The sequence below is a fragment of the Pseudarthrobacter sp. R1 genome, from assembly GCF_024494415.1.
Classification (GTDB): Bacteria; Actinomycetota; Actinomycetes; order Actinomycetales; family Micrococcaceae; genus Arthrobacter.
Genome location: NZ_JAMKFI010000007.1, coordinates 422,634 through 598,097 on the forward strand (window position 1 = coordinate 422,634; position 175,464 = coordinate 598,097).

Sequence of the window (175,464 nt, forward strand, 5' to 3'; positions counted from 1 at the left end):
TGGGCGGAGGAAACCGGGTGGACCCCGCCGTCGTACCCATCCTGAGGCCGGTCCAATGATCTGGCGGCTGTTCGCCCGTAACGGACGTGCCCTCCCAGTGTCGGTGCCCCACGGTAAATTAGATTCATGAGCCTTGCGCAGGAGATCAACCGTGTTGTAGCCCCCTTCGAGGTCATCAGCGAGTTCAAGCCTGCCGGGGACCAGCCAGCCGCAATTGCGGAGCTGACGGAGCGGATCAAGAACGGCGAGAAGGACGTAGTGCTGCTCGGCGCCACCGGTACCGGCAAAAGCGCTACCACGGCGTGGCTGATCGAACAGGTCCAGCGGCCCACCCTGGTGATGGTCCAGAACAAGACCCTCGCGGCGCAGTTAGCCAACGAATTCCGTGAGCTCCTGCCCAACAACGCGGTGGAGTACTTCGTTTCGTATTACGACTACTACCAGCCGGAAGCCTACGTACCGCAGACGGACACCTTCATCGAGAAGGACTCCTCCGTGAATGAGGAAGTGGAGCGGCTGCGGCACTCCGCAACCAACGCCCTGCTGACCCGGCGGGACGTCATCGTGGTGGCCACGGTCTCCTGCATCTACGGCCTGGGCACCCCGGAAGAATACATCGCCGGCATGGTCACCCTCCGCAGGGGCCAGGAGATGAACCGGGACGCGCTCCTGCGGAAATTCGTTTCCATGCAGTACACCCGCAATGACATGGACTTCCACCGCGGCACCTTCCGGGTGCGCGGCGATACGGTCGAGATCATCCCGATGTATGAGGAACTGGCCCTGCGGATCGAGTTCTTCGGCGACGAAGTGGAGAACATCTACACGCTGCATCCGGTGACGGGCGAAGTGATCCGCGAGGAAACCGAGATGTACGTTTTCCCCGCGTCGCACTACGTGGCCGGACCGGAACGGATGACCCGCGCCATCAAGGCCATCGAGGATGAGCTCGCCGAACGGCTGGCCGTGCTGGAGGGGCAGAACAAGCTGGTGGAAGCGCAGCGCCTCCGCATGCGCACCACCTACGACCTCGAGATGATGCAGCAGATGGGCTTCTGCAATGGCATCGAAAACTACTCGCGCCACATCGACGGCCGCGGCGGCGGCACCGCTCCGCACTGCCTTATCGACTACTTCCCGGACGACTTCCTGCTGGTGGTGGACGAATCTCACGTGACCATCCCACAAATCGGCGCCATGTACGAAGGGGATATGTCCCGCAAGCGGACCCTGGTGGACCACGGCTTCCGGTTGCCGTCCGCCATGGACAACCGGCCCCTGAAGTGGGACGAGTTCCTGGAACGCATCGGCCAGACCGTCTACCTTTCCGCCACACCCGGCAAATACGAGCTGGGCAAAGCGGACGGGACTGTCCAGCAGATCATCCGGCCCACCGGCCTGATCGACCCCGAAGTCATCGTCAAGCCCACCAAGGGGCAGATCGACGATCTCCTCGGCGAAATCAGGACCCGGGTGGAAAAGGATGAGCGTGTCCTTGTCACCACCCTCACCAAGCGCATGGCCGAGGACCTCACGGACTACCTTTTGGGCCACGGCATCAAAGTGGAGTACCTGCACTCCGACGTCGATACGCTGCGCCGGGTGGAGTTGCTGCGTGAACTGCGGATGGGCAGTTTCGACGTGCTGGTGGGCATCAACCTGCTCCGTGAAGGCCTGGACCTTCCGGAAGTCTCCCTGGTCAGCATCTTGGACGCGGACAAGGAAGGCTTCCTGCGGTCCTCCACGTCCCTGATCCAGACCATCGGCCGTGCTGCACGAAACGTGTCCGGCCAGGTGCACATGTATGCCGACCGGATCACGGACTCCATGGCGCACGCCATCGAGGAAACCAACCGGCGCCGTGCCATCCAGGTGGCCTACAACACCGAAAACGGCGTGGACCCGCAGCCGCTGCGGAAAAAGATCGCCGACATCACCGACCAACTTGCCCGGGAAGATGCCGACACCCAGGAGCTGCTCAAAAACAACCGCCTGGCCAAGGGCGGCAAACGGAAGGCCGCTGCAAAGGGTGCCGCCCAGGTGCGCTCCGACGGCCTCGCCGCCGCACCGGCAGAGGACCTGGTGGGCCTGATCGAACAGCTGACGGAACAGATGCACGGGGCCGCTGCCGAGCTGCAGTTCGAGGTGGCAGCGCGGATCAGGGACGAAGTCAGCGAGCTGAAAAAGGAACTGCGCCAGATGCGGGCCGCCGGGCACGCCTGACGCAAACGCCATCAATGACGTGACTGGGTACCGGCCTGGGGTACAGTTAATGCCACGTAGGGGAGTATCCCGAGCGCTACGATCGTCAACACGCAGGGCATGGTTGCCCCGCCGGGCGTAGCGGGCCGCCGCATCAGCACCAAGTGCACAGGCAGGCCGGAGAGACTTACACTGCATCTCTGTACCCTGCGAAAGGCTACCCTGTGCTCGAATTGCCCGTTTGGTTCGAGGTCGGCTCCCTTGTCGTCCTCGGCCTGATCCTCCTGATCGACCTTCTCCTCGTGGTGCGCCGCCCCCACGAACCTTCCATGAAGGAAGCCGGACTGTGGGTGGCGTTCTACGTCAGCCTGGCACTGTTGTTCGCCGGCGCCATGTTCGCCTTCACCGGCCCTGAATACGGCGGGCAGTTCGTCGCCGGCTGGGTGACGGAATACAGCCTCAGCATCGACAACCTGTTTGTCTTCATCATCATCATGGCCAGGTTCTCCGTACCCCGGAAGTACCAGCAGGAAGTGCTGATGGTGGGCATCATCATCGCCCTGATCCTGCGCGGCATCTTCATCCTGCTCGGCGCCATCGTGATCGAACAGTTCAGCTGGGTGTTCTACATCTTCGGCGCCTTCCTGCTCTGGACCGCCTGGAAGCAGGCCCAGGACGAAGGCGAAGACGAAGAAGACCGGGAGAACCCGCTGATCGCCAAGATCCGCAAGGTCATCCCCATGTCCGAGAAGTTCGACGGCGGCAAGCTGCGCACCACGGTGGACGGCAAGAGGGTCTTCACCCCGATGCTGATCGTGTTCATCACCATCGGCCTCACGGACCTGCTCTTCGCCGTTGATTCCATCCCCGCAATCTTCGGCCTGACCCAGAGCCCGTTCATCGTCTTCACGGCGAACCTGTTCGCCCTGATGGGCCTGCGCCAGCTGTACTTCCTGCTGGGTGGCCTGATGAACCGCCTGATCTACCTGAAGCACGCACTGTCCTTCATCCTGGCGTTCATCGGCGTCAAGCTGGTCCTGCACGCAATGCACGTCAACGAACTGCCGTTCATCAACGGCGGCCAGAACATCGAATGGGCTCCCGAGATCCCCACCTTTGTGTCCCTGGCGGTCATCGTTGGCACCATCATCATCGCAGTGGTTGCCAGCCTGCTCAGCTCCAAGGCGAAGGAAACCCACCTGGATCCGCGCCTCGAAGAAGACGTACGCAAGAGCCACAGCGACGTCGACTAGTCACTGCCGCCCCTGCTTCACCCCACGATCCCGGCCGCTGGCGAGCGGCCGGGATCGTGGCTTTAAATTTGACCCCTGTGGGAGCCCGGCGCCGAGGACTAAGCTCTGATCATGGCCGGCACTTTGATGACGGAAAGCGGAGTGCGCCAGGTGCAACGCCGCACCGTGGTGCTGCTGAGTGCAGCCCAGGTTTTTGGCGGGATCGGAACCGGGGCCACCGTTTCCATTGGTTCCATCCTGGCCGTCGAGCTCTCAGGATCAAGCGCGTGGGCGGGTGCCGTCGCTACGGTAATGACGTTGGGCGCCGCACTGGCTGCCTTGCCCCTTGCGTCCCTGGCTGACCGCCGCGGACGCCGGATCGGCCAGGTGGCCGGACTCTCGGCCGCACTGCTGGGCACCCTGCTGATGGTGCTGTCCATTGTTTGGGGCGTCTTCTTCCTGCTGGTGCTTGGTGCGGCCGGTATCGGAGTTGGTACTGCCGCAAGCCTGCAGGCGCGGTTTGCCGCCGTAGACCTCGCAGACGCCGAACACCGGGGACGGTCGCTGTCCACGGTGGTCTGGGCAGTGACAGTCGGCGCGGTGGCCGGGCCCAACCTGATCCAGCCCGGCACCGTGGTGGGCGAGGCGCTCGGCCTGCCGCCCGTCGCTGGTCCGTTCGTGATCTCCGGGGCCGGGCTCCTCGTGGCCACCGTGCTGCTCTTCACCGGCCTGAGGCCCGACCCCCTGCTGCTCGCACGCAGCCTCGCAGCCGCGGCGGCTCCCGCCCAAGCAGTCTCTCCAGTTCCGGGGAGTACCCAGGCCGAAACTTTGCGCGTCCCGGCCCCTTCAATCCGGCCAGGCGGGTCCCTGGCCCGGGGGATGCGGGCCATCCGCAGTTCCCGGATGGCACTGCTCGCCGTGTCCGCAGTCGTCGCGGCCCACGCCGTCATGGTGGGTGTTATGTCCATGACGCCGCTGCACCTGCAGCACCTCGTCGAAGGGCCGGCAGCGTCAGATGCCGGCCACACGGCGTCGGGCGATGTGCTGGTGATCATCGGATTCACCATCTCGCTGCATATCGCGGGTATGTTTGCGCTGTCACCGGTGATGGGCTGGCTGACCGACAAGGCAGGCAGGACCGAAACCATCATGATCGGCTTCGGCCTGCTGATCACCGCCGTCGCCGTTGCCGGCTTCGGCCAGGACTCCACCGTCGCAGTGGCCGTGGGGCTGGTGCTGCTGGGCCTGGGCTGGTCCGCGTCCACTATCTCCGGCTCCACGCTCCTGGCTGAGAGCGTCGGCCAGGACTCCCGTGTGGTGGTCCAAGGTGTTTCGGACATGCTCATGGGGATCGCCGGCGCACTTGGCGGCGCCATGTCCGGCCTGGTGCTGAGCCAGGCCGGCTACCTGGGGCTGAACATGGCAGGAGCCCTGGTGGGAGTGGCCGTATTGGCCGCGGCAGCGGTAACGGTTATGGCGCGCCGCCGGGGGACGCTGGTGCCCTAGCTAAGGCGCAAACGTCAGGTGCCGGCGCGCGCCATGCCCAGCAGGCGGGCAAAGATCCCCTCACCGTCATCGGCGATTCCGTCGTGATGGAAGTCCCTCGACTCCCACACCTGCAATCCGTGGACGGCCGACGCCGTCTCCAGGGACAGGTTCCGGTCCACGTAAATGTCATCCGAGTACACGGCCGCGGCTACGGGAACAGTGTTGGCGGCCAGTTGATTGACGTCGTAGAGGGGTTTCCAGTCCGGCTTCGCTGCCAGCAGCCCTGCCACTTCACGCAGGGGCCGCAGCGCGGGGTCCTGGTCGAAGTACCACGGGTACACCATTTCGCCGGTGAGCAGCAGCGGATCCGCGTCCGGCCCGAACTCCGGAAACTCACGCAGTACCCGCCAGGCAGACCAGTCAGTGGCCCCGCCCTGCCCGTAGATGGACTCATGCATCAGGGCATACAACGGGTTGGAGCGGCGGGACACGATCCCCTGCATCTGTTCCAGGAAAGGATCCGAAAGCCTGCTGCCCCCGGCCGACTCGATGAACGCATCCTCCAGCAGGTAGTGCAGGCTGTCCACCCTGGTGTTGCCGCCCAGGAACGCCCCCGCCATCTGGAAGCGCTCCACGCTGAGGTGGCTGCCGTCGGGCAGGAACTCCGGGGTGCTCCGCAGATGGCGCGCAACCCGTTCAACCGTGGCCCGGTCCTCGGGGTACCAGCCGAAGTATTCCGCGTTCCGCGCAGCCACGCGCTTGAAGGTGGCACGGTATACGTCGTCAGCGGAGCCGGTCAGCGGGGCAAGCCCACCGGTGATGAGCACCTCACGAAGGCCTTCGGAGGCAAACGAGAGGTAGGTGAGCGCGCAGAAGCCGCCATAGCTCTGCCCGTAGATGCTCCAGGGACCCGAGCCCAGTGCACCCCGGATCAGTTCGGCGTCGGCCACAATCGAATCAGCGCGGAAGTGCTCCAGGAAGGCGGCCTGCTGTTGCGCCGTGCCGCGCTGGGGCAGGGTGTTACGGTCAAGGGGAGTGGACAGCCCGGTGCCGCGCTGGTCCAGCATCAGGATCCGGAAGTCCTTTGCGGCGGCCTTGCTCCAGCCGCCCAGCGAACCGAACCTGTTGCCGCGGCCGCCCGGACCGCCCTGCAGGAACAGCAGCCACGGCAGCTCCGCGGCTTCCTCCTCGCTGTGTGAGGCCGAAACGTATTCGCGGGCGAATACCGTGATGGTTTCCGGATCGGGGGAGGAGGCGAAATGGTCCAATGGCACCGTAAAGAAGTGTTCAACCGTTCGCATGCCGCGGAATTCATGCCGGGCCCGAACCTCGTGCCGCACCTGCCTGCGCGTAGCGGCCACCTCGACGTCAGCCATTGGCGGTGGCCTGCACAGCGCTGCCGAACTGCTCAGCGCCGCCGAACTGCCCAGCGCTGCCGAACTGCCCAGCGCTGCCGAACTGCTCGAGGGCCTGGCCGGTGAGGCGGAAGGTGGACCAGCCGTCCATGGGACGGGCGCCCAGGCGGCGGTAGAAGTTGATGGACGGCTCGTTCCAGTCCAGCACGCTCCACTCCACCCTCGCGTAGCCGTTCTCGACGGCGATGCCGGCCAGGTGCTGCAGCAGCGCCTTCCCGTGCCCCTCGCCCCGCGCCTCCGGGCTGACGTAGAGGTCCTCCAGGTAGATCCCGTGGACACCTTCCCACGTTGAGTAGTTCAGGAACCACAGGGCAAAGCCGCGGACGTCGCCGTGATCGTTCTCAGCCATGGCCGCAAAGACCCGCGGGTTCTCGCCGAAGAGAACGTGCTGCAGCATCTCAGGGGTGTTGCGGACTGCGTCCGGTTCCTTCTCATAGTGCGCCAGTTCATGGATCATGCGGAGGATCGCGGGGACGTCGTGCGGGGTTGCAGGGCGGATTACACTCATTGTTCGAGCTTACCGCCGGACCGTGCCGCCGCTGTCAGCCCACCTCCCAAAGCGGGGCGGCGGGGACTGTCAGAGCCGGTTCACGTCCGTCACGCGCACCACGGCGGTTCCGGTTTCATCCGAGGCTTCCAGGTCCACCTCGGCGGAGATTCCCCAGTCGTGGTTCCGGGCTGGGTCGTCAAAGATCTGCCGGACCTTCCACACTCGGGGCTCCTCGGTGATGATGAGCAGTCCGGGGCCGCGGGCGTCCAGGCCCGTGCCGATGTCGTCGTGTTCGTCGAAGTAGTCGTCCAGGACGTCTTCCCAGCGGTCGGCGTCCCAGCCTGCACCGCCGTCCAGTTCCCCCAGGGCTGCGGCGTCCTCATCCGCGAACAGCTCCACCCGCCGGAACATCTCATTGCGGACCATCACCCGGAAGGCGCGGATGTTGGAGGTGAGCGACGGCGGCGGAGGCGGCGGTGCATCATGCGGGGTGGGGGCCGCGCCCGAGGTCAGTTCCTCCCACTCGTCCAGCAGGCTGGAGTCAACCTGGCGGACCAGTTCACCCAGCCACGCGTTGAGGTCTTCCAGGTCTTCCCGCAGCATGTCCTGCGGCACTGTCTGCCGCAGGGCCTTGAAGGTATCCGCCAGGTATCGCAGGACGATGCCTTCCGAGCGGGCCAGGCCGTAGAACTGCACGAACTCGCCGAAGTTCATGGCACGCTCGTACATGTCCCGCACCACGGATTTTGGCGCCAGCTCGAAATCGCCCACCCACGGAGCGGCCTTGCGGTACACCTCGAAGGCTTCGCTCAGGATCCCGGCCAGGGGCTGCGGGTACGTCACTTCCTCCAGCATCGCCATGCGCTGGTCGTACTCGATGCCGTCCGCCTTCATGGCCGCTATTGCTTCACCCCGGGCCTTTTTCTGCTGGGCGGACAGGATCTGGCGCGGCTTTTCCAGCGTCGCCTCGATCACGGACACCACATCCAGGGCGTACGACGGCGACTCCGGGTCAAGGAGCTCCAGCGCGGCCAGTGCGAAGGGGGACAGCGGCTGGTTCAGTGCGAAGTTGGGCTGCAGGTGGACGGTAAGGCGGACAGTACGGCCGTCGGGCCCCTGCTGTTCGGGCGGGATGCGCTCCACCACCTCGGCGGCCAGCAGCTCACGATAGATGCCCAGGGCCTTCTTCATGAGCTGCAGCTGCGAGGACCGGGACTCGTGGTTTTCGGTCAGGAGGCGGCGGGCTGCGGCAAAGGGGTCGCCGGGCCGTTCCATCAGGTTCATCAGCATGGCGTGCGTCACGGTGAAGCTGGAAGTGAGCGGTTCCGGCACCGATTCGACCAGCCGCTTGAATGTAGGTTCGCCCCAGGACACAAAGCCCTCCGGCGGCTTTTTCTTCACCACCTGGCGCAGCTTCTTCTGGTCGTCTCCGAACTTGGCGGTGGCCTTGGCCATCGCCTTGACGTTCTCCGTGACATGCTCGGGGGCCTGGACCACCACGGTCCCGGCGGTGTCGTAACCTGCCCGGCCGGCCCTGCCGGCAATCTGGTGGAACTCACGCGGGTTGAGCAATCTGGTGCGGACGCCGTCGTACTTGCTCAGGGCGGTCAGGAGCACGGTCCGGATGGGCACGTTGATGCCCACGCCCAGGGTGTCCGTGCCGCAGATAACTTTCAGGAGGCCTGCCTGCGCCAGCTGTTCCACCAGCCGGCGGTATTTCGGCAGCATGCCCGCGTGGTGCACACCGATGCCGTGGCGTACCAGGCGGTTGAGCGTCTTGCCGAAACCGGCGGCGAAACGGAAGTTGGCGATCAGCTCGGCGATCCTGTCCTTCTCCTCGCGCGTGCAGACGTTGATGCTCATCAGCGTCTGCGCGCGGTCGATCGCCTCGATCTGGCTGAAGTGCACCACATACACCGGCACCTGCTTCGTGGAGAGCAGTTCCTCGAGCGTCTCGTGGACAGGGGTCTCGTGGTAGTAGTAATGCAGCGGAATGGGCCGCTCCGCCGAGCTCACCGTGGTGGTGGGCCGTCCGGTCAGGTCGGTCAGTCCTTCTTCAAACCTGCTGACGTCCCCCAGGGTGGCGGACATCAGGAGGAATTGTGCCTGGGGGAGCTCCAGCAGCGGCACCTGCCATGCCCAGCCGCGCTGAGGGTCCGAGTAGAAGTGGAACTCGTCCATGATCACCGAGCCCAGCTCCGCTGCAGCCCCTTCGCGGAGCGCCGTGTTGGCCAGGATCTCGGCCGTACAACAGATGATGGGGGCGTCCTGGTTGACACCGGAATCGCCGGTGATCATGCCCACGTTCTCGGCACCGAAAATCTCGCAGAGGGCAAAAAACTTTTCCGAAACCAGCGCCTTGATCGGCGCCGTGTAATAGCTGCGCCGGCCCTGGGCCATGGCCTGGAAGTGGGCGGCAATGGCCACAAGGGACTTTCCGGAACCGGTGGGAGTGGCCAGGATGACGTTGGCCCCCGTAGCCAGCTCCATAATTGCTTCGTCCTGCGCGGGGTACAACTCCAGTCCCCGGCTTTCCGTCCACTCAACGAACCGGGTGTACAGGGCGTCAGGATCGGCGGCGGAAGCGGGCAGGTCCCGGGCGGGCAGAAGGGGCAGCTGGTCAACGAGTTTCATTGATTTCCAGCTTAGTGCCCTGACGAGGCCGGTAATCCGCCACCTGAAGGGTTAGGCTTCGGCGTACCTGCAGCACCAGAACGTGGAGACAGATGACATGAAATGGGATCCGGCAAAATACGTCCAGTTCGGCGATCACCGGGATCGGCCGTTCTTCGACCTGACGGGCAGGGTGGACGCCGAGTCGCCGGCGCAGGTAGTTGACCTGGGATGCGGGCCGGGAAACCTCACAGCCACCCTCGCCGAGCGCTGGCCTGAAGCCGACGTCGTCGGGCTGGATTCCTCGGCCGAGATGCTGGCCAAAGCCGAGTCCGTTGCCCAGGGAACGCCCTCGCTGCGGTTTGCGCTCATGGACATAACTGAGTGGATGCCATCCGCGGAAACCGGGGTAGTGGTAAGCAATGCGGCCCTGCAGTGGGTTCCCGGCCACCAGGACATGATGCGTTCCTGGCTGGCGGCGCTCCGTCCGGGCTCATGGTTTGCCATGCAGGTTCCAGGAAACTTCAACGCACCGTCCCACGCACTGATGAGGGAGCTCGCCGGGTCCTCCCGGTGGGCGCCCAAGCTCCGGGGGGTGCTGCGGGGCGGCGAGTCGGTGGGTGAACCCGCGGACTACCTTCGCATACTGCTTGACGCCGGCTTCGCGGCGGACGCCTGGGAGACCACTTACCAGCAGGTGCTGCCCGGCCCGGATCCGGTCCTGGAGTGGGTCCGGGGTACCGCCTTGCGGCCCGTCCTGGCGGTTCTGCCGGCGGAGGAGGGCGCCGACTTCGAGGCCGAATATGCCGCAGCCCTTCGGAAGGCGTACCCGGCTGGCCCGCACGGTACCGTCTTTCCCTTCCGAAGGATTTTCGCAGTTGGGCGCAGGAACGGTTGAGGACCGTCCATTCGCTGGATGTTCTCTACAAAGGCGTCATGGCGTGTGACACACCGCGTAAGTGATGTGGCTTACAATTGCGGGATGGGCCGTTGGGGGAGGCCGCTACCGCCTATGGCGGCTTCCCTGACCGCAGTGGAGGTATGGTGCTGATTGCATTAATGAGGCGGCTGTTGGCGGACCATAAGCCCGCCGTGACCGCCATCGTCCTCCTGCAGCTGGTACAGGCCGCGGCGAACCTCCTGTTGCCCACAGTCAACGCCGCGATCATTGACGACGGAATCGTTACTGGCCAGACCGATGTGATCTCCCGCCTGGGCGCGGTGATGGCCGTGATCGCGATTCTCCAGGCGGCGGCCGCCGTGGCAGCGGGATACCTCGGCGCGGTTGTTGCCATGAGGATGGGGCAACAGCTGCGGGGGGAAATCTTTGCCAGGATCCAGTCGCTGTCCTCCCAGGACGTTGCGGTTTTCGGGACCCAAAGCCTGACCACCCGTGCCACCAACGACACCCAGCAGGTCCAGGCGTTCGCTGTGCTCGTGTTCACCATGCTGGTGGCCGGGCCGGCCATGGGGGTGGGGGGCGTGGTCCTGGCCCTGCAGCAGGACGTGGCGCTGTCATCGGTGGTGATCGTCATTGTGCCGCTGCTCCTGCTGATTATGTACCTCATTGTCCGGAGGCTGATCCCGCTCTACCGGGAAGGGCAGGATCTGCTGGACCGCGCCGGCGGAATCCTTCGTGAACAGATCATCGGCGCCGGTGTGATCCGGTCCTTTGTCCGCCAGGACCGTGAGGTGCGCCGCTTCGCCCGGGTCAACAGCAGCCTCACTGCCAATAACCTTCAGTCCGCGCTGCTGGTGGCCGGCATGCTTCCGCTGGTCATGCTGGTGGTCAACATTTCCTCGGTGGCTGTGGTGTGGTTCGGAGGGCACCGGATCCAGGCCGGCCTGATGAACATCGGGGCCCTGACAGCGTTCATCGCCTATATCCTGCAGATCCTGGTGGCCATCATGATGTCGATGTACGTCCTGATGACGGCGCCGCGCGCAGCGGTCTGCGCGGAGCGGATCAGCGCTGTCCTGGACATGGAGCCGTCAGTACGGGAACCACTGGACCCAAAACCCCTTCACCCAAAGACCGGAGACAGTCCCGCGACTGGCCCTGCCGTCCACCCCGCGGGCACCGTGCCTCCCGGGACCCTGGCGTTCAGCGAAGTGGGCTTCTCCTATCCCGGTGCAGAGGTGCCCGTCCTTGCCGGCATCAGCTTCACGGCACGTCCGGGCACCACGACGGCGATCGTTGGCTCTACCGGCAGCGGGAAGTCCACCCTCCTCAACCTGATCCCGCGCTTCCTTGACTCCACAGCCGGAAGCATCAGCCTGGGGGGCGTAGACATCAAGGACGCTTCCCTGGAGAATCTGCGCGCCTCCATGGCAATAGTTCCCCAGCACTCGCACCTTTTCACCGGCACCATCGCCGACAACCTTCGCATCGCTGCCCCGGACGCAACGGACGAGGAACTCTGGGAGATCCTTGAAACTGCCCAGACCATGCGCTTTATGCGGGACTTGCCGCTGGGACTTGCCACGCCCCTTGGCCAGGGCGGCACCAACCTCTCGGGAGGCCAGCGGCAGCGGCTGTGCATTGCCCGCGCCCTGCTCCGCAAGACTTCCCTGTACCTGTTTGACGACAGTTTTTCGGCTCTCGACTATGACACGGACACCAGGCTGAGGCAGGCCCTGCAGACCAGGCTGGCCGCCGCCACGGTCATAGTGGTCGCCGAGCGTATTTCTGCCGTTGAAGACGCGGGCCTGATCCTGGTGCTCGACGGCGGCCGGGTCGTCGGGCAGGGAACACACCAGGAGTTGCTGGAAACATCCTCCACCTACCGGGAAATAGCCGAGTCCCAGTTGGCACTGGACGGACGCCCATGACGGAGGCAACCGCCGTCGAGCAGACTCCGGAAAGGTTCTGGCCCACGGCACGCCGGCTTCTAGCCTTGCTGCGGCCCTTTCGCCTGCGCATGCTGGGCGCGGTTGCCGCCACCTGCGCCTTCGCGGGGCTGAACGTCGCCGCGCCCAAGTATCTCGGTGACGCCACCGACGTCGTGGTTGAAGGCGTCCTCCGCGGCGCCCTGGACCAGGAAGGGCTCGGAGTCCTCCTCGGGGCCGTGGCGCTAATGTATGCCTGCGCTTCCCTTTTCAACTGGATCCAAGGCGCATTATCCGCCCACTCGGTGCAGGGCCTGATGTACGGACTGCGGGAGTCAGTGGAGGAAAAACTGCACCGGCTGCCGGTGCACTACTTCCGGGAACGCTCCAGGGGCGATGTCCTGAGCCGTGCGACCAACGACATCGACAACATCACCCAGGCGCTGAACCAGCTCCTGACACAACTGATCATGTCCTTCCTCATGCTGTGCGGTTCGCTGGCCATGATGCTGTGGATATCGCCGCTGCTGGCTGCAATTGCGATCGCGACGGTTCCCTTTTCCACCCTCATTACCGTGCTCGTGGCCAGGAAGTCCCAGGCCCAGTTCGCCCGGCAGTGGACCGAAACCGGCGAACTGAATGCACACGTGGAAGAGTTCGTCACCGGCCACGAGGTCATCAAGGCGTTTGGGCAGCAGTCACAGGCAGCGGAAGTCTTCGCCCGGAGCAACGAGCGGCTCGCACGCGCCGCCACCAGGGCACAGTATTCAGCCGGGGTTGTGCAGCCACTGATGGTCCTGATGTCCAACCTCAACTACATCGCCGTGGCAGTGGTCGGGGCCCTCCAGGTGATCGCCGGTGCCATGACCATCGGTGGCATCCAGGCCTTCATCCAGTTCAGCAGGCTTTTTACCCAGCCTGTTGGCCAGATCGGAGGCATGCTGAACCTCATGCAGTCCTGCGCGGCTTCCGCAGCCCGTGTTTTCGCCTTGCTGGATGCGGGGGAGGAGCCCGCCGATCCGCCGGCAGCGGGTGAAGTGGCCGCGACGCCCGGACGCATCGTTTTCGATGACGTGACGTTCGGTTATCAAAAGGCAGCGCCAGCGGTCCGAAACCTTACCTTTGCGGTGGAGCCTGGCCGGACGGTGGCGATTGTTGGGCACACCGGTGCGGGCAAGAGCACCGTCATCAACCTCCTGCTGCGGTTCTGCGAACCACGTTCAGGACGGATCACCATCGACGGGACGGACATCGCGGCCATCCCCCGGGACCTCCTGCGGGAACAGTTCGGTGTGGTGCTGCAGGACGCGTGGCTCTTCGCGGGCACCATCCGGGAGAACATCGCCTATGGAAACCCCGGTGCAACGGAAGCCGAGATCCTGGCGGCGGCGGAGGCCAGCTACGTGGACCGCTTCGTCAGGTCCCTGCCCCACGGGTACGACACCGTGCTGGAGAACGGCGGCGACGGGCTGAGCCAGGGCCAGCGGCAGCTGATCACCATCGCCAGGGCGCAGCTGGCCGGACGGTCGGTGTTGATCCTCGATGAAGCAACGAGTTCAGTGGATTCAAGGACAGAGCTGCTGATCCGCCAGGCAATGCAGCGGTTGCGCCGCGGCAGGACCAGCTTTGTTATTGCGCACCGTTTGTCCACCGTGCGTGACGCTGATCTAATCGTGGTCATGGACCACGGACGCATCGTCGAGCAGGGCAGCCACCAGGACCTCCTGGCCGCGAACAGTTACTACACCAGGCTTTACAATGCCCAGTTCGCGCGGCAGGCGGGACGGCCCGGCGTGCTCGAGGCCGGCATTTGAGCGCGGCGGCCGGCTTTCCGGGATCATGGAAGCCGAAAGCGGCCAGCTCGGTACCGCTGTTCGAGCAGCTGAGGCTCCAGGTCATTCATCTGGCAGACGGGGGGAAGCTGCCGCCGGGCACGCGCCTGCCCGCTGTGAGGGCCCTCGCGGAGAGTTTGGACGTCGCCCCGCATACGGTGGCCAGGGCATACAAGGAGCTCGAGGCGGCCGGCGTCGTGGCCACGCGTGGGAGGAACGGCACGGTGGTGTGCGCGCGTGATGAACGTCTCGGTGGACTTTCCGAGGCTGCCGCAGCCTATGCTGCCGCGGCCAAGGCCCAGGGTGCGTCGTTCGCCGAGGCGGTGCAGCTCCTGGCAGCAGCGTACGACGGCGGCTGAGGGCTGCCGCGTGGATGTTCGAAGAAGTTTTCGATTAGCATTAGTGGGTGCCTAAAGCCGTAGCTGAAGAATCTGCCATCCAATCCGTTGAAGTCGCCGTAGCCCAGTCCGCGCCGCCGAAGCGCCCGGACCTTTCCCGCCTCGTTGTCAAGGGTGCCCGGGAGCACAACCTGCGCAACGTGGATCTGGACCTGCCGCGTGACGCCATGATCGTCTTCACCGGTTTGTCCGGCTCGGGCAAGTCCTCCCTCGCCTTCGACACCATTTTTGCCGAGGGCCAGCGCCGCTACGTCGAATCGCTCTCCGCCTACGCCCGGCAGTTCCTCGGGCAGGTGGACAAGCCCGACGTCGACTTCATCGAGGGGCTGTCACCGGCCGTCTCGATCGACCAGAAGTCCACCAGCAAGAACCCCCGCTCTACGGTGGGAACCATCACCGAGATCTACGACTACATGCGTTTGCTCTGGGCGCGTGTCGGCCGGCCGCACTGCCCGGTATGTGGAGAGCCTGTGGCCAAGCAGACACCGCAGCAGATCGTTGACCAGCTCCTCGAGCTGGACGAGGGCACCCGCTTCCAGGTCCTCGCCCCGGTGGTACGCGGCCGGAAGGGGGAATTTGTCGACCTCTTCAAGGAACTGACCGCCAAGGGTTACTCCCGGGCCCGCGTGGACGGAAACCTGGTCCAGCTGAACGACCCGCCAAAGCTGGGCAAGCAGTTTAAGCACACCATCGAGGTTGTTGTGGACCGCCTGGTGGTCAAGGAAGGCATCAGCCAGCGGCTTACCGACTCCGTCGAAACCGCCCTTGGCCTCGCCGAGGGCCGGGTCCTCGCCGAATTCGTGGACCTGGAGGCGGACGATCCCCACCGGCTCCGGGCGTTCTCCGAGAACCTGGCGTGCCCGAACGAACACCCGCTGGCCATCGACGAAATCGAGCCCCGGTCGTTCTCCTTCAACAACCCTTTCGGCGCCTGCGCGGCCTGCAGCGGCATCGGTACCAAGCTGGAGGTGGACGAGGAACTCATCGTCCCCAACCCGGAACTCTCCCTGTCCGAAGGCGCCATCGCGCCCTGGTCCCTGGGGACTGCCACCACTGAATACTGGAACAGGCTCCTGGAAGGACTGGCCAAGGAACTCGGCTTCTCCATGGAAACCCCATGGGAGAAGCTGGGCAGCGACGTCCGCCAGACGGTGCTGCACGGCAAGGACCACAAGGTTGTTGTGCAGTACCGCAACCGGTTCGGGCGGGAACGGAAGTACAGCACCGGCTTTGAAGGTGCAATCCAGTACGTCCACCGCAAGCACGGCGAGACGGATTCAGACTGGGCACGCGACCGCTACGAAGAGTACATGCGGCAGATCCCCTGCCCCGCCTGCAACGGCGCCCGGCTCAACCCGGCTTCCCTGTCGGTGCTGATCAACGGCAAGTCCATTGCCGACGTCGCCGCCCTCCCCATGCGCGACTGCGCCGAATTCCTGAACAACCTCGTGCTCACCGGCCGTGAGGCCCAGATCGCGCACCAGGTGCTCAAGGAAATCCAGGCCCGGCTGACCTTCCTGCTCGACGTCGGTCTGGAATACCTGAACCTGGAAAGGCCGTCCGCCACGCTCTCCGGCGGTGAAGCCCAGCGCATCCGGCTTGCCACCCAGATCGGCTCCGGCCTGGTGGGTGTCCTGTATGTCCTCGACGAACCCTCCATCGGGCTGCACCAGCGCGACAACCGGCGCCTGATCGACACCCTCACCCGGCTGCGGGACATGGGCAACACGCTCATCGTCGTTGAGCATGACGAAGACACCATCCACGTGGCGGACTGGGTGGTGGACATCGGACCCGGTGCCGGCGAGCACGGCGGCCAGGTGGTCCACTCCGGCTCCTACAAGGAGCTGCTGGAAAACACCGCGTCACTGACCGGTGACTACCTGTCCGGGCGCAAGAAAATCGACGTTCCGAAGAAGCGCCGGAAGTACGACAAGAAGCGTGAACTGAAGGTGATCGGCGCACGGGAAAACAACCTGGTCAACGTAGACGCCGCGTTCCCGCTGGGCCTCTTCACCGCCGTTACCGGCGTGAGCGGTTCCGGCAAGTCGACGCTTGTGAACGAGATCCTGTACAAAGTGCTGGCCAACAAACTTAACGGCGCCAAGCAGGTAGCCGGGCGGCATAAGACCGTCCAGGGACTGGAACACCTGGACAAGGTGGTGCACGTTGACCAGAGCCCCATCGGCCGTACGCCGCGCTCCAACCCGGCCACGTACACCGGCGTCTTCGACAACATCCGCAAGCTTTTCGCGGAGACCACCGAAGCGAAGGTCCGCGGCTACCTTCCGGGCCGGTTCTCCTTCAACGTCAAGGGCGGGCGCTGCGAAGCATGCTCCGGCGACGGCACACTGAAGATCGAAATGAACTTCCTGCCGGACGTCTACGTTCCGTGCGAGGTGTGCCACGGCGCCCGGTACAACCGCGAGACCCTGGAAGTGCATTACAAGGGCAAGACCATCGCGGACGTGCTCAACATGCCCATCGAGGAGGGCGCGGAGTTCTTCGCCGCCTTCTCCCCGATTGCACGCCACCTGAACACCCTGGTGGACGTTGGCCTGGGCTACGTCCGTCTCGGCCAGCCGGCCACCACGCTGTCCGGCGGCGAGGCCCAGCGCGTCAAGCTGGCGGCAGAACTGCAGAAGCGTTCGAACGGCCGCAGCGTCTATGTCCTGGACGAGCCCACTACGGGCCTCCACTTCGAGGACATCCGCAAGCTGCTGATGGTCCTGCAGGGCCTGGTGGATAAAGGCAACACGGTGATCACCATCGAACACAACCTGGACGTCATCAAGAGTGCCGACTGGATTGTTGACCTCGGTCCGGACGGCGGCTCGGGAGGCGGCCAGATCGTCGCTGCCGGTACACCCGAACAGCTCGCCAAGTCCACCACCAGCCACACTGCCACTTTCCTCGCAGAAATCCTGCCCTAAGGAGCGAAGTATTCCGTGGCAGGTATGCGAGTTTCAGGCATGCGTGCTGTCGTGAGAAACTAACCCGGTGACTCAAACAACAGTGCCCCTGATCTTTGACCTGGACGGCACTCTTGTCGATCCGGCCGGTGGGATAACAGACGGAATTGCTTCGGCCCTTCGCGGGCTGGGGCTTCCGGTTCCCGGCCAGGACCTGCTCGAAGCGATGATCGGCCCCAAGCTGAGCGACTCGCTGCTCAACGTGGCCCAGGTACCGGCGGAGCTCCTGGACGACGTCATCCGCCGCTACCGGGAGTATTACGTGGCTACCGGAATCGCCCAAGGCCGGCTCTACCCGGGTGTGCGGGAGGTCCTCGAGTCCTTCGTTGCCGCAGGCCGGCCGGTCGCCGTGGCAACGCAGAAACCCCAGGGCCTGGCGCGCACGGTCCTCGAGCACCATGGAATCGACGGCCTGTTCCACGGCATCCACGGATCGGCAGATGACGAATCCGCTGTGGAAGGCGTTCCCCTGGGCAAGACGGAGATCATCGCCGCAGCCTTGAAGGACCTGGGCACGCAGCACGCGCTGATGGTCGGGGACCGGGCCCAGGATGTGGCGGGCGCCATCGCCAACGGCCTGGACTGCATTGGCGTTGCCTGGGGCTTCGCCCCTGACAGTGAGCTGGAAACGGCGGGTGCCGTGGACGTTGTGGAAACCGCTGCGGAGTTGGTGTCCACCATCGACCGGTTGCAGGCAATCCACACTGCCGCAATGAGCGAGGTGACCAACGATGGAAATGTTTGAAGCCGTCCGCTGGACCACCCGCACCCTGATCGCCGGCACCTGTCGGCCGTCCGTCGTCGGCATTGAAAACGTCCCCACCGACGGGCCGTTCATCGTCGCTCCCAACCACCTGTCCTTTTTTGACAGCGTCATCGTGCAGGCTCTGATGCCCCGCCCGGTGGCCTTTTTCGCGAAGGCCGAATACTTCACCACCGGCGGCGTCAAGGGCAAGGTCATGAAGTCCTTTTTCGAATCCGTGGGCTCCATCCCCGTGGAACGCGGCGAGCAGGCCGCCAGCGTCCAGGCGCTCAAGACCCTGCTGGATATCCTCGAATCGGGCAAGGGCATCGGGATCTATCCCGAAGGCACCCGTTCCCGGGACGGCATCCTCTACCGTGGGCGCACCGGCGTGGGCTGGCTGGCGTTGACCACCGGAGCCCCGGTCATCCCGGTGGGCCTGATCGGAACGGAAAACCTCCAGCGCGCCGGGGAGAAGGGCGTCCGGCCGCAGCACTTCACCATGAAAGTGGGGGAGCCCCTGTACTTCGACAAAACGGGGCCGGACCACTCGCTGCCGGCCCGCCGGGAAGTCACCGACCGCATCATGGACGCCATTGCCGAACTCAGCGGCCAGGAGCGGTCCACCAGCTACAACCAGAGCAAGATCGCCGAGTAGGAACCGCCGGCCCCGTGTTGAGGTCCAGCCAGGCACGGGAGGCTCGGTGTGGCAGAGGCAGCCGGTGCGCCTCAGTAGAATGGATAGGTGGCAAATCCAGCAAGTTACCGCCCCCAGACGGGGGAAATTCCCACCAACCCGGGGGTGTACCGGTTCCGTGACCCCAACGGGCGGGTCATCTATGTAGGCAAGGCGAAAAGCCTCCGATCCCGGTTGAATTCGTACTTTGCCAACCCTGCCGGGCTCCTGCCCAAGACCTACGCGATGGTCCACGCGGCCAGCAGTGTGGAATGGACTGTGGTGGGCAGCGAGCTGGAATCGCTGCAGCTGGAATACACCTGGATCAAGGAATTCAAGCCCCGGTTCAACGTCGTCTTCCGCGACGACAAGACCTACCCCTACCTCGCCGTGACCATGGGCGAAAAGTACCCGCGCGTGCAGGTCATGCGTGGCGACCGGAGGAAGGGCACCCGCTACTTCGGGCCCTACACCGCAGGAGCCATCCGGGAAACCATGGATACGCTGCTCCGCGTCTTCCCGGTGCGCAGCTGCAGCGCCGGTGTCTTCAAGCGCGCCGAGGCAAGCGGCCGGCCCTGCCTGCTGGGGTACATCGACAAGTGCGCGGCACCCTGCGTGGGCAGGATCTCGCCGGAAGACCACCGCGCCCTCGCCGAAGATTTCTGCGCCTTTATGGGCGGGGAGGCCAAACGCTTCATCGGGAAGCTCGAAAAGCAGATGGCAGAAGCGGTCGGTGAGCTTAATTACGAGCGGGCGGCCCGGCTGCGCGACGACATCGCGGCGCTGCGCAAGGTCTTTGAGCGGAACGCCGTGGTGTTGGCCGAAGACACCGACGCCGATATCTTCGCCCTGCACGAGGATGAACTGGAAGCCGCCGTGCAGGTGTTCCACGTCCGCGGCGGCCGGGTCCGCGGCCAGCGCGGCTGGGTGGTCGAGAAGGTGGAGGACTCCACCACCCCCGACCTCGTGGAACACCTCCTGCAGCAGGTCTACGGGGACGAGGGGCACGGCCACGGCCGGCTGCCCCGCGAAGTCCTCGTGCCGGTCGCACCCAGCAACGCCGCGGAACTGACGGAGTGGCTGGGCGGGATGCGCGGCGCCAAGGTTGACATCCGCGTGCCGCAGCGCGGCGACAAGGCCGCCCTGATGTCCACAGTGCGCGAGAACGCCGAGCACGCCCTAAAGCTGCACAAAACCCGCCGGGCAGGGGACATTACCGTGCGGTCGCAGGCGCTGCAGGAACTGCAGGAGGCACTGGACCTTCCGGTGCCCCTGCTGCGCATTGAATGCTTCGACGTCTCCCACGTCCAGGGCACCAACGTGGTGGCATCGATGGTGGTGGTGGAGGACGGCCTCCCGAAGAAGTCCGATTACCGGAAGTTCTCGATCACGGGCGCCGCGGCCACCGACGACACTGCCGCGATGCACGACGTCCTGACCCGGCGGTTCCGCCATTACCTCCAGGACAAGTCGGCGCAGGTGGACGAGGCCGTCCTCAACTCCAGCGCGGACGAAACGGACCAGCGTGAAGCCGGGCCTGGGGAGCCGGGGCAGCATGAGCCGGCCACGGACGCTGCCCTGCTGGACACCACCACGCCGGCGCCCCGCGCCAAGTTCGCCTACCCGCCCAACCTCGTGGTGGTGGACGGCGGAAAACCCCAGGTCAACGCCGCCGCCCGGGCGCTGGCAGATCTGGGCATCGACGACGTGTACGTCGTTGGCCTGGCCAAACGCCTGGAAGAGGTCTGGCTGCCGGACAGCGACTTCCCGGTGATCCTGCCCCGGACATCCCAGGGGCTGTACCTGCTGCAGCGGATCCGCGACGAGGCCCACCGGTTCGCCATCTCGTTCCACCGGCAGAAGCGCGGGAAGGCGATGACCGTCTCTGCCCTGGACGGCGTTCCCGGCCTCGGCGCCTCCAAGCGGAAGGCCCTGCTGGCGCACTTCGGATCCGTGAAGGGCGTCAAGGCGGCTTCAGTGGCGGAACTCTCCGAAGCGAAGGGGATCGGCCCCGCCCTCGCGAGCGCCATCGTCAACCATTTCTCCGCCGGCGCCCCGGAGGCAGCCACCGCACCGGCCATCAACATGACCACCGGTGAAGTCATCGAATCCGCCTAGACACTGCTGAAACTTAGCGGAGTTCAAAGAAACTTAGCTAGGGTTGAGGGCGGGGCGCTGGCCGATGCGGGCCGGCCCACAAACCAAGAGCAGAAACGGGGCGGACTTAATGGCAGACACAACGGCGGAATCCGGAGCAGGGCAGGACGGGATGCTCCCCGTCAAGCCGCTCGAAGCGGAACTGCTGGTGGTCACCGGGATGTCCGGAGCGGGACGCAGCACGGCGGCGGACGCGCTTGAGGACCACGGCTGGTACGTCGTGGAGAACCTTCCGCCGCAGATGCTGGGCACGCTCGCCGAGCTCGTGTCCCACGCGCCGCAGTCGATCCCGCGGCTGGCCGTGGTCATCGACGTCCGCAGCAAGGGCCTGTTCGCCGACATCCGTGCTGCCCTCGGCGCGCTGGCCGCCAGCGGCGTCGCTTTCCGCGTCCTTTTCCTCGACGCCAGCGACGACGTCCTGGTCCGGCGGTTCGAACAGGGACGCCGGCCCCATCCCCTGCAGGGCGGCGGCCGCATCCTCGACGGCATCGCAGCCGAACGCGACCTGCTGCAGGAACTGCGCGACAGCTCCGACGTCGTGCTGGACACTTCGGGCTACAACGTCCACGGCCTCGCCACGGCCATCACCGAACTCTTCAGCGAAACAGGACCCGTGGCCCTGCGGCTGAACGTCATGAGCTTCGGCTTCAAGTACGGCCTGCCCGTGGACTCAAACTACGTGGCAGACGTCCGCTTCATCCCCAACCCGCACTGGGTGCCGCAGCTGCGCCCGCACACCGGGCTGGACAAGGACGTCAGCGACTACGTGCTCGAAGCCGAGGGCGTCAAGAACTTCGTGGACCGCTACGTGCTGGCCCTGGAACCGGTCCTGGACGGCTACCGCCGCGAGAACAAGCACTACGCCACCATCGCCGTGGGCTGCACCGGTGGCAAACACCGCTCGGTGGCCGTCGCCGTCGAACTCTCCAAGAAGCTGGCCCAGTACCCGCGGGTCACGGTGACCACCACCCACCGGGACCTGGGCCGCGAGTAATGTCGCTTTTCACCGGGGCGCTGCCGCTGGTTCCGCCTGCCGGAACCGCGGCCTTCCAGCACGATAAGGGCCCGAATGTTGTTGCCCTGGGCGGCGGGCACGGCCTGTCCGCGTCGCTCTCGGCCTTGCGCCTGCTCACCTCGGAGCTCACTGCGATCGTCACGGTGGCGGACGACGGCGGTTCTTCCGGGCGCCTGCGGGACGAGTACGGCGTCCTCCCGCCGGGGGACCTGCGGATGGCGCTCTCTGCCCTGTGCGACGACACCGACTGGGGACGCACCTGGCGCGACGTGATGCAGCACCGCTTCCGTCCCGGGAAAGGGCCGGGCGGCTCGCTGGATGACCACGCCACCGGCAACCTGCTGATCGTCACCCTCTGGGAGCTGCTGGGCGACGCGGTCGCGGGACTGCGGTGGGCCGGGGCACTGCTGGGCGCCCGCGGCCAGGTCCTGCCCATGTCCACGCAGCCGTTGACCATCGAAGGCGACGTCCGGGTCACCGCTCCTGATGGCACCTCCCAGCTGCAGACCATCCGGGGACAGGCACGCTGCGCCGTGGCGGGCTCGTTGGAGCAGGTGCGCCTCCTGCCCGAGGCGGCGCCGGCCTGCCCTGAAGCACTGAGCGCCATCGAGCTCGCGGACTGGGTGATCCTGGGTCCGGGCTCCTGGTACACCTCCGTGCTGCCGCACCTGTTGCTCCCCGAAATGCGGCAGGCGCTGTGCCACACCCCGGCGAAGCGGTGCCTGACCATGAACCTGGCCACAGACACCAAGGAAACGTCCGGCATGACGGCGGCCGACCACCTGCACGTCCTGCGGCGCTACGCCCCGGAGTTCAACGTCGACGTTGTCCTGGCCGACCCCGCCTCCGTTCCTGACCGGCAGGAGTTCGAGAAGGCCGCCGCGATGATCGGCGCCGAGGTGGTCTTGGGTAAAGTAGGGGCGTCGGGCCGCCGACCCGTCCATGACCCCCTGCGTCTGGCCACGGCGTACAACGACATCTTTGGGAACAGTTAGGAAGGTGCCATGGCACTGACAGCATCAGTCAAGGAAGAACTGTCCCGTCTGGACATCAAGAAATCATCAGTCCGGAAGGCTGAAGTCTCCGCCATGCTCCGCTTTGCCGGCGGGCTCCACATCATCTCCGGCCGGATCGTCATCGAAGCTGAAGTGGACCTGGCCTCCACCGCCCGCCGCCTCCGGGCTGCCATCGCCGAGGTCTACGGGCACCAGAGCGAGATTATCGTGGTGTCCGCCGGGGGATTGCGCCGTGCCAGCCGCTACGTCGTCCGGGTAGTGCGCGACGGCGAGGCGCTGGCCCGCCAGACCGGCCTCCTTGACGGGCGCGGCCGCCCCGTCCGGGGGCTGCCCTCCGCCGTCGTCAACGGTTCTGCAGCAGATGCCGAAGCCGTATGGCGCGGTGCCTTCCTGGCGCACGGATCGCTCACCGAACCGGGACGGTCCTCCTCGCTGGAGGTCACCTGCCCCGGCCCGGAATCCGCGCTGGCACTTGTAGGCGCCGCCCGCCGCCTGGACATCCAGGCGAAGGCCCGCGAAGTCAGGGGAGTGGACCGGGTGGTCATCCGCGACGGCGACACCATCGCCGCCCTCCTCACCCGCATGGGCGCCCATGACGCGCTGATGGTGTGGGAGGAACGCCGGATGCGCAAGGAAGTACGGGCCACCGCCAACCGGCTTGCCAACTTCGACGACGCCAACCTGCGCCGCTCAGCCCAGGCTGCCGTGGCAGCGGGCGCCCGCGTGGACCGGGCCCTGGAGATTTTGGGCGACGACGTCCCGGAGCACCTGAAGTACGCCGGCGAGCTGCGGGTGGCGCACAAGCAGGCCAGCCTGGACGAGCTGGGCCGCCTTGCCGATCCCGTGATGACCAAGGACGCCATCGCCGGACGGATCCGGCGCCTGCTGGCCATGGCGGACAAACGTGCGCAGGACCTGGGCATCCCGGGGACGGATGCCAATGTGACGCCGGAAATGCTGGACGAGTAACAGCCCCCTAGAATCAAAAAGATTCCGGGTGCCAGACGCCCGGATGCACAATCCGAGAGTTACCAACCGGACTGAGTGTCCACGATATTGGAGGATTTTGTGACCGAGTACGTACTGCCCGAACTCAGCTACGACTACGCTGCCCTGGAGCCGCACATCTCAGCGCGCATCATGGAGCTGCACCACAGCAAGCACCACGCAACCTACGTGGCCGGCGCGAACAACGCCCTGGCCCAGCTGGCCGAGGCGCGCGAGAAGGGCGACTTCGCCAACATCAACCGCCTGTCCAAGGACCTGGCGTTCCACACCGGCGGCCACGTCAACCACTCCGTGTTCTGGAACAACCTCTCCCCGGACGGCGGCGACAAGCCCGAAGGTGAGCTCGCAGCGGCCATCGACGATGCCTTCGGCTCCTTCGACACCTTCCGCGCCCAGTTCTCCGCGGCGGCACTCGGCCTGCAGGGTTCGGGCTGGGGTTTCCTGGCTTACGAGCCCATCGGCGGAAACCTGGTCATCGAGCAGCTGTACGACCAGCAGGGCAACACCGCGCTGGGCACCACCCCGCTGCTGATGCTGGACATGTGGGAGCACGCCTTCTACCTGGATTACGTCAACGTCAAGGCCGATTACGTCAAGGCATTCTGGAACATCGTGAACTGGGCTGACGTCGCCAAGCGCTTCGAGGCTGCACGCACCAACGCCACGGGTCTCATCACGCTCCCGTAGTGACCCGCGCTTCACAGGCATGTAACAAAGTTCACATTTCGGGGGTAAAGCTCCCGGAATGTGGACCGTCCGCCCCCGCACTTGCGGGGGCGGACCCAGTTAAACGTAAGATAGGTCACGGAAGGCGGTTAGCCTTCAGCAATGAGGCTGGTCGCCCTCCGTCTGTAAATCATCTCTGCCCAATGGCGTGCGGGATCTGTTAGTTGGCTTGAACGCCCGCTCAACTAGTTGTGCTTCTGAAAGCACCAAGGAGACTGAAAAAGTGACGACCCGTATTGGTATCAACGGCTTTGGCCGTATTGGCCGCAACTACTTCCGCGCAGCATTGGCACAGGGCGCGGACCTGGAGATCGTTGCAGTCAACGACCTCACCAGCCCGGAGGCCCTGGCCCACCTGTTCAAGTACGACTCCGTCGGCGGCCGCCTGAAGGAAACCATCGAGGTCAAGGACGGCAACATCGTCGTCAACGGCAACGTCGTCAAGGTCCTGGCAGAGCGCGACCCCGCCAACCTCCCCTGGGGCGGGCTGGGCGTGGACATCGTCATCGAGTCCACCGGCTTCTTCACTAAGGCCGCCGATGCACAGAAGCACATCGACGCCGGCGCCAAGAAGGTCCTGATTTCCGCACCGGCTTCGGATGAGGACATCACCATCGTGATGGGCGTGAACCACAAGCTGTACGACAACGCCACGCACCACATCATCTCCAACGCATCCTGCACCACCAACTGCCTCGGCCCGCTGGCCAAGGTGGTCAACGACGAGTTCGGCATCGAGCGCGGCCTCATGACCACCGTCCACGCCTACACCGCCGACCAGAACCTGCAGGACGGCCCGCACAAGGACCTGCGCCGCGCCCGCGCCGCAGCCGTCAACATGGTGCCCACCTCCACCGGTGCAGCCAAGGCAATCGGCCTGGTCCTGCCGGAGCTCAAGGGCAAGCTGGACGGCTACGCCATCCGCGTCCCCGTCCCCACCGGTTCCGCCACCGACCTCACCGTCACCGTCTCCCGCGAGACCACCGTGGAGGAAGTCAACGCGGCCCTCAAGCGTGCCGCAGAGTCCGAGGACCTGCAGGGCTTCCTGACCTACACGGACGAGCCGATTGTCTCCTCGGACATCGTTGGCGATCCCGCATCCTCGATCTTTGACTCCGGCCTCACCAAGGTGATCGGCAACCAGGTCAAGGTTGTTTCCTGGTATGACAACGAATGGGGCTACTCAAACCGCCTCGTTGACCTCACGGAGCTTGTGGCAGCCAAGCTGGGCTAGGGTTAGACACATGACATCTCACACCCTCAACGAACTGATCGCTGAAGGTGTCCGCGGGCGGTACATTCTGGTTCGAAGTGACCTGAATGTGCCGCTCGACGGCTCTACAGTGACTGACGACGGCCGCATCAAAGCCTCACTGCCAGTGCTGGGAAAGCTCACGGACGCCGGTGCCCGCGTGCTGGTAACAGCCCACCTCGGACGCCCCAAGGGCGCTCCGGAGGACAAGTACTCCCTTCGCCCCGCCGTCGACCGCCTGGCCGAGCTGGCAGGCTTCAAGGTCTCCCTTGCCGGGGACACGGTGGGCAACTCCGCCAAGGAAGCTGCAGCCTCCCTGCAGGACGGCGAAGTGCTGGTTCTGGAGAACGTCCGTTTCGACGCCCGCGAAACCAGCAAGGACGACGCCGAGCGCGGCGCCTTCGCTGACGAGCTGGTGGCCCTGACGGGCGAGAACGGCGCATACGTCGATGACGCCTTCGGTGCCGTGCACCGCAAGCACGCCAGCGTCTACGACGTCGCCACCCGGCTTCCGTCCTACCTCGGCGACCTCGTGCACACTGAGGTGGAGGTGCTCCGCAAGCTGACGGCAAACACCCAGCGCCCCTACGTGGTGGTTCTTGGCGGCTCCAAGGTCTCGGACAAGCTCGCAGTCATCGACAACCTGCTCGGCAAGGCGGACACCATCCTGGTGGGCGGCGGGATGCTGTTCACGTTCCTCGCCGCATCCGGACACAAGGTGGCCTCCAGCCTGCTGGAGGAGGACCAGATTCCCGTAGTCCAGGACTACCTGAAGAGGGCAGCAGACGCCGGCACCGAATTCGTGGTGCCCACGGATGTTGTGGTGGCGGAGAAGTTCGCTGCCGACGCAGCCCACGAGACTGTGCCGGCCGACGCCATCGAAAACAGCCGCTTCGGTGCCGAGGGCATCGGCCTTGACATTGGTCCGGACTCGGCCGCTGTGTTTGCTGACCGGATCAAGGGTGCCAAGACTGTCTTCTGGAACGGTCCCATGGGCGTCTTCGAATTCGAAGCGTTCGCCGCCGGCACCCGCGCCATCGCACAGTCCCTGACCGAAACCGGGGCGTTCACCGTGGTGGGAGGCGGGGACTCAGCAGCCGCCGTCCGCACCCTCGGTTTCGCTGACGACCAGTTCGGCCACATTTCCACCGGTGGCGGCGCCAGCCTGGAATACCTCGAAGGCAAGGAACTCCCGGGACTCAGCGTCCTGGACCGGTAGCAGCACCTCCGGCAGCAGTACCTGGCTCTTCAATCCTCCGGCCGGCAGGTTGCCCCGCGGCAGCCTGCCGGCCGAACACTTATCAAGACTTTTTGGAGAATATGTGACAACGTCAACGAACGGCGCCTTCGACCGCAAGCCCTTCATAGCGGGCAACTGGAAAATGAACATGGACCACGTGCAGGGCATCACCCTCCTGCAAAAACTCGCGTGGACCCTCTCCGACGCCAAGCACGACTACAACCGGGTGGAAGTTGCCGTCTTCCCGCCGTTCACCGACCTCCGCGGCGTGCAGACGCTGGTCCAGGGCGATGACCTGGACGTTGCCTATGGCGGCCAGGACCTCTCGCAGTTCGACTCCGGCGCCTACACTGGCGACATCTCGGGCCAGTTCCTGAATAAGCTGGGCTGCAAGTACGTCCTGGTGGGCCACAGCGAACGCCGGACCATCCACAACGAGTCCGACGACGTCCTCAACGCCAAGGTGAAGGCCGCCTTCAAGCACGGCCTGGTTCCCGTGCTCTGCGTCGGCGAAGGGCTGGAAATCCGCCAGGCCGGCACTCACGTGGACCACACCCTGGCCCAGCTCCGCGCCGGTGTTGCAGGTCTTAGCCCGGAGCAGGCCAGCGAGCTTGTGGTGGCCTACGAGCCCGTCTGGGCCATTGGCACCGGCGAAGTAGCAGGGCCCGGTGACGCGCAGGAAATGTGCGCCGCAATCCGCGCCGAGCTCGAGTCCCTGTTCGGAGCCGACGTAGCGTCAAAGACCCGCCTGCTGTACGGCGGCTCCGTCAAGGCCAACAATGCCGCCGCGATCCTGAAGGAACGCGACGTGGACGGCCTGTTGGTGGGTGGCGCAAGCCTCGATCCGGCCGAGTTTGCTAATATTGTCAGGTTCGAGAGTCACTTGGTGACGGACTAGTCCGTCCCGCCGCGCGTACTCCCGCAAATCCAACTTTCTGAAAGGCCGTCGTGGACGTTCTTCATGTCATTCTGCAGATCCTCCTTGGCATCACCAGCCTCCTGCTGACGTTGCTCATCCTCCTCCACAAGGGACGGGGCGGCGGACTGTCCGACATGTTCGGTGGCGGCATGAGTTCCGGGCTCAGCTCCTCCGGCGTGGCCGAGCGCAACCTCAACCGGTTTACGGTCATCCTCGGTGTCACCTGGGGCGTTGTGATCATCGCCCTGGGGCTGATTATGCGGTTCACCGGCAGCGGCGACTCCTAAAAGCACTGCCAAGAGGATCGGCGCGGGCACTGCCGCGGCGCAGATCTGCAAACTAAACTGTGGCTGTCGGCTATCGACAGCCACAGTTTTGCTTTAACAATGGCGTCAAGGCAGGAGCCCCGATGATACATCCAACGTCAGGTTTCCGGGGCACCCGCGCGGGTGTCACCGCAGGATCAGGACCAAGCCTCCAGGCGGACGAGGACCACGGGAAAAGCCTCCCGCGCGTCCGGATCTCGTACTGGTGCGCCAAAGGACACGAAACCCTGCTGGTCTTCCTCAAACTTCCTGACAACCAGCTTCCTGCCGTGTGGGACTGCCGACGATGCGGGGCCATGGCAGCGAGGGATGGCATGGCCGCGGCTGAGGCGGACGGCATGGACGATGGCTACAAGAGCCACCTGCAATACGTTAAAGAACGGCGCTCCAGCCAGGACGCCGAAGACCTCCTGGCTGGAGCGCTGGAAAAACTACGCGCCCGCAGCGTCCTTCCGGACGAGCTGCTGGGGGACGCGTGACGCCGCGTTCTCATCGATGAGCCAGAGGGTCCGCGACGTTCCCCGCGGACCCGCGGCAGGCACCTGGACAGGGTTGGCGCCGGCGAGTGCCAGCCCCACCGCACCGGCCTTATCCTCGCCTGCAACAACCATCCACACTTCAGACGCCGTGTTGATGGCGGGCAGCGTCAGGGAAACGCGCAGCGGAGGAGGCTTGGGCGAATTCCGCACACCCACCACCGTCAGCTCCTTTTCCCGGATTCCGGCCTGCTCAGGGAACAGCGATGCCACATGCGCATCGGGTCCTACACCCAGCAGGACAACGTCCAGGCGGGGGAGTGCAGCCGGCTGTTCGGGCCGGTCATCAGACATGTCCGCGGCGTGCTCTGAAGCGGCAGCATCCCGCAGTTGGCGGGCGTAGTCCTCGGCAGCCTCTTCGGGAGTACCAAACTGGTCCGATGATCCCGGTTCATGGATCCGCTCCGGATCCACCGGAATGTGCGAGAGCAAGGCCTGGAACGCCTGCTTTGTGTTCCGGTCGGGATCGTCCGAGGAGACAAACCGCTCATCTCCCCACCAGAAGTTGACCTTGGACCAGTCAACGGCGGGCGCCGCCGGAGAGTCAGCAACAGCCTTGAGCGTGCCGATACCCACCGTGCCGCCGGTCAGGACCACGGTAGCTTCACCGTACTTGTCCTGGACATCAACAAGCTTGGTGATCAGGCGCGCCGCAATGGCCGCCATAAGCACGGACGAATCAGGATGAATGCTTACTCTTGGCTCAACGCTCACTGGGTCGGACGCTCCTTAGATTGGTACGTGGCAGTCCCATAGTAATCACTTCGCCGAACACTTCGTCCGGGTCCAGGCGGCGCAGTTCCTCGGCCAGGCAGTCGCGCAGGCTGCGGCGCGGAAGCGAGATCCGTTGGGCAGGCTGGCCCGGCTGGGTCAGCTCGGCCACCGACAGGCCCGGACGGAAGAGCTGCACGTCGCCGCCGGGGCGGGTGAGGCGGACGCGCCGGATGCCGGTTCCTGCCGGGTCCGCCACGATGGTCACCGGTGCTTCCAGGGCGAGGGTGAGCCAGGCCGCGAGGAGGATGGTGGACGGGGAGTCCGACGCACCCTCGACGGCCACGGCGGTCACCGGCGAGGAGTCCACCTGGTCCAGGACTGCGGCCAGCTGGATACGCCAGTTGGTCAGGCGGGTCCAGGCGAGGTCCGTGTCCCCGGCCCGGTACGTGGCGTGGATGTTCTCCAGCGCCGCCTGCGGGTCCGGCTCGTTGGCGGAGTCGGTGATCCTGCGGTGGGCGATGCGGCCGATGGAGGTTTCGCAGGCACTTTCCGGGGCGCCGTGCGGCCACCAGGCCACGATCGGTGCGTCCGGGAGCAGCAGCGCAGCCACGAGGGATTCGCTTTCGTGGGCGAGCTGGCCGTAGCCGCGCAGCACAATCACCTCGGACGCGCCCGCGTCACCGCCCACACGGATCTGGGCGTCCAGCTTGTCCGCGGCGTCGGCCCCGGCGTCAGCCAGGACGATGATCCGGCAGGGGTGCTCCCGGCTGGCCTCGTTCGCTGCCTCGATCGCTTCTTCCTCGAGCCCGGACTTGGTGACCACCACGAGGGTGAGCACGCGGCCCAGGGCGATCACGCCGCCCTGCTCGCGCAGGGCCATCAGCTTCTTGGAAACGTTCGAGGTGGTGGTGTCCGGCAGGTCTACAATCATGGCCTTCTCCAGGTTCGTCCGTCTCGGGCCAGCAGCTCATCAGCGCTGGCCGGGCCCCAGGAGCCCGGGGCGTAGGGCTCGGGCTGCTCGTCCAGGGTGGCCCAGTAGTCCTCGAACGGGTCAAGAATCTTCCAGGACAGCTCCACTTCCTCATGCCGCGGGAACAGCGGCGGCTCGCCCAGGAGGACGTCCAGGATCAGCCGCTCGTACGCCTCCGGGCTTGACTCGGTGAAGGAGTGGCCGTAGCCGAAGTCCATCGTCACGTCGCGGACTTCCATCTGCGTGCCAGGGACCTTGGACCCGAACCGGATGGTTACGCCCTCGTCGGGCTGGACCCGGATCACTACGGCGTTCTGGCCGAAGTCATCCTCACCGTGGTCACGGAACAGCAGGTTGGGTGCACGCTTGAACACCACCGCGATCTCGGTCACGCGCCGGCCCAGCCGCTTTCCGGCCCGAAGGTAGAACGGCACACCGGACCAGCGGCGGGTATGGATGTCCACCCGGATCGCGGCGAACGTCTCGGTGGTGGAATCGGCCGGGATGCCCTCTTCCTCCAGGTAGCCCTGGACCTGTTCGCCGCCCTGCCAGCCGCCGGTGAACTGACCACGCGCCGAGTGCGTGGACAGGTCCTCGGGGAGCTTGACGGCGGCGAGGACCTTTTCCTTCTCCGCCCGCAGGTCATCGGCGTTGAAGGAAATGGGTTCCTCCATCGCGGTCAGCGCCAGCAGCTGGAGCAGGTGGTTCTGGATCACGTCGCGGGCCGCGCCCACGCCGTCGTAATACCCAGCCCGGCCACCGGTACCGATGTCCTCGGCCATGGTGATCTGGACATGGTCCACATAGTTCGCGTTCCACAACGGCTCGAACAACTGGTTCGCGAATCGCAACGCCAGGATGTTCTGGACCGTCTCCTTGCCCAGGTAATGGTCGATCCGGAACACCGCGTCCGCCGGGAACACCGACTCCACAATGTCGTTCAGCTTCCGGGCAGACTCGAGATCATGCCCGAACGGCTTCTCGATCACCACGCGCCGCCACTTGTCACCCTCGGCCTGGGCCAGGCCGTGCTTGGACAGCTGGCGGCAGACCTGCTCGAACGCCTTCGGCGGGATCGAGAGGTAGAACGCGTGGTTCCCCCGGGTGCCGCGGACGTCGTCGAGTTCCTTGATGGTCTCGCCGAGCCGCTCGAACGCTCCGTCGTCGTCGAACTCACCCTGGACAAAACGGATGCCCTCGGACAGCTGGTTCCACACCGCCTCGTCAAAAGGCGTGCGTGCATAGGCCTGCACGGAGGCCTTCACCTCTGCGGCGAAGTCCTCCTTGTCCCACTCACGCCGGGCGAAACCGACCAGTGCGAAGCTGGGCGGCAGCAGCCCACGGTTGGCCAGGTCGTACACGGCCGGCATGAGCTTCTTGCGGGCAAGGTCACCGGTGACTCCGAAGAGCACCAGCGATGACGGACCGGCGATCCGGTTCAGGCGGCGGTCGCGCGGATCCCGCAGCGGATTCCGCGGCGGTTTTCCGGGGCGCGCCCCGGACGTCCTGCCGTATTCAGTTTCTGGCATGTTGCTTCTGTGCCTTAGCTTTCAGTAACGGAGGCTGACCTGGCGGACAGCGCAGCAATGATGTCCTGCAACTGTGCCACACCGGCAGCGCGGTCGGTCAGGTGCAGGCGAAGCACGGGACGGCCGTGCTCGCTCAGGACCTGGGCGTCACCGGCGGCCTGCGCGGCGATCAGTTCACCGAACGTGAAGGGTCGGTCCGGGATGGAAAGGTCTTCGGCCGAAGCAGCTGTGACCTGGAGGAACACACCGATGGCGGGGCCGCCCTTGTGGAACTGCCCGGTGGAGTGCAGGAACCGCGGCCCCCAGCCAAACGTGACCGGGCGGCCCGAGACGGCGGCAAGCTCGTCGCGGATGCCCTCAAGCTGCGCGAACGCCAGCCGGTCGAAGTAGGCCTGGACGCTCAAGTAGCTGTCCGGCTGGAGGGTTTCCAGCAATGCGCGGACTGCTTCCTCGGCCGTTGACGCACCGCCCAGCCAGTCGCCGCCGCGGACCTCGATGGCGCCGTCGACAAAAGCTGCGGGGGTAGGTTCCGGCTGGGCGTCCAGCAGGCCGCGTGCCGCCACCTTGGCTGCCTCAACGTCAGGCTGGTCGAACGGGTTGATTCCCAGCAGGCGCCCGGCGACAGACGTGGCGAACTCCCAGACCATCATCTGGGCGGCCAGCCCACCGGCGATGGCAACCTGGTTTTCACCGAGTTCGACGTCGGCATCCGGGGCTACCAGCCGGACCACCAGCACGTCCTCTGCCCCGGAGGTTACCTCGGGCGAGGAGGGTCCGGCCACGACCGGCAGGACGCCGGTGCCCAGCTTGCCCGTCGATTCTGCGATGAGCTGCTCGGCCCAGTCGGCGAAGCCGACAATGCCCGAGCCGTCCTCGGCAATAACGATCTTGTTGCGCAGCGGGGTGGTTCCGCCCAGCGCGGTTCCGAGTGCAAGGCCGATGTTCTCGGGTGCGTCGTCGTTCAGGACCTCGGCTGCCTCCTCGGCTTCATCCAGGAAGGCCTGGATGTCCACGCCGGCCAGGCCCGAGGGCACCAGGCCGAACGCGGTGAGCGCAGAGAAACGGCCGCCGACATTGGGGTCCGCGTTGAAGACGGCCCGGTAGCCGGCCTCACGGGAGGCCTTGTCCAGCGGGGAGCCCGGATCCGTCACGATGATGATGCGGCTGTTGGCGTCGATACCGGCGTCGTTGAACGCCTTCTCGAAGACCCTTCGCTGCGAATCCGTCTCTACGGTGGATCCGGACTTGGAAGAGACCACGATCGCGGTCTCCGCCAGCCGGTCCGCCAGGGCAGCACGGACCTGGTCCGGGTCCGTGCTGTCCAGCACAGTCAGCTCGACGCCGGCGGTGCCCGCAATGACTTCCGGAGCCAGCGAGGACCCGCCCATGCCGCACAGCACGATGCGGGTAACCCCTTCGGCGCGGAGGGCGTCGCGGAGTTCCAGGATCTCCGCCACCAGCGGCTGGGAGACGGTGGCCGCCTCAACCCAGCCGAGGCGGACGGCAGACTCTGCTTCGGCGTCGGGACCCCACAGGGTGTGGTCCTTCGCGAAGATCCGGGTGGCGATGCGGTCCTCCACGAGGGCGGGGAGGTGCTGTTCCAGTGCCTGCTGTGCGGCACCTGTGGCTTCGTAGCTGAGTGTGCTCATTGTCGGTTAGGAAGCCTTCCGTGCAGAGGCGAGGGCGCCTTCGACGTCGCCGAGGAGTTCCTTCCAGCTGGCCACGAACTTGTCCAGGCCTTCGGATTCCAGGATTGCGACGACGTCGTTGTAGGAGATGCCGAGCTTCTCGAGCGCGTCCAGGGTGTTGTTGGCTTCGGTGTAGGTACCGGTGACGGTGTCCCCGGTGATGACACCGTGGTCGAAGGTGGCATCCAGGGTCTTCTCCGGCATGGTGTTCACCACGCCGGGAGCGACGAGCTCGGTGACGTAGAGGGTGTCCGGGTAGGCCGGATCCTTCACGCCGGTGGAAGCCCACAGGGGACGCTGGGGGAGTGCGCCGGCTTCGGCCAGCAGGGCCCAGCGTTCGGTGGAGAAGAGCTCTTCGTAGACCTGGTAGGCCAGGCGGGCGTTGGCCAGGCCGGCCTTGCCCTTGAGGGCCTTTGCCTCGTCCGTGCCCAGGGCGTCGAGGCGCTTGTCGATCTCGGAGTCCACGCGGGAAACGAAGAACGAGGCCACAGAGTGGATCTTCGACAGGTCATGGCCGTTTTCCTTGGCCTGTTCGAGGCCGGACTGGAAGGCGTTGATGACGGCGCGGTAGCGCTCAAGGGAGAAGATCAGGGTCACGTTGACGCTGATGCCCTCGGCCAGGGTGGCGGTGATTGCTTCGAGGCCTTCGAGGGTGGCCGGGATCTTGATCAGGACGTTGTCCTTGTTGACCCTTTTGTACAGGTGCTTGGCTTCGGCAATAGTGCCTGCCGTGTCCCAGGCCAGGCGGGGGTCAACCTCGATGGACACGCGGCCATCCACGCCCTTGGTTGCTGCTGCCACGGGCGCGAACAGGTCGCAGGCATCGGCGACGTCGGTGGTGGTGATTTCGAAGATGGTGTCCTCGACGCTGGCGCCGGCTGCTGCCTGCTTTGCGATCGTGGCGTCGTAGTCGGTGCCTGCGGTGATCGCGGCGTGGAAGATGGACGGGTTGGTGGTCACACCGACCACGTTCTTCTCTTCGATGAGCTTGGCCAGCGTTCCGGTTTCCAGGCGTCCGCGGGAAAGGTCATCGAGCCAGATGGAAACTCCGGCGTCGGAGAGCTGCTGGGTGGGAGTAGTCATTGTTCTATATCTCCTTGAAAATCGGGTTTTTCAGGCCTGGAGGCCTGCGAGGGAGTCCTTGGCCGCCGCAGCAACTGCTTCTGCGGTGATGCCGAACTCCTGGAAGAGGCGCTTGTAGTCCGCGGAAGCGCCGTAGTGCTCAAGGCTGACGGAACGGCCGGCGTCGCCGACGAATTCCTTCCAGCCCAGGGCCAGTCCTGCTTCGACGGACACACGGGCCTTGACGGCTGCGGGGAGCACTGACTCGCGGTAGGCGGCGTCCTGCTTGTTGAACCACTCAACGCAGGGCATCGAGACAACACGGGCGGCGATGCCTTCTGCCTGCAGGACTTCGCGGGCCTGGACGGCAAGCTGGACCTCAGAGCCGGTGCCGATCAGGATGACGTCGGCGGGGACGGTGGCGCCGTCCTTGGCGGCTTCGGCCAGCACGTAGCCGCCCTTGGCGACGCCGGCAACGGAACCGAAGGTGTCGCCGTCGGCCTCGCCCTCGCCGCGCTCCCAGGTGGGGATGTTCTGGCGGGTCAGCACGATGCCGGCCGGGTTGGCGTGGTTCTCCAGCATCGTCTTCCATGCCACGGCAACTTCGTTGGCGTCACCAGGGCGGACAACGTCCAGGCCCACGATGGCGCGCAGCGAGGCGAGCTGCTCCACCGGCTGGTGGGTGGGTCCGTCCTCGCCAAGGCCGATGGAGTCGTGCGTCCAGACGTACAGGGACGGAACACCCATCAGAGCGCCGAGGCGGATGGCGGGGCGCTGGTAGTCGCTGAAGATCAGGAACGTGCCGGAGAACGCGCGGGTCCGGCCGTGCAGGCTGATGCCGTTCACGATCGACGCGGCGGCGTGCTCGCGGATACCGAAGTGCAGGACACGGCCGTACGGGTTGCCCTTCCACGCGTCGGTCTGCTTGGACGCCGGAACGAACGACGGCGAGCCCTCGATGGTGGTGTTGTTCGACTCTGCGAGGTCGGCAGACCCGCCCCACAGTTCGGGCAGGACCGGGCCCAGGGCGTTCAGGACCTTGCCCGAGGCGGCGCGGGTGGAGACGTCCTTGCCGGCCGGGAAGACCGGAAGGGCTGCGTCAACATCGTTGGGCAGTTCCTTGGCCTCGATGCGCTGCAGCAGGGCCGCGCCTTCCGGGTTGGCTGCCTGCCAGGCGTTGAAGGACTCTTCCCACTCCTTGCGGGCGGCAGCACCGCGGTCCACGACGGCGCGGGCGTGGGCCAGGACGTCCTGGTCCACCTCGAAGGACTTGGCCGGGTCGAAGCCCAGGACCTCCTTCAGCGCTGCGACTTCCTCTGCACCAAGGGCCGAACCGTGGATCTTGCCGGTGTTCTGCTTCTTGGGGGCCGGGTAGCCGATGATGGTGCGCAGCGACACGATGGACGGCTTGGACGTTTCAGCCTTGGCCGCGAGGAGCGCCGAGTAGAGCTCCTGGACGTCTTCCTTGTACTCGCCGGTCTTGGTCCAGTCCACGCGCTGGACGTGCCAGCCGTAGGCTTCGTAGCGCTTCAGGACATCCTCGGTGAACGCGATGTCGGTATCGTCCTCGATGGAGATGTGGTTCTCATCGTAGACAACAACGAGGTTGCCCAGTTCCTGGTGGCCGGCCAGCGAGGAAGCCTCGGCCGTCACGCCTTCCTGGAGGTCGCCGTCGGAAGCAATAACCCAGATGGTGTGGTCGAACGGGCTCGTGCCCGGGGCTGCGTCGGCGTCGAAGAGGCCGCGCATCCGGCGCTGGGAGTAGGCAAAGCCGACGGAGGATGCCAGGCCCTGGCCCAGCGGGCCGGTGGTGATCTCCACGCCGGCAGTGTGCTTGTACTCGGGGTGGCCCGGGGTCAGTGAACCCCACGTGCGCAGCGCCTCCAGGTCCTTCAGCTCCAAGCCGTAACCGGAAAGGAACAGCTGGATGTAAAGGGTGAGCGAGGTGTGGCCCGGGGACAGGACAAAGCGGTCACGGCCCAGCCAGTCAGGATTCCGCGGATCGTGCCGCATCAGCTTCTGGAAAAGGAGGTACGCCGCCGGCGCCAGGCTCATCGCCGTTCCCGGGTGGCCGTTGCCCACCTTCTCCACGGCATCCGCTGCAAGCACACGGATGGTATCCACCGCGCGCTCGTCCAGGCTGGTCCAAGACAGTTCTTGCTCTTCCAAATGTGGCACGAAAACCGGGCCCCTCTCTGTGCTGATGGCAGATGGCACACCGGATCCGTTTGGAGGCACGCTGTGGCGCCCGCTGCGGTGTGTACCAGCCGTTCACCATCGAAACGTTGATCTTTCACTCAGCCACTGGCCAGTCCGGGAATGCGTTTTCCACCGCTTCCTTGCTGCGTGCTGATCTGGTGACAGCTTAGCTCTATTCCACTCTGCGGGCGGCCGAAATCTCACGTTTTGGACGCAATTTCGGCTTATATGAATCCTTCTGAAGTGAGGTTGAGTTAATCTGCTCGAATCGATGCGCGAGCGATCACCAGCACCAAATGACGGGCCGTTGGAAGGGAGCCGGCACGGTATGATATTTGGAGGCCAGCGCCGGGTGGCGGACCTTTTTAGCTCCCGCGACTCCCGGCCATGGCGAGGATCGGTGATTACGGTTCCGCCGGCGCCTCGACGGGCGGGCCTCATGACACAGCTGGACAGCCAGACAGAACTGCCAACAGAACGGGTGACTGCCACCGTGAGCACAACAGATACGCCGCTGAACGCATCCCGGGCAACAAGCGCCGGGATTGCCCGTAAGGCCAAGGCGTATCTTGCCCTCACCAAGCCCCGCGTGATTGAGCTGCTCCTCGTGAGCACCCTTCCCACCATGATCTATGCGGAGCGCGGCTTCCCCTCGATCGGGCTCATCCTCGCCACGCTGGTGGGCGGCGCCTTCGCCGAGAGAGGTGTAAAAGAGTTCAACTGCTACATCGACCGCGACATCGACAAGCTGATGCACCGGACCGAAAACCGTCCGTTGGTCACCGGTGAGGTGACGCCCCGCGAAGCGCTGGTCTTCTCCTGGCTCCTGGGCGCGGCCGCCATCGCCATCCTCTGGTTCGGAGCCAATCCGCTGTCCGCCTGGCTGGGGCTGGGGGCCATCTTCTTCTATGTGGTGATCTACACGATCATCCTTAAGCGGCGTACCGCGCAGAATATCGTGTGGGGCGGCGCTGCAGGCTGCTTCCCGGTGCTGATTGCCTGGGCGGCTGTCACCAACTCGGTGGAATGGCCGGCCGTGATTCTCTTTATGGTGATCTTCCTCTGGACGCCTCCGCACTACTGGCCCCTGTCCATGCGCTACGGCGAGGACTACCGCAACGCCAAGGTCCCCATGCTCGGAGCCATCGCCGGCGCCAAAGTGGTCTCCGTTCAGGTGGTCCTGTACGCGTGGGCCATGGTGGCCTGCTCATTGCTGATGATTCCCGCCGGCGGAGCGGGCTGGGTCTACACGGCCACCGCCGTCCTGGCAGGCGCCTGGTTCCTCTACGAGTCCCATTCCCTGTACAACCGGGCCCAGCGCGAGGACATCTCCGACAAGCGGGCCATGAAGGTCTTCCACGGCTCCATCAGCTACCTCACCCTGCTTTTCATTGCCCTGGCGGTTGATCCGTTCATCGGGCCGGCGGTCATGGCTGGCTAAAGACGCCGTGCTGCCGCACATCAAGCCTCTCCCGCTTCCGCCGGGGGAGGCTTGTCCCGTTAAGGAGTCCGGTAAGTGTGGAAAGCAGCAGGGGGAACACTTGACATCTCATATGACAGATATGTCATATTGCTCACTTTAGTCTGTCACCGTTCGTGACGCCCTGGTTACTCTGGGAAGGATCCTGCCCGCGAACAAAGGAAAATCCATGGCACCGGCACCTGATCCCTCTACTGTCCCAGCCGCAATCCACAGTCCGCCGCCGTCCGGAAGGGGTGGCAGGAAACGCCGGCGTCCGGGCGTCTTCAGCCATCCCGGGGCCGACGTCCCGGCTTCACTGGTGGTGTTCCTCGTTGCACTGCCGCTCTCGCTGGGCATCGCCGCAGCGTCCGGCGCGCCCATCATGGCCGGACTCATTGCCGCCGCCGTGGGCGGCATCGTAGCGGGCAGCCTGGGCGGGTCACCCCTTCAGGTGAGCGGCCCCGCCGCGGGCCTCACCGTCGTCGTCGCCGGGCTCGTCCAGGAGTTCGGCTGGCAGGTCACGTGCGCAATTACCGCAGCTGCCGGCGTCGTGCAGCTGCTGCTTGGCATCAGCCGGGTGGGGCGGGCAGCGCTGGCCGTCTCTCCCGTGGTGGTCAAAGCGATGCTGGCCGGCATCGGCATCACCATCATCCTGCAGCAGGTCCGGGTCCTGCTCGGTGGCCAGCCGGCCGGCTCCGCCCTCGACAACCTGATGGCGCTGCCTGCAGCCATCACCAACGTTGAACTGCACGCCGCACTGCTTGGGCTGACCGTCGTGGCGATCCTCCTTGCCTGGAAGCACCTTCCGGCTGCGGTGCGGCGCATCCCCGGGCCACTGGCTGCCGTCGCCGCCGGCACCGCACTCGCTGTCGCCTTTGCCCCAGGAGTTGAGCGGATCTCCTTCACAGGGTCAATTGTCGACGCCGTCGCGTTGCCTCAGCTGCCGGAAGGCAACTGGCGTGCCGTCGCCTTCGCCGTCATTTCGATGGCACTTATTGCCAGCATTGAATCGCTGCTGTCCGCCGTCGCCGTGGACAAGATGCAGAGCGGCCCCCGCACCAACCTGAACCGGGAGCTGGTGGGCCAGGGCGCGGCCAACATTGTTTCCGGGTCGCTCGGCGGGCTGCCGGTAACGGGAGTTATCGTCCGCAGCGCCACCAACGTGGAGGCCGGCGCGGCAACCCGCCTGTCCGCCGTCCTGCACGGCGTGTGGGTCCTGGCTTTCTCCGCCCTGTTCGCCGGACTGATCCAGCTGATCCCGCTGTCCGTCCTGGCCGGCCTGCTGGTGATGATCGGCGCGCGCCTGATCAAGGTGGCGGACATCAGGACGAGCCTCCGCACGGGGGATCTCCTGATCTACGCGGTGACACTCCTCTGTGTTGTGTTCCTGAACCTCCTCGAGGGCGTCATGATCGGGCTGGCTCTGGCGGCGGCCAGCGTGCTGTGGCGTGTGCTGCGGGCAGCAGTGCAGTCCCATCGGCCCGCCTCGCCGTCGGACCCCTGGCGGGTCACCATCGGCGGGTCCTGCAGCTTCTTTGCCCTGCCGAAACTCAACCGCGTCCTGCATGCCGTTCCTGCCGGAGTGAATGTGGTGGTGGAGTTGAATGCGGACTACGTGGACCACGCCTTCCGCGAGGCCCTGCTCGCCTGGCAGCAGCAGCATGAGGCGGCCGGCGGGACAGTCTCCCTCGAGGAACACGGAAACACGCTGTTCCAGGACGCGGCAGATCAGGCGCCAAAACGCCAGGAAGCACGGGAGCTTCCGCTGCCCCCAAGGGCCTTCTGGCAAGACCCTGCAGGTTCGCAGCACCCGGGAAGTGAAGCCGGGGACCACGTGGGGGAAGGCCCGCGTCCGCTGCAACCGCTCCTGCTGGGCATCGACAAGTATCACCGCCGCTTCGCGGACCAGGTCCGTCCGCTGGTCCAGGATCTGGCGAACAGCCAGAACCCGGACACCCTGTTTGTGGCCTGTGTGGACTCGCGGGTGAACCCGAACCTGATTACCAGCAGCGGCCCGGGTGACCTGCTGACCCTGCGGAACATCGGCAACGTGGTGTGCCACGACGGCCAGGATGCCTCGATCGACTCAGCCCTGTCCTTCGCCGTGAAAGGCTTGGCCGTGGAGTCGATCGTCATCTGCGGGCACTCCAACTGCGGTGCCATGAAAGCCCTGATCGACGACGCCACTGCCAAGGGAAATCCTTCCCTTGGTGCCGGGTTCGACGCCTGGCTGAACCACGCACGGCCAAGCTACCGGAAGCTGTTGGCGGATCATCCGGTGGCAGTGGCTGCCGCTGCAGCCGGCTTCAGCCGGCAGGACCAGTTGGCGATGGTTAATGTGGCCGTGCAGCTGGGCAAGCTGGAAAACCACCCGGTGGTGGGCCCGGCACTTGCCCGTGGCAGCGTACAGGCCACGGGCCTGTTCTACGACATCGCCACGGCCCGGGTGTTGCTGGTTGAACCGGCCGGCATCCAGTTCCTCGACCCTGCCCAGGCGCCACGCAGGCCCGCCCCCGCAGGGACGCCTGCAGGCTGACCAGGAGGAAGCAGGCCTGCCGCCAGTGCCAAGCGCCACGGTTCGGAAGGAACCGGGGCGCTTGGCATTTCAGATTGGGAAGCGGGAGGAACTACGCCACGGGGCTGGACCGGGCGATGTCCCAGGCGTTGGTTGCAGCCACCATCAGCAAAGCGGCCCCCAGCATATGGGCGGCGACCAGCAGTGCGGGAATGCCGTTGTAGTACTGGGTGAAGCCGATGACGGCCTGAAGGAGCGTCACACCCAGCAGACCCAGGACGGCGGTGCGGAAGGACCCCTTGATCCGGCGCAGGAAAACCAGCGCGAGTGCCACCAGGGTTCCAGCGGTGATGAGGTAGGCGGGAACGGCGTGGATGTGGGAGAACAGGTCCCAGTCCAGCCCGTTCCGGGGAGCGTCGGCGTCGCCTGCGTGCGGACCTGCCCCCGTCACCACCACGCCCAGCATCACGGCAAGCGCGGAGAAAAGCGCGACGGCGGCCGTCACCGGCCGCATGACTCCCGGCAGTGCGGCATGGGAGACGGTTTGGAACCGTCCCGTCCGGCCAAAGGCACGGTTCACCAGCAGCGTGGCGAACACCACCAGCGCCATGGAGACCAGGAAGTGCAGGCCCACCACCCAGGGGTTGAGGTTGGTCAGCACGGTGATGCCGCCGATCACGGCCTGGGCCGGGATGCTGGCCAGCAGCCCCAGTGCCAGCAGGAAAAGGTCCCGGCGCTCCTTGCGCAGGTTCCACAGGTACACCAGCATCAAGGCTGCGACGGCGGCAAGGGCGAAGGTGAGGAGCCGGTTGCCGAACTCGATGAACCCGTGGATGCCCATTTCCGGCGTGTTCACCAGGGACGTGTCCGTGCAGCGCGGCCACGTGGGACAGCCCAGGCCGGATGCCGTCAGCCGCACGGCGCCGCCGGTGACCACCAGGAGGGTCTGGCCGATCAGGGAGGCAACCGCCAGGCGGCGGACCCGGACGTCCACGGTGCGGGGCAGCCGGGACGACAGGCGGTTAACAAACTGGGGGAGGCGTGCGGCCGTGCTCACGGATATCTCAATTCCACTTGAACCAACGGATGGCTGCTGCCCCGGCAATGACGGTCCATAGCAGCAGGATGAGGGTGGCGCCGCCATTCAGCACGCCGGTAAGGAAAGCCTCCCGCAGGGATTCACCCAGCGCGCCGGAGGGCAGGAACTCCACCATTGCCTGGGCACCGGCAGGCAGGCGTTCTGCCGGGAGGACAATTCCGCCCAGGGCGCCCAGCAGGATCCAGAGCAGGTTGGTGATGGCGAGCGTGGCTTCAGGCCGGACGGTCCCGGCCACCAGCAGGCCCAGTGCGGTAAAGGCGGCGGCGCCCAGGGCCAGGAGGAACAGGCCGGGAATCCAGGCGGCTGCCTGTGGCTGCCATCCCAATGACAGGGCCACCACAGTGACCACAACCACCTGCAGGCAGAGGACGGCCAGGACCGAAAGCGCCTTGCCGGCGATCAGCCCCCCGCGTCCCAGGGGAGTGGTGGAAAGGAAACGCAGCACCCCATAGCGCCTGTCGAAGCCGGTGGCGATGCCCTGGCCCGTGAATGCCGTGGACATGGCGCACAGGGCCAGGATCCCGGGTACGGCAACGTCAATGCGGCTGGCCCCCATCCCGTCCAGGAACGGCGTCACGGTCAGGCCAACAAGCGCCAGGAGCGGCAGCACCACTGCCAGGATCAGCTGCTCGCCGTTCCGGAGCATGGCCAGAGACTCGTACTTGCCCTGCAGCAGAACGCGGCGCAGCAGGGAAGCAGGATCCTGCCGGCCCGAAACGCCGCCCAGGGTGGTGCTTGGAGCATCGCCTGGAGTGGCACCGGCAGCGCCCGATGCTGATCCGTTCATCGGATGTCCTTTCCCGAAATATCCAGAAAGACGTCTTCAAGGCTACGCGCCTGCAGAGTCATGGAAGCCGGCATGATGTCATGTGTCTCCCACCACCGCGCCAGTGCTGCGAGGTGGCCGGGAGTCAGGCTGCCCGTGACGGAGTAGCTGCCCGCGCGGGTCTCGGAGACGGCAATGCCGGCCGGCAGAAGCCCGGCGAAATCCAGCCCTGGATGGGCTTCAAACTCGAGCGTGCGAATGTGCTCGGCCCCCGTTTCCACGGCAGGACCGCGCTGGAGCAGTTCCTGGACCGTGCCCTCGGCCACGTTGCGGCCGCCGTCGATAATGTAAACGTAGTCGGCCAGCCGCTGGGCGTCGTCCATCAGGTGCGTGGTGAGGATGATGCCCATCCCGGCATCCCGCAGCTCGGAAATAAGGTTGAACACCAGCTGGCGGGACTGCGGATCCAGGCCGGCGCTGGGCTCGTCGAGGAACAGGACCTCCGGCCGGCCGATCAGCGCAGCGGCAAGGGCCAGGCGCTGCTTCTGCCCGCCGGAGAGCCGCCGGACGGTGGTCCGGCTGAACGCGCCGATGCCCAAACGCTCAACCAGGTCATCCAAAGGCCAGGGCTGGGCGTAGAGTCCGGCAATGTGCCGCAGCAAGGGAACAGGCCTGGACGACGGCGGCAGCCCGCCGTCCTGAAGCATCACGCCTACGCGGGAGCGCAGCTCGGCCCCTGCCGTTGCGGGGTCCTGGCCCAACAGGGAGATGGTGCCGCCGCTTCTTTTTTGAAGGCCTTGGGCGCATTCCAGCGTGGTGGTTTTCCCCGCACCGTTGGCGCCCAGGAGGGCGGTGACCTGGCCGCGCTCAGCGACGAGGGAGACCCCGCTCACCACCCGGAGCATTTTTCCGTCCAGGCTTGCAAGCGGGCCTACATCCTTAACTAGCCCGCTGATGGACAGAACCGGGGATTGGGGGGATCGCACCCGAATATTCTACGGGATGTAGTATTTTCCGACGTCCTTCGACGGCGCGGGAGGGACCTCCACGAGTTTTTGTCCACGTATGAGGACTTCCGCCGCGGGCAGGCCTGCATACCTGGATAAAACTCCGAAGGCCGGGTTGCTCAGGTCAGCCTGCCCTTACTGGAGCGAGGGAGTAAATTACGACATGATTGTGTTGTGTATTCCATGAGCAATGCTACTGCTGTGCCCTTTGCCGGGCACGGGGCCTCACAGGCTCCCGCAGACCGCGGCCCCCTGGCCGCCGGTCCGGTGGCTGACGCGGACGAGCGCACCCGCGACCGGGTCCTCTCGGCCGTCCTGGAACACGGACCCGTCAGCGCCGCTGAACTCGGCGACCTGCTGGGATTCACTCCGGCGGCGGTGCGCCGGCACCTGGACCATTTATCCCGTGCAGGCGTTATTGAAGTCAAGCGCGTGGCGAAGTCCGGCGCCGGGGCAGGCCGTCCCGCACGGCGCTATGTCCTCAGCTCCCAGGGCCAGTCGAGTCTCGGCAACGACTACCTGGGCATCGCAGCCCTCGCGCTCCAGCAGCTCCAGAAAGTTGCCGGGCCGGACGCAGTGCGGGCATTCGCCGTCGAGCGCTTCGCCGACATGGAACGCCGGTACGCCCCGGAAATCGAAAAGGCGGGCCCGGACATCACCGACCGCGCCAAAGCCCTGGCGGATGCCCTGAGCCGCGACAACTTCGTGGCCTCGGCAGCCTCCATCGAGGCCAAGCCCCCGCTCCCGGCGGCGCTCTCCAGCGTGCAGCTGTGCCAGGGCCACTGCCCCATCCAACAGCTCGCCGCCCGGTTCCCCGTGTTTTGCGACGTGGAGACCGAAGTGTTCTCGAGGCTGGTGGGTGTGGACGTGCGCCGCCTCTCCACACTGGCCCGCGGCGGGCACGTGTGCACCACCCATATACCCACAGGCAGGCTGTCTGCCCAAGGACCTCCGAGGTCCCCGGCAGCCCCCGCCAGCCTGAATGAAGTAAACAACCATCAGCAAGAAAGGCCGTGATGACGGACCAACTATCAGAGAAAGCGGTAGCCGAAAACACTGTGATCTCGGAGATTCTGGAAAAGAATCCCGAGCTTCACGGCATCGGCAACTACGAGTACGGATGGGCTGACAAGAACGACGTCGGCGCCAACGCACGCCGTGGGCTCAACGAAGAAGTGGTCCGGGACATTTCGGCCAAGAAGAGCGAGCCGGAGTGGATGCTTGACCTGCGCCTGAAGGGCCTGAAGTACTTCGACCGCAAGCCCATGCCCACGTGGGGTGCAGACCTCTCCGGCATCGACTTCGACAACATTAAGTACTTCGTCCGCTCCACGGAGAAGCAGGCTGCCACCTGGGAAGAGCTGCCCGAGGACATCAAGAACACCTACGACAAGCTGGGCATCCCCGAGGCCGAAAAGCAGCGCCTGGTTTCCGGTGTCGCCGCCCAGTACGAGTCCGAGGTGGTTTACCACCAGTTGCGTGAGGACCTGGAGCGGCAGGGTGTCATCTTCCTGGACACCGACACCGCCCTGAAGGAACACCCGGAGATCTTCCAGGAGTACTTCGGCACAGTGATCCCGGTGGGCGACAACAAGTTCGCTTCGCTGAACACCTCTGTCTGGTCCGGCGGCTCCTTCGTGTACGTGCCCAAGGGCGTCCACGTGGACATCCCGCTGCAGGCATACTTCCGCATCAACACCGAGAACATGGGCCAGTTCGAGCGGACCCTGATCATCGCGGACGAGGACTCCTACGTCCACTACATCGAAGGCTGCACGGCGCCGATCTACACTTCGGACTCCCTGCACTCTGCCGTGGTGGAGATCATCGTGAAGAAGGGCGCCCGCGTCCGCTACACCACCATCCAGAACTGGTCCAACAACGTGTACAACCTGGTGACCAAGCGCGCCATCTGCGAAGAGGGCGCCACCATGGAATGGGTCGATGGCAACATCGGCTCCAAGGTCACCATGAAGTACCCGGCCGTTTACCTCGTGGGGGAGCACGCCAAGGGCGAAACCCTGTCCATCGCTTTCGCCGGCGAGGGCCAGCACCAGGACACCGGGTCCAAGATGGTGCACATTGCGCCGAACACCAAGAGCTCCATCATTTCCAAGTCGGTGGCCCGCGGCGGCGGCCGTGCAGCGTACCGCGGCCTGGTGCAGGTCCGCGAAGGTGCCAAGCACTCCGCCAACACCGTCCGCTGTGACGCTCTGCTGGTTGATACCATCAGCCGCTCGGACACCTACCCGTACATCGACATCCGCGAGGACGACGTTGTGATGGGCCACGAGGCAACTGTTTCCCGGGTCAGCGAAGAGCAGCTCTTCTACCTGATGTCCCGCGGCATGCGCGAAGACGAAGCCATGGCGATGATCGTCCGCGGCTTCATCGAGCCCATCGCCCGCGAGCTCCCCATGGAGTACGCACTTGAGCTGAACCGCCTGATTGAACTGCAGATGGAAGGGTCCGTCGGATAACGATGACTGAAATCACTACTGAAAAGGCACGCATCGGCGCGCCCTCAGCCCAGCCGTTCATCGACGGCTTCACCGAAGAAGGCGAGAGCCTCTCGCCGATCAATGCCGGCTCCAAGGCACCTCTTGCGGGTGCTTCGGCCAAGAGCCACTCCCACGGCGGCGGCGTCGGCATCCCGGACAGCTCACGCGCCGGCCGGCTGACCTCCTACAAGCTTGCCGACTTCAAGCCCCTCACCGGCATGGAGGAAGACTGGCGCTTCACCCCGCTGAAGCGCCTCCGCGGCCTGCACTCCGAGGTCCTTGCCGGCGCGGCACCCACCGTGGTGGTCACCGGTCCCGAGCAGGTCACCGTGGAAAGCGTCAACCGCGACGACCAGCGGATCGGTACCGCCGGTATCCCCGAGGACCGCGTGTCAGCCAATGCCTGGGAAAACTTCGCCGGAGCCACCGTCGTCACCATCCCGGCTGAGTTCGAAGCCCTGACGGAGATCTCCGTGGACATCGAAGGCACGTCCCTCGAGGCAGCCGCCCAGCACCTCGTGATCGTGGCCGAAAAGTTCTCCAAGGCAGTTGTGGTCCTGAACCACAGGGGATCCGCCGTTGTATCGGAAAACGTTGAGATCATCGTGGAAGACGGCGCCAGCCTGACGGTTGTCTCCCTCCAGGAATGGAACGACGACGCCGTCCACGCCTCCTCCCAGCAGGCAAAGATCGGCCGCGACGCCAAGCTCAAGCACGTCATGGTCAGCCTCGGCGGGGACCTGGTCCGCGTCACGCCGTCGGCACGCTTCACCGCCCCCGGCGGAGAAGCCGAGCTGTTCGGCCTGTACTTCGCCGACGCCGGCCAGCACCTGGAGCAGCGCCTGTTCGTTGACCACGCAGTGCCCAACTGCAAGTCCAACGTGCTCTACAAGGGCGCACTGCAGGGCCGCAATGCCCACGCCGTCTGGGTTGGTGACGTCCTGATCCGCAAGGAAGCAGAGGGCACCGACACCTACGAGGCCAACCGCAACCTGCTGCTGACCGACGGCGCCCGCGCCGATTCCGTGCCCAACCTCGAAATCGAGACCGGACTTATCGAGGGTGCCGGCCACGCCGGGGCCGCCGGCCGGATGGATGACGAGCACCTCTTTTACCTGATGGCCCGCGGCATCCCGGAATCGGTTGCCCGCCGCCTCGTGGTCCGCGGCTTCCTGAACGAGATCATCCAGCAGATCAAGGTCCCCTCCATCGAGGAGCGGCTGACCGAGGCTGTTGAGCATGAACTCGCACTGACGGACAACTAGAGGTAACGGGGCACGGGCTTAAAGATGACTGACCAGCCAAAGGGCGAGCTTGTCTGCAAGGTGGATGAAATCCAGCTGAAGCAGGCACTGCGGATCCTGATCGACGACTACCCTGTGGCGATCGTGAAGGACTCCATGGGGGAAATCCACGCAATCGGTGACACCTGCTCGCACGCGGACATTTCCCTGTCCGAGGGCGAAGTGGAGGGCTGCGCCATCGAATGCTGGGGCCACGGCTCCCAGTTCGACCTGCGCAGCGGGGAACCGCTGCAGCTGCCGGCCTATGATCCCGTTCCGGTGTTCGCCGTCGAGATCCGGGGTGATGAGGTCTATGTGGACTTCACCAACATCCTCAACGGCGCCGAAGCCCCCAACTTCAGCTAGCACCACAGAATTACGAACCAACTTCCAGACAGAGACCGCACCGCAGCCGCCAGGCACGGTGCAGAGGAGAACAAGACACATGTCTACTCTTGAGATTAAGGACCTGCACGTCAGCATTGAGACGGAGCAGGGCACCAAGGAAATCCTGAAGGGCGTCAGCCTGACCATCCGGACCGGCGAAACCCACGCCATCATGGGCCCCAACGGCTCCGGCAAGTCCACGCTGGCCTCCACCATCGCAGGCCACCCCCGCTACAACGTCACCAGTGGCTCCATCACCCTTGACGGCGAAGACGTCCTGGAGATGAGCGTTGACGAGCGCGCCCGCGCCGGTGTCTTCCTGGCCATGCAGTACCCGGTGGAGGTCCCCGGCGTCAGCATGACCAACTTCCTGCGCACGGCCAAGACCGCTATCGACGGTGAAGCCCCCAAGCTGCGCACCTGGACCAAGGACGTCAAGGCTGCCATGGAGCAGCTCCGCATCGACGCCGATTTCGCACAGCGCAACGTGAACGAAGGCTTCTCCGGCGGCGAGAAGAAGCGCGTGGAAATCCTGCAGCTGGAACTCTTCAAGCCCAAGTTCGCCATCCTGGACGAGACCGACTCCGGCCTGGACGTTGACGCGCTGAAGGTTGTGTCCGAGGGTGTTAACCGTGCCCACGCCGAAGGCAAGATGGGCACGCTGCTCATCACCCACTACACGCGGATCCTGCGCTACATCAAGCCTGACTTCGTGCACGTGTTCGTGGACGGCCAGGTTGTTGAGGAAGGCGGCCCCGAGCTGGCCGACCGCCTGGAAGAAGAAGGCTACGACCGCTACGCGAAGGGCGCCGGCGCCGCCGCTGCACCCGTCGCCGCACAGGCCTAGTAAGGACTTTCGCCATGACCGAAATCGACGCGTCCCGTACGAGCCTTGAGGACATCGAAGAGGCGCTGAAGGATGTCATCGACCCCGAGCTCGGCGTCAACATTGTGGACCTCGGCCTGCTCTACGGCCTGAAGTACTCCGATGACGACGGCGCGCTGCTGATCGACATGACACTGACCACCGCCGCCTGCCCGCTCACCGATGTCCTCGAGGAGCAGGTGGGCCAGGCCCTGGACGGCGTTGTTGACGACTGGCGCCTGAACTGGGTCTGGATGCCGCCATGGGGTCCGGAACGGATCACCGACGACGGCAAGGACCAGATGCGGGCCCTCGGCTTCAACATCTAGATAAGGTACGACGACGGCCGGTTACCTTCCCCGCGGAAGGTAACCGGCCGTCGTCGTTCCCACCGGCCCCTACCGGTGGGGGCCCACTCAAAGCGTGGGCGCGGAGAAGGTGTCGCACTGGTTGATGTCGCCGGTTTCGTAGCCCTTGTAGAACCACCGCTGGCGCTGCTCGCTGGATCCGTGCGTCCAGGCTTCGGGGGAGACCCGGCCGGTTGCTGCCTCCTGGATCCGGTCGTCGCCGACGGCCGAAGCGGCGGACAGTGCGTCGTTCAGGTCCTGCTGGGTGAGCGTCTCCAGGAACGGCTCGCCTGCCGGGCCGGGCTGGGTTGAGGCGTGTTTGGCCCACAGCCCCGCGTAGCAGTCGGCCTGAAGCTCAACGCGGACAGCGCCGGACTCGGGGCCCTGCGGGTCCTGCTGTGCCTGGTCCAGGTTCCCGAGCACGTTCTGGATGTGGTGCCCGAACTCGTGGGCCACCACATACTCCTGCGCCAGCGGACCGCCTGAGGAGCCGAACCGGTCCACGAGCTCCTGGAAGAAGCCGGGATCGAAGTAGGCGGTGGTGTCGGCCGGGCAGTAGAACGGGCCAACAGCGCTGGAAGCCGCGCCGCAACCCGTGTTGACCCCCTGCTCGAAGATCACTGTGGTCGGCCGCGGGTACTGCACGTTGTACTGCTGCAGATAGGCGGGCCAGAACGCGTTCAGGCTGTTCACGGTGCCGGTGATGCGGCAGTCCACGCGGGCATCAGCATCCGACCCCCTATCGCAGGCCGGGGCGGTGCCCTGGCTTTGCGGGGCCTGGCCTGCTCCTGCCAGTCCTTCGAGCAACTGCGGGTTGACGCCCAGGAGCGCGGCGATGAGCAGGATGAGCCCGCCACCGATGCCACCGCCGACCTTTGCTCCGCGGCCCATGCCGCGCCGGTCCTGGACCTGCGAAGGATCCAGCTGCACATTGTCGTTGAAACTCATAAAGTCACATTACCCGCGGACCCGAAGCTCAATCCGGTGCCGGCCGGTAAAGTTGATCCGATGCCTTTCCTCAACAGAATCCAGCGCTGGGCCGACGAACGGCCGCACGACACCGCCGTCGTGGTCGGGGGTCAACACCTCACGTGGGCGGAGCTCCGTGATTCCTCCGCTGCCCTGGTGGCCGAAACGATGGCCGTCACCGCGCTCTGTGAAGCCAACTCCGTCCGCTTCGCCGTTAAGTTCGCCGCTGCGCTGGCCGGGGGGCGGCAGTGCGCCGTCCTCGACCCCACCTGGCCTGCTCCGCTGCAGGAGGACGTGGTCCGCCGCATTGGGTCAGCGGCGCAGGCCGCCGCGGTGTCCCCGGACGATGTACTTGCGGACGGTGCGCCGGAATCCACGTTCCTCATCGGCCTGACGTCCGGCACCACCTCCATCCCGAAGGCCTTCACCCGGTCCCGCCGGTCCTGGCAGGAGTCCTTCGACGCGTCCATCCAATTTTTCGGGCTCCGCCCGGACGACGTCACCCTGGCGCCGGGGCCGCTGGCAGCCAGCCTTAACCTCTACGCCCTGGCCGAGTGTCTCTACGCAGGCTCAGAATTCCAGACCCTTGACACGTTCGACGTCGGTGATGTCCACGCAGCCATCTCGTACGACCGGGTCACCAGGCTGGTGCTGGTGCCCACGATGCTGAGGATGCTGAGCGAGCGCGGATTGACTGGATGCGTGGACGCCTCCGGGGTTCGCAGCATTATCTGTGCCGGCTCCAAACTCGATGCGCGGACCCTCGAAGCCGCAAGACGCTGGGCCCCGAACGCCACTATCTACGAGTACTACGGCGCTTCTGAACTGAGTTTTGTCTCCGGGGCCGGCCTGGCTGCCGGCGAAGAGCCATCCGTGGGCGGGACCGGCATCGGGCGCCCCTTTCCCGGCGTGGATGTCAGGATCCTCGATGACTCGGGCAACGCCCTTCCGGACGGGACCGCCGGCAACATCTGCGTGCGGAGCCCCATGGTCAGCAACGGCTACCTTTGGGGTGACGACGGCCAAGCGTTAAGGTCCTTCGACGGATGGTTCACTGTGGGGGACCAGGGCTACCTGCAGGCGGGGGAGCTCCACATCCTGGGGCGCCGCTCGGACATGATCCTCACTGCCGGCAAGAACGTGTACCCGCATGAGGTGGAACTGGCGCTGGCCGCGGTGCCCGGCGTAGCAGCCGCTGTGGCGGCCGGGATGCCGGATGACCTGCGGGGACAGCGGGTGGTTGCGGGGGTTGTCCCGTCCGCCGGCGCTGTTACTGCCACCCAGCTGCGGGCGGGCCTGGATAATATCCTGGCCCGCGACAAGTGGCCGCTGCAGTACTACGCGGTCACCGAACTCCCGATTACGGACCGGGGCAAGATCAGCCGGAACCTGCTGCTGGACTGGATCAGCTCGGGGGACCAGAGGATCCGGAACCTTGGCGCCTGAGCTCCTTCCGCCGGACCGCCAGCCCGTCATCATTGCGGCCCGCCGCACCCCGGTATGCCGCACCAACGGAGCGTTGCGGCAGATGCGTGCACACAAGCTGCTGGCGCCCGTGCTGCGCGAGCTCGTGGCGGGTCCGGGAATGGATCCGGGTGCCATCACGGATGTGGTGATCGGGAACGCGGTGGGCGGCGGCGGAAACGTGGCCCGGCTTGCATTGCTGGAGGCCGGCCTGCCGGTTACGGTCCCCGGCCTCACCGTTGACCGCCAGTGCGGCTCCGGCCTGGACGCGATCGTCCTCGCCGCCGGGCTGGTCGCAGCTGGCGGCAACCCCCTGTATCTGGCCGGGGGAGTGGAAAGCACCAGCACCGCGCCCCTGCGGGCGCACCGGAATGACGACGGCGGGCCGGAGTTTTACGCACGGGCACAGTTTGTGCCGGACAGCTTCGGAGACCCGGACATGGGCGTGGCCGCGGAGAGCGTGGCGCGCAAGTTTGGCGTCACCAGGGCCCGCCAGGATGTGTTTGCGCTGCGCAGCCACCGCTTGGCTCTTGCCGCCGCGGAAGCCGGACATTTCGACGGCGAGCTGGTCCCGCTGGAGACAGCTGCCGGTACTGTTGCTGCGGACGATGGGCCGCGGCGGGGCCTGGGCGCGGCGGTGATGGCGCGGTTCCCGCCCGCTTTTGTGGACGGGGGAACTGTCACCGCCGGAAACTCCTGCTTCGACGCTGACGCTGCATCCGCCGTCGTTATCACTTCCCTGCAGCGGGCCCGGGAAGCGGGCGCCACTGACGGTCTGCTGGTGCTCGGCACGGGGACGGCGGGCGTGGATCCCGAGCTGCTGGGCGTCGGCGCCGCCGCTGCTGCCCGCAGCGTGTTGGCGGCCGCCGGCGTGGCAGCGGATGAGCTGGACCTGGTGGAATTCAACGAGGCCTTCGCGTCCCAGACGCTTGCGTGCCTTGACGAGTTGGCGATTGACGCCGAGCGGGTGAATCTCGACGGCGGCGCGCTGGCGTTAGGGCACGCATACGGAGCGTCCGGCGCTGTCCTGGTGACCCGCCTGCTGGCCCAGGCGCAAAGAACCGGAACCCCCGGGAGCCTGGCGCTGGGATTGATCAGCATCGCCGGCGGAATGGGTACCGCTGCCTTGCTGCAATACGAACGCCTCCAGGGCGCTCTCGCGGGAGCCTAGTCTTCGGCGTCGCCCAGTCCACGGGCGGCGAGCGCCTCGCCCGTCTGCCGGGCGAAGGCCACGGCCGTGATGAATACCGGCAGGATCAGGGCGCGGGGATTCCGCTCCAGCCCGCGCGCCCGGGCGGAATCACGGACGTCGGCGAACGTGCCGGCGATGTAGGGGATGCTCCGCAGCATGATGCCGATGGTGAGGGCAAACCGCTCGGGGTCGGCGCCGAACCGCCGGAAGGGGGTGGCCGCTTTGACCACTCCGTCCAGCAGGCTCTGCACCGGTGTGGTGGCGGTCAGCAGCGACGCCGCCACCACACAAACGAGGATATTCAGTACGATCCGGGCAGCGGTAGGTGCACCGAGCTGCCACCACTGGAAAAGTCCGATGACCAGCAGAACGGCGGCGAGCGGCCGGACGGCAGTCCAGAGGCGTTTCAGGCCGGCGCCTGCCAGCAGGAAGAGGCCGGCAAGCCCGCCCAGTACTGCCAGCGACACCCGCCAGTCAACGATGATGAACGAGGCCAGCCCGCAACTGAAGACCAGGAGGAACTTCAGCGTCAGCGGTGACCGGTGAATGAGGGAGTTGCCCGGTACATAGTTGGCCAGGAGGAAGCCGTGGCCCCTCATTGTTTGACCGGTCCCCGGGCTTGAAAGCCGTCCATGCACAAGGCCCGGTATGCTGCCACGGCCTCCGCCGGGCCGCCGTCGAACGCGACTTCTCCCTGTTCGATGACCAGCACCCGGTCCATTTCCAGGGCGAGGTCGAGGTCATGGGTGGACATGATGATCTGCTGGTCGAGCCCGGACAGGGTCCGGCGGAGGAGTTCACGGTTGCGCAGGTCAAGGAGGGTGGACGGCTCGTCGAGGACCAGGACCGCGGGGTTTACCGCGAGTACGGCGGCGAGCGCCATGAGCTGGCGTTCGCCGCCGGAGAGCTCATAGATGCTCTGGTCCGCCAGGTGCTGGAGCCCCAAACCTTCAAGCGCGGCTTCAGCCTTGTTCCGCCGCTCGGCGCCGTTCTTGACAGCGCGGCGGAGTGACAATTCCACGTCCTCCCGGCCTGTGGGCATCACCAGCTGGGACAGGGGATCGGTGAAGACAAAACCGACGTTCCGCCGCACTTTACGGACGGCAAGGACGGTATCGTCGCCGTCGACGGAGACGGTGCCCGCCGTGGGCTGGACGAGGCCGTTGACCAGGCGCAGCAGCGTGGACTTCCCGGAGCCGTTGGCTCCGATAACGCCGATGCGCCGCTCCTCGAGCCGGAGGTTGACCTCGTTAAGGAGGACTTTGGGCTCCGGGGCGTGGTCCGTCTCGACGGCGACGGTTACCTGGTCAAAGGTCACTGTGGGCATGGGGCTGTCCTTAGGCGTTCGCAGGCTCGGTGATGCTCCGCCGGACGCGGCGCACCAGGATGTCCGGGAAGGCGCGATGGAGTGCGACGGCGATGACTGCTGCCAGGATGTTCTTGATGATGTCTCCGGGGTAGAAGACGACGTCGCTCAGGAAGGCCTGTTCGAGGGTTGCCTTGGTGTTCAGGGCGATGCCCGCGACGCCGAGTGAGTGCACGAACACAACACTGGTGACGGTTGCGGACAGGAACAGCAACAGGGCCCGGGCTTTGGTGGTCCGGCGGATGACCACCGTGGCCAGCCATCCCACGACGCCCGCGGCGATGGGGAAGGCGATGATGTAGCCGGCGGAGGGGCCGGCAAGGATGCCCAGCCCGCTGCGGCCCTGGCTGAAGATGGGCAGGCCCGCGAGGCCCAGCAGGACGTAGAGTCCGACGGCGGCGAAGCCCCTTCCCGGGCCCAGCACCAGGCCGGTGAGCATCACTGCAAGGGTCTGGAAGGTAATGGGCACGCCGAAGCCGTTGACGGCCAGTCCGGGCACCAGCGCTGCGCCGGCAACGAGGGCGGCGAAGACGGCGATCAGCCCAAGGTCGGTGGCGTTCCAGCGGCGGCGCCCGGTGTTCAAGGTGTTTTTGACGGCAGTGTCGGTGTTGCTCATGGCAGTCCTGTCGGGGTTGTACAAGCGGAATCTAATGTACTGCCGACGTTACTGCGGTGCGACTGCCTCTATTTTGTAGGGGGTCTACTAAACCCGGCACCCGGCGCTGATGGCTGGGCACAACGAGGCTTCGAAAAGGACCCGCAGCTAAGTGCTCGACGTCCCGACCGGCTCACGTCCTGCTCATCCTAGAGACTGTGCACAGCTAGACTCAATCTCATTTCTAGCTTGGGGGACCACATGAGCACACCTACAGAGCCGACCCGTTCATCTATCGGTCGACTGAACAAACTGGCCCTTGCGGCAATTGTTTGTGCGGTCATAGCAGCATCGGGGTTTTGGGTTTTTGGAGTTGCGGTTCTTGCTGTTTTTGCAGTGGGCGCCGGACACGTTGCCCTGAATCAAATCCAACTCAGAGGCGAGCGAGGCAAAGGCCTGGCGATCGCTGCCCTCGCAGTTGGGTACGGCATAGCCACACTGGCACTGGTTAGCACCCTAGGGTTCATACCGACCGCGGTCCAACAGTTTTCGCAGTAACCCGGAGGGCTACGGAGCCGCCACAAACGACATGATGCTTTGCCTCCCGGAAAAACGCTGGAGTATGTCGCGTGGATGGTTCCCGAATGGCCCAGCGGTGGGTAGTTCCATTACAGATTGATCAATAGCATGAGGTGTGGCCGTGCGAAATGAAGGTTCAAAGTTGATTTGGCCCCTAACGGTTGTCCTACTCAGTCTTTCTCTTTTCGCTACGTCCTGCGTCGGAACGGGGTCTGGGGGTCCGGGCGGTGAAGCCGCGCAGCCGTCCACTTATCAGCCGACACCAATGCAACCTCCTGCTAGTTCACTGGTCAGCCCCGAAGTTGGGCCGGCGGACGGAGCAACCTCTTATACGGCCAGCACGCTGAGCCGGGAGCTGGCAGGGGATGCACAGTTCGCCTCAGTCGAAGTGATCGAGGGGAACCGAATTATCGTCCATTGGCACGGCCCGGTGGGCACGAAGCTACGGGACCTACTGGCCCAGTTCCCAAGAGCAGACATTTCAGTGCAGCCAACCGCTTGTTCTCCAGGGAAACTCAACCAATTTGCCAGCGAGCTGTTGGCCTCGGACCCTGCCGTGAACATCACCTCGGTGTCGCCTGACGCGTCGCACCTGACCGTCACGCTGGATGAATTAGTCGGGGCCACTTCGGACGTCGCCAGCCTTGAGCGCAGGTATTCAGAGGCAGCTGGGTGTCCGGTGAAAGTGGAATTCGGGGATATCGCCGCACTCACCGGCTAGTCCGCGCGCAACACTGAAGGTCGTAAGGCGTGCCCGACCGCCATCCTCGACAAAAATCGCCTGCAATCCTCGAACAGCGTCTATAAAAAGCGTAAACCTCAGTCACAACCCCCTTGGAGTCCGAGTGATTATTCCTGTTACCGTCCACGTGCCCGATCACCGTGTGGAAGAGTTCTACATCCGCTTTGGAGATTTTGTGGCCGAGGTCCCTAATCCCGATGCGCCCACCCAGCTGCAGTCCGGGATTGTTCCCTCCTGGGTTGGCATGTTTTCGGTGTCTCATAACTAACAGTTGCTACGCGGATTCGACCAGTTTGTTTCGAGACATAGTTATGAGAATTGCCCATACCATGGCATGTCCAGAATTCCTGTCATTTTTCGAAGTCGTCTGCACGGACTATCCGGAGTCGCCTGCACAACTCCGAGCTGGCGAGTGTCCATTGATATATGTCGATTTCTCACTTACTACTCGTGCCCACATTCTTCTTTGACGGTAACGTCACGTGGAAGCCCTCCGGAAATAACCAGCGGTCTTCAACCCGCGCAAGGTCAGGGCTCATTGTCGATGAAGTCTCACTTTGTCAATCGATGAGATAAACCTATTGTCCCTTTCAGAAGCGTGCATTACTGTCATGCCCATTGGGGGTATTTCTTGCTGTGTCCGTACCGCCAAGGCTGGTACGGGGGTTCACAGCCGACTCTTTACCAGCCATCCACAGATTGCATCACAAGCACTGATGAAGGATGGTCTCATTGATAAAACGTAAGCTTCTAGGTCTTCTTGGCGCGTCGTTTTTGACGCTCGCAACGGTCAGCCCGGTGATGGCTGCACCAGCGCCTTCACCAGCCTCCGGCAATACGCGAGAGGCAGTCACTTCCGAGGCGATTGCTCCACTCATCAAGGAGGCAGCGACGGCAAATGGGTTCTCGGAACGCCTAGTCCTCTGGGATGTGCAGGAAGGCTCGATCCAGGTTGGAATAACTGAACCGACGGGCCGTGAACGCGCCGCCCTTCAGAAGGCCCTTCCCCTTCCGGTGCGTGTAACGAATGAAGAACCGATCGAAGACATGGTGAAGAGGACCAAAGTTGACGGGCCGGTTGCTATAGAGACTGTGCCCTCAAAGGGAAAGCCAGGAGCAGAGCAGTCCCCATCCCTGATGGCCGCTACGGCGAGTCCGCCCCTGATTGACAGCACGCCGTATTACGGCGGTGCCAGGATCGTTCGCACGTACTCCTCGGGCGGGTCCAACTACGTTACGCAGTGTACTGCCGGCGGCGTTTACACCAGTGGTGGAAGCCGTGTGATGGCAACTGCCGGTCACTGCGGCCCGAATGGCGCGCACTGGTATCAGGGCTACCGTGACCCGGCTGACGGGCGGGTTTACGTATCGGGCAGCATGGGCAACACCTATGCGTCGCACTACGGTGGTGGCGCCATCGACGCGGCGATGATTTCCGGCAGTTCCTACGCGCCCAGCATCTGGACATCATCAACCTCTTCGCTGCCCATCGCGGGACAGGCGGCCGTGGGTCACGGCACGTCTGTATGCACGGGAGGGTCTTTCACCGGCTTCGTATGCGGCGGTACAGTCGACCTCGTAGACATCTGCGTCAACTACACCGACGGGAACACTGTCTGCGGGCAAGATCGAGCCAATGCGGCCTACCGGCTGGTTCAGTCCGGCGACAGCGGCGGCCCCACGGTTGTCAACAATGGCGGGAGTTCAGCGAGCATGGCAGGCATCATCAGCGGCGGGACCGCCTCCGGGACGTCCGTTTACTTCACCCACATCAACAGGGTAGTAAACACCCTGGGGGTCGCTGTTGCCCGGTATTAACCACCCGGTGTCGCGAGGCATATGCTACGGTATTGCAGCCGTGGCAGTATGCCTCGCGGCTACCCTCAGCTCCTGCCGCCAGGATGTCCCCGGGGGCGGCGGGGCTCATGTACCCGACCTTCCGGACTTCTCGCAGGGTATGCCGATCGCTGATCCCCCGGTTGACAAGTCACAACCCGAGATTCCCTGGACCTTGGATAGAGCTGACCAGGCCACCCAGAGGGTGTATCTCGTGACTCAGAACGTCGGCTGCAGCTACCCGGCTTTTTCTTCGGTCCGCGAAGATGAGTACTCGATAACCATTACCGTCTACGGGACCCCCGCCTCAGAGCCTTGCACTCAGGAACTGGTTACTGTTCAGACCTATATCCAGATGCCCAGCCCGATCAGCGGTCGAGAAATCCGCGGCTCAAGCAGGCTGACCAGCTAGAGTTTCCGCCGCGCCATTCAGGCAGCGCTGGGAATTCTCGTACACAATAAAGCCCCTGTCTCTCTGCCTTTACGTGGAAGCGAGACAGCGGCTCCCTGTCGCTCGCGGCCGTCCCGTCTCCTTTCGACAGGCCGACACGAATTGTGTCAGGTTTGGCTGCTCAGGGCGGGTGTCGAGATAATCGTATATCCCACCAAGAAGGTCTTCGACAGCAAAGCAAAGCACGAGAACGGCGGTGTCCCAGTTCCTTGGAACCGGGACACCTCTGAGGGGCACTCTCCGCGGATGCTGATCCTGGTTGCTTTCCGAGGTCGTTTGCCCGTGAGTTACACCTTTAGGGGATCAAATGAGAATGTCAACCTGAATTCACCCCACATTAGCGGTAATCCCAGTCTCAACTGGGATTACCTGCCTGGGCTGGAATTACACGAGGAGTGGTTGAAATGCTGCCGTCAGGGCTTTTGGTCGGGGGCGGCAAGCCTTTCTTACGAGAATATCGTGGTCTCTGGCGCATTTTCACTGGCCGCCAAGACTCGGTATCAGAGGGCTGTTTGGGAGGAACGGCCAGAGGCGCATCCGGATAGTTTCTCCAGCCCTGGCACCGTCTGGGTCTCCTTGTTGACAAAACTGTAGAGCGCTTCACAGGTCACCGTCTTGGGAGAACACCGAACTAGAGTATGAAGCAGCGCAGCAATGGAGCTGGACCGCAACCACCACCGCTTGTTTCCCGGCTTTTTGCCCATTGCCTGCCGATCGTGGCCTCTTCGCGCCGGGCGTTCGGCGCTCCTTGGCTTGTCACAGGGAACGCAAGAAGACGGGGCTGCCGCCGACATTTGCTGCCGGGTTTGGAAAAACATCTTACTCCAATTGCTTGCCTAATCCGTCGGCAAGGGCTGATGATCATCGTGTGCTCACTGGGGGGCGCGAAGCGGCTCACTGGGGAGCACACATATTGGGGGCGCAGCATGGCTGCAGCACGGTCTCTTTTGTCAGGTCTCATTCTTTCCGCCGTGGTGCTGGCCGGGCTCGCTGTCCCGGCCGGCGCGGCACCGACACCCGCAGCGACCCGGCCGCCCAGCGCGACGGCATTCACCCTTGCCCCCGCGACTCTTGAGCCGGCATCTGCTGTTCCCGCGAATCTTGGCGTTGCGATGAGCCTGCCGCTGGTTGATAACGGGCTGGCACCTGCCACCGGCCCCAACGGCCATCTGGCCGGGGACCGGTCCGCGGCCGGCATGGTAAGCCGCAACCTGACCGACACCATCAAGCAGAGCTGGAACCCGACAACGGGGAACTTCCTGGTCACCGGCAAGTTGCTGCATTTGGAGGGCACGGACCGGGACCTTGACCTGTCCTGGCGGTACAACAGCGTCAACGATGACCGCCCCACCCTCTCGGAAGGGACCTCCGAGACGGCCGTGACCGTCGGGGCCGATAACTCCGTGACCTACACCGCGGCGGACGGGGGAACGTACAAGTTCGTGCCGAAGACCCCCTCGGGCTGGACGATGCCGCCGGGGCTGAACGCTACGATCACCGCTTTCAGCGCCACCGCGGTGACGCTGCGGTTTAACGACACCGGCCACACCAACTACTACGAGAAGGTCAACGGGGTGTTCCGGCTCGCGTTCGCCGGGGATCACTACAGCAACGCCGCGGACCGGATCGCCTACGCCTATGACACCTATGGGCGGCTGTTGACGATCACGATGGTCAACGGCCGCCAGGTCCTGTTCGAGTACAACGACAGTGACAACACCGCCCAGCCGGACAAGATCACCGACCAGAGCCTGAACCGGATCATCAGGATCGAGTACAGCGACGACGGCAGGATGCAGGACATCACCGACGCCGCCGGGACGGCCACCCGCCTGGAATACGCCAACGGAAAATTGGTGCTGGTCAGGGACGGTCTGGGTACGAGAAACGAGCTGTCCTACGATGCGAACGGCAAAGCCGCCAAGATCATCTATGCATCGGCCGCCGCCGGCGTCACCGGCCCCACGACCTGGAACCTCAGCAACGATAAAGCCCTGGGCGCCTGGCGCACCGCCCTCAAGCCTGCCGGCACGTCCGGGATCGCGATGCGCAGCTTCAGCACCGGGTTCAACACCACCGAAACTGCGTCCACCACGGTCTCCCTGCCCGCACCGGCAGGCCGGGCGGCCGGCGACGTTCTGGTCGCCTCGTTTACCGCGGACAGGAATCCCACGGTCGCCGTACCGGCGGGCTGGACCGCGATCGTCAACGCCCTGTCCATCAACAGCTCCGAGTCCGGCGGTTCACGCCTCTTCGCCTACTACCGGGTCGTCGGTTCCTCCGACCCGGCGAACTACACCTGGACTTTGAGCACGGCCAGGAAGTGGGGCGGCGGCATCACCGCCTACACCGGGGTGAACAACACCACCCCGCTGGACAGCGCCGTGGCCACCGCTGTGGACACCACCTATCAGGCCACCAGAATCACCGTCGGCAGTGTCACCACCGCCAGCACCGGGGCACTGCTGATCGGCGGTCTCGGGTTCGACAGCTCCGTCCCCGCCGCCTCCACCACGCATATCCTAAAAGCCGTCGACGCGACCACCTCTACGCTGACCGACACCGCCGGGCGGGTAACGGCGTACAAGTTCAACGCCGCGCGGCAGGTCACCTCCATGACGGACCCGCTCGGCAACGTCACCACGGATACGTTTGACGCCCACGACAACCGCCTGAGCCGTCTCGATGATCTGGGCAACCTGAGCACCGCGACGTACAACCCGAACAACACGCTGAAGAATATGACGTCCCCGGCCGGTGCGGCCGGCGGGACCGGCAAGCAGGTCTCCTACACCTACCCCGCCGCTACTGCCGGGGAGGCGTGGCTTGAGTTCCAGCCGACCTCTTCCACCGACAGCGAAGGCCAGGTCACCACCTCCACCTATGACACTGTGCTGGCCCGGCAGTACCAAAGCATCACCCCCGGCGGCGCGGCCGGCGGTGGCACCAAGGTCAACCGGTACGAGGGTGACGCCGCGGGCACCACCTGCGGGGCCCTGCGCGGCCAGCTCTGCAAGATCATCGATGGGAAAGGCAACACCACCTCCATCACCTACAACACCGCCCGATACCCGGCCACGATCACTCCGCCCGCGCCGTTGGGAACGACGACCCGGGCCTTTGACGCTGCCGGCCGGGTTGCAACCAGCACCGACGGTAAGGGCCAGACCGCCACCTACGTTTACGACGGCAACGACCGGCTCACCCAAACCCGTTTCGGCGCCAGCTGCGTCCCGGCCACCTGTGTCACCTACACGTACGATCCCAACGGCAACCTCAAGACCCGGGTGGATGGTTCCGGGACCACCACCTACGCCTTCGACGTCCAGAACCGGCCAACAGCCAAGACGATCGGCGGGGTGACCACGTCCCTGACCTACGATCCGGCCTCGAACGTCACCAGCTTCACTGATCCGACCGGTACCGTGGGGTACCGCTACGACAACGGGGACCGGCTGACCGCCCTGGCTGAACCCGGCGGTTCCTGCCCCGCGGCCCCGGCCTTCCCGAACAGCACTAAATGCACCGGCTTCAGCTACGACGACAACAACCGGCGGACCGGAACCATGTATCCGAACGGCGTGAAAAACACCACGGTCTACGACAAGGCCGGCAGGGTCACGTCCATCACTGCCACCAACACTGCCGCGGCCGTCCTGGCCAAACGCGCCTACACCTACACCACCAACGGCACCGCACCCGTCCGCGACGGCTCGCTGCGGAAGACCATGACCACCGAGACCGGGGCAGTAACGACCTACGGCTACGACGCCGTGAAGCGGCTGACCTCCGCAGTCACCGGCGGGGTCACCGAATCCTGGACCTACGACGCAAACGGCAACCGGCTCACTGAGGCCAAAACCGGGGCCGCCACCGTTCACGCCGCCTACAACGCCGCGGACCAGCTCTGCTGGTACGGCAGTACCTCCGGGAACTGCGCGGCGCCGCCTACCGGAGCCACCAAGTATTCATATGATGCGAACGGCAACTTCACCGATGGTGGCTCCGCCACGAACCTGACGTACAACGTGTTCGACCAATTCACGTCCGGTACGAACGGCTCCACTGTTACGAACTACACCTACACCGGAACAAGCAACACCGAGCGCCTCACCGCCGGCTCAACCTCGTTCCTCAACGGCTCCCTGGGCATTACCCAACTCACCAGGACCAGCGGGACGGCCTCGTTCATCCGGGATTCGGACGGTAACCTCATCAGCATGCGCGACGCTTCCGGGGCGAGCTTCTACTACACCACCGATGCCCTCGGCTCGACCATCCTGCTTACCGACAGTGCCCAAGCCAAAGCCGCCACCTACGCGTACGACTCGTGGGGAAATGACACCGGCACCACCGGAACCAAAGCAGCCACCAACCCCTGGACCTACGCCGGCGGCTACAACGACACCACCAGCAACCGCATCAAATTCGGCGCCCGCTACTACCACCCAGCCCGCGGCCGCTTCACCCAACCCGATCCATCAATGCAAGAAGCCAACCGCTACGCCTATGCACAATGCAACCCCATCAATAGGACCGATCCTTCGGGACTGTACAGCTGGGGTGAAGCTGCTGATGACTGTGCCAGGGGGGCTGTTACCAATGCAGCTATAAGTATCGGAATCGGAGCCGTCACGGGTGGCTGGGGCGTGGTGGGAGCTCTTGGGGCGGGTTGTCTTGGGAATGTAGCGGGCGGTTATCTCGCTGATTCCCTAACAGGCTCATCTCAAGCCGAAGATCAAGTAGGCGGGGGCATTAACTACCTTCAATGGCTTAGCGACGTGGGGCGCGTAGTATCGGCTTTCTAAAGCAACATGCCGCTTCAAGACGACTCATCAACTCAACTGATCTGAAAGGCGAAGACGTGAAGCCCTGGATCCATCCTCAGGAGAGACGTTCACGGATTTATTGGACGATTCAGATTGCGATCGTGGTGGTTGTAATGATCGGGATGCCCATCCTCCTGCTTCAGCAGCCAACAGCTGACCATATCGGGATTTCCATAGGCATTGTTGTCGTAGGCTTGGTGACCCTAGTTATCAGCCTTAGGCAGCTCAAGAGGCTTCCGCAGGAGTATCCGCAGGCGGAGGGACAGGATGTGAGCGCAGATTGAATGGCGCAAATTGCTCTCAGTAGCGCTGCCAACCCTCCCGGCGTCTGAAAATGCGTCACCAGCACTGGCCTTTCGGTAGAGATCATTGCGACTGCGAAGTACACAGGCAGAGCTACCACCGGTGTCCCACTTCCTTGGAAGTGGGACGCCTTCGCCGGACACTTGAAAAAGACGCGGCACGCCTCAGGATTTCGTCCCAGAACTATGCTCCCCATAACGTCCCGCCAGAACCGTACAAAGCAAAGCTCGGTACATTTGATGCATGGATATTGGGTACGCGCGCGTCTCGACCGCGAAACAAGATCTCGACAGGCAGATCGAGGCGCTGCGGTCCGAAGGCATTCCGGATAAATACATTTACGTGGACAAGCGATCCGGCTCCACCACCAACCGCCCGGGTCTTCAGGAAGCACTCGACCAGGCCCGGGAGGGCGATGTCGTCGTGGTGCACACGTTGGACCGATTGGGCAGGACCGTCCGGGACACCTTGAACCTCATCCACGACCTGGCCGCCCGGGGCGTTGGGGTGCGGAATCTGGCCGATCCGATTCGGATTGACTCCGCTAATCCGGATGACCCCATGTCGCAACTGGCAGTGGTGATGCTCGCGCTCTTCGGACAAATGGAACGGACATACGCCGTCGAACGCGCAGCCCATGCACGGGCAGTGGCAACGAGCAAGGGAAAACGAACCGGGCGGCCCAGTGTGATCGACCCAGCGAAACTGGCCTACGCCGCGCACCTTCGTGACCAAGAGGGGCTTTCCATCTCCGAAATTGTGAAGGCAACCGGCATCACCCGCACGAGCCTGTACCGTCACCTTCCACCCCGGCCACCGGAAAGCCTGACGGCCGAAGGTCTATAAGGGGTCTGTCCCGTATGGCTTTCGCGGCGAGATCGTAGAGTGCCTGCGCTGTTTTGGGGTTGCCGAGCGCGGCCGTGGTGATCCTGTTCAGTTTCGCCACGGCGTCCCGCAGGGCCGTTGTTCTGGGTGGAGTACCGTCATCGACAGGGCCTTCTGGTTCTGGAAGGAAGAGGTGCGCGGACGTGCCCCGGCCGGCCATTTGGCCTGACGTCAGGGCGTCGACGGCTTGGGCTGCCCCCATGAGGAGGTTTGCCTGGTGCTCCCAAGGCACATCTTCGAAGGGTTGCCACCTGGTGAGTCCTCCACGCAGGGGCAGGTTGCACTCGCCCCAAAGTCGCTTAAGGTCGGCAGACCGGTTACCCCACTCGGACAATGGTCCGCTCAGCTCGTCAATGATGGTCCGCAACAACCGGAACCAGGTTCCCGCATGTACGGTACGGCGCGGCAGCTCCACACAGCCGTGGGTGAGCGCCTGCCACGTGAGCCTTTCCATGGCACGGACAGGCGCGCTGATACTTCCGCACTGCGGATCCGAAGTCGTCAGAATGACGAAGTTTCCGCGGGCGCCGATACATGGTTCCAGAAGGAAGCCGTGTTCAGGGCAGCTGAGCAGCAGCGGTAGTTTCCAAACCAGAAGCAGTCCTTGCCGCGACGGGTCCTCGAGGCATCCGGGACATGCCCTGGTCAACGGATTGCTGGGGATCCATGCCCGCCAGTCCGCCACGGTCCTCGGCGGCCGACGTCCCGGGGCGAGCATGACGGAGAACTGGTTGACGTACGTATCGAACGCGGCCAGCTCGGCTTCGAGGGAGTCTGTCAACCAAGGGGTCCAGCCGATCAGGCTCATGCGGCTGAGTGTTTCCGGAGGGACTCCCGTCCGTTGAGTCAGTGTCCGCAGCAACGCCGGCGAAGGGCCGAGGTCAAGATCATCTTCATTGACATCGATGCCCTCCATTGCCCAATCGAGAAGACATCGGAGGCTCATGGAGTAGCAACCCGCCAGACGCGCCAACCAGGATGACAAAGCCTCACCTTCCAGCGGCCGGGGGTGCTGTGGCCACCGTGTCGGTGGCGTCATGCCAGCTCGCGTTCAAAGAGGCGGCGGCGTTCGCTCGGGCCGGCGTAGGCGGCCAGGCTCAGGCTACGGTGGTTGATTGCTTCCTCGCCGCTGTCCACGGCGGCGACCGCTGCTTCTGTCAGCAGCAGCGTAAGTTCACCTATGGTTCCTTCGCTGCGTGCGAGCAGGTAGCTTGCCATCTCGGCGGTGGCGATCGTTGAACATTTGCGGAGTGGAAAAGAGGAAGCAAAGCTGGCGAGCAGTGACAGGGTGTCGGCGTCTTCCTTCCAGCGGGGGAGGGCGATTGGCTCGAAGCGGTTCTCCAGCTGGTCATCGGAACGGATCGCCAAGTAAGCGTCCCGGGTTCCGACACCGATAAGGGGCATCCGGAGCTCGTTACCGAGGAACCGCAGGAGGTTAAGGAATTCCCGCCTGCTGCTGTCCCTTCCCGAAAGCACGTTATGCAGCTCGTCAATGACAAGCATCCGCACACCAACGCTCCGCAGGACGGACAATGCGAGCTGTTCCTGGTCGGCCAGCCGCTGCCTGGGCCGCGGTGGAGCGCCTGTCGCGTCGAGGAGGGCAGCGTAAAAGCGGCCGACTGATGGGTCTGAGGGCATTTGGATGATGAGAACTGGAATGTGCTCGCGATCGGGCTCGGATACGGGCGGATGCTGGCGTCGGAACTTCTCGATGATCATGGATTTTCCGTTGTTGGTCGGCCCGACCAACAGAAGATTGGGCATCCGCTGCTTCGTCGGCCAATCGTAGAAAGTCTCCAGCCTAGCCAAGGTGGCTTGGGCGCGGGGGTAGCCAATCCACCGGTCGGAGCGGATCCGTGTGATCCGCTCGGCATCCGACGACCGGGCTGCTGCCTGGGCACTGGCCTGAAGATGGCCAAGATCCTGCACCGGATGTTCTTCGTCCACGGCTACCATTCCTCGATCTCTTCAAACGGCATGATGTCCGGCCGGTTCGCGTCAGTATTGGCCGATGGTGATTCTGGCGGCTCTAGTGCCGTCGGGACCGCGGCTGCGGCAGCCAGGTGTCCGCGACGTTCGTTCTCCCTCCGAGTCTTCCGAGTGGTCTTCTGCGCGGATTGGGCGATCTCGCGCCTTAGGGAGATCGCGCGGAAAAGGTCCCCCTCGTCGACGTCGGCTCTTCCGTCGCGTCGAAGTCGCTCCAGAGCTCGACGATGCTCCCAGAGTGTGACCGCAGGATGGGACATGGTGCGGTAAGGCACCTCGACGTAGTGATGTCCTTCCGGGTCCAGAACCCAGACGCGACTGATATCGCGTGGGTCCCGGCGGATGATGAACTTTCCCAGCTTTTCGCGCCGGGCAATCCATGGCTTGAGTGCATTGGCGAAGTAATGAACGTGGTCGATCACGAATCCTGTCCGTGTCAGTGTCCTTCGGATGACGGGAAGAAAGTCCACCAGGAACGCAGTGGAGTTTGTTACCACCGATGGAGCAGTAGGAGCTGCAGCGATCCCTTTGGACCATCGGATCGCGGGCGTCTGGTGTAGACCGCTGTGGACGCTGCCGTGATATCCGGCGACTCCAAGGATCAGCCAGCGTTCCAGTTCCCGCAGGGTCAATGACGCCATCTTTTCGGCATTGTAGGAACCGCGTTGAGCCGTGTTGGAAAAGGTCGTTCCAGGCAGTTCATGGATCATGGTCATGGCCGTGCCGATGACTCGTTCCACGATTCCGCCGTAGTGCGGCCTTCCCAGCGGGCGGTAAGCGAGTTTGATGGCGTGCTGCTCACAGCCCCGCTTTAAGGCCTCGCTTTTGAACTCCGCGGCGTTGTCGACGTAGAGCTGCCGGGGCTTGCCGCTCATCGGCCAGTCAGCCTCGATCCGATGGCTTTCCAGCCACGGTCGCTTGTCGCAGCAAGCGTGCGTGAGGCAAAGTCCCACCGAAACCGCTGAAGGCGGCTCCAACGTCAGCACCATCCCGACCAGGCATCGGCTAAACACATCTATCGCCACTGTCAAATACGGCCGTCCCACGGGTTGCCGGTCGTGCTCGTCCACCACGATCAGGTCAATCACAGTGTGATCGATCTGCACCTGTTCCAACGGGGCATTAACGGCCGGAGGAGATCCGCCCGCTGCCTGCAGAGGACGGGCCGCATCTGTGCCTTCCCTCCGTCGGGTAACGCCGGCGGGATGCAGAGCTGCTATTCGGCGAGCGACTGTGCTCCGGGACGGTGCGGCCAGCCCTCTAACGAAACAAGCCTGGACGACGTCGCGGTGAAGGGCCGCCAGGGAAAGCTTCTGCCGCTTCAAGTAACGGGTGCGGATCAAGTCCTGGACCACGTCTTCGACAGGTTTGACCAGCCGCCCGCTGCCGCGTCCGCCATCCGACTGTCCTGGTAGGAGGTCCGTCACGTTGCCGGAACCGCGTCTGAACCGTTCAACAAGAACGTAAACCTGCCGGACGGAGACACCCAGCTGCGTTGCAGCATCGGCGGCAGCCCTGCCGCCAACCACATCCTGCCGGGCCAGAGGAGCAATCAAGGCAGCGTTGCGGACTGCGAGACCCCATTCCGCTTCAGACAAGGCCAAGAGACCATGCTCAATGATCGGCACGCCGTTGTCGGTCATGTCGTCACCGCTGGAGCAGTGCCCCGGGCACCCATACGAAAAAACTTAGCCCAGAGCGGTGCGCCGCGAATGGCTCGTTGTGCAGACGTGTTCGAACGGTCAGTGCCCACAGTCGGCTGCACAATCTCCGCGCCCTCAACGAAATCTGTGCAGGGGACTTCGAACAATGACAAATTCTGCAGAAAATCTGCAACGGTGCAGGTCAAACGCCTCTGCACTTGTTGAGACGTCTCGTTTCCCAAGGGTTACGAGACGGTTTGCTGGCTCCAGTCAGGGGACCTTCACTGAGTGATAAATCGGGCGGGTCATACGGGCTCCCCGACACGAGCCCTCACCGAGACGAGAATCCGAGGGGTTGCGCCCTTCCATCGACCGGCTAACGGGACACCTTCGAGACAGGACCCAGTCGTTATCTAGTCCCAGAGAAGCTGTGGGACGGCAGGGATGAACCATTTGGCCTTTTGGATGTGTCAGGCATTGTCAGCCCTTACTTAGGATGCGCGTCCCGAGGCACACCCCCTGCATGCTCCTGTCGAGTGTCTTGAAACGCTAGGGTTTTGAGGCGCAAAGGTTTTGAGACTCCCAGATTGGGAACCCTGAACGGTGCGATCAGGGTTGGCTAGGGTGCGATAGCAGCGAACAGCAGAAGCGCGACGCCTGCTCCGCCCACGAGGCATGCAGCAATTATGCTGCCTTTTCGTTGCGCCTGCAGTGTCTTGAATTTCGACTTCTCCGGCAAGCCCGACCATGCTGATTCGCCTGTTCGGGCCATGACGTTCCGGAGGAGATAAAGGCCCAGTCCACTGAGAAGTAGAAACAGCCCTGCGATTGCCAGTAACAGGCTGCTCGGCTCAATATTCTGGTTCATTTTTGAAAAATCAGGTGTAGAACGATCAGCGCGGCACCGGCGAGGATCAAGAGCCCGCTAAACATGGTTCCTATGCGTTCTAAGGCGCGGATCCGATCATCGTCCTGGACCGGCTCCCGGCGGAGCATTTCCAGTGAGATTTGATATTGCCGTGCGGCGATCCACTTCCGAAAGACTAACCACACGACCCCAACGACGATGAAAACACTCCCTAGTCCCATAGGTCTTTCCCATCATGCAAAACTCGCCTGGTTCTCCCGAGCGAGGAGAAGACTATGACTGGAGCCTACGGCACTGCAGATGCCTATAACAGTGCTGGCTTGTAACGAAGAGGAACCCTAGGGAACGAGACATTTCGGCAGGCTGGCTAAGGCCCACCCATCAGGCCGCAGCCGAAAACCTTCTCACTGGTTTGTACGACGATGAAGACTCTGGCTTCCGTAGAAGGTGGCTGCGCAAATATTTCGGCCCCTCCTGCTGTCCTACCTTGGGAGGTCAGCTCCTTCGTGTCGTGCTCGGCGGGCCTCGGATCGGGACCACAGTTATATTCACGTCCAGCGAATTGCACTTTGGAAGGAACTTCCTTTGGTGAAAGGACCCAGTCCGACGTCTGTTGATGGACGCTCCATAACCTCACGCCGGTAAGAACTCCTGCGAGCACTAACACGGAAACTATCAGTGACAATGCGATTCGCATCCCCCGACTCATGGAGCAAACACTCCACGAATAAGCCGACAACGTCAATGAAGGGGATAAGTCAGCATCGACCTACCCGCGAGGGAACCCTTACCGGTCTCCTACTCGGTCTGCCGGAGGGCACTGAGAGCGGATGCCCAAACCGCCCGCTCTGGTGCAAGAGGTACGGTCGTTGGATGAGAGCAGAACTCATCGATCCACGGGGTCAAACCTTGCAGGTCGACGATCCGAAGTACCGCGTCTACTTCTGGGCCGAAGACGGCTCGAAAGAGGAGTGGGAGCTTTCGGGCGCGGACCTCGATGAAGTGCTCGGATGGATTCCTGTGCATTCTCAAGGCCGCTCCCACAGCCTCTGGGCGGTAACACGACTCCCAGATGAGGTTTGCTTGATTCGTCTGCAAGGCATCGACCTCGACACTCGACCGGACGCCTGGCCGAGCTGGGCGCGGAGGGTTCACCTGTAGCCGTCGATCAGCGAACCTCTACTAGGACAGTTGTTCGAGGTAGACAATTTAGGAAAAGGGCTGACGAAGCACGGTGATGAAGGAGGACCCGATGAGATTCGACTTCCCGTTTCTGTTCTTGGCCTTCTCAATCGCCATGACCTACACATACACAGTTCTCCGCGAGGATGCTGACACATTGGACCGGCGGGCCCTGTCCGGGGCGATCGGAGCCGGCATGGCCGTCGTCGTCGTAGGGTTACTGATCTTCTGGATGCTGGGTATCTTGCGATAGGAGCGCATCGCCGCCCGCCAATGGACCCTTCCGGGCACTCACCACCCAACCAACGCCTATGGAAACTCGCGGGAGACCTATATGCTCCGATCAGCGTCCGCCATAAAGGAGCACACAGTGCAGCGCATTCGGTTGTGGCAATGCTTAGTTTCCTCGCTATTTCTCACTGTGCTACTAACTTCCTGCGGCGGTGACACAATGCCGGGCGGACCGGGAGCTGTGGAACCCGCGTCAGATTCTCTTAGCTCCGCTTCCTCAGAGCCCACCGCCCAGCCACAGGAAACATGCGCTGCATTCTTGCCAGCGGCACCATGCACGGAGTACACCAGCGTGTCCGGGACAGCCAATGACGAGGATTTACCGTGGGCGACATCGGGCAGTGTTAAAGCTTCCCTTATGTCCGTCGACGGACAACTGATGATCGGGGTAGATACCGAATGCGCACCCTTGAGTGGGCTGGCGACAATCACGGGGAACACGCTCACAGCCAAGGACATCGCGACAGGCGCATCCGGCTGTACTGATGCTAATGCTGGCGAGCAGCACTTGTGGGTAATGGATTTCCTGAAGCGACCTATCGAGATGACATTCAGCCAAGGCACACTTATTTGGAAGGGCGGGGCAAACTCACTGAGCTTCCAGCCGGACTGACCGACCGAGCTCGAAGCCTTTGAAAACAACTTCGTATGTGGAGCCTGGGCAGCCTTCTAGAGGTCTGGACCCAAACATTCGGCTTATTCTCCCGACTGATTGATCACCGTAGAGCTCATGGGGCCTGGGCGGTCACCGAAACTTGCCCAAGCGACAATTACGGCAACCACGATGACCGCCAGCAGAAGAGCAGCAATAAGGTGTTTCTGGATTTGGCTCGTATTCCGTCGCTCACAGCATCCCGCAAGGGTCCAGTCTCGAAGCCGTCCCGTTAGCCGGTCGATGGAAGGGCGCAACCCTCGGATTCTCGTCTCGGATGAGGGCTGGTATCAGGGAGCCCGTATGACCTGCCCGATTTATCACTCAGTGAAGGTCCCCCGACTGGAGCCAGCAAACCGTCTCGTAACCCTTAATGGCCGCGTTTGCGCGCCGCTTAAGTGTCACGAGCAACGCCTCACAAGCGGATCCTCTTCCGAGCGCCCCAAACATTCACGTGCCTTGAACGAGCCTGAAGCGAGACCCTGAGACGCTAATTGCGGCTAACCCTGCTGGGTCGTGCCGTTAGCGTCAGCGTTGTCCGGTCCGGTTCTGCAAGCTCCTGGGCCAAGGCTTCGCGGGCGGCCGCGAGGTCGTGTTTGAGGGCGTTGATGGTCCGTCGAAGATCGTTAATGGTGTTGGTGAGCCCCGCCTTTTCGGACATGAGCCGTTCGTTGGCGGAACGCAGTTCCGCGTGGACTGCTGGGTCGACGCGGTCAGCGTCGGGGAACTGCGCACCGAGCCATCGGCGCCGCTGGGTGCATAGTTCGTCGATGCATTTCTGTTGTTCCTTCACCCGTCCCCGCAGGCGTTGAATCTCAGCGACAAAGGTCAAGCGGTCCGCTGCTGCGCCCCGGGCGGAGGCGGCTGCTGTTAGGACCTGGTCGCGATTCCGCGCTTCCCTGACTTTGTGGGCTGCTTTCTTGACGGCGGTGTGCAGTTCGGGGTGGCTGTGGATGAACTCCCGGGATACGCCTGCTTCCCTGGCCACGGACGAGATGGTGATCGCCGCCCCTCGTCCGGCCAAGGCCAGCAGACCCTGGTCGACGGCTTGTTTCTTCTGCCCGGACATCGCCTGCCTGTGCTCCCGGAGCGCCTGCCCGCTACTGCCCGGCACCGGAGACGCCTTCCTGCAGGATTCCGCGCAGGTCGATCCTGCGCGGCAGGGACGCCCTGGCGCGGATGTCGGCCATGGCTGCCAGGGCTTCTTCAATCTTCTGGCGTTCGGCGGGTTGAAGGGACGCGATGTAGGAGTCTATGGCTCCGATGAGGGAGGAGCAGTCGTCGATCCGTTTGAGCAGGTAGTCCAGTACGTGCTGGCGGGTCTGAATGGCGCGGGCGCGTTCGTATTTGACCTTCAGATGGAGCCGTTTGGCTTCCATTGCGTCCCGTTCCAAGGGGTCAACGAGAAAGAAGGGGCATGCCTCGCAGGCGTAATCGACGCTGCAGAAGTGGCCGTTGGCGGCTACGTTCTGGGGTTCGGTGCATGTTCCCACGGTTAGGGCGATCTTGCCGAAGCCCTCACGTTCCCGGTTGAAGGGAACGACTGTGCCGTTGATGTCCAGCCGGCGTGCCGGCAGCGAGGCCATCGCCTTCTTCCGGCGCTTTGCGGTTACCTCGTAGTAAGCCATCGTGGTGCCGTGGGTCTTGTGCCCCATCAGTTCACGCAGGACATCAGGCGGTGTGGTTGAGATTCCGTTTTCGTCGACGGCGTCAGCGAGTCGTTGAGCGAAGGAGTGCCTGAACGAATACGGATCAATTTGGGTGAGGTCGAAGTAGACAAGGTTGCCTTCCGCTCCCTCGACCGGGGAGGTGAACGGTGCCTGCGCGGCGAGAAGCCTCAGGAAATCGCGTAGACGGTGGTTGAGGAAGGCATCGGCCCGGTGATGGTCCCGCGTGCCTTTGAACGTCGGGAACAGCCATTGGGAAACAACGCCGTGGTCGGCTTTGATCTGCTGCCACTCGCGGATCATGTCGTGGGTTTCCTGGTGGATGGGGAGCCTTGGCCCGGGCTGCCAAGGGGGCTTGGCCTGGGTCCAGTTCAGGTAAGGGGCCCCGCTGTGGTCATAGGAGATGCAGTCTTCCTTCAAGCGCACGGTCTCGCTGGTGCGGCGCCCGCACCGCTCCTGCAGGTAAATCATGACCCTGGCCTCCGCGGTGGTGTACGGGTTGCCGCGGTCAATGAGCTGGATGTGGTCCATGATCCAGTCGATGATGGGGGCCGGTGTGTAGCGGAAGGGCTCGTCCACGTTCGCCGCGGACCGGGACCGCTTCCCCGCCGCGGCGTGACGGGCCTCTTCAACGGCGAACTGGGCGGGGACGTCCTTCCAAAAACGGGATACCGAGGCGTCACGGCGGCCGAAGGCGATGACCTGGCTGATCATTCGAATGACCTTGGCCTGCGGGTGCTGTCTCGGCCATCTTTCCCGCACGGCCTTGATCACGGCATCCATGTCCGCAACTCCCAGCGCGGTCGGTGGCGTGCCGCGGAGGGTAAGGATTTCGTCTATCAGGCTCCAGGCGTGTTGTGCGGAGTAGAGCGTGGGGACGTTGTGGGGGCCGCCGTGTCTTGCCCAGGCGGCCACGGACTGGGCTAACCAGCTCTGGCTGATGCCCCGCAGGTCGATCTTCGCGTTATGCCCGAAGCTTTGCTGGGATTCCCGCAAAGCGAGGTCGGCGAAGTAGAGGACGCGGTCGTCGCGGGGGTCCAGCCCGGACCAGTCGCGGTGTGCCTGGTCGATCCGGCGCTGGAGGTCTTCTCTGAGGAACCGAAGCTGCTTGTGACCTTTTGACTGCCCCAGCGACGTCAAGCCGACGGCGCTGGTCACTCCGCGGCGGCGCAGGTCCAAATACACCATTCGCAACGGCAGCGGATCGAAGCGTGAGATTCCGGCGAGGTCCCGGGCCTGGACCGCGTACAAGAGCTCCGAGCGAACCGGCTCCGGAAGCAAGGCAAACGGGACTGCAACGCGGGTCGCATAGGTTGTCGGGATGCCATCAATGATGATCTCGGGCTCGTATTCCCTTGCGACCCAGTCCTCGACAAGCGACCTGGAAACCGCTGGTTGCCTGCTGGCCCAGCTCAGATAAAGCCGCGTGTGCTTCGAGCACAGTCCCTCGCTCGACGTGGCGTCGTGCCCGCATCCCGCTGAACAGCGTTTCTCCCTGTTCAGAAGGACCGGCTCGGTGACCGAGATCCATTCCGTCGGTGTCGATACCGTCAGCCCCGCAGTCTTTGCCCGCAGGAACGCATTGCGGTGGAAGTCGCAAAGCCCGAGCGCGAGATGGACCCGGCGGCACCCTTCAACGATGCATCCCGAAGCCGACGGGACCTTGGCCGGCTTGGGTTGGGCCAACCAATCCTCGAAGGCCAATGCCGCACTGGATTTCCGCCAGGAACTCCTGCACCCGGGACACAGCCCGGCCTCCGGCATCAGGACCGTGCAGCCGGTCTTGCTGCATACCGTGAGCCTTGTATCCCTCGTGTCGATGGTGGGAAGGAAAACGAGCGATTCGGCGTCGAACTCGGACGGTCTCCAGTTCTTGGCGATCTGACGGCCGAGGAAGGCTCCACGTAACCTCCGAGTCCTCATCGCGTGTCCCGGCAGGGAATGCTGTGACGGTCATTCTGTGGGGCTCAATTCGATGGCCCGTGGGACAAGTGCGGCCAGGGCAGCCTTGGCTGCCGGTTCAAGCCCGTGCGTATAGATCCGGGTTGATTCAATGTTTCGGTGTCCCAGCAGATACTGGACGACGTCTAGGTCCTGCCGGTCGCAGTCGATGCCGCGCACGAGTCGGGTGGCGAAGGTGTGACGGAGCATATGGGGGCGCGTGAGGGGGATGCCGATTTTGTTCCCCACGCGCTTCACGAGGTCGTAGGCATTGGAGTAAGTCATGGCCCGCCCGAGGTAGTCGTTTTCCCTGTCGTACAAGTTCACGAAGACATGCTTTGAATGATCGTCCCGCCCGAGAACGGCTGAGCGTTCCAGCACGTAATCGACGTAGCGCTCGACCAGCAGCGGGGTCACGTGGAGCGTGCGTTCCGCGCCCTTGGAGCGGGCCCCGTTCTCGGTGGTATGGCCCATGACGACATGGAAGTGAGGGTCCACGGTCCGGCACCCCAGCTCAGGGGATCCGCCGCCGAAGTGGATGTCGCCTGAGAAGAGGGAGAGCGCCTCTCCGACACGGATACCCGTGTAATAGAGAAGGTCGATCAGGAACCGGTCGCGGGCCGTCAGGTCCAGAGTTTCCAGCCTTCGCCGGGCACCAGGGTCGTCGATCCATTCCAATTCCTGGGCTGTTTGCCTCAGTGTCCGGTGTGGCTTCAGCGCATCCGTCAGGACGCGGCGGTGGGCTCCATGTTCACCTCCCGCTGCCGTCCCCGGCGGAAAGTACTTCAGCTTAGTCATCCGGGCTACGACATCAGTCCGGAGTAGGTCCATCGAATCGGCCCACCAATAGAACGAACGCAGAGGAATCATCCAAAGCTCAACCGTCCGGCTTGTTCGGCGGCGCCCAACACCGTCCGCGCTGCGGATGATTTCCGAGCCAACAACGTTTCGCCACATAGCAAGGTGGGAGACACTAACCGAGCGCCAGTCTGCGGTCTTCGCCGTCCAGGAGAGGTATTTCGCGACCCGGCTTCCATAGTTCCTCACGGTGTGAGGCGACCTGCCCGTATCCGTGAGAAACCGCAGCCAGGAGGATGCGACATGGAGCGCGTCTGTCTCATCGACGATCACATAGGTGTCATCGCCGTTCACAGACGCCATAGCGAGCGAATACGCCGCCGCAGAAGCCACAGTCACAATCTACTGACAGCAGCAAAGATAGATTGTCAGCCACGCCGTTACCGATCAGGCACTGACAGTGCCTGACTGGATCCGTAGCGGCTAGATAACCATCGGTACGGTGCCGGCCATGGCCATCATTAATTTACGGGCGTAGTCTCGCCCCATGCAGGGTCCAGAGCCCCTGGGTTTGACCCGGCCAAAAGCGTACAGATGGTCCTAGAGGAAGTTAGGGAATTATTATGCGGAGGTTGAGCGAAGCATCTTGGTATCAAGTCGCAGGCCTCTTGGTGATTGCTGGAATTATCCTTTTCGGAGGCAGTCCAGGGCCGTGGAGGTTTACGCTGAGTGGTCTGCTTGCCGCATTCGTGCTGACAATTGCAATCGTTAAATTGCGCGCCCGGAGCAGCATGCTTGAAGATCAAGAGGGCGCCTCACGTGATCGCTGAGCGGTGTCCATGATGGGACCCGTCGGCCTTCCTGAAGAGGCTCCTGCTGTGAAGTGAACCAACAACGCCGATCGAGATGCTCTCGTCTCTCAACAGCCACCTTGTTTTGTGAACAGGCTTCTACAGATAGTTCTGGCAATGCACGGGTATCGTGGCCGTATCTATGGCGAAGTGTCAGGTCAGGAGAGCTAGCATGAGCGTCTTTCCGAACGAAAAGCAGCAGAAGTGGATAGCCTTTGTCGCCTTCGGCTTGGCGTTCTTTTTCCTTGTTGGTTCGGCTTGGGCGTTCGTGGATATGGACTGGGTCCTAGGGGTGCTATTCCTCGTTCTGGCACTTGCGATGGTTGTGACGGAAATATTTCGATTGCGTGGGCGCGCTCGGTCGAACACAAGGGACAGCGAAACTCGCTAGTCTCGTCAGACCAGGCCTCCGTGACCGACCTATAAAGGTCCCCGAGAACCTTCCACTACGGGGCCCTGCCCAATCTCAGAAGACACGACTTCTGCGATTGGACAGGAGGCCCTCGAAAGTTTTCCTCATTTCTAATGGAACCGTTTAGGGGTTGCCGGACACTTATGGGTATGGGGAACCAGGGGAACGCAGATAAGGACAGCGATCTATGGTCGCGGGTCTTGGATGGTGATGGTTCCGCTTTCGCTGAACTCTTTGTTCTCCACCGCGACCGGGTCTTTGGTCACGGCCTGCGCCTCGTAAGAACTTCCCATGAGGCAGAAGACATCACGGCGATGGTGTTCCTTGAGGCTTGGCGCTGCAGAGCAAGTGTCAGGCTGGTCAACGATTCGATCATCGGCTGGCTGCTGGTCACCGCCACCAACGTGGCCAGGAACCGCATCAGATCCAATCTGCGGTATGAGCAACTTATCCGGAAGCTACCGCGTGTGGAGACGGCACCGGATCACGGCGACTCCGTGGCAGACGCCGTCGACCGAGACCGGCGCTCACAGCTCCTGCACCGCGCCTACCGTTCGCTCGGGCGGAAAGACCAGGAAATCATCGCCCTCTGCGTTCTCGAAGAGATGAGTACTACCGAAGTAAGCGAGCTGCTAGGCATCCCGCCTGGCACCGTGAAGTCGCGGCTCTCGCGCGCCAAACAGAAACTGTCGCAGCTGCTGAATCCACAAACCGGGCTATTGCCGGCCAATCCGCTCACCCCTGAAGAGGGCACACCATGAACGACACACCTAATCCACCGCGCTTCAACGCCGAACGCAGCAAGGCCATCGAACAGCTCCTCACTAACGTCGCCCAAGACGGAACCCCGGAAAACCGCCACTTCCAAAACACTAAAGGCAAACGAATTCTGCTTGCCGGCGTCGTGGTCGCCGTGGCAGTAAGCGGAGCGGCCGTAGCGCTGCAGATGCCAGTCACTGATAAGAGCTCAATCGCCTGCTTCGCACGCCCGGAACTGAACGGCAGTCAGTTCCCCGGGACGACAGTCGTTCTGGGCGAAGGTACCAGGATTGGTGAACAATCAACGCAACGCAACCCGATTCCCATCGAGGACGCGTTGGCTGCGTGCCGGGACATATGGGCTCAACACTCGCTCGACCCGGAGAGCCCCAACGGCATGGCACATCCAAGCCTCTATGACCGCAGCTTCTCTTATCCAGTACCGACCCCACTGGCCGTGTGCGTCCTCAAGGACGGCCGTGCCGCCGTAATCCCCGGCGACAAAGACGTTTGTGCTTCGCTCGGACTGGCTCTGAAGGCCGACGAGGCACCCCGGCCCTGATAGTCGATTCTTCCTAGCACCGAGCACGGATCCCCGAACCTTTCCGTCCCCGAAGAAGGTTCCCCATCTAGATGTCTCGAAGTCTCTGCGCCGCGACCAACGAGCGGGAGTGTGTCAGGTGCCGGGGGAAAAGATCGTGATTTCCCCGCTGGTTAACGCTTGATCCACGCACTCCGCAACCCGCAGTGCATCGATCTCCGATGATCCTGCGTCCAGGCGTATACCGAGGCGGGAAGCAGGCATGTCGGCGCTCATTACGGCACTTTCTACGCTTGGATCGTCCTCGCAGGAATCCATTGATTCAAAAACGGGAAAACTAACACCGATGCTCCAGCGGTCGTCGGCAGAGGCGGCGCGGGGGTAGTCTGCTGGCGAAGCCGGCACACAAGCGGCCAGCAGAACCACCAGTAGTGGAGTAAATGTCTGTTTCCGCATGAAACCCCCTGGAAGCTAACAGCCCTTACGCCTAACTCTAGGGGGGGGCGGCTCGCCCTGCGCTTGGTCCAGCCTGGCTTGTCTCATAACCTCTGTGCCTCGAAACCCTAGCGTTTCGAGACGAGCACCTTTACGACTCTGGGGCATGCCGTTGGCCACCGTGGGTGTGTGTCACGAGTTGCGGAGGAACCAGGAACGGCCCCTCCGGCTGTGCTCGATACAGTCTTCTGACAGCCTGAGAGGATGCTGAAGTGCCGACATCTTGGGCTGAACCCATGCCACCTCGGTAGAGACTGCCGAGAGCATCCGAAGTGCCCCACGGAGAACGCGCCGGTCCCTGACGCCGGCGAACTGTCCATCGGGCCAGTCTGCAGCGTGGTTTCCGATGCTTGTCCTGCTCCGTTTGTGCGACAGACCGTACTTCTGCAACTGCGGAGATGATTACGTGCCGGACGGCTTCGACGGTTGTCTCGTGCTGCTCATGGACGAATCCTACGGGCTCTGCCAACTCGCTTTGAGCCGCAGCCTTTCGCGCCGGCTCACGCACACCGGGCTCGGCTACTGAGGTGACGTCGTCAGCCAGCAAAAAACCCACTAGCTTCCAAAATGGACCTGGCGAAGGTCCATTGCCCAACCACGCACCCTAAAATCATGACTGGAGCAAGAATGTAATACGCTATTCGCGATCCTTTTCCCATGTGATGCGAATCTGGCTTGGCTCCTGAACGCCATAGCAGAAATAGCAGGATTAGCGATGGAAGCATTGCAGCAGGCACGGGAATTCCCGCACCGCTCCGATTGAACCTCCCCTCGTAAGGCATCCGCGTATCGATCGGAACGCTCAAGAAGACGAAGATTGCGATTCCCACACAAACCAAAAATGCAAAAGCACACAACTGCGTCTTGAGCCTCACCGCTCGCTTACCCAGGCGCAGGTCTCTCCCAGTCAGACCTCCGGGACCTTCTGGTGTTGAACCAGCATTCAAATGCTCATCTACCATGATGGGTTCCTCCCTGGCTCTCTCAGGCTTGCTCTCCTTTGAATCTACCGCTGTCTAGGATCGCGCCGAGATCCGCCCCATCCACCACAGTCTTGATGAGGAGTGAAGTCTTCGTTCGCCGTCGGCGCGACGCAGTCCTTGCACCAATCGGCCCCCTCTCGCGAGCAACACCTCTACAGCCATGGCGGCCCGGCTTTCTGAGCATACGGGGAGCCTGCGTCAGTGCTGAGGCTAGGCACCAAGTACCCAACCGCGGAGCCACTCACCACTCCTCGGCACTTCCCGCATCCAGTGGCAGGCTAAGCGCTGCACAAAGAATGAGGAGCAAATGCTGAAGTCGTTCAACAAACGAAGATCCCCTGAATCACGACGGCAAAGGCCAAGTCGCAACGACGGGTGAACCGTGTCTTGAAACCACTTTGTGTTAAAACCTTAGCGTTTCGAGTCACAGCGGTTGAGTAAATAAGTCAATCGAAGCTGCGGAGGTACCTGTCCACATCGGCCCAAATCTCAGCATCGGTCCTGGGCGGGTCGTAGGTGCTGCCGATCTCGTTCCACGGATACCAACGGTCCCAGGCTTCCTCGGTCTTCATATTCGACTTCTTGAAAGTACTTAGCGGCGTCTCGGAGGACTCTTCCCTTAGTTCGCTCGCCAGCTTCCCACGCGGATAATTGGTATAACCAGATCAATGACCATCGATTTTCAACCTTTTTATCTAGGTTCGGCCCGAACCAATACTCAGTCGCCACCGCCACCGCCGCCGCCAGCATCACCGTCAGCATCACCGTCAGCACCGCCGCCATCCCTATCAGTGCCGCCACGTTCGTCAGAAGACACACCCCCTACGACCACCACACCTGAGTCACCGTGGCCTCCGCCGGTCCGGGCGGACGCAGAGCCCCTGGAGGCCCGCCGGCGGCGCTGCGAGATGACGCCTGAAACGAATAACAACACGGCCAGCGCTGCCACCCCAACGAAGAAAGCCAGCATCTTCATTTCGCCTTCGTTCATATCAGAATCCGTTCTGAAAGTTCAGCGTGAGGAACAAACCCCACGTTCCAAGGTCTGCACATGGTCCCTTCATCGATGGATCCGCTTGAGTCACATGCCGGATAGGTCCTGCCGGCAATCTAGCAAAATTCAGCGAACAAGGGGCACTTTTCTGGATTGCAGACCTTCCGGAGGCAGATTCTCGGGAATGCTACGTGTATATGGACCTATCTGTTGACGGCGCAATTTTTGCGAGTACCTGGATTGGGTACCGCGTGACTATCGATGGCGAAACCAGCAAAGTACTAGGCCAGGTTTTCACTAAGTAACCCGTGAGCACGACGATTCAAAAGCCAACCGTAGAAGTCAGCCAGCTTGCAGCACTCCGGCGTCCGGTAAGGCATCCCGTTAAGGGTTCCAAGAAAAGACCTTGAGTTTTAGGGCCGATCAGAGTTGATCAGCTGTAGGACGCGATGATCCTGCGCGTTGATCCGTTCACCGTGATGCGTCCGCCATAGGGCAGGATCCACTGGGGACGGGTGTGGCCGAACGGCACCCCGGTGCAGATGACAGCCTTGGGGTTGTACCGGGTGACCTCCTCGATGATCGCGTCCCGCTGGGCGGCGCGCAGCCGGGTGCGTTCATCGGGTTCCGGCCGGTGTTCAAAGTTGCTGGTTGGCGCCCTGGCGACGAGAACCCCGTGAACCGCGTTGAGGATGCCTCGCTCCCCGAGGGAGCGGACCCACCGCTTCACCCAGTCGGCGGGCGGGGTCAGCTCACTGGTTTCCAACATCAGGATGGACCCGTGCAGTTCCCTAACCGGAGGCATGCGGTCCGCCAACGCAAGCTGGTCGATGACCTCCAGGCATCCGCCCCACGTGCGTCCCGATACCGTCCGCTCCGGCCCGGCCCATGTCCAGGGTTCGGTGGGCTCCCGTTCTCCGAATTCAACGAGGGCTTTGGGGTCGCGCCAGTCATGGCCGAAGTCTTCGGATTCACCGGGATCCGTGATAGTGAGCTCTCCGCCGTCCAGTAGGGCTGCCTTGAGGGAGGTGAGGTGGGCTTCGTCAATGCCGGGGCCGGGGCCAAGGTGTACCTGGGTGGAACCACCGTAGAAGCCGCTGATGCCGTGGGCCCAGAGCCAGTTGAGCAGGTTGGTGTTGTCGCTGTAACCAAGAAATATCTTGGGGTCGGCCCGGACGAGTTCGGCGTCCAGATAAGGGATGACCGTGATCTGGTCATCCCCGCCGATGGTGGCGAGGATGGCTCGGATGGATGGGTCAGCGAAGGCGGTGTTGAGATCGGCTGCGCGGTCTTCAGCGGTTGCACCGAGCTGACGGGTCGTCGGGAATTCCACGGGCATGAGGCCAGTCGTGCTGGCGAACCGGTTCATGGCCTGCTCGTGAACTGCAGGCGCGAAGCCGGGAGCAGCGAACGACGGTGACAGAATTGCCACTCGATCGCCCCGACAAAGTTTCGGTGCTGACCCAATGGATCCCCATTTTTCCATCCCGCCATTCAAACACAATGGAAAAGTCAGCAGGTCCGGCACTAAAACGAATTCACCCCCGGCCCTGCCAGGCTTGCCTTCACACAACTCGTCAGGAGGATCACGGACCGCTCTAGGTGTTTCTTTTACCCTTCCCCATCCAACTCGGTGTTTCGAAAAACCTCGCCGTAGTGCTGCATCACGATGACGGGTATCTATAACCGATTGCTGCAGCCAGCATCCCTGGCGTTTGGTCTTGCCCGGCAATTCCATGATCCCTAGATGAGCGGCAAACTCTTGAAGGCCCTTACCTCAACGGCGATCCTGCACCGGCTGGGCGCGGAGACGGCGTCCCTGGCTTCGGAGGTGCATGTGAACCTGCTGAGTCAGATTTTTGCCGGGATGACTGCGTTGACGCTGACCACCGTAGGCTTGTTGGAGATCTTCTTTTACGGCGATCGCCGCTTTCACCGGCTCCTTTTGATTAAACCAAGTGATGTTGCGGCCGTGCGCATGTGGGCCATGAACATTGGCGTCTACAACATCGCCTTCCCGCTTGGCATATCCACCGGACTGTGGCTGATGAACTTCTCCGACGAGGCCGGTAGTGGGTCAGCCATCGTGATCTTTTGCTGCGCGAGCCAGTTCCTCCTCGGCATCCACTTGTGGATCACGGAGAAACGCCTGCTCATCAGTGCCATGGGACAGGCCCTCGGCCCCGGTCTCGCATTGGTCTTCTATTTCTTTTTTCCGGTGAACCTGACCGAGGGAGCGGAATACTACCTCTGCGGTCCAGTGGCTGTTATGCAGTCTGTGCGCAGGGCACTTGATTACCAGTACATCTCTCGCATGCTCGCCGATGGCCTTGGGGCATGTGACCGCCACTTGGCGCGAGAGCTATGCAATGAACCAGGAAGGTTAGGTGGGGGTAGGCTCTACCAGTTGAGAGCCACAAGACATTAGGGGGAGCCAGTGGACGGTCACGCCAAGTGGGAATGCGGAACCTGTGGACAGCAACATGAGGGACTCACGATGGTTTTCGGGCCCCTGGCGCCAGATCCTTGGATGCACGCAACACAGGCGGAACGTGACGCAGGCGAGCTGAACGGTGACATGTGTGTCCTGGAAATAGAAGGGGAGTGGCATTACTTCCTCAGGGGACATATTGAAATCCCCATCCTCGATGCACTTGGTGAAGTTTTTAGCTGGTCTGTATGGGCCTCCGTTAGTGAGGACAGCATCCAACGGGTTGCAGAACACTGGGAAGACCCGGCACGTGCGTCCCTGCCCCCAGTGTTCGGGTGGGTGTGCAACGAACTTCCGTACGAACAGTCAACCGTCTCCACTCCAAGCCTTATGCATAGCAGGGACCCGGGAGTTGTTCCGTTCATTCAGCTCGACCCATCGGTGGACCACCCCTTAGCCAGAGAGCAGGGGATGGGCATAACGCTGCATCGGGTAGCGGAGATTAATCGTCTGGTCGGGGCGGAGGCCCCGTGAGACATTTAGAAGAGCTGGAGGCGCACTATAGGTCCGTTGTCGGCGCCGAACCCGAGTTCGGCACCATGACCTCGTTGGAGGGCAACACGGTCGGCATCTTTCACTGGCCCCGGGCATCATCAAGGATGGGAGTCAGCTTGTACGCCTCCGCCGGGATCAGCGTTCCCGGTCCCGGCGGCCGCGGTCATTCACACACCGTGGAAGTCTTCACTGGCATCAAGCAGGATTCTGAGCAAGTGCGGGAGGCGTTCGCCAATCTCATCACGAGCTTGGTTTGCAGCACCACGCCTCACCCGGCCCGTCACGGCGTCTTCGTCGCCGGAGATTGGGAGGTCATCGAAGGCCGGAAGTTCACGGGCTGGGTCCTTACCGAACGACCGGACGAACTCATTCCGGACCTCCAGCTGAAGGACGGACGCCACATCACCTTCCTTGACGCGCTGCCAGTCTTCGCTGAGGAGGCCGCGTTCCGGCACGGTAACCGCGCAGATGATCTGCTCGGAATGTGGGAGGAATGGGAAGTGAAGTCAGCGGACCTGGACCGGGAGTTGCATCCAAGCCTGAAGAAACCGCGAAAGACGTCCTGGCTGCGGTCTGCCCTGAAGTTGAAACGGCAATGACAGGGTGATTGGCCGCCACCCCCACCCATTCTCTGCAAGAAGGGTTTTCGCGCTGCCGGGGCCAAGGGTCAGATATCGAGTAGTCGACGTTTGGCGATCACAAATTCTTCTGCGGTGAGAGCACCCTGGGAATAAAGGTTTGCTATGAGGGCAAGATCAGCCGCTAGGGTTTCCTTCCCGGTTACCTTACATTGCGCTCTTGATGTGATGCTTTCCTACCCTGGCAGGCCCGGACAGTGGCTTCGCCTTGTTCTTGGCCGCGACGTACATAACGAGCACTATGGCGCCGAGAACTGCTATCGCGATTCCCAGGGGCATGGACAGATAGGAATTTGAAGCGGTTCCTATGACCGCGATTGCTACTCCGGTACCAGCTAATCCGACGCCGGTTACCCAACGTACTGTCTCACGGAGGGGGTGCTTCCCCTTGAACTCAAACAGATACCCGCCAGCCTCGCTCGGAACCGTGTGTTCGTTCATGTGTTGAAGAATAGCCCCGCAACTATTCATTGAAAATCCCAATTTCCGGGAGCTTTCATGACCGAATTTCCCAACAGGGTCTTCCACAGGAGGCTTCGGCCACAGCGAATCTGACGCCTGTCCAAAGTTCCCGAAACGGACCCGGGTCAGTCTTGTTTCAGTTGTTCGGCGAGCATCACCAGGATTCCGCTCGGACCGCGGAGGTACGTGAGTTTATAGACATCGCCGTAGGCTGCCACGCCACGCAGCGGATGACATCCGTGCTTTGCAGCTACTTCAAGTGCCTTGTCGATGTCGTCGACCGAGAAGGCCACACGATGCATGCCGATATCGTTGGGACGGGTTGGCTCCTGCTCGATCGCCTTGGGGTGGATGTATTCGAAAAGCTCAAGTCGACCGTAGCCGTCCGGGGTCTGGAGCATCGCAATGTTGGCGTGGTTGCCATCAAGTCCGACGGCGGTGTCAGTCCACTCCCCGCTGACCGTGTCACGGCCCACGACCGTAAGCCCGAGGTCGGTGAAAAAGGCGATTGCTGCTTCGAGGTCGCGAACAGCGATACCGACATTCTCAAGTTTGATGGCCATGTGTCGAAACCTACCAAGGCCCATCGATTACCTCCAGTGACGAGCGGGATCTGATTAAACAAGCCCCGCGAGCCAGCTTAGAGGCGAGCGAGGCCCGGGGCTTGCCAGTGCCACTGCCCGTCGCGGACTGCCCGCCACCGTATAATCTGAGCATGCTGATTACGCGCCGCAAACGAGGCTCCCACGCCCAGCTGTCCATCCTTGCGCAGTGCGGGAGCGGTCTGTGAGCGGCGGTCTCGTCGCCCTGCTGGACGACGTCGCAGCCCTGGCCCGCATAGCCGCCGCCTCAGTGGACGACGTCGCTGCCGGGGCCGCCAAGGCGGGGGCCAAGGCCGCCGGCGTGGTGATCGACGACGCCGCCGTCACTCCGCAGTACGTCTCCGGGGCGGACCCGTCCCGCGAACTGCCGATGATCAAGAAGATCTTCTGGGGATCGCTCCGGAACAAGCTGTTGATCATCTTGCCGGCACTGTTGCTGGTCAGCGCCTTCGTCCCCTGGGCCATCCCGTTCATCCTCATGCTGGGGGGCACCTACCTTTGCTACGAGGGCGCCGAAAAGGTCTGGCACAAGCTCCGCGGCCACCACACCGCGGAGGAAGATGCGCCGGCGGTTGAACGCGGCCCCGAGGCCGAGGCCAAGGTCATCAAGGGTGCGATCACCACGGACTTCATCCTTTCCTGCGAGATCATGGTCATCGCCATGAACGAGGTGGCCGCAGATTCCTTGCTGTCCCGGGCAATTATCCTGGTGGTCGTGGCCCTGGTGATCACCGTGCTCGTATACGGTGCCGTCGGACTGATCGTCAAGATGGACGACATCGGCCTGCACCTTGCCGCTAAAGATTCAGCGGGCGCCAAGCGCTTCGGCGAACTGCTGGTCAGGGGGATGCCCGCCGTGCTGGCCGCGATCACCTTCATCGGAACCATCGCCATGCTGTGGGTCGGCGGCCATATCATGCTGCAGGGGGCCTACGACCTCGGCTGGCATGGCCCGTATGACCTGGTCCGTGTCCTCGAGCACCCCTTCGCCGGGATCGCAGTGGTTGGCAGCTTCCTGGCCTGGCTCGTTAACACCTTGTGCTCAGCCGTTATCGGGCTCGTGTGGGGCATCGTCGTCATGGCAATCGTGCATCCGCTGCTCAAAGCGCTGCCGTTCGGCAAAAAGAAGGGCAGCCACGAGGAGGGCGACGTCCGCGCTGAACTCGCCGGCTACCGGCCGACGAAACGCAACGCCGATCCCTCCTCCTAGCTCACACGCAATGGGGGAAGCCAAGGGGGCACGACCATCGGTCTACATGGACCGCTCGGGGGCGGAACTGAGACTGGACAGGGCCCCCAAACCCTTCCCAGCTTTGACGAAGCCCCCCCGACCGTGAGTGTGGCCCCTCAGGCGGGGGCTTGTGGACCATCGCCGTCTGTCGCAGAGCCTCGGCCTCGGCCGGCGGGATGCTGTGCTGTGCGAACGTCGGAGTCCCCACCGGCTGCTGCCCGCATTTAGCGCGATGCGCGGAAGGCGTTGGCTGCGGCAACTACTTCCAACAGGAGGATCAGGGCGGCGATCTGCTGCCACTCGCCGTCGAATACGACATTCTCTGCCCTCAATGAACCGCGGACAAGCAAGAGTATGGAGGAGCGGCGCTGTACCGCTGGATAGTTCAGTTGAATGGGCATCGGTGCATTAAGGCGTGATTGTGAGTGCCTTCACCGGTTCTGCACACGAGGCACGCTCGAGGTTCACATGTCCTCCTGCACGGTTGTTTCTGCCGGTGTCGTCGCACCAGTCGATATAGTGCGGCATTGCAGTTACCGTCGCTTGGCCAACCGCTATTTCTGCAGGGACTGTGAACGTGTACGTGAATTCACCGGAATCCGTCATTGGAGCCGTTGCGTTGATGACTTGATTGCCGCGTTCATCGGTGACACTCACTTGAATCCGGGCATTGCCACCGTACCGCGGGTTACAGTCCGTTGCGGGTGCTGCGACTGTCACTTTCTCGCCCGGCCTCGCGCTTGTTGGACTCACCGAATAGGAAGGCGGAAGGCAAGGCGGCCCACCGCCGGTTGCCTCATCAGGGAAGCGTGAGGAGCAGGCGCCTGCAGGGGCTATCAGGGCAGCACCAAACACAATGGCGAAGAACAACTGCCCCGGCTTCACCCCTGGGGGAAGCCTGCCAGGGAGCTTCATGTACACATTGTTGTCCCGCATGCACGGCACAGACCGAAAAGCGGGAAATCCGTCGCCGGATCGTTACGGCTGTGCGAAGGCCAGCCCGAAAGCGTCCCCACGTCGAATACTGTGGGGCGGGTGACGGGCGAGCAAACAACGACAGAATCCGGCTGGGTGACCGTACCAAATGCCAAAATTTATTGGGAAGCAACGGGCGTACCTGCTGGCATTCCAGTCCTTTACCTTCACGGCGGCCCTGGGGGTTCCCTTGGTCGAGGCGGTTACCGTCAACGCCACGACCACAACCGATTCCGCATCATCGGATTGGACCAGCGCGGTTGTGGCAAGAGCAGACCCGCTGCGCAGGACGACCTTGACCACTTGTCCGAGAACACGACCCAAACTCTGATCGAAGACATTGAGGCTGTCAGGGAGCACCTGGGCATAGAGAAGTGGATCCTCACCGGTGTTTCCTGGGGCAGCACGCTTGCCCTCGCCTATGCCTTGGAACATCCGGGTCGGGTGTTGGGTATCGCTTTGGTGGCGGTGACAACAAGCAGCCGGGAAGAGATCCAATGGATTACAGAGGATGTGGGACGGATCTTTCCTGAAGCTTGGGCCGACTTTGCGGAAGCTGCCAAGGCCGTCCCGGGTGAACGAGTGGTCGAGGCATACGCCCGCCGGCTGGCCGGCCAGGATCGCGACGACGCCCGCCTGGCTGCCCTGGCCTGGGACCGTTGGGAGTCCACACACATATCTTTGGACCCCAGCTGGCTTCCCGGCCCCCTCTTTGAAGACGAGCGGGAACGTATTACGTTCGCACTTCTGGTGACCCACTACTGGGCCAGGGACGGGTTTCTCGTCGACGGACGGGAGATTCTCCCGCGGATTCACGAGCTCAACGGCATCGCCGGCTACCTAATTCATGGCAGGCGGGACATCAGCGGCCCCGTCGTCACCGCCTGGCAGGTGCACCGCCGTTGGGAATCAAGCCGCCTCGTCGTCATTGAGGATGAGGGGCATGGCGGCCCTTCGTCCATGGCGGCACTGACGCGGGCAGTCGAAGATATCGCGGCCAAACCGGCAGCAGCCCACGGGGCGCGAAGCCATGATCAGGCCTAGGCTCCCGGCAGCACCAGCAGGTAACCGGCCGGCAGGTCGGTGCTCCAGCGCCGCGGCTCGCGGATCACGAATTGCGTCGCCAGCTGCTCAGGGGTGAGCAGGCTGTTGGGCTCAGGCGACGGGCCCCACTGCCCGCTGCCGTGCGGGTAGAGCGGATCCAGGACGCGGATGCCCGTCACGGAGAACTCCGGGAACTGCTTCGGATCGCCAATGGACTCGAAACCACTCATCACCCACGCGTGGCGACCGCTCCACATGACCAGCCCTACCGGCCGGCCGGTGTCAGCGATGGCGCGGGCCGCCGTCTGCAGCGCGTCCTCATAATCGGGGACGCTGACAACGGAGTACGGTCCCATCCCAACTTCGGTAAGGACCTGCGCCCAGCCCAAGGGATTGGCGCCGTTGAACGAGTTGGACGATCGAGCGCGGGCCATCTCCCAGAGTTCGCCCTGGTGGGTAGGGTCGCCCCACGTGCCGCCGCCGGTGTCGTCCATCAGGTTGTGCGCGATCTGGATGCTTGCGGCTACACACCATTCGAAGGTGTACTGCGGCACGAAGTCCCCCTCCTGATAGAGGTTGAGGGCGAACGGCTGGGGCACAGGGGGTGGCGCCGGGACCGCCGTCGCAGTGGGGGTTGGGGTGGCCGTCACCTGAGGCGGGAGGGCGACATCGACGGCGGCTGAAGGTGCCGAGGACGCCGGGACCGGGCGGTCGGTATCGGCGTCATCGAGGCCGATCGCGGGCACACAACCCGCGAGGAAGGCCGCCAAGGCGAGGAGCCAGGCGAGAAGACGGGTTCGGGCACCGATCATGATTTGTCCAGTTTAGCGCGGCGCGTCAGGGCTGGGCAGGGGAGGGCGATGGTCCTCAGAACGCGTAGCGGATCCGGCAGTATGGCGCGATCTCCTCAATGAGCGCCGTCAGCTGCTGCACATAGCGTCCTTTCGTTCCTGAACGGTAGCGGACGTTGGTGAAGCCGTTGGAGGAAATCTTCGCTTCCTGCAGGTCCGGACGCCACAGCACGTTCTCGGCCTGCGGATGCCACCCCAGGTTGACCTCGTGGAGCCGCTCGTTGTGGGTCAGGAAGATGACTTCCGCCGCGAGCTGCGCTTTTGCGGCATCTGTCAGGGTGGCATCGAGCTGGCGCAGCAGGTCCTCCCAATCACTGAGCCAGGTGTCGGTAATAATGACGGGGGAAAAGTTCACGTGCACCTCGTACCCGGCATCAACGAAGTCGTTGATTGCAGCCATGCGTTCAGCCACCGGTGAGGTCCGGACGTCCACCGACTTCGCCAGGTCAGCGGGCATAAGGGAGAAACGGATCCTCGTATGGCCGCCGTGGTCCCAGCCGAGCATCGCCGGGTTCACGTACTTGGTGGCAAAGGACAGCTTGGCTGTGGGCAGGCCGCTGAAAAGCCTGACGAGATCCTCCACGTTGTCACTGATCAGCGCGTCGACGGAGCAGTCACTGTTTTCACCGATGTCGTAGACCCACAGTTCCGGGTCGCACTGGTTGGGCTCCAGCTTCATGCCCTGCCGTGTGGCGTGCCGTTCAAGTGCCCCCGCAATCTGGTCGATGTTCGCAAACACGGTCACGGGGTTGCTGTAGCCCTTGTGCCGGGGCACGTAGCAGTAGGCGCATGCCATGGCGCAGCCGTTCGCGGTGGAGGGGGCAATGAAATCCGCGGACCGGCCGTTCGGCTTGACGGTCAGCGCCTTCTTGACGCCGAGGACCAGCGCCTCGGTCTTGATGCGGGACCAGCGCGGCACGTTCGTTTCATCGCCGTGCACCTCTGGGATGTTCCAGTGGTTTTCCACCAGCACGACGTCGGCGTCCGGCCAGCGTTCGACGATCTCCTTGCCCCGGGGCAGCTCCAGGGCAGCAGGCTGCGCATAGATGCGCCGGATCTGCAGCAGCCGGTTGAATTCCATGACTCCATTCTCCCAAGGTGCCAAAGATGCCGCGGCTGATTAAGCCCACGGCATCTTGCGCTGGCGGCGAACCGCTACCTCCCTGGGTCTCGGCTTAGCCTTCAGTTCCGCAATGGCGGCCGTCCGCTACTCAGCGGACGGCCGCTTGCGTTGCTGTTTGGTTGTTGACCGCAGCTTCTTGGCGACGAGGCGGCGGCGGTCAGAACCGCGGGTTGGTTTGGTTGCCCGGCGGCCGGGTGCAGCAGGAGCAAGGCCCCCTGCCACAAGGCCTGCGAGCTTGGCCAGGGCGATCTCGCGGTTGCGCAGCTGCGAGCGCCGCTCGGAAGCGGTCACCGTGACTACGCCGCCGATGAGGCGTGGTCCGAGACGCGTCAGCAGGATCAGCCGTTGGTTGTCTGAAAGAGCCGATGATTCCCTGACGTTCCACGAGAGTTCGACGCGGCTGTCCGAGGTGTTGACGTGCTGACCGCCTGGGCCGGACGAGCGCGAAAACCGCCAATCGAGTTCAGACGCGGGAATCGTCAGCCCGGGCAGCACCTCCAGTTCCATGCAACCAGCGTTACATGGATCCGGAACCTCTAAGTGGCGGTCTCGGTGACCGTGCGTGTCGCCAGGACCTGCCCCGTGACCCAGTGCAGGAAGTCAACCGCGATGGTGTACCGCCCCGCAGCCGGCGGGCGCAGCAGGAAGTCAAACTTCTCGGCCGCACCCGACTTGAGGATGCTGGTGACCAGCGACTGGCCAGCCAGCGCGGGCTGAACCGCCGGACCGTCCGGGTTGGGGTGTTCCAGAAGGGGCGGCCATCGTGGGCGATTAGTTCAGCAATCTCAGCCGGATTGCCCGCAGCGTCGAGAAACCGCGTAAGGGTGGGAAAGTAGTCCACATTCACCATCCGGACGAGGGTGGGCGCGACGCCGGCCCTGGGGACGTTCGCACTCATCGCGCTGATCGCCCATATTCTGTCCCCTCTGGGCCGGGTGGGGGACCGTGCCCCCGAGGAGAACAAAGTGTTTGGGGTCGAAGCGGTTGAGGCCCGCGTCGTCCCCGGACAACACGGCCGCGTGGTTCAGCTCGTGCCACCGCGGGTCAATCGAATAGGGCGCAATCAACGTCTCGGTGGCGGTGTCGTACAGCGGGGCGTCCGTCGAGTGGCGGCGGGTTCCTTTCGGCGGGGCTGTGGTGAAGACCCGCGGGCCCATGAACAGGGACGGATTGACGTCCGACAAGGTGGTGCGGCGCTCGCCGAAGCCCCGGTGGTAGACCAGGGAGCCATCCAGCATCGGCACATATCCCTCATTGATATGGAAGTCCAAGATGCTCATGACCGAACCCCATTCGTGGTGAGGGACGGGAGTGCCAGCCGGAAGGTCCGGTCCTGCTGCTCGTCCGAGTACTCCAGCTCCAGTTTTGGCGACTCACGCGGCGCCAGGTAACTGATCAGTAGGTGCTCCGAGGAGTGCGGTGCTATCGGCCCGGGGTTGCGGTCGGAATCCCGCGGTGTGACTGTCACCGCCGATGAACCCAGCTTTAGCCGAAGCTGGCCCGGGCTGAAAAGCACCGGCACCGCCCCGGCATTCTGAAGTTGCACCTCGAGCAGTACGACGTCGGCCCAGGTGAGGTTCAGCGGTTCCGGCCCCGCTGCGTCTCCCAACGTCCCGTCGTCGTGGCCGTGAACGTCAGGGCTGGGCTGTTCCGTAGTGCTGACACGCCGAATCCGCATACCGCCTCCGGTGCCGCCGCCGGCATTCAGTCGCGAGGCAGCGGCCGCCAAGGTCTTAAAAGCTGGTTGTCCCTGGGCATCGAGCCGCGCGAGGCGTCCGGCCCGGACAATTGCCAGGGACCCAAATGCCGTCGCCACGCTCGTGGTTGTGTTCTCCCGGTTTCGCCCGGCAACTCCGTAGGTACCGCCGGCCAGCAGCAGGAAAGCGCCACCACTCAGCACCAATCCGAACTGGCGGCGACTTAGGCTTCGACTAGAGAAATGGCCCGGTTGAGAATTCACGTCGTCTCCCTGTATTTGCGGATTGCGATCATCCTGCTGGCAACCACCTGCAGAAACCTTGGGGGCAGCTAGGAGGGTGCCTCGACGTGGTTCAGCAGGAGATTGCCCCAACGTCGTTGAGGTCACCCGTTTGGGTCCAAAAGCACTGGTGCAACCGGTGCCCTGGCTGCCACGCTGAGTCATGAATACTACTGACCAGCCGTCCCCAGAGCGGGCCGGGCAGCCCCGCCAACTGCACACCGAACGGGTTCGGTCCATCGCCCAGGAAGCTGCTTCCGCCGCGAACATCCCCGGAATTTCCATCGCCGTGGCCACACCGGACGAGGTCCGTTACGCCGGCGCCGTTGGATACGCCGATCTCGCAAGACGGCCGCCACTGGACGCCCGGTGCAGGAATGCGTACAGGACCTGGTGCTCGACCCGCTGGGCATGACCGAAACAGGATACGGCTATAACAGCGCGGCTCCCCGTGCTGTGGGATATGTGCGCATGGCGCCTCTCCTTCGGCCGGGACAGGGCGACATCGAGGAGATGCGGACTATCCACGCCTTCGGCAAGCGATTCGACCACGGCATCGGCTGGTTCCGCAAGCCGGCGGATGCCGCGCACAGCCCTGGATTCGTCGAACACTACGGGACCGGTGGTGGCTTCTGGAACGCCATGCGCATTTACCCTGAGGACCGGCTGGCCCTGGTTGCCATGGCCAAAACAACTGCCGCCTGGGATGTCGACCGCCTCTTCACCCAGCTCAAGGGCCTGCCCTGGGCATGAGCAGTTTCGGTTCGCGCAGCTAAAGACCGCGAGTGGGCACACCGGCCAGGTGACGGTTCCGTGCCTCGATGAGCTTCCGGAGGTAGCGGGCCAGGACCAGTCTTTCGATAACGCGACCTACCAGTCCAAAGGGAGCCTCGAACTCGATCCGGTCCACCATCGTGGTTCCGGCAGGATCTTCCCTGAATTCGTGCACGTGCCGGAACCGCCGAAACGGTCCGCGAACCTGCTCATCCACAAAATAATGGGGTGACTGCAGCTCGGTGATCCGGCTTGTCATCCTTAGCGGAAGGCCGAAATGCCAGGCCCGCCACGTTACCTCGTCGCCCAGCGAGATGAGGCCGGACGTCACACCGGCAATTGCTTCCTCACGGGACTCCGCCATCGATTCCTTATGGGCGTCGACGCTCCGGGCGAGGTCAAACAGCTCCAGCCTGGGCATGCTTGTCCGCGTTGTGCACTCAAAGTAGACGGCCATTGTCAGAGTATTGCAGTTCTTGGTTTCCCTGCCCGACATGGTGCAGGCGTAAACGCGATCGCGCCCGGCAGCTGGAACCGTACAGCCTCCACCCGTCCTGCGGTTCTACTGCGCAGGTGCGGACGGTAGACTTGGATGGGCCGTTCTGTCGGCCATTGCCGCCCACGCCCACCACAGACGCTCTGGGCTGCGGCTTATCCCTCTGTGAAAGGCTTTACCTGCTGTGATTACTGTCCAGGATCTTGAACTGCGTGCCGGCGCCCGGCTCCTGATGGACCAGGTGAGCTTCCGCATCGACAAGGGAGACAAAATCGGCCTGGTGGGCCGCAACGGCGCCGGGAAGACCACGCTGACACGGGTTCTCGCAGGGGAGGGGCTCCCTGCAGCCGGCAAAGTCACCCGCACCGGCGAGATCGGCTACCTGCCCCAGGATCCCCGCACCCCGGACATGGAGCAGCTCGCACGGGACCGGATCCTGTCCGTCCGCGGCCTGGACATCGCCGTCGGCAAGCTCCGCCTGGCCCATGAAGAGATGGCGAGCGAAGACGCAGCTGTCCAGCGCAAGGCCATGAACCGGTATGACCGGCTTGAGTCCGAGTTCCTGGCGGCGGGCGGCTATGTAGCCGAAGCCGAGGCGGCGGCAATCTGCTCCAACCTCGCGCTGCCGGACCGTCTCCTGAACCAGCCGCTCAAGACCCTTTCCGGTGGCCAGCGGCGCCGCGTGGAGCTCGCCCGGATTCTTTACTCGGATGCCGAGACCATGCTCCTCGATGAGCCCACCAACCACCTTGACGCCGATTCCATCGCCTGGCTTCGCGACTTCCTGAAAAACCACCAGGGCGGACTGATCGTGATCAGCCACGACACCGAACTGCTCGAAGCCACCGTCAACAAGGTTTTCCTACTCGATGCCAACCGCGCCCAGATCGACTTCTACAACATGGACTGGAAGCGCTACCTCACCCAGCGCGAAACCGACGAGCGTGCCCGGAAGCGGGAACGTGCCAACGCGGAGAAAAAGGCCCAGGTCCTCTTTGACCAGGCCAACAAGATGCGGGCCAAGGCCACCAAGGCCGTCGCGGCGCAAAACATGGCCAAGCGCGCCGAGCGCCTGCTGAGCGGGCTGGAGGCCGTCCGCGAACAGGACCGCGTGGCAGCCTTGCGCTTCCCCGACCCGTCGCCCTGCGGCAGGACTCCGCTGACAGCCGAAGGCCTTAGCAAGTCTTACGGTTCACTGGAGATCTTCACCGACGTGGACCTTGCCATCGACCGCGGCTCAAAGGTTGTTATCCTCGGCCTCAACGGCGCGGGGAAGACTACTCTCCTGCGCATGTTGGCCGGCGTGGACAAGCCCGACACTGGTGACGTCATCGCCGGGCACGGCCTCAAGGTGGGCTACTACGCCCAGGAACATGAGACTCTCGACGTCGACCGCACCGTCCTGGAAAACATGCGGTCCGCTGCTCCCGACATGAAGGACGCAGAGGTGCGCGGCATCCTGGGCTCCTTCCTGTTCTCCGGGGACGACGTCGACAAGCCCGCCGGCGTCCTCTCCGGCGGCGAGAAGACGCGCCTGGCCCTGGCCACCATCGTGGCCTCCAGCGCCAACGTCTTGCTCCTGGACGAGCCCACCAACAACCTCGACCCCGCCAGCCGCGCCGAGATCCTGGGCGCCCTCAAGAACTACAGCGGCGCCGTCGTCCTGGTGAGCCACGACGAAGGGGCGGTCGAAGCCCTCAACCCCGAGCGCGTCGTCCTGCTGCCCGACGGCGTCGAGGACCACTGGAACGAAGACTACCTGGACCTGATAACCCTGGCGTAAGCCTGCCCTTCCCGGTTGGCTCCGCTACGCGACGCAGGCGATTTCCCGCGTGCTGGCTCCTTCGTCGCCTCTGACGCACGCTACATAAATCACCTACGCCGCTTCGCTCGTGCCTCTGGAGCCTTACGCTTCAACGCACCTTCAGTTCCAGCGCTTCGGTTATTTCTTGAAGTTGCCGGTAGGTTATGCTGAACATTGAGTTGTGGTAGGACCGGATGCGATGCTACCTGCGAGCGCCTGGACCGCCGTCGTCCTTGCATGTTGCGAAGCGAACGGAACTACGCACGCGGAGGCAGCTGACGACGCAGAACCGCGGGGGGTCTTCAGTAGCCCTGGGCGTCCAGGAGGGCGTCTTCCTCTTCTTCCGAGGTCGCGTGCTTGCGTTTGCGTGGTGCGGAAGGACGGCGGGTAGCGGCAGTCGCTGAATGGGCTGGCCGCCCAAACTCCTCGTCGTCGTCTTCGGCGTCGATCGCTGCGTTGCGGGCCTGCTGGCGGGCCGCGTAGCCGAAGCCGACAAACATCAGCACGCCGAATGCGAACCACTGCAACGAGTAAGACAAGTGCGTGCCCTCCTCGGTGGACGGCTTCGGGAACGGCAATGGCATCTCGGCGGCAGGCGGAGTCTCGGAGGCGAGCTGGCCGTACGCCCCGGTGAGCAGTGGATGCTCGAGCTCGGCCGCGTAGGCGGCGAGGTCGATGGAAGCCAGCTGGCCTTCCGGCGCACCACGCTGCAGTTCCGGCTCCGGATGCTTCAAACGCACGACGGCGGTCACCTCACCTGCAGGAGGTTCGGGCACCGAATCAGGGCTGCCCGGATTCTTGTTGCCGATGGGCAGCCATCCGCGGTCAACCACTACGGTTTCGCCGGTGGTGAGGCGGAACGGGACAACCACCTCATAGCCCGGCTGGCCGTTCAGCGGCCGGTTCCGGACGATGCGCTGCTCATCGGCGAGGTACGAGCCTTTCAGCTCCACCTGCGTCCACTCCATGGCAGGGTCCAGCCTGTTGCTGAACTGTTCCTTGGCCTTCGAAAAGGGGATGGGCGTGGCCGAGTAGTTGGTCACCACACGGTTGATCTCCGCCAGGGCCTCCGCGCGCCGGTCCATCTGCCAGCGACCCAGGAAAACGCAGGCGGACGCAAAGATGGCAGCCAGCAGGAGATAACCCAGCCACTTGCTGGAGAAGAGGAAACGGTACATTCAGCTGTCCTGCTCCAGGGCAACGGACACGCGGTAATCCGCCAGCGGCAGAGTTTCCTTCCACAGCCCGCGGGTCTGGAGGTAATCCTCCAGCCAGTCCCGGTGGTCTGCACAAGCCAGCCAGGTCTTGCGGCGCTCGGGGGAGTGGATCTTGGGGTTGTTCCACTGGAGCTGCCAGGATGCCTGGGCCCGGCACGCCTTCCGCGAGCAGATGGCAGCGGCTTCCGCCATGGTGGGATCGGTTCCCGCTGCGAAGTCAAAAATACTCATGATGCCCTTCGCTCCTGCCCGTATGGTGTGTCGTCGTCGTCATCAATCAACTCGCCCTGCAGGACCTCGCTGCCGTGCCCATCATCCGGGGTGGGAGCGGGCGGGCTCTCAATCTCGGCCAGCGGCGCAGAATCCAGCAGCAGGTCGCTGTGGCCCTCGGCCTTGTCGTTGCCATTGGCTATAACAACCGCAATCCAGGGCAGGAACACTGCTCCGGCAACCATAACGATCTTAAGCCAGCCGTCCACCACGAAGATCAGGATCAGGCACACCATGCGGATTCCCATGGCCAGCGCGTATTTGACCATGCGCTGGTGCATGTCCTCGGAATGGGCTCCCGCGGCATCTGTAATGCTGTGGACTTCCGAATCGCCGGAGAACCGCTCGGGTTCTCCAGGCGCGGATTGTCCCGCATGGTTTTCAAGGGTCACGGTGATTGATCACGCTCCAAAGGCTTAGGTCAATTCTCTCATCAACGGCAGTGGCACCCAAACCAGGCCCGGGGCTGACGCTAAGATCGAAGTCAGCCAAATCACCCCTCTTCTAAAGTGGCCTATTGCCGCAGAAATCCGGAGCCTTTTTCATGACTGAAGCAGCCACCGCCCCCCGCAGCGTCCTCATCACGGGCGGCAACCGCGGCATCGGCCTGGCCATCGCCGAAGCGTTCCTGGCCAACGGGGACAAGGTGGCCGTGACCTACCGCAGCGAGTCCAAGCTGCCGGAGGGAATCCTGGGTGTGAAGGCCGACGTCACCGATGAAGCCTCCGTGGATGCAGCCTTCAAGGAAGTGGAAGCAGCCCATGGGCCGGTGGAAGTCCTCGTGGCGAACGCCGGCATCACCAAGGACACCCTGCTGCTGCGCATGAGCGAAGACGACTTCACCTCCGTTATCGACACCAACCTGACTGGTGCGTTCCGGGTCATCAAGCGTGCCTCCAAGGGCATGATCCGCCTGCGCAAGGGCCGCGTGGTCCTGATCTCTTCGGTGTCCGGCCTGTATGGCGCCCCCGGCCAGATCAACTACTCCGCTTCGAAGGCCGGCCTGGTGGGCATCGCCCGTTCCCTGACCCGCGAACTGGGTTCACGCGGCATCACGGCCAATGTAGTGGCCCCCGGCTTCATCAACACGGACATGACCGCTGAACTGCCTGAAGCCACCCAGAAGGACTACCTGTCCAGCATCCCGGCAGGCCGTTTTGCCGAGGCCACAGAGGTTGCCAACGTGGTCCGCTGGATCTCCAGCGATGAAGCCGCCTACATCTCGGGCGCTGTCATTCCCGTGGACGGCGGCCTGGGCATGGGCCACTGACCCGGTAGCGGCAAACAGCATCATCACCCGGCGGCAGCGAACGCCTCCGCCAGCCAATCTGCCACCTCGCCATCGACCTCGTCCACGCCGTTTAGTTCCAGGTGGTGCATCCAGACACCAGGGGACGGATGGATGATCTCCTTGAACCGGCCGGATTCCAGGCGCCGTGGCAGGGCGATGGACAGCACTGCCTGAACGTTGGTCTTCAGGTATCGGCGCGGGTTCCAGACATAGGCGAACCCGCGCCGGTTCCGAAAAGCCACCTGGCTGGTGGTGGTCCGCACCGTGGCCTCATGAGCTATGACGCGTTGGACGGCCGCGCAGATCTGCAGCCCTTCCGGAGAACCCTTGAACACCTGCTCCGGAGTGGACGCGGCACCGGACGCGCCCGCCTGCTTTTCCATAGGGCGAGCCTACGCCGGGTCACTCTGTGGGGAGGCCCGTTGGCCTGTCCCGGCGCCCGGGCGTTCCGCCCAACTAGCCGTCGCCACCTTCTTTGTGGGGGTCGCACAAGCGGATCGGCAGGGGCCGCTGGCATGATGGACTGCAGACCTTCAGCGATTTAGACGTTTCGAACAAAGGGAGCTCGTATGGGACTGCTGGACAACAAGACCGCCATCGTCACCGGATCATCGCGCGGCATTGGGGCTGACGTAGCCAAGATCCTCGCCGGCCAGGGTGCCGCCGTCGTGGTTAATTACCGCCAGAAGGCGCCGCGCGCCAACAAGGTAGTGCAGGGAATTGAAGCCGCCGGTGGGCGTGCCGTGGCCGTGGGCGCGGACCTCACCACCCAGGAAGGCGTCCAGGCCCTGGCCTCCGCCGCCATGGAAAACTTCGGAACGCTGGACATCCTGGTGCTCAACGCCTCCGGCGGCATGGAAACCGGCATGGGCGAGGACTACGCGCTCAAACTGAACCGCGACGCCCAGGTCAACATGCTCAACGCAGCCGTGCCCCTGATGAAGGAAGGCTCGCGCGTGGTGTTCGTTACCAGCCACCAGGCCCACTTCATCAACACCGTGCCCACCATGGAGGCCTACGAGCCAGTGGCCCGCAGCAAGCGTGCCGGGGAAGACGCGCTGCGCGAACTCATCCCCAGCCTCGCCGAAAAGGGCATCACCCTGGTGGTTGTGTCCGGCGACATGATCGAGGGCACCGTCACCGCAACGCTCCTTGACCGCTCCACCCCCGGCGCAATCGAAGCGCGCCGGGCCGAAGCCGGAAAGCTCTACTCCGTGGAAGAGTTCGCGGAGGTGGTGGCCGGCATGGCTACCGCCGACGTCGAGTCCGGCCACACCGAATACGCGGGCGGAGCCGACTACTTCGGCAAGGGTGCCGGCCAGTCAAGCTAGGCCGCAGACGCCGGATAGGCCCACACCGTCAGGGAATCCTGATGGTGTGGGCCTATTGCACTTCAGCGGATTAGACGCCTGCCACGTGGCGCACGGCGTCGAGGTACGGCATGTTGACGGCGGCGTCTGCCACGGCGCGCACGGCAGGCTTAGCGTTGAACGCGACGCCGATCCCGGCGGCGCCGAGCATGTCAAGGTCGTTGGCGCCGTCGCCCACCGCCACGGTGTGTTCCATTGCGATACCCTCGGTGGCCGCCCATTCACGCAGGTACTTTTCCTTTGCCGCCCGGTCCACTACTGCGCCCAGCACCTTGCCGGTCAGGGCACCGTCCACGATCTCCAGCTCATTCGCCTGCCAGTAGTCCAGCCCCAGTTCAGCGGCTATCGGCTCCAGGATCTGGTTGAACCCGCCCGACACCACGGCCACCACATGGCCCGCGGCCTTGAACGCAGCCACGAGTTCGGCGGCCCCCTCGCTGAGTTTCACCTCTTCGCGGACGGAATGCACGACGTCGGCCGGCAGCCCCGCGAGCACCTGCACCCGGGCGTGGAGGCTCTGGGTGAAGTCCAGCTCGCCGCGCATGGCAGCTTCGGTGACAGCAGCCACCTCTTCTCGCTTCCCGGCGTAGGCGGCGAGGAGTTCGATGACCTCCTGCTGGATCAGGGTGGAATCCACGTCCATGATCAGGAGTTTCCGTTCGGCCCGGCGTAGGCCGTTGGGGACCAGCGCGGTGTCCAGTCCGGCGATCGACGCCTCGGCGACGGCGCGACGCAGCCCAGCGATCCCGGCCGCAGTGGCGTCCGGAAGTTGAAGTGCGGCCACGTGCACCTGGTACCGCTCGTCGCCACGGTCCGTTTCGGACAGCAGGGCAGCGCCTTGTCCGGTGAGGACGGACCGCAGCTGCTCCAGCCCGGTTGGGGTTACATTCAGGCCATAGCTGACGGCGGTCACGTTCGAAGTCATGCCTGCAATCTTAGTCAGCCGGGGAGGAGTCCCTTGAATTCATTGCGGCGGCTACCCGCCTGCCTTCCTGGCGACAATCGTGTAGGTACAGGGAACAAGATCACGCTCGGATTCCGGCCACGCGAATCCGTCTGCCACCTCAACCATGCGGGGTGAGAACTTCCACGGAAGAGTTTTATCCTCGCCCAGATGAAGAATCTGCAGACCCGCCGCGATGAGGGAGTTGATGATTTCCGACAAAGGATGTGCCCACTGATACGTCCGGGAGTGGGCCACCTTGCCGTCGCCGGCGTAGGTGGACTCGGCGTCCCATAGCTGCGCCTCGCCATTGCCGAAGTACGGATATCGAAGCTGCAGTCCGTCGGCATGTTCATCAATGGCGTAGAGGGCAGGGTGCCCGTCGCGGATGTAGAACGTTCCTCCGGGCCGCAGAAGCGCTGCTGCCTGCCCGGCCCAGCGGCTAAGGTCCGGCAGCCAGTTGATGGTTCCTATGCTGGTGTACACGAGGTCGAAATCACCATCGACGGCGTCACGGGCCTCAAGGACATCGGACTCGACCCACGTGGCGTCAAGGCCCAGGCGTTGTGCCAGGCCGGCGGCGGATGCCAGAGCACCTGGTGAGAAGTCCACACCGGTGACCCGGGCACCGGCCCGGGCCAGGGAAAGTGTGTCGGTGCCTATGTGGCACTGAAGATGACACACATCGAGGCCGGAGACAGTGCCGCCAGGGAGGAATGGCGCGAGTGCGGCCAGGTCCGTCCGGACCACGCCGGTGAGATGGTTCGGGTCGTCCAACTCGGTGATCGCGTATGCCTTCTCGTGCAGGGGAACCCGGTCTTCCCAATTGGCACGGTTGCTCGCACGCGCGGCATCCCAATCGATTCCAATCCGGCTGTTACTCACGTGGCGAGTATATGCAGAGGCAAGCGGGACCACCTGCTACCTCCCCAATGACAGACTGTCCCGATGGAGTGGAAGCGCGCGAAGGACTGGCTGATCGGTGCAACTGGAATGCTCCTCGTCCTGGGGGTCGCGGCTGCGGTCCTTTGGTTTGTAGTGAGCGAACCGGCCGCCGGGGAGGCAGGGCCTGTGCCGTCGCCGACAGCGGGCACCGGACGTATGCCGGGCGCAGAGCCTCCTGCCGGCCTGCGCGAGGACGAGGTGTGGCTGGCGGACCTTTCGCTGGATGCCGGGACAGTGGTGTCCGCGGGCTCAACGCTCCGGGACGTCCGGGTTGTGGGGCAGGACGTGACCACGGGACCGGAGGGGCCAGTCGCTTCCCGGCTCGTTGTAGACGCGACCGTGCCCTTCGAGGTTGTCGCCGGGGAGCTTGGCAACGGCACCGAGGTCCGCGCCGCTGACGGCGGCCAGGCCACGGTGCTTCGCACGGTCGAGGCCTTGGGCCGTAAACTGCGCGTGATAGCCACCGGCACGGTGGAGGTTGAGGCCGGCAGGCTCGTCGTCGAGCCACGCTCGATCGACTTCGGCGGGCCGGCTTTCCTCTCCGACGCCACCGCCGCCGTCGTGCGGGGGCTCGTAACCATAGAGCATGACATTGAGGGCCTGCCCGAAGGCCTCGTGCTCCAGGACGTCGCCGTTCAGGGGGACGGTTTCCGGGCCAACCTCCGGGGCGAAGACGTCCGGCTCGTCCGGTAACTTCACGCCTCCTGTCCGGCCGGGACACCGGTTATCAGTCAGCCTCTTTTTTGTCCTAGTGTCTACTCCTATGAGTGATGTTCTGGAATTGGCTTCCGTTAGCGTTGTCCGAGGTAAAAAGACCCTGCTGGACAAGATTGACTGGGAAGTTAACGAAGGCGAACGCTGGGTAATCCTCGGCCCCAACGGCGCCGGCAAAACCACTCTCCTCCAGATCGCAGCCGCCCGGATGCACCCGAGCAGCGGCAAAGCCGGAATCCTGGACGAAATCCTGGGCCGGGTGGACGTTTTTGAACTCCGCCCCCGCATTGGCCTTTCCTCTGCCGCCCTTGCCACCCAGATCCCTGAACACGAGAACGTCCTCAATGTTGTGGTCACCGCCGCTTACGGCGTCACCGGCCGCTGGCGGGAAGGATATGAGCGCGACGACGAGCGGCGGGCCTTCCGCCTGCTCAACGACTGGGGGATGGGCCCGCTCCTGAACAGGACCTTTGCCACACTGTCCGAGGGAGAGCGCAAGCGCGTCCAGATCGCCCGTGCACTGATGACTGATCCCGAGCTGCTGCTGCTCGATGAACCTGCCGCGGGCCTGGACCTCGGCGGCCGCGAGGAACTCGTCCACAAGCTTGGGGAACTCGCCCGTGACGAGGCAGCACCGGCGATGGTCCTGGTCACCCACCACCTTGAGGAAGTCCCGCCGGGCTTCACCCACGCCATGCTGATGCGTGACGGCGGAGTGGTTGCCGCTGGCCCCATCACGGACGTGCTGACGGCCGAACACCTCAGCACCACCTTCGGGCTGGACCTGGATGTGACCGTCAACGGCGGCCGGTACACCGCCGTCGCACGCCGCTAGGGCGGCACCGCAGCACCTTGGATCTTCTCAGCAGCATCTTTGTGTCCATCGCCGGCCTCTGGGCCGGCACCATCAACGCTGTGGTGGGCTCCGGAACACTGGTGACGTTCCCCGTCCTGATCGCCTTGGGCGTCACACCCGTTGTGGCCTCCATGAGCAACGCCATGGGCCTTGTTTTTGGCACCGCCGCCGGTGCCTTCGGTTACCGCCGGGAACTGAAAGGCCGCGGCCGCCAGCTGCTGCGGCTCCTTCCGGCGTCCCTCCTGGGCGGCATTTCCGGCGCCTGGCTGCTGCTGCACCTCCCCGAACAGGTCTTCCACTACGTCGCCCCGGTCCTCCTGGTCCTGGCCCTCCTGATGGTGGTGTTCCAGCCCCGGATGCAGGTCTGGGTCCGCAACCGCGAGGAGAATCCGGAGCACGCCGTACGGGACAAGCGCCACAGCGTTCTCCTGGTGGTCCTCGTCTACCTTGCCGGTGTTTACGGCGGCTACTTCGTGGCTGCCCAGGGAATCCTGCTCGTTGGTATCCTGGGCGTGTTCCTCACCGGCACCATCCAGAACGCCAACGCCATGAAGAACATCCTGGTGCTCGGCGTGAACCTGGTGGCAGCAATCTCCTACCTGCTGTTCGCGTTCGACCGGATCAACTGGCTGGTGGTGCTGCTGATCGCCATCAGCTCAAGCATCGGCGGCCTGCTGGGCGCCAAGGTGGGCCGCCGGCTTTCCCCGGCAGTGCTCCGCGGTGTGATCTTCGTCCTTGGCCTGGTGGCCCTCGGATTCATGATCGCGAATCTGCTGAAATAATCACCCGGTGACAATCCACTATCTCGAGTCCGCCGCGGACCCCCGCGTGACCGACTACACCCAGCTCACGGACGTGCACCTTCGCAAGCTTCGCGAACCGGCTGAGGGCATGTACATCGCTGAATCGTCCCGCGTGCTGCGACGTGCCCTCGCCGCAGGGCACCAGCCCCGGTCCTTCTTCCTCGCGGAAAAGTGGCTGGACGACCTCCAGGACATCCTCGGCGCCTACCCTCAGGTTCCCGCCTTCATCGGCAGTGCCGCCCTGCTGGAGGAGATCACCGGGTTCCACCTCCACCGCGGTGCCATGGCTGCCATGCAGCGCCCGGCGCCTGTCCCGTTGCCGGAACTGCTGGCCGGAGCACGGCGGGTGGCCGTCCTGGAGGACATCGTGGACCACACCAACGTGGGTGCCATTTTCCGCTCGGCCGCCGCCCTGGACATTGACGCTGTCCTTGTTTCGCCGCGCTGCGGCGACCCCCTCTACCGGCGAAGCGTCCGCGTGAGCATGGGCACTGTGTTCCAGGTGCCGTGGGCCCGCCTCACCAGCTGGCCGGAGGATCTCCACGTGCTCAAGGACCAGGGGTTCACCGTGGCCGCCCTGGAGCTGACGGAGGATGCGCAGGACGTGGACGCCGTCGCTGCGCAGAATCCGGAGCGGCTCGCCCTGGTACTGGGCACCGAGGGTGCCGGCATGAGCGCGGAGACGCTCGCCGCCGTCGACCTCGCCGTGAAGATCCCCATGCGCAACGGCGTGGATTCGCTGAACGTTGCAGCGGCATCGGCCGTTGCCTTCTGGGAGCTGCGCCCCCGGGATTAGGGGCCGGCAGGCGGTTCGCGGGCATCCCGGTTATCCGCTATTATTGATAGCTGGCTGCCCTGCGTCTTACGGCGCGGAATGCGGCCATCCCATTCATACCTGGCAGCTGGCAAAATCCAGTTGTGCGAACAAAGGTCCCATTATGAAGTCTGATACCCACCCGAAGTACGAAGCTGTTGTTTTCAACGACCTGGCTTCCGGCGTCAAGTTCCTGACCAAGTCCACCGTTTCTTCCTCGAAGACCATCGAGTGGGAAGACGGCAACACCTACCCGGTCATCGACGTCGAAATCTCCTCTGAGTCCCACCCGTTCTACACGGGCAAGCAGCGCATCATGGACTCCGCAGGCCGCGTCGAGCGCTTCAACGCTCGCTTCAAGGGCTTCGGCGGCAAGAAGTAATTCACTTCCCTCCAAGCTTCAAAGGGAAAGCCCGCACCGGCGACGGTGCGGGCTTTTCGCGTTAACGGCCGGCATCGTTTCAGGGGCCGGGCCGTTCTGGGGCAGGATGGAAGCATGACTGCCACGCCCGCTCCAGCTGCTGATTCCACGTCCCGCCGGCACGGTGAGTACAAAGTCCCCGGCGGCAAGCTCGTCGTGGTCGACCTCAACGTTGTGGATGGCCGGCTGGCCGACGTATCCGTCAGCGGGGACTTCTTCCTGGAACCCGACGAAGCGCTCCTGGACATCAACCGCGGGTTGACGGGGTTGCCGGACACGACGACGGCGGCCGAGCTTGCCGCCGCCGTCACGGCTTCGCTGCCGGAGGGCGCCGCCCTGTTCGGCTTCTCGGCCGACGCCGTGGCGATCGCTGTCCGCCGTGCCCTCGCCAAAGCCACCTCCTGGGCGGACCACCAGTGGAACCTCATCCCGCCCACTGTTCTGCCCACCGAAATCAATGTCGCGCTCGATGAGGTCCTCACCGAGGAGGTGGGCGACGGCCGCCGCAGCCCCACGCTCCGGTTCTGGGACTGGCAGGAGCCCTCAACGGTGATCGGCAGCTTCCAGTCGTACCGCAACGAGGTGGATCCCGACGGCGTGGCGAAGCACGGCATCAACGTTGTCCGCCGCATCAGCGGCGGGGGAGCGATGTTCATGGAGGCGGGCAACTGCATCACGTACTCGCTGTACCTGCCCCAGACGCTGGTGGACGGCCTTAGCTTCGCCGACTCGTACCCTTTCCTGGATGCCTGGGTCATGGCCGCGCTGGAGAAACTGGGCATCACCGCGTTCTATGTGCCGCTGAACGACATCGCCACGGACCAGGGCAAGATCGGCGGCGCGGCACAGAAGCGCCTGGCTAACGGCGGCATGCTGCACCACGTCACCATGAGCTACGACATCGACGCCGACAAGATGGTGGAAGTGCTCCGCATCGGCAAGGAAAAGCTCTCGGACAAGGGCACCCGCAGCGCCAAAAAACGGGTGGACCCGCTCCGCCGCCAGACCGGCCTGGCCAGAGCTGAGATCATCGCGGCCATGATGGAAGTCTTCACGGAGCGCTACGGCGCCACGCCCTCGGAACTGACCGAGGCGGAACTGGCCACGGCGCGGGAGCGGGTAGACACGAAGTTCGGCACCGACGACTGGCTCCACCGGGTTCCCTGAGCTTTTTACTGGACCTGTAACTGCAGCTGACCGCCGGGTTCGGTGCGCAGGGACTGCCCCTGCGCACCGAGCCGGAGCCTCACTGCGCAGGAACGCTCGACGACGGGGCCTTGACGACGGCGGCCTGTGCCGTCAGCGCCCGCAGCAGATGGCTGCGCTGCTCCACGATGATGCGGCGCAGTGCCCGGGGCGCCTCTGCGTTGTCTGCCAGCCACTGGTCAGTGCGCCGAATGACGGGATGCTCCGTTGGTTCCGCCCCGTCGGCCAGGTCCTGGGCCAGGGGGTACAGGCCACGGACAATCCTGCTCGCAATCTCGATGCTCCGCCCGTCCCAGACTGCGCGCAGGCACTCAAAGTACGGCTCCACGTAAGGTTCCAGCAGCTTCGCCGGGGAGGTCATGAACCCGGTGATGGTGGCGGTGAGCAGCTCGTTGGAGAGTTCAGTTCCTTGAACAGCCTTGTTCCACGCTTCTGCCTTGACGGCCGGGTCCGGCCGGGCAGCGAGGGCGGTGGCGTGGCCGGCGCGCCCTGAGGCCGTGGTGTCGCGGGCCAGCTCGGCGTCCAGCTCCGCCGCCGTCGCCTGGCCGTTCGCCGCCAGGGCGTGCCAGAGGTGCCACCGCAGCTCGGCATCCACTGCCAGGCCGGTCACCGGCGACGTACCGTCCAGCAGGCCCTTCAGGCGGGGCAGCATGGCGTCATCGTTCCTGCTGACGGTGGCGAGGGTCCTTGCCCAGGCCAACTGCTGGTCCGAGCCGGGCTGGGCGCGGTCCAGTTCTGCGGCAGCCGCTGCCAGGAACGAAGCCCGGACGGCTTCGCGGCCGGCTGCCGGTGTGTAACGTTCGACGGCGGTGCTTGCGTTGTCGAGGATGTTCAACAGGACGCCGATGCCCGGCTCAGCCGGCCCGAAGGCAGCCACAGCTTCGACGTACCGCGCGGCAGGACTTTCGCCGTCGCGGGCGGAGTTCCAGAGCGCCGTCCAGCACAGGGCACGGGCCATCGGGTCCACGATCCGGTCCAGTGCGGCCAGGGCCGTCGCCTCGGAGGCGGGGTCCAGCCGGACTTTGGCATACGTCAGGTCGTCGTCATTCACGAGCAGGAGCGCGGGCCGTGGCATAACGGAGGGCTGGGGGAGCCCGGTCCGTGCCCCCGCCACATCGGTTTCGATACTTCCGGTGCGCACCAGGGCGCCGTCGGCGTCGAAATCGTAGGAGCCCACGCGCAGGCGGTGCGGGCGCAATTCCTCGCGTCCGGTGACGGGATCGGTTGCCTCCTGGACGATCGCCACGCTGCCGAGCACGCCGTCGTCCGTCGAGTCTGCGGTGATGTCGAGGGACAGCCTGGAGATACCGGAGGTCTGCAGCCACTGCTGCGCCCAGCCGGCAAGGTCCCGCCCGGAAGAGGCACTGAGGGCTGCGAGCAGGTCAGCCAGGGAGGTGTTTCCGTACGCGTGCTTGCGGAAGTACTCGCGGGAGCCGGCGATGAACGCCTCGAACCCCACATAGGCCACGAGCTGCTTCAGCACCGATGCACCCTTGGCGTAGGTGATGCCGTCGAAGTTCTGCTTGGCGGCCTCCAGGTCCGGGATGTCCGCCACAATCGGGTGCGTGGTGGGCAACTGGTCCTGGATGTAAGCCCAGGCCTTGCGCTTGTTGGCGAAGTTCACCCAGGCGGTGTCCCAGTCCGTGGCCCGGTCCACGCCCAGGGTGCCCATATAGTCCGCGAACGATTCCTTGAGCCACAGGTCATCCCACCACTGCATGGTCACAAGGTCCCCGAACCACATGTGCGCCATCTCGTGCATCAGGGTGTTAGCTCTGGCCTGGTACTGGGCGTTGGTGGCCCGGGACGTGAAGACGTAGCTTTCCGTGAACGTCACCAGGCCGGGATTCTCCATGGCGCCGAGGTTGTATTCGGGCACAAAGGCCTGGTCGTACTTGCCCCAGGGGTAGGGGTAGTCGAAGAGCCGGTTGAAGAAGTCCAGGCCGTTCTTCGTGAGCCGGAACAGCTCGTCGGTGTCGAAGGAATCCGCCATCGAAGCCCGGCAGTACAGGGCGAGCGGCACGTCCAGGGACGTGCCGTCGTCGAGCGTTGCCTGCCAGCGGTCCTCCGCCTTGAAGTAGGGCCCCGCCAGCACCGTGGTGATGTAGGTGGACATGGGCTCGGTGGTGGCAAAGTCCCAGCACGCCGTGGACGGGTCGCCGGCAACGAGGGTCCGGCCCGCCTCCGCGCCGTTGGAGGCGACGTGCCAGCCGGCGGGAGCCGTCACGTGAAAGGTATAGGTGGCCTTAAGGTCGGGCTGTTCGAAGTTGGCAAAGACCCGGCGGGCGTCGGCGGGCTCGTACTGGGTGTAGAGGTAGCACTGGCCGTCGGCGGGATCCACGAACCGGTGCATGCCCTCGCCGGAGCGGCTGTAGAGGGCGGTTCCGGAGACGGTCACCTCGTTCCGGGCATGCAGGTTGTCCAGCCTGATCCTGGCACCGTACACCGCGTCCTCCACCCGGAGTTCCCGCCCGTTCAGGGACACGCTGTGGACCTCGCCGATGAAGTCCAGGAAAGTCGAGCTGCCGGGCTGTGCCGCCGAGAAGGTGATGACGCTGCGGCTCGGGTAGCCTGCCACGTCCGGGTCGCCGGCCCGGCGCACGTCCAGCGAAACGTCGTAGCTGGTGGTGCTGATCAGGGCTGAACGTTCGGCGGCTTCGTCACGCTGCAGATTCTCATTTGACACCCAGTTATCTAATCACGGGATGTATGACCAGGATCACCCGGCGATCAGCAGGGCCGCTGCGAGTCCCAGGAGGGCGATCAGGAGCCAGGATACGAGGGCCGCAAGGAGCGCACGGCCCCCGGTGTGGAGCAGCGTGCGCACACGTACGGCTGAGCCCAAACCGAACAGCGCGGCGCCGAGCAGGATGTCCTGCAGTGCTGCTCCGGCCTCGAGCCAGCCAGCCGGAAGCCAACCGGTGGAGCGCAGGCCCACCATGGCAATGAAGCCCAGGACAAACAGGGGAACTACCGGCGGCAGTTTCGCGTCCGTGCCCTCCGCGCCCGGGCCGGGATTGGCAAACAGCCGCTGGTGGGCACCCGCCAACGCCGCCACGGGTGCCAGCAGCAGCACCCGGGTGAGTTTGACGACGACGGCGATGCCCAGCGCCGCCGTCCCCGCGGTTTGCGCCGTGGCCACCACCTGGCCCACATCGTGCACCGAGGCGCCCGTCCAGGCGCCAAAAACAGGTGCGCTGAGCTGCAGTGGATGGACCAGGAGGGGCATAACCCCAATGGCGAGGGTCCCGCAGAGCGTCACCAGCGCCACCGGCAGGACGGTGTCCACGTGCCGGATGCGGCGGACGGCCGCCATCGCACCGATGGCGGACGCACCGCAGATCGAGAACCCTGTGGCCACCAGGAGCGAGGTCACCGGGGGCAGCCGGAACAGCCGGGAGATCAGGTAGGTCCCGCCGAAGCTCACCGCCACCACCCCCGCGATCAGCACCAGGGCCAGCCAACCCAGTCCCAGGACGTCCATAACGCTCACCTTCAGGCCCAGCAGGACAATCCCGCCGCGCATGAGGTGCTTGCCGGCGAAGTCCAGCCCCGGGCGCGCCCTGCCTGCAGTCCAGACCCCGGCCGCCGGCAGGTTGGCGGCCAGGACGCCCAGGACCACGGCCAGGGTCATGGCCGGGAGAACGGGAACGAGCCAGTGGACCAGGAACGCCGCGGCCAGGGCAACAGCCGCCGTGGCCAGGCCCGGGAGCAACCGGTTAGCGCCGCCGGGGATGCCCGGGCCGGGCGTGGGGAGGCTTCTGCTGACTGGCACTCACCTACTGTGCCGGAAAGGACACGGAATCCACGAACCACACCACCTCCGCCAACACGCCAGAATGGATGGCAGTAATGAATTCGAAACAAAAAGATGGTTGGCTATTGGACATGTCAGACCTATTCCAGGATTACTCCGTGGCCGCCGGCCGGACCGGAGCCTACGACGAGATGTTCGCCCCCGGGCAAGAAGCACGGGGCTCCTATGAGCAGGTGGCGGACGCCCTTCGCAAGCTCTCCCTCGCCGATGTCAGCGCCCGGGCGGACTCCATGGCACGCACCTTCCTGGACCGTGGTGTCACCTTTGACTTCGCCGGCGAGGAGCGCCCCTTCCCGCTCGATATCGTCCCCCGGGTGATCCCCGCGGCGGAATGGGACGTGCTTGAACGCGGCGTCGCCCAGCGCGTGCACGCACTCGAGGCCTTCCTCAACGACGTGTACGACAAGATGAACGTGGTGTCCGACGGCGTGATACCCCGGCAGCTGGTGACCACCAGCGCACACTTCCACCGCCAGGTCCACGGCTTCGAACCGGCCGGCGGCGTCCGCGTGCACATCTCCGGCATCGACGTTGTCCGTGATGCAGCCGGAACCTTCCGGGTGCTGGAGGACAACGTGCGCGTCCCCTCCGGCGTCAGCTATGTCCTGGAAAACCGGCGCGCCATGGCCAAGGGCCTGCCCGAGGCCTTCGGCCAGCAGCTCATCCGCCCGGTGGAGGAGTACCCCCGCCGGCTCCTCTCGGCCCTGCGCAAAACCGCGCCCGCCGGCGTGGACGATCCCACCGTCGTCGTCCTGACCCCCGGAGTGTTCAACAGCGCCTACTTTGAGCACACGCTGCTCGCGGGCCTGATGGGTGTTGAACTGGTGGAAGGCCGTGACCTCATCTGCCGCGGCAACCGCGTCTACATGCGCACCACGGCCGGCGAGCAGCGCGTGGACGTCATCTACAAACGGATCGACGACGACTTCCTGGACCCGCTGCAGTTCCGGGCCGATTCCATGCTCGGCTGTCCCGGACTCGTCAACGCCGCCCGGGCAGGCGGGGTGACCATCGCCAACGCAGTGGGCAACGGCGTCGCGGATGACAAACTGGTCTACAGTTACGTCCCTGACCTCATCCGCTACTACCTCAACGAGGAACCCATCATCGCGAACGTGGACACCTTCCGCCTGGAGGAGAAGGAAGCGCGTGAATACACCCTGGACAACCTGTCAGAGCTCGTGGTCAAGCCGGTGGACGGCTCCGGCGGCAAGGGCCTGGTCATCGGCCCGGACGCCTCCAGGGACGAACTTGACGCCCTCCGCCAGCGGGTCATCGCAGACCCCCGCGGTTGGATTGCGCAGCCGGTGCTGCAGCTCTCCACCGTGCCCACGCTGAGCGGGGACAAGTTCGGCCCCCGCCACGTGGACCTGCGGCCTTTTGCCGTGAACGACGGCGACAACGTCTGGGTGCTCCCCGGCGGCCTTACCCGCGTGGCACTCAAGGAGGGGTCGCTGATCGTGAACTCCAGCCAGGGTGGCGGTTCCAAGGACACGTGGGTCCTTGCCGATTCGCCCCACCTGCCGGTGGAGACCGTGCCGCGGCAGTCCATCTCCATCCGCGAGCGGGTGTCCGTGTGGCCGGTCGAAAGCAACTGGCGCGACCGCCAGTCGGAGCAGCAGCAGTGACCCGGCCCATGACCGCGCAAATGTCTTTTTCAGTGTCGGGCCCGCAGGAGGTAGCCGCGAATGCTTAGCCGTATTGCCGAGTCCCTTTTTTGGATTGGCCGTTATGTGGAGCGTGCCGATGGCACGGCGCGTATCCTCGATGTGCACCTGGAGCGGCTGAACCACCTGCCCATGGACGAACGCAAAAGCGTGGCACAGGAACTCCTGGCTGTGATGGGCGCCCGCCCGCAGAGCGAGGACTTCGGGCTGCCGGAACTGCTCCACGCCCTGGCCTACGACAAGACGAGCGCCACCTCCATTGCCGGGTCGCTGGGAGCCGCACGCGAGAACGCCCGCCGTGCCCGCGAAACGGTGTCCTCCGGCCTCTGGGAAAGCCTCAACACCACGTATTACGGGTTGAGCCAGCACCGCAAGGACGTGGTGGGCACCTACCGCTTCTGCAACTGGACGCTGGAACGCACCGCCATGGTGAGCGGCCTGGCGGACACCACGGTGAGCCATGACGAAAGCTGGCTCTTCCTGGTGCTGGGACGCTCCCTGGAACGGGCCGACATGACGGCGCGGATGCTCTCCACCCGCGACGTCCTGTCCGCAGGCATGTCCTGGGTCAACATGCTCCGGTGCGCCGGTGCCTACGAGTCCTTCCTGCGTACCCGGCGCGCCGCCTTCGGCGACCAGCACGCCGCCGAGTTCCTGCTCCTGGACCGGCTGTTCCCGCGGTCCATTGTGTACGCGCTGCGGGACGCTGACGAGTGCCTCGCGAAGCTGGATCCGTCGGCACAGCGCGTGGGCTTCATCAACGACGCCCGCCGGATCGTGGGCCAGGCCCGCACGTTCCTTGAGTTCCACCGCACGGACGACCTCATGTCCGAGCTGCCCGAACACATGGAACGCGTGCAGAAGGCAGTGTCCCAGGCTTCGGACGCCATTTCCCGTAAGTACTTCAATCAGGCCGACGAACTGGCTTGGGTGGGAGAAGTTTCATGACCCGGCTGAGCATCGTGCACAAGACGGCCTACAAGTACAACAAGCGGGTCACGCTGTCCTATAACGAGGCCCGCATGACGCCCCTCACGGATTCCCAGCAGGTGGTGCTGGAATCGGTGGTCAAGGTCTCGCCGTCGCAGGCCGCAGTAAGCACGTACCGCGACTACTGGGGGACCAGGGTCACGGCATTCGACATGCAGATGCCGCACGAGCACCTCGAGGTGGTCTCCAACATCACGGTGGAAGTACACCGTGCGGAGAAGATCCCCTCCGAGTCCGACATCGTGGGCTGGGATGTCCTCGCCTCGCCCGGGACGCTCAATACGCACAGCGACTGGCTGCCCCAGTCCCGGCTGAGCGGACCCGGAGACGAGGTCCTTGGCCTCATCCCGGAGGTGGTGGCAGGGAAGAACCCGCACGACGCCGCCATGGCAGTCTTCGAGTGGATGCGCGGCGAGATGACCTACATGTCCGGCTCCACGGCCGTCACCACCAACGCAGAGGAGGCCTGGGGACAGCGCAAGGGCGTGTGCCAGGACCTCGCCCACCTCGCCATCGGCGCGCTGCGGAGCTGCGGAATCCCGGCCCGGTATGTCTCGGGCTACCTGCACCCGCGTTCCAGCGCCGGCATCGGCGAAACGGTCGCCGGGCAGTCACACGCCTGGCTGGAGTTCTGGGACGGTGACTGGCGCAGCTGGGACCCCACCAACCACAAGCCTGCCGGCGACTTCCACGTCACCGTGGCACGGGGGCGGGACTACCGCGATGTGCCCCCGCTGAAAGGCATCTTGTCCGGTGGCGGCGGGTCGGCCCTCAACGTCAGCGTGGAGATCACCCAGCTGGCCTAACCGGAAGGCCCGGACCGACAGCAGTAAACACCAGGGCGTCCACATCTGTGGACGCCCCTGGTGTTTACTCCGGCGATGCCTTGGCGGCTCCGCTGAGCTGGGTCCACCACGTGAGCGGTTCCGTTACCTTGAACCGCCGGCCGGTGATGCTGTCCGGTGCGATCCGGACGAACGCATCCTTCTTGCCCGCCTGCCAGGGGAAAAGGTAAAGCTCGGCAGTAGCCAGGACCTGGTCTGTTCCAGTGACCACCTCGGCAATGCCTTTGACCACCACGCTCCAGGCCAATGCGGTGTCCGGATCCACGCCGTCCGCCTCCAGTGCCACCGCGGCGCCTTCCGACGCGCCAGCGAGCTTTGTGCCTTCCCCGGTGCGGAACACAAGTGTTCCGCCGTCCACGGTGTAGTTGATGGGAAAGATATCCGGACGCCCGTCGGCCAGGACGGCAAGCCTGCCGACGGACACCGTCCGCAGCATGGCCCAGCACTCGTGGTGTTCCAGATTCTGTATGTCGGGGGCAGTCTCGTGGCTCATGCCGCCGAGCATACGCCTACCAGGGGCTTGGCTTGTAGTCCTTGAGGAACACGCCGTACTGGTCCTCGCCGTTCTCGCCCATCACGATCGGATCGTAGACCCGTGCAGCCCCGTCCACCAGGTCCAGGGGCGCGTGGAAGCCTTCCTCCATCAGCCGTACCTTGGTGAAGTGCGGCCGCTCGTCAGTAATCCAGCCGGTGTCGACGGCGGTCATCAGGATGCCGTCGCTGTCCAGCATCTCCTGGGCGCTGGTGCGGGTCATCATGTTCAGCGCCGCCTTGGCCATATTGGTGTGCGGGTGGCCGGGGCCCTTGTAGGCACGGGAGAACTGCCCCTCCATGGCGGAGACGTTCACGATGTACTTCCGCCGCGCGGTGGACTGCCTCATGGCCGAGCGCAGCCTGCTGACCAAAAGGAACGGCGCCGTGACGTTACAGAGCTGCACCTCGAGCATTTCGAGCGGGTCCACCTCGTCCACCACCTGCGTCCAGCTGTTGATCGTCGCGAGGTCCGGGACCAAGCCGCCGGCGTCGATGGCTGTTCCCGAGGCGATCCGCTCCAGCGAAGCGGAACCGGTGGAGAGTGCCAGGGAGGTGATGGCGTCGCCGGCCAGGACCGGGTGCTCAGTGACGCTGCTTGCCAAAGCCAAGGGGTGCTTGTCGTGGGCGTGGCCGAAGGTGACCAGCTCGGGACCGCCGTTGGCCTGCTCCAGGGCTGCGGGCAGCGGCTCGTCCTCAGCGTCCACCAGCGGCTTGTAGGCGTTACCGGACCGGCGCACCGTCTGGGCTGCGTTATTGACAATGATGTCGAGCGGGCCGGCCTCGTTCAACGAGTCGGTCAAGGCCATGACCTGGGCAGGGTCGCGCAGGTCGATGCCCACGATGCGGAGCCGGTGCAACCACGCACCGCTGTCCTCCATGGCGGCAAAGCGGCGGGCCGCATCCTTGGGGAACCGTGTGGTGATGGTGGTATGGGCGCCGTCACGGAGCAGCCGGAGCGCAATGTACATACCGATCTTGGCCCGCCCGCCGGTGAGCAGCGCGCGGCGGCCGGTCAGGTCCGTGCGGGCGTCGCGCTTGCCGTGGTTGAACGCGGCGCACTCGGGGCAGAGCTGATGGTAAAAAGCGTCAACCTGGGTGTAGTGCTGCTTGCAGATGTAGCACGGCCGGGACCGGATGAGATGGCCGGCCACCTTGCCGGTGGCGGAAGGAGCCAGTTTGTTCCCGCGGGTTTCGTCGTCGATCCTGTCCGGGGCCGCGGTGGCGGTCTGCGCGATCACTGCCCGGTCGGCCTCGGAGATCAGGTCCCGCTTGGTGACGCGGCGGTGCCTCTTGACGGCCTTGAACATTTTGCCGGTGGCACGACGCACCGAAACGTAGTCCGGATGCTCCTCGTCATAGGCGTGGATCGTGTTGAGGACCTTGAGGCAGGCCTGGATTTCCTCAGGCGTCAGATCGGGGGAGCTCATTGTACCGATTTTACAGCCTGGGAGTCCCCGCCGGCCCCACCATCAACAGGGCCGGCAGCGCCGGGAGCGCCCGGCCCGGGCGCTCCCGGCAAAGGATCAGGAAATACTTGCGCCGGGCGCCATTTCCGCCGCTGCCGCAGCGTGCGTCTTGGCGACCTTGTCAACGGACTCGCGGACGTCCGGGTACTGCGCGGCTGCGGCCTTGACGGCGTTGGGCACAAGATGCAGGTTGGCGGCCGCGAGCTTGCGCTCTTCTTCGCCGGGCTCCGGAACCTCCTGGCCCTTGGACAGCACAGTAATCCCGGAATCGGTGACCTTGAAGCCGCGGGCACGGTCCAGCTCCGGGTCCAGCCCAATCGCAGCCCCGGCCGGCACTTTGACGTTTTTGTCGATGATGGCCCGGTTGATAACCGCGCCCTCGCCGATCTGCACCTTGTCCATCAGCACCGAATCGATAACCCGGCTGCTGGTTGCCACAAAGACGTCGTTGGAGAGGACCGAGCCCTCCACAACACCGCCGGAAATCACCACGCCGCTGGAAACGATCGAGTCCAGGGCAGTGCCCACAGTGTTGTTCTGGCCGCGGACAAATTTGGCCGGCGGCGAAATGCTCTGCCGCGTGTAGATGGGCCATTCCGAGTTGTACAGGTTGAAGACCGGCAGCGGGGAGATGAGGTCCATATGGGCATCGTAGAAGGAGTCGATGGTGCCGACGTCACGCCAGTAGGTGCGGTCCCGCTCGGTGGAGCCGGGAATGTCGTTGAGGGTGAAGTCGTAGACGCCCGCTTCGCCCTGGTTCACAAAGTAGGGGATGATGTCCCCACCCATGTCGTGCTTGGTGTCGAGCCGCTCGGCGTCGACGTGCAGCGCCGCGACCAGTGCGTCGGCGTCGAAGACGTAGTTGCCCATGGAGGCCAGGAACTGCGAGGGGTCAGCGGCGAGGCCAGGGGTGCTGGCGGGCTTCTCCACAAAGGCGGCAATCTTCTGGGGATCGTTCTGGTCCACTTCGATGACACCGAACTGGTCCGCCATGTGCAGGGGCTGCCGCACTGCGGCGACCGTCGCCTTGGCACCGCTGTTGACGTGCTGCGCCACCATCTGGGCAAAGTCCATGCGGTAGACGTGGTCCGCGCCGACCACCACCACGATGTCCGGGTTGGCGTCATGGATGAGGTTCAGGGACTGGTAGATGGCGTTGGCGCTGCCGAGGAACCAGCTCTTGCCCACGCGCTGCTGCGCCGGGACGGAGGCAACGTAGTTGCCCAGCTGCGTGGACATGCGCCAGGTCTCGGAGATATGCCGGTCCAGGCTGTGCGATTTGTACTGGGTGAGCACAACGATCTGCAGGTAGCGGGAATTCACCAGGTTGGACAAGGCAAAGTCGATCAGGCGGTAGCTTCCCGCAAAGGGCACCGCGGGTTTCGCGCGGTCTGCCGTCAGTGGCATCAGTCTGTTTCCCTCGCCGCCTGCGAGGACAATGGCCAGGACTCTTTTGTTCAACGGCATAATGGTCGCTCCTGTACGCCTTCGTAACTCCCCAAGACAGTCCGGCATGCCCGGACTCCTTCACACTAGAACAGTTATGCGTGAAGGACTACCTTGGGTCTTGTGCGAATAGACATTGTGACTAAAGAGTTTCCGCCGGAAATCTATGGTGGCGCGGGTGTCCACGTGGCCGAATTGAGCAGGGTGCTTAGTAAGCACGTTGACCTGCAGGTTCGTGCATTTGGGGCTCCCCGCGACGCCGACTATCATGGCGCGGCGGTGACGTCCTACTCCGTGCCGGAGGATCTCGGCTCGGCCAACGCCGCGGTGCAGACGCTGGGCGTTGACCTGCGGATCGTCCCGGACGTCGAAGGTGCGGACCTGGTCCATTCGCATACCTGGTACGCCAACATGGCCGGGCACCTCGCGTCCCTGCTCCACGGGATTCCCCATGTTCTCAGCGCCCACAGCCTCGAGCCGCTCCGGCCGTGGAAGGCAGAGCAGCTCGGCGGAGGCTATGCGCTCTCCTCCTGGGTGGAGAAGACCGCCTACGAGGCTGCGGCAGCCATCATCGCCGTGTCGGAGGGCATGCGGCAGGACATCCTGCGCAGCTACCCCAACGTGGACCCGGCCAAGGTGAGGGTGGTCCACAACGGCATCGACGTCGAGCTGTGGAACCGCGACGAGAACAGCGACGCCGTCCGCGCCCTGGGTATCGATCCGGACAAGCCAAGCGTGGTCTTTGTGGGGAGAAACACCCGCCAGAAGGGGGTTCCCTACCTCCTGCGGGCCGCCGCGAAGCTTCCGGCCGACGTCCAGCTGGTCCTCTGCCTTGGCGCCGCAGACACTCCGGAACTGGCCGCGGAGACTGCCCGCCTCATCGAAGACCTGCAGCGGGAGCGCACCGGCGTTGTCCTGATCGAGCGCATGCTGCCCCGCAACGAGCTCATCCAGGTCCTCAGCCACGCCACGGCCTTCGCCTGCCCCTCCATCTACGAGCCCCTCGGCATCGTCAACCTCGAAGCCATGGCCTGCGGCGCAGCAGTTGTGGCGAGCGCCACCGGTGGTATCCCCGAGGTGGTGGATCACGGCCGGACCGGCCTCCTGGTGGACCTGGAGCAGGTGACGGACGGTACCGGAACACCCCTTGACCCGGAAAAGTTCGTCACCGAGTTCGCCGCTGCCCTCACCGAGGTCGTCTCGGACCCCGAGCGCGCACGCGCCATGGGACAGGCCGGCCGGCTGCGTGCCGAACAGCACTTCTCGTGGGAATCCATCACCGAGACCACGCTTGAGGTGTACCGCTCAGTGCTTCCGGCGCAGGGCCAGCCCTCGTAGCTAAATAACGACGGCGCCGCCCCCCTCGCGAGGGGAGCGGCGCCGTCGTCGTTCCTGGCTGTAGGGGACGGTCAGTTGCGCTTGCCTGCAACGGAACGGGCTATCAGCACCTTTTCGTCCACCGGGGCCTGGCCGTTGGCGCGCTGGCTCCGAAAGTAGGCGCGGGCCTCGTCCTGCCGGTTTTTCTCGGCACCGGTGGCGATGGTTGCCCGCACGTGCTGCTCGCCGTAACCGAAGGCGTCCACCAGGTCCACGGCATGCGGGCGGATTTTGACCAGCAGCCGGTTGATGTACTCGCCCACCGTGCGGCCCCGCTGCATGGAAAGGCGGCCGTTCATGAGGTACCAGGACAGGTTCTTTTCGATCAGGGAGAGGCCGAACAGGTCGCGCAGCCAGGTCAGCACCTGTTTCGTGCCGGGATCGGTGACAGCGCGGAGCGCGTCCGTGAACGCCTCCCACTGGAGCAGCTCGGCGTGCGCCTGGGCTGCGTCGATGAGTTCATTCTGGTGCCGGTTGAACAGGGCCGCACCCTTTTCCTGCGACAACCTGCCCGTGCCCTTAAGCGCCGTGGCAGCTTCAGCCACCATGGTCTGGACACGGTCTGTGAGGAGCGCGCGCTGGCTTTCCTCGTCCCGCAGCGCAATGGCCGCCTTCTGCACGGAACCGGTGTCCGCGACGAACTGTGCCACCTGGCGCAGGCCGGTGCGGTGGATGGCCGCGCCGGTAGCCTGGCCCACCACGTAACGGGCCAGCACTCCGAAGTCGACACTCCGGAATTCTTTGGCGTAGTCAGCCAGCAGCCGTTTGGCAACGAGCTGCAGCAGCACGGTGTTGTCGCCCTCGAAGGTGGCATAGACGTCCAGGTCCGCCCGCAGCGACGCGAAGCGGTTCTCGATCAGGAACCCGGCCCCGCCGCAGGCTTCGCGGCATTCCTGCAGGGTATCCAGGGCGTGCCAGGTGCTCAGCGGTTTCAGGGCTGCGGCGAGGGTTTCCAGGTCCTGCCGGTCTTCGTCCGTGTCATGGGCGCCGGAGAACACGTCGTCGAACTTTTCCAGCAGCTGCTCGTGCGCGAAGCTGGCCGCGTACGTGGTGGCCAGCCGTGTGAACAGGCGCTTTTGGTGGCGCTGGTAATCGAGGAGCACTTCCTCCTCGGTGTGGGATGAGGCATTGAACTGGCGGCGCTCGGTGGCGTACTGTACTGCCGCCTTCAAGGCCACTTTGGACGCGGCCACGGCAGCGCCGTCGAGGGATACCCGGCCCTGCACAAGGGTGCCCAGCATGGTGAAGAAGCGGCGGCCGGGGCTGGCGATGGGGGAGCTGTACCGGCCGTCGGCATCCACGTCTCCGTACCGGTTCAGCAGGTTGGTCCGGGGGATCCGGACATTGGTGAAGTGCAGCCTGCCGTTGTCGATGCCGTTGAGGCCGCCCTTGACGCCGTCGTCCTCGCCTCCGATGCCCGGCAGGAATTCTTTTGTCGCGGGGTCCCGAAGGTCCACGTAGAACGCATGGACCCCGTGGTTGACGCCCCGGGTAACCAGCTGGGCGAAGACCACTGCGCCCAGGCCGTCAGTGGCCGCGTTTCCGATGTAGTCCTTCCAGGCAGCACGGAAGGGAGTGTGCACGACGAATTCGTCAGTGGAGGGGTCGTAGGTGGCGGTGGTGGCGATACTGGCCACGTCCGAGCCGTGCCCTGTCTCTGTCATGGCGAAGCACCCCGGGATCTCGAGGTTCATGATGCCCGGAAGCCATCTGGCGTGGTGTTCGGCGGTCCCGAGGTGCATCACGGCGGAACCAAAGAGCCCCCATTGGACGCCGGCTTTGATCTGCAGCGAAGGGTCCGCCACCACAAGTTCCTCAAAACCGGCGATGTTCCCGCCGTGGTCATCCGAGCCGCCCAGGGACTCGGGGAACGCGCGGTGCACGGCCTCGTTCTCCACGAGGTACTGCAGCTGGCCGAACACCCTGGCGCGGTGTTCAGTGTGCGTCAGGCCTTCGATCTTGTGCAGCTCGGGTGACGCTGCGAGGTTCCGGGCTTGGAGCCGGACCGCTGCCCACTTGCCAAGGAGCTGCTCACCCAGCGCGTCGACGTCGACGGCGGGCTGCGCGGAGGCGGCGGCGGCCACCGTGGTGGGGCGGCGCGTGTTTCCAGCGGGACGGTCCACTAGTTCAGTCATGTCAATGTCCTTCGTTGGTGCTGACAGATGGGTTGGTGGTGCTGCGGCAAAGCAAGGGGGTTCACGCCTCGGGGGCGGACAGCCTGGGCAGTTCAGGAGCGATGCCAACGCACAGCCAGGCGGTGATCTGCCGCGCCATCGCCTCCTGCCCTGGTTTTATTGGGGAGTCCGGCGTACTCAGCCACTGTTCACCGGCATTCCGGACCAGCCCGATTGCCGCTTTGGGCCAGTAGCCGATGACGGCCTCCTTGCCGTCCCCCAAATGCGAACGCATGGGGGTGGCAATCATGTCGGCGACGGCTTCAAAAAAGTGTCCCAGCGCAGCCGACCCCGCTGCAGGATCCGGATCCTGCGTAGTGGCCGGTTCCGCTGCGGCATGACGTGTCACAAAGGTGTAGACGTTGGGGCTCGTACTTGCCATCTGAAGGTAGGCGGTGACCATTGCCAGCAGACCTTCACGGGGGGTGACGGCGCTCTGTGCAGCCTCCTGGATGCGGCGCTGCATTTGGCTGAGGACAACTTCGCCCACAGCCTGCTGCAGCCCGGCCTTGTCCCCGAAATAGCGGTAGAAGACAGATTTGGAGGTACCCGCGGCGGCGGCAATGTCCTCCATGGAGGCGTCGCTGCCCAGTGCGTGCACCGCCCGGCGGGCTGACTTGATCAGCTCCCTGCGCCGCTCCTCCCGGTGGCTCTGCCAGCGGGAGGAGCGGCCGTCTCCGGGCCCGGCGGCAACGGCGGGCGCATGCCCTGCTTCCTGGATGTTCACGATACCCAGCGTATCAGGTACGCTGGGTATCGGTAATCGAACGTGAACCGAGGAGATAGCCATGTCCATTGACGGACAGCCCACCACCGGACCCGACGCGGCCGGAACTCCCGCCGCAACCTCCGCCCCCGCACCCCGCAGGGCCGTCATCGTGGGAGGCAACCGCATCCCGTTTGCGCGGTCCGGCGGGGCCTATGCCAAGTCCTCGAACCAGGACATGCTGACTGCTGCCCTGGACGGACTGATCGCACGTTTCGGGCTGCAGGATGAACGCATCGGGGAAGTGGGCGCCGGCGCAGTGCTGAAGCACTCAAGGGACTTCAATCTCACCCGTGAGGCCGTCCTCGGATCCGCATTGTCCCCCGAGACGCCTGCCTACGACCTCCAGCAGGCCTGCGCCACAGGGCTTGAAACTGTCGTAGGACTCTCGAACAAGATCAAGCTGGGCCAGATCGATTCCGCGATCGCCGGCGGCGTCGATTCTGCCTCTGATGCACCCGTGGTGGTCAGCGAAGGACTCCGTGAGGTGATCCTGGACCTCAACCGGGCCAAAACCCTTCCACAGCGGCTGCAGATCCTCAGCCGCCTGCGGCCCAAGGACCTGGCACCGCTGGCGCCCGGAACGGCCGAGCCGAGGACGGGGCTGTCCATGGGGGAGCACCAGGCACTGACCACGGCACAGTGGAAGATTTCGCGGGAGGCGCAGGATGAAGTGGCCCTTAACAGCCACCGGAACCTCGCTGCCGCCTATGACGCCGGATTCTTCGACGACCTTCTCACTCCATACCGGGGGCTGACGCGGGACGGGAACCTGCGGCCCGATACTTCGCTGGAAAAACTCGCAACCCTGAAGCCGGTCTTTGGCAGGAACCTCGGTGCCGACGCGACCATGACAGCCGGCAACTCCACCCCGTTGACGGACGGCGCCTCCACTGTGCTGCTGTCCTCCGAGGAGTGGGCCGACGCCCGTGACCTGCCCAAGCTGGCCGCTGTGGTGGACGCCGAAGCCGCCGCGGTGGACTTTGTGCACGGGAAGGACGGCCTGCTGATGGCACCGGTCTTCGCCGTGCCCAGGCTGCTCTCCCGGCACGGGCTCACCCTGGACGACTTTGACTTCATCGAAATCCACGAAGCCTTCGCAGCCACCGTCCTCAGCATGCTGGCAGCCTGGGAGGACGAGGAATTCGGGCGGACCCGGCTGGGGCTGCCTGGTGCCTTTGGCAAAATTGACCGGTCGAAGTTGAATGTCAAGGGGTCCTCGCTTGCCGCGGGCCATCCGTTCGCCGCTACCGGCGGCCGGATTGTGGCTTCGCTCGCCAAGACGCTCCATGAAAAAGCCAGCACCGAAGGCCGTTCAGCACGGGGCCTCGTCTCGGTCTGCGCAGCCGGCGGACTTGGCGTCGCGGCGATTCTTGAATCACTGTAGGGGGAACGCATGACAGACAAGTACGCACAACTGGTAAACCAGGGCCTGGGCAGGAACGTGGCCAAGAAGCTTGGGTTGCCCCAGCCGGCAGTACTGCGCCGGTACGAGCCCGGCCAGCCGCTGATTACCGGGCCAATCCTGGTCCAGGGCGGCACTGCCGGCGCCGACAGCCTGGCCGCCGAACTGCTTTCCTGGGACCTTGACGTCAGGCGCCACGCCGTTCCGCGGGAGAAGCTTGGTGCCATCATCCTGGTGCTGGACGAAGTGGCGGAACCCGATGACCTCGGGAAGCCGATTTTCGCCGCGGCAGCCTCCCTGCGGGATCTCGCCCCGGGCGGCCGTGTTATGACGGTGTCCCGGCCCGCCTCGGACGCACCCTCGCCGGCGGCAGCAGCCGCACGCCAGGCGGTGGACGGGTTCCTGCGTTCCCTGGCCAAGGAACTGCGGGGTGGTGCCACCGGCAACGGCATTCTCCTGGCGCCGGGCGTCAACACAACGAGCCCAAGCGCGCTGGCGGCAGTCCAGTTCTTCCTCTCCGGCCGCTCCGCTTTCGTGGACGGCCAGTTCGTCACGGTGTCCACGACGGCGGGGGAACTTTCCGCGGATCCTGGCAAGCCCCTGGCCGGAAGGGTCGCCGTCGTCACCGGGGCGGCCCGCGGCATCGGCGCGGCCATAGCCCGGACATTGCAGCGGGACGGCGCCACGTTGGTGCTGGTGGACATCCCTGCGGCGGGCGACCAGTTGGCTGCGGTGGCGAATGAGGTGCGGGGGACAGCCCTCCAGCTGGACATCAGCAGAGGGGATGCCGGACAACGGATCCTGGAGCACGCCGCCCAGCGGCACGGGCGCCTGGACATCATGGTCCACAATGCCGGCATCACCAGGGACAAGCTCCTGGCCAACATGGATGAGGGCCCCTGGAACTCCGTGATCAACATCAACATTGCCGCCCAGCTCCGGATCAACGAGGCCCTCCTGGCCTCAGAACACTTCCGCAGCTCTCCCCGGATCGTCTCCGTCGCCTCCACCAGCGGCATCGCCGGCAACCGCGGGCAGACAAACTATGCGGCGTCCAAGGGCGGAGTCATGGGCATGGTTCGCGCGACTGCGCCGCTTCTTGCCGCCCAAGGCGGCAGCATCAACGCCGTCGCACCGGGGTTCATCGAAACCGAGATGACGGCCCGGATACCCTTTGCACTGCGGGAGATGGGGCGGCGCCTGAACTCGCTCCAGCAGGGTGGCCAGCCATCGGACGTCGCAGAGACCATAGCCTTCCTGGCCAGCGACGCGGCTGGCGGTATCAACGGCGAGGTGCTCCGGGTCTGCGGCCAGAACCTGGTGGGGGCATGACGCCCGTACAGCCGCTCATCCTGGGCGAGATGCCGTCGCTTTCCAAGCTCTACGTCAATGCTGCCGCCCAGGCGGCCCGGCGCCGGCTGCTGGGGACGCATGACGGATCAGTCCTTCCGGCCGAGAGCCACGAAGTCCGCGGTGTCACGGTTGACGTCGGGAACCTTACTGCGTACCAGCACCTCATTGGCGAAACGGCGAGTGATGTCCTGCCCGCAGGATTCGTCCATGCCGTGGCGTTTCCGCTCGCCATGAGCGTCATGAACCGGGACGATTTTCCCTTGCCGCTGCTCGGCATGATCCACCTGCGCAACGTCGTGGAACACAGGCAGCCGCTCCTCTTCACGGATACCCTGGTCATCGCCGCGCACGTGGAGAACCTTCGCGGTCACCGGTCGGGCACACAAGTGGACCTCGTGGCCGAGGTCCGCAGGACCCCGGCTGGGGAAATCACCTGGCGGGGAGTCTCCACCTACCTGGCCAAGGGCGTTTTCCTGCCGGGAATCGACAAACCAACAGTCGCCCCGGCACGGCCGGAGTTCACAGCGCCGGATCCAACCGCGCTGTGGCAGCTCGGCGTGGACACCGGAAGGGCGTACGCGGCGGTGTCCGGCGACTTCAACCCGATCCACCTCAGCGTGCTGTCCGCCAAGGCACTGGGCATGCGCCGCTCCATCGCCCACGGCATGTACTTGGCGGCCAGGGCACTCGCCGACGTCGGCGCCGTCCGCGGGGATTCATTCACCTGGGAAGTCGACTTTGAGGCGCCGGTTTTCCTTCCCTGCCGCGTCGCCCTGGACATCACTACCGTGCAGGAAGCGGCAGGAGCTTGGGAACGTTCCGACTTCGTGGCGTGGAACCCCCGCTCCGGCCGCCGTCACTTCAGCGGCTCAGTCGCCGCCCTCTAGAGGTTCCCCCCGGGGCGGTGCCCCCGAAGCACTTGGCGGGTGGACGGCGCGCAGGATCCGGTGGAGGCTCAGGAGGATCGATTCGGACGCCGGAACCGCGCCTTCGTCCAGCTCCCGGGTGGCGGTGGATGCCATGCAGGCTTCCACCGCCGTCCTGGCGGCCTGATAAAGATCCTCCTGCTGTTGCGGGTCTTCATCGCTGAATGAGCGCAGCAATTCGCCCGTGGCGGTAATGGCACCGGCCAGCGGACCATTGTCCTGCAGCGGGACGGTGTACGGCACGTCGCTTTCCCAGATGACGTCGGAGAGCACGTCCGTCATGTCCTGAATATGGAAGGTTACCCTCTCCAGCTCGCGAAGATTACGGTAGTCACGGTCAATGTCCCGGGGGTGGAGTTTACGGCGGGGGTTGGCACGCCGGCTGGCGTCGGCTTCCTTCACGAGATGCCGTACGGTGCGGGCGGCTGATGCCAGCTCATCCGAGCGGCGCGACCATTCCTCATGCTCGGGCGGCCACTCTTCCTCCAGCGCTGCACCCATGTCCGTCAGTTGCCGGCCCAAGGCAAGGCGGAGTTCGTCGAGGCTGGCCGCGGCGGCTTTCAGGTGCAGCGGGGGAAAGACCAGGAAGTTCACTGCGATGCCCACGGCAACGCCGGCGCCCATTTGCACGAGGTAGCCAAAGGAAAAGTCGTCAGCGTTGCTGCCTCCCACGAGGAGCACCAGCAGGGCCGCCGTCGGAATCCAATCGCTGCCCGAGCCTATGCCCGGCAACCCGCCCAGCAGTACACCTATGCCCATGAATAAAGCGACCGTCAGGGGCGAGGGATCCGCGATGTTCACCAGGATGACCGCGAGGCCTATTCCCATACTGAGTCCGGCGAGGGCTTGGAAGCCTTGCCGGACTGAGCCGGCCACGTTGTGGTACATCGCCACCAGGGCTCCCAGTGGCGCGTAGTAGGGATAGTTCGCGGCTGCACCGGGCATGAGCGGGGCGATGAGGAATGCCAACCCTGCGGCCAGGGCGGCTTTGGCCGCCAACTGGAGGCGTTGTGCAGCGAACGCTGCGGACAGTCCTTCCACTGCCTGCTTCAGAAACTGGGTCCCCTTGGCCCACCGGACTGCCGGACGTGCTTGAGATTTGCCCATCCGATCCACCCTAGGGGGCCTGTGGGGCAGGGGACAAAGCTGCTGGTCAGGACGGCAGAAAAAGGCGGCGGGCGGAACTTTTAGGACAAAGCCGCCGCTGAACGGCGCACGGCTGCGGCCAATTGGTGCGCCTTCCCAGGGGTGCGTCCGTCCTCCGCCCGCCGTGGGATGTAGCCGAATCCCAAGCCGTAGGCGGGGTCCGCGAACCCGAGGGCAGCGTTGGCGCCTTCGTGGCCGAAAGCGCGGTGGCTGCCGAAGTTCCGGGAGGGATGCGGCTTCATAAAAACCACGGCGAAAGCGTTGTCCAGGCCAGAGGAACGGTCCAGGCCCCACACCTGTTCCCGGGACATCAGCTCCACCGTTCCGGGAGCCAGGAATCCTTCCCCGCCGTTGACTCCGGTGGTGGCAGCGGCATAAAGCCGGGCAAGGCCCTCAGCAGATCCCACTCCGCCGGCCGCTGACATGCCTGCACGGCGGACACGGCGGACGTTGGGGAGCTCCATGATGGTGCTGACCGGTGCGTTGCTGTTCAGCCCGTCCATGCTGAGCGGATCAACCCACGCCTGTTGCGGATCGATGGTGTACAGGACGTCCCGGTAGCGGGGTTCCAACTCCTCCGGCAGGCCAAGGTAGAAATCGATCTCCAGTGCCGTCCGGATCCGGCGGTCATAGATGTCCTGCAGCGATTCTCCCGCCGCGCGGCGGCACAGCTCTTCCATGATGATCCCGATGGTCAGGGCGTGGTAGCCGAACTGGCGGCCAGGCTGCCAGGACGGCCGGGCCGCGGCGAGGCGGGCGGCAGCACCGGGGGTGGTGAACTCGTCCAGGGCGAAACCGCCTTCCACCCCCATGATTCCCGCCTGGTGGGACAGGGCCTCCCGCACCAGCAGCCGGTCCTTGCCATGGACGGCAAACTCCGGCCAGTAGTGGGCAACCCTGGCGTCAAGGTCAAGCAGCCCGTCCTGGACCAGGAGTGCGACCACCATGGCCGCGACTCCCTTCGAGCAGGAGTATGCGCCCGTTATTGCACCCTCGTCCATGTCCGGTCCACCTGCGAGTGCCACCACCTGCTTCCCGTGGTGGTAGGCCGCCAGCTGCGCACTGTACTGCGGGTCCCTTGCCAGGAATGATTCGAAGAGCTCCAGGACATTTTCGTAGCCGGGCGCTACGTGACATTGAGTTGTCTGCATTCGGCCAGTTTAGCCAGAAAGCGCTTTCCTTCAGGAGTTCGCCCCGTGTCCCGGCGCGACTTCTTCCCCGGCCTGCACCGGCCCCGGCGGGGTCCCGTCCCCGAAGGGCCGACCCCCCAGGGACTCGCGCCCGTGGGCGTCAAGCCAACCATCCAATGCAGGGCCGGCAGGGACGATGCCGGTGGGATTGATGTCCTCATGCACGATGTAGTAGTGCTGCTTGATCTGCACGAAGTCGGTGGTGTCGCCGAACCCGGGAGTCTGGAACAGGTCCCGCGCATAGCCCCAGAGGGCCGGCATCTCGCTGAGTTTCTGGCGGTTGCATTTGAAGTGGCCGTGGTAGACGGCGTCGAACCGGGCCAGGGTGGTGAAAAGCCTTACGTCGGCTTCGGTGATGGTGTCGCCTACCAGGTAACGCTGCCGGGAGAGCCGGTCTTCCAGCCAGTCCATGGCGGACCAAAGCCTCGCATAAGCGGCGTCGTACGCCTCCTGGGACCCGGCGAAGCCGCAGCGGTAGACCCCGTTGTTGACTTCGGTGAACACCCGCTTGTTGACCTCGTCGATCTCCTCCCGAAGATGCCCGGGGTACAGCTGGGGTGCGCCGGGCCGGTGGAACTTCGTCCATTCCGTCGAGAAGTCGAGCGTGATCTGCGGAAAGTTGTTGGTGACCACCTCGCCGGTGGCCACCTCAACAATCGCCGGCACCGTAATGCCCCGCGGGTAGTCCGGAAACCGCTTGAAGTACGCCTCCTGCAGGCGTTCGATGCCCAGGACCGGGTCAACGCCGCCCGGATCCAGGTCGAAAGTCCAGGACCGCGCGTCATGCGTGGGGCCGGGCTGTCCGAGGGAAATGGCATCCTCCAGCCCCAGCAGGCGGCGGACAATAACCGTCCGGTTTGCCCACGGGCACGCCCTGGCGGCGATGAGGCGGTATCGTCCCGGCTCCGCTGGCCAACCGGGCTCACCGTTAAGCCCCGGCCTGCCGTCTGCGGTGATCCGGTCTTCGATGTAGTTGGTGTCGCGGTTGAATTCCGCGCCACCGGTTACGTAGGCGCCGCGCGTGCTGTGCGCTGCAGTACCGCCGCTTTCCACCTGCTGGGTGCTTTCCGTTCCCTGGCTCATAAAACCACCCTAAACGCCCGCTGGCAGGATTGCAGAGATAGGCTGCCAGGCGACGAGCCAGGACCCGCCCACGAGCACCGTGAACAGAAGAATCCATACAACGGAGGGAATCGCCGTCGCACGGTACAGGAGGTACGCGTCGGAACTGGCAAGCCGGTCCCTCCGCCGCAGGTGCACATGCGTGAGCTTGATGAGGTCCCGCACAGCGCCCACCAGCAGTACCAGGCCCAGGATGACGGACACGTGGCCGACGAAACCGGCCGGCACCAGGAAAATAAGGGCTATGTTGCCGCCTATGGCAGCGGTGGTGATGAGGAACCCCGCGGGGTTGCGGAGGAAGAGCAGTGTGGCTGCAAGGGCCACCGTGCTGACGGCCAGGGCGGCAGGACCCCACCCGTTGAAGCCGCACCACACGAACGCGGCGCCGACGACGGCAGGGACGGGATACCCCCAAAAGCAGGACCACACGGTGGCAAGTTTGCTCCGGCTGTACGTGGTGGTGGTGCCTGAATGGTCTAACCGGAGCCGTATCCCTGACAGCCGCTGGCCGTTCGTGACGGCTGCGAAGGCATGTCCCAGCTCGTGGGTGGCGGTTGCAAGCAGGCCCACATACCTCCAGGACTGGCGGGGAATCGACAGGGCAGTCACGATGCCCACGACCAGTACCAGCTCAGTGAACGTGATGAGGGGAAGATCGGTGCGGCTGAAGGCACTGATGAACGTGTTCCAGGGGTCCTTGGGAAGGTTCACCGAAGGCGTCCCGGGAATGAGTGGTCATTTTCGGCCATAAGCACCTACGGTACTAGGGATGGGTGGACGCTGCCGCGGCGCCCTGCGGCGCTCCGTCCCAATGAAAGAAAAAACACAGGAACAGAGGAAACGTGTCATCTTTGAAGGAACGGCTGCAGGCCGACGTCGTCATCCATATGAAGGAGCGCAATAAGACTGCGCTGACCACTGTCCGGAACGTCCTGGGCGAGATTGAGACCCGTGAGAAGTCGGGGAAGACACCCGTGCAGCTTGATGACGCTCAGGTGACGTCCCTGCTTCAAAAGGAGGCAGCAAAGCGCCGGGACACGGCCGGCATTTATGCGGAAGCCGGACAGCCGGAGCGGGCGGCGGCGGAAATTGCTGAAGCGGAGGTGATCGAGTCTTACCTGCCAAAGCCCCTGTCCCTGCAGGAGGTGCAGGCGATTGTGGACGAGGTCATCGACGGGCTCCGCGCCGAAGGGCGCGAACTGACGCCGCGGCAGATGGGCGAAGTGATGAAGCCCGTGACGGCGAAGGTGGCAGGGCGTTTCGATGGCAAGGAAGTCAGCCAGCTGGTGCGCCAAAAGCTCGCTTAAAGCGGAAAGGCACGCCCACTCGAAAGTGGGCGTGCCTCTGCTCAGTTGGGGGCGGCTGAATGCGCCGTCCCGCCTGACTTCCTGATTTAGCCTTCGCACTCCGTGCAGTAGCTGTGGCCGTCCTTTTGGCGCGCAATCTGCGAGCGGTGGCGGACCAGGAAGCAGGAGTAGCAGGTGAATTCGTCCTCGGCCTGGGGGATGACCTGTACTACGAGCTCCTCAGCGACAAACTCGCCGCCGGGTACGCCCGCGCCGTCGAGGCCGTCAGCTTCGTCCAGCTCCAGGACAACGCTGCGCGCGTCGGGAGCGTTGGCTGACTGGAGCTGCTCGAGAGAGTTGTCCTGCGATTCCTTGACGTCGGAACGCAGTTCGTCGTAATCGGTTGCCACTTTAGGTGCTTCTCTTTTCTTTGGTTCGTCTGTCGCGTATGAAACGTACAGCATCATCCGGGTATTCCCCAATAGCCGGAGTATATTGACCGCCGTTTGGGTAGAGGTTTAAGGAAGCGGCCTCAAGGTTCATCACCCTACTGTGGCTGGACGGGCAGGGGAGGTCGCAGCGAACGCTGCGGTCTCCGCACTATCTGAAGGGGTATATGTGGAGCAGCTCACTGCAGAATTCGGGGGCGCCGGGCGGACCGGCACTGGCGTTGGTCCAATCCTGGAAAAGTTTGAGTCGGTATCAAGGATAGCCGTATTGCGCGGCGGGGGCCTCGGCGACCTCATTTTCGCTATTCCGGCCATTGCCGCATTGAAAGCGGCGTATCCCCAGGCCTCCATAACCCTCCTCGGCACCCCTGCGCACAAGGCTTTGATCGCCGCGACGAAAAGCCCGGTGGATGAGGTTCAGGTCCTTCCCTTTTCCGAGGGTGTCCGGCCCGGAGTCGAGGACGAGGATGACCTGGAGCGGTTTTTCGAGGAGATGCGGGCACGCCGCTTCGATCTGGCGGTTCAGGTTCACGGTGGCGGGCGGTATTCCAATCCCTTCCTGCTCCGGCTCGGCGCCCGCCACACGGTGGGGACGCGCACGCCTGACGCAGCAAGCCTGGAGCGCACTGTTCCCTACCTCTATTACCAGCATGAACCGCTAAGGGCTCTGGAGGTGGCCGGGTTCGCCGGCGCGTTCCCGGTGGATCTCGAAGCGCGGTTGGCCCCGGCGGAGGGACTGCGCCCCTCTTCCCAGGCGGCCGACGACGATAGCCAGCCTTTGGTGGTGATGCATCCCGGCGCTACGGATCCCCGCCGTCGTTGGCCGGCTGAGCGGTTCGCTGAACTTGCCGTCGCTTGCGCCGGGGACGGCTTCCAGGTGGTGGTAGTGGGCGATGAGAGCGAGAAGGAACTTGCCGGGCGGATCATCGAACTGGCCGCTTCGGGCCAGGTACGTTCGGTGGCCGGCGACCTGGACATGGCAGGCCTGGTGGCACTGCTCGCCCGTGCGGCGGTGGTCGTCGGAAATGACAGCGGCCCGCGCCATCTCGCCCAGGCACTGGGGGTTCCCACCGTCGGTATCTTCTGGGCCGGCAACGTCATCAATGCCGGTGCCCTGGGCCGGAGCCTTCACCGGATCCATGCTTCCTGGGTGACTGCCTGCCCCACCTGCGGGGTAGACGTGACCCAAGTGGGCTGGACGGCCCCGCGCTGCCCGCACGACGATTCCGTGGTGGCCGGCATTGCGGCGCGGGATGTCCACGAGGACGTCCGCAGTCTTGCGGCCACCGAAGTGACCAGGCAGCTGGCATGAGCGCGACGGAAAGTACCGCGGTGGGGGAAGCCCACGAGCCGCACGACGGGAAACCGGAGCTGCTGGTCCTTCGGGCGTTGAAGCTTGGGGACCGGCTGGTTGCAGTGCCGGCTCTGAAGGCGCTCCGGCGTGAGTTCCCGGATCACCGGCTGAGGTACGCGGCGCAAGGCTGGCTTTCTGAGGCGCTGGGGCTCGTGGGCGGTTATGAACTTCTGCCCACGCACGGCCTGGACGAGCCGCTGGCCATGGAACCCGGCGTCGTGGACGTGGCAGTGAACCTGCACGGCAGCGGGCCGGAAAGCCAGGGCAGGATTGAGGCGTTGCAGGCCCGGCACACCATTGGCCACCGGAGCCAATACCGGGACGGCCCGCCGTGGCGGGCCGAGCTGCACGAGAGGGAACGCTGGGTCAGTCTCCTGGCCTGGCACGGCATCGAGGCCGACCCCCTGGACATCCACCTGAATACTCCGCATGTGCCCAGCCCCGTTCCGGGTGCCACCGTCCTGCATGTGGGGGCCGCCTACGGCAGCCGGCTCTGGCCTGCCGAGCGGTTCGCGGCTGTTGCCGCAGCCCTTGACTCGGCCGGGCACAACGTTGTCTTCACCGGTGGCAGCGGCGAGAGGGACCGGGCCCTTGATGTGTGCCTCCGTTCGGGGCTTGCGGAGGATGCAGTGTTGGCGGGACGGCTTGGCCTGGCGGAGTTCGCCGCGACCATCGCGGCGGCCCGCCTGGTGGTTTCCGCGGATACGGGGGCTGCGCACTTGGCTTCCGCGTACGGCACGCCATCTGTGGTGTTGTTCGGGCCCGCTCCGCCCGAGATCTGGGGGCCGCCCCCGGGTCCGCACGTCGTCCTGACCCGCGCTGAGCTGCGGCGGGGGGACACTTTCGCGGCCGAGCCGGATCCGGCGCTGTTGGCAATCACCGTGCCGGACGTTCTGGCTGCAGTCCGGGGGCTGGGCGTTTTCTAGGGCTGGCCAGGCACATCAAGCCGGGGGCGGCCAGGTCTCCTGCCGGACGCCGGAAAGTCCTAAAATAGTGCCATGGGCACTGAGATCGAGATTGCCTTGGTATTGACGATGGCGTTCGTGTGGGTCGTAGGCACCTTCGCCATCTTGTCCGGGATCGACCGGCTGGAACGGAAGGCACGGCGCCAGGAGCGCAGGGCCGACCGGGAGCGGCAACGCCGCGTCAAGTACCGTCCGGTTGCGCCCGGCTCCCGGCTGCTGGGCCGCAGAAGGCACGCGCACACCCGTTAGCCTGCACCCAGGGGCGGGTGGCATCGTCTGCTTACCCCACCCCATGTGGTTGGGGAGCAGATTTGGACCGCGCCCCACCGGCAATCACCACCGAGTGGGGGTTGGGGTGGTCGGCCCGGACCAGGGTGGCGATGGCGCGCGCAATCTTCCGGCCGCCCTGCGATGAAGGTTCAATGGGGTTGGCATAGTCCGCGTCCTCGCTGCAGATCAGCCGCAGGTCGATCACCGGTGTGCCGCTGGAAAAGGCCGCTCGCGTAATCGAATCGTTGAAGAGGGACAGTGCTGCTTTGATGATTTTGTGGTTCGGTTCCGATGGGGGAGTGTCGTAGATGGTGCATACCGCCGCGGGCAGGCCCTGTGCCAGGACGCCGGGCAGCATGGCCCGGTAGTCGGCGTCGAACCTGTCCCTTCCGGCATCAAGCATGAGCAGGGCCTCGGCAACGGAGTTGGGACGCTCCTGCAACAACGGCGCGTAGCCGAGGGCATCGTTTCCACCAACGCTCACCTCCAGGTGGGTGGCGTCCCGGGGGAGGTCGCGGAGCTGACGGGCGATGCCGGTGATGACGTCCCCGTCAATGGCCAGGAGCGAGCATTTCCAGCCCGGCAGTTCCTGGCGCAGCTGGCTGATGACGTCGGGGCCGCCGTCTACGTACGCAGCGTTGTCGAAGATGGAATCGCCCAGCAGGACCACGTGGCCCGTGTCCTTACCCTTTCCAAAGTCCATGAGGGCCATGTTCCACCCTGGCACGCGTCACCGCCACCTCTGTCAGCGGGGCAGGATCCTACTTCGCATCTACCGGTCAAGGAGGTCCATCATCAGAGGCCCGGATGGGAGCCCTGGGAGTATAGGTAGAGTCTCGAAGTGACCGCATCCAAGAACCCCTTGATTGACGACATAAAGATCCGGATACCGTGCTCCAGCGACGCCCGGAAAATGAAAGACGCCTATCTGCGGAACAGGGAGTACCTCACCCCCTGGGAGCCGGCACGCTCCGAGGATTTTTTTACTGTGGCCGGGCAGAACAAAATATTGGAAACGCGTTTGGCCTCCTACGCTGCCGGGTCTGAAGTACCGTGGGTCATCCTCGATGCGGACCGCATTATCGGTGCCATAACGCTGACTGGAATTGTGCTCGGACCTTTTTGCAGCGCCAACGTTGGGTATTGGGTAGACCACGAGTACTCCGGCCGGGGAATCGGCTCGGCTGCCCTGACCCATGTGCTCGGTTATGCAAAGAACAAGATGGGGTTGCACCGCATCCAGGCGGCAACCCTCCTGCACAATGCTGCGTCGCAAAGGATTCTTCAACGTGCCGGCTTCGAAAGCATAGGAGTGGCACCGGCTTACCTGAAAATCGCCGGCACGTGGCAGGACCATAACCTCTACCAGCGCATCCTCTTCTGAAAACTGCGTCAGCGCGATTGGTGCCCTTGCCGTTCGAAGTGGCAGGGTCCTCGGCGCAAAGTCGGATGAAACCCGGTCTGTCAGGACGGCGTGCACCGACTTAGACTGAAGCATTCCGGGCAACCCACTGCTTCCGGTCCACGTTGCGGGGCCGTCCAGCCAGGACAGGAGGAACCTATAGGAGATCCGGGCCAAAGCTGATTCTTGCTGGCGCGCAGGTCAGAGCGGACCTGCGGAAATTCAGGGACTTCATTGGATCTGGCGCCAATTACCTGACGCAGGGCGACGAAGTCATAGGAAAACCCCGGGACCGGGGAACTTCTAACGCCCGCTCGGGCGGAACCCAAGGAGATTGCCATGACCACAGCACGTGAAATTATGACCGGCGGCGTTGAATGCATCGGTGAAAATGAAACTCTGGAAGCAGCGGCGCGGAAGATGAAAGACCTAAACGTCGGCGCACTGCCGATTTGCGGCGAGGACAACCGGCTCAAGGGCATGATCACAGACCGGGACATCGTCATTAAGTGCTTCGCGGAAGGCGGCGATCCCCGTACGGCAAAGGCAGGCGATTTTGGCCAGGGCAAGCCTGTGACCATCGGTGCGGACGATTCCATCGAAGAAGCGATCAGCACAATGCAGGAGCATCAGGTGCGCCGGCTGCCAGTCATTGACGGCCATGATCTGGTTGGCATCCTCACCCAGGCAGACATCGCCCGCAACTACCCGGAGGACAGAGTCGGGGAACTCGTCGAGCTCATTTCCTTCTACTGAGTGCACTCCAAACGCAGGTAGGTAGCGGCTACCGCGGGCCCCGTGTCAGCCCGGAACAGTTGTACGCATAGCAACGTGACGAGTACAAAAATTCGCTGTACTTACCGATGGCGCCGGAGGCGGGGGAACGCGTAGCCTATTCCTCCAAGCTGCGTCTGGAGCGCGAACGGCCCCTCGCCACTGCAGCGCTGGAGGACTGTTGGTCCTCCAGGGCGCGGTCTTGGCCGTTGCCATTAACTATGCGGGCGTGGGAGAAGAAGATGTCGAGAGGCGCTGGCGGTCCTCAAACTGCAACTGCCCTGTCGCCTCGCAGGAAAATTCTCCTGGTCCTCAAGATTTCTGTTGAGCTCGGCCTGGCCAAAGATCGTCACCAAACCCCGACCCGCAACGAGATTGCCGGAGCATCCCATCGGGTCGCTGCTCCCGGTTACCTCGTGATCCGGTGCGGCCTCGACAAGGTCAGGAACAAGTACCCGGTTCCTTTCTCCGGCCGTTATGGCGACTATCTGGACGTCATTCTCAGCAGGAGAGGCTTCGAGGCGCGGGTTCCAGTTAGGACGTCCCCGTGATACTCGACTCAGCGGGGCTCTGGGGGGAATAGCGCTGGCGGAAAGAGGCTTGTCTTCAATAGGTCGAGCCTTCGGTTGGCTGACCCACGAAAGGACCCCTTGCCCACCGCTTTCATTCCATTCACCATGCGCGCTTCCGCCCGCGCCGACCACCGACGCACCTTCCGTACCGATATCGAGCGGCTGAACAACGGACACCTCCCGCGTGTGCCCCTGGACGTGCTCCGGTCCACGAACAACCAGGCGGTTTTCCGCGGCGCTGTCCCTAAGGGCGCACACACCGCGACTGACGAAAGCCTTGCCCGATTCCTGGAGGGCCGCCTCGCCACCGACGACATCCACCTGGATCTCAGCGTCACCATCGAGCGGTGATGAGTAGGCCCCGGACCGACTGGTCCGGGTCCTACTGTCCGCCCAATTAGCCGTCAGAGCCGGAAGTCTGGCTGCGCGTGCCGCACGGCGGTAAAACTGCCCCGGGTGGACGCCCAGGTGGACTTGCTCCGCCCGAGGCCCCTGCTGCCCGGAGCTCCTCATCGCTGAGGCCTCTCAGGCTTTGGACACGGGCATTTGGCTAGTGCCAGCCGCTGTATGGATCCGCGTTGTGATTGGTGGACGGAGGGTCCTTGTAGACACGGCCACGCTGGGACTGCGGCTCGCCCTGGTGCCGCGGCGGACGGCGATAACAATGGGCCCACCAGACCATAAGGAAGGTTGCGAGCCCGAGAATGCTGCTCCAGATACCAGTCCACAATTCGTCAGGCGGGGTGAAGCAGTAGGAGCCCATTGTGAGCATTCCGCTGCCGATGAGAGCAAGGAAGCAGGCCGCCACCCTGATTGTGGTCGGGTCCTGGAGCGGTGTGATGGCGCCCATTGAACATCCGCCAGGGACTCCGCCGGGACCGTACTGCTTCCCGTATTGGCGCACGTTGCCGTGTCGGAACATCAAGACGTGGCTGAAAACACGTCCCGGGTGGTTGGAGACACAAAGAAGCCCCGGAAAATCGCTGATTTTCCGGGGCTTCCGTTTGTGCGCGGAGGGGGACTTGAACCCCCACCCCCTTTCGAGGACTAGCACCTCAAGCTAGCGCGTCTGCCATTCCGCCACCCGCGCAGGTGGTATTTCGGGAACCGTTTCCGCCTTTCAGCGTTTCGGGTTTCTCCGAAGCAGCGAGAAAAACTCTAACACGACTTTTCCCGAAACATCGAATCGGGCCAAGTGGGTAGGCTGAGGGCAGCAATCCAGCGCTGCAATCCCGTCATTTCCCAGTGAGGAGCTCTCCATGCCTGACGTCCTGCCCGAGGATGAAGTTGTTCGCATCTGCCAGGAACTCATCCGGATAGATACGTCGAACTTTGGTGACGGGTCCGGTCCGGGGGAGCGGGCTGCGGCGGAGTACGCCGCAGGGCTCATTGAGGAAGTCGGTATGGAGGCTGAGATCTTTGAGTCAGCGCCAGGGCGGGCGAACGTGGTGACCCGGATGGCGGGCGAGGATCCTTCCGCCAGCGCCTTGGTGGTGCACGGCCACCTGGACGTGGTTCCGGCCCTCCGCGACCAGTGGTCGGTGGACCCGTTCGGAGCCGAACTGAAGGACGGGCTCATCTGGGGCCGCGGCGCCGTCGACATGAAAGACATGGACGCCATGATCCTCGCCGTCCTGCGAGGCTTTGCCCGCACGGGCAAAAAGCCCAAGAGGGACATCATCTTTGCCTTCTTCGCGGACGAGGAGGCAGGCGGCGCGTATGGTGCCCGCTACGCCGTGGACAAGCGCCCGGAGCTCTTTGAGGGTGCAACCGAAGCCATCTCGGAAGTGGGCGGGTTTTCGGCAACCATCGGCGGGCAGCGCACCTACCTGCTGCAAACCGCTGAAAAGGGCATCTCCTGGCTGCGCCTCGTGGCCCATGGGAGGGCGGGCCACGGCTCACAGATCAACACCGATAATGCCGTAACCCGGCTCGCGGCCGCAGTGACCCGCATCGGCGAGTACAAGTGGCCGATCGAACTGACACCCACCACCAGGCAGTTCCTGGACGGCGTGACGGAACTCACGGGGGTTGAGTTCGACGCCGACAATCCCGACCTCCTGCTGAACCAGCTGGGGACGGTGGCGCGGTTTGTGGGCGCGACCCTGCAGAACACCACCAACCCCACGCTTGTGAAGGGCGGCTACAAGCACAACGTCATCCCGGAATCCGCTGAGGCGCTCATCGACTGCCGCACGCTGCCCGGCCAGCAGGAGCACGTCCTCGAAATCGTCCGGGAGCTGGCTGGAACGGGGGTGGACGTGAGCTACGTCCACAACGATGTGTCCCTTGAAGTGCCCTTCGCCGGCAACCTGGTGGATTCCATGATCGACGCCCTGCATTCCGAGGATCCCGGCGCCAAAGTGCTGCCTTACACACTGTCCGGCGGCACGGACAACAAGTCGCTCAGCAGGCTGGGCATCACCGGCTACGGTTTCGCACCCCTCATGCTCCCGGATGAGCTGGACTTCACCGGAATGTTCCACGGCGTGGACGAGCGCGTTCCCGCCGACTCCCTCAAGTTCGGCGCCAGGGTGCTGAACACCCTGCTCACCAACTACTGAGCAGGCCCCCATGACCCCGGAAGAAGTCCTGCCGGACGCCCTTGTGGAGCGGATCCGCGGCCGGGCCCCCGGATACGACAGGGACAACGCATTTTTTCATGAGGACCTGCAGGAACTCGCGGAGGCAGGTTACCTGAAGCTCTTTGTCCCCGCGGCCGACGGCGGGAAGGGCCTTGGGCTGGAAGCGGCGGCGCAGTGCCAGCGGAGGCTGGCAACGGCTGCGCCCGCCACCGCATTGGCGGTTAACATGCACCTGGTGTGGACCGGCGTCGCGCACGTCCTTCAGGCACGAGGGGACAACTCCCTGGACTTTGTCCTCAAGGAAGCCGCCCAGGGCGAAGTCTTCGCCTTCGGCAACTCCGAAGCAGGGAACGATTCAGTTCTGTTCGACTCCCGCACGGTGGCTGAGCCGCAACCCGGCGGCGGCTACACCTTCACCGGCACAAAAATCTTCACCAGCCTGTCGCCGGCGTGGACCAGGCTGGGCATCTTCGGAAAAGACCTGTCTGCCAAGGAAAGTGACGGTGAACTGGTCCACGGCTTCATCACGCGCGAAACAGCCGGCTACAGCATTCTCGACGACTGGGACACCTTGGGAATGCGCGCCAGCCAGTCCAACACCACGGTCCTTGAGGGCGTCCACGTCCCTGAAAGCCGGATCTTCCGCAAACTACCTGTCGGGCCCAACCGCGATCCCCTGATTTTCGCCATCTTCGCGTGCTTCGAGACGCTGCTCGCCGCCGTTTACACGGGAGTGGGGGAGCGGGCGCTGGAAGTAGGCGTCGAAACCGTCAAGCGCCGGACTTCCTTCAAGAACGGGGGACGGAGCTACGCGCAGGATCCGGACATCCGCTGGAAGGTGGCGGAGGCCGCGATGGCCATGGACAACCTATACCCGCAACTGGCCTCGGTCACCGCCGACGTCGACGCCCTTGCTGATCACGGTCCGCAGTGGTTCCCGAAACTCGTAGGCCTTAAGGTCAATGCCACGGAGACCGCACGCCGCGTTGTGGACCTCGCCATCCGCGTCAGCGGCGGATCAAGCTACTTTCGGGGATCAGAGCTCGAACGGCTCTACCGGGACGTTCTGGCCGGTATGTTCCATCCGTCCGACGACGAATCGGCCCACAACACGGTGGCCACCGCTTGGTTGGGGCCCCTCGAGGATTAGACAGTCCTTTGGACCTCTGATTTCTAGACGGTCCGCTGGACCCCTGATGTCTAGACGATCCGCTGGACCCCTGATTTCTAGACGGTCCGCTGGACCCCTGATGTCTAGACGATCCGCTGGACCCCTGATTTCTAGACGGTCCGCTGGACCCCTGATTTCTAGACGGTCCGCTGGACCTGCATCACCCGGCGGCGGAGCCAGAACCGCCTGCCGCCCCCGACGTACAGCTTGCTGCGCTCCAGTTCCCACTTGCCATATTCGGAGTGTTCCACCAGCCGGCGCCTGGCTTCGTGCAGTGAATCGACAGGGCTGACCGTCAGTACAAGGTACTCGTACTGCTTCGCATAGTCCCGTTCCCGCTGGACCGAGCTGGTGAGAAATTGTTCCTTCATTTGCTCTCCATTTTCGTCCTTTTCCGGCTAACGTGAAGGCATGAGCATCGATCCGCGTGTCGCGCTTCAGTCCTTGACCACCGCTTTGGAAGAACACCTTATAGCAGCATCCAACCGCCGCGGAGATGGTGACCCCTCCGTGGAGGCGGCGTTTTTCGCAGTAGCCGATGCTTTTGAAGTCTACGAGGACGCACTCTACGAGGCCTACAACGAGGTCACGCCGCTTCAGGTCTTTGACGACGAAGATGACGAGGAAGAGGAAAGCGACGTGGACGACGAGGACCTCGAAATAGTCGAGGACCGGAACGTCTGACACCGGAACGTCTGATACAGGGCAGCGCCGCGGCCTGCTGGGCAGCTAAAGGAGCGCTGAGGCGTCTTCCAACGCGCAGGCTATCTCCGGCGGCAGCGGCGTCAGTTGAGCATCCACGATCTCTTTAAGCTGCGCAGGCGTGCGCGGGCCAACTATCGCCGTGGCGACACCGTGCTGGGATAGCAGCCAGCTCAGGGCCACGTCCTGCGGCGTCCGGCCCAGCCCCTTGGCCGCCATGCACACGGCCTCGACGGTCCTGGACGCTTTCCCGTCAAGATAAGGCTCGACATACCCGGCCTCCGTGGCGGACGCTCCCCGTGAACCGGCAGGAATGCTGCCCCGGTACTTTCCGGTCAACACCCCGCGGCCAAGGGGTCCCCACGCCATCAAACCCAGGCCTGCATCCTCGATTGCCGGAATCAGCTCCGCTTCCGGCCGCCGCTGCAGAAATGAGTACTCGGCCTGGGCCGCCACCAGGGGAAACCCTGCGATGGCCGCGGCCTTGGCCGTCTGCCAGCCGTTGAAGTTCGAGACGCCGGCGTACCGGGCCCTTCCGGTCCGCAGGGCGAACTCCAGTGCGGACAGCGTTTCGTCCAGCGGCACGTTGCCATCCCAGGCCTGCGCAAACCAGATGTCCACGTAGTCGGTGCCCAGTCTGGCCAGGCTGGCCTCCAGGCCGGTGAGCATTGCGTTCCGTGACGTGTCCACACCCCGCCGGCCATCCGGCGTCGTCATCCCCGCCTTGGTGGAGATGGAAATCTCGGTGCGGGCAACCACGTCGCCCAGCATCGACCCAACCATGGCCTCCGACCGCCCGTCAGAGTACGAGGCTGCCGTATCGACGTGCCGTCCGCCGGCGTTCAGGAAGGTGCGCAGCAGCTCCGCGGCGTCCTGTTCGTCGGTCTCGCCGGCCCAGGACATGGTGCCTAGGGATAGGGCGGAAACTCGCAATCCACTGTTGCCGACGTAACGCTGCTGCATAGCAGCAAGCTTACGGGCAGAACCAGCACTGCCCATGCCGTAGGGTCTTAGCGTGAACTGGTTTGAGGCGGCCCTGCTGGGCCTTGTGCAGGGACTGACCGAATTTCTACCGATTTCATCAAGCGCCCATCTGCGGATCGTGGGGCAGTTCCTGCCGAACGCCGCCGACCCCGGCGCCGCTTTTACTGCCATCACCCAGCTGGGTACCGAAACAGCGGTCTTGATCTATTTCTGGCGGGACATCGTCCGGATCGTGAAGGCGTGGGCCGGTTCCCTCGCCGGAAAAGTCTCCAGGCAGGACCCTGACGCCAGGATGGGCTGGCTTGTCATCCTGGGCAGCCTGCCCATCGTGGTGCTGGGCCTGCTGTTCCAGGACCAGATCGAGTCGGTGCTCCGCAGCATGTGGATTGTGGCCACTATGCTGATCGTGTTCGGACTGTTCCTTGCCGTTGCGGACGCAGTGGGCAAGCAGGAACGGGACCTCAGCCGGCTGACCTACAAGCACGGCATCCTCTACGGCCTTGCCCAGGCGATGGCGCTCATCCCCGGCGTGTCCAGGTCCGGCGGCACCATCACAGCGGGCCTCCTGATGGGCTACACCCGTGAAGCAGCGGCACGGTACTCGTTCCTGCTGGCCATTCCCGCGGTGTTCGGCAGCGGGCTGTTCCAGCTCTACAAAACCGTGTCCAATGAGGGCATCACCGGCCCCTACGGACTTCCCGAAACAGCCCTGGCCACCGTGATCGCCCTCGTGGTGGGCTACATCATCATCGGCTGGTTCCTGAAGTTCGTCTCCACCCGGAGCTACCGCCTCTTCGTCTGGTACCGGATCTTCCTGGGCCTGGCCCTGTACCTCCTTCTCGGTTTCAATGTCATCAGCGCCTAGCACTAGGCTGGGCGTGTGAAATCCTGGATCTCCCGCCCTGTTCCCGACGTGCCCGGCAGCATGCCGGCCATCCGGTTGTTCGATACCGCTGTGGGCCGCGAGGTGGCCCTGGAAACAGATGGCCGGCCCTCCATGTACGTTTGCGGCATCACGCCCTACGACGCCACGCACATGGGCCACGCCGCGAGCTACGTCGCGTTCGACCTCCTCAACCGCGTTTGGCGCGATGCCGGCCATGAGGTGTCCTATGTCCAGAACGTGACGGACGTGGATGATCCCCTGTTGGAACGCGCCACAGCCACCGGCGTGGACTGGCGGGACCCCGCTGCAAGCCAGATTGAGCTTTTCCAGACGGACATGGAAGCGCTCAACGTCCTCGCGCCGGACCACTACGTCGGCGCCGTCGAGTCCATCTCCCTGATCGTGCCCGAGGTGGAGCGGCTGGTCAGCCTGGGGCTGGCCTACAAGGTGCAGGGCACCAACGGCGAGCCGGACGGGGATGTCTATTACGACGTCGAGGCCGCCGGCAAGCAGTCCGCGTCACCGGACGCCTGGTCCCTGGGATCCATCTCCGGCCTCGCCGAAAGTGAAATGCTGGAGCTCTTCGCCGAACGTGGCGGTGACCCCGGCCGCTCCGGAAAGCGCCAGGCGCTGGACCCGCTGCTGTGGCGGGTGGCACGGGAAGGCGAGCCCAGCTGGCCCGGCGGCATCTTGGGAGCCGGCCGGCCCGGCTGGCATATCGAGTGCACGGTCATTGCGCAGAAGTACCTGCCCTCGCCCTTTACCGTCCAGGGCGGCGGGTCGGACCTGATCTTCCCGCATCACGAAATGGGTGCCGGCCACGCGTTTTCACTGGCCGGAGTCCCGCTTGCAAGGCATTATGCCCACGCCGGAATGGTGGGGCTGGACGGCGAGAAGATGAGCAAGTCCAAGGGCAACCTGGTGCTGGTGTCGAAGCTGCGCGCCGCGGGGGAGGACCCGGCAGCCATCCGGCTCGCCATCCTTGCCCACCACTACCGTTCGGACTGGTCCTGGACGGACGAAGGATTCGCTGCCGCCAAGTCAGACCTGGCGTCATGGCGCCGTGCGCTGGACCACGCCCACGAAGGCTCCGCGGAACCGCTGATCGTGGAGATGCGGGCAGCCCTTGCCGCTGACCTGGACGCCCCCGCTGCCGTTGCAGCGGTCTCGAGCTGGGCACGGCAGGCGAACGACGCCGGCGCTGCCGCCAGCCCTGCAGACCAGCACCTGGTAAAGGACGCCGTCGATGCCCTTTTGGGCATCCGGCTTTGAACTGTCAGTCCCCGGCGTAACGCCGGGGACTGACACGTACAGGAAGCCCGCCGTCAGGGCCTGTCCTGGCCCCGCCGTTTGAGGTAACGCTCAAACTCTCGGGCAATGGACTCGCCCGTGGCTTCCGGAAGGTCAGCGGTGTCTTTGGCCTCTTCCAACTGCCGCACGTAGGCCGCGATTTCCGGGTCCTCGGTGGCCAGTTCGTCGACGCCCCGCTCCCACGCGTCAGCTTCCTCTGCGAGCTCGTGCGTGTCCAGGGGAACCTGGAGCAGCTCCTCGATCCGGTGGAGGAGGGCCAGCTGCGCCTTCGGCGATGGCGCCTGCGCAACATAGTGGGGGACGGCGGCCCACAGCGAGACTGTGGGGATGCCTGCCAGGAGGGACACCTCGGAGAGAACTCCGACAATGCCCACCGGGCCTTCGTACTGCGAGGCTTCCAGGTTCATGCGTTCCCGCAGCGGTGCGTCGTCGGAGGAGGTGCTTACCGGAATGGGCCGGCTATGCGGAACATCTGCCAGCAGTGCGCCCACCAGGACTACATAGTCGACGTTCAGCGCTTCGGCGTGCACCAGGAGTTCTGCCGTGTAAGCCCGCCATTTATAGGACGGCTCGGTGCCCTGGACAAAAATGACGTCAACGTTCGAGCCGGGTGCGCTGGCCTTGTAGATCCGGGTGGAGGGCCACTTGATCTTGCGTTCCCCGGCAGCATTCCTGCGCACGGTGGGCCTTGTGAACTGGAAATCGTAGTACTCGTCTGCGTCTATGGACGCCACTTTCTTGCCGCCCCAGAGCTTATTGAGGTAGCGCAGCGAGTCGCTTGCAGCCTCCCCGGCGTCGTTCCAGCCTTCAAAGGCGGCCAGCATCACTGTGACGCGCTGCCCGTCAGCCACAGGCTGCAGGAAGCGCTCACGGGCGGGTCCGGCACCCGGGTCGGTGGTGTCTCCCTCGAAGCTATTCATTTCTTCACCCTACGTCCAAGGAGCGGGGTCTTGCATTGAATGAAGCGCCGAAAAATGCGTCTCAATCTCGCGAACAGGCGGCAGGACCGGCCGTATTCGCCGAGGGCGTAGCCACAGCCCCCGTCCAGACAGTCCCCGTAGACTGGGGGCATGCGACCGCCAGCCACCAGTTCCCCGCTCAAAGCCGTCCTCTGGGACATGGACGGCACCATCGTGGATACGGAGCCCTACTGGATAGCGGCAGAACATGCGCTGGTGGAAGCCCATGGCGGAACCTGGTCCCATGAGCAGGCCATGCAGCTTGTAGGACAGTCTTTGACGTTCTCCGCCGGCCTCCTCCAGCAGGCCGGCGTCGATCTTGGGATCCGCGAGATCATTGACACCCTCACTGCCGAAGTAGTGGCCAGCGTTAGGCGTCAGGTGCCGTGGCGCCCGGGTGCGCGGGAGCTCCTGGAAGACCTCCACCTTGCCGGCGTGCGGTGCGCCCTAGTGACCATGTCCGAGGGGCCGCTGGCCCGGGAGGTGGTGTCAAGCCTTCCCCGCCCCTACTTCGAAGTGGTAGTCACCGGGGATACCGTGGCGCAAGGAAAGCCGCACCCGGAGGCGTACCTGAAAGCCGTGGAACTGCTCCAGGAAGACGACCCCGGCCTGGCGATCCACCACTGCGTGGCGCTTGAAGATTCGGAACCGGGCGTGGCGGCGGCAGTGGCGTCCGGGGTGGCCACCGTCGCCATTCCCCACATCGTTCCGCTGCCTGAGGACGGGCGGTACACGTTATGGGAGTCCCTGGCGGGACGGTCCCTGGCTGATCTTGAGGACCTGGTGGTGGCCCGCTCAGCGGCGCCGTCCGCTGCAACACCGGCCGGACTGCTGGAGACTTCCCATGACTGAGACGGCGGCCCCGGTCCGCCGGGAGGGAATTCCGTTGGGCAGGATTGCCGGTGTTCCGGTTGTCCTGGCTTATTCATGGTTCCTCATCGCCGCCTTTACCGTGATTGTCTACGGGCCGGTACTTGGCCGGAACAACCCTGCCCTTGGTGCCAGCGCCTACGTCATCGCTTTCGCCTACGCTGTCCTGCTGCTCGTCTCCGTCCTGGTCCACGAACTGGCGCATGCCCTGACGGCCAAGATCTATGGCTGGCCAACCCAGAAGATCGTGCTCAACCTCTGGGGCGGGCATACGCAGTTCGAGAGCTTCACTGCCACCCCTGGACGGTCCGTGCTGGTTGCCCTTGCCGGCCCCGCCGCCAACTTTGTCCTGGCCGCAGGCGCCTGGCTGCTTCTGACCGGTGCGACCCTGGGCAGCGTCGCCGAGATCCTTACCAACATCTTTATGTGGGCAAACTTCCTCATTGCCGTCTTCAACGTCCTGCCGGGGCTCCCGCTGGATGGAGGCCGACTGGTGGAATCCGCCGTCTGGAAGGCCACCGGCAGCCAAGCCAAGGGAACGGTGGCAGCAGGTTGGGGCGGCCGCCTCATCGTGGTTGCGCTCGGCTACTGGTTCATCCTCCGGCCACTGCTTGCCGGTGACTCACCGGAGTTCAGCCTGCTCATGATTACCGTGCTTGTGGGCGGCTTCCTGTGGATGGGCGCCTCGGCCGCCATCCAGCAGGGAACGCTGCGCGGACGGCTGCATCTGGTCAGCGCGGCAGGATTGTCGACGCCCGCCGTCGGCCTGCCTGCCACGGCGTCGGTGCAGGACGCACTCCGGCTTGGCGCACCGGACAAAACGTCAGTGGTGGTGTACGGCCAGGGCGGACGCCCCGAGGCCGTCGTTGATCCTGCTGCGCTGGCTTCGGTTCCGGCCGCTGCTGCCGGTGCAACTCCCATCACTGCTGTGTCCTATGCCCTTGCCGCGGGCGCCTACGTACCGGAATGGTCGAAGGGACAGGAACTCCTGCACTTCCTCTCCCAGCTCGAAGGACGGGACTACGCCGTAGTGGACCACAACGGCAGGGTGACCGGGCTGCTCTCCCAGGACGCGGTGCTGTCCGCGATCACGGGCAGGCGCCAGCAACCCGGTAGGCACCCGCAGGGCAGGAACCGGTAGAGTTACCTGCCGGTCGTGCATTGCCGCCGCAGAAGCCACAATGTCCTTAAGGACATTCGCGCGGGGGCACCACAGTTTTACAGGAGCGAGGAAAATCATGAGCAGCGAAACTGCCGTCAACGAAGCCACAGCAGCAGCCCAGTCCGGTGTTGCCGCCAGCGGCTCGCAGCCGGTGGGAGCTGCCCGTCGCCGCGGTCCCTTCCGGGAAGGCGAACGCGTGCAGTTGACCGACGAGCGGGGGCGCATGAACACGATCACCCTCGAAAGTGGCGGCGCTTTCCATACCCACCGCGGTTTCCTTAACCACGATGACATCATCGGCAAGGTTGACGGCTCCGTAGTGGTCAACAACGTGGGCCAGCAGTACCAGACCCTGCGCCCGCTGCTCTCCGATTTCGTCCTCTCCATGCCCCGCGGAGCTGCGGTGGTGTATCCCAAGGATGCCGGGCAGATCGTTACCATGGCCGATATCTTCCCCGGTGCCCGGGTAGTGGAAGCAGGAGTTGGGTCCGGCGCCCTCTCCATCTCGCTGCTCCGCGCGGTGGGAGACAACGGCTACCTGCACTCCTTTGAACGGCGTGAAGAGTTCGCGGATATCGCCCGCGGAAACGTTGAGACGATCTTCGGCGGCCCGCACCCTGCCTGGCAGATCTCCCTTGGCGACTTCCAGGAGGAAGTGGTGCGCAGCGAGGCCCCGGGCTCCGTGGACCGGGTGGTCCTGGACATGCTCGCGCCCTGGGAGTGCCTCGATGCCGTGGCTACGGTCCTGGCCCCGGGCGGCGTGTGGATCAACTACGTGGCAACTGTTACCCAGCTCTCCAGGACAGCGGAGGCCATTCGCGCCGACGGCCGGTTTACTGAGCCGGACGCCTGGGAGTCCATGGTCCGTGGCTGGCACCTCGAGGGCCTCGCCGTCCGCCCCGACCACCGCATGGTGGCCCACACCGGCTTCCTGCTGGTGACCCGCCGGCTGGCCGACGGCGTCACTGGCATTTCCGTCAAACGGCGCCCCTCGAAGACAGACTTTAACGAGGAAGACGTCAACGCCTGGACGCCGGGCGCGGTGGGGGAGCGGCTGGTCTCGGACAAAAAGCTCCGGCGCGCCGCCCGCGATGCCATTGCGGGCACAAACGTCAAGGACACGCCGGACATCACGAACTAGTCCATATTTCGGGAGTCTCCCACCCTACCTGCCATCTTGGGACTAAGGTCTTAATAGAAGCGCAGGAAGGGGCTGATACATCATGGAGACGCCAAACCAGGACTCCGGACGTACACCGGCAGAGCAGTCTGCCGCCAACGACCTCTCGGTTGCCGACCGCCAGGTCAACATCCTTAGGGACAAGCTCAGGCACATCGACCGCCAGTTGGCTGCGGCAACGCAGAACAATACCAAGCTGGTCACGATGCTTGAGGCCGCGAAGGCCGAGATTCTCCGGCTGAAGAACGCGTTGGACCAGGAAGGACAACCTCCCTACAGCTTCGGCACCATTCTCCAGCTGAACCCCCGGAGGCAGCCCTCACCGGGCAGCAGCGGGCAGGCGGCCACTGAAGAATCAGTGGACATCTTCAACGCCGGCCGGAAAATGCGGGTGGGCATCAGCCCGCTGGTGAACATCAACCAGCTGGCCGTGGGCCAGGAAGTCCTGCTCAACGAGGCGCTCCTCGTAGTCGCCGGGCTCGGTTACGAGCGGGCGGGCGAACTGGCCACCCTGAAGGAGATGCTCGGCTCGGACCGCGTTCTCGTGGTGGGACGGGCGGACGAGGAGCGGGTGGTCCGGCTTTCCGGTGCGCTGCTCGCCGAAAAGCTCCGGGTGGGCGATGCCCTCTCCATCGACTCAAGGACCGGCTACGCGCTGGAGAAAGTGCCGCGGTCCGAGGTGGAGAACCTGGTCCTGGAAGAGGTCCCGGACATTACGTATGAGGACATCGGTGGACTTGGACCGCAGATCGAACAGATCCGCGACGCCGTCGAACTGCCCTTCCTGCATCCGGACCTTTACCGGGAACACGGCCTGAAGGCGCCCAAAGGCATCCTGCTTTACGGCCCTCCCGGCTGCGGCAAGACGCTCATCGCCAAGGCGGTGGCCAATTCACTTGCTGCCCGTGCCGCCGAGCGCTCCGGAAACGTGGACCTGAAAAGCTACTTCCTGAACATCAAGGGCCCCGAACTCCTGGACAAGTATGTAGGCGAAACGGAGCGCCACATCCGGCTCATCTTCTCCCGCGCCCGGGAAAAGGCGTCAGACGGCAGCCCCGTCGTGGTCTTTTTCGACGAGATGGACTCGCTGTTCCGCACCCGCGGCACAGGGATTTCGTCCGACGTCGAAACCACCATCGTGCCCCAGCTGCTCAGCGAGATCGATGGTGTGGAGCGGCTGGACAACGTGATCGTGATCGGCGCGTCCAACCGTGAGGACATGATCGACCCCGCAATCCTTCGGCCCGGCCGGCTGGATGTCAAGGTCAAAATCCACCGCCCGGATGCCGAGGCTGCTGCGGACATCTTCAACAAGTACATCACTCCGGACCTGCCGTTCCACGAGTCCGACCTCGCCGAGCACGATGGTGACGTCCAGGCAACGGTGGACGCCATGGTCCAGCGCACGGTGGAAGCCATGTACTCCACGGACAAGTCGAACGAGTTCCTGGAAGTCACATACGCCAATGGTGACACCGAGATGCTGTACTTCAAGGACTTCAACTCCGGCGCCGTGGTGCAGAACGTGGTGGACCGGGCGAAAAAGTACGCCATCAAGGATCTGTTGACCACCCACCAGAAGGGGCTGCGGATCGAGCACCTGCTGCGGGCCGTGGTGGACGAGTTCCGCGAACACGAGGACATGCCCAATACCACCAATCCGGACGACTGGGCCCGGATCTCCGGCAAGAAGGGTGAACGGATTACGTACATCCGCACCATCGTTCAGGGCAAAGCCGGCCAGGAACCTGGAAAGTCGATCGAAACAATGCCGACCACAGGGCAGTATCTATGACGGCTGCGCAGGAACCTGCCGCCGGGGGAGCCCTCCCCGCAGGCGGGGCCTTGCGGGTCATGGGAGCAGAAACCGAATACGGCATCCATGCCCCGTCCGCCCCGTCGGCGAACGCCACCATGATGAGCGCGAGAGTGGTCCAGGCATATGCCCAGGTGACCCGTCAGCGTGCGGCCGGCGGGGCGGAAACGCGGTGGGACTACACCGACGAGGAACCCCTCCATGACGCACGGGGCTGGACGGTGGACAGGGGATCCGCGCACCCCAGCCAGCTGACCGACCAGCCGCCGGTGCTGGACGCGGAAGCCGTTGCGCTGGCCTACGGCCGGGAGGAACTCGAACTCGACGGGCAGGATGAGTCCGGCACCCTCCTGATGAACATGGTCCTCGGCAACGGGGCCAGGTTGTACGTGGACCATGCCCATCCCGAGTATTCAAGCCCTGAGGTGACGAACCCCCATGATGCCGTCACGTGGGACGCTGCCGGCGACCTCGTGGCGCTGGCCTCGGTGCGGCGGCTGTCCGCTGATCCCGACCTCCCACCGGTGAACCTCTACAAGAACAACACAGACAACAAATCGGTGTCCTACGGGTCCCACGAGAACTACCTCATGCCCCGCTCCGTTCCGTTCGGGGACATCGTCCGCGGGTTGACGCCCTTCTTCGTCAGCCGCCAGATCCTCTGCGGGTCCGGCCGGGTGGGGATCGGACAGGACGCTTCCACCCCCGGCTACCAGATCAGCCAGCGGGCCGATTTCTTCGAAGCCGAAGTGGGCCTCGAAACCACCATCCGGCGTCCCATCATCAACACGCGGGACGAACCGCACTCCACCGCGGACAAATACCGCCGCCTGCATGTCATCATCGGTGATGCCAACCTCAGCCAGGTCTCCAACTACCTGAAGTTCGGGACCACGGCCATGGTCCTCAGCCTTATCGAAGCCGGGCTCGCGCCAAAAATCGAGGTGTACGAACCGGTGGCCGCCCTGCAAACTGTCAGCCACGACACCTCCCTTACCGATACACATCGGCCGCTGGACGGCAGGCGTGTCACAGCCCTTGACCTCCAGTGGATGTATCACGAGGCCGCTGCAAAGCTGGCACAGGACACCGGGGTCGGTGACGCCGTGGACGGCGATGGCCACACCCACGACGTGCTGGACCGGTGGGCCACCGTCCTCACTCAACTGGACAATGACCGGGCAGCGGCTGCCCGGTCCGTTGAGTGGGTCGCGAAGCTCTCGCTCCTTGAGGGTTACCGCGAACGTGACGGCCTGGCGTGGAACGACGCCCGGCTTGGGCTGGTTGACCTTCAGTGGGCCGACATCAGGCCGGAAAAAGGCCTGTACTACCGCTTCCTCGCCAGGAACCGCGTGGACAGGATTGTCGACGACGGCGCCATAGCGGCTGCCGTGGGTGAGCCGCCGCCGGACACCCGTGCGTTCTTCCGGGGCAAGTGCATCAGCAGCTTCGGCAAGGACGTGGTGGGGGCCAGCTGGGACTCGGTCATCTTCGACGTTCCGGGCTACGGCAGGCTTCAGCGGGTGCCCACCCGGGAACCCCTTCGGGGAACCAAAGCCCTGACCGGAGCGTTATTTGAGCGCTACCGGGAAGCAGGCCCCTTCCTCGCGGAACTCCTGGGACACAACAGAACTCCGCCTGCGGCATAAACCGCGCCGGAGGGCCTGCATCGTGGCAGGATTGGCATATCGGAGGATCCGCCGGATCCGACGGCAGGAAAGGGAGAGGTAAAGATGGCAGGCCAGGAGCAGCAGCAGCCGCAATCACGCGATACCCAGGTCGACGAGGACATTCCCGAGGCCCCGCCCGCGCCCCCCGAAGCGCAGGCATCAGCATCAACCGAAGGCGTGGATGACCTCCTCGACGAGATCGACGGAGTGCTCGAATCCAACGCCGAGGAGTTCGTGCGGGCCTTCGTCCAAAAAGGCGGCCAGTAACCCGGACCGGTGGGTGGCGGATGCCGCGGACGGCCGGAATCTGTACCGACGTTGAAGAACTACGTTCAAGGAGTGCATGAGTGCAGGAATCAACCGCCAACCAGGTAGCCGCCAACGCCACCTCGTCCTTTACGGAACATCTGCAGCGGGACCGGCCGGAACTCCTGCCGTATAACAGGGGGCATCAGGCCGCCGTGCCCGGGACCCCTCCGCTGCAGGTTCCGCATGCCACCACCATTGTGGCCATGAGCTACGCCGGCGGTGTGCTGATGGCCGGGGACCGGCGGGCCACCATGGGCAACGTGATAGCCAGCAGGCACATTGAAAAAGTCTTCCCTGCCGACCGTTATTCCGTCCTCGGCATCGCCGGCACTGCCGGCATAGCGATTGACCTCACCCGACTGTTCCAGGTGGAACTGGAACACTACGAGAAAATAGAGGGCACCCTCCTCAGCCTGGAAGGCAAAGCCAACAGGCTGGGAGCGATGATCCGCGGCAACCTGCCCCTCGCCATGCAGGGACTCGCCGTGGTGCCGCTCTTCGCCGGCTTTGATACCAGCGCCGGCGTGGGAAGGCTGTTCTCCTATGACGTTACGGGGGGCCGGTACGAGGAACACGAGCACCATACTGTCGGTTCAGGCTCTGTTTTTGCCCGGGGCGCCCTGAAAAAGCTCTGGCGTCCAAACCTGAGCGAGGATGAAGCGGTATCCGTCGCCGTCGAAGCCCTCTACGACGCCGCCGACGACGATTCCGCCACGGGCGGACCGGATACCGTCCGTCAGCTTTGGCCTGTCATTTACACCGTGGACAGGGCAGGCGCACGGCGGGTAGCCGAGAACGTGCTCGCGGCGGCCGCCGGACACATCATCGAGGCCCGCACCAACGCCGGACGGGAGGCCTGAGATGACCCAGCAGTTTTACGTATCGCCAGAGCAGCTAATGAAGGACCGTGCGGATTTCGCACGGAAGGGAATAGCCCGAGGCAGGTCAGTTGCGGTCATCAGCTGCGCGGACGGCATTGCCCTGGTCGCCGAGAACCCCTCCCCGTCCCTGCATAAGATCGGCGAGATTTACGACAAGATCGCATTCGCGGCCGTCGGGAAGTACAACGAATTCGAAAGCCTCCGGCAGGCCGGCGTCAGGTACGCGGACGTCCGCGGTTACTCATACGACCGCGAGGACGTTACCGCCCGCGGCCTCGCCAGCGTCTATGCACAAAGTCTCGGCGCAGTATTTACCGCCGAGCAGAAGCCATTTGAGGTTGAACTCGCAGTGGCGGAGGTAGGTCCCACCCAGGCCGAGGACCACCTCTACCGCCTGACATTCGACGGCTCCATTGCAGACGAGCACCAGTTTGTTGTGATGGGCGGCCAGGCAGACAAGGTGTCCTCAGCCATCGATCAGGGCTGGCGGAGTTCAATGAGCTTTGCAGACGCCCTGCGGCTTGCCACGGCAGCACTGGTTCCGGCCACCGAGACCGGCGAACAGCCAAAGGCATTGCCTGTACAGGCCGTGGAAGTTGCCGTGCTGGACAGGTCATCGGAGAGCTCGCGGGGTTCGCGGCGCGCCTTCCGCAGGCTCGACGACGCGGATATCACTGCATTGCTGGCCTAGGAGGACAGATGGACAAGAGAATCTTCGGTATCGAAACGGAATTCGGGATTTCGTATTCCAGCCCCGACTCGAGGCCTCTTGCCCCGGAGGAGGTGGCCCGGTACCTCTTCCGCAAGGTGGTCAGCTGGGGCCGTTCATCCAACGTCTTCCTCACCAACGGCTCGAGGCTGTACCTCGACGTCGGCTCCCATCCCGAATATGCCACGGCCGAGTGTGACGACCTCGCGCAGCTGATCGCACATGACCGGGCAGGGGAGCTGATTCTCGATGACCTCGTGGACGAGGCGCAGGCCCGCCTCGGGGCTGAGGGCTTCAACGGCACAGTCTATTTGTTCAAGAACAACACTGACTCCGCCGGGAACTCCTACGGCAGCCATGAGAATTACCTGATTCCCCGCCGCGGTGAATTTTCCCGGCTGGCCGAGATCCTGATTCCCTTCCTGGTCACCCGGCAGCTCATCGCCGGCGCCGGGAAAATCCTGAAGACCCCGCACGGTGCAACTTTCGCCTTCTCCCAGCGGGCGGACCATATCTGGGAAGGGGTCTCCTCGGCCACGACCCGATCCCGCCCCATCATTAACACCCGCGACGAACCGCACGCGGATGCCGAGTTCTACCGCCGGCTGCACGTCATCGTCGGCGATTCGAATATGTCCGAAGCCACGGCCCTGATGAAGGTGGGCACCGTTGACCTGGTCCTGAGAATGATCGAGGCAGGGGTCATTATGCGGGACATGCGGATGGAAAACCCCATCCGCAGCATCCGCGAAATCTCCCATGACCTCAGCGGCCGGGCACTGGTCCGTCTCGCCAACGGGCGCCAGCTTACCGCTTTGGAAATCCAGCAGGAGTACCTCACCAAGGTAACTGCCTTCGTCAAAGAGCACGGTGCCCACAACTCCCATGTCCCGGTGATCCTCGACCTCTGGGAACGTACGTTGAAGGCCATCGAAAGCGGCGACACCCGGGGCATCGACACCGAAATTGACTGGGCCATCAAAAAGAAGCTGATGGACAACTACCGGGAACGCCACGGGCTCGGGCTGGACGCCCCCCGGATAGCCCAGCTTGACCTGACCTATCACGACATCTCCCGCAGCCGCGGCCTCTACTACCTGCTTCAGGGCCGCGGGGCCGTCAGGCGGATTGTGGACGACACCGTTATCAAGGACGCCGTTGACGCGCCGCCGCAGACCACGCGCGCAAAGCTTCGCGGTGACTTTGTCCGGCGGGCGCAGGAGTTGGGCCGGGACTACACCGTGGACTGGGTGCACCTGAAACTGAACGACCGGGCACACCAGACCATCCTGTGCAAGGATCCGTTCCGCAGCGTCGATGATCGCGTGGATGCCCTTCTCGACTCTATGGGCTGACACCCAGCTTCAGGGGCTATTCTGGATAGGGCCCATTAAAGGCCCTGCCGCGGTGCCGCCCGCCCGAGTTGCGGACCACCGCCTCCATCTTGCCCCGACGAAAGTTCTCTTACGTGCGCCGACTACTAGCGATCCTTCTTCCCGCTCTGCTGCTGTTGACCGCCTGCGGCGGTTCAACCGCGGAGCCGGAACCCACCAGCAAGTCCGCTGGCGAGACTGCAAAGTTCGACTCCCTCAAACTGACCGATAACGGGGACAAAAAAGCTCCGGGCGTGGAGTTCACCAAGCCGCTGGAAGTGGCAGAACCTACCGTCAAGGTGGTCACGGAGGGCGATGGCGACCCAGTGAAGGCTAACCAGATCGCCAACATCTCCATCCTCGCCCTGAACGGTACGGATGGATCCACTCTCGAGGACACGTTCGCCAGCGAGCCCGAGCCCTTGGAGCTCAACGAGGAATTGAAGACCGGCAGCGAAGTCATCTACAACGCGTTCGTGGGCGCAAAGGTAGGTTCCAGCCTGGCACTCGCTGTTCCGGGGCAGCAGGGTGCAGCCGCCCCCAGCCCCTCGGACGGCGCCAGCCCCGCCCCGTCCGCCGCAGCCCAGCCCACCCAGCTGCTGATTATCAAAATCCTTTCAGCCTCCGATGTGACCCCGGTGCTTGAGAAGCCCGAAGGTGAGACAGTCACCCCGCCTGCCGGCCTGCCCACCGTCACTGAGAAAGACGGCGTTCCGGAGATCTCCGTCGAAGGAGTTGCCGCTCCCACCGCCTTGGTCTCCCAGGATCTCATCAAGGGCAACGGCGCCGCTGTCAAGGAGTCCGACACCCTGACGGTGAACTACGTGGGCGTCAACCTGGTGGGCGGAACGAAATTCGACTCAAGCTTCGACCGTGGCGAGCCCGCCTCCTTCCCCCTTACCGGCGTCATCAAGGGCTGGACCCAGGGCCTGGCCGGCAAGACCGTAGGCTCACGCGTCCTGCTGGTGATCCCCAAGGACCTGGCCTACGGCGACGCCGGCCAGGGCGAAGCCAAGGGTGATCTTGTCTTCGTAGTGGACATCCTCGGAGCCAAGTAGCAACAATGGCAACAGGCCCGGCCACCGCCGCGGCATCCAAGCAACTCACCAACTACAGGACATTAAGGAGCAACCATGTCTTTTGGACAGCGGGATTTTGACCGCCAGAAGCCCGAAATCGACTTCCCCGAGGGCGACGTTCCCACGGAACTCGTCATCACCGACCTCATCGAGGGGGACGGCCGCGAAGCACAGGCCGGAGACACCGTTTCCACCCACTACGTTGGAGTCGCCTGGTCCACGGGTGAGGAATTCGACGCCTCCTGGGGCCGCGGCGCACCGCTGGACTTCCGGGTGGGAGTCGGGCAGGTCATCCAGGGCTGGGACCAGGGCCTCCTGGGCATGAAGGTTGGCGGCCGCCGCCGCCTCGAAATTCCTTCAGAGCTTGCCTACGGTTCCCGTGGCGCCGGCGGGGCAATCGCTCCCAACGAAGCCCTGATCTTCGTGGTTGACCTCGTGGGCGTCCGCTGACCCCAGCAGAAATCCGTGCGGAGCGCGGCGGCAACAGGACCATCACATCCTGTTGCTGCCGCGCTTCCTGCGTTACGGCGCGGAGTTTAGTAACGTAACGAGGGTGTCCGCATCCCGTACTGAACGCCTCCTGAACCTGCTGATTGCCCTGCTCAACACGAGGTACGGCCTGCGCCGGAACGAACTGCGCGAAACGATCTACCGCGACACCCCCGGCAACGAGGCATCCTTTGGCCGCATGTTCGAACGGGATAAAAGCGATCTTCGCAAATTCGGCTTCGACGTCGAGACGCTGACGGACCTGGGCTGGAGCGAGGATGATCCCGCCACTACCCGCTACCGGATCGGCAGGGAATCCAACCGCTTGCCGGACGTCCAGCTCGGGCCGGAGGAGTGGACGGTACTTCTCCTGGCCTCCCAGTTGTGGGAGCGCGCAGCACTGGGCACAGCCGCACAGAGCGCGTTGCGGAAGCTCCAGGCTTCCGGGGCGATGGCCGACGTCCAACTGCCGGCAGGGGTCCAGCCCAGGATCAAACCCGCCGGCCAGGCCTTCGACGACCTTGTGGCCGCGATGCATGCCAAGCACCCCGTCACGTTCACCTATCTTGCGGGCAGTACCGGAACTGAGGAACAACGGACGGTTGAACCCTGGGGGCTCGGAAGCCGCTTCGGTCACTGGTACTTTGCCGGCTACGACCGGGTCCGGAAGGCACCCCGCCATTTCCGCCTGTCCCGCTTCACCAGCGCGGTGACCATACTCGAGCGGGAGCAATTCACGCCGCCGCGCGGCTTCAACATCCGGCAGGAACTGGACCGCTTGCCGGAACTGCCGCTGCGCACCGCCGTCGTGGACGTCCGAAAAGAGCGGCTGCTGGCACTGCGCCGCCGTGCTGTCGCACAGGACCTTGCGCTGGAAGGTGCACAGGGCAGCGGCGCCGCAGAACCACCCGAATCGGGCTACGAGCGGATCAGCCGGGGGTACCTGGACCCGGAGGTCCTGGCCGAAGAGCTCGCTTCCTACGGCCAGGACGCTTTGGCAGTAGCTCCCGCCGAACTCGCCGACGCCGTCCGGCGCAGGCTTCGCGCCGCAGCAGAGTTCAGCGCTGCCCCTGTCCCCACATTCAGGTTCGCCAGCACTCCCTCCCGGCCCGTCCGCGCGCGCACCTCGGAGGACCAGCTCAAGCGGATGCTCCAGCTGGTGCCCTTCCTGGTCCACAACCAGGGCCTGCACATCGAGGACGTCGCAAACCGCTTCGGGATCAGCAGGAAGGAACTGGAGGATGATCTGCAAATCCTCATTTGTTCAGGCCTTCCGGAGGGATATCCCGACGATCTGCTGGACATCCAGTGGGAGGACGATCACGTCTACATCACCCAGGACCTGGACCTGACCAAACCCGTCCGCTTCACCGTGGAAGAAGCCTGCGCACTCCTGACCGGGCTGGAGACGCTCAACGGGCTGCCGGAGGTAGCAGAGGGCGGCGCCCTGGAATCGGTGACGCTCAAGCTCCTGGCGGCCGCCGGCGAGGAGGGGCTCCGGGCAGCTTCCCTTGCCGGTCCGGAAATGGCCCCGGCAGATGCCGCGACACACGCCACGGTACGGCAAGCGATCGAGTCCGGATCCCAGCTGCGCCTGACGTACCTGGCCCCACAACGGGACAGCGTCTCGGAACGCGACGTCGATCCGCTCCGCCTCTATTCGCTGGACAACGTCTGGTACTTCGAGGCCTACTGCCATTCAGTGGAAGGGCTGCGGAATTTCCGGCTGGACCGCGTCCAGGACCTCCATCCGAACGGGCGGCCAGTGCCGGCCGGAACAACCCCCGCCGAGGGGGTTCCGGCGAAGCTCTTCACCGCCAGGGACGACGATACGATCGTCACCGTCCAGCTCACCCGGCAGGGGAGGGGGCTGGCCGACGACTATTACGCGGAACGTACGGCCGAGCTCGACGACGGCGGGCTGGTTGCTGAGATCCGGTTCGGCAACACCGCGTGGCTTCCGATGTTCGTGGCCCAGCATGGCGGCTCGGCCCGCATCCTGGCCCCGGCGGAACTGGCCGACACGGCCCGCACATGGCTGGCGGCGTCCCTGGCCAGGTACGGCGGCTAGACTTCTCAGCATGCCTTGGTGGTCCTGGATTTTGATATGGGTAGCGCTTGTTGCGCTCTCGCTGCTCCTCTATGTCTTTTTGGGCTTCCGGCTGTTCCGCCAGCTCATGGCCACGCTCAAGGACTTGGGGGCAGCCGGTGAAAAACTGGGGCAATTAGGTCCCATCGAGCAGCCGGACGCGTCCCCGGATCCAACGAAGCCGCAGCAGGGTTCCGCAGTTTTTGCCTCCCCGACCGTCATGCGACATGATTACGAGGCATCCAAGTCGTCCCGACGGGAAGAACGCCGCCTCAAACGAGTGCAGCGCAAGGCGGACCGGGGTCAGCCGCAGGCGCTCGGCGATCTGGACTTCACTTAGAAGTAAAATGTACTTAGACGAAAGGATTTCCCGTGGGAAGACTGTTTGATGGCCCCTGGCCGATCGTAATTATCATCGTTGTTGCTTTGCTTCTTTTTGCCGCGCCCAAACTTCCGGCGATGGCACGCAGCCTGGGCCAGTCCATGCGGATTATCAAATCCGAGGTCAAGGAAATGAAGAACGACGGCAAGACTGACTCCACTGACGCCTCGGGTCCGGTGGAAGGCACCATCGTCAACCACCCCAAGGCGAAGCCCGGCGAGCCGACAGACGGCACTGACGTTCCGCCGTCGAACCGCGCCTGACCCCCAGTGGCACTGTCGCGGGCCCGTAAAGCCAACCCCGAAGGGCGCATGGCTCTTTGGGACCACCTCAAGGAGCTGAAAAACCGGCTAATCAAGTCGGCTATCGGCGTCGTCATTGGCGGCATCGGAGGCTGGATACTTTACGATCCGCTGCTGAAGGCACTGGCCGATCCGGTCAACCGCATCTCCCAGCAAACCGGCGGGCTCTCGGCGATCAACTTCGGAACCATCGCCTCGCCGTTCGACTTCAAGCTCCAGATGTCGCTCCTCATCGGGGTGGTCATTTCCAGTCCCATCTGGATCTACCAGCTGTGGGCGTTCATCACCCCGGGCTTGACCTCCAAGGAGCGTCGGTACACCCTCGGGTATATGGCGGCCGCCGTCCCATTGTTCCTTGCCGGCATCTGGGCGGGATGGCTAGTGGTGCCGCAGGTGGTCCGGGCACTGACACAGTTCACGCCGGACGGCTCATCCAGCGTGATTGATGCGCGCACGTACATTGAGTTCGTGACCCGGATGGTCCTGGTGCTGGGGATCGCCTTCCTGGTCCCCGTGGTGCTGGTGGGCATCAACATGGCCGGTGTTATCTCCGGCCAAACCATCCTCAAGGCCTGGCGCATCACTGTGTTCCTGGTGTTTGTCCTGGCGGCCATTGCTGCCCCGGGCGCCGACGCCATCTCCATGTTTATGCTTGCCGGCCCGCTGCTGGTGCTCTTTTTCGCCGCCATCGGGATCTGCCTGATGAATGACAAGCGCAGGGAGCGCCGCCAGGCCAAGCGCCTGGCCGAAACTGATGCCACAGCGGACATCGCCACCCCGGGCAGTGAGCTGAAGAACCTCTAGGCTCCCATTAGGCTTGGGGTATGTCCTCCAACGACGGTTCGTTCCAGCCCAGGCCATTCCCGTCCGGCCCCAGCGATCCTGAAGAGTTATCGCCGGCCGAGAGGTACCGTGCCAGCGCAGAACGAAGGGCAGAGGCGGCCACCTACCTCGGTGCCTTCTCCCGCACCCTGGACTTCGAGCTCGACGACTTCCAGCGGCAAGCCTGCCGTTCCCTGCAGGAAGGCAGGGGCGTACTGGTCGCAGCGCCCACCGGGGCCGGAAAAACCATCGTCGGCGAGTTCGCGATCTACCTGGCGCTCCAGCGGGGCCTGAAGGCGTTTTACACCACACCGATCAAGGCGCTGAGCAACCAGAAGTTCACCGAGCTCAGCGACAAGTATGGCGCCGACAGTGTGGGCCTTCTGACCGGCGACACCAGCATCAACGGTGATGCCCCCGTGGTGGTAATGACCACAGAGGTCCTGCGCAACATGCTCTACGCCGATTCGGCAACCCTTGGCGACCTGGGCTATGTGGTGATGGACGAGGTGCACTACCTTGCCGACCGCTTCCGCGGCGCCGTCTGGGAAGAGGTCATCATCCACCTCCCCAGCGAAGTGCAGGTGGCCTCCCTCAGCGCCACCGTGTCCAATGCCGAGGAATTCGGCGCCTGGCTCGATACCGTCCGCGGCGATACAGACATCATTGTGTCCGAACACCGGCCCGTGCCGCTGTGGCAGCACGTTATGGTGGGCCGGCAGATCATGGACCTCTTTGCCGGCGAAACCACCTTCGACGAGATCGCTCCACCAGTGGACTCCGACGAGGCTCAAGAGAACTCCAGCAAGGACAGGGCCAAGAGCCGGGGCTTCGACGTCAACCCCGACCTCCTCACCGTGGCCCGCAGCGAAAGCATGCAGAACTTCCGCGCCCGGTCTGCGTCCAACGGCCGCGGCCAGCGCGGCAGGCGCGGGAACGACCGGCCGGGCCGGGGCGGCGACGAACGGGGAGTGCGGCCGGCCAGCCGGCCCCAGGTGATTGCAAGCCTTGACCGCATGGACCTACTGCCGGCCATCACCTTCATCTTCTCCCGCGCCGGCTGTGACGCTGCCGTTGCCCAATGCGTCGGTTCCGGACTGTGGCTCACCACGGAAAAAGAGCAGCGGATCATCGCCGAGCGCGTGGACGAGGCCGGCCATGACATTCCCCCGGACGACCTGGACGTTCTGGGCTTCTGGACCTGGCGGGACGGCCTGCTTCGCGGTTTCGCGGCGCACCACGCCGGGATGCTGCCCACCTTCAAGGAAGTAGTGGAAAAGCTCTTCGCGGACGGCCTGGTGAAGGCTGTTTTCGCCACCGAGACACTTGCCCTCGGCGTCAACATGCCGGCCCGCTCCGTTGTGCTCGAAAAGCTGGACAAGTTCAACGGTGAAGCGCACGTGGACATCACTGCGGGGGAGTACACCCAGCTGACCGGACGCGCAGGCCGCCGCGGCATCGACGTCGAAGGCCACGCTGTGGTGCTGTGGCAACCGGGTACGGACCCGACGGCGGTCGCGGGCCTGGCGTCACGGCGTACCTACCCCCTGAATTCCAGCTTCCGGCCCACCTACAACATGAGCATCAACCTCCTGGCCCAGTTCGGCCGGGTAAGGGCACGCGAAATCCTGGAGTCCTCCTTTGCCCAGTTCCAGGCGGACCGCTCTGTGGTCGGCCTGGCACGGCAGGTGCGCAGCCGCGAGGAATCGCTGGCCGGCTACGCGAAATCGATGACCTGCCACCTCGGGGACTTCACGGAGTACGCGCGGTTGCGCCGGGAGCTTTCCGACGCGGAGAACAACACCTCCCGCACGAAGTCGCGCGCCCGGAAATCACTGAGCGATGACTCGCTGGCGCGTCTGCTTCCCGGCGACGTTGTGCACGTTCCGGGCGGCCGGGCCCCTGGTCCCGCGATTGTGCTGAGCTCGGACCACAGCAGCCGGGAGCCGCGTCCCGCCGTGCTGACCCTGGACAACCAGCTGCGCCGCATCGGGACCGATGACCTGGAAGGTCCCATCGCACCGGTGACGCGCATCCGCATCCCCAAGTCCTTCAACGCCAAGGTACCCAAGTCCCGGCGCGACCTCGCATCCTCGGCCCGGAACGCGCTGCGGGAAAACCGCCCGCCTGCACCCGGCAGTAACCGCAACAACGACTTCGGCCTCGCCACTGCCCTGCCAAACCAGGAAAAGCGGATCGCCGATCTTCGACGCGCACTCCGCGCCCACCCCTGCCACGGGTGCAGCGAACGGGAGGACCATGCCCGCTGGTCCGAACGCTGGTGGAAGCTCCGGCGGGAAACGGATGGGCTGGTCCGGCAGATCCAGGGCCGCACCAACACCATCGCCAAGACGTTCGACCGGGTCTGCGACGTCCTGTCCTCCTACGGCTACCTGGAACCGACCACCGATGGCAGGCTGATCATCAGTCCCGATGGGCAGCGGCTGCGGCGGATTTACGGCGAGAAGGACCTGCTCATTTCCCAGTCGCTCCGGCTTGGCGCCTTCAATGACCTTGACGCCGCGGAGATCGCAGCCCTTGCCAGCGTCCTGGTGTACCAGGCCAAGCGCGAGGACCGGGGGCTACGCCCGCGGATGCCCAGCGTCTCCCTGGAGACCTCGGTGGACATCGTGGTGCGCGAATGGTCTGCCCTGGAGGATACGGAAGAGGAATACAAGCTTCCGTTGACCGGCGAACCCGAGCTGGGCCTGGTGTGGCCGATCTACAAGTGGGCGCGTGGCCGCCACCTGCAGGACGTCCTGAGCGGCACGGACCTCGCGGCGGGAGACTTCGTCCGCTGGGTGAAGCAGGTGGTTGACCTGCTGGACCAGCTCGCAAAGATCCCTGGCCTGGATCCCCGCCTAGCACGCCTTTGCTCCGACGCCATCTCGTTGATCCGCCGCGGCGTCGTGGCCTACTCTTCCGTTCTCTGACCTACCGCCCGCTGCTGCGGGCCGTCCTATCTCCAGGAGTTCTGCTTACCTATGCCCCGTCCCCAAGACCTGCCCGGATCCCGTCCCAAGACCAGCCCGGTACTTTATCGCAACGGCTCTGTCTACACAGCCGCCGACCCCTTTGCCACCGCCATGCTTGTGGACGGAGACACGGTGGCGTGGGTGGGATCCGAACAGGCAGCTACTTCCATTGCGGATAGCTCCATGGACATCATCGACCTCCGCGGCGCGCTGGTTGCCCCCGGCTTCGTGGACTCCCACATGCACCTGACGGAAACGGGTATCGCTTTGGATTCCCTGGCGCTGCAGAACGCCAGCTCTGCACGTGAACTTTTGGATGCCGTGGCCGCCGCGCCCGGTGATGGTCCGGTCCTGGGCCACGGCTGGGATGAAAGCACCTGGGCCGATGCCAGCCTGCCAAGCGCGGAGGAACTGGAGCGGGCTTCGGGAGGCCGCCCGGTGTACCTGTCCCGCGTTGATGTCCACTCAGCCCTGGTCTCGGCGTCGCTGGCAGACTCGGCAGGTCTCCGCGGCCTGGATGGCTTCGACGGCGGCCCAAGGGTTCGGCGCGCCGCGCACGCAGCAGCCCGCCAGGCAACGCGCCGGCTCCCCGAGGACGTGCTCCGGGGGCACCAGCGCCGGGCCCTCACTGAGGCTGCCGCCAACGGCTACGTGGCAGTCGCTGAGATCGGCGCTCCGCACATAGGGGGTCCCGGGGATCTCAGGATGGCAGGTAGCTGGAACAGCAACAACGGGGAAGTACCGGCCCCTGAAGTACTGCCGTACTGGGGTGAACTGGCGACGTCCGAAGAGCACGCCCGCAGCATTCTTGATCAACTCGGGGTTGGCGTCCGGGGCCTGGCCGGCGACCTGAACATCGACGGCTCCATAGGATCACGGACGGCGGCCCTGAGGGCCGGTTACAGCGACGCCCCCGAGGAGTCGGGCAGCCTGTACTTGAGTGTTGAGGAAGCAGCAGCGCATCTTGCTGCCTGTTCCCTCGTGGGGATCCAGGGCGGTTTCCACGTTATTGGGGACGCCGGCCTGGATGCCGCGCTGAAGGCCTTGGAGCTGGCGGCGGCCGAGGTGGGGGAGCAGCGGGTCCGGGCTGCGGGCCACCGGTTTGAGCACGTGGAGATGGTGGATGCCGCAGCCATCGCAACGCTTGCCCGGTACGCCGTGACGGTGAGTGCCCAACCTGCGTTCGATGCTGCATGGGGAGGTCCCGGAGGACTGTACGAGAAGCGGCTGGGGGAGCGGGGCAGGTCCATGAATCCCTTTGCCAGCCTCTACTCAGCCGGCGTTCCGGTGTGCTTCGGCAGTGACAGCCCCGTAACCCCGCTGCGTCCCTGGTCCAGCGTCAGGGCCTGCGTGGAGCATCACAATGAGGGTGAACGAATTTCCGCGCGCGCGGCTTTCCTGGGCCACACCCGGGCCGGGTGGCGGGCAGCCAAACATCCCAATCCCATGGCGGGCCAGCTCGTCCCCGGAGCTCCAGCCAGCTTCGCCGTCTGGGAGGTCGAGGAACTGATGGTCCAGGTAGCCGACGGCAGGGTGCAGTCCTGGAGCACTGACCCGAGGGCCCGCACACCGTTGCTGCCGGCGCTGGACACCGGCTCGGACCCGGTTTGCCTCCAAACGGTAAAGGACGGTTCTGAACTGTACTCCAGCCCTTCCCTGCGTTCCTGACGCCCCGTTCCTGACACCCCGTTCCTGACGCCCCGTTCCTGACACCCCGTTCCTGACCCCTGTGCCGCCCGCCCTATAATAGGTAGCTGCGCCTGCCAGCGATTTCGCTCGTCCGCGGGCGCACCGACCGTTCCCACCAGGAAGGCTCTCTGTGCGCGTCCTTACCATCATCCCTACTTACAACGAGCTGGAATCGCTGCCCATCACCCTGCAGCGGCTCCGCGCAGCCGTACCGGCCTCGGACGTGCTGGTAGTGGATGACAACAGCCCTGACGGCACGGGCCGGCTGGCCGACGGGATCGCGGCCGAGGACGCCCAAGTGCATGTCCTGCACCGCAAGGGCAAGGAAGGGCTGGGGGCCGCCTACATCGCCGGTTTCAGGTGGGGCCTCGACGCCGGTTACGACGTTCTGGTGGAAATGGACGCCGACGGCTCCCACCAGCCCGAACAGCTGCCCCAGCTCCTCGAGGCCATCGACCAGGGCGCCGACCTTGCCATGGGTTCGCGCTGGGTCCCCGGCGGAAGCGTGGTGAATTGGCCGCTGTACCGGCAGGCCATCTCGCGGGTGGGAAGCACCTACGCCCGCCTCATGCTGGGCCTGAAGATCAAGGACGTCACCGGCGGCTACCGCGCCTTCCGCAGGACCACGCTGGAAAAGCTCAACCTGGACCAGGTGGACTCAGTGGGCTACGGCTTCCAGGTTGACCTTGCCTGGCGGGTAGCGCGGATGGGTCTCCGGATCGAGGAACGGCCCATCACCTTTGTGGAGCGCGAACTCGGCGCTTCCAAAATGAGCGGCAACATCGTGGTGGAGGCAATGATCAACGTCACCAAGTGGGGGCTCCAGGCCCGTTGGAACACCCTCACGCGCAAGAAGGCGTCCGCGCAGCCGTAGCTGCTGAAGCCCGCGCCTGCCAAGAAGCGGCAGCGCGGCAAATGCAAGGGCCGTCCCCCACAGAGTGGGGGACGGCCCTTGGTGCATTTTCGGGGTGCTAGGCGGAGCGGCGCTCTCCGCGGCGTTCGCGCAGGATGGTCAGCCGATCCTCCAGGATCTGCTCCAGCTCCGGAAGCGAGCGGCGTTCCAGCAGCATGTCCCAGTGCGTGCGGACAGCCTTGTCATTGCTGGTGTCCGGGCGTTCGCCGTCGACCAGGAGGGCTTCCTTGCCGGTCTTGGAAACCCAGACCGGGGGAATCTCCGCCTCGGAAGAGAACGTTACGAAGACCTGCTCGCCGTCCTCGCACCGGTACTCGACGCGCTGGCGCGGAGCCGGCTCGACTCCGGACTCGGTCTCCATGCTCTGCGCACCAAGGCGCATGCCCCGCAGGCTGCGATCGCTCATGTTTTCTCCCTCTGATCGGTTCGCGGAGTAAGACCCCGCGCAAGCCGGTGGCTAAAAAGCACCCCCGGACTACTGTGTGCTCTGTGCTGCATCTTAAGATTCAACGCATCGCGAAGCTTGGTTGTTCCAGCGGATCTGCTCCTGCCGGACAAATACCCAATTATACGGGTGTCATGCCATCCGGGCCAAAATAAAGGGGATCCGCAATTGCTGCGGATCCCCTCAAGGTGCCTTCCCGGCCTTGAGCCTATGGCTCGGAGGTCTTGGCTCCCACTTCGTCGAACAACCCCGCCGCGGCGGGATCAGGGTTGGTTCCCCCCAGGGCGTTGCCGATTCCCTTGAGGGCTTCGCCGACTTCGCTGGGAATGATCCACAGCTTGTTGGAAGAACCCTCCGCGAGCTTTGGAAGGGTCTGCAGGTATTGGTATGCCAGCAGTTTTTGGTCCGGGTTGCCCTTGTGGATGGCGTCAAAGACCTTCTGGATGGCCTGGGCCTCGCCGTCGGCACGCAGGATGGCGGCTTTGGCGTCGCCCTCCGCTGCCAGGATGGACGCCTGCCGCTGGCCTTCGGCCGTCAGGATGGCTGACTGCTTGGTGCCTTCGGCAGTAAGGATGGCGGCACGGCGGTCCCGTTCCGCGCGCATCTGCTTCTCCATCGAGTCCTGGATGGAGTGGGGTGGGTCGATGGCTTTGAGCTCCACGCGGGAAACGCGGATGCCCCAGCGGCCGGTTGCCTCGTCCAGGACGCCGCGCAGCTGGCCGTTGATCTGGTCTCGCGAGGTCAGCGCCTCTTCGAGGTTCAGGCCGCCCACAACGTTGCGGAGCGTGGTGGTGGTCAGCTGCTCGACCGCCTGGATGTAGTTGGCGATCTCGTAGGTAGCGGCCCGCGGATCGGTGACCTGGAAGTAGACCACGGTGTCGATGGAGACCACCAGGTTGTCCTCAGTGATAACCGGCTGCGGAGGGAACGACACCACCTGTTCGCGGAGGTCGAGCAACGGCAGGAGCCGGTCCACGAACGGGATCAGGATGGTCAGCCCTGGATTGAGCGTGCGCTGGTACTTGCCCAGCCGTTCGACCACGCCTGCGCGGGCCTGCGGAATGATCCGCACCGACCGGACCAGCACGATAATCACAAACACGATCAGGACCACCAGCACAATGGCCAATGCAGTTCCTCCTGCGTTATCCATACATCTCCTTGTTCCCCATTTGTTCAGGCTGTATCAGGACTGGCTTGCTGCTTCCGGCGGCGCTGACACCACTGCCGTGGCCCCATCGATGGCGGAAACCACAACTTTTTGGCCGGCGGGAAGGACGCCCCCCGCAGAACGGGCTGTCCAGATGTCTCCGCCGATCTTGACCAGGCCGCCGTCGGATGTCACCGGTTCCATCACCACGGCCTGCTCACCGATGAGCCGGTCAATGTTGGTGCGCTGCTCTGACGGACCGTTCTTCAGGTGGGCCAGGGCCACGGGCCGGACGAAGGCAATCATGAGCAGGGACACCACGCAGAAAACCACGATCTGGAGCCAGAGGTCGGCGCCTGCGAAGTCCGCGACCAGTGCGGCGAGGGTGCCTCCGCCGAGCATGATGAAAAACAGGTCAAGCGTGATCATCTCGATCACTGCAAACGCCAGGAAGGCCGTGAGCCACAATGCCCACCAGTTTTCCCCAAGCCATTCGAACAACGTTCTCCCCCTTCGCTACGGGGATCACGCAAGCGCGCACCCGCCAGTAACTGTCCTTCAATCTTAGTGCGGCCCCCTTCGCTGTGGGCTGGCTCTCACCAGCCCGGCGACGATAGTGGCCAAGTCGTTACGTCGCGGCAGCTTTCCTTGGCCGGAATACCGTCAGCCTGAACCGGGCTTCGGCCCGGACCGGCTCAGGCATCGCGAGCAGTCGTTCAGTAAGGTCCAGCCGGTCAAGGTGGTGGCCCGCCGGGCCCATATAGGCGAGGTCCGCGGCCTCCGGGCGGGTCAGTGCCAGGGGAATCCCGACGTCGGTGCTTGTCTCGGCGTCGAAATGGCTGCCCATGGCTTCGGCCAGCCGGGCGTCCTTGCCTTCCTCGATGCCGAGCATCCCGGCCGCGGCTGCGATGGCGGCAAGGTGCCCGCTCCGTGGAGTAACCACCACCAGCGCCCCGCCCGGCCGCAGGACGCGGGCAAACTCGGCGGCATTGCGCGGCGCAAAGATGACTGTGATGGCGTCCACCGAGTTATCTGCCAGCGGCAATGGCTGCCAGACATCCCACACCAGGTTCACGGCCTCGGGGTTGAGCCGCGCGGCGCGGCGCAGGGCGAACTTGGAGATGTCCACGCCCAGCGCAGCCACCTGGCGGCGGTTCTGCGCCGCGGCCTGATCGAGCACCGCCCTGAGGTAATGCCCCGTTCCCGTCCCTGCATCAAGGACGGCGCTGCGCTCTTCAGGCAGGCAGGGCACGACGGCGGCTGCCACCGCAGTTGCCAACGGCCGGTAATGCCCCGCCGCCAGGAAGTCGTAGCGTGCCCGGACCATGTCCGCGGTGTCGGCCTCGAAGACAGTGCCCTTCCCCACCAGCAGGTTGAAGTAGCCCTGGCGTGCGGCGTCAAAGCTATGGCCGTCAGGGCACACCAGTTTGCCCTGACCGGCATCGGCCGTGGTCCGACGTTCCAGCGGTTTCCGGCACACCGGGCACAACAGTGGCAGGTCAGTCGTAGAGGGCATGCGAACCATCCTATGGCTCCAGCATCCGGTTTTTTCGGGACGGGACCTGGTGCCGGAACGTCAGTGGAGGCTGATGCCGGCAGGACCGGCGCCGAAACCGAGCCCCTGCTGCGCCTTGCCGATGCCTGGCTCTGCCCAGTGGGCGGCGTATTCGGCGTTGGTGCTCAGGGACCTGAGCTGCGCGCGGTCCACGTACAGCACACCGTTCAGGTGGTCAGTCTCATGCTGGACAATCCTGGCCTGCCAGCCGGAAAACTCCCGCCGCATCCTTGTGCCATCCGGAGTCTGGAACTCAAGAAGCACATTCTCATACCGGGCCACCACGGCCTGGAGGCCGTTGAGGGAAAGACAGCCCTCGTAGAAGGATGCCAAACCATGACCCAGAGGCGTGTAGCGGGGGTTCAGGACCGCAAGGAAGTCCAGGGGGCTCCGGTGACGCAGGGCAGCGGCCTCAGGATCGACGTCGAACTGGTCCTCGACGACCGCCAGCTGCAGCGGTATGCCAAGTTGGGGCGCGGCCAGCCCCACGCCCGGAGCCTCATGCATCACCTGGCGCATGAGCGTTATCAGGCGCCCGAGCTGGTCGTCGGACAGCTGCCCGTCAAAAGCGGCGGCGCGCTGCCTGAGCACGGGGTGACCTGCCTGCACAATGGGTGGGAGGCCGCCTGCGTCGAGGATCCGCTCCACGGTTTCGCGGATCTGCTCGGCGGTGTGTGCGGTTTCCGGCGGGCCTTGGTTCATGGGGAAAGCCTAGCGGCCGAGCGCCCCCGGCTCGGCTAGTGTCTATCCCGTGCCTGAAGACTTCTCCGTGCTGACCCCGCCGCTGGACCGTGTCCTTAAGTTCATCCGCGTCCTCGAATCCGGCGGGGGAGCGGCAGCCATCAGGCCTTTCCTCGCCGACTCCTTTGTCCTGCTGGAGGCGCCGCACCTCTTGGCGCCGGAAGGCTCCACGCGCACGCTGGCGGAGGTCCTGGCCGGCGCCGACCAAAGCCGGGAAGTGGTGGCCGATCAAAAGTTTGTGGTCAGGCGGACCACCTGTGAAGGCGGACGGGTTGCGGTGGAAGCGGACTGGTCCGCGACGGCCCTGATGGACCTCCGTTACTGGGACCGGGGGGAGATTATCCGGGCGAGGACGTCGTCGGTGTTCGAAGTCAGCAATGGGCTGATTGTCAGCCAGGACAGCTACGACTGCTACTTCAGGTAAGCCTGCTGCGTCCGTTAAGCCCAAGCGGCGCCCACGCTGGCTGCCTGTCCAGCTCTTGCATGGTGAAGCGCCGGGCCACCCACCGGTTCACTGACGGTGTGGCAGCAGCCGCGCTGATTCCCAGGTTTCGAAGGTCCAGCAAGGGCCGGGGCAGCGGCCGCCCCAGCAGCATGTTGATCTCGGACTGCCGCCGAGCCAGCCTCGCGGCACGTTGCCGGCTGGCCTGGTACTCCTTGAACTGCCGGTCAACCTGGCCCGGATTAGCGGCCGCGAGTGCCGCCTGGAGGAGGGGAGAAAGGGCGCGGGCGTCCAACCACCCGAGGTTCATGCCCTGTCCGCCGATGGGGCTGATCTCGTGGGCAGCATCGCCGAGCAGGAACACCCGCCCGGCCATCATCCGCCGGGCCATGGTGGACCGGACGCTGAAGGCGCTCACCATGGTGTTGGTGCGGGCATCCGGGAGGCTGCCGGTCCGGCGCAGGACCTGCTGTGCCAACTCATCCGGCGCGGCGGTACCGGCAGGCCTGCCCAACCGCACCACCCAGCGCCGGACCCCGCCCGGCAGCGGAAAAGACTCAACGATGCCGCCCGGCTCAAGGAACAGGACTGCCCGTTGGCCGTAAAACCCGGCTTCCCGGAAATCGCCCATGAGGTAGTGGTCGGGATAATTCCTTTGGCGCACGGGCACATCCAGGAGGCCTCGCACCTGGGACCGCGCGCCGTCGGCCGCTACAACGAAGGATGCCGTCCACGTGGATTCCCTGCTCCGCTCCTCGCCGGCAGGTCCGGCGGCGACGGTGACCTGTCCGCCGTCGTCCTTCACCCGCGTGACGCGCACACCCCTGACGAGGGCGGCGCCGTCCAACTGGCGGACACGCTCCTCCAAAAGCTGCTCGGTGCGGAACTGGGGCAGGGCCAGCACGAAGGGAAAGGCCTCCGAGACTCCGGCGAATGACATGGTGCCCACAGTCTTTCCGCCGCTGACTGCCAGCCCTTCCCGGATCTGTACCCCCTCCTGCACCGCGGAAGCCGCAATGTCGATGTGCTGCAGGCCCTCAAGGGCAGGGGGGTGGATGCCGATGGCCCGTGAGTGCAGGTTCCTGGTTTGCCTCTGCTCCAGGACCCTGACGCTGACGCCGTCCTGAAGCAGCAGGGCGGCCAGGTACAGGCCCACCGGGCCCCCGCCGATGATCAGGACCTCTGTGTCCGTTGGCATGTCAGTTCCTGCGCAGGGCGAGAATCTGATGGAACTTAGGGCTGGTTTCGACGGTCCAGCCCGGGGGAGCGAGGGCGGCCAATTCGGCGCGGGTGTAGCTTCTGCGGATGGACGTCAGGCCGTCCGCGCGGATGAAGGACCGGCGGGACGGCAGCGCGGCGGCAGAAAAGAGGGCGTAGGCGGCGGGGCTTCGCCTCAAGTCGTTGTGCAGCGCCTTTTTGGTGCTGAGAGCGGCTGAATCGGCGAGCAGCTGCTGGAGTTCGTGCGCCGAAAGGTGGTGCAGGACGTGGTTCGAAATAACGAAGTCGAAGCTACTTCCCTCCCGGACAAGATCCGCGCTGTGCGCCTGCCGAAACTCCACCCCGGGCATGGGCGGCCGTCCCAGCGCGTACGCGGCGGCGCGTGGATCAGGGTCTATGCCGGTAATGTGCATCGGAAGTCCGTCGCGCCGGGCCCAGGCTGCCAACATCTGCGCGAGGTCGCCCCCGCCGGCGCCGATGTCCAGCAGTGTGGCTGGAGCGGCGTTCCGAGCCAGGGAGGGACGAAGCTCCCTGACATAGAGCCTCCGCCACCCGGCAAGCACGCGGTTGACCACTGCGAACTGGCGGTACGTGTTCTGCAGGAGCTGGGCGTCGCAGTCCGGCCCGTCCATGATTTCCACGGCGTCGACGGCGCGCTGCCTCATCAGCAGGTCCATGGGACTAAGGGACGGATACTTCTGCCGCTGCCTGGCCCGGCATCTGTCCCACCAGTCCTGCACCGGGAGCCTGGCGCAGTTTTGTGAACAGCGCGGTTTCCACCGTGAGTCCCGGGCCGAAGGCCATGGAACAGATGCGCTCGTCGCCGTCCTGAGGCTCCTGTTCCAGGATGTGTTTGAGGACAAAAAGTACTGTGGCGCTGCTCATGTTTCCGTAGTTCCGCAGCGTCTCCCGCGCCGGCACCAGTTGCTCCGCGGTGAGGCCAAGCCGGGACTGGACTTTGTCCAGGATGCTCCGGCCGCCGGGATGGATGGCCCAGTGCCGGATGGAGGTGTAGGGGAGTGCTTCCAGTTCCGGGTCCCGGGCCAGGAGCGGCCGAAGGGCACCCACAATATGGTCATCGATGATGTGCGGTACATAATTTCCAAGCACCATTTCGAATCCGTGGTCGCCGATGTTCCAGGCCATCGCGTCCTCACCGACCGGTGTGAGGACCGTCTCGAAGTGATCGAGCTGGAGCAGGGACTTTTCGGCCGACCCGCTGCGTGCAGTGACCACCGCGGCGGCTGCACCATCAGCGAACAGGGCTGAGCCCATGATCGTGTCCGGATCGTTTGAGGTGCGGACGTGCAGGGAGCACAGCTCGGCACACACCACCAGGACAACGGCCTGCGGGTCGGCCTCGCAGAACAGCTTCGCGGCGCGCAACGCAGGGAAAGCTGCATAGCAGCCCATGAAGCCCAGGTGGTAGCGCTGGACAGCCGGATCCAGGCCCAGTTCCCGGACGACCTTATAGTCAGGGCCTGGGTTGAAGAACCCGGTGCAGGAGACGGTGATGAGATGAGTTATGTCAAGTAAATCTAGTTCAGGGGCGGCGTTGACGGCGGAACGGGCGGCTTCCACAAAGAGCTTGGTTGCCTCGCGGCCGAAGATGTCGTTGCGGACCTTTGTGCTGGGATTCAGCAGCAGGCCGGTGTCCGGATCGAAGAACTGTGGATCATCGGCCCGGTGATCCCTGGTGAGTTCTTCGACGGCGGTGAAACGTGTATCAATGGCAGCGGAGTCAAAACAGGTATTGACCAGCCGTGAGCCAAGCCTGGACAATCCGGGCTGGGCCGCAAAAACGTCACGGGCTTCTGTCTGGATCAGCATCGTTTTAGGAACTGCAGTTTCAAGTGATCGCACGTAGACCGTCATTCACTCATTCTTAACGAGCACCCGGAATAAGACAATGCTGACCTGCGGATTCATGCTCGATGAACGTATTGCGCACGGGCCGCAGATGCGCTGGTTCCCGCCCCTTCCGGAACCGATGCAAACTGGCATACACGGTTATTCATGGCACGGGAGTAGAAGCAGGCCCAGCCGAGTTCCGCGCCCGGGCTTGAGTTCTAGCGGATATCAGGTGAGTCCCTGGATCAGTCGTTTGACGTCCTTCACTGACCAAATCGGTATCAACAAACTTGGCACACTATTGAGTTCTCAAACAACAGACACACCCGGCACCACCCAACCAAACGGTTCAGGATCGCTCCGGAGCAACTTTTCAAACTTACCCGGTTCCAAGCAGCAAAGCAAATCAGCGTTTCCGCGACCCACGCTACCCACAACCAGCCCCACCCAACACCGGCACACCAAAAGGCGAACCATTTTCAGGCCGTTCACAAAGGGGGGATTAGCCGCCATCTTTCCGCTTCAGCGGCGGCGACTCAGAAAACAATACACCCCCCACGCCCACCCCGCAAATCCACCCCACCACCCACCCCACACCCCCAAAACCACGGAATCCCGCGGAATTACCAACCCACAACACCCAAACCACCACCACCCCACCACCAAAACCCCACTATGGACTGGCTCACACCTTCAGACTGACAACTGCCTACCTTCAGGATCGGGCTGAATTCGGCATCGAGGGTTCGAGAGCACGAACCACCGCCGGCCGATCGAAGACAGCAGAGCTCATACACTTCGGCAAAACTCCAAGCGGCGGACCTTGGTTGGGAGTGGGTTGTGGTGTCTACCAGGTGTGCTGGACTCCGGGCGGTACCAGCTGCAGCCGGGGCATTCGTGGAAGGAATACGCGACCGGCTCGAGGAAGGCGATGAATTAGGAACAGCGTCGAGGTCACCAGCCAGGACCCGTTCAACGGCCACCGCTGGCACAAGAACGACCTGCTCTATGGCCTATGCAGATCCTGCGCGGTGGTCAGGAGAAGCTCACCGAGCGGCAAAGAGCACTGCGCGACCGGGTGAAGGCCACGGTGAAGTGCTCGTCAATGGCTGTGCGTCCAACAACTCCCCTGGGCCCACAAGGCCAAGAACCCCGGCGGCCCATCGCGGAGACGGTCCTCGCGTCGCTGCCAGCCTGCCCGGCCCGGCGATCAAGCGACTCATCAGCAAGACGCCCAAGCAGTGGTGCGAGGCGTTCCTGTCCTCCTTCGACACCGGTCCTGCGAATAACGGCGGCACCGAAGCGATGAACGGCCTCATCTAACGCCACCGCCACCTTGCCCCCGGCTTCCGCAACCGGAAGCACTACCAACTACGCATGCTGCTCATCGCCGGCGGGCTGTCCCACCCTCACCTCGGGCAGGAAGACCTCATCCAGGTTGGAAGCCACCCGGTCAAATGCTCACTTTCGAAAAGAACACAATCCTCACCGGAAGGAGCGAGGCTCTTGCGTCACCGTTCGCAGCGGGCTTCGTCGCGTACCCCGCTCTGATCGGTCAGCGGCGCACCTGATAGCGGAGGTGAAGCACCCGGTCGCCCTGAATCACCACGTCGGGATCCTCCAACAGGTGCTGTCCGTGGACCGACCCGAAGTAGCGCTTGCCGGATCCGAACACGACGGGTACGACGTCCATGCGCACCTCGTCGACAAGTCCCGCGGCAAGTATTTGGCCACCGACGTCACCGGCGGCGACCTCGACGATGCGATCACCCGCAAGCTCTTGTGCCTTGGCCATGGCTGCCTCGACGCCGTCGACGAAGTGAAACGGCGCCGTGGGATCCCAGCCCTCTGGCTGCGGCCGGTGCGTCACAACGACCACGTGGTCGATTCCGCTCGGAGGTTTCCCGTCCCAGCCGTCCGTCAGGTCGAAGACGTGGCGGCCGCAGAGTGTCACCCCGATCTGGTTCCAGTACGGCCGGGTGTAGTCGTAGGAAGGCTGCGACACCTTCACCGCACCGCTCTCGTCCAATGGGACGTCACCGTTGGTCAACCAGTCGAACAGCGGTGCGGGCTGGTCATTTTCGTCCGCGACGAAGCCGTCCACCGACACCGAGCTGTACATGACCACCTTGCCCACGGGGCTCTCCTCTGCTTTGGGGTGCCCCTACATTAGCGTCTTGTGAGCGATCGCTCTAGTAGAAAATCGATCTGCCCGCAGCGGCCAGCCGTCCAGCGTGTGGCTGGGATGTTCGCGCAGTAACCCGCCGCCGGACTTTGACGTACCGCGTCGGGGTGAGCCCGGTGAACGCACGATACTCGTCGCCAAAGTGGGCGTGGTCGACGTAGCCTGCGTCGCCGGCGAAGTCGCCCCATCACCTCCTGCACGTTCCCGGCCAACGCCCCATCACCACCTGTGGGTTTTCGTCGGACGCTCTCTCAGCTTCTGCGGGTTTTCGTCGGACGCTCTCTCACTCGATGTGGCCTTTTGCGTGACGCTCTCACCCGATGCCGGTTTTGGAGTGACGCTTTCTCACCTGATGCCGGTTTCGGAGTAATGCTCTCTCAGTTGATGTGGCCTTCGGGGTGATGCTCGCTCAGTTGGCGGGGTGTTCCAGGTGTTGCTCTTCGGTGTGAGGGGGCGTTCGACGGCGGCTGGTCTGGGATGCTGCCGACCGGAGCCTCGAGCGCATGGACGGGTGAGAGACCGTTGGTTGCGGGAACACGTCAGGTGAGAGAGGGACCCGGGGGAAGCCCGCGTTAAGTGAGAGCGGGTCCTGGCCTCGTGCCGCGGTGTTTGTGTGTTAAATGCGGCAGGGCCCTGACGTCGTTTGTCAGGGCCCTGCTCGTAATGGTTGTCCGGCGGTGACCTACTCTCCCACACCCTCCCGGGTG

The 175,464-nt window shown here is 64.3% G+C and carries 166 protein-coding genes, 1 tRNA gene and 1 pseudogene (1 of these 168 cut by a window edge); 98 read left to right on the top strand and 70 right to left on the bottom strand.

Annotated features, from left to right (window positions below; all coding sequences use genetic code 11):
• The 4 genes from coaE to M8J71_RS09805 all read left to right on the top strand — a co-directional run.
• Positions 1-45, top strand: the 3' portion of a protein-coding gene (coaE, locus tag M8J71_RS09790; protein WP_256247711.1) for a dephospho-CoA kinase. The gene continues 1,170 nt to the left of window position 1, outside the view; the window shows 45 of its 1,215 coding nt (coding positions 1,171-1,215); its start codon lies beyond the left edge, outside the window; the stop codon is at positions 43-45.
• Between the two features lie 81 nt (positions 46-126).
• Positions 127-2,223: an excinuclease ABC subunit UvrB gene (gene uvrB, locus M8J71_RS09795; RefSeq protein WP_256247713.1), complete on the top strand. Its 2,097-nt coding sequence runs from the start codon at positions 127-129 to the stop codon at positions 2,221-2,223.
• A 203-nt stretch (positions 2,224-2,426) separates the two neighbouring features.
• Positions 2,427-3,455 (top strand): TerC family protein, encoded by a 1,029-nt coding sequence (locus M8J71_RS09800; protein WP_256247714.1) that lies wholly within the window; start codon positions 2,427-2,429, stop codon positions 3,453-3,455.
• A gap of 111 nt (positions 3,456-3,566) precedes the next feature.
• Complete coding sequence (locus M8J71_RS09805) at positions 3,567-4,940, top strand: MFS transporter (RefSeq protein ID WP_256247715.1); 1,374 nt, start codon at positions 3,567-3,569, stop codon at positions 4,938-4,940.
• A 14-nt stretch (positions 4,941-4,954) separates the two neighbouring features.
• Here the strand turns inward: M8J71_RS09805 and M8J71_RS09810 are convergent, their stop codons facing one another.
• From M8J71_RS09810 to M8J71_RS09820, 3 genes are all read right to left on the bottom strand, one after another.
• The gene (locus tag M8J71_RS09810; RefSeq protein WP_256247717.1) at positions 4,955-6,298 is read right to left on the bottom strand and encodes an alpha/beta fold hydrolase; all 1,344 of its coding nucleotides are present in this window, start codon (positions 6,296-6,298) and stop codon (positions 4,955-4,957) included.
• A complete protein-coding gene (locus M8J71_RS09815; RefSeq protein WP_256247718.1) occupies positions 6,291-6,845 on the bottom strand; it encodes a GNAT family N-acetyltransferase in 555 nt (184 codons plus the stop codon). The genes M8J71_RS09810 and M8J71_RS09815 overlap by 8 nt, the downstream gene beginning before the upstream one ends.
• A 69-nt stretch (positions 6,846-6,914) precedes the next feature.
• Positions 6,915-9,461, bottom strand: coding sequence for a DEAD/DEAH box helicase (locus M8J71_RS09820; RefSeq protein ID WP_256247719.1), 2,547 nt, complete (start codon positions 9,459-9,461; stop codon positions 6,915-6,917).
• Positions 9,462-9,558: 97 nt separating this feature from the next.
• Between M8J71_RS09820 and M8J71_RS09825 the strand changes: the two genes are divergently transcribed.
• The 17 genes from M8J71_RS09825 to M8J71_RS09905 all read left to right on the top strand — a co-directional run bounded on the left by M8J71_RS09825 (position 9,559) and on the right by M8J71_RS09905 (position 29,027).
• A complete protein-coding gene (locus M8J71_RS09825; RefSeq protein WP_256247720.1) occupies positions 9,559-10,338 on the top strand; it encodes a trans-aconitate 2-methyltransferase in 780 nt (259 codons plus the stop codon).
• A 161-nt stretch (positions 10,339-10,499) separates the two neighbouring features.
• Positions 10,500-12,272, top strand: a complete 1,773-nt coding sequence (locus M8J71_RS09830) for an ABC transporter ATP-binding protein (RefSeq protein WP_256247721.1) — start codon at positions 10,500-10,502, stop codon at positions 12,270-12,272.
• On the top strand, positions 12,269-14,083 hold the full coding sequence (locus M8J71_RS09835; protein WP_256247722.1) for an ABC transporter ATP-binding protein: 1,815 nt from the start codon (positions 12,269-12,271) through the stop codon (positions 14,081-14,083). Before M8J71_RS09830 ends, M8J71_RS09835 begins: the two co-directional genes overlap by 4 nt.
• The gene (locus M8J71_RS09840; RefSeq protein WP_256247723.1) at positions 14,080-14,460 is read left to right on the top strand and encodes a GntR family transcriptional regulator; all 381 of its coding nucleotides are present in this window, start codon (positions 14,080-14,082) and stop codon (positions 14,458-14,460) included. Before M8J71_RS09835 ends, M8J71_RS09840 begins: the two co-directional genes overlap by 4 nt.
• A gap of 47 nt (positions 14,461-14,507) precedes the next feature.
• A complete protein-coding gene (uvrA, locus tag M8J71_RS09845; protein WP_256247724.1) occupies positions 14,508-17,432 on the top strand; it encodes an excinuclease ABC subunit UvrA in 2,925 nt (974 codons plus the stop codon).
• 67 nt (positions 17,433-17,499) lie between these two features.
• The gene (locus tag M8J71_RS09850) at positions 17,500-18,216 is read left to right on the top strand and encodes an HAD hydrolase-like protein (protein WP_256247725.1); all 717 of its coding nucleotides are present in this window, start codon (positions 17,500-17,502) and stop codon (positions 18,214-18,216) included.
• Positions 18,203-18,871 (top strand): lysophospholipid acyltransferase family protein, encoded by a 669-nt coding sequence (locus M8J71_RS09855; RefSeq protein ID WP_256247726.1) that lies wholly within the window; start codon positions 18,203-18,205, stop codon positions 18,869-18,871. Before M8J71_RS09850 ends, M8J71_RS09855 begins: the two co-directional genes overlap by 14 nt.
• Positions 18,872-18,958: 87 nt before the next feature.
• Complete coding sequence (gene uvrC / locus M8J71_RS09860) at positions 18,959-21,007, top strand: excinuclease ABC subunit UvrC (protein WP_256247727.1); 2,049 nt, start codon at positions 18,959-18,961, stop codon at positions 21,005-21,007.
• Between the two features lie 109 nt (positions 21,008-21,116).
• A complete protein-coding gene (rapZ, locus tag M8J71_RS09865; protein WP_256247728.1) occupies positions 21,117-22,040 on the top strand; it encodes an RNase adapter RapZ in 924 nt (307 codons plus the stop codon).
• A complete protein-coding gene (locus M8J71_RS09870; protein ID WP_163163527.1) occupies positions 22,040-23,056 on the top strand; it encodes a gluconeogenesis factor YvcK family protein in 1,017 nt (338 codons plus the stop codon). The genes rapZ and M8J71_RS09870 overlap by 1 nt, the downstream gene beginning before the upstream one ends.
• 9 nt (positions 23,057-23,065) lie before the next feature.
• Complete coding sequence (whiA, locus tag M8J71_RS09875) at positions 23,066-24,046, top strand: DNA-binding protein WhiA (RefSeq protein WP_256247729.1); 981 nt, start codon at positions 23,066-23,068, stop codon at positions 24,044-24,046.
• Positions 24,047-24,145: 99 nt separating this feature from the next.
• Entirely contained in the window at positions 24,146-24,772 is a 627-nt protein-coding gene (locus M8J71_RS09880) for a superoxide dismutase (RefSeq protein WP_256247730.1), read from the top strand.
• A gap of 262 nt (positions 24,773-25,034) precedes the next feature.
• Complete coding sequence (gap, locus tag M8J71_RS09885; protein ID WP_256247731.1) at positions 25,035-26,045, top strand: type I glyceraldehyde-3-phosphate dehydrogenase; 1,011 nt, start codon at positions 25,035-25,037, stop codon at positions 26,043-26,045.
• A 10-nt stretch (positions 26,046-26,055) separates the two neighbouring features.
• Complete coding sequence (locus tag M8J71_RS09890; protein WP_256247732.1) at positions 26,056-27,282, top strand: phosphoglycerate kinase; 1,227 nt, start codon at positions 26,056-26,058, stop codon at positions 27,280-27,282.
• A gap of 103 nt (positions 27,283-27,385) precedes the next feature.
• Positions 27,386-28,201 carry a triose-phosphate isomerase gene (gene tpiA, locus M8J71_RS09895; protein ID WP_256247733.1) on the top strand — a complete coding sequence of 272 codons (816 nt, stop codon included), beginning with the start codon at positions 27,386-27,388 and terminating at the stop codon, positions 28,199-28,201.
• Between the two features lie 50 nt (positions 28,202-28,251).
• Positions 28,252-28,509: a preprotein translocase subunit SecG gene (gene secG, locus M8J71_RS09900; protein ID WP_104045521.1), complete on the top strand. Its 258-nt coding sequence runs from the start codon at positions 28,252-28,254 to the stop codon at positions 28,507-28,509.
• Between the two features lie 122 nt (positions 28,510-28,631).
• Positions 28,632-29,027 carry an RNA polymerase-binding protein RbpA gene (locus M8J71_RS09905; protein WP_256247734.1) on the top strand — a complete coding sequence of 132 codons (396 nt, stop codon included), beginning with the start codon at positions 28,632-28,634 and terminating at the stop codon, positions 29,025-29,027.
• Here M8J71_RS09905 and pgl read toward each other — a convergent pair.
• The 6 genes from pgl to tkt are packed head-to-tail and all read right to left on the bottom strand — an operon-like array spanning position 28,980 to position 37,216.
• Positions 28,980-29,798, bottom strand: coding sequence for a 6-phosphogluconolactonase (gene pgl, locus M8J71_RS09910; protein ID WP_256247735.1), 819 nt, complete (start codon positions 29,796-29,798; stop codon positions 28,980-28,982). The two genes, M8J71_RS09905 and pgl, sit on opposite strands and share 48 nt — an antisense overlap.
• Positions 29,788-30,729 (bottom strand): glucose-6-phosphate dehydrogenase assembly protein OpcA, encoded by a 942-nt coding sequence (locus M8J71_RS09915; RefSeq protein WP_256247736.1) that lies wholly within the window; start codon positions 30,727-30,729, stop codon positions 29,788-29,790. The genes pgl and M8J71_RS09915 overlap by 11 nt, the downstream gene beginning before the upstream one ends.
• Positions 30,726-32,297 carry a glucose-6-phosphate dehydrogenase gene (gene zwf / locus M8J71_RS09920; protein ID WP_256247737.1) on the bottom strand — a complete coding sequence of 524 codons (1,572 nt, stop codon included), beginning with the start codon at positions 32,295-32,297 and terminating at the stop codon, positions 30,726-30,728. The genes M8J71_RS09915 and zwf overlap by 4 nt, the downstream gene beginning before the upstream one ends.
• 14 nt (positions 32,298-32,311) lie before the next feature.
• Positions 32,312-33,946, bottom strand: coding sequence for a glucose-6-phosphate isomerase (locus M8J71_RS09925; RefSeq protein WP_256247738.1), 1,635 nt, complete (start codon positions 33,944-33,946; stop codon positions 32,312-32,314).
• Positions 33,947-33,952: 6 nt separating this feature from the next.
• Positions 33,953-35,068, bottom strand: a complete 1,116-nt coding sequence (gene tal, locus M8J71_RS09930) for a transaldolase (protein ID WP_256247739.1) — start codon at positions 35,066-35,068, stop codon at positions 33,953-33,955.
• Positions 35,069-35,098: 30 nt separating this feature from the next.
• Positions 35,099-37,216, bottom strand: a complete 2,118-nt coding sequence (tkt, locus tag M8J71_RS09935) for a transketolase (protein ID WP_256247880.1) — start codon at positions 37,214-37,216, stop codon at positions 35,099-35,101.
• Between the two features lie 511 nt (positions 37,217-37,727).
• Here tkt and M8J71_RS09940 point away from each other — a divergent pair.
• Positions 37,728-38,687 (top strand): heme o synthase, encoded by a 960-nt coding sequence (locus M8J71_RS09940; protein WP_256247881.1) that lies wholly within the window; start codon positions 37,728-37,730, stop codon positions 38,685-38,687.
• A gap of 208 nt (positions 38,688-38,895) precedes the next feature.
• A complete protein-coding gene (locus tag M8J71_RS09945; RefSeq protein WP_256247740.1) occupies positions 38,896-41,244 on the top strand; it encodes a SulP family inorganic anion transporter in 2,349 nt (782 codons plus the stop codon).
• A 91-nt stretch (positions 41,245-41,335) separates the two neighbouring features.
• Here M8J71_RS09945 and M8J71_RS09950 read toward each other — a convergent pair whose 3' ends face one another.
• Genes M8J71_RS09950 through M8J71_RS09960 form a run of 3 tightly spaced genes read right to left on the bottom strand, consistent with a single transcriptional unit; the run spans position 41,336 to position 44,074 of the window.
• Entirely contained in the window at positions 41,336-42,280 is a 945-nt protein-coding gene (locus tag M8J71_RS09950) for a COX15/CtaA family protein (RefSeq protein WP_256247741.1), read from the bottom strand.
• Positions 42,281-42,287: 7 nt separating this feature from the next.
• A complete protein-coding gene (locus M8J71_RS09955) occupies positions 42,288-43,109 on the bottom strand; it encodes an ABC transporter permease (RefSeq protein WP_256247742.1) in 822 nt (273 codons plus the stop codon).
• Positions 43,106-44,074: an ABC transporter ATP-binding protein gene (locus M8J71_RS09960; RefSeq protein WP_256247743.1), complete on the bottom strand. Its 969-nt coding sequence runs from the start codon at positions 44,072-44,074 to the stop codon at positions 43,106-43,108. The genes M8J71_RS09955 and M8J71_RS09960 overlap by 4 nt, the downstream gene beginning before the upstream one ends.
• A 204-nt stretch (positions 44,075-44,278) precedes the next feature.
• Between M8J71_RS09960 and M8J71_RS09965 the strand changes: the two genes are divergently transcribed.
• From M8J71_RS09965 to M8J71_RS09990, 6 genes are all read left to right on the top strand, one after another.
• Positions 44,279-45,112 (top strand): helix-turn-helix transcriptional regulator, encoded by an 834-nt coding sequence (locus M8J71_RS09965; protein ID WP_256247744.1) that lies wholly within the window; start codon positions 44,279-44,281, stop codon positions 45,110-45,112.
• The gene (gene sufB, locus M8J71_RS09970; protein WP_256247745.1) at positions 45,112-46,575 is read left to right on the top strand and encodes a Fe-S cluster assembly protein SufB; all 1,464 of its coding nucleotides are present in this window, start codon (positions 45,112-45,114) and stop codon (positions 46,573-46,575) included. Before M8J71_RS09965 ends, sufB begins: the two co-directional genes overlap by 1 nt.
• Positions 46,576-46,577: 2 nt before the next feature.
• Positions 46,578-47,861 (top strand): Fe-S cluster assembly protein SufD, encoded by a 1,284-nt coding sequence (gene sufD / locus M8J71_RS09975; RefSeq protein WP_256247746.1) that lies wholly within the window; start codon positions 46,578-46,580, stop codon positions 47,859-47,861.
• Between the two features lie 24 nt (positions 47,862-47,885).
• On the top strand, positions 47,886-48,245 hold the full coding sequence (locus tag M8J71_RS09980) for a non-heme iron oxygenase ferredoxin subunit (RefSeq protein WP_163163562.1): 360 nt from the start codon (positions 47,886-47,888) through the stop codon (positions 48,243-48,245).
• A 79-nt stretch (positions 48,246-48,324) separates the two neighbouring features.
• Complete coding sequence (sufC, locus tag M8J71_RS09985) at positions 48,325-49,113, top strand: Fe-S cluster assembly ATPase SufC (protein ID WP_163163564.1); 789 nt, start codon at positions 48,325-48,327, stop codon at positions 49,111-49,113.
• A gap of 14 nt (positions 49,114-49,127) precedes the next feature.
• Positions 49,128-49,460 (top strand): metal-sulfur cluster assembly factor, encoded by a 333-nt coding sequence (locus M8J71_RS09990; protein WP_163163566.1) that lies wholly within the window; start codon positions 49,128-49,130, stop codon positions 49,458-49,460.
• A gap of 87 nt (positions 49,461-49,547) precedes the next feature.
• Here the strand turns inward: M8J71_RS09990 and ypfJ are convergent, their stop codons facing one another.
• Positions 49,548-50,426, bottom strand: coding sequence for a KPN_02809 family neutral zinc metallopeptidase (ypfJ, locus tag M8J71_RS09995; protein ID WP_256247747.1), 879 nt, complete (start codon positions 50,424-50,426; stop codon positions 49,548-49,550).
• Positions 50,427-50,486: 60 nt separating this feature from the next.
• Here ypfJ and M8J71_RS10000 point away from each other — a divergent pair, with 60 nt between their 5' ends.
• Positions 50,487-51,893, top strand: coding sequence for a class I adenylate-forming enzyme family protein (locus M8J71_RS10000; RefSeq protein WP_256247748.1), 1,407 nt, complete (start codon positions 50,487-50,489; stop codon positions 51,891-51,893).
• Positions 51,883-53,082: a thiolase family protein gene (locus M8J71_RS10005; RefSeq protein ID WP_256247749.1), complete on the top strand. Its 1,200-nt coding sequence runs from the start codon at positions 51,883-51,885 to the stop codon at positions 53,080-53,082. The genes M8J71_RS10000 and M8J71_RS10005 overlap by 11 nt, the downstream gene beginning before the upstream one ends.
• Here M8J71_RS10005 and M8J71_RS10010 read toward each other — a convergent pair.
• The 3 genes from M8J71_RS10010 to M8J71_RS10020 are packed head-to-tail and all read right to left on the bottom strand — an operon-like array spanning position 53,079 to position 55,085.
• Complete coding sequence (locus M8J71_RS10010; RefSeq protein WP_256247750.1) at positions 53,079-53,702, bottom strand: energy-coupling factor transporter transmembrane component T family protein; 624 nt, start codon at positions 53,700-53,702, stop codon at positions 53,079-53,081. The genes M8J71_RS10005 and M8J71_RS10010 overlap by 4 nt on opposite strands.
• A complete protein-coding gene (locus M8J71_RS10015) occupies positions 53,699-54,430 on the bottom strand; it encodes an energy-coupling factor ABC transporter ATP-binding protein (protein WP_256247751.1) in 732 nt (243 codons plus the stop codon). The genes M8J71_RS10010 and M8J71_RS10015 overlap by 4 nt, the downstream gene beginning before the upstream one ends.
• Before the next feature lie 10 nt (positions 54,431-54,440).
• A complete protein-coding gene (locus M8J71_RS10020; protein ID WP_256247752.1) occupies positions 54,441-55,085 on the bottom strand; it encodes a biotin transporter BioY in 645 nt (214 codons plus the stop codon).
• A 240-nt stretch (positions 55,086-55,325) separates the two neighbouring features.
• Here M8J71_RS10020 and M8J71_RS23615 point away from each other — a divergent pair, with 240 nt between their 5' ends.
• The 7 genes from M8J71_RS23615 to M8J71_RS10050 all read left to right on the top strand — a co-directional run bounded on the left by M8J71_RS23615 (position 55,326) and on the right by M8J71_RS10050 (position 64,650).
• Positions 55,326-55,622 carry a DUF4190 domain-containing protein gene (locus M8J71_RS23615; RefSeq protein ID WP_374114830.1) on the top strand — a complete coding sequence of 99 codons (297 nt, stop codon included), beginning with the start codon at positions 55,326-55,328 and terminating at the stop codon, positions 55,620-55,622.
• Positions 55,623-56,199: 577 nt separating this feature from the next.
• The gene (locus M8J71_RS10025; RefSeq protein WP_256247753.1) at positions 56,200-56,364 is read left to right on the top strand and encodes a hypothetical protein; all 165 of its coding nucleotides are present in this window, start codon (positions 56,200-56,202) and stop codon (positions 56,362-56,364) included.
• 124 nt (positions 56,365-56,488) lie between these two features.
• The gene (locus tag M8J71_RS10030) at positions 56,489-56,653 is read left to right on the top strand and encodes a hypothetical protein (RefSeq protein WP_256247754.1); all 165 of its coding nucleotides are present in this window, start codon (positions 56,489-56,491) and stop codon (positions 56,651-56,653) included.
• 455 nt (positions 56,654-57,108) lie between these two features.
• Positions 57,109-58,203 carry a S1 family peptidase gene (locus tag M8J71_RS10035; protein ID WP_256247755.1) on the top strand — a complete coding sequence of 365 codons (1,095 nt, stop codon included), beginning with the start codon at positions 57,109-57,111 and terminating at the stop codon, positions 58,201-58,203.
• A 1,395-nt stretch (positions 58,204-59,598) separates the two neighbouring features.
• The gene (locus tag M8J71_RS10040) at positions 59,599-63,480 is read left to right on the top strand and encodes an RHS repeat domain-containing protein (protein WP_256247756.1); all 3,882 of its coding nucleotides are present in this window, start codon (positions 59,599-59,601) and stop codon (positions 63,478-63,480) included.
• A 56-nt stretch (positions 63,481-63,536) separates the two neighbouring features.
• Positions 63,537-63,785: a hypothetical protein gene (locus M8J71_RS10045; protein ID WP_256247757.1), complete on the top strand. Its 249-nt coding sequence runs from the start codon at positions 63,537-63,539 to the stop codon at positions 63,783-63,785.
• 262 nt (positions 63,786-64,047) lie between these two features.
• Positions 64,048-64,650, top strand: a complete 603-nt coding sequence (locus M8J71_RS10050; protein WP_256247758.1) for a recombinase family protein — start codon at positions 64,048-64,050, stop codon at positions 64,648-64,650.
• Here the strand turns inward: M8J71_RS10050 and M8J71_RS10055 are convergent.
• The 4 genes from M8J71_RS10055 to M8J71_RS10070 all read right to left on the bottom strand — a co-directional run bounded on the left by M8J71_RS10055 (position 64,580) and on the right by M8J71_RS10070 (position 69,186).
• Positions 64,580-65,728 (bottom strand): TniQ family protein, encoded by a 1,149-nt coding sequence (locus tag M8J71_RS10055; protein ID WP_256247759.1) that lies wholly within the window; start codon positions 65,726-65,728, stop codon positions 64,580-64,582. The genes M8J71_RS10050 and M8J71_RS10055 overlap by 71 nt on opposite strands.
• Positions 65,725-66,645 (bottom strand): TniB family NTP-binding protein, encoded by a 921-nt coding sequence (locus M8J71_RS10060; RefSeq protein WP_256247760.1) that lies wholly within the window; start codon positions 66,643-66,645, stop codon positions 65,725-65,727. The genes M8J71_RS10055 and M8J71_RS10060 overlap by 4 nt, the downstream gene beginning before the upstream one ends.
• Complete coding sequence (locus tag M8J71_RS10065; RefSeq protein WP_256247761.1) at positions 66,639-68,318, bottom strand: Mu transposase C-terminal domain-containing protein; 1,680 nt, start codon at positions 68,316-68,318, stop codon at positions 66,639-66,641. Before M8J71_RS10065 ends, M8J71_RS10060 begins: the two co-directional genes overlap by 7 nt.
• 619 nt (positions 68,319-68,937) lie before the next feature.
• The gene (locus tag M8J71_RS10070) at positions 68,938-69,186 is read right to left on the bottom strand and encodes a hypothetical protein (RefSeq protein WP_256247762.1); all 249 of its coding nucleotides are present in this window, start codon (positions 69,184-69,186) and stop codon (positions 68,938-68,940) included.
• A gap of 873 nt (positions 69,187-70,059) precedes the next feature.
• On the opposite strand from M8J71_RS10070, the gene M8J71_RS10075 reads away from it, so the two are divergent.
• The 3 genes from M8J71_RS10075 (at position 70,060) to M8J71_RS10085 (ending at position 71,272) form a co-directional block, all read left to right on the top strand.
• Complete coding sequence (locus M8J71_RS10075; protein ID WP_256247763.1) at positions 70,060-70,347, top strand: hypothetical protein; 288 nt, start codon at positions 70,060-70,062, stop codon at positions 70,345-70,347.
• Positions 70,348-70,438: 91 nt separating this feature from the next.
• Entirely contained in the window at positions 70,439-70,621 is a 183-nt protein-coding gene (locus tag M8J71_RS10080) for a hypothetical protein (RefSeq protein WP_256247764.1), read from the top strand.
• Positions 70,622-71,017: 396 nt separating this feature from the next.
• Entirely contained in the window at positions 71,018-71,272 is a 255-nt protein-coding gene (locus M8J71_RS10085) for a hypothetical protein (protein WP_256247765.1), read from the top strand.
• A gap of 529 nt (positions 71,273-71,801) precedes the next feature.
• On the opposite strand, the gene M8J71_RS10090 is transcribed toward M8J71_RS10085, so the two are convergent.
• The 4 genes and pseudogenes from M8J71_RS10090 to M8J71_RS23620 all read right to left on the bottom strand — a co-directional run.
• Positions 71,802-72,425, bottom strand: a complete 624-nt coding sequence (locus M8J71_RS10090; RefSeq protein WP_256247766.1) for a DUF6262 family protein — start codon at positions 72,423-72,425, stop codon at positions 71,802-71,804.
• Complete coding sequence (locus M8J71_RS10095) at positions 72,412-74,664, bottom strand: tyrosine-type recombinase/integrase (RefSeq protein ID WP_256247767.1); 2,253 nt, start codon at positions 74,662-74,664, stop codon at positions 72,412-72,414. The genes M8J71_RS10090 and M8J71_RS10095 overlap by 14 nt, the downstream gene beginning before the upstream one ends.
• Before the next feature lie 267 nt (positions 74,665-74,931).
• On the bottom strand, positions 74,932-75,717 hold the full coding sequence (locus tag M8J71_RS10100; protein ID WP_256247768.1) for a tyrosine-type recombinase/integrase: 786 nt from the start codon (positions 75,715-75,717) through the stop codon (positions 74,932-74,934).
• Between the two features lie 51 nt (positions 75,718-75,768).
• Positions 75,769-76,080 (bottom strand): annotated as a pseudogene (locus M8J71_RS23620) (site-specific integrase); the annotation flags it as partial.
• Positions 76,081-76,740: 660 nt separating this feature from the next.
• Between M8J71_RS23620 and M8J71_RS10105 the strand changes: the two are divergent.
• The 3 genes from M8J71_RS10105 to M8J71_RS10115 all read left to right on the top strand — a co-directional run bounded on the left by M8J71_RS10105 (position 76,741) and on the right by M8J71_RS10115 (position 78,301).
• On the top strand, positions 76,741-76,959 hold the full coding sequence (locus tag M8J71_RS10105) for a hypothetical protein (protein WP_256247769.1): 219 nt from the start codon (positions 76,741-76,743) through the stop codon (positions 76,957-76,959).
• 170 nt (positions 76,960-77,129) lie between these two features.
• Entirely contained in the window at positions 77,130-77,741 is a 612-nt protein-coding gene (locus M8J71_RS10110; protein ID WP_256247770.1) for an RNA polymerase sigma factor, read from the top strand.
• Entirely contained in the window at positions 77,738-78,301 is a 564-nt protein-coding gene (locus M8J71_RS10115; RefSeq protein WP_256247771.1) for a hypothetical protein, read from the top strand. Before M8J71_RS10110 ends, M8J71_RS10115 begins: the two co-directional genes overlap by 4 nt.
• A gap of 114 nt (positions 78,302-78,415) precedes the next feature.
• On the opposite strand, the gene M8J71_RS10120 is transcribed toward M8J71_RS10115, so the two are convergent.
• The 5 genes from M8J71_RS10120 to M8J71_RS10140 form a co-directional block, all read right to left on the bottom strand.
• Positions 78,416-78,736 (bottom strand): hypothetical protein, encoded by a 321-nt coding sequence (locus M8J71_RS10120; RefSeq protein WP_256247772.1) that lies wholly within the window; start codon positions 78,734-78,736, stop codon positions 78,416-78,418.
• A gap of 575 nt (positions 78,737-79,311) precedes the next feature.
• Entirely contained in the window at positions 79,312-79,737 is a 426-nt protein-coding gene (locus M8J71_RS10125) for a hypothetical protein (protein ID WP_256247773.1), read from the bottom strand.
• A 467-nt stretch (positions 79,738-80,204) separates the two neighbouring features.
• Positions 80,205-80,330 (bottom strand): hypothetical protein, encoded by a 126-nt coding sequence (locus M8J71_RS10130; RefSeq protein ID WP_256247774.1) that lies wholly within the window; start codon positions 80,328-80,330, stop codon positions 80,205-80,207.
• Positions 80,331-80,476: 146 nt separating this feature from the next.
• Positions 80,477-80,749 carry a hypothetical protein gene (locus M8J71_RS10135; RefSeq protein ID WP_256247775.1) on the bottom strand — a complete coding sequence of 91 codons (273 nt, stop codon included), beginning with the start codon at positions 80,747-80,749 and terminating at the stop codon, positions 80,477-80,479.
• A gap of 436 nt (positions 80,750-81,185) precedes the next feature.
• Complete coding sequence (locus M8J71_RS10140) at positions 81,186-82,238, bottom strand: S66 family peptidase (protein ID WP_256247776.1); 1,053 nt, start codon at positions 82,236-82,238, stop codon at positions 81,186-81,188.
• 261 nt (positions 82,239-82,499) lie between these two features.
• Here M8J71_RS10140 and M8J71_RS10145 point away from each other — a divergent pair, with 261 nt between their 5' ends.
• Genes M8J71_RS10145 through M8J71_RS10150 form a run of 3 tightly spaced genes read left to right on the top strand, consistent with a single transcriptional unit; the run spans position 82,500 to position 84,337 of the window.
• Positions 82,500-83,180 carry a DUF1304 family protein gene (locus M8J71_RS10145; protein WP_256247777.1) on the top strand — a complete coding sequence of 227 codons (681 nt, stop codon included), beginning with the start codon at positions 82,500-82,502 and terminating at the stop codon, positions 83,178-83,180.
• 9 nt (positions 83,181-83,189) lie between these two features.
• The gene (locus tag M8J71_RS23625; protein ID WP_374114831.1) at positions 83,190-83,717 is read left to right on the top strand and encodes a DUF2199 domain-containing protein; all 528 of its coding nucleotides are present in this window, start codon (positions 83,190-83,192) and stop codon (positions 83,715-83,717) included.
• Entirely contained in the window at positions 83,714-84,337 is a 624-nt protein-coding gene (locus M8J71_RS10150; protein WP_256247778.1) for a suppressor of fused domain protein, read from the top strand. The genes M8J71_RS23625 and M8J71_RS10150 overlap by 4 nt, the downstream gene beginning before the upstream one ends.
• 186 nt (positions 84,338-84,523) lie before the next feature.
• Here M8J71_RS10150 and M8J71_RS10155 read toward each other — a convergent pair whose 3' ends face one another.
• Both M8J71_RS10155 and M8J71_RS10160 read right to left on the bottom strand, forming a co-directional pair.
• Positions 84,524-84,817: a hypothetical protein gene (locus M8J71_RS10155; protein WP_256247779.1), complete on the bottom strand. Its 294-nt coding sequence runs from the start codon at positions 84,815-84,817 to the stop codon at positions 84,524-84,526.
• A gap of 146 nt (positions 84,818-84,963) precedes the next feature.
• Entirely contained in the window at positions 84,964-85,401 is a 438-nt protein-coding gene (locus M8J71_RS10160; RefSeq protein ID WP_256247780.1) for a VOC family protein, read from the bottom strand.
• A 223-nt stretch (positions 85,402-85,624) separates the two neighbouring features.
• Here M8J71_RS10160 and M8J71_RS10165 point away from each other — a divergent pair, with 223 nt between their 5' ends.
• A complete protein-coding gene (locus M8J71_RS10165; RefSeq protein WP_256247781.1) occupies positions 85,625-86,650 on the top strand; it encodes a DUF808 domain-containing protein in 1,026 nt (341 codons plus the stop codon).
• A 245-nt stretch (positions 86,651-86,895) separates the two neighbouring features.
• On the opposite strand, the gene M8J71_RS10170 is transcribed toward M8J71_RS10165, so the two are convergent.
• Complete coding sequence (locus M8J71_RS10170; protein WP_256247782.1) at positions 86,896-87,072, bottom strand: hypothetical protein; 177 nt, start codon at positions 87,070-87,072, stop codon at positions 86,896-86,898.
• A 670-nt stretch (positions 87,073-87,742) separates the two neighbouring features.
• Between M8J71_RS10170 and M8J71_RS10175 the strand changes: the two genes are divergently transcribed.
• Entirely contained in the window at positions 87,743-88,690 is a 948-nt protein-coding gene (locus M8J71_RS10175; protein WP_256247783.1) for an alpha/beta fold hydrolase, read from the top strand.
• On the opposite strand, the gene M8J71_RS10180 is transcribed toward M8J71_RS10175, so the two are convergent.
• The 5 genes from M8J71_RS10180 to M8J71_RS10200 form a co-directional block, all read right to left on the bottom strand.
• Positions 88,687-89,502 carry a hypothetical protein gene (locus M8J71_RS10180; RefSeq protein WP_256247784.1) on the bottom strand — a complete coding sequence of 272 codons (816 nt, stop codon included), beginning with the start codon at positions 89,500-89,502 and terminating at the stop codon, positions 88,687-88,689. The two genes, M8J71_RS10175 and M8J71_RS10180, sit on opposite strands and share 4 nt — an antisense overlap.
• A 55-nt stretch (positions 89,503-89,557) precedes the next feature.
• Positions 89,558-90,622, bottom strand: a complete 1,065-nt coding sequence (locus M8J71_RS10185; RefSeq protein WP_256247785.1) for a spore photoproduct lyase family protein — start codon at positions 90,620-90,622, stop codon at positions 89,558-89,560.
• A 126-nt stretch (positions 90,623-90,748) separates the two neighbouring features.
• Positions 90,749-91,171 carry an alternative ribosome rescue aminoacyl-tRNA hydrolase ArfB gene (arfB, locus tag M8J71_RS10190; RefSeq protein ID WP_256247786.1) on the bottom strand — a complete coding sequence of 141 codons (423 nt, stop codon included), beginning with the start codon at positions 91,169-91,171 and terminating at the stop codon, positions 90,749-90,751.
• 278 nt (positions 91,172-91,449) lie between these two features.
• The gene (locus tag M8J71_RS10195) at positions 91,450-91,944 is read right to left on the bottom strand and encodes a hypothetical protein (protein WP_256247787.1); all 495 of its coding nucleotides are present in this window, start codon (positions 91,942-91,944) and stop codon (positions 91,450-91,452) included.
• The gene (locus tag M8J71_RS10200; RefSeq protein ID WP_256247788.1) at positions 91,941-92,480 is read right to left on the bottom strand and encodes a hypothetical protein; all 540 of its coding nucleotides are present in this window, start codon (positions 92,478-92,480) and stop codon (positions 91,941-91,943) included. Before M8J71_RS10200 ends, M8J71_RS10195 begins: the two co-directional genes overlap by 4 nt.
• Positions 92,481-92,805: 325 nt before the next feature.
• On the opposite strand from M8J71_RS10200, the gene M8J71_RS10205 reads away from it, so the two are divergent.
• Positions 92,806-93,057, top strand: coding sequence for a beta-lactamase family protein (locus M8J71_RS10205; protein WP_256247789.1), 252 nt, complete (start codon positions 92,806-92,808; stop codon positions 93,055-93,057).
• Complete coding sequence (locus M8J71_RS10210; protein ID WP_256247790.1) at positions 93,054-93,395, top strand: hypothetical protein; 342 nt, start codon at positions 93,054-93,056, stop codon at positions 93,393-93,395. The genes M8J71_RS10205 and M8J71_RS10210 overlap by 4 nt, the downstream gene beginning before the upstream one ends.
• Positions 93,396-93,414: 19 nt before the next feature.
• Here the strand turns inward: M8J71_RS10210 and M8J71_RS10215 are convergent, their stop codons facing one another.
• Positions 93,415-93,873 carry an SRPBCC family protein gene (locus M8J71_RS10215; protein WP_256247791.1) on the bottom strand — a complete coding sequence of 153 codons (459 nt, stop codon included), beginning with the start codon at positions 93,871-93,873 and terminating at the stop codon, positions 93,415-93,417.
• 223 nt (positions 93,874-94,096) lie between these two features.
• On the opposite strand from M8J71_RS10215, the gene M8J71_RS10220 reads away from it, so the two are divergent.
• On the top strand, positions 94,097-95,695 hold the full coding sequence (locus M8J71_RS10220; RefSeq protein ID WP_256247792.1) for an ABC-F family ATP-binding cassette domain-containing protein: 1,599 nt from the start codon (positions 94,097-94,099) through the stop codon (positions 95,693-95,695).
• A gap of 323 nt (positions 95,696-96,018) precedes the next feature.
• Here the strand turns inward: M8J71_RS10220 and M8J71_RS10225 are convergent, their stop codons facing one another.
• The 3 genes from M8J71_RS10225 to M8J71_RS10235 are packed head-to-tail and all read right to left on the bottom strand — an operon-like array spanning position 96,019 to position 97,595.
• Complete coding sequence (locus M8J71_RS10225; RefSeq protein WP_256247794.1) at positions 96,019-96,894, bottom strand: SURF1 family cytochrome oxidase biogenesis protein; 876 nt, start codon at positions 96,892-96,894, stop codon at positions 96,019-96,021.
• Positions 96,895-97,164: a hypothetical protein gene (locus M8J71_RS10230; protein WP_256247795.1), complete on the bottom strand. Its 270-nt coding sequence runs from the start codon at positions 97,162-97,164 to the stop codon at positions 96,895-96,897. It lies immediately after the preceding gene.
• Positions 97,161-97,595, bottom strand: a complete 435-nt coding sequence (locus tag M8J71_RS10235; protein ID WP_256247796.1) for a DUF3099 domain-containing protein — start codon at positions 97,593-97,595, stop codon at positions 97,161-97,163. Before M8J71_RS10235 ends, M8J71_RS10230 begins: the two co-directional genes overlap by 4 nt.
• Before the next feature lie 152 nt (positions 97,596-97,747).
• Between M8J71_RS10235 and M8J71_RS10240 the strand changes: the two genes are divergently transcribed.
• The gene (locus M8J71_RS10240; RefSeq protein ID WP_256247797.1) at positions 97,748-98,473 is read left to right on the top strand and encodes a beta-ketoacyl-ACP reductase; all 726 of its coding nucleotides are present in this window, start codon (positions 97,748-97,750) and stop codon (positions 98,471-98,473) included.
• A gap of 23 nt (positions 98,474-98,496) precedes the next feature.
• Here the strand turns inward: M8J71_RS10240 and M8J71_RS10245 are convergent, their stop codons facing one another.
• Positions 98,497-98,877, bottom strand: a complete 381-nt coding sequence (locus M8J71_RS10245; protein WP_256247798.1) for a DUF5655 domain-containing protein — start codon at positions 98,875-98,877, stop codon at positions 98,497-98,499.
• A 186-nt stretch (positions 98,878-99,063) separates the two neighbouring features.
• Between M8J71_RS10245 and M8J71_RS10250 the strand changes: the two genes are divergently transcribed.
• Positions 99,064-99,825 carry an SDR family oxidoreductase gene (locus tag M8J71_RS10250; RefSeq protein WP_256247800.1) on the top strand — a complete coding sequence of 254 codons (762 nt, stop codon included), beginning with the start codon at positions 99,064-99,066 and terminating at the stop codon, positions 99,823-99,825.
• A gap of 70 nt (positions 99,826-99,895) precedes the next feature.
• On the opposite strand, the gene serB is transcribed toward M8J71_RS10250, so the two are convergent.
• Together serB and M8J71_RS10260 are read right to left on the bottom strand one after the other, a co-directional pair.
• Positions 99,896-100,789 carry a phosphoserine phosphatase SerB gene (serB, locus tag M8J71_RS10255; RefSeq protein WP_256247801.1) on the bottom strand — a complete coding sequence of 298 codons (894 nt, stop codon included), beginning with the start codon at positions 100,787-100,789 and terminating at the stop codon, positions 99,896-99,898.
• A gap of 51 nt (positions 100,790-100,840) precedes the next feature.
• Positions 100,841-101,692: a class I SAM-dependent methyltransferase gene (locus M8J71_RS10260; RefSeq protein ID WP_256247803.1), complete on the bottom strand. Its 852-nt coding sequence runs from the start codon at positions 101,690-101,692 to the stop codon at positions 100,841-100,843.
• 63 nt (positions 101,693-101,755) lie between these two features.
• Between M8J71_RS10260 and M8J71_RS10265 the strand changes: the two genes are divergently transcribed.
• The 6 genes from M8J71_RS10265 (at position 101,756) to M8J71_RS10290 (ending at position 106,527) form a co-directional block, all read left to right on the top strand.
• Positions 101,756-102,445, top strand: coding sequence for an LmeA family phospholipid-binding protein (locus M8J71_RS10265; RefSeq protein WP_256247804.1), 690 nt, complete (start codon positions 101,756-101,758; stop codon positions 102,443-102,445).
• Between the two features lie 70 nt (positions 102,446-102,515).
• Positions 102,516-103,301 (top strand): ABC transporter ATP-binding protein, encoded by a 786-nt coding sequence (locus tag M8J71_RS10270; protein ID WP_163163657.1) that lies wholly within the window; start codon positions 102,516-102,518, stop codon positions 103,299-103,301.
• 17 nt (positions 103,302-103,318) lie between these two features.
• On the top strand, positions 103,319-104,104 hold the full coding sequence (locus M8J71_RS10275) for a sulfite exporter TauE/SafE family protein (RefSeq protein ID WP_256247805.1): 786 nt from the start codon (positions 103,319-103,321) through the stop codon (positions 104,102-104,104).
• A 7-nt stretch (positions 104,105-104,111) separates the two neighbouring features.
• Entirely contained in the window at positions 104,112-104,921 is an 810-nt protein-coding gene (locus M8J71_RS10280) for a TrmH family RNA methyltransferase (protein WP_256247806.1), read from the top strand.
• Between the two features lie 142 nt (positions 104,922-105,063).
• On the top strand, positions 105,064-105,321 hold the full coding sequence (locus M8J71_RS10285) for a type B 50S ribosomal protein L31 (protein ID WP_090956047.1): 258 nt from the start codon (positions 105,064-105,066) through the stop codon (positions 105,319-105,321).
• A gap of 114 nt (positions 105,322-105,435) precedes the next feature.
• On the top strand, positions 105,436-106,527 hold the full coding sequence (locus M8J71_RS10290) for a lipoate--protein ligase family protein (RefSeq protein ID WP_256247807.1): 1,092 nt from the start codon (positions 105,436-105,438) through the stop codon (positions 106,525-106,527).
• A 79-nt stretch (positions 106,528-106,606) separates the two neighbouring features.
• Here the strand turns inward: M8J71_RS10290 and pepN are convergent, their stop codons facing one another.
• Both pepN and M8J71_RS10300 read right to left on the bottom strand, forming a co-directional pair.
• On the bottom strand, positions 106,607-109,252 hold the full coding sequence (gene pepN, locus M8J71_RS10295) for an aminopeptidase N (protein ID WP_256247808.1): 2,646 nt from the start codon (positions 109,250-109,252) through the stop codon (positions 106,607-106,609).
• A gap of 33 nt (positions 109,253-109,285) precedes the next feature.
• Positions 109,286-110,341, bottom strand: coding sequence for a YeiH family protein (locus M8J71_RS10300; protein ID WP_256247810.1), 1,056 nt, complete (start codon positions 110,339-110,341; stop codon positions 109,286-109,288).
• Positions 110,342-110,454: 113 nt separating this feature from the next.
• Between M8J71_RS10300 and M8J71_RS10305 the strand changes: the two genes are divergently transcribed.
• From M8J71_RS10305 to M8J71_RS10315, 3 genes are read left to right on the top strand one after another with little or no spacing between them, the layout of a single operon-like run.
• Entirely contained in the window at positions 110,455-112,011 is a 1,557-nt protein-coding gene (locus M8J71_RS10305; RefSeq protein ID WP_256247811.1) for a circularly permuted type 2 ATP-grasp protein, read from the top strand.
• Positions 112,012-112,071: 60 nt separating this feature from the next.
• Positions 112,072-112,998, top strand: a complete 927-nt coding sequence (locus M8J71_RS10310; protein WP_102975536.1) for an alpha-E domain-containing protein — start codon at positions 112,072-112,074, stop codon at positions 112,996-112,998.
• Positions 112,995-113,846, top strand: coding sequence for a transglutaminase family protein (locus M8J71_RS10315; protein WP_256247812.1), 852 nt, complete (start codon positions 112,995-112,997; stop codon positions 113,844-113,846). Before M8J71_RS10310 ends, M8J71_RS10315 begins: the two co-directional genes overlap by 4 nt.
• Positions 113,847-113,910: 64 nt before the next feature.
• Here M8J71_RS10315 and M8J71_RS10320 read toward each other — a convergent pair whose 3' ends face one another.
• From M8J71_RS10320 to glgC, 3 genes are all read right to left on the bottom strand, one after another.
• On the bottom strand, positions 113,911-114,378 hold the full coding sequence (locus tag M8J71_RS10320; RefSeq protein ID WP_256247813.1) for a pyridoxamine 5'-phosphate oxidase family protein: 468 nt from the start codon (positions 114,376-114,378) through the stop codon (positions 113,911-113,913).
• A gap of 16 nt (positions 114,379-114,394) precedes the next feature.
• Positions 114,395-115,846: an SDR family NAD(P)-dependent oxidoreductase gene (locus M8J71_RS10325; protein WP_256247814.1), complete on the bottom strand. Its 1,452-nt coding sequence runs from the start codon at positions 115,844-115,846 to the stop codon at positions 114,395-114,397.
• Positions 115,847-115,942: 96 nt separating this feature from the next.
• Positions 115,943-117,352 (bottom strand): glucose-1-phosphate adenylyltransferase, encoded by a 1,410-nt coding sequence (gene glgC / locus M8J71_RS10330; RefSeq protein WP_163163679.1) that lies wholly within the window; start codon positions 117,350-117,352, stop codon positions 115,943-115,945.
• Between the two features lie 102 nt (positions 117,353-117,454).
• On the opposite strand from glgC, the gene glgA reads away from it, so the two are divergent.
• Positions 117,455-118,669 (top strand): glycogen synthase, encoded by a 1,215-nt coding sequence (gene glgA / locus M8J71_RS10335; protein WP_256247815.1) that lies wholly within the window; start codon positions 117,455-117,457, stop codon positions 118,667-118,669.
• Positions 118,670-118,740: 71 nt separating this feature from the next.
• Here glgA and M8J71_RS10340 read toward each other — a convergent pair whose 3' ends face one another.
• Positions 118,741-120,843 (bottom strand): acyl-CoA dehydrogenase family protein, encoded by a 2,103-nt coding sequence (locus M8J71_RS10340; protein WP_256247816.1) that lies wholly within the window; start codon positions 120,841-120,843, stop codon positions 118,741-118,743.
• 61 nt (positions 120,844-120,904) lie between these two features.
• Complete coding sequence (locus M8J71_RS10345) at positions 120,905-121,603, bottom strand: TetR family transcriptional regulator (protein ID WP_374114835.1); 699 nt, start codon at positions 121,601-121,603, stop codon at positions 120,905-120,907.
• 67 nt (positions 121,604-121,670) lie between these two features.
• Between M8J71_RS10345 and M8J71_RS10350 the strand changes: the two genes are divergently transcribed.
• Genes M8J71_RS10350 through M8J71_RS10360 form a run of 3 tightly spaced genes read left to right on the top strand, consistent with a single transcriptional unit; the run spans position 121,671 to position 125,293 of the window.
• Positions 121,671-123,035: an acetyl-CoA C-acetyltransferase gene (locus tag M8J71_RS10350; protein WP_256247818.1), complete on the top strand. Its 1,365-nt coding sequence runs from the start codon at positions 121,671-121,673 to the stop codon at positions 123,033-123,035.
• 9 nt (positions 123,036-123,044) lie between these two features.
• Positions 123,045-124,385 carry a 3-oxoacyl-ACP reductase gene (locus M8J71_RS10355; protein ID WP_256247819.1) on the top strand — a complete coding sequence of 447 codons (1,341 nt, stop codon included), beginning with the start codon at positions 123,045-123,047 and terminating at the stop codon, positions 124,383-124,385.
• Positions 124,382-125,293: a MaoC/PaaZ C-terminal domain-containing protein gene (locus M8J71_RS10360; RefSeq protein ID WP_256247820.1), complete on the top strand. Its 912-nt coding sequence runs from the start codon at positions 124,382-124,384 to the stop codon at positions 125,291-125,293. The genes M8J71_RS10355 and M8J71_RS10360 overlap by 4 nt, the downstream gene beginning before the upstream one ends.
• Here the strand turns inward: M8J71_RS10360 and M8J71_RS10365 are convergent.
• From M8J71_RS10365 to M8J71_RS10380, 4 genes are all read right to left on the bottom strand, one after another.
• Positions 125,276-126,373, bottom strand: coding sequence for an FUSC family protein (locus M8J71_RS10365; protein WP_256247882.1), 1,098 nt, complete (start codon positions 126,371-126,373; stop codon positions 125,276-125,278). The two genes, M8J71_RS10360 and M8J71_RS10365, sit on opposite strands and share 18 nt — an antisense overlap.
• A gap of 146 nt (positions 126,374-126,519) precedes the next feature.
• Positions 126,520-127,629 (bottom strand): serine hydrolase domain-containing protein, encoded by a 1,110-nt coding sequence (locus M8J71_RS10370; RefSeq protein WP_256247821.1) that lies wholly within the window; start codon positions 127,627-127,629, stop codon positions 126,520-126,522.
• 30 nt (positions 127,630-127,659) lie between these two features.
• On the bottom strand, positions 127,660-128,751 hold the full coding sequence (locus M8J71_RS10375; protein WP_256247822.1) for a glutathione S-transferase family protein: 1,092 nt from the start codon (positions 128,749-128,751) through the stop codon (positions 127,660-127,662).
• A gap of 9 nt (positions 128,752-128,760) precedes the next feature.
• Positions 128,761-129,501: a M50 family metallopeptidase gene (locus M8J71_RS10380; protein ID WP_256247823.1), complete on the bottom strand. Its 741-nt coding sequence runs from the start codon at positions 129,499-129,501 to the stop codon at positions 128,761-128,763.
• Between the two features lie 131 nt (positions 129,502-129,632).
• Between M8J71_RS10380 and M8J71_RS10385 the strand changes: the two genes are divergently transcribed.
• A complete protein-coding gene (locus M8J71_RS10385) occupies positions 129,633-130,097 on the top strand; it encodes a GatB/YqeY domain-containing protein (protein ID WP_256247824.1) in 465 nt (154 codons plus the stop codon).
• A gap of 86 nt (positions 130,098-130,183) precedes the next feature.
• Here the strand turns inward: M8J71_RS10385 and M8J71_RS10390 are convergent, their stop codons facing one another.
• Positions 130,184-130,486, bottom strand: a complete 303-nt coding sequence (locus M8J71_RS10390; protein ID WP_066275770.1) for a DUF4193 domain-containing protein — start codon at positions 130,484-130,486, stop codon at positions 130,184-130,186.
• Between the two features lie 208 nt (positions 130,487-130,694).
• Between M8J71_RS10390 and M8J71_RS10395 the strand changes: the two genes are divergently transcribed.
• The 3 genes from M8J71_RS10395 to M8J71_RS10405 all read left to right on the top strand — a co-directional run bounded on the left by M8J71_RS10395 (position 130,695) and on the right by M8J71_RS10405 (position 133,093).
• Positions 130,695-131,837 carry a glycosyltransferase family 9 protein gene (locus M8J71_RS10395; protein ID WP_256247825.1) on the top strand — a complete coding sequence of 381 codons (1,143 nt, stop codon included), beginning with the start codon at positions 130,695-130,697 and terminating at the stop codon, positions 131,835-131,837.
• Positions 131,834-132,805, top strand: a complete 972-nt coding sequence (locus M8J71_RS10400) for a glycosyltransferase family 9 protein (protein ID WP_256247826.1) — start codon at positions 131,834-131,836, stop codon at positions 132,803-132,805. The genes M8J71_RS10395 and M8J71_RS10400 overlap by 4 nt, the downstream gene beginning before the upstream one ends.
• Before the next feature lie 72 nt (positions 132,806-132,877).
• Positions 132,878-133,093 carry a hypothetical protein gene (locus M8J71_RS10405; protein ID WP_256247827.1) on the top strand — a complete coding sequence of 72 codons (216 nt, stop codon included), beginning with the start codon at positions 132,878-132,880 and terminating at the stop codon, positions 133,091-133,093.
• A gap of 31 nt (positions 133,094-133,124) precedes the next feature.
• On the opposite strand, the gene M8J71_RS10410 is transcribed toward M8J71_RS10405, so the two are convergent.
• Positions 133,125-133,817: an SGNH/GDSL hydrolase family protein gene (locus M8J71_RS10410; RefSeq protein ID WP_256247828.1), complete on the bottom strand. Its 693-nt coding sequence runs from the start codon at positions 133,815-133,817 to the stop codon at positions 133,125-133,127.
• Between the two features lie 138 nt (positions 133,818-133,955).
• On the opposite strand from M8J71_RS10410, the gene M8J71_RS10415 reads away from it, so the two are divergent.
• The 3 genes from M8J71_RS10415 to M8J71_RS10425 all read left to right on the top strand — a co-directional run bounded on the left by M8J71_RS10415 (position 133,956) and on the right by M8J71_RS10425 (position 136,213).
• Entirely contained in the window at positions 133,956-134,498 is a 543-nt protein-coding gene (locus M8J71_RS10415) for a GNAT family N-acetyltransferase (protein ID WP_256247829.1), read from the top strand.
• Between the two features lie 357 nt (positions 134,499-134,855).
• Positions 134,856-135,272, top strand: a complete 417-nt coding sequence (locus M8J71_RS10420; RefSeq protein WP_163163707.1) for a CBS domain-containing protein — start codon at positions 134,856-134,858, stop codon at positions 135,270-135,272.
• A 668-nt stretch (positions 135,273-135,940) separates the two neighbouring features.
• A complete protein-coding gene (locus M8J71_RS10425; protein WP_256247830.1) occupies positions 135,941-136,213 on the top strand; it encodes a hypothetical protein in 273 nt (90 codons plus the stop codon).
• 656 nt (positions 136,214-136,869) lie between these two features.
• Here the strand turns inward: M8J71_RS10425 and M8J71_RS10430 are convergent.
• Positions 136,870-136,952: transfer RNA gene (locus M8J71_RS10430), tRNA-Leu, on the bottom strand.
• A gap of 169 nt (positions 136,953-137,121) precedes the next feature.
• Between M8J71_RS10430 and M8J71_RS10435 the strand changes: the two genes are divergently transcribed.
• On the top strand, positions 137,122-138,426 hold the full coding sequence (locus M8J71_RS10435; protein WP_256247831.1) for a M20/M25/M40 family metallo-hydrolase: 1,305 nt from the start codon (positions 137,122-137,124) through the stop codon (positions 138,424-138,426).
• 10 nt (positions 138,427-138,436) lie between these two features.
• Positions 138,437-139,597: an acyl-CoA dehydrogenase family protein gene (locus tag M8J71_RS10440; protein WP_256247832.1), complete on the top strand. Its 1,161-nt coding sequence runs from the start codon at positions 138,437-138,439 to the stop codon at positions 139,595-139,597.
• 158 nt (positions 139,598-139,755) lie between these two features.
• On the opposite strand, the gene M8J71_RS10445 is transcribed toward M8J71_RS10440, so the two are convergent.
• Entirely contained in the window at positions 139,756-139,989 is a 234-nt protein-coding gene (locus M8J71_RS10445; RefSeq protein ID WP_256247833.1) for a DUF5703 family protein, read from the bottom strand.
• A gap of 40 nt (positions 139,990-140,029) precedes the next feature.
• Between M8J71_RS10445 and M8J71_RS10450 the strand changes: the two genes are divergently transcribed.
• On the top strand, positions 140,030-140,302 hold the full coding sequence (locus tag M8J71_RS10450; protein WP_104043962.1) for a hypothetical protein: 273 nt from the start codon (positions 140,030-140,032) through the stop codon (positions 140,300-140,302).
• Between the two features lie 45 nt (positions 140,303-140,347).
• On the opposite strand, the gene M8J71_RS10455 is transcribed toward M8J71_RS10450, so the two are convergent.
• A complete protein-coding gene (locus M8J71_RS10455) occupies positions 140,348-141,283 on the bottom strand; it encodes an aldo/keto reductase (protein ID WP_256247834.1) in 936 nt (311 codons plus the stop codon).
• 52 nt (positions 141,284-141,335) lie between these two features.
• On the opposite strand from M8J71_RS10455, the gene M8J71_RS10460 reads away from it, so the two are divergent.
• The gene (locus M8J71_RS10460; RefSeq protein WP_256247835.1) at positions 141,336-142,169 is read left to right on the top strand and encodes an undecaprenyl-diphosphate phosphatase; all 834 of its coding nucleotides are present in this window, start codon (positions 141,336-141,338) and stop codon (positions 142,167-142,169) included.
• 15 nt (positions 142,170-142,184) lie between these two features.
• Positions 142,185-143,462: a cysteine--1-D-myo-inosityl 2-amino-2-deoxy-alpha-D-glucopyranoside ligase gene (gene mshC, locus M8J71_RS10465; RefSeq protein ID WP_256247836.1), complete on the top strand. Its 1,278-nt coding sequence runs from the start codon at positions 142,185-142,187 to the stop codon at positions 143,460-143,462.
• 53 nt (positions 143,463-143,515) lie between these two features.
• Here the strand turns inward: mshC and M8J71_RS10470 are convergent, their stop codons facing one another.
• Positions 143,516-144,421, bottom strand: coding sequence for a PAC2 family protein (locus M8J71_RS10470; RefSeq protein ID WP_163163728.1), 906 nt, complete (start codon positions 144,419-144,421; stop codon positions 143,516-143,518).
• A gap of 150 nt (positions 144,422-144,571) precedes the next feature.
• Here M8J71_RS10470 and M8J71_RS10475 point away from each other — a divergent pair, with 150 nt between their 5' ends.
• The 18 genes from M8J71_RS10475 (at position 144,572) to M8J71_RS10560 (ending at position 165,131) form a co-directional block, all read left to right on the top strand.
• A complete protein-coding gene (locus M8J71_RS10475; RefSeq protein WP_256247837.1) occupies positions 144,572-145,312 on the top strand; it encodes an HAD family hydrolase in 741 nt (246 codons plus the stop codon).
• Positions 145,305-146,471 carry a site-2 protease family protein gene (locus M8J71_RS10480; protein ID WP_256247838.1) on the top strand — a complete coding sequence of 389 codons (1,167 nt, stop codon included), beginning with the start codon at positions 145,305-145,307 and terminating at the stop codon, positions 146,469-146,471. The genes M8J71_RS10475 and M8J71_RS10480 overlap by 8 nt, the downstream gene beginning before the upstream one ends.
• A gap of 97 nt (positions 146,472-146,568) precedes the next feature.
• Positions 146,569-147,633 (top strand): tRNA (adenine-N1)-methyltransferase, encoded by a 1,065-nt coding sequence (locus M8J71_RS10485; protein ID WP_163163734.1) that lies wholly within the window; start codon positions 146,569-146,571, stop codon positions 147,631-147,633.
• Between the two features lie 82 nt (positions 147,634-147,715).
• Complete coding sequence (gene arc / locus M8J71_RS10490) at positions 147,716-149,467, top strand: proteasome ATPase (RefSeq protein ID WP_163163736.1); 1,752 nt, start codon at positions 147,716-147,718, stop codon at positions 149,465-149,467.
• A complete protein-coding gene (gene dop / locus M8J71_RS10495; RefSeq protein ID WP_256247839.1) occupies positions 149,464-151,137 on the top strand; it encodes a depupylase/deamidase Dop in 1,674 nt (557 codons plus the stop codon). The genes arc and dop overlap by 4 nt, the downstream gene beginning before the upstream one ends.
• An 84-nt stretch (positions 151,138-151,221) precedes the next feature.
• Positions 151,222-151,425: a ubiquitin-like protein Pup gene (locus tag M8J71_RS10500; RefSeq protein WP_141941378.1), complete on the top strand. Its 204-nt coding sequence runs from the start codon at positions 151,222-151,224 to the stop codon at positions 151,423-151,425.
• Positions 151,426-151,505: 80 nt separating this feature from the next.
• Complete coding sequence (gene prcB / locus M8J71_RS10505) at positions 151,506-152,327, top strand: proteasome subunit beta (protein ID WP_256247840.1); 822 nt, start codon at positions 151,506-151,508, stop codon at positions 152,325-152,327.
• Position 152,328: 1 nt separating this feature from the next.
• A complete protein-coding gene (gene prcA, locus M8J71_RS10510) occupies positions 152,329-153,039 on the top strand; it encodes a proteasome subunit alpha (RefSeq protein ID WP_256247841.1) in 711 nt (236 codons plus the stop codon).
• Positions 153,040-153,047: 8 nt separating this feature from the next.
• On the top strand, positions 153,048-154,412 hold the full coding sequence (pafA, locus tag M8J71_RS10515; protein ID WP_256247842.1) for a Pup--protein ligase: 1,365 nt from the start codon (positions 153,048-153,050) through the stop codon (positions 154,410-154,412).
• A gap of 113 nt (positions 154,413-154,525) precedes the next feature.
• Complete coding sequence (locus M8J71_RS10520) at positions 154,526-155,488, top strand: FKBP-type peptidyl-prolyl cis-trans isomerase (protein WP_256247843.1); 963 nt, start codon at positions 154,526-154,528, stop codon at positions 155,486-155,488.
• A 75-nt stretch (positions 155,489-155,563) separates the two neighbouring features.
• Positions 155,564-155,959 (top strand): FKBP-type peptidyl-prolyl cis-trans isomerase, encoded by a 396-nt coding sequence (locus M8J71_RS10525; RefSeq protein ID WP_256247844.1) that lies wholly within the window; start codon positions 155,564-155,566, stop codon positions 155,957-155,959.
• Positions 155,960-156,062: 103 nt separating this feature from the next.
• Positions 156,063-158,069 carry a helix-turn-helix transcriptional regulator gene (locus tag M8J71_RS10530; protein ID WP_256247845.1) on the top strand — a complete coding sequence of 669 codons (2,007 nt, stop codon included), beginning with the start codon at positions 156,063-156,065 and terminating at the stop codon, positions 158,067-158,069.
• 10 nt (positions 158,070-158,079) lie between these two features.
• On the top strand, positions 158,080-158,427 hold the full coding sequence (locus M8J71_RS10535) for a hypothetical protein (RefSeq protein ID WP_256247846.1): 348 nt from the start codon (positions 158,080-158,082) through the stop codon (positions 158,425-158,427).
• Between the two features lie 32 nt (positions 158,428-158,459).
• The gene (tatA, locus tag M8J71_RS10540) at positions 158,460-158,732 is read left to right on the top strand and encodes a Sec-independent protein translocase subunit TatA (protein ID WP_104997977.1); all 273 of its coding nucleotides are present in this window, start codon (positions 158,460-158,462) and stop codon (positions 158,730-158,732) included.
• Positions 158,733-158,780: 48 nt separating this feature from the next.
• Complete coding sequence (tatC, locus tag M8J71_RS10545; RefSeq protein ID WP_256247847.1) at positions 158,781-159,575, top strand: twin-arginine translocase subunit TatC; 795 nt, start codon at positions 158,781-158,783, stop codon at positions 159,573-159,575.
• Positions 159,576-159,595: 20 nt separating this feature from the next.
• On the top strand, positions 159,596-162,526 hold the full coding sequence (locus tag M8J71_RS10550; RefSeq protein WP_256247848.1) for a DEAD/DEAH box helicase: 2,931 nt from the start codon (positions 159,596-159,598) through the stop codon (positions 162,524-162,526).
• 51 nt (positions 162,527-162,577) lie between these two features.
• Entirely contained in the window at positions 162,578-164,236 is a 1,659-nt protein-coding gene (locus tag M8J71_RS10555; RefSeq protein ID WP_256247849.1) for an amidohydrolase, read from the top strand.
• 151 nt (positions 164,237-164,387) lie between these two features.
• On the top strand, positions 164,388-165,131 hold the full coding sequence (locus M8J71_RS10560; RefSeq protein WP_256247850.1) for a polyprenol monophosphomannose synthase: 744 nt from the start codon (positions 164,388-164,390) through the stop codon (positions 165,129-165,131).
• 97 nt (positions 165,132-165,228) lie between these two features.
• On the opposite strand, the gene M8J71_RS10565 is transcribed toward M8J71_RS10560, so the two are convergent.
• From M8J71_RS10565 to M8J71_RS10585, 5 genes are all read right to left on the bottom strand, one after another.
• Positions 165,229-165,576 carry an RNA polymerase-binding protein RbpA gene (locus tag M8J71_RS10565; RefSeq protein ID WP_013600997.1) on the bottom strand — a complete coding sequence of 116 codons (348 nt, stop codon included), beginning with the start codon at positions 165,574-165,576 and terminating at the stop codon, positions 165,229-165,231.
• Between the two features lie 247 nt (positions 165,577-165,823).
• Positions 165,824-166,768 (bottom strand): SPFH domain-containing protein, encoded by a 945-nt coding sequence (locus tag M8J71_RS10570; protein WP_163163758.1) that lies wholly within the window; start codon positions 166,766-166,768, stop codon positions 165,824-165,826.
• Positions 166,769-166,801: 33 nt separating this feature from the next.
• Entirely contained in the window at positions 166,802-167,266 is a 465-nt protein-coding gene (locus M8J71_RS10575) for an NfeD family protein (protein ID WP_256247851.1), read from the bottom strand.
• A gap of 127 nt (positions 167,267-167,393) precedes the next feature.
• Positions 167,394-168,281 (bottom strand): putative RNA methyltransferase, encoded by an 888-nt coding sequence (locus M8J71_RS10580; protein ID WP_256247852.1) that lies wholly within the window; start codon positions 168,279-168,281, stop codon positions 167,394-167,396.
• Between the two features lie 60 nt (positions 168,282-168,341).
• Positions 168,342-169,022, bottom strand: coding sequence for a peptide deformylase (locus tag M8J71_RS10585; RefSeq protein WP_256247853.1), 681 nt, complete (start codon positions 169,020-169,022; stop codon positions 168,342-168,344).
• A gap of 49 nt (positions 169,023-169,071) precedes the next feature.
• Between M8J71_RS10585 and M8J71_RS10590 the strand changes: the two genes are divergently transcribed.
• Complete coding sequence (locus M8J71_RS10590; RefSeq protein WP_256247854.1) at positions 169,072-169,485, top strand: nuclear transport factor 2 family protein; 414 nt, start codon at positions 169,072-169,074, stop codon at positions 169,483-169,485.
• On the opposite strand, the gene M8J71_RS10595 is transcribed toward M8J71_RS10590, so the two are convergent.
• From M8J71_RS10595 to M8J71_RS10610, 4 genes are all read right to left on the bottom strand, one after another.
• Complete coding sequence (locus M8J71_RS10595; protein WP_256247855.1) at positions 169,478-170,701, bottom strand: FAD-dependent oxidoreductase; 1,224 nt, start codon at positions 170,699-170,701, stop codon at positions 169,478-169,480. The genes M8J71_RS10590 and M8J71_RS10595 overlap by 8 nt on opposite strands.
• 1 nt (position 170,702) lies before the next feature.
• Positions 170,703-171,386: a class I SAM-dependent methyltransferase gene (locus tag M8J71_RS10600; RefSeq protein WP_256247856.1), complete on the bottom strand. Its 684-nt coding sequence runs from the start codon at positions 171,384-171,386 to the stop codon at positions 170,703-170,705.
• 16 nt (positions 171,387-171,402) lie between these two features.
• A complete protein-coding gene (locus tag M8J71_RS10605; protein WP_256247857.1) occupies positions 171,403-172,596 on the bottom strand; it encodes a type III polyketide synthase in 1,194 nt (397 codons plus the stop codon).
• A 1,531-nt stretch (positions 172,597-174,127) separates the two neighbouring features.
• Positions 174,128-174,709, bottom strand: a complete 582-nt coding sequence (locus tag M8J71_RS10610; RefSeq protein WP_256247858.1) for a dihydrofolate reductase family protein — start codon at positions 174,707-174,709, stop codon at positions 174,128-174,130.
• Positions 174,710-175,464: the final 755 nt, after the last annotated feature.

Coding starts and splice junctions, on each gene's coding strand:
- M8J71_RS10075 (WP_256247763.1), top strand. CDS start 70,060: ATGAGAGCAGAACTCATCGATCCACGGGGTCAAACCTTGCAGGTCGAC.
- M8J71_RS10215 (WP_256247791.1), bottom strand. CDS start 93,873: ATGGCCGTCTACTTTGAGTGCACAACGCGGACAAGCATGCCCAGGCTG.
- M8J71_RS10420 (WP_163163707.1), top strand. CDS start 134,856: ATGACCACAGCACGTGAAATTATGACCGGCGGCGTTGAATGCATCGGT.
- M8J71_RS10170 (WP_256247782.1), bottom strand. CDS start 87,072: ATGCCCATTCAACTGAACTATCCAGCGGTACAGCGCCGCTCCTCCATA.
- M8J71_RS10225 (WP_256247794.1), bottom strand. CDS start 96,894: ATGTACCGTTTCCTCTTCTCCAGCAAGTGGCTGGGTTATCTCCTGCTG.
- M8J71_RS10565 (WP_013600997.1), bottom strand. CDS start 165,576: ATGAGCGATCGCAGCCTGCGGGGCATGCGCCTTGGTGCGCAGAGCATG.
- M8J71_RS10105 (WP_256247769.1), top strand. CDS start 76,741: ATGAGCGTCTTTCCGAACGAAAAGCAGCAGAAGTGGATAGCCTTTGTC.
- sufB (WP_256247745.1), top strand. CDS start 45,112: ATGACGGACCAACTATCAGAGAAAGCGGTAGCCGAAAACACTGTGATC.
- M8J71_RS10160 (WP_256247780.1), bottom strand. CDS start 85,401: ATGGCCATCAAACTTGAGAATGTCGGTATCGCTGTTCGCGACCTCGAA.
- M8J71_RS10070 (WP_256247762.1), bottom strand. CDS start 69,186: ATGAACCAGAATATTGAGCCGAGCAGCCTGTTACTGGCAATCGCAGGG.
- M8J71_RS10580 (WP_256247852.1), bottom strand. CDS start 168,281: ATGCCCTCTACGACTGACCTGCCACTGTTGTGCCCGGTGTGCCGGAAA.
- M8J71_RS09830 (WP_256247721.1), top strand. CDS start 10,500: ATGAGGCGGCTGTTGGCGGACCATAAGCCCGCCGTGACCGCCATCGTC.
- M8J71_RS09955 (WP_256247742.1), bottom strand. CDS start 43,109: ATGAACGGATCAGCATCGGGCGCTGCCGGTGCCACTCCAGGCGATGCT.
- M8J71_RS10100 (WP_256247768.1), bottom strand. CDS start 75,717: ATGACTAAGCTGAAGTACTTTCCGCCGGGGACGGCAGCGGGAGGTGAA.
- M8J71_RS10000 (WP_256247748.1), top strand. CDS start 50,487: ATGCCTTTCCTCAACAGAATCCAGCGCTGGGCCGACGAACGGCCGCAC.
- M8J71_RS09820 (WP_256247719.1), bottom strand. CDS start 9,461: ATGAAACTCGTTGACCAGCTGCCCCTTCTGCCCGCCCGGGACCTGCCC.
- zwf (WP_256247737.1), bottom strand. CDS start 32,297: ATGCCAGAAACTGAATACGGCAGGACGTCCGGGGCGCGCCCCGGAAAA.
- M8J71_RS10350 (WP_256247818.1), top strand. CDS start 121,671: ATGTCCATTGACGGACAGCCCACCACCGGACCCGACGCGGCCGGAACT.
- M8J71_RS10535 (WP_256247846.1), top strand. CDS start 158,080: ATGCCTTGGTGGTCCTGGATTTTGATATGGGTAGCGCTTGTTGCGCTC.
- M8J71_RS10130 (WP_256247774.1), bottom strand. CDS start 80,330: ATGAAGACCGAGGAAGCCTGGGACCGTTGGTATCCGTGGAACGAGATC.
- M8J71_RS10140 (WP_256247776.1), bottom strand. CDS start 82,238: ATGGAAAAATGGGGATCCATTGGGTCAGCACCGAAACTTTGTCGGGGC.
- M8J71_RS09990 (WP_163163566.1), top strand. CDS start 49,128: ATGACCGAAATCGACGCGTCCCGTACGAGCCTTGAGGACATCGAAGAG.
- M8J71_RS10450 (WP_104043962.1), top strand. CDS start 140,030: ATGAGCATCGATCCGCGTGTCGCGCTTCAGTCCTTGACCACCGCTTTG.
- M8J71_RS10240 (WP_256247797.1), top strand. CDS start 97,748: ATGACTGAAGCAGCCACCGCCCCCCGCAGCGTCCTCATCACGGGCGGC.
- tatC (WP_256247847.1), top strand. CDS start 158,781: ATGGCTCTTTGGGACCACCTCAAGGAGCTGAAAAACCGGCTAATCAAG.
- prcA (WP_256247841.1), top strand. CDS start 152,329: ATGACCCAGCAGTTTTACGTATCGCCAGAGCAGCTAATGAAGGACCGT.
- M8J71_RS09805 (WP_256247715.1), top strand. CDS start 3,567: ATGGCCGGCACTTTGATGACGGAAAGCGGAGTGCGCCAGGTGCAACGC.
- M8J71_RS10290 (WP_256247807.1), top strand. CDS start 105,436: ATGACTGCCACGCCCGCTCCAGCTGCTGATTCCACGTCCCGCCGGCAC.
- M8J71_RS10485 (WP_163163734.1), top strand. CDS start 146,569: ATGAGCAGCGAAACTGCCGTCAACGAAGCCACAGCAGCAGCCCAGTCC.
- M8J71_RS10080 (WP_256247764.1), top strand. CDS start 70,439: ATGAGATTCGACTTCCCGTTTCTGTTCTTGGCCTTCTCAATCGCCATG.
- M8J71_RS10265 (WP_256247804.1), top strand. CDS start 101,756: ATGGAGTGGAAGCGCGCGAAGGACTGGCTGATCGGTGCAACTGGAATG.
- M8J71_RS10180 (WP_256247784.1), bottom strand. CDS start 89,502: ATGATCGGTGCCCGAACCCGTCTTCTCGCCTGGCTCCTCGCCTTGGCG.
- M8J71_RS10370 (WP_256247821.1), bottom strand. CDS start 127,629: ATGCAGACAACTCAATGTCACGTAGCGCCCGGCTACGAAAATGTCCTG.
- M8J71_RS10245 (WP_256247798.1), bottom strand. CDS start 98,877: ATGGAAAAGCAGGCGGGCGCGTCCGGTGCCGCGTCCACTCCGGAGCAG.
- M8J71_RS10600 (WP_256247856.1), bottom strand. CDS start 171,386: ATGAGGCAGCGCGCCGTCGACGCCGTGGAAATCATGGACGGGCCGGAC.
- M8J71_RS10185 (WP_256247785.1), bottom strand. CDS start 90,622: ATGGAATTCAACCGGCTGCTGCAGATCCGGCGCATCTATGCGCAGCCT.
- M8J71_RS10555 (WP_256247849.1), top strand. CDS start 162,578: ATGCCCCGTCCCCAAGACCTGCCCGGATCCCGTCCCAAGACCAGCCCG.
- M8J71_RS10320 (WP_256247813.1), bottom strand. CDS start 114,378: ATGAGCCACGAGACTGCCCCCGACATACAGAATCTGGAACACCACGAG.
- M8J71_RS10110 (WP_256247770.1), top strand. CDS start 77,130: ATGGGGAACCAGGGGAACGCAGATAAGGACAGCGATCTATGGTCGCGG.
- M8J71_RS09965 (WP_256247744.1), top strand. CDS start 44,279: ATGAGCAATGCTACTGCTGTGCCCTTTGCCGGGCACGGGGCCTCACAG.
- M8J71_RS10435 (WP_256247831.1), top strand. CDS start 137,122: ATGCCTGACGTCCTGCCCGAGGATGAAGTTGTTCGCATCTGCCAGGAA.
- M8J71_RS09825 (WP_256247720.1), top strand. CDS start 9,559: ATGAAATGGGATCCGGCAAAATACGTCCAGTTCGGCGATCACCGGGAT.
- tal (WP_256247739.1), bottom strand. CDS start 35,068: ATGACTACTCCCACCCAGCAGCTCTCCGACGCCGGAGTTTCCATCTGG.
- M8J71_RS10585 (WP_256247853.1), bottom strand. CDS start 169,022: ATGAACCAAGGCCCGCCGGAAACCGCACACACCGCCGAGCAGATCCGC.
- M8J71_RS10040 (WP_256247756.1), top strand. CDS start 59,599: ATGGCTGCAGCACGGTCTCTTTTGTCAGGTCTCATTCTTTCCGCCGTG.
- whiA (WP_256247729.1), top strand. CDS start 23,066: ATGGCACTGACAGCATCAGTCAAGGAAGAACTGTCCCGTCTGGACATC.
- M8J71_RS10315 (WP_256247812.1), top strand. CDS start 112,995: ATGACCCGGCTGAGCATCGTGCACAAGACGGCCTACAAGTACAACAAG.
- M8J71_RS10355 (WP_256247819.1), top strand. CDS start 123,045: ATGACAGACAAGTACGCACAACTGGTAAACCAGGGCCTGGGCAGGAAC.
- uvrB (WP_256247713.1), top strand. CDS start 127: ATGAGCCTTGCGCAGGAGATCAACCGTGTTGTAGCCCCCTTCGAGGTC.
- M8J71_RS10085 (WP_256247765.1), top strand. CDS start 71,018: ATGTCCGTCGACGGACAACTGATGATCGGGGTAGATACCGAATGCGCA.
- M8J71_RS10135 (WP_256247775.1), bottom strand. CDS start 80,749: ATGAACGAAGGCGAAATGAAGATGCTGGCTTTCTTCGTTGGGGTGGCA.
- M8J71_RS09835 (WP_256247722.1), top strand. CDS start 12,269: ATGACGGAGGCAACCGCCGTCGAGCAGACTCCGGAAAGGTTCTGGCCC.
- M8J71_RS09915 (WP_256247736.1), bottom strand. CDS start 30,729: ATGATTGTAGACCTGCCGGACACCACCACCTCGAACGTTTCCAAGAAG.
- glgC (WP_163163679.1), bottom strand. CDS start 117,352: ATGCCGTTGAACAAAAGAGTCCTGGCCATTGTCCTCGCAGGCGGCGAG.
- M8J71_RS10595 (WP_256247855.1), bottom strand. CDS start 170,701: ATGCCAACGGACACAGAGGTCCTGATCATCGGCGGGGGCCCGGTGGGC.
- M8J71_RS10605 (WP_256247857.1), bottom strand. CDS start 172,596: ATGACGGTCTACGTGCGATCACTTGAAACTGCAGTTCCTAAAACGATG.
- M8J71_RS10060 (WP_256247760.1), bottom strand. CDS start 66,645: ATGGTAGCCGTGGACGAAGAACATCCGGTGCAGGATCTTGGCCATCTT.
- M8J71_RS10570 (WP_163163758.1), bottom strand. CDS start 166,768: ATGGATAACGCAGGAGGAACTGCATTGGCCATTGTGCTGGTGGTCCTG.
- M8J71_RS09980 (WP_163163562.1), top strand. CDS start 47,886: ATGACTGACCAGCCAAAGGGCGAGCTTGTCTGCAAGGTGGATGAAATC.
- M8J71_RS10440 (WP_256247832.1), top strand. CDS start 138,437: ATGACCCCGGAAGAAGTCCTGCCGGACGCCCTTGTGGAGCGGATCCGC.
- M8J71_RS10405 (WP_256247827.1), top strand. CDS start 132,878: ATGGGCACTGAGATCGAGATTGCCTTGGTATTGACGATGGCGTTCGTG.
- ypfJ (WP_256247747.1), bottom strand. CDS start 50,426: ATGAGTTTCAACGACAATGTGCAGCTGGATCCTTCGCAGGTCCAGGAC.
- M8J71_RS10020 (WP_256247752.1), bottom strand. CDS start 55,085: ATGAGCAACACCGACACTGCCGTCAAAAACACCTTGAACACCGGGCGC.
- M8J71_RS10285 (WP_090956047.1), top strand. CDS start 105,064: ATGAAGTCTGATACCCACCCGAAGTACGAAGCTGTTGTTTTCAACGAC.
- M8J71_RS10400 (WP_256247826.1), top strand. CDS start 131,834: ATGAGCGCGACGGAAAGTACCGCGGTGGGGGAAGCCCACGAGCCGCAC.
- M8J71_RS09905 (WP_256247734.1), top strand. CDS start 28,632: ATGATACATCCAACGTCAGGTTTCCGGGGCACCCGCGCGGGTGTCACC.
- M8J71_RS09925 (WP_256247738.1), bottom strand. CDS start 33,946: ATGAGCACACTCAGCTACGAAGCCACAGGTGCCGCACAGCAGGCACTG.
- M8J71_RS09810 (WP_256247717.1), bottom strand. CDS start 6,298: ATGGCTGACGTCGAGGTGGCCGCTACGCGCAGGCAGGTGCGGCACGAG.
- M8J71_RS10120 (WP_256247772.1), bottom strand. CDS start 78,736: ATGCGGAAACAGACATTTACTCCACTACTGGTGGTTCTGCTGGCCGCT.
- M8J71_RS23615 (WP_374114830.1), top strand. CDS start 55,326: ATGAGCACACCTACAGAGCCGACCCGTTCATCTATCGGTCGACTGAAC.
- M8J71_RS10475 (WP_256247837.1), top strand. CDS start 144,572: ATGCGACCGCCAGCCACCAGTTCCCCGCTCAAAGCCGTCCTCTGGGAC.
- M8J71_RS10340 (WP_256247816.1), bottom strand. CDS start 120,843: ATGACTGAACTAGTGGACCGTCCCGCTGGAAACACGCGCCGCCCCACC.
- sufC (WP_163163564.1), top strand. CDS start 48,325: ATGTCTACTCTTGAGATTAAGGACCTGCACGTCAGCATTGAGACGGAG.
- M8J71_RS10155 (WP_256247779.1), bottom strand. CDS start 84,817: ATGAACGAACACACGGTTCCGAGCGAGGCTGGCGGGTATCTGTTTGAG.
- M8J71_RS10470 (WP_163163728.1), bottom strand. CDS start 144,421: ATGAATAGCTTCGAGGGAGACACCACCGACCCGGGTGCCGGACCCGCC.
- M8J71_RS10055 (WP_256247759.1), bottom strand. CDS start 65,728: ATGACGCCACCGACACGGTGGCCACAGCACCCCCGGCCGCTGGAAGGT.
- M8J71_RS10230 (WP_256247795.1), bottom strand. CDS start 97,164: ATGAGTATTTTTGACTTCGCAGCGGGAACCGATCCCACCATGGCGGAA.
- M8J71_RS10145 (WP_256247777.1), top strand. CDS start 82,500: ATGAGCGGCAAACTCTTGAAGGCCCTTACCTCAACGGCGATCCTGCAC.
- M8J71_RS10500 (WP_141941378.1), top strand. CDS start 151,222: ATGGCAGGCCAGGAGCAGCAGCAGCCGCAATCACGCGATACCCAGGTC.
- M8J71_RS10210 (WP_256247790.1), top strand. CDS start 93,054: ATGACCGAAACAGGATACGGCTATAACAGCGCGGCTCCCCGTGCTGTG.
- M8J71_RS10115 (WP_256247771.1), top strand. CDS start 77,738: ATGAACGACACACCTAATCCACCGCGCTTCAACGCCGAACGCAGCAAG.
- rapZ (WP_256247728.1), top strand. CDS start 21,117: ATGGCAGACACAACGGCGGAATCCGGAGCAGGGCAGGACGGGATGCTC.
- M8J71_RS10310 (WP_102975536.1), top strand. CDS start 112,072: ATGCTTAGCCGTATTGCCGAGTCCCTTTTTTGGATTGGCCGTTATGTG.
- M8J71_RS10125 (WP_256247773.1), bottom strand. CDS start 79,737: ATGGTAGATGAGCATTTGAATGCTGGTTCAACACCAGAAGGTCCCGGA.
- M8J71_RS10015 (WP_256247751.1), bottom strand. CDS start 54,430: ATGCCCACAGTGACCTTTGACCAGGTAACCGTCGCCGTCGAGACGGAC.
- M8J71_RS09855 (WP_256247726.1), top strand. CDS start 18,203: ATGGAAATGTTTGAAGCCGTCCGCTGGACCACCCGCACCCTGATCGCC.
- M8J71_RS10270 (WP_163163657.1), top strand. CDS start 102,516: ATGAGTGATGTTCTGGAATTGGCTTCCGTTAGCGTTGTCCGAGGTAAA.
- M8J71_RS10325 (WP_256247814.1), bottom strand. CDS start 115,846: ATGAGCTCCCCCGATCTGACGCCTGAGGAAATCCAGGCCTGCCTCAAG.
- M8J71_RS09815 (WP_256247718.1), bottom strand. CDS start 6,845: ATGAGTGTAATCCGCCCTGCAACCCCGCACGACGTCCCCGCGATCCTC.
- M8J71_RS10050 (WP_256247758.1), top strand. CDS start 64,048: ATGGATATTGGGTACGCGCGCGTCTCGACCGCGAAACAAGATCTCGAC.
- M8J71_RS09945 (WP_256247740.1), top strand. CDS start 38,896: ATGGCACCGGCACCTGATCCCTCTACTGTCCCAGCCGCAATCCACAGT.
- M8J71_RS10065 (WP_256247761.1), bottom strand. CDS start 68,318: ATGACCGACAACGGCGTGCCGATCATTGAGCATGGTCTCTTGGCCTTG.
- M8J71_RS10250 (WP_256247800.1), top strand. CDS start 99,064: ATGGGACTGCTGGACAACAAGACCGCCATCGTCACCGGATCATCGCGC.
- M8J71_RS10010 (WP_256247750.1), bottom strand. CDS start 53,702: ATGAGGGGCCACGGCTTCCTCCTGGCCAACTATGTACCGGGCAACTCC.
- M8J71_RS10195 (WP_256247787.1), bottom strand. CDS start 91,944: ATGAGCATCTTGGACTTCCATATCAATGAGGGATATGTGCCGATGCTG.
- M8J71_RS10550 (WP_256247848.1), top strand. CDS start 159,596: ATGTCCTCCAACGACGGTTCGTTCCAGCCCAGGCCATTCCCGTCCGGC.
- M8J71_RS09870 (WP_163163527.1), top strand. CDS start 22,040: ATGTCGCTTTTCACCGGGGCGCTGCCGCTGGTTCCGCCTGCCGGAACC.
- pafA (WP_256247842.1), top strand. CDS start 153,048: ATGGACAAGAGAATCTTCGGTATCGAAACGGAATTCGGGATTTCGTAT.
- M8J71_RS10360 (WP_256247820.1), top strand. CDS start 124,382: ATGACGCCCGTACAGCCGCTCATCCTGGGCGAGATGCCGTCGCTTTCC.
- M8J71_RS10205 (WP_256247789.1), top strand. CDS start 92,806: ATGAATACTACTGACCAGCCGTCCCCAGAGCGGGCCGGGCAGCCCCGC.
- M8J71_RS10455 (WP_256247834.1), bottom strand. CDS start 141,283: ATGCAGCAGCGTTACGTCGGCAACAGTGGATTGCGAGTTTCCGCCCTA.
- M8J71_RS10375 (WP_256247822.1), bottom strand. CDS start 128,751: ATGAGCCAGGGAACGGAAAGCACCCAGCAGGTGGAAAGCGGCGGTACT.
- M8J71_RS09890 (WP_256247732.1), top strand. CDS start 26,056: ATGACATCTCACACCCTCAACGAACTGATCGCTGAAGGTGTCCGCGGG.
- M8J71_RS10480 (WP_256247838.1), top strand. CDS start 145,305: ATGACTGAGACGGCGGCCCCGGTCCGCCGGGAGGGAATTCCGTTGGGC.
- dop (WP_256247839.1), top strand. CDS start 149,464: ATGACGGCTGCGCAGGAACCTGCCGCCGGGGGAGCCCTCCCCGCAGGC.
- arfB (WP_256247786.1), bottom strand. CDS start 91,171: ATGGAACTGGAGGTGCTGCCCGGGCTGACGATTCCCGCGTCTGAACTC.
- arc (WP_163163736.1), top strand. CDS start 147,716: ATGGAGACGCCAAACCAGGACTCCGGACGTACACCGGCAGAGCAGTCT.
- M8J71_RS10445 (WP_256247833.1), bottom strand. CDS start 139,989: ATGAAGGAACAATTTCTCACCAGCTCGGTCCAGCGGGAACGGGACTAT.
- M8J71_RS10035 (WP_256247755.1), top strand. CDS start 57,109: ATGGTCTCATTGATAAAACGTAAGCTTCTAGGTCTTCTTGGCGCGTCG.
- M8J71_RS10305 (WP_256247811.1), top strand. CDS start 110,455: ATGTCAGACCTATTCCAGGATTACTCCGTGGCCGCCGGCCGGACCGGA.
- serB (WP_256247801.1), bottom strand. CDS start 100,789: ATGACTTCGAACGTGACCGCCGTCAGCTATGGCCTGAATGTAACCCCA.
- M8J71_RS10410 (WP_256247828.1), bottom strand. CDS start 133,817: ATGGACTTTGGAAAGGGTAAGGACACGGGCCACGTGGTCCTGCTGGGC.
- sufD (WP_256247746.1), top strand. CDS start 46,578: ATGACTGAAATCACTACTGAAAAGGCACGCATCGGCGCGCCCTCAGCC.
- M8J71_RS10525 (WP_256247844.1), top strand. CDS start 155,564: ATGTCTTTTGGACAGCGGGATTTTGACCGCCAGAAGCCCGAAATCGAC.